Genomic DNA, 230,686 nt, shown 5'->3' with positions numbered 1-230,686 from the left:
CGTCCGCGATGAAGCGGCACCAGTCGAACGCGAAGTACAGGCCCAGCGAGATGAGGATGCCGAACACGCCGCCCAGCTGGCCGCGCTCACGCACGTGGAACCACGACGCGTTCACCTTGACGATGGAGACCGCGCCGAAGCTCTGGAAGTACATGTTCACGCTGTAGAGGAACGCGAGCCACGCGACGATGCCGCCCGGCGGGGCCCAGCCGTTCTTCAGCACCGCGTACACCAGCCCGCCCATGGCGATGTTCGCCACCGCGCTGCCGCCCGCGGACAGGAGGATGGTGAAGCGGCCGCCCAGCTTGTCCGTCAGCGGGCCGTTGAGGAGGAAGGCCGCGCCGTACGTGAGCGTCCCCCAGAAGAAAATGGTCGCGAAGTCCGCGTTGGACGTCTGCGCGCCCATGGCGCTGGTCGCCACGTTGACGTTGTAGCGCCCCATGTAGAGGAACGCGTACGTCAGGCCCAGCGGGAACCAGTTGAAGAAGCGGCGGCGGCGGAACGCATCGCTGTGCCCCAGCTCCACCTTCGGGAGCCGCGAGAGCACCAGGCCAATGGCCCCGAGCAGGATGACGATGGGCAACAGCTGGGCCAGCCACGGGGGCAGCGACGACATGCGACGAACCTCGCCTGCAGGAGGAAACGGACGGGGCCGCACCCTACCCCGTCCCTCCTCACCCCGGAAACAGCAAGCGCCTCAGCCGAGCCGGGCGAGCAGCCGCGTGAGGGACACCTCCGTCTTCGCGTCCGCGATGTCACCGCGCCGGCACGCCTCCAGCACCGCGGACAGCGGCCGCCACTGCAGGTGGATGCCCTCCTCCAGAGGAGAGCCGTCCCCCGCCACCTCGCCCTGCTCCACGCCGGTGACGTCCACCGCGGCCGGGAAGACCTTCTCCGACAGGATGCCCGGCGCGAGGAAGAACGCGCCGCCCAAAAGCTGGATGTCCTCCGGGCGCACCGTGTAGCCCGCCTCCTCCTTCACCTCCTCCGCCGCGCGGCGGCGAAGGCCCTCCTCGCCCTTGTCGGACGGCTCCAGCAGGCCGGCGACGATCTCCTCCACGCGCAGATAGCTCACCGTGTCAGGCACCGTCATGACCGAGGTCTGCTCGCGGCGGAAGTACGCCGCGGGGCGCAGGTTCATCCGCGTCAGGACTTCCACGTTTCCGTCCGACGCACGGCGGTAGATGAGCACCGACACCGCATCCAACCGGGGACGGTCCACCACATCCACGCGGTACACGGAGGAGGAGGAGCCGTCCGCGCGCCGGTTGCGGCAGCGCAGACGACGCACCCGGAGAAAACCCTCGTCACAACGCGCCGTGGCGGAGAAATCCTCGATGATCTCGATGTCAGTCACATTGGAACTGCTGGGACGCATGTCTGCCTGCTCTCCTGGTGTCCTGGTAGGTGGAGGTGCCACGGTGGCGTTGCTTGCCCGTGCACCCTTGATCCCGTAGGTTGCGCCGTCCTCAAGTCGTCACTCCCTCAGAATCACGGATCCGCCACGAATGTGTCGCGCACTGCTCGGCCTCTTCTGCGCCTGCGCCCTGGCCCTCGCCTCGTGCATGCCTGTGCTGGAAGGCCAGGATTACCACCTCGAGGGTCAGGAGGTGCGGCTTACCCTCCTCCATACCTCTGACATCCACTCGCGGCTCGTCCCGTACGACTTCACGCCGCTCAAGACGGACCAGGACCTGGAACTCATCCCGGAAGCCGGTCCCTTTGGCGGTGCCACGCGCATCGCCTCCATCCTCAAGCGCGAGCGCGCCAAGGGTGACCGCATCCTGCACCTGGACTCGGGTGACTGCTTCCAGGGCGCGCCCATCTTCAACGTGAACACGGGCGAGGCGGAGTTCCGCTTCCTGTCCGAGTCCCGGCTGGACGCCGCCGTGGTGGGCAACCACGAGTTCGACGCCGGCGCGCTCAACTTCGTCCAGAAGGCGCGCAACTTCGCCAACTTCCCGCTGCTGGCCGCCAACTACTACTGGGACGACCCGAAGACGACAGGCACCAACGGCGCCGCCATGGTGACCAACCCCTACACCATCCGCGTGGTGAAGGGCCTGCGGGTGGGCGTCATCGGCATGGCGAACATCTCCTCGCTCAACTCCATCGTGGAGGGTGGCAACAGCCTGCAGGTGACGCCGCTGGAGCAGAACGAGGCCGCGCGCGCCTACGTGGAGCTCTTGCGTCCGGTGACGGACCTCATTGTCATCGTCAGCCACCTGGGCCTCACCGAGGACCAGGATCTCATCCAGGGCTACGAGGCCTACTATGAGTACGGCCGCGCGAAGCCCTTCATCGAGCGCCAGAACGACGCGTGGAAGGTGCTGGAGTGGTTCGGGCCGGAAGGCAACGACAAGTCGGTGGTGCGCGTGCACATCGCGGGCGTCAGGGGCATGGACGTGGTGTTGGGCGGCCACCTGCACGTAGTGCTCAACCCGCCGCAGCTCGTGACGGACCCCAGCGGCCGCAAGGTCGTCCTGTCGCACTCGGGCGCGTTCGCCAAGTACGTGGGCCGCCTGGAGCTGGTCGTGAAGATGCCCAACCAGCTGGGCGAGAACGAGGGCGCCGAGGTCATCAGCCAGGACTACCGCGCGTTCCCGGTGGACAGCCTCTGGTGCAACGAGGCGATGCGCAAGCTGCGCTTCGACGACGACATCTTCTGGGATCCAGGGAAGTTCATCGAGGCGCCGGGCGTGCGCGAGGCCATCGCGGAGTGCGCCCGCCAGGAGGACGCGCAGACGACGGACATGCTCATCCCGTACCTCCTGGGCATGGACGTGAAGCTGCAGCTCACCTCCATCTTCTCCTACGCCCCCGTCGACGTGCAGCGGCGCAACAACTCCAACGGCGGTGACTCGCCGCTGGGCAACATCGCCGCGGACTCCATGCGCAAGCGCAACCGCGTGGAGGCGGAGATGGCGCTGACCAACTCGCTGGGCATCCGCGACAACCTCTACGCGGGCGTCGTCACGCAGGAGTCGATGTTCAACGTGTTCCCGTTCGAGAACACCATCAACATCATGTACCTGTCCGGCGTGGAGATGCAGGAGATGTTCGACTTCGTCACCGAGCGCTCCGCCGAGCGCGGGTGCGTGAGCCAGGCGCAGATCTCCGGCGCCCGCTTCACCATGGACTGCGCCCAGGTGCAGCTCAACGACCTGCGCATCGCGTGCACGCCGGCCACGGTGCAGACGGACTGCCCCCAGGAGAACCGCGAGGGCCACGCCCCGTGGCAGTGCCTGGAGGACACCGCCGGTTCGCGCTGCTGGGCGCACCCGGGCATCGACATCCAGATCAACGGCAGGCCGCTGGACACCAACGGCACGTACAAGGTCGCGGTGAACGACTACATCGCCAAGGGCGGCTCCGGCTTCACGGTGCTCAAGCGCAACACCACGCGCATCGAGACGGGCATCAGCCTGCGCGACTCGCTCATCGGCTACATGCAGGGCTTCTGCAGCTGCAAGGACCTGCTCGAGGGCAAGGAGACGTCCAGCAACGGCACGCGCTGCGGCTCGCTGGTCGAAGGCAAGTGGACGGTGGATGAGAAGACGCTGAACTCCTGCAAGGTGTCCAAGGCCTTCGAGGACGCGCTCGACAAGCAGGTGGGCAGCTGCTCCTGCCGCGACCTGCTCAAGGTGCCCGCGGACGCCACCGAGCAGCAGAAGGCCATGGCCCAGTGCGGCCTGGCGGACATGACGAAGGAGGCGGCGGTCGCGGAGTGCGCGCTGCCGCAGGGTCCCTACACCGGCCGCTGCACGTGCCGGGACCTGCTGACGGGGGGCAACCCCACGTGCGGCAACATGACGAGCCAGCTGCGTTCGTTCTGTGAGAAGCCCACAGCCATGCCCATCGCGAGCGCCATCGAGGATGGCCGCATCGGACGGAAGGTGAAGTGATGAAGCGACTCGTCCTGCTGTCCACGCTGGCCCTGGGGGCCGGCTGCTACACGAAGGAATCCGAGGCGCCCACCGGGCTCACCTCGTTCCGCGTGGAGGTCACCAGCATCACCACCGGTGACGCCCCCGGCACGCTGCTGCCGGTGGTGAACGCGTGCGCCGCGAAGTACGGCAACGACCAGGCGGCGGTGCCGCCCGCGATGCGCGGCACGTCGGAGTGCCCCTACACCCTGCCCCGCACGGACGTGGACATCGGTCTGTCCATCACCGCGCTGGACGGCACCGGCGGGGAGATGACGTCCTTCAACGGGCCGGTGTCCTTCCGGGTCATCCCGGGCGACCTCACCGGTGACTACGGCAAGCGCTGGGCGCAGCTCACCAACGGCAAGGGCACCGGCAGCGTGCGCGTGGCCCACCTGTACGGTGAGACGCACGTCTGGGTGCAGGACCAGGACCTGGAGCTGGACTACGCGGACGGCGGCGTCGTGGGCGACCTGGCCCAGCTGCCCCAGGAGCCGGAGACCCGCACGCTGGCGACGGGCCTGTCCCCGGGCATCCGCTTCGAGGAGCCCGCCCTCGCCACCATCAACATGCCGGAGGGCGGCTCGGAGACGAGCGTCTTCATCAAGCAGTTCATGCGCGTGGGCCGCAACCCCGAGGCCGGCGAGCCGCTGACCCAGAACTGCGACCCATCCGACCCCAACAACGGCAAGCAGATGATGCTGCTGGTGACGGGCACGGACTCCAGCGGCTTCTACGTCACGGACATGACGGCCTGCCGCGTGCTGGAGAAGAGCGTCGCCGGCGCGAACATCCAGACGGCGGAGCCGGACGGCTACAACCCCGGCCGCTTCAACAGCATCTACATCTACAACTACTCCTTCCCGGAAGGCCTGGACTCCGGCGACCTGCTCTGGACGCTGTCCGGCACGGTGGCCGAGTTCACCAACACCACGCAGATGAGCTTCCCTGCCTGGACGCTGCGCGAGAACGTGCGCCTGCTGCCCCAGGACCAGTGGAAGAAGTACCTGGACCAGGTGCCGCCGGTGGAGGTGAACGGCCGGCTGTGTGGCTACAGCGGGTCGCCGTACCTGGACGACATCCTGTGCGGCTACAGCTACAAGAACTACAAGATGGAGAGCCTGGAGTCGTCGCTGGTGAAGCTGCGCCGGGTGAAGTTCCCCAAGGTGTTCCGCAACTGCGACGCCAACGGCAACAACGAGATGCCCATGTTCTGCCCGGTGGGCAGCAGCGCGTCCCGCTCCTGGCAGCCCTGCTTCGCGGAGCCGCCGGATGATCCGGACCTCCCGGAGCGCCAGTGCGTCATCGACTGCACGCTGGGCATTGGCGAGTACGCCGGAACCATCTGCGCGGAGAAGACGACGTACACGAACTTCGGTCAGTTCGTGGTGGAGATGAACCCCACCGGCCCCGCTTCCCTCGGCATGGACGAGTCCGTCCCCAACCGCATCATGGGCGTCACGGTGGGCACGACGTCCGTGCGCCCCACGAAGACGCTGCCCCAGGGCTACCGGCTGAACATCCTCTGCACCCAGCCGGTGCGCGCGCGCTTCGGCGATGACGCCGTCACGGTGGACCAGACGGGCACGCTCATCGCGGCGAACACCCGCTTCGAGTACACCCTGCAGGGCTCCGAGGTGACGGTCGCGCTGGTGCGTGACGCCACCGCCACGGCCAACGCCTCCTGCAAGGTCGCGCCGGACACTCGCTCGCGCATCAGCCTGCAGATCAAGGACGCGGTGCCGGACCTGAACCCGGACTGCAACGAGAACGACCCCGACGCGGCGAAGGCGCTCCAGTGCCGTCAGCTGCGCGCGGCCACCTTCGACGTCGTGGGCCACCTGAAGCACGTGGGTCCCGCGCGTCCGCGCTGGAACGTCCTGCCGAGAGATCAGGACGACCTGTGCTGCTATCCCGGGCCCGGGATGGAGTGCCCGAAGCCCATCAAGCCGTGCCCGTAGTCGCCATCCATTCTTGAGCAGTCGCATTGAGCGCCCCGGCGGTATGCCGGGGCGCAGGGAGGAGCGGTCTCCCCCGGACCGCTTCCTGGAGGGAATTTGAAAACGTTGCAGACGCTGGCCCTGACGGGCCTGACAGCCCTTTCCGCGCCCGCTTGGGCCGGGGACTTCGTGGACACCCGTTTGTCGTTCGTCTTCGCGGACGACAACGTGCTGGCGGGCGCGGGAGAGACGACTCCCAACAGCCCCAACGCGCGCTTTGGCGCGGGCAACCAGAACACGCAGTTCTACGACAACTTCAACACCAAGTTCTCCGGCTTCGAGTCGCTGTCGAACGTCGTGCTCTACAAGCGCATGCCGGCGTTCTTCGAGGGCCTGACGACGGAGGCGGCCCTCACGCTGCTCGTGCTGGAGCGCCCGTCCGGCGGTGTCGACATCCTGGACAACTCCAGCTACGTGCGCCTGAACTACCAGCCGCCCGGCTGGGGTGAGAAGGAAGGCATCTCGCTCACCGGCTTCCCGGTGTCCGCGGACCGCTTCCGTCTGGGCTACGCGTACCGCATCTCCTGGGGCGGCAGCCCCATCTTCACCAACCGCGCCACCGCGGCGGGTGTGCCGGGCGCCAAGCTGCAGCTGACGCGCGACCGCTGGTACGCGTACCTGGGCGGCAAGACGGCGCTGGTGCTCAACGACCTCATCCTGGAGCAGGAGACGCTCTACGGCGTGATGGCCGGCGCGGGCTGGGACATCCTGGAGACGCTGCGCGTGGAGGCCGGCGGCGGCTACTTCCAGAAGGGCATCGTCCCGGGCCTGGCGAACCAGTCCATCGAGGCGCCCGTCAACGCGTACGGCGCGTCCGCGCAGGTCGTCTACCACGTGGGCGTGCCGGTGGGCACGAGCGTGGACTTCCGCCTCTACAAGAACGACCCGGAAATCTACCAGCGCTTCTTCGCGCCGGAGACGTACCCGGGCGGCCTGTCGTACTCGTTCTCGCTGGAGGGCAGCTACCTCACGCAGACGCTGCAGGACCCGGACAAGTTCGGCGCCACGAAGTACCAGGGCGCCACGGCGCTGGCCTTCCAGGGCCGCGCGAAGCTGAACCGGTTCCGCTTCAACGCGCTGGCGCTGGTGCGCAGCCTGTCCTTCATCCAGTTCGACGTGCCGGGCTTCCCGCCGTTCCAGGACTTCCCCACCGGCACGGTGCTGAAGCCGGAAGTCTTCGGCGCGCTGGGCGTGGACTACAACATCGCGGCCCTGCACCTGACGCCGGGCTTCATCATCGGCGCGCAGCAGCCGGCGTCCTTCCGCAGCCCGGTGCCGCTCGTGGGCGGCGGCAACCCGCCGCCGGCCCTCAGTGGCACGCGCACGGTGGTGGTGCGTGACGCCAACCAGCTGAGCATCCTGCCCAGCACCTGCGGCGGCTCTGGCGCCTGCGAGGCGGAGCTCATCTGGTCCGCCAAGGCCACCTTCCGGTGGGATTTGTCGGAGACGGTCGCGGCGGTCGGCGAGGTCTACTACACGTACGACACCAACCGGACCACGTTCGAGGACGACGTGACGGGCATCGCGCAGCCGAACTTCGAGAAGCCGCACGCGCTGGGCTTCAACACGCTGCTGCAGGCGCGCTTCTAGGCCGCCCTGCCCTCCCCTGTTTCACCCGCGGGGCCCGCCGTTTCCACACGGCGGGCCCTTCGTGTTTTTCAGAAGGCGGACGTCATCCGCACCACCTCGTCGAAGGCGGTGAGGCCCTGCGCCAGCTTGCGCACGGCGGCCTCGCGCAGGGTGCGCATGCCGCCGCGGCGCGCGGCCTGCACCAGCTGCTCGTAGGGCGCCTCGCGGGCGATGAGCTCGCGCACCTCGCGGCTGGTGGAGACGATTTCGAAGACGCCGGTGCGGCCGGAGAAGCCGGTGCCCCGGCACCGCACGCACCCCGCCCCCTTGGACAGCTTCACGCCGCCGGGCAACAGCGGCAGGGGCGCCTGGAGTGCCAGCAGCTCGTCCGGCGTGAGCACGGCCTCCTCCGAGCAGTGCACGCAGACGCGGCGCAGGAGGCGCTGGGCCATGACGCCCAGCAGGCTCTGCGCCAGGAGGAAGGCCGGCACGCCCAGGTCCTTCATGCGCGCCACCGCGCCCAGCGCGTCGTTGGTGTGCAGCGTGGAGAGCACCAGGTGGCCGGTGAGCGCGGCCTGGAGCGCGTTCTCCGCCGTCTCCGCGTCGCGGATTTCGCCCACCATGATGACGTCCGGGTCCTGGCGCAGGATGTGGCGCAGCGCCCCCGCGAAATCCAGGCCCACCTTGGGCTGCACCTGCACCTGGTTGAAGGTGTCCCACACCATTTCGATGGGGTCTTCAATCGTGGTGACGTTGACGTCCGGCCCCGCCACCGCCTTGAGCGCGGAGTAGAGCGTCGTCGTCTTGCCGCTGCCCGTGGGGCCCGTCACCAGGATGAGGCCGTGGGGCTGATCAATCCAGGACTCGAAGTGGCCCTTCTCGTCCGGCTCGAAGCCCAGCTGGGCGATGTCCTGCACCAGCGTCTCCGGGTCGAAGATGCGGATGACGACCTTCTCGCCGAAGGCGGTGGGCAGCGTGGAGACGCGAAGCTCCACCTCGCGGCCGTCGCGCTCCGTCTTGATGCGGCCGTCCTGGGGGCGGCGCTTCTCGGAGATGTCGATGCGCGCCAGCATCTTCACGCGCGACACGATGGGCGGGTGCACCTGCGCGGGCAGCGAGTACACCGGGTGCAGCACGCCGTCGATGCGCAGGCGCACCACGGCGGTGGCCCGCTTGGGTTCAATGTGGATGTCCGACGCGCGGTTGTCGAACGCGTAGCGCAGCAGGTAGTCCACCGCCTGCACCACCGGCCGGTCCGACGCCTCCAGCTCCTGCGTGCCGCTGAGCGACACGAGCTGCTCGAAGTTGGCGATCTGCGACTGCGAGTCGCTGAAGTCGTCCGCCGCCTTCGCCAGCGTCTTCTTGAAGCCGTAGATGTCCGCGATGGAGCGCAGGATGTCCGTCTTCGCGGACAGCACGGGCTCCACCGGCTCGCCGGTGAGGCGGTGGAAGGATTCGAAGAGCTCGCGGTCGAAGGGGTTGGCCACCGCCACGCGCAGCCGCCCCTGTTCGGTGCGCTCCAGGGGCAGCAGCACGTGCTTCTGCGCGTAGGGCCGGGACACCGTGCGGGTGGCCAGCGCCATGTCCATCTTCAGCGGATCCAGCTTGCGGTAGGCCAGCCCGGAGGCCCGCGCGGCGGCCTCCGTGACGCGGTCCTCGTCCAGCACGCCCCGCCCGCCCGGCGCGGGAATCTGGAAGGCGGCCACCACCTCCACGGGGGACACGTCATAGCGGGCGGCGTCCTTGCCCGTTCCGCCCTGCGCCTTGAGGACGCGGGCGCGCGCGGCGGGCTCTCGCGCCAGCACCTCCTGCGCCTGCTGAGGGGTCAGCAGGCGCTGGGCCACCATGGCCTCCAGCAGGAAGGCCAGGGTGAAGTCCGTGGCGCTGCGCGAAGCGCCGCTGCTGCCGGGGGGAGCCGCCTGGGTCAACCGTTCCTCCTTCTGCGGGTGGCCAGGAGCAACACCCCGAGTCCCACGAGGAATGCCGCGGACGTGGGGGCGCTCTGGCAGCCGCAACCGCCCGGGTCGTTGTTCGTGCCACCCGTGCCGCCGTCCACCGGCGGGGGCGGCGGGGTGCCACCATCACCGCACAGGGCGCAGGTGCCGCCGTCCGTCTGCGCGTAGGGGTCCTCGCACTTGCCGCCGTTGCCGCAGAACAGGCCGTTGGGGCAGTCCTGGTTGGTGCGGCAGGGGGCGATGCAGGCGGTCCCTTGCGCGAACGGCACGCACTGGAGCGGCGTGGAGCAGGTGCCCTCGGCGCAGTCGCGGAAGCAGAAGCGGTCATCGCCCGTGCCCGCCGGACGGCAGGTGTTGCCGGGGCTGCACGTGCAGGTGGACAGCGAGCACGGCTCGGCGCACACGCCCTGCGGGTTGCCGTTGAGCTTCAGGCACTGCTGGTTGGTGCCGCACTCGGAATCCTGGAGGCACGGCTCACCGACGCTGCGCGTGCCCGTCTTCTGGACCACGCAGGCGTTGTCGCACGAGCGGCAGACGTAGCTGCCACCGCAGTCATTGCTGGTGTTGCAGTCGGCGACGCACACGTCGCCGCCGTTGTCGGGCAGCGTGGTGCAGGTATAGCCGTCGCGACAGTCGCCCTTGCCCGGGCGGCAGTTCTTCAGACAGCGCTTGCCCACGGAGCCCACCGTCGTGCAGGTGGAGCCGGTGGGGCAGTCCGCGTTGGCGATGCAGGACTCCGTGCAGTAGCCCGCCTTCCACGCCGGGAAGGCGGTGGTCTTGTCCGCCTCCGTGAGGCAGCGCGAATCCGCCGCGCCGCACGTGCTGGCGTCCGCGCAGGGGTTGCCCACCTTGGTGCCCGTGCCGACGGGCTCCGGCAGACACGCGTACTGCGAGCCGGAGACGACGGTGGACGCGATGCACTGGTACGGCGCGGGGCAGGCGCCCGGCGTGCCGGAGGGGCACGCCTTGGTGCAGATCTTCTGGTTGACGCCGCTGGTGGTGGACCGGGCGGTGACGCAGGTGAGCCCCGCGCCGCACGCGGTGGTGTCACACGGCGAGCCCACCGCGCCCGTCTGGGGATAGCGCTGGCAGAACGCGCCGCGGTCGTACGACGTGAGCGTGCGGCGCTGGGTGCCGGGCTCCAGGTAGAAGGACATCACCGCGTCGTCGAAGCGGTACGTGCTGCCCAGGCCCAGGCAGTGGCCCACCTCGCGCATCACCGCCGACTGGATGTCGACGAAGCCCGCGGGCGTGGTGGCGGCCGTCGTGAACTTGTAGGTCACGGCGTTGAGGAAGATGTCGCACTGGTAGACGTAGCCGCTGTGCCGCAGCGGAACCGCCTCCGCGATGCTGTAGCCGGAGTTGAGGACGTCCTTGTACTCCGTGCTGTTCGGGTCGGTGATCCAGATGGCGGAGACGCTGAAGCCGTCCAGCCGGTCGTTCACGTCCGGGATGGGGATGATGGAGGACCGGCCCTTGTACGTGAAGGCGGGCCACGCGCAGTCCACGTCCTGCCAGACCTGGAAGGCCTTCTTCACCGCGTCCTCCACCAGGCCCAGGTCATTGCCCCCGGGGGTGAGGTTGCGCGCGTCCACGTAGTACGGGAACGGGTCCTGGCTGTTGTTGAGCACCCAGTGATCCAGGAACTGGTAGTCCTCCTTCGTCTGGGCATGCGCTGTCGCGGCCAGCGCCAGCAGTCCAAGGAGGAAGACACTCCGCTGCGACCCACGAATCATCACCCGCACCTCGTCGCGTCACGTCCGCACGGGGCGCCTGTCTGGCGCCCGGACGTCACCGGGCGGACAGTCTACCCGTGAACGGCGCGGACGGTGGCATCCACCAGCGCTTCGGGTGTGGGGCGCTCGGCGACGGCGGCCACGGGGATGCCCAGCTGCGTCAGCGCCGTGGCCGTGGTGGGGCCAATGGCCACCACCTTCGCGGACGTCAGCGGCCCGCGGCCCACGCCCTCCACGAAGGCCTCCGCGGTGCGCGGCGAGGCGAAGAGGACCACCTGGGGCGGCGCCTCTGTCAGCTGCGCCAGGGCCTCCGGCTCCACGGAGGCGGCCGTGCTGCGGTAGGCCGTCACGCGGGTGACGCGCACGCCCAGGTCGCGCAGGCCGTCCTCCAGCTCCCGCCGCCCCTCCTCCGCCGCCGGCAGGAGCACGTCGTCGTCCGGCCCCAGCGCGTCGCGCAGCGCGGTGAAGAGGGCCGCGCCGGTGCCCTCGTTGGGCTCGGCCTCCACCTTCAGGCCATAGCCCTCCACGGCCCTGGCGGTGCGCGGCCCCACGGCGGCCAGCTTCACGCGGGACAGCCGGTCCAGCGTGCCCGCGAGCCGCAGGGCCTCCACGAAGGACTCCACGGCGGAGGGGCTGGCGAACACCACCCAGTGGTAGCGCTGCACGTGCTCCGCGGCGGACGCGAGCGGACGCGGGTCCTCCGGCGGGTGCAGCTCCAGGAGCGGCAGGCTGAGCACGTCCGCGCCCTCGTCCTCCAGGAGGAAGCACAGCTCCTCGGCCCGCTCACGGGGGCGCGTCACCAAGACTCGGATGCCTTCCAGTCGCCGTTCCACGGGCCGGCACTCTAGGCGCGCGGCGCGCCTTCGCGGCGGCCGAAATCGCGCAGGATGTCTCCCGCCCCGCGCGACAGCAGCTCGTCCGCGAGCGCCTCGCCCAGCCGCTCCGCTTCCGGTACGGGGCCCTTCACTTCCCCCCGCACCACGAGCGAACCGTCGGGCCGGCCCACCAGGCCGCGCAGGTACACCTGGCCCGCATCCACCGTGGCGTGGCCGGCCAGCGGCACCGTGCAGCCGCCCTCCAGCTTCGCCAGGAAGGCGCGCTCGGCCCGCACGGCGTCGCGCGTGAGGGCGTCCTCCAGCGGCTGGAGCAGCGCGCGCACGTCCGCGTCCGCCCCACGGCACTGGATGGCCAGCACGCCCTGCCCCACCGCCGGCAGGCTGTCCGCCACCGGCACCACCTGGGTGATGTGGTGGTCCAGGCCCAGGCGCTTGAGCCCCGCCGCCGCGAGCATCGCGCCCGCGAGCTTCAGGTCGCGCGTCTTCTGCAGGCGCGTCTGCACGTTGCCGCGCAGCGAGACGATCTCCAGGTCCGGACGGCGCGCGCGCAGGATGCAGCTGCGCCGCAGCGACGACGTGCCCACCTTCGCGCCCGGGGGCAGCATCGCCAGCGTGTGTCCGTCCGGGCTGCAGAACGCGTCGCGCGGGTCCTCGCGCGTCGGCACCGCCGCCAGGATGAGCCCGTCCGGGAACACCGACGTCATGTCCTTGAGGCTGTGCACGGCCACGTCCGCGCGGCCATCGAGCAATGCCTGCTCAATCTCCTTCACGAACAGGCCCTTGCCGCCCACCTGGGACAGCGGCGCGGACAGGAAGCGGTCGCCCTCGGTGGTCATCTTCACCAGGGTGACCTCCAGACCGGGGTTGCGCTGGGTGAGCAGCGAGGCCACGTGGTTCGCCTGCCACAGCGCCAGCGGGCTCTCCCGCGTCGCGATGCGTACGGTCTTCATCGCCGGCTCCCGCTGGCCACCACCGTGTTGCGCGCTTCCTTCGTGGGCACGGCGTCCTCGTCCGAGGGGGCGATGACCGCGGCCTCCGCCTCCGTGAGGCCGAACAGCTCCGCGGCGGCGCCCGCCAGCCGGTTGCCTTCGCCCTGGGGACCCACGGCGCGCAGGCGCGCGGTGGGCTCATGCAACAGCTTGTTCACGATGGCGCGTCCCATGGCCTCGATGCTCTTTCGCTGCTTGTCGGTGAGGCCGTCGCCCAGGCCCATGAGCGTGCGCTCCACCTCCGCGCGGGCAATGGCCTCCGCGCGCTGACGCAGGCGGGCCAGCACGGGCATGCCGTCGCGCAGCGCGCGCTCCCGGGCGAAGCGCGCCACCTCCTGCGCCACCAGCCCGCCCGCCTTGTGCGCCTCTTCCGCGCGCGCGGCGGTGTTGTCCGCGACGAACTTCTGGATGTCGTCCACGTCGTACGCGTGCACCCAGTCCAGCGTGCCCACCGCGGGGTCGATGTCGCGCGGCACCGCCAGGTCCACCATGAACAGCGGCCGTCCCTTGCGGGCCTTGCCCAGCGCGCCCACGTTGTCGCGCGTGAAGAGGGGCACCGGCGACGCGGTGCTCGTCACCACCACGTCCGCGGAGGCCAGCAGCGTGAAGAGCTCCTCGAAGGGCCGCGCCACACCGCCCACCTCCGCCACCAGCGCCTCCGCGCGGGCCAGCGTGCGGTTGGTCACGATGAGCTTCCCGGCGCCCGCGTTCTTCAGGTGCCGCGCCGCCAGCTCCCCCATCTCGCCGGCGCCCACGACCAGCACGGTCTTGTCCTTGAGCCCGTCGAACACCTTGCTCGCCAGCTGCACGGCCGCGGACGCCATGGACGTCGCCGCGCGCCCCACCGCCGTCTCCGTGCGCACGCGCTTGGCGCAGCCGAACGCCGCCGCGCACGCGCGCGTGAGCTCTCCGCGCACCGCGCCCGCGCCCTGGCCCCGCTCGAAGGCGTCCTTCACCTGACCCAAAATCTGCGCCTCGCCCAGCACCATGGAGTCCAGGCTGGACGCCACGCGGAACAGGTGCACGAGCGCCGCCTCGCCCTGGTGCTCGTACAGGTGCTCCAGCGCCTCCGCGCCGCCCAGCGAGTGCAGCGTCTCCCGCGCGCGCTCCCGCGCCACGTCCGCCGTGGGGGCCGCCAGGTACACCTCCACGCGGTTGCACGTGGACACCCAGAGCGCCTCGACAGGCGCCTGAGCCAGGCGCTGCAACACTTCCGTCTGCCGGGCTTCGGGCAATGCCAACCGCTCACGGACGCCCAGGGGCGCGGTGCGGTGTGACACGCCAATGCAGATGAATTCCATGGCTACGGCATCCCTGGGCCAGCGGCGGACAGGTCGTAGGACGACAGGAAGGAGACCAGCACCAGGCAGAACCCGGCCATGGTGAGCAGCGCCACCCGCCGGCCTCTCCAGCCGGCGAAGATGCGCGCGTTGACCAACGCGGCGAAGACACCCCAGGCCACGAACGTCGCCACGTGCTTGGCTTCGAGTGCCCAGGCGAGCCCGCGCAACGTGGTGGTGAACAGGGCCCCGGTCGCCAGCGTGAGCGACAGCGCGATGAAGCCCCACAGCACGAGCCGCCGGTTGAGCGTGTCCAGGAACTCCAGGGACGGCAGCCGGGAGAAGAGCAAGCCGAAGTGCTTGGTCTTCACCTGCCGCTCCATCAGCAGGTACATGACCCCCACCCCGGCCGCCACGCCGAAGGCCGTCATGCCCAGCAGCGCGATGGTGACATGCACCGGCAGGAGCGGCTGGCGCACGGCGTCCGGCAGCGGCGTGGAGCCGCCGTGCATCAACATGCCGATGAGCAGCACCGCCACCGCCAGCGGCGTGAGGAACGCGCCGATGACAGGTTTGCGGTAGCGCATGTCCAGCGCCAGGAAGAGCGCCAGCAGCAGGAAGGCGAAGGTGGACATGCCCTGCGCGGGGCCCACCAGCCGGCCTCCCTGCGCCCCCAGCAACTCGATGAGGGCAACGCAATGCATCAGCAGGCCCGTGCCCACCAGCACCCGGCCGGTGACGGCGAGCACCTGGGACTGGCGGACCAGGAAGGCGAGGTAGACGAGCGCGGCCAGGCCGTAGGCGTGGCAGGCAAGCGAGACGAGCGTATGGCTCATGGCGGCAGGCTCATAACCCCGGCCGAGGAGGCATTCACTCCTGCCTCAGCCCATTTTATTGAGAATGAAGGCCGCCAGCAGGTCGGTCTCCGAATTGGGTTTGCGCTCGGGGGCGGGCGCACCCACCTCCGTCACATAGCCCGGAACGACCTCGTAGGCCGAGTCCCCGACCAGGATGGAGTCGGCCATCTGTTCGGCGCCCAGCCGGCCGAGCTGCTCCTCGGTCTTCACCCGGGACACCAGCTGGTGGGTGTCCTCCCCCGACACCAGCTGCACGACATGGACGGCGGGCGTGAGCGGCCAGTCGCTCCCACCGTCGGCGGAGACCACCAGGCGGCCTTCGCGCAGGTCTGCTTTGTCCGCCAGCGCCCACTCCTCGAGCTGGGCCTGGGACAGGAAGAGCTTCGTCACGCCTCCCAGCCTACACCACCCGCCCGCCGGAGCGGGCCTCGAAATGAGGGCCCCTGCACACCCAGGCAGAGACACCCGGAGACGACATGGCTGGCGACATGATCAACATCGGCGATTCGGACTTCCAGCAGCAGGTGCATTGGCCTGGGGCCCCCTTCGTTCCTCGCTCCCAACCAGACACCCGGACGTGACATGGCTTCCGGGTTCGATATGTCTGTAGAAAGACAACTCACCGCAACGGTAAGGGCTTTCACTTACCGGGTGGCAGTCGCCCCCCGAGGAAGACGTTTCTCTGTACTTGAGACAAACGCCCTCCCGGGACGACTGGACGATCCTCCCGTCATGTTTTGTTCAACAGACATTGAAATTGCATTGCGAGTCAAACACGACCCCAACATGTCTTGTTGACAGAGTTCGCCACACCAGACAGAAGTCGTGACTACACGCCTGTCTTGATTGGCGAGTTTCAACAGGAGTTTTCATGGCACGCCTTCGCAAAGAATTGACCACGCAAGCACCGCTGACCCCTGCCCTGACGTCGTGGGCGGAGGCGCTGGGTGATGCCATCGGCCGCGGCATGCTGCGCGCGCTGAACACGGGGATGCCGGGCATGGGCGCTGTCGCGGCTTCGCCGGGCAACGGCGCGGTGATGGCGGGACGCCGTCGCGGCCGTCCCCCGAAGACGGTGGCGGGTGGGCCGGTGCCCATGGACCGCCGCTGCACGGTGAATGGCTGCACCCGCGAGCAGCGCTCCAAGGGCCTGTGTTCCGCGCACTACCAGGCCGAGCGCCGCAGGCAGCTGGCCACCGGCAAGCCGGCCTGATGCAGCGCTCCGGAGCCCTACTCGCCGCGCCAGGGGTCTCCGGGCGTGGTGGCCTTGAGCAGCTCCCAGGCCGCCATCACGTCGATGACCCGCTCCAGCTCATTGGGCAGGGAGCGGGCGCGCTGTGACTTGAGGTAGTCCTCCGTGAAGGCACGCAGGCGCATGCCCAGGAACAGCCGGGCGAGCGCCACCTCCGTCTGACCGGAGAAGTCCAGGAAGCGCAGGGCGAACCCGCTGCGGCCCTCGTCCTCCGGGCCGCGCTCCTCACGGACAATCTCCGCGCGGGCCTCCACGGGGGCCGCCCCCTCCTCCAGCGCGAAGCGCGTGCGCACCACCGTGCCCATGGGCAGGAAGAAGGTGCTCGCGAGGAAGGCGCCGCTGACGCTCACGTTGACGGACACGAGGTTGGCGGAGAAGCGTCGGCCGCCCGCGCCGTCATCCACCCAGAGGTCGAAGTGCGTCGCCAGCTGCGCGCGCGGGAAGTGCCGGTGCTCGGGCTCCCCCTGGTTCATCTCGATGAGGGGCCCCACCCCCGGCGCGGGCGCGGGGCGCGTCGTCCCCACCGCCGTGCCGGCCTTCACCGTCGTCGCACCCTTCCTCTGCACCGCCATCGGAAGCCTCCGGCCGTCAGAACATGTGACGGCGCATGCTGATGTTCACCAGCAGCCCGATGCACAACATCACCGACAGCATCGAGGAGCCGCCGTAGCTCATGAGGGGCAGCGTGATGCCCGTCACTGGCAACAGGCCAATGACCATGCCGATGTTTTCGAACACCTGCCAGAAAAGTGTGGCCACCACCCCTACGGCAACGAACGCTCCAAAACGGTCTCGTGCGCTGAAGCCCACGCCCAACCCGAGAATGAAGATGCCGCCGTAGAGCAGGAGCAACAGGAGACAGGAGAAGAAGCCGTGCTCCTCGGCCCACACGGAGAAGATGAAATCCGTGTGCTGTTCCGGCAGGAAGCGCAGGCCTGTCTGGGTTCCCTCGCGCCAGCCCTTGCCGGTGAGCCCGCCGGAGCCCACGGCGATCTTGGACTGGGCGGCGTGGTAGCCGCTGCCGCGCAGGTCCGCTTCCGGGTCCAGCCACCCGGAGATGCGCTGGCTCTGGTGTTTCTTGAGGTGGTGGCGCACGACGGTGGTGCGCGGCTCGGGCATCTCCCGCACGTAGTCGTTCCAGATGATGAGGCCGCCCACCAGCACGCCCGCCACCAGCGTGGCGGCCAGGTACCAGCGCACCTTGCCGAAGAGGATGACGGTGCCGGAGGACAGGAAGATCATCAGCGCGGTGCCCAGGTCCGGCTGCACCAGCACCAGCGTGAAGGGCACCATCACCACCAGCACCGGCTTCCACAGCCGCACGATGCCGTACGACGGCTGATTGGGCTGGAAGTCGTCGTGGTAGACCTTGGCCAGCATCAGCACGACGCCAATCTTCATGAACTCCGCGGGCTGCAGGCGGAACGGGCCAATGGCGAACCAGCTCTCCGCGCCCTTGGCGGTATGGCCCACCACGCGCAGCGCCAGCAGCGCCAGGATGTTGGCCACGTAGATGGGGAAGGCCATCCGCTGGATCCAGCGGTAGTCCACCAGGCACACCGTCAGGACCGCGCCCAGGCCCACGGCCAGGTAGAGCGCCTGGCTGTGCCACACGGGCGCCATGGGGGGCCGGGCGGCGGACGCCAGGTTCCAGATGCCGAGCGCGCACACGCCCAGCACGCACACGACGAGCCCCCACGGCACGTGGGGCATCATCCGGCGCTCAATCCGCAGTTGCACTGTCGTCTCCGGTTTCCGAGGGCGGCTGGATGGGCTCACCCGGGGACACCACCTTGGGCGGCGGCACCACGGCGCGGGTGAGCGCCGCTTCATCCAGACTGGGCGCCGGCGGCAACGACGGCGTGTAGGGCTGGTTGGCGCGGGGCGGCGGGGACGTGGCGTCCTGCGCCTTCAATTCGAAGTACTTCTTCATCACCGCCATGGCCGTGGGCGCCGCGTCCACGCCGCCGTGGCCGCCGTGCTCGTTGAGCACCACCACGGCCAGCTCCGGCTTGTCCGCGGGCGCGAAGCCGGCGAACCACGCGTGGTCGCGCTCGAAGTAGCTCATCTGGTGCGTCTTCAGACGCACCGTGCCGATGCGCGCCACCTGCGCGGTGCCCGTCTTCGCCGCCACGAGGAAGTCCGGGGGCAGGCCCGACTTGAGCTTCGCGCGGTACGCGGTGCCGCCGGGCTCCTGCGCCACCGCCTCCAGTCCCTCCACGATGGCCTTCAGGTGCGTGGGGTTGATGTCCACCTTCGACACCACCTCCGGCTTGAACTCCTCCATCACCTGCCCGTCCAGGTTCTCCAGCCGCTGCACCATCTGCGGCTTGTAGAGCTTCCCGCCGTTGGCCACGGCCGCGTAGACCAGGGCCAGTTGCAGCGGCGTCACGTTGTCGTCGCCCTGCCCGATGGCGCTGTTGAGCGCCATGCCCTTGGTGTAGCCGCCAGGCGAGGCTTTGTCGTGGTACGCGCTGGACGGCATGATGCCCGGCACCTCCGCCACCACGCCGATGCCGGTGGGGCGGCCCAGGCCCAGCGACTTGCCCATCTCCGCGATGGGGTCCAGGCCGATGGTGTCCGCCACCTTGTAGAACCACGAGTCGCACGACGCCTTCATGGCGCCCTTGCCGTCCAGGGGCCCGTGGCCGCTGTCCTTGTGGCAGCGCCACACGCGCGCGCCCAGCCGGTAGCCGCCGGAGCAGTGCACCACCGTCTCCGGGCGGAACACGCCGGACTTGAAGGCCGCCAGCTGCGTCACGACCTTGAACGTGGAGCCTGGGCTGTAGTGCTCCGCGGCCACGCGGTTGATCATCGGGTGGAGCGGGTCGCGCGCCAGCGTGGCCATCTGCGTGGGCGTCACGCGGCCCGTAAGGAGGTTGGGGTCGAAGCCGGGGCGGGACACCAGCGCCTTGATGAAGCCGGTGTTCACGTCGATGGCCACCACCGCGCCCGTCACGCCCGGGAACGCGCGCTCCGCCTCCTCCTGCAGGCGCATGTCGATGGAGAGCACCACGTTGCTGCCGGCCGTGGGCGGGATGACGGCGTTCTCGCCCAGCTTGTCGTTGAGCTCTTCAATCGTCTGGCCGCGCGCGTTCACCACTTCCTTGCGCACGCCGTCCTGCCCGCGCAGCTTGGACTCGAAGTAGCGCTCCAGGCCGCGTCGGCCGATGTAGTCCCCCAGCGCGTACTTCGCGCCGTCCCCGTTGAGGCGCTCCAGCTCCTCCTGGGTGATTTCGTTCATGTAGCCCAGCACGTGCGACAGCACCGTGTCCGCGCGGTAGTTGCGGTGCGGCACGGGCACCACCTCCACGCCGTCCAGGATGTCGCGCCGGGCGTTGAGCCGGTCGTACTCGTCACGCGTCAGGTCCACGCGCACCGGCACCGGCTGGAAGGGCGCGTTGCGGCGGCTGGCGCGCACCAGGTCTTCAATCTTCTTGCGCTGATCCGCGTCCCACTGGAGCAGCTCCGCCAGGCGCGGAATCACCTGCTCGAAACAGTCCGTGCAGAAGGCCGGCGTGACGAAGGCGTCGAAGGAGGGGCGGCTGTCCACCAGGATGGTGCCGCGCGCATCCTTGATGACGCCGCGGTCGGCGCGCAGGCGCACCTCCTTCACGAAGTTCGCCACGCTCTTGGCGGCGTACTCCTCATGGCGGATGAGCTGGAGCCGGTACAGCTGGATGGCCAGCGCCACCATGCCCAGCGACATGGCCAGGCCCAGCCACAGGAAGCGGCGCTTCAGGTCCCGGCCCGGGGTGGTGTTGCCAATGGTCGGAGGCGTCAACGGAGCAACCCCGCCGGGCGCTCCTGCGCCACTTCAAACCGCTTGAACAGCGGGAAGAGCATGAGCGCCGCCGCGCCCGTGAGCGCCAGTTGCACCGGCATGCCGGAGAGCAGCGGCGCCGTGGAGCCGTCCTTCACCGTGAGCCAGGTGAAGAACGTGGACAAGAGGCCGTGCCCCAGGTCCGCGCCCATGGCGAACAGCGCGAAGGCCACGGGCCCGCGCACGTCGATCAACGACGCGACCAGCCGGCCCACCAGGAACGTGAACACGGCGAGGAACGTGAAGAGCCCCGTGGGCTGGCCGCTCATCAGGTCCAGCAGATAGCCCACCGCGAAGGCGGAGCACGCCCCTTCCGTGAGGCTTGCCCGGAGCGCGAGGAAGGCCACGAGCACCACCGTGACGTCCACGCGGCCCAGCACCAGCCCCGCCTGCTGGACGAACACGGACTCCAGCGTCAGCAGCACCAGCGCCAGGATGACAGTCACCAGGAACTTCATTTCTGCGCGCCTTCCGCCGACGCCCCACCCGAGGCCATCGCGCTGTACGGGCTGCCCACCACGAGCACCTCCTCCAACCGGCTGGTGTCCACCGCCGGCTGGATGTCCGCGCCCTGGAACATGCCGTGCTCCTTCTTCTCCAGCTGCGTCACCCGCCCCACCACCAGCCCCGGCGGATAGATGCCGTCCGTGCCGGAGGTGATGATGAGGTCGCCGTCCTCCACGTCCTCGGTGCGCAGCATGTTCTCCAGCGTCAGGGGGCCGTTGCCCGCGCCCGCCGCCGTGCCGCGCGCCCGCGAGCGCTGCACCCGCACCGCCACCCGGCTCTGCGGATCCGTCACCAGCGCCACGTCCGCGTAGCCGCCCGTGGACCGGATGACCTGCCCCACGATGCCGTCCGGCGTCACCACCGACATGCCCCGGAACACCCCGTCCTTCTCACCGCTGCTGATCCGCACCGACAGCAGCTTCGCCACCGGGTTGACGCCCACCACCCGCGCCGGAATCTCCGGGCCGGGGGCGGCCTCCGCGTAGGACAGCAGCTTGCGCAGCCGGCTGTTCTCCGAGCGGGCCTCGCCCAGGGCCTGCACCGTGGCCCGCAGCTGGAGGTTCTCCAGGCGCAGCGCGTCATTGTCCTGACGCACGCCGCGCAGGTCCAGGTAGTTGCGCACCGCGGCCACGGCGCCGTCGATGCCGGCGGTGAGCCCCTGCTGCACGGGGGCCGTGAGCGCGATGACGCCCCGGTCGACGAAGTTCGGGTCGCGGCCGCGCCGCCCGCCCAGCAGGAAGGCGCCGAGCGGGTACAACAGGAGGGCGGCCACGAGGAGGAAGCGGCGGTACCGCTTGAGAAGAGACAGCACGGACGGGGGCTTTCCCGGGGTGGGCGGACGGCGGTGGTGGAAGGGGGAGAGGAGCGGGCTAAGCTGGCTGAATCGCTTGCATTTTCCGGTCTGTTGTCCTAGTCAGTCAAGGCCCGGATGAGGGGGTGTTGACACAGATGCATCCCCACCGGCCGGGCTACCAACAACACGGCGCCGCGAGACCTTCCGCAAGGTGATTCGCGGGCGCTTCCGACCGTGAAGTGACGACAATGGACGGTTTGAATCCCCGGAAGGTCTTCTCCCTCCTGTTCATCATCGGCATCGCCGTGGTGTTCACGCTCCAGTTCGGTCCGGGCAGCAACGGCTTCGCCGACACGGGCAGCGCCGCGCCTACCGCGAGCGCGGTGGCCACGGTGAACGGCAAGGAGATCCCCCTGCGCGACTTCAGCATGGCCTGGTCGCAGCAGATGAACTTCCTGCGCTCGCAGGGCAACCCCATCCCGGAGTCGGTGGCCCGCCAGTTCGGCCTGGACAAGCAGGTGCTCGACCGGCTGGTGAACGCGGAGCTGCTCGCCCAGTCGGCGGAGCGCCACGGCATCACGCCGTCGGATGAGGAGCTGCGCAAGCTCATCCACGAGAACACCGACTTCCACTCCAAGGAGGGCGCGTTCGACTTCGCCCGCTACCAGCAGGTGCTGCGCGACTTCTACCGCCGCACGCCGCAGGAGTACGAGCAGGAGCTGCGCCGCCAGATGGCCGCCCAGAAGATGATGGACGTGGTGCGCACGGGTGCCGTGGTGTCGGACGACGAGGTCCGCGCACGCTACGAGAAGGAAGGCAACCAGGCGAAGCTGGTGTTCGCCCGCTTCCTGCCCACGATGTACGCGGACCAGGTCCCCGCGCCCACGCCCGCGAAGCTCGCGGAGTTCCAGAAGGCGCATGAGAAGGAGATCGCGGACTACTACTCGGCGAACGCCTTCGTCTACAACGTGCCGGAGCGGATCCGTGCCCGTCAGATTCTCGTGAAGGTGGCCCCGGACGCGACGGCCGAGCAGAAGGCCCAGGCGAAGGCGAAGGCGGAAGGCCTGCGCAAGGAGCTGGAGGGCGGCAAGGACTTCGCCACCCTGGCCAAGGCGAGCAGCGACGACGACGCCACCAAGCTGAAGGGCGGCGAGCTGGGCTGGGTGGAGCGCACCACGTGGGATCCGGCGCTGGCCAACGCGGCGTTCGCGCTGAAGGCCGGGGAAGTGACGCAGCCGGTGGAGTCCCCGCTGGGCCTGCACCTGGTGAAGGTGGAGGAGAAGAAGGAGGCCCAGGCCAAGAAGCTGGACGACGTGAAGGGCGAGATCGCCACCACCCTCTACAAGCAGGAGCAGGCGAAGGGCCTGGCCAAGGCGGAGGCGGACAAGGCGCTGGCCGCGGCGAAGGCCGGCAAGTCCCTGAAGGAGCAGTTCCCGGTCCCCGCGGGCCAGCAGCCGGCGCTGCTGCGCTTCGAGGCGGAGACGAAGCCGGAGGCCGTGGAGACGGACAGCTTCACCGCGCAGGGTGACTCCGTGCCGCACCTGGGTCCGGCGCCGGGCCTGGTGAAGGCCACCTTCGAGGCCAAGGGCCCGGCGGTGCTGGGCGAGGTCTTCACCGTGGGCGAGGCGAACGTCGTGGCGCAGGTGGTGGAGCGCGAGAAGCCGGACACCGCGGGCTTCGACAAGCGCAAGGAGGAGCTGCGCACCCAGGCCCGTCAGGCCAAGCAGATCGAGCTGACGGAGTCCTTCCTCAAGTCGCTGAAGAAGAGCGGCAACGTCGTCACCAACACCGAGGCCATCGACTCGGTGCTGGGCTCCGCGGGGTAGTCACCCGCCGGAGCGGGCGTAGGGGACCTCGCGAGGGGCCCCCTCCGCCGAAGGGGCCTCGGCGACCGCGATGCGGTCCCGGCCCCGGCCCTTGGCCGCGTACATGGCGAAGTCCGCCGCGCGGATGAGGTCCGTGGAGGTGGTGGCGTGCTCCGGGAAGGACGCCACCCCGACGCTCGCGGTGAGCGCCACGTCCAGCCCCTGCTCGCGCAGGAAGCGCTGGCCGCGGAACGCCTCGCAGATGCGCTGCGCGATGACCTGCGCGCCCTCCTTGTCCGTTTCAATCAACATCACCGCGAACTCGTCGCCGCCGTAGCGGAAGACGGCGTCCAGGTTGTGGCGGCCCAGGCTGATGAGCAGGTCCCCCACCTCCTTGAGCGTGGCGCTGCCCACCAGGTGCCCATGCCGGTCGTTGATGGACTTGAAGTGGTCCAGGTCCAGGAACACGAGCGACAGCGGGTGGCGGAAGCGCGCCGAGCGCTTCACCTCCTGCTCCAGCTGCGCGCGCAGGTGCCGCGCGTTGAAGCAACCGGTGTGCTCGTCCGTGATGGTGAGCTCCTGCACCCGGCGGAAGTTGCGCGCGTTCTCGATGGCGATGGCCGCGTAGTCCGCGATGGCGGACAGCGCGGTGAGGTCGTCATGCGTGAAGCCGGGCTCCGTGGGGCCGTTGACCAGCTCAATCACGCCCAGCACGCGTTCGCGCGCCACCAGGGGCACGGCGAGCAGCGAGCGGGTGTGGAAGGCGGAGGCCTCATCGAAGCGGGGCGCGAAGCTGGAGTCGCCGGCCACGTCGTGCACGAGCCGCGCGACACCGGAGGAGAACACCGCGCCGGCGATGCCCTCGCCCGGGTTGAGCTGGAGGCCCTTGAGCGCTTCGGCGCCCTCCCCCACCGCGATTTCGAAGTAGAGCTTTCCGGTGCGCTCGTCCTGGAGGATGAGCGACCAGTTGCGCGGCCGCAGCAGCGCACTGACCTTCTGCATCACGAGCGCGAGCACTTCGCGCAGCTCCAGCGTGGAGGTCAGCGCCTTGGCCATCTCGTTGTAGGCGGCCAGTTGCTCCACTGTCCGCTTCATGGCCGACAGGAGGTCCGCGGGGTTCATCGAGGTGCCCTCTGGAGCGCAAGTCTGCTAAGGCCCGCGAGCGCGAAACATTCCGCACCCGCCCATGGATCCAACCGCTCTCTTCGTTCTCGCCTCCGCCTCGCCCCGGCGCAAGGATTTATTGGCCCAGCTGGGCCTTCGCTTCACCGTGGCGGCGGCGGATATCGATGAAACGCCGATGGCCGGAGAAATTGCGCGGAACTACGTGCACCGGCTGGCCGTGGAGAAGGCCCGCACGGTCGCCACCCGGCACCCGGACGCGTGGGTGCTGGCCGCGGACACCACCGTGGCCCTGGGGGCCGAGCTGCTGGGCAAGCCCCGGGACGCGGCGGAGGCGCGGGAGATGCTCACCCGGCTGTCCGGCCAGGTCCATGAGGTCTTCACCGGCATCGCGGTGGCCGGCCGCGCGCAGGCCTCCGAGGTCGTGCGCACGCAGGTGACCTTTCGCACGCTCTCAACGGAGGAGATTGCCTGGTACGCGGAAACCGGCGAGCCCCTGGACAAGGCGGGCGCCTACGCCATCCAGGGCAAGGGCGGCTTCCTGGTGCAGGGCATCGAGGGAAGCCCCTCGAACGTCATCGGCCTGCCGCTGGGGGAGACGCTGGCGCTGCTGCGCCGGGCGGGCGTTCCGCTGCCCTGGACCCCCGGGGGCCAGCGATGAGCGGCAGCGTGGCGGACAACCTGGCGCGGGTGCGCGAGCGCGTGGCGAAGGCCTGCGCGGACGCGGGGCGGCCGGAGTCGTCGGTGACGCTGGTGGCGGTGTCCAAGCTCAAGCCCGCGGCCCTCATCCGCGAGGCCTACGCCGCCGGGCAGCGCGACTTCGGGGAGAACTACGCCCAGGAGCTGCGCGACAAGGCGGAGGAGCTCAAGGACCTGGACGGCCTGCGCTGGCACGCCATCGGTTCGCTGCAGACGAACAAGGTGAAGTACGTGGCCCGCGTCGCGCACGCCTTCCACGCGCTGGAGCGGCTGGACGTCGCGGCGGAGCTGTCCAAGCGACGCGCGGGCGCGTCTCCCCTGCCCTGCTACGTGGAGCTGAACCTGGGCGGCGAGGACACCAAGCACGGGCTCACGCCGGACGCGCTGGGCGGCTTCCTCGCGCAGGTGCGTGAGCTGCCCCACCTCCAGGTGGTGGGGCTGATGGCGCTGCCGCCGCCCACGGACGACGTGGCGCGGATGCGCGAGGGCTTCGCGCGGCTGCGTGAGCTGGCGCGGGCCCATGCGCTGACGGCCCTGTCCATGGGCACCACGCACGACTTCGAGCAGGCCATCCTGGAAGGCGCCACCGCCGTGCGCGTGGGCACCGCCATCTTCGGCGAGCGCGACTAGGTCCGCTCACAGCTCCCGGAAGCGCAGCCGTCCCTCCTGGTTGACCAGGGCCTTGAACTCGCAGCCACAGTAGTTGCAGCGCACCTCGTCCCCGTCGGTGAACGTGTCGTCCACGGGGTTGTTGGCGTTGCAGCCGGGGCAGTCGAACTCGTCGAAGACGCGGCTGCCGCTCGCCGCGCCCGCGTCCTTCGCGAAGTCGTCGTCGTCGAACTGGAAGTCGTTGGCCATGGCCCCGGACGCTAGCACCGCGCCCCCTGTTCCGGGTGTGCCCTGCCGAGCATCCAGGCGGGCGTGGAGGACTGTCCGCCATTTGTCAGCGGGCCGTGCAGGCGTGTACCCCTGCGGGCCGCCCTTCCGTCCCCCGCCTGTCTTTTCCCGGCGTGCCTGGAGGGCGGCCGGGCGTCTTTGAATGCCATTCCACGGCCGTCCGTCCTGGAAATGTCCGGTGGTGGGGACGGTTGAGCGGCACGGTTGGCTTGGGCGGGCCGGCCACCTAACTTGCAAGCAAGGGAGCACACCCGATGCGCAGTCTGTCCAACTGGGGGTTCACGGCCGCGGTGGTGGGACTCATGGGGTCCGCGCTGGCGCATGCCCAGGAGCCCACCGGTACGGCGTTCGGCCCGGGTGAGCAGGCCCAGTACCGGGTGCGTTACCTGGGGCTGACGGCCGGCACCGCGACGGTGACGGTGGGCGCGCCCATGACGCAGTGGGGCCAGAGCGTGTGGCCCATCGTGTCCACGGCGAAGTCCGACGACCTGGTGGGCGTCTACCCCATCAAGAGCCGCTTCGTGTCGTACTGGGACGCGGGAGCGCAGCGGGTGACGGGCAGCGACCTGCACTCGGAGGAGAACCGCAAGCGCCGCCGCCAGCGCATCCAGCTCACGGCGGACGGCACCGGCGCGAAGGTCATCAAGCAGAAGGAGAGCGACCCGCCGCGCGAGTCCGAGCACACGCTGCCCCAGGGCACGCTGGACGTGGCGGGCGCGACGTTCGCGCTGCGCGGCCAGGACCTGGCCGTGGGCCGCTCCTTCGAGTACCCGGTGTTCACCGGCAGCAAGCAGTTCTCCATGCGCGCCACGGTGGAGGGCCGCGAGACGGTCACCACGCCCGCGGGCGCGCGAGACACCTTCCGCGTGCGCGTGCACACCGAGTTCGGCGGCAAGCTGGAGTCCAAGCGCGACATGGTCGCGTACCTCAGCGCGGATTCGCACCACGTGCCGGTGCGCATCGAAGCGGACTTCGCGCTGGGCACCATCGTGGCGGAGCTCACCGACTACAAGCCGGGCCGCGTGGTGACGGTGGCCCGGGCGGACAACTCGGACGACTGAAGCAGCGTCGTCCTCCAACCAGGGGAAGGCAGGGGGCATGGGCGTGGGTTGGGCATGGGCAGTGGCGGCGGCTCTCTCCGCCGCGCCGGGCGGCGTGCAGGTGGTGTCGCCGCTGGTGAAGGTGCGGCCGGACGCGACGCCGAAGGGCGCGAAGGAGGCCCGCCTCAGCGCGGCCCGGGGCGAGTGTGAAGGCACGCAGCTGGTGCTGCCCCCGGGCGTGACGCGCGTGACGATGCAGCCCCTGGCCCTCAAGGGGCCGGGCGCGCCACTCACCGTGGACGCGTTCCGCGAGGTCTTCATCGACGTGAAGACGCCCTCCAACGGCGAGGGCAAGACGGGGCCGTGGCCCGACGCGCTGGTGCCCCTGTCGGCGCCCGGCAATCCCAAGCACCCGACGGTCGTCTACGTGGAGGTCTGCGTCCCCGCGAAGCAGGCCCCCGGCACCTATACGGGCAGCCTGAGCGCGGCGGTGGACGGCAAGGACCTGCCGGCCGTGCCGTTCACGCTGGAGGTGCAGCCCTTCGAGCTGCCCGCGACGTCGTCCCTGCCCAACAGCTTCGGCATCTCGCTGTACAGCATCGCGAAGGGGCACGGCATCCCGGCGGAGTCGCCGGAGGCGAAGGCGCTCCTGCGCGCGTACGGCAAGGCGCTGCTGGAGCACCGCGTGAGCGCGCACGGCATGAGCATGGATCCGCCGCCGGTGAAGTTCCAGGACGGCCGCGCGGTGCTGGACTGGACCGCGTACGACGCGGAGATGGGGCCCTTCCTGGACGGAAGCGTGCTGCCCTCGGGCGCGCGCTTCACCACGGCCGACGTGCGCGACAACCGCAAGGCCTCCACGGACGCGGAGAAGACGGCGTACTACCGCGCCTTCCAGAAGCACTTCGAGGACAAGGGCTGGAAGGCGCAGCTCTTCTTCTACGCCAAGGACGAGCCGAAGGCGGAGGACGTGCCGCTGGTGAAGGCGCAGGCGAAGCGCGTGCGCGACGCGGGCGGCACCATCCCCGTGCTCGTCACCACGGCGCTGAACCCCGCGTTCCAGGGGTCGGTGGACATCCTCACGCCCATCATCAACTGCTTCTATCCACGCGAGGGGCCGCAGACGTGCCACTTCGTGGCGAACACCGCGACCGCGCGCTCCCGGCTGCCGCCCCGCGCGAAGGTGTGGTGGTACCAGAGCTGTATGGCGCACGGCTGCACGGGCGGGCCGCCGCCGGACAAGGCGCTGGACAAGGCGTACAGCGACTGGGCCTCGTACATGGTGGACCACCCCGCCCCGCTCAACCGCGCCATGGGCCCGCTGGCCTTCGAGAGCGGCGTGGACGGTGAGCTCTATTTCGACACCGTCTTCGCCTACAACACGAAGAAGGATGTCTGGACGGACCTCTTCGAGTTCGGCGGCAACGGCGACGGCACGCTCTTCTACCCGGGCACGCCCGCGAAGCTGGGCGGCACGGAGCACCAGCCCGTGGTGTCCCTGCGGCTGAAACACATCCGCGACGGCCTGGAGGACTACGAATACCTGCGCCTGCTCACGTCGCTGGGGGATGGCGCCTTCGCCCGGACGGCGGCGAAGCGGCTGGCGAAGTCCGGGTACGAAATCTCCCGGGACCCGGCGGAGTGGGAAGCGGTGCGCAAGGAAGTGACCGAGCGCATCGTGAAGCGGCAGGCGGCTGAAGAAGCGAAGCGCTCCGGACGTCGGACTTCCGGGGGTACCCCGTAGTCACTCCCCCCAGGGAGGAAGCAGAATGAACGCCATGCGCAACCTCGTCGCGGCCTGCCTCGCCTTCAGCGCTCTCAGCGCCATCCCGGGTCAGGCCCAGGAGGCCCGGCCCGCCCTCCCGCTCCGGTCCGTCCTGAGCCCCAACACGAAGGTGCCCGCGGAGGACGCGCCCGCTGACGCCGCGAAGCCTGCGGACTCCGCGGAGAACACCGGCGACGCGACCGCCGCCGCCGCGCCCAACGAGCCCGTCGTCGCGGTGAAGCCGTGCGACCAGGGACTGCCCACGCTGCGCCCGACGCTGGCGTTCAAGCCGGGGGAGTTGCTCGAGTTCGACATGGACGCGATGGGCGCCAACGCGGGCAAGCTCACCATGCGCGTGCAGCGTCCGGCGAACGGCTCGCTGCCGGTGGTGGTGGAGGCGCAGACGAACACGCTGTTCTCCAAGGTGCGCCGCGTGCGCGGCAGCGCGACCAGCTACCTGCACCCGAAGACGCTGCGCCCCTCGCGCTACACCGAGGAGGCCGTGGAGAACGAGCAGCGCCGCAAGGTGAACGTGGCCTTCGGCGCGCAGGACAAGAGCGTCAAGGTGGACTACCAGATTGGTGACCGCCCCAAGGGCCACTTCGACTACGCGTTCGACAAGGACGGCCTGGACGTCGCGGGCGCCATCTACCTCATCCGCCAGCTGCCGCTGAAGAAGGACCTGCCGGTCTGCTTCGACGTGTACGGCATCCGCCGCATGTGGCGCATGACGGCCACCGTGGTGGAGCGCGAGCACGTGTCGCTGCCCCTGGGCGAGTTCGACGCCTGGCACCTGGCCGGCACCGCCGTGCGCCTGGACCGGCCGTCGCAGACGCGCGACGTGCACGTGTGGATCACCGACGACGAGCGCCGCCTCCCGCTGGCCGCCGTGGGCGCCATCGACCTGGGCGCCGTGCGCCTCACCCTGTCCGGCGTGAAGCGCCCTGGTGAAAAGCCCATGGAGGCCCAGGGCAAGGAAGACCTCAAGTGGTGACGCGGGGCTGAGCCGCCGCTGGAGCGGTAGCGGCCCTCAGCCGTTGCGGATCATCCCGGCGGCCTGCGACAGGCGGCGGCGCAGGTGCGTCACCACCTCGTGCAGGTCCTCCAGGCGCTGGAGCACGTGCAGGTCCTCGCCCGCGTTCATCACGGCGACGGGCGTCAGCGTCTCGCGGTGGAGCGTCAGCAGCAGGTCGTGGAAGTGGGCCTGCACGTCGCCCAGGGCGTCCAGGCCCTCGCGGAGGTCGTCCTCCACGAAGTCCAGGAGGACGGTGGCGTCCGCGCGAGCGGGCAGCGTCCGGGCCAGGCGCTCCACCGCCCCGCGAACGGGGTCGGTACGGCGCAACATCGCGGAGGGGGCGAGGGCTGCGACGGGAGGGGACATGCCCCGGACGCTACAGGCCCGTAGCGTCCGGTCAATTTTCCCGCCCCGGCCCGCCGGTGCGGGCCCCTCGCGCCCCACGCTCCGTCAGCGGCGCTCCGCGCGAACCTGTCCGACTGTCGGACAGGTTGGGACTGCGTCGGGCGCAAGGAGACCGGCTGAAGGTCCCGGAGCGGGTCAGCGCGCGGGCCCAGCGGCTCCCGCCCCCGTCGCCGCCGGAGCCGCCGCGGGCCCCGTGGCGGGCGCGGCGTTGGCCGGCGCTGGCGTGGCGGGCAGCGCGGTGCTGGGAGACGCGTTCAGCGGCGGGGGCGTGCCCAGCAGCGGCGCGGGCGTGCCCGTGTTGAGCGGCGCGGGCGTTCCCAGGATGGGCGAACTCGGCGTGCCGGACGACTGCGTCAGCGGCGGCACGGTGGCGAGGATGCCCGGGCTCACCTGGCTGGTGCCCACGAAGGTGTTGAAGTCCGGCGCGGACACCTGTGGCGTGGTGAAGCCCCCCACGGACACGCCCCCCACCGTGGGCGGCGTGGCGAAGGTCCCCTGCCCCACCGTGGCGCTGGAGCCGGGCTCCACGCCCGACACCACCGCCGGAGGCTCGGCGGGCGCCGCCGGTCCGACGGAGCCGCTGATCGTCGTGGGCCCGTCCGTCACCGCGCGCGCCGTGGGGATGGTGACGGTCGTCGTCCCCGCCGCGCCCACGCCGGTGGTCCCTGGTGTCGCGCCCGCCGTCCCCGCCGTGCCGCTGCCGCCCGTGCCCTGCTGCGTCCCCTGGCTGAAGCGCGGCGCGGACACCGGCGCCACCGCCGCGGGGAACGCCGTGGGCGCCACGGGCGTCAGCGACGCGAGCGACGCGGGCAGCTCCCCCGTCGTGGGCACCACCGCCACCGACGGCACGCGCGCCCCCTCCACGTCGATGGCGACGTTGTCGAAGAGGAACTGGATGAACCCGCGCGGCTCCACCTGCGTCGGCAGGTTCCACGCCACGACGAGCAACTCCGCGTCCCCCGGCCGGGCGTCGCGCAGCAGCCGCTTGGTGTCGTCATCGGAGAACGTGCCCGCGTCCAGCGCCGCCGCATGAATCAGCGCCGAGTCCGTCACCAGCGTCCCGTTGCGCCACACGCTGCCAATGCCCCAGACGGCCATCGCCGCATGCGCACGCGTCGTGGCGCGCCAGCCAATGCCTGTCTCGCCGTAGAGGGGCGTGCCCATCAGCACGCCGCCCTCAATCAGGTGCGGAGGCGGCGGAGGGAGCGGCCCGGCGGGGGCCCGCGACATCGCCTGTTTCGGCGGGAAGCCCGCCTGCGTCAGCTCCACCCGGTACTCGACGCCGCCAATGCGCAGGTTCGCGGACAGCCGCGCCTTGTCGCCGAAGGTCGCGTTCGCCATCCCGACCCGGTCCTGCACGGAGAGGGACGCCTGCCCCGTGCCCCGCTCGGTCAGGTCGCTGAACGGAAGCGTCCCCTGGAAGAAGTACCCGTCCGGCTGCTCGGTCCTCGCGCTGGCCTCCCGGCCCTCGAACGTGAACCCGTCGCCCCCTGGCGCCGCCGCCAGGAACCCGGACAGCAAGATGCTCGTGATTGGACCCGCCATCGACGCTGCCTCCCTTGAAGTTGAAGGTAGGCAGCGGAGCGGGCCGTGGCACGCCCCGGGACTAAATCAGACCGCGGGCGCGGCGGATCTGCTCGACCGTCTTGTTGTACTCGATGTCGAAGGCGCTCGTGCCCTCCTGCAGGTGCTTCAGCCGCGAGCGGGCCTCCTTGTCGATCTCATCGTCGACGTCCAGGTGCTTCTTCATCCCCTGGAACATCTTCTGACGCAGCACGTTGTCGGGCGAGTAGACCTCCTCGACGTTCCGGCTGATGAGGAGGAACTCAATCATCTGGTTGATGACGTACTCGATGCCCTCGTCCCCCATCTTGAAGCCGCGCACGTCCGCCATCTCGCGCTTCACCTGGTTGAACTTGGAGTAGTCATATCCCCGACGCTCCAGGGCCTCGCGCGTCGCCTGGTTCACACGCTCTTCGTTGGCGAGGTACTCGCGCATGATGGCGGAGAGATCCATCTCGGCGTCGGCCACGCGCATCGGCTCCACCTCGATGTCCCCGTCCTGCATGAGCTGCTGAATGGCCTCGCGCGAGATGATCGGGATCACCTTCGGATACAGCCTCATGTCGGTCCCTCGTCCTCTTCAAACGTGCTCGGATCTTCAACCGCTATAAATCAGCGCCGAGCATGGTCGCAATGAAAAACCCTAGGAACGTCGCGGGTTCCAGCGGCCAGTCCCCCCGGCGTCCGAAGCGGAACTTAATCATGCCGCACCGGGTGGCGACCCTCCATCCGCTTTTTCGTGCACGGGTTCGGAAGCGTCATCCAGGGAGGCTTCGCGCACGGGGTCCTCGGAGTCGTCCTCGGGGTCGCCGTGCAGGCCCGCGTGGACGCGCTCGGCCATCGCCGGGCCCACGACCTCGGTCAGCTCCTCGATGCTGGCGTCACCCACCCGCTTGAGAGAACCGAAGTGGCGCAGCAACATCTTCCGCCTTCCTTCACCCACGCCGGGAATGTCCTCCAGCGCTGAACGCATGGCGCTCTTGCGCATGGACTTGCCCTGGAAGGTGATGGCGAAGCGGTGGGCCTCATCCCGCATGCGAGTGAGCATGAACATTTCCGCCGAGTTCTGGGGCAGGACGATGGGGTCCTTGCGGCCCAGCACGAACACGCGCTCGGGGCTCTTCGCGCTCTCCGCGTCGCGGTCGAAGACCTCCTGATCGCGGCTCTTGGCCAGGCCCACCACGTCCACGCCCTCCACGCCCAGGTCCTTCATGGCCGCGTGGGCGCTGGCGAGCTGGCCCTTGCCACCGTCGATGACGAGCAGGTCCGGCAGGTCGTTGTCCTCCAGCCCGCGCTTGAGCCGGCGGGTGATGACCTCGTACATGCTGGCGAAGTCGTCCTGCTTCTCCACGGACTTGATCTTGTATTTGCGGTAGCGCGACTTGTCCGTCTCCCCGTCCGTGACGGCCACCTGCGACGCCACGATGGAGGAGCTCTGGAAGTGGGAGATGTCGTAGCACTCCATGCGGCGCGGGAAGTTGCGCAGGCCCAGCTTGGACTGGAGCCGTGACAGGACGGTGTCCGTCTCGTCCTTGGTGCGCTTGCGCTCGATGAACGCCTGCTCCGCGTTCTTCACCGCCATGTTCACCAGCTCATGCTTCTCCCCGCGCTTGGGGACGAAGACGCGCACGCGCTCGCCCTTGCGCTCCGTGAGCAGGGCCTCCAGGCCGTCGGTGCCGTCGCCGGGCTCCAGGGGCAGGAGGACCTCCTCCGGCACGAAGCCGCCCTGGTCGTAGTAGAGGTTCACGAACGAGGCGAGCAGCTCGTCGTCCGGGAACTCCTGGCTGCCGAAGGGGAAGGCCTGGCCGCCGTTGAGCCGGCCCTGCCGCACGTGCAGCACGTAGAACAGGATGCGGTCGCCCTCGCGGTACAGGGCGAAGACGTCCTGGTCCTTGAAGTCGGTGGTGGCCACCTTCTGGCGCTCCAGGCTGCGCTCGATGGCGAGCAACTGGTCGCGCACGCGGGCGGCCTCCTCGAACTTCAGCTCCACCGCCGCGCGCTTCATGCGCAGGCGCAGGCCCTCGATGAGCTGCCCCGCCTTGCCCTCCAGGAACATGGCCACTTCGTCCACGCTCTTGCGGTAGTCCTCCGGGGACACCGGATGGACGCAGGGCGCGGGGCACCGTCCGATTTGATACAGCAGGCACGGCCGCTTGCGGTTGGCGAGCACGTGGTCCGTGCAGGTGCGCAGGCGGAAGAAGCGGTTGATGAGGCGCAGCGTTTCGCGGATGGCGCCCGCGCTGGAGTACGGGCCGAAGTAGCGCGCGCCGTCCTTCTCGTACTTGCGCACCACCTCCAGCCGGGGGAACGGCTGGGTGCGGTCCAGGCGCAGGGAGATGAACTGCTTGTCGTCCTTGAGCAGGACGTTGAAGCGCGGCTTGTGCTTCTTGATCAGCTCGTTCTCAAGGAGCAGGGCCTCCTTCTCGTTGTGGACGAGCACCGTCTCCAGGTCGCCCAGCATCGTGTCCAGCAGGGACACGAAGACGCGGGTGTCCCCGGAGCGGTTGAAGTAGCTGCGCACGCGGCTGCGCAGGTTCACCGCCTTGCCCACGTAGATGATGGTCCCGCGCTTGTCCTTCATCAGGTACACGCCGGGCTCGGTGGGCAGCGCGTCCAGCTTCTCCTGCAGCCGGATGTCCATGATGGGTCCTAGTTCTTGCGCGAACGCGAACGGGCCGCGGGCTTCGCGGCCCCAGAAGAACCGCCAGACGAACCGCCACCGGACGCGGAAGGCCGTCCGCGTCCCCTGCCCTTCTTCGGGGTGGTGCCGGGCTGATCCACCGCCTTGGCCGGCGCGCGGAGCAGTGAGCGCGACGCGGGCTTGAGCCCCAGGTCCATGTCCTTGAGCAGCTGGACGCGGTCGCGGAACTCGGCGGCCTTCTCGAACTGCATCTCGTCCGCGGCCTTGAGCATCTCCGCGTTGAACTCCTCGATGAGGCGCTTGATCTCCTTGGGCTCCAGGAGGTCGTTCTCCCCTTCCGCCGCCATGGGCAGCGCGCCCGCGCCCGCGTCGTAGTCCGGGATGTTCTCCGTGAAGTCGGTGATGTTGCTCTTCACGGACCGCGGCGTGATGCCGTGCTCCTTGTTGTACGCCTGCTGGATCTCACGGCGGCGCGCCGTTTCATCCATGGCGCGCTTCATGGAGTCGGTCATCTGATCCGAGTACATGATGACGCGCCCGTTCACGTTGCGCGCCGCGCGGCCAATGGTCTGGATGAGCGACACGTGGCTGCGCAGGAAACCCTCCTTGTCGGCGTCCAGGATGGCCACCAGCGACACCTCCGGGATGTCCAGGCCCTCGCGCAGGAGGTTGATGCCCACGAGCACGTCGAACTCGCCCCGGCGCAGGTCGCGGATGATGGCCATGCGCTGGATCGCGTCGATGTCCGAGTGCAGGTAGCGGACCTTCACGCCCACGTCGCTGTAGTACTCGGTGAGGTCCTCCGCCATGCGCTTGGTGAGCGTCGTCACCAGCACGCGCTCGTTGCGCGACACGCGCACGCGGACCTCTTCCAGCAGGTCGTCCACCTGATTGCCCGCGGGGCGCGTCTCCACCTCCGGGTCGGTGAGGCCGGTGGGGCGGATGATCTGCTCCACCACCACGCCCTTGGACTTCTGGAGCTCGTACTCGGCGGGGGTCGCGGAGACGAAGACGGCCTGGGGGACCATCTCCTCGAACTCGCCGAACTTCAGCGGCCGGTTGTCCAGCGCGCTGGGCATGCGGAAGCCGAAGTTGACCAGCGTCTCCTTGCGGGCGCGGTCGCCGCGGTACATGGCGCCAATCTGGGAGACGGTCTGGTGGCTCTCGTCGATGAGGACCAGCAGGTCGCGCGGGAAGTAGTCGATGAGGCACGGGGCCGCTTCGCCCGGCGCGCGCCCGGTGAAGTGGCGCGAGTAGTTCTCGATGCCGTTGCAGTAGCCCACCTGCTCAATCATCTCCAGGTCGAACATGGTGCGCTGCTCCAGGCGCTGCGCCTCCAGCAGCTTGCCCTCCGCCTTGAACTTCTGGAGCTGTTCGGCCAGCTCCTCGCGGATGGTGCGCATGGCGTTCTGGCGCGCGTCCGCGCCGGCGACGTAGTGGCTGGCGGGGAAGATGACGATCTTCTCCAACGCGTTCAGCGTCTGGCCGCGCAGCGGGTCGAACTCGGTGATGCGCTCCACCTCGTCGCCGAAGAAGCTGACGCGCACGGCGCGCTCCTCTTCGTACGCGGGGAACACCTCCACGGTGTCGCCTCGGGCGCGGAAGGTGCCGCGGTGGAAGTCCAGGTCATTGCGCTCGTACTGGGCCTCCACCAGCTTGCGCATGAAGCCGTCGCGGCCCATCTCCTCGCCCACGGCGGCGCGGATGGCCAGGTCCACGTAGCTGCGCGCCGCGCCCAGGCCGTAGATGCAGGACACGCTGGCCACGATGATGACGTCGTTGCGGGTGCGCAGGCTGTGCGTCGCCGAGTGGCGCATCCGTTCGATGTTGTCGTTGATGGACGAGTCCTTCTCGATGAAGGTGTCCGTCGACGGGACGTAGGCCTCGGGCTGGTAGTAGTCGTAGTACGAGACGAAGTACTCGACGGCGTTGTTCGGGAAGAGCGCCTTGAACTCGCCGTAGAGCTGGGCGGCCAGCGTCTTGTTGTGCGCGATGACCAGCGCGGGCCGTTTCACGTTGGCGATGAGGTTCGCCATCGTGAAGGTCTTCCCCGAGCCGGTGACGCCCAGGAGGGTCTGGTAGCGGTCGCCGCGAAGCAGGCCCTCGGTCAACTCCCCGATGGCCCTTGGCTGGTCGCCCTGCGGCTTGTGCTCACTGACGAGTTCGAACTCCGGCATAGAGGACAGATCTAACATCCCCGCTGCCTGTGTACTGAACCTTCGTGCACGTCCGTCCGGCAAAGGACGGGGCGCCCCCCTACTTCGCGGGCGGGGCCTTCAGTGCCTCCAGGGACTTCAGGCGGGCGGCCTCGAACTCGTCCCCCTTGTTCCAGACGGGCATCTCCGGGGCCTTGGCCACCTGGGCGCCCACCAGGAAGAACAGGCGGGTGTCCTCCACGGCGCCGGACAGGTCCCACTCCGGGCGGACCTCGTCGGAGGGCTGGTGGTAGTGCTTCGCCTCCCATTGGCCGCGCTGGGCCTTGCCCCAGCCCTCCGGCCGGCCGATGAAGTCCATGCCGCTGCCGAAGTAGGCGGCCGGGATGCCCTGGCGCGCGAAGTTGAATTGATCCGACCGGTAGAAGAAGCCGCGGTCGGAGAGCTGATCCGCCTTCACCGTGCGCCCCTGCGTCTTCGCCATCGCGGTGACGAAGGTGTCCAGGGAGGACTTGCCCAGGCCGATGACGGTGATGTCCCGCGTGCGGCCCAGCACGTTGCCGCCGTCCACGTTGATGTTCGCGGCGATGCGGCCCGGGGGCACCGGCGGATGGCTCGCGAGGTACGAAGAACCCAGCAGGCCGTACTCCTCCGCCGCCACCGCGGCGAAGAGGATGGAGCGGCGCGGGGGCGTGGGCAGCGCGGTGAAGGCGCGGGCCACGGACAGCATCGCGGCCACGCCGGCCGCGTTGTCCAGCGCGCCGTTGTAGATGACGTCCTCGCCGGGCTTGCCGTCGTCCTTCTTGCCCAGGTGATCATGGTGTGCGCTGTAGAGCACCACTTCCTTGGACAGCGTGGGGTCGCTGCCGGGCAGCAGGCCCAGCACGTTCGCGGTGGGCCGGCGGCGCACCTCGTTGGTGAGGCTCAGGGACAGCGTCACGCCCAGCGGCACCGGGCGGAAGTCGCGCTTCTGCGCGGCGGTGCGCAGCGCCTCCAGGTCCTGCCCGGCCAGCTTCATCACCTGCTTCGTGGCGTCCTCGGTGGTCCACGCCTTCACCTGGAGGCGGGGCGCGTCGCCCGCGGGCAGCTCGAACTGCTCGCCGGTCCACGACGTGCGCACCACCTGCCACGGGTAGCCCGCGCTGGGCGTGGTGTGGATGATGATGGCGCCCGCCGCGCCCGTCTTCGCCGCCTGCTCGTATTTGTAGTCCCAGCGGCCGTACCAGAGGCGCGCCTTGCCGGCGAAGAGGCGCGGGTCGTCCTCCGGATCATTGTTGAGGATGACCAGCGTCTTGCCCTTCAGGTCCGCGCCCTTGAAGTCGTCCCACTGGTACTCCGGCGCGACGATGCCGTAGCCCACGAAGACCAGCTCGGACGCATCCAGCTTCGCCTCCGGGGCCTGCACGCCGGAGACGGCGATGAAGTCCTCGCGCGGCTGGAGCTCCACGCGGCCCGCCTTCGCCTGGAAGGTCATGGTGCCCGGGTGGCTGTTGATGCCCATGAGGTCGAAGCGCTGGAGGTAGCCGCCGCCCTCCGCGCCCGGCTTGAGGCCCAGGCCCTCGAACTGCGTGGCGATGTACTCCTGCGCCAGCGCGTCACCGCGCGTGCCGGGACCGCGGCCTTCCAGCAGGTCGCTCGCCAGGAAGCGCACGTGCGCGCGCAGGAGGTCCGCGGTGATGGCCTGTTCGGCCGTCTTCTCCTGCGGCGTGACGGTGGGCGTGCCCGCCGCGACGGCGGACACCGAGCACAGGGCAGCGAACAGCGCGGGGAGGAGCCTCATGGCTCCCGTGCGTAGCATGGCCGCACGGGAGCCCCCCAGCGGGTTTTCAGGCGACGGGCGCCGCCACCTTCCAGGAGGTGCCAGCAGGCGTGTCCATGATGTCCACGCCCAGGGCCTTGAGGGCCCCGCGCACCTCGTCCGCCTTCGCGAAGTCCTTGGCGGCGCGCGCGGCGGTCCGCTCGGCGAGCAGCCGCTCCACCTCCGCCACGTCGATGCCGCGCTCGCGCACGGCCCGGTCCCGGCGGCGCAACAGCCACGCGCCCGGGTCGTCCTCGAAGACGCCCAGGACGCGGGACATCTCGCGCACCTGCTCGCGCAGGGCCTGGAGCGTGCGGCCCACCAGCGCCTTGTCCTTCACGGGCGGCTTGTCGGTGAGCTCGTTCATCAGGCCGAAGAGGCCCGACAGCGCGCCCAGGGCGCCCGCGGTGTTGAAGTCGTCGTCCATGGCGGACTCGAACTCCGTGAGGAAGCGGGAGGGGTCGCCGTGCAGCGGGCCCTTGGCGAAGTCCTTGCCCGTCACGCGCTCGTCCACCTTGCGCAGCGTTTCGTAGAAGTACTCCATGCGCCCCTCGGCGTCCTGGAGCGACTTCTCTCCGAAGGTGAGCGGGTGGCGGTAGTGCGTGGAGAGGAAGAAGAAGCGCAGGGCCTCCGCGTCCACCTTGCCGAGCGCGTCGCGCAGGCGCACCACGTTGCCCAGCGACTTGGACATCTTCGCGCCTTCGAGGTCCAGGAAGCCGCAGTGCATCCAGTACTTCGCCATCGTCTGGCCGGTGGCGGACTCGCTCTGGGCGATCTCGTTCTCGTGGTGGGGGAAGATGAGGTCCAACGCCCCGCCGTGGATGTCGAACGTGCGGCCCAGGAACTTCTCGCTCATCGCGGAGCACTCGATGTGCCAGCCCGGCCGGCCCTTGCCCCAGGGGCTGTCCCACGAAGGCTCGCCGGGCTTCGCCGCCTTCCACAGCGCGAAGTCCAGGGGCTGGCGCTTGAGTTCGCCGGGCTGCACGCGCTCGCCCTGGCACAGGTCGTCCAGGTTGCGCTTGGACAGCTTCGCGTAGTCCTCGTCCTTGTCGACCTCGAAGTACACGTCGCCCTTCGCCTCATAGGCGTAGCCCTTGTCCACGAGCGTCTGGATGAGGGCGACGATCTCCGGGATGGTCTCACTGACGCGCGGGGACACGTCCGGCTCGCGCAGGTGCAGCGCGTGGACGTCCTCGCGGAAGGCCTCCACGAAGCGTGAGGCCAGCGCCACGGGCGCCTCGCCCGTCTCGTGCGCGGCCTTGATGATCTTGTCGTCGACGTCCGTGAAGTTGCGCACGTACGTCACCTTGAAGCCCCGGTAGCGCAGGTAACGGACCACCACATCGAACGACGTGAAGGTGCGCGCGTTCCCGATATGGATGTAGCTGTAGACCGTAGGCCCACAGACGTAGACCTTCACCTCGCCGGGCACGAGCGGCTCCAGCGGCTCCTTCTGCATGGACATCGTGTTGAAGAGCCGGATGGATGGGGGGGCCACGGTGGAGGGTCCTCCTTTGGGAACAGGGTGGGCGCGGCACTTGCGCAACGCGATACACACTCTAGGATCCCGGGTCCCACACAGGCCAGCACTTGGCGTTGGAAGCGTCGGATAGGGAGAATCGCCGCATGGCTCCGCCGAATCCGAAGCGTCCGCCGCGCCCTCCCCGCCCTCCCGGGCAGCAGGCGTCTTCGGACGACCCGGAAGAGCTGCCCTTCGACGACGACGAGGTGTCACCCCTGCAGGCGGATGATCCGCGCCCGCAGCGCGTGCCCCAGTACCCGGCGGGACCGCGCAAGCTGAAGCGGCGGGGGCCGGGCGAGCGGTCGAAGTCCGACCGGGAGCTGTCGCCCCGGTACGACTGGGCGAAGGAGTACTCGGATCCAGGCGTGACGCCCGCGTTCGTCTACGTGGAGCGGGGGCCTGGTGCGGGCCAACTCGTGCCCCTGCACCAGGGCTCCATCACGCTGGGACGGTCATCGACGTCGGACCTGCGGCTCCAGCACGCGTCCATCAGCCGGCGCCATGCGCAGCTGACCCGGCGGGGGAATGTCTTCACCGTGCGCGACCTGGGCAGCCAGAACGGCACGTTCGTCAACCGCCTGCGCATCAAGGGCGAGGTGGAGATCCGGCCCGGAGACGAGCTGAGCCTGGGCAACGCGACGTTGCGGCTTCGCGGTTCGGGAGCCGGGCCGACGGTGAGCCGGACGTCGTTGGATCCGCTGCCTCGCAATAGGAAGCGGCCGTTGAACGGCGTGGCCGTGGCGGTGGCGGCGGCCGTGGTGGGCTCCGCGGTGGCGGCGCTGATCAGCGTGGTGGCCATGCGGATGGCGGACCGGGCTCCCGCGCGGACCCCGGCGGAAGGCGCTCCGAGCAAGCCGCCTGCGAACGACGCTCGCGACACCGGTCGGGAGGCTCCCTCGAAGGAGGCCCGCGCCGTGGAGGCGGAAGCCCCCGCGAAGGCCGCGGACGTTGTGAGTGCGGTGGACGTCGCTCATGAGACGCGCGAGCCCACCGGTTCAGGCGCGAGTGAAGGGACGACTCCCAGCGCAGCGGACGTCGCTCGCGGCATGCCTACGAGCACGGGGCCCGCGAAGGTCCTCAGCGCTTCGGAGATCGCGCGGGGGATGCACTCCGGACAGGCGGCTCCCGGCACCTTGGAGGCTGCTCGCGGCATGCCTGCGAAGACGGGCGAACCGCAGGCGGGCCAGGTCGTCGCCGCATCCGCGCGGAAGGAGGCCTCCTCGGCTGAACCGTCGGGGCCTCCGGATGAGCGCCAGCGCGCGGACATCCTCTCTCGCTACGAGTCCGGGGATGTCTCCGGGGCGCTGGCCCAGGCACGGCGCGCGAACCTGACGACGCTGGCCCAGCAGCTCCACCGCTTCCAGGCCGCCGAGGCCTCCGCCAAGACCGCCCTGTCTCAGCAGGACCGTCCCCGGGCGCTGGATGCGCTCGGCGCCGCCGTGCGGTTGGACCAGGAGCTGGCCCACGGCTGGAGCCGCCAGGGCGTCTCGCTTCGCCGCCAGCTCGCCGGGCTCTACGTGCGCACGGGGCAGGACGCCGTCCGGGCCCAGCGCTTCGCCGACGCCCGTGAGGCCTTCGCCGCGGCCCTCCAGCACGACGCGGACAACGCCGAGGCCCGAGAACAGCTCGCGGCGCTCGCTGTGCAGGCGCCTTGATCAAGGCCTGACGCGCCGCCCCCGAGCCTGGCAGCCCAACTGGTCCGACTGTCGGACCAGTTCAAACGGGGCAGCGCCTCGGGGGGCGGCCCTTGGGGCCCGGGCTCCAGACGCTGGAAACACGACGCCCCGGATTCCATCGGGGGAACCCGGGGCGCGGTGCGAACGCGGCGGCCTTGGGCCGCGCGTCACGCGGGGACTCAGGCGAGGTTGAAGATCTTCTTCAGGTCGGACTCGACCTCTTCCTCGGAGCAATCCTTGGCCAGCGACAGCTCCTTGATCAGCAGGGAGCGGGCCGTGTCGAGCATCTTGCGCTCGCCGAACGACAGGTCCTTGTCGCCCTTGAGCAGGTACAGGTCGCGGAGCACCTCGGCGATCTCGAAGACGGAGCCCGTCTTGATCTTCTCCATGTACTCGCGATACCGGCGGTTCCACGTGGTGGAGTCGACGGAGATGTCCTTCTCGCGGAGGATGGAATAGACCTGCTTGACGTCCTCCTCGCTGATGATCTCCCGCAGGCCGACCGAACCGACCTTGTTGATGGGGATCATGATCCGCATCCCGTTCTCCAGGATGCGCAGGACGTAGAAGGACTGGCGCTGCCCAGCGACCTCGGTGTGCTCGATGCCCATCACCTCACCGACGCCCTGGCCCGGATAAACCGCCTTGTCACCAGTCTTGAAGCTGGTCTGCACTAACTGCCTCCTTGGAGAAAGCTTCGACCCCGGCCTTCGCGCCCGCCACTACTACCACAAACCACATCCAAGGACAACGAAATCGCCTTGACCACCCGATGACAGCCGCACTACGGTGTCCGGTTTTGTGTGCGGTGTCGCTCGGTGTGTGAGCGCCGCGTGACGGACGGGGCGGTGGGTGGGGGTGGGTGTTGGTTCGTTATGTGTGGCGCGACCTGGGTACGCGTCCGTTGTTCTTTCCAGCGCTGAGCCTCTTGCTCGGCGCCCTCTGGGCAACCGGAACAGAGAGCTCCGCCGGGGTATTTCTCCTCTGCGCGCTTTGCCTGGGACTGTCTGGATTGGCGCTCGGCCCGCTGCCTGGAGCGCATCTGGCGGTGCTGGGCGCGCTGGTCCTCGCGGGCGCGGGACTTTCCGGTTTTGAGGCGCGCGTCGACGTGCCTGCTTCGCTGACGTCCGGGGGCAGCGCGGTCCTTGAAGGGGAACTGGAGCGCGTGGAGCGCTTCGATGGCGCCCTTCGCCTGCGGCTCGCGGTGTCCCGGGCTGGCCGCGCGCAGGAGCCTCCGGCCGAGGCCCGATTCCGTGCCAGCCTTTCCGGGCGCGGTGAGGGTCTGTCATTGCAGCCCGGGCAGCGCGTGCGGGTGGAGGCCCGGCTCGTCCCTGATGCGCCTCCGTCCAACCCGGGTGAGCGGGACTTCGCGTCTTCGCGGCGGCGGCAGGGCGTGGCCTTCACGGGCGGATTCGCGCCCGGGCGTGTGCTGGTGCTCTCCCCTGCTCCCTCGTGGCGGCTCGCGCTGGAGGACGTGCGCGGACGGCTGACCACGGCGGTCCACGACGTGGCGCCGTCCCCGGACGCGGCTGCGTTGTTCCTCACGCTGGCCGCCGGACAGCGCGCGGACCTGGACGCGGCCTGGGAGGACGCCTTCTCGCGGGCGGGGCTCGCGCACGTGCTCAGCGTCAGCGGGCTGCATGTGGCGGCGCTCGCGCTGATGACGCTGGCCTTGCTGCGGCGGGCATTGGTTCGGCTTGGCGGGCGGTGGCGGACGCTGGAGGCGCGCCGGTGGGCTGCCCCGGCGGCGGTGCCCTTCGTCTGGGCGTACGTGGTCTTCACGGGCAACCAGGCGCCCGCGGTGCGCTCGGCGGTGATGGCCACGGCGGTGCTGCTGGGGTTGGCCTTGTGGCGCCGCGCGGATGGGCTCAATGGGTTGTCACTGGCGGCGCTGGTGCTGGTGGCCTGGACGCCTTCGAGCGTCGTGGACCTGTCGCTCCGTCTGTCATTCCTCGCCGTGCTGGGACTGGTGCTGCTGTCGCCCGCGCTGCGCGAGGCTTTGCCTCTCGCCCTGCCGGATCCGTCCGAGCCCCGGCGGCTGAAGCGATGGGCGGGCCAGGCTCGCGAGACGGTGGCGCAAACCCTGTGCGCCAGCGCGGCGACGACGCTCGTGGGGCTGCCCGTGGTGGTGGCGGCGTTCGGGCGGGTGAGCCTGGCGGGGCTCGTGTCCAACATCGTCGCCCTGCCCCTGTGCGGCGTGCTCACCGGACTCGCGGCGGGTGGCGCTGCGCTGTTCGTCGTGGCGCCAGTCGTGGCGACGCCGGTGCTGTGGGCGGGCGCCTGGGCTTCGGAATTCCTGCTCATGCTGACGCGGGGCTTCGCGGCCGTGCCCTTCGCCGCGGTGGAGGTGCCGGAGCTGGGGGCTTGGCTGGGCGGGGTGTACGCGGTGGGCCTCGGGTGTTGGGCGCTCGGTTCGGGACGGTGGCGGTGGCTGGGCCTGTTCGTTCCGGCGGCGGTGCTGGGCGCCGTGATGCTGCCTGTGCTCACTCCGGAGCCCGCACTGCGGATCACCTTCCTCTCCGTGGGCCAGGGGGACGCGGTGGTGCTGCGCTCCCGGGGGCACCATGCGCTGGTGGATGCGGGCGGCGTCCCCGAGGGCGCGGACACCGGGGAGCGCTTCGTCCTGCCCTTCCTCAAGGCCGAGGGCGTGTCGCGGCTGGACCTCGCGGTGCTCTCCCATCCGCACCCGGATCATGCGCTGGGGCTCGTGTCGACGCTGGCGCAGGTGCCCACCGAACGGCTGTGGCTCTCCGCGGGGAGCACGGAGGGGCCGCTGTCACGGCGCATCGTCTCGGCCGCGAAGGGCGCTCTCGTAGAGGAGGTGCAGGTGGGGCAGCCCGCGTTCGTCCTGGGCGAAGCGACGCTGGAGGTGCTGGGGCCTCCGGTGGACCGGGAGTTGATGGAGGGAGCGAATGACCGCAGCGTGGTGCTGCGCGTGCGCCATGGTGACGTCACCGTGCTGCTGGCCGGTGACGTGGAGGCGGACGGCGAGGCCGCGCTCGAGGAGGCCTTGGGGCCGGTGACGGTGTTGAAGGTGCCGCACCATGGTTCGCGCACGTCCTCCACCGCGTCGCTCCTGGAGCGCACGCGGCCACGTCACGCAGTGTTCTGCGTGGGCCGCCGCAACCGCTTCGGCTTCCCCCATCCGGAGGTGGAGGCGCGCTACCGCGCCCTGGGCACCGAGTGCTGGCGCACGGACCAGGACGGCGCCATCACCCTGGAGAGCGACGGTCAGGACGTCCGGCTGGTGTCCTTCCTGCCGCGTGGGGATTCCACGGCCGTCCCCGTTGCCGGGAGTGGGGGTCGGGCACACCTTGAGAGGTGATGATCTCCGATGACCTTGATCTGCGGAAACTCACCGCCGACCTGAAGGCCCGACTTGGACCGGGCGAGCCCGTGGGCTACCTGCGCGGCAAGTCCCTCATGCGCGACCTGCTGCTCGACATGAGGGAGAACCGGTTCTCCGAACTGGAAGCCGAGGAGCTCGTCGACACGCTGGAGTCGCGGGGCTTCGTGCGCTTCCTGGGGGACCCCGCGGAGCGCTCCGTCGCGGACGCGCCGTGGGACATCTCACCCCACGCCTGACACTCGCTCCCGCCTACTGGAAGACGAGCCACGCGAAGCGCGGCAGGGCGTGGAAGTCGCCGATGAAGAGGGGGGAGAAGGCCTGGCCTTCCACCTGCCGGCGGTCGTGGTGCTCCAACCGGTAGAGGTTGAAGCGCCAGCGCTCGCCCGGCTGGGGCGGGACGTGTGGCACCTCCGCGAGCCGGTTGAACGGGATGGCCATCTCCACCGTCCAGCCCTCGTCGCGGTCGGACGCGTCGTCCAGCGTGCCGCGCACCTTCACCGCCGTCTTCATCCCTGAGTCCCACGACAGGTCCATGCCCTGGCGCCGCGCGGGGAAGTACGCGTCGAAGATGACGTTGTGCGGGGACACCTGCAGCTCGTTGTACGTGCGCCCGTCCGCGTTGGCGTCGAGGAACACCTCCACGACCTCCTGCTCGTAGATGGAGTCGTCGCGGTTGCGCATCGTGCCCCAGAGGTCCGGGTCCTCCACGTCGAAGGCCACGTACAGGTTCGCGTCGTCGTAGACGAGCCGCGCCTGGGTGCGCAGCCGCGCGGGCCAGCCGTCGAAGCTGCCCACGAGCGTCACCGGCTTCGCGCCCTTCCAGGCCTCGTCGTCCAGCGCGCCGTCGACCACGGGCGCCTTCTTCACACGCGTGACGATGTACTCCGGCAGCGAGGGAGGCTCGCCGCCCAGGAGCGGGCCGCGCACGCGGTCGTCGCCCTGGTGCATGCGCGGATCATCCACGGAGAGCCGTTCGTCGCCGCGCCAGAAGCCCATCACCAGCCGGGCGGGAGCGGCCGGCATCGCGACGGTGTGCACGTCCTCCACCACCTTGCCCACGGGCCAGGTCTCCAGCGGCGCGGCGCCGTCCTGGAACTCGTGATCCGCGTTGGCCAGCATCTGGCCGCTCTCCGGATCCACCACGTGCACGAAGAAGTGGAAGCCCCGCGGCGGCGGGCGCACGGCCTGGAAGTAGTGCGCGATGCGCACGGGCTGCCCCGGCGTGGGCCGCTCCGGCGTCACACGCGAGCCCAGGTAGACGATGGCGCCGCCCGCGAAGGTGGCGCCGCTCTTGAAGGTCAGCCCCTCCGGAGCCGCGTCGAGCGTCCTCAGCGTCGTGGGCGCGGGCAGCTTGGGCGCGCGGTGGGCGGGGCCCGCCTGTTCATCGCGGCACGCACCGGCGACGCACAGGACGGAGGACAGCAGCGGGACGAGGACAAGGGAGCGGAGGCGCATCGAAGGCGCGGAGTCTACCCTTCCCCGTCTTCCAGGAAGCGCTCTTCCACGCCCGGGACAACGCCTTTCCTGTGCATGGGCAACCCGTCCGCAAGGGAGGGCGGCCGAGCCAGCGGGCCCCCGGGGCCCGGTTGGCATGGACCAAAGTACACCCCACTTTTCGGTCCATCACAGGGAGGGGTACACATGAGCAAGGGACTGTTGGCTGGTGCGGCGGCGGTGGCGGTTCTGGCGGCGGGCTCCGCGCAGGCGGCTTCGACGGAGCTGCGCAGGTCCGCGGACATGCGCGGCCTGACATTCCTCGTCGGCGGCGGTGTGGAAGGCTACACCAACGGACTCCGCGACCAGATTGATCCAGGCCTCGCCTACGGCGTGACGGTGGCCATCAAGCCCACCAACGTGCTGGGCCTGGAGCTGGGCTACACGGGCGCCATGAGCGAGTTCAACACCGGCAGCGTGCTGGCGACGAACGCCAACGGGCCGGACATCGTGCGCAACGGCGCGCAGGCCGCGGTGACGCTGGGCCTGTCGGCGACGCCCATCCAGCCGTACATCATGGGCGGCGTGGGCCTGAGCCGCTACAACGTGCGCGCGCTCGCTCCGGGCTTCCAGGACGACACGGTGGGCAACGTGCCGGTGGGCGCGGGCCTGCGCCTGCACCTGGGCAACTTCACCGCGGACGCGCGCGTGAACTACAACTTCCTGTTCGACCAGGAGTTCGCCCTCACCGTGCCGCCGTCCGACCTGGACGTGGGCGGCGATGAGACGTTCAGCAGCGGCGGCCGCTACATGGGCACCATCAACGTGGGCGCCACCTTCTAGACGGAGAGAGGTGGCCACCGCCGTCCCGGCCTCCGGACATGGGAGGCCGGGGATGGATGGGGCCTGGGGACAACCTCGCGAAAACGCGACGTCCGGTGGCAGGCGTGACGCTTGCTGCCGGACGTCCGCATGCGCTTCGAATTCGAGCACCTGGGCACCCCCACCCCGTTCGAGCTGACGGAGGGCCACCACCTGCTGGGCGGCGGCCCCGAGGACCATGTCCACCTGGAGGGCCTTCCTCCAGGCCTGTTGACCCTGCGCATCGACTCCGGCCGGCTCATGGTGGAGGCGGTGCGCAGCTTCACCGTGAACGCGGTGCGCGTGCTGCCCGGCGTGTCGCGCCTGGTGGTGGCCGGTGAGGTGCTGGGCCTGCCGGACGGCATGTGCCTGCGCGTGCTCGCCGAGCCGAGCGCCCCCGAGCGTGGCGTGGGCACGGTCGCGGTGCTCAAGGGCCTGCTGACGGATGCGGAGGCCCCGCCGTCACGCGCCGCCACCCTCACCTGCCTCACCGGACTGGACGTGGGCCGCAGTCATGCGCTCGCGGAGGCGTGCACGGACATCGGCCGGGGTGATGGCGTGGCCCTGCGGCTGCGCGACCGGGCCGTGTCCCGGATGCACGCGCGGATCCGCCGGGAGGACTCGGGCTTCGTGCTGGAGGACCTGGGGACGCCCAACGGCGTGTTCCTCAACGGCGTGCGCCTGGAGGCCCCCGGGCCGCTGAAGGACGGGGACGTCGTGGAGCTGGGGCGCTCGCTGCTCCGCTTCCAGGCGGCGTTCGATGAGGCTTCGCCAGAGGGTTCGGCGGGGGCCCTGCCCGCGCCCCCGCCCGTGGCCGCCGTGGAGCCGCTGGCGGAAACAGCAGCGCCGCGGCCTCCCGAGGGGAAGCCACGGCGCCTGGAAGCGTGGATCATCTCGGGGGCCGTCGCGCTGGCCCTGGGTGCCCTGCTCGTCACCGCCGCGATGGCAGCCGCGGGTTGAACCGGCGCCCTACGCCGGCAGGGGCGAGAGGCCCGCGCGCTCCACCAGGAGCCGCGCCAGGTACTGGTGGTGCCGGAAGAAGCTGGTGAAGTGCACGAAGCCCTTGCTGCCCCGGATGGCGTAGACCGTCACGGGCCCGGGGAGGATGTCCACCTTGCGGATGTCCGCGAAGGAGAAGCGCCGGGTGCGCACCATGCCCCGGCAGGTGATGCCCCGGGCGTCCACCTCGATGCGGGTGCGGCCGTAGTAGGCGACGGCCACCGCGAAGAAGACGACGAAGAAGGCCGCGGACAGGAACGTCTGTAACGGCACGCCGTCGAAATGGAACAACCAGGCGAAGACGCCCAGCCACAGCAGGCCTGCCGCCGCCATCAACGCGGCGAGCACCCTGCGGGGGCGAAAGACCTGTTGCTGCTGCTTCCCCTCCACCGTCCGATCGCGTCGGTCCATGCCCTTCAAAATAGTGGGCCGGACAGCCCCTCCGGACATGCCCGTCTGCCCACCAGCCAGGCGGTCAGCGCAGGCGCTCCGCCTTCTGGCGGGACTCCTCTTTCAGCTCGGGGCGAGCGTCCGCGGCGGTGGAGCGGGCATAGCGCGCGTAGAGGTCGCGGGCCTCCAGGTTGCGGCCCAGCGCGCGGTACGCCTCCGCGAGCCCGTACAGCGGCGAGGCCGACTCCGGCTCCAGCTTCAGCGCGAACTGGTAGTCCGCCGCGGCCTCCGCGTAGCGCCGCAGCCCGATGTTGGCGCTGCCCCGCGCGATGTACGCCACGGTCAGCAGCGGCTCCTGCTGCAGGGCCTGCGTCAGCGTCTGGAGCGCGGGCGCGTAGGCGCGCTGGCTGATGTGCTGGACGCCCTGCTCGTAGGCGCGGCGTGCCTGGGCCCGCGTCGTGTCCGCCACGGGGCCGGAGCCCGGCGGCTGTCCCACGGCCTGCGGCGAGGCGCCCAGCTCTCCCTGCTTCACGCGCGCGCGGGTGATGTTGTCCTGCGCGCTCTGGCGGATGGCGGCGTCCTGGGTGAGGCGCGACGCGGCCTCCCACTCTTCGATGGCGCGCGCGTAGTAGCCGAGCACCGCCAGCGCGTTGCCCAGCTTGAAGCGGGCCTCCACGTGATCCGGGGCCGCGTGCTCCGCGTCGAGGAAGGCGAAGGCCGCCTCGCGGTAGCGCCGCTCGCGCATCAGCGCGTCCCCGTCGCGGATCCGCGTGGCCGCCAGAACGGCCTGCGACGTGCGCTGGGGCAGGGCCTCCGCGGGGCCGGGCTTCGTGTCGGTGGCCGGGCCCGGCGCGCGCGCGGCCGGAGCAGCGGGCTTCGCCTCGGAGGCCGGGGGCTGGGCATTCGGGGCCTGCGCCCAGGCCGGCACCGCCATCGTGCCGAGCCACACCACCGCCGAGACCCCGAGCTGGAACCTGCGCGTGCGAACCATGTCCCTCTCCCGTCCTGGCCCCCGGCGGGCCAGGACCACTTCGGCCTGCGTCCTTCCTAGCTGCGGAAGGGGTTCTGCAGGAGCACCGTCTCGCCGCGGTCGGCGCCCACGGAGACGCACACCACGGGCACGCCGCTGACCTCTTCCACGCGGCGCACGTAGCGCTTGGCGGCTTCCGGCAGCTCATCGAACGTCCGCACGCCGGCGAGCTTCTCATCCCAGCCGGGCAGCGATTCGTAGATGGGCTTCACGCGCTCCAGGTCCTCGTAGTCACCGGGCAGCTCCGTGATGCGCTGGCCGTCCAGCTCGTACGCGTTGCAGATGCTGAGCGTCTTGATGCCGCTGAGCACGTCCAGCTTGGTGAGCGCGATGCCCCACAGGCCGTTGACGCGCACCGCGTAGCGCAGCACCACGCCGTCCAGCCAGCCGCAGCGGCGCGGGCGGCCCGTGGTGGCGCCGAACTCGTCGCCCACCTTGCGCAGCCGGTCTCCCAGCTCGTCGCTCAGCTCCGTGGGGAACGGGCCTCCGCCGACGCGCGTGGTGTACGCCTTGCTGATGCCCATCACCTTGTCGATGGCCGTGGGCCCCAGGCCCGAGCCCACCGCGGCGTTGCCCGCCACGCAGTTGGAGCTGGTGACGAACGGATAGGTGCCGTGGTCCACGTCCAGCAGCGTGCCCTGCGCGCCCTCGAAGAGGATGCGGGCGCCGCGGCGGACCTGCTCGGAGAGGAAGAGGGACACGTCGTGCACGTAGGGGCGCAGCCGCTCGCCCAGGGCGGAGAACTCCGCCAAAATCTGCGGCGTCTCCAGGGTGGGCACGTCCACGCCGGCCTGGGCGCAGAGGTCCTTCAGCTCCTCCAGCGCGCCGGGGAGGCGCTCGTCGATGCGGCGGCGCAGGCGCTCCGGGTGGAGCAGGTCGCGCACGCGGATGCCCCGGCGGGCGACCTTGTCTTCATAGGCCGGACCGATGCCCCGCCCCGTGGTGCCGATGGCGCTGCCGCCGCGGGCCTTCTCGCGGAAGCTGTCCAGCAGCTTGTGCCACGGGAAGATGACGTGGGCGTTGTCGGAGATGAGCAGCTGGGCGTCATCCTTGAGGAAGCCGCGCGGCTTGAGCGCGTCGATCTCCCGGACGAGGACGGCGGGATCCACCACCACCCCGTTGCCAATGACACACGTCTTGCCCGGGTGAAGGATGCCCGAGGGGATCAGGTGCAGGACGGTCTTCTGCCCCCCGACCACCAGCGTGTGGCCCGCGTTGTTGCCGCCCTGGAAACGGACGACCACCTGGGCGTGCTCGGTGAGAAGGTCGACGACCTTGCCCTTCCCCTCATCTCCCCACTGCGCTCCGATGACGACGACGTTCGGCATGGTGCCCGCCGCTTAGCACGCGGGAGGGGCCGGGTGACAGTGTTCCGCGAAGCCGCAGTGAAGGGCCTGGCAGGCTGCCTTGTCCCACCCCGGCCACGTCCCCGTGGATTCCGCCTGGGCCAGGGCCCGGACGCCCTCGGCCAGGCGGCGCACCGCCCCGGCGTCGGCGGATCCGGCCGGGAGGAATTCCGGTTCCGGGGACGCGTCCCCCAGGAAGGCCACGCCCACCCGCACCGGCACCCCGTCCCGCACCATCCGGGCCGCCGCCAGGCTCAGGGCCGTCAGCTCATGGGCGCACGAGGCCGGGCCCAGGGGGTGGCGGGCGCCCGGGCGCAGGAGCACCGCCACGGCCTCACCGTCCGGCGACTCCCAGAGCAGGTCCACCGCCCCTTCCACCCTGGCGCCGTCGTCCAGGTCCAGCACGAAGTCCAGGCCCCGGTGGATGGAGGACGCGGGCGCCGCGGCGAGCTGGCGCGCGAAGGGGGTGCCCAGGAAGCGCTCCACGGTGGAGAGCACGTCGCCCAGGTCGTCCTCCTCCGGATCCCGGCCCGCGCTCCGCAGCAGGTTCTCCAGGTGCGCGCGCCGCTCGGAGGCCTCCACGTCCGGCCCCGCGAGCGACAGGTCCACTTCACGCAACAATCGCGTCACGAGCTGGTCCGGACGCTCCACGGGCAGCCAGCCGTCGGATTCGACAAAGAGGGGCTCGGCGCGCGCCGGGGCCTCCCAGGGTTCGGATCCGACGGCGAGCCCCAGCCGGTGGAGGTGGTGGTAGCGGCGCGGGCACGTGAGGAAGTCCTGGACCGCGCGCGCGGTGGCGACCACCGGTGCGTCGTTGAACAGCGCGGCACCGAGCGCCTCATCGGACATGCGCTCTACTGCGGACTCGATGCGGATCCGCGCCTGTTCGAGCTGTTCCTCCGTGGGCGGCTCCGGATCCGCGGGTGGCGGCAACTGCTCCACGTCCACGTCGATGGCGAGCGCCCGCAGGTCCGGATCCGCGTCCAGCCGCCGGTCCACGCGATGCCACCACGTATCGGTGCCCGCGCGCTTCTCCTCGCCGCCCGACAGCACGAGCAGGTCCTTGGCGCGAGTGAGGGCCACGTAGAGCAGGCGCAGGTATTCGGCGTCCTCGCGGGCCTTCAGCTCGGCGCGCACGGCCTCGAAGCGCTCGGAGGTGAAGGTGTCCAGCGAGTCCGGCATCCAGGGCTTCAGGGCCAGGCCGAAGGAACGCTCGAAGTACGCCCGCGCGGAGGTGGTGCGCCGGCGGCCGCCCATGCCGGGCACCACGACCACGGGCCACTCCAGGCCCTTGGCGCGGTGGATGGTGAGCAACTGCACGGCGCGAGGGTCCCCTTCATCCAGCAGGTCCGCCTGCGCTTCGTTGGGGTCGGAGTCCGCCAGCTGGCGCAGCTCGCGCGCGAAGGCCACGCAGCCTCCCGTGCCACGCTCGTCCCTGCGCGCCGCCAGCGACAGCAGCTTCTCCACGTTGGCGCTCGCCTGCTCCGCGTACGGTGAGCCCGCCAGCGCCTCGCGATACCCCGTCGCCTCCAGCGCGGCCTGCAGCAGGGCATGCACCCCCAGCCGGTCGCGCTCCCGCCGCAGCACGGGGATGAGCTCCAGGAAGCGCGCGAGCCGCGACTGCTCGCGCGCGGACATGGCGGCGCGGACCTCCGGATCCACCAGCCGGGGCGAGCCGAGCGACAGCGGCAGGTCCCCCGCCAGCCGGAACAGCGATGCGTCCGACAGGCCCACCAGCGGCGAGCGCAGCACCGCGGCGAACGCCAGCGCGTCGTCCGCGTCCGCGAGCAGCGCCAGCAACGAGGCGAGGTCGCGCACCTCCTGGGCCCCGTAGAAGCCCCGGCCGCGCAGCACCCGGTGCGGCACGCCGTGGCGGATCAGCGCCTGCCGGTACTCCTCCAGGTGCGTGAAGGTCCGGAAGAGCATGGCCACGTCACCGCCGCGCGCGGGGCGCAGGCCCTTCTTGTCCTCCGCCATGACGGTCGGCGGAGCACCCGGCGCGAGCATCACCCGCAGCCTGCGGGCCACCGCGTCCGCTTCGTACTCGCGCAGCTCCGGGGCCGTGTCGGCCTCCGGCAAGGTGATCCGCTCCACCACGGGCCCGTCGGCCAGCTCCGGGCGCGTGGGGGACAGGTCGTCCGTCTCGGGTTCGTAGACGACCTCGAAGGGACGGGGCGTCGCCTCCTTCGCCACGAGCAGGCCCGCGAAGGCGCGGTTGAAGAACGACAGGACGCCCGGCAGCGAGCGGTAGTTGTTCTGGAGGAAGCCGCGCATGCCGCCCTCGGCTTCGATCTTGTCCGCGAGGACCTTGAACACGGACACGTCCGCGCCACGGAACTCGTAGATGGACTGCTTGCGGTCACCCACCGCGCACAGGAACGCGGGCTCCAGGGGCAGCGAGGCAACGAGGTCCGCGTCCGGCGCCAGCTCACGCGGACCGCCCTCGCGCTTCTCCGACAGGAGCAGCACCAGCTCCAGTTGGAGCCGGTTGGTGTCCTGGAACTCGTCCACCAGCAGCGCGCCCAGCCGCTCCTGTGTTTGTTGACGGAACTCCGGATGGTCGCGCAGGAGGTCGCGCGCCTTCACCAGCAGCGAGGTGAAGTCGAACACGTTGCGCCGGATCAGCTCCGCGTCGTGCCGCTCCTCCACCTGGGTCAGGAGGTTCCGGAAGGTCTCCTCGAAGGGCGCCGTGCGCCACGCGGCGTAGGCATCCTCCAGCCGCCGCACGGAGCCGTCGCTCTTGCCCTTCACCTTCCAGAGCAGCTCCTTGAGGCACGCGCCCGCGCCCTTGCGCAGGTTGACCAGGTTGCGCGGCTCCGACAGCAGCACGTTGCGCAGCGTCGGGAAGTGGGCCGGCTGCATGAACGTGTCCGGCGTCATCCCCTTCAGCGGGGGCTCGCACGCGTTCAGCAGGTTGCTCCACTCGCCCTTGGTGTCCTGGGCGCGGGCGTCCAGGCACAGGCGGCGGCAGTCCTCGATGAGCGCTTCGAGCTGCGCCTTGTCCGCCACGCCGTCGCCCACGCGCGCCGTGGCGGCCTTGAGGCCCTCCTCGCGCATCTTGCCGTAGACGTCCATCAGCGCGGCCACGAGGCCGTCGGAGAACCCGGAGCCGGAGAAGCCCAGCTCCGCGCACAGCTCGCGCACGCGCGCGTCGCCGCCCTCCAGCGCGTCGAGGACGACGCGTTCGGTGACGTCCTCCAGCAGGCCCGCGGCCTCCAGTTCGTCCAGCACCTCGAAGGCGGGATCGATGCCCACCGCGGGCGGCGCGCGGCGCAGGAGCTGACCGCAGAGCGAGTGGAACGTGCCCACCGTCGCGGCGCCCAGCTCCTCGCGCACCTTGCGCCAGGCATCCTGCGTGGGGAACGGGCGCTCCAGCCTCGCGAGCGACGCGCGCAGGTCCTTCTCCGCGTCGTGCGGGACGTCTCCCTGGGCCAGCGCGTCCAGGCGCTCGCGGACGCGCTTGCGCATCTCCGCGGCGGCCTTGTCCGTGAACGTGAGCATGCACAGCCGTGAGGGACGCAGCGGCTCCGCCTGCCGCGCTCCCGCGAACAGGTGCAGCGTCATCGTCACCAGGCTGTACGTCTTGCCCGCGCCCGCACCCGCCATCAGGGCCAGGTTCTTCTCCAGCGCGAGCATGTGGGGCGCGGTGTCGCTCATCCGCTCCCCTCATCCGAGATGCGGCGCTCGGTGATGCGGCACACCGCGCGGTAGCCGCACTTGCCGCAGTCATTGGGCCGGGCCGGGAAGTCGCCCTTGCGCAGGCGCCGCACCAGGTCCTCCACCGCGTTGGGCAGGTTGAGCCCGGCGGACTCCGCCACGCGCTGGCGCACCTCCGGGTCGGTGGACAGCAGGTCCTCCAGCTCCGCGGCCGGCAGCACGGAGGACAGGTGGATGGCGTCGCCCGTGCGCAGCGAGAACCACGCCGCGTTCTTCGCGCCCACGTGGCCGGCCACGCGCGCGGCGTAGAGGTACAGCGGGAGCTGGAAGTCCGAGCGCAGCAGGTTCTCCTTCAGCGTGCGCTTGTCCAGGCGGCCCGTCTTGTAGTCGATGACGCCCACTTCCGTGCCGGCCGTGTCCAGCCGGTCGATCTGCCCCTCGAAGACGATGGCGTCATCCGCCACCATCAGCTTCACGTCGGCCCAGCGCTTGTCCTCCGCGGCCGGGCCGAAGCGCAGCTCGAAGCCCTCGGGCACCAGCGGGTCGAAGGGCAGGCCGCGCCGCTGATCCGTGAGGATGCGCCGGACCATCGCGTGGGCCTTCTCGCCCGCGAGCTTCCACAGCTCGTGGTGGCCCACGTGGTTGAGCTCCGCGAAGTGGCGGCTGGCCTTCTTGACCGCCTTCTCCAACACGTCGTCGGGGATGTCCTCCGGCGCCTGCCCCAGGAGCTTCTTCTCCTTGAGCGTCTGGAAGACCTCCTCCATCACGCGGTGCCAGAAGGTGCCGCGTCCGCGGGCGTCGAACTCCTCGCTGGCCACCACGGGCTCGGCCACCTTGAGGCCGTACGCGATGAAGCCCTGGAAGCCGCAGTTGCCGAACTTCGACAGGGCGCTCGCGGACAGCGGGCGCTCCAGGCCGAAGTGGAACGTCTCGCGCAGCTTCTGCTCCAACAGGGGACCCTGCACGCCGCCGGTGAACTCGCCGGGCAGTTCGTCCTCGCGGCCGAAGAAGCGCAGGCGCGCGGCCTCCATGTGGGCCAGCTCGCGCGCGGTGCGGAACCAGTCGTCCGTGCCGAAGCGGTCCTTGAGCAGCGCTCCCGCGGGGTCGGGCTCCGTGACGCGCAAGGTGGGGAACGACAGGCCCGCCAGCGCCTCCAGCGCCACGGTGCGCCGCAGCTCCGACGGCGTGAGCACCTCGTCCAGCGGCAGCACGGGGGGCAGCGTGCGCGTGGCCCACTTGTGGCCGGTGAGCCTGCGCACCTCCTCGAGGAACGCGGACGGCACCTGCTCCTGTCCACCCGAGGCCTTCACCGCGAACGACAGGCTCAACGTGCCCTCCGCCGCCGCGAGCGCGCTGGCGAAGAGCAGCCGGTCCTCGGTGAGGCGCCAGGGTGCACGGTCGTCGAACTCGCCGCCGGTGAGGCGGAAGACGTCGCGGGTCAGGTGCTGGTTGAGCGCCACGCGCTCCGCGTCCCCCAGCAGCGGCGACGGCGGATCCCGTCCGGGGAGCCGGCCTTCGGTGAGCCCGGCGACGAAGAGGTGGCGGAAGGTGCGGCCCGGAACCTCGGCCAGGTCCAGCACCTCCACCGCGCCCGTGGAGGGGCCTCGCGCGGGCAGGTGCACGTCGCGCAGCGCGTCCGCGAGCCACCGGCCCAGCACGCGCCGGGTGATGCGCGGGCCTCCACCCACGGCTCGCAGCGAGCGCAGCAGCGCTTCCATCCGCTGGCGGAAGGCCGCGAGCGCCGCGTCGTCCCGGGCCCGCGCGTCCTCGATGCGCGCGCCCAGTGCGCCGGCCTCCTTCGCCTCCATGGGCCCCGCGGAGTCGAGCAGGCCCAGCCGCTCCACCACCTTCCACCACGCGGAGACCGACTCCGCGGCGGGGGCCTCCTGGGGGATGTGGCGGCACTCGTCGATGAGCCGCATCACGCGGTCGCGCAGCGCGCGCACGGCCATCACCTTGACCGCGTCCTCCTTGCGCTTGCCGCCCTGCGCGGCCATCCGGCGCGCGAGCCCGTCCAGACGCACGTCGTAGGCGCCCTTCCCTCGCGTGGCGCCCAGGCGGTCGTCCCGCGCGGCGGCGAGCGCGAAGAGGGTCGCGGGCGCATCCGGGCCTCCGCGCGACAGTGACGGCACGTAGCGGCTGGAGACGAGCTCCGCCACGCGCTCCGCCGGGAAGCCGTCCTCCGTCAGCACCGGCAGCTCCAGCGCCAGCCGCACCGGCCCCGCGAGCGCGAGCGGCTCTCCCCAGGGCAGGCGCACCGGCACGCCCAGGTCGCCCAGGGCCTCCGCGAGCCAGCCCGATTCCGGCCCCAGGTCGCGGTACGCGATGGCGATGTCGCCCGGCGCGCTGCCCGAGTCGATGAGCCGCCGCACGTCGCGGGCCACCACGCGGGCCTCCTCGCGAGCGGACGTCGCGTTCCACACGGACAGCCCGTCCACCGCGCCCTTGAGCACGTCTCGCGCGGCGCGGGGTGAGAACAGGTGCCGTCCCAGGTCCGTGAAGGGCCGGCCCTCGAAGGTGACGTCCGCCTTGAAGAGGTCGACGTGGGGCATCGTCTCGCCCCGGTTCTCGAACGCGCGGAACAGCGCCGCGAGCGCCGCGTCCGCCACGGGAGAGCCGCCCACGGGCGTCTCCACGCGCAGCGACACACGGCGCGCCTCGCACGCCGCGGCGAGGCCCATCAGCAGCTCCAGCTTCGACGGGCGCACGTCGTAGACGCCATGGAGCACGAGCCCCGTGACGCCGTCCCAGCCCGTGGGCCACGCACCCCGGTCGAGCGCCTCACGCGCGCCCCGGAGCACGTCCTCGCGGTCCGCGAGCCCCAGCTCCGCGAGGCGCTGTTCGTACAGGTGATAGAGCCGCGCGAGGACGCGTGCGCGGGTGCGGCGCTCTGGCGGCAGGACCTCGGCGGCGTCCTGGAGTTCGCGCGGGGAGAGGCGCCCGGCCTTGAGGTCCAGCAGCACGTCCGCGGCGGCGCGGGCGAAGGCGGGCTCGCGCACGTAGTCGCCGAACGGCGTGGGGCCCAGCGTGGTGCCCAGGCCCGCCACCACGGCCCGGGCCGTCATCGCGGGACAGGGCCGCCGGTTGAGCTCGCGAGCCCCACCCAGGGCGTGGACGAAGTCGTCCCACGTGAGCAGGTGGGTCCCCACGGCGATGCCCCGCGCACGCCGCTCCGCCCGCAGGGCAGCCTGGCGGCGCGCGGCATCGGGGAAGACGTGGAGTGTGCGGCCAGGGCGGGACATGCGGGGCGAGGACTCTAGAACGGCCAGGGGCGCCGTTTTCATGCTCCTTTGAGGGCATTCCCACACCCTGGCCCGTAGTCCGCCCGCCTGCTGCCCTCGGAACCCGGGAAGTCCGAGGACACAGGCCTTCCTCCCGACCTGGACAGCGCTGTTCAGCCCGAGGACTCCCGAGTCTTGGGACCTGCGTGCTGCCGGCTGGGAAAAGAGGACTGCCCCTGTGAGCCCTCATGGGCGGCGCACCCCACGAACTGGTCCGACTGTCGGACCAGTTTGGAAGGACGGGGGCAGGCACATGCAGCCTCGTCGGAGGCGAGCCAAGGAAACTGGTCCGACTGTCGGACCAGTTTGGAAGGACCGAGGCCGGCACCCACATGAGCCAGGAGCCGCCGCAATGGTGAGCCGAGGAAACCTGTCCGACAGTCGGACCGGGCGTGGAACCCCCAGGCCAGTGCCCACCGGGGCCGGGAGCTTCGGCAACGGCGGACGCCCGAAAACCAGTCTGACCGTCGGACAGGTTTGGACCACCGGAGAGGTTTACCCGTCGTGGCTGAGATCCTCCGCGACAGCGAAGCCGTCAGACCGGTCCGAGAGCCCGACTGACTGAACGACCTGGGCTGGTCCCCGCTTGGCCAGGTGCCTCCGCGGCGGCGAGCCAAGGAAACTGGTCCGACTGTCGGACCAGTTTGGAAGAACCGAAGCCGGTACCCGCCTGGGCCAGGTGCCTCCGCGATGGTGAGCCGAGGAAACCTGTCCGACTGTCGGACAGGTTTGGGACCATTGAGGCAGGCATCCGCGGCGGCCGTGAGCTTCGGCGACGGCGGCGTCGCGAGAACCTGTCCGATCAGCACCTGAAGGGGCGGTGGACCGCTTTGCGGTCGGATCAGCGCGCGGTGAGGAAGGTCTCCACCTCGCTTGCGAGCAGCGCGGGGGCGGTGACGTGGGCCACGTGTCCCTGGCCCGGCAGCACGCGCAGGGAGACTTGCGGGAGCGTCTTCGCGAGTGCGTGGGCTGGCTCCACGAGGAGCACGTGGGGGCTCTGGCTTCCCAGGAGCACGAGGGTCTTGGTGTCCACCGCGCTGAAACGATCCACGCCCAATGGGAGGTCCGCCACCGCGCTGACTTCCCGCAGGAAGGTCTCCATCATGCCGAGCTGCTTCGCCCACTGGGGCGTCTGACGGAAGGCTTCGAGTTGCTCCGGCTTGAGCATCCGGAAGATGTGGTGCTGCGCGGCCACGAGCGCCGCGTCCGGTCCCTCGCGCTTCCAGGTCGTCCGGACGAGGTCCACGGATTCGCGCGCGATGCGCTGGGAGACGGGGAACGGGGGCTCATAGAGCACCAGCCTCGCCGGAGGCCTTCGTGTCGCCGCCTCCAGCGCGAGGATTGCGCCCAGCGAGTGGCCGAACAGCGAGGCTCCCGGCCCGGCCTCCTGCATCAGCGCGAGCACGTCCTCCACTTCGCGCTCCAATGCATACGCCGTCCCGTCCGCGCTGGCGCCTCGCCCACGCCGCTCCAGCACGAAGTTCGTGAAGCGTGGGGACAGCCGCGATGCGACGTCCCTCCAGTCGTCCCAGGTGCTCAGCGTGCCGTGGACCCAGACGAGCGCGGGTCCCTGGCCCTGCCGGAAGTAGGACAACGAGGTCCCGTCCGCGGAGGTGAACCGGTGCTGCGTGAAGGCCGCTGGCCCCAGCTTGTTCACTTCGTCCGAAGACGCGCGTGAGCCAGTAGCGGACGGGGGCGTGCATCCCGTGAGCATCAGCGCGGCGCCCGCGGTCAGGACTCCTCGACGCGAAACCGCGGACGGGCTTCCCGTGTCTCCGGCGGATGATTGTGCATTACAGGGCTTGGACATGGCGTGTGCTTCCTTTCGCCAGCATTCATGCGGTGGAAAAGACGTGCGCGAAATGACGCTGCCTGCCATTTCACCCGGGACACCCGTGTCCTGAATCATGGAGCCCTGGAGGAACGCATGGAGAGCCTGTCCGCCATCGGCGTCTTCGCTCGCGTCGCGGAGACCGGCAGCTTCGCCTCCGCGGCCCGCGCGCTGGGCATCACGCCTTCCGCCGCCAGCAAGAGCGTGGCCCGCCTGGAGGAACGCCTGGGCACCCGCCTCGTCCAGCGCACCACGCGGCGCATGCACCTCACCGAACAGGGCGCCCGCTTCCACGAGCGCTGCGTGCGCGCCCTCACCGAACTGCGCGACGCCGAGTCGGAGCTCGCGCATGCCGTGCGCACGCCTCGCGGCCGTGTGCGCGTCTCCGTCCCGGAGATGCTCGCCCTGCGGCTCATCATCCCCAACCTCCAGCGCTTCCGCCGCGAGTACCCGCACCTGGAGCTGGACCTGGACGTCAACGACCACCTGGCCGACATCGTCGGAGACGGACTGGACGCGGCCGTGCGCTGCGGCGAGCTCACCGACTCGCGCCTCATGCGCCGCCGCCTGGGCCCCAAGCGCTTCATCCTCTGCGCCTCCCCCGCCTACCTCCAGGCGCACGGCACGCCGCGCTCGCTCGACGCGCTCCAGGAACACGACTGCATCCGCTACCGCTTCGTGTCCACCGGCCGCGTGGAGTCGTGGGCCCTGCGCCAGCCCGCGGGCGCCCCCGCGCCTCGCATCCCGGAGACCTTCGTCTTCAACAACAGCGAGGCCGTCACCCACGCGGCCCGGGCGGGCTTCGGCATCGCCCAGTTCGTGGAGCTGATGATCCGCCCGGAGCTGGAGGCCGGCACTCTGCGCCCCTTCCTCCGTGAACACTCCCTGGAGCGCGGCGCGCTGTGGCTGGTGTGGCCCCAGGCCCGGCGCACCCCACCCAAGGTCAAGGCCCTGGGCGACTTCCTGGCGCGGCTCGTCGAGGAGGACGAGGCCGGGGCTCGCTGAACCCCACGCGGCCTGGATTGCCGTGAAGGGGCGGAGCGCCCTTATGCTCCGCCGCCCCATGCTTGCCTCCTACCGGACCCTCGTCACCTTCTGCCTGCTCCTGCTGGCGCCGCTGTCCCCCGCCGCCGCGCAGGACACCTCCTCGGATGCTCCGCGCGCGCTGCGCTTCAACTGGACCCGCGACGGCATCCTCACCGGCACCGCGGGCGTGCTGTGGATCTCCAGCGAGTCGGTGTTCAAGGACAACCTGGCCCCGGCGCAGTGCCGCTGGTGCGACCGCGCTCCGGACGGCACCGACCGGCTCAACCGCCTGGACCGCTGGGGCCGAGGCATCGCGGGCGAAACGGAAGCGTCCCGCAGGCGCGCGGACACCTGGAGCAACGTCCTGGGGTTCGCGGGCCTGCCGCTGGCCCTGCTGGGTACCCAGTACGCCGTGGGTCACAGCAGCGGCGCGTCCCGCGAGTACTTCGCCCAGGACGCCACCATCATGGTGCAGAGCGCCGTCTTCGCGTCCGTCGCCAACCAGGCGGTGAAGTTCGCCGTGGGCCGCGAGCGCCCCTTCGTCCACGTCCTCTCGGACGAAGCCAAGGGCCTCACCGCGCACCCCACCGACAACAACCTGTCCTTCTACAGCGGCCACACCAACCTGGCCTTCTCCCTGGCCGTGTCCGCCGGCACCGTGGCCTCCCTGCGCGGCTACAAGCACCAGGGGCTCATCTGGGGGGTGGGCCTGCCGCTCGCCGCTGGCGTAGGCCTGCTGCGCATGGGCGCGGACAAGCACTACCTCTCCGACGTGCTCACCGGCGCCGTGCTGGGCACCGCGTTCGGCCTCGCCGTGCCCCTGCTCCTGCACGGGCGCGTGGACGACGACGTTCATCCGGCCGCCACCCGGGCGTCTTCCGTGTCGCTCAACCCGATGGTGGGCAGCCAGATGGTGGGCCTGTCCGGGGCCTTCTAGCCACTCGCGCTTCCGGCCGCGCACAAGCCGACACTCGGGCGGTCACGGTTCCCAGACGCACCCGGCCGCCATGGTACGGAACCCGTTCACCTTCGTCGGACGGGTCCTTCCGTGCGCTTCATCCTGACTGACCTTCCCCCGCGCTCCCCGGGGCGGTGCCCATGAGCCCGCCCCCGGTGAAGGACAGCCCGCGCGTCGAACGCTTCGGGCCCGCGCTGCCCCCTTCCACGTTCACGGGCTTCGCGCTGGCGGCGCTGGCCGTGCTCGCCATCGCCCTGCTCTCCTACCGCACGCTCCAGACGCGCGCGTCCACGGGGGAGCTGGTGACGCACACCTTCTCCGTCATGGCGAAGCTGGAGGAGCTGCTGTCCACCGTGAAGGACGCGGAGACGGGCCAGCGCGGCTTCCTGCTGACGGGCGGAGAGAGCTACCTCAGCCCCTACACCGTCGCGAAGAGGACGCTGCCCACGCAGCTCGCGGAGCTTCGCGCGCTCGTCGCCGACAGCGCGGTGCAGCGGCAGCGGGTGGACCGGCTGGAGGGCGCCATCACGGAGAAGCTGGCGGAGCTGCAGGAGACCGTGGACCTGCAGCTGCGGGGGGAAGGCCGGCAGGCCATCGCCGTGGTGAAGGAGGACCGCGGCCTGGACGCCATGCGCACCATCCGCGACACCGTGGACGAGATGAAGCTGGAGGAGCGCACGCTGCTCACCCGGCGCTACGCGGAGTTCCAGTCGTCCGCGAACCTGTCCCTCGCCGTCACGCTGATCGGCTCCGGGCTGCTGTTCGTGCTGCTCGGCGTCGCGGCGTACACCGCCGCGCGCGACTTCCGCGCCCGCGCCATCGAATCCTGGCTCCAGGCCGGCCAGGCCGCGCTCTCCCTCCGCATGCAGGGCGAACAGCGGCTGGACCGGCTGGGCGAGAACATCCTGCGCGTCCTCGCCGACACGCTGGACGCCCAGGTGGGGGCGCTCTACCTCGCGGACACGACGAACCGCTTCCGCCGCGTCGCGGGCCACGCCCTGCCTCCGGAGCTGGACGCGCGCAGCGAGCACCTGGCCCCCGGCGAAGGCCTGGCCGGACAGGCCCTCAAGGACGGCCGCGCCTTCCACCTGCGCGACGTGCCGGAAGGCTACCTGCCCATCGCCTCCGGCCTGGCCCGGGGCCGCCCCCGCCACGTGCTCATCGCGCCCTCCCAGGTGGACGGACAGGTCAACGCCGTGGTGGAGCTGGGCTTCCTGCACCCGGTGCACCCGTCGGACCGGGAGCTGCTCCAGCGGGTGTCGGAGGCCATTGGCGTCGCGGTGCGCGCCTCGCACGACCGCACGCGCCTGGAACAGCTCCTGGCGGAGACGCAGCGACAGGCCGAGGAGCTCCAGGCCCAGCAGGAGGAGCTGCGCGTCTCCAACGAGGAGATTGAAGAGCAGAGCCGCATCCTCAAGGAGTCCCAGTCGCGGCTGATGACCCAGCAGGCGGAGCTGGAGCAGACCAACGCGCAGCTCGAGCAACAGGCGCGCCTGCTGGAGAACCAGCGCGACAGCCTGGTCCTGGCACAGGCCACCCTCACGGAGAAGGCCACGGAGCTGGAGCGCACCAGCCGCTACAAGAGCGAGTTCCTGGCCAACATGAGCCACGAGCTGCGCACGCCGCTCAACAGCTCGCTCATCCTCGCGAAGCTGCTGGCGGACAACAAGGAGGGCAACCTCACCGCTGAACAGGTGAAGTTCGCGCAGACCATCGGCGCCGCGGGCAACGACCTGCTGGCCCTCATCAACGACATCCTGGACCTGTCGCGCATCGAAGCAGGCAAGATGGAGGTGCAGTGGGAGTCCGTCGGCCTCCAGCGCTTCGTGGAGAACCTGGAGCGCACCTTCCAGCCCGTGGCCGGGCAGAAGGGCCTGCGCTTCACCACCACCCTCGCGCCGGACGTGCCTGCCACGCTGGAGACGGATCCGCAGCGGCTGGGACAGGTGCTCAAGAACCTGCTCGCCAACGCCTTCAAGTTCACGGAGGCCGGCGAGGTGGCCCTCACCGTCGCCGCTCCGGAGCCGGGACGCGTGACGTTCAGCGTGCGCGACTCCGGCATCGGCATCCCGCGCGAGCTCCAGGGCCTCATCTTCGAGGCCTTCCGTCAGGCTGACGGCAGCACCCACCGCAAGTACGGTGGCACCGGCCTGGGCCTGTCCATCTCCCGCGACCTGGCGCGGCTTTTGGGTGGCGACGTCACCGTGAGCAGCGCACCCGGCGAAGGCAGCACCTTCACCGTCACCCTCCCCCTGCGTCCGGGCACCCCGCTGCCCGTGGTCCGTGAAGCGCCCCCGGCCCCCGCCGCCGTCCGGCCCGTGGCCCCGCGCGCCGAGACCCGGCCCGAGCCCCTGGCCTCGCCGCCGGCCCTGGAGGACGACCGCGAGCGGATCACCCCCAGTTCGCGCGTGCTGCTGGTGGTGGAGGACGACGCCCGGTTCGCGCTCGTCCTGCGCGACCAGGCCCGGGAGCTGGGCTTCCTGTGCGTCATGGCCTCCACCGCCACGGATGGCCTGGCCGCCGCGCTCCGCCACACGCCGCACGCCATCATCCTGGACATGAACCTGCCGGACCACTCCGGCTTCACCGTGTTGGATCAGCTCAAGCGCGACCCGCGCACGCGCCACATCCCGGTGCACGTGCTGTCCGCCTCCGACCGGACGCGCGAGGCGCTGGAGCTGGGCGCGGTGGGCTTCGCGCTCAAGCCCGTGCAGCGCGAGCAGTTGCTGGACGTCTTCCGCACGCTGGAGACGAAGTCCACACCGGGCCCGCGCCGGGTGCTGGTGCTGGAGGACGACCCCCGCCAGCGCGAGAGCCTCCAGAAGCTGCTGGAGACGGAGGGCGTGCAGGTGGAGGCACTCTCCACCGCGCACGCCGCGCTCCAGCGGCTGCGCGAGCAAACCTTCGACTGCATCGTGATGGACCTGCAGCTGCCGGACCTGAGCGGCCATGACTTCCTGGAGCGCATGGCCGCGGAGGAAGCCGTCTCCTTCCCGCCCGTCATCGTCTACACCGGGCACACGCTCAGCCGCGACGAGGAGCAGCGCCTGCGCCGCTTCTCACGCTCCATCATCATCAAGGGCGTGCGCTCCCCGGAGCGGCTGCTGGACGAGGTGACGCTGTTCCTGCACCAGGTGGAGTCGCACCTGCCGCCGGAGCACCAACGCATGCTCCAGGCCGCGCGCGACCGCGAGTCCACGCTGGAGGGCCGCCGCATCCTCGTGGTGGAGGACGACGTGCGGAACATCTTCGCCCTCTCCAGCGTGCTGGAGCCCCGGGGCGCGAAGGTGGAAATTGCCCGCAACGGCAAGGAGGCCCTGGCCCTCTTGACGAAGAGCCTGGCCCAGCCCCAGCTCGCGGTGGACCTGGTGCTCATGGACGTGATGATGCCGGAGATGGACGGCATCACCGCCACGCGGGAAATCCGCAAGCAGGACGCGTGGCGCAAGCTGCCAATCATCGCGCTCACCGCGAAGGCCATGCGCGACGACCAGGAGAAGTGCCTCCAGGCGGGCGCCAACGACTACATCGCCAAGCCGCTGGACGTGGAGAAGCTGCTGTCGCTCTTGCGCGTATGGATGCCCAAGGGATGAGGCCGCGAATGCTCGACGTGGCGTCGAAGGACTTCGACATCGAGCTGCGGCTGCTGCTCGAGGCGCTGTACTTGAAGTACCACTACGACTTCCGGGGCTACGCCGCGTCGTCGCTCAAGCGCCGGCTGGCGCAGGCCGCGGACCACTTCGACTGCGCCACCCTGTCCCAGCTCCAGGACCGCGTGCTGCATGAGCCCGCGCTGTTCCCCGCGCTGCTGGACTACCTCACCGTGCAGGTGAGCGAGCTGTTCCGCGACCCGTCCTACTACCGCGCCCTGCGCGAGCACGTGGTCCCGGTGCTGCGCACCTACCCGTCCCTCAAGGTGTGGATCGCCGGGTGCAGCACGGGCGAGGAGGCGTGGTCGCTCGCCATCCTGCTGCGCGAGGAGGGGCTGCTGGAGCGCACGCTCATCTACGCCACGGACATCAACCCCAGTGCGCTGCAGCGCGCGGAGGCCGGCGTGTACGCGGTGGAGCGCATCGCGGCCTTCACCCAGAACCACCGGCTGTCCGGCGCGCGCACGTCGCTGTCGGACTACTACACGGCCGCGTACGGCGGCGCGGTGTTCGACCGTTCACTCAAGGGGCACATCGTCTTCTCCGACCACAGCCTGGCCACCGACAGCGTGTTCGCGGAGGTGCAGCTCCTGTCGTGCCGCAACGTGCTCATCTACTTCAACCGCGAGCTGCAGGAGCGCGCGCTGGGACTTTTCGCGGAGTCGCTCTGTCACAAGGGGTTCCTGGGGCTGGGGGCGCGCGAGTCGCTGCGCTTCTCCTCGCACGAGGCCACGTTCACCCCCGTCGTCCCCGAGGACCGGCTCTACCAGAAACGCTAGAGGCCCCATGTCCCGTCCGCGCCATCCTTCCGCCCCGCCGCCCGCGACGCGCGTCGACGCCATCGTGCTGGGTGCGTCCGCCGGCGGGGTGGAGGCGCTGTCACGGCTGCTGCCCACGCTGCCCCGCGACTTCCGGCCCGCGCTGCTCATCGTCATCCACATCCCCCGCGGCCACCCCAGCCTGCTGGTGAACGTGTTCACCCCCCACTGCGCGCTGCCGGTGCACGAGGCCGGCGACAAGCAGCCCATCGAGCCGGGGACCGTCTACTTCGCGCCGCCGGACTACCACCTGCTCGTGGACCGGGACGCGCACGGCCCCACGCTCGCGCTGTCCCAGGACGCCCCGGTGCACTTCTCCCGCCCCGCCATCGACGTGCTCTTCGAGTCCGCGGCGGACGTCTACGGCGCGCGCCTGGGCGGCGTCCTGCTGACGGGCGCCAACACGGACGGAGCCCTGGGCCTCCAGGCCGTGCACCGCGCGGGCGGCGTCACGCTGGTGCAAAAGCCTGACACCGCGCGTGTGGCCACCATGCCCGCGGCGGCGCTCGCGGCCGGGCCGGTGGATTTCGTGCTTCCTCTTGAACAGATGCCCGCCGTCTTCCGGGCATGGGGAGATGGCGGTGCTATCTGAGTTGTCCGTCCTCAGCAAGGAGCCCCTGGCCGTGGCCTCCCGGGTGAAGTGCCTGCTCGTCGATGACCTGGAGGAGAACCTCCTGGCGCTCTCCGCCGTGCTGCGGCGTGACGACGTGGAGGTGCACTGCGCCCGCTCCGGCGCGGAGGCACTGGAGCTGCTGTTGCAACACGAGTTCGCGCTCGCGCTCGTGGACGTGCAGATGCCGGAGATGGACGGCTTCGAGCTGGCGGAGCTGATGCGCGGCTCCGAGCGCACGCGCGACGTGCCCATCATCTTCGTCACCGCGGGCACGGGCGACCCCGGCCGCAGCTTCAAGGGCTACGAGGCGGGCGCGGTGGACTTCCTCTACAAGCCGCTGGAGGCGCGCGCGCTGCGCAGCAAGGCGGAGGTCTTCTTCCAGGTGCACCGCCAGAAGCAGCAACTGGCGCAGCAGTTGGACACGCTCGCGGAGACGCTGCGCCTCAACGAGATGTTCACCGCCGTGCTGGGCCACGACCTGCGCAACCCCCTCTCCGCCATCCTCACCGCGGCGGACCTGCTCCAGCGCCGCTCGGACGACGAGGCCGTGAAGAAGACGGCCACGCGGATGATGACCGCGGGCAAGCGCATGGGCCGGATGATTGAAGACGTGCTGGACCTGGCGCGCGCGCGGCTGGCGGGCGGCATCCCGCTGCGCCGGGGGGAGACGGACTTCGGGCAACTGGTGCAGCGCATGGTGCAGGAGCACCAGACGGCGTGGCCCCGCCACCGCATCGAGGTCCAGCAGGACGGCGACCTCGTGGGGGACTGGGACGCGGACCGGCTGGCGCAGGTGGCCTCCAACCTCATCGGCAACGCGCTCCAGCACGGCGACGCCGCGGAGCCCGTGCGCATCCGCGTGGACGGCACGCGCGACGACGCCCTGCGCTTCACCATCACCAACGTGGGCGTCATCCCGCCCCACCAGCTGCCCTTCCTCTTCGACCCGTTCCGGGGCGGCAACCAGCGCCGGGGCCGGGGCGAGGGCCTGGGGCTGGGGCTCTACATCGTCCAGCAGATCATCCACGCGCATCAGGGCGGCGTGGAGGTGCTGTCCGGCACCGGGCCCTACACGGAGTTCCGCGTGGAGCTGCCGCGCAAGGGCGTGGACATCATCAAGCTGTAGCGCCGTTGTCCGCGGGGACGCTGCCCGGCCCGTCCGGCTCCGTGGGCGGCAGCGTGTGCATCCCCCAGCGCTGCCCGGCCTGCCAGGTGGCGACGCCGGACACGCCCCAGCCAGCGCGCTGGGCCTCGCGGCCCTCGAACTCCAGCCAGAAGACGGCGGTGTCCGGCCGGGCCGCCTGGTCCAGGCACGCCACGCGCGACGTCGTGCGCCCGTGCGTCTCCAGCGCCACCGCGAAGGGCTTGTGCGAGTGGCCGCAGAGCACCCACTTCGGGTGCACCGTGTCCACCAGCTTGCGCGTCACCGGGTTGCCAATCCACGGTGACGGCAGGGGGCGCGCGGGGGCCAGGCGCTCGTCGCGGGCCTTCTGCACGATGCCCCGGGGCCACTCGTGCACCAGCAGCAGGTCCACGTCGCGCGCCGAGGCCACCTGCTCCACCTCCGGTGTGCGGAAGTAGCCCGCCTGCTTCGCGGTATCCAGCGACGTGGGCCGCTTCAGCGGCTGGTCGATGAAGCGCGGAGCGTGGATGCCGGACAGGTACGCCACGCGCAGGGGGCCCAGGGTGCGCAGGCCCGCGCGGCCCAGGTAGTGGACGTCCGGCGCCAGCTCCCCGCCCTGGGGCAAGTCGTGCAGCGCCTCGAAGTCCTCGTTGTTGCCGCCAATGAAATACAGCGGCCGCTTCACGCGGCGCACGCCGTCCGCGTACTCGGCGAACTCCGCGGGCATGGCGCGCTTGGCGGCCTTGCGCCGGTGGTCGTCCGCGCGGCGGAAGGCCTCCACGTCCCCCACCGCCAGCACCAGGTCCACGCGCCGGCCGCGCGCCGCTTCCAGCGCGTCCAGCCACGCCTCCACCCGGTGGAAGCGTCCATGGATGTCACCCAGCGCGGCGACGAGGAGGGAGTCCTGCGGCATGGCCCTCACTCAAAGCCTCCCGCCGCGCGCTGTCGAGTCATCCGCCCCCGGCACTTTCCGGTGACGGACGAATGGCCCCCCTGGCTACGGGCAGCCCAGCGGATAGGTGACTTCCACGACGGCGCCGGGAGCCGGGGCGCGGGCGCGCTCGAAGACGACGGCGTTGGCCCGCGCGTCATAGTCCCAGCCGTCCGTCACGGGCACCCCGTCCACCCGGACGGTGATGGCGCCCGGGTCCACGGGCAGCTCCGACAGGGGGAAGGCGCGATTGGGGCCGAAGGCGCTCTCCGACAGCTTCTCCAGCGACGCGGCCCAGTTGGGCGTGCAGATGCTGTCCACCACGCCGTTGAGCTTGTGGGCCAGCTCCATGTAGCGGCTGCCGGAGCTGCTGGACGTGGTGCAGGTGGACAGGTCCTCCGGGCCCACCACCGCGTTGAAGCTCACCTTCGTGGGGTCGTTCCCCTTCAGGGCCAGCAGGTAGGTTTCGTACCAGGGCACCGGCTGCGCGCTGAAGTCCTCCTCGTCCGACAGCACGATGATGGCCAGCTTCGCGTCCTCGCGCAGGAAGCCGCCGTTGCCGTCGTTGGCGTCCGGCGTGCGAGGGTCGTCCAGGTTGTAGAGCAGCGGATCCGACAGCGCGCGGTACGCGGCGTCCAGGCCCTGCTCGTTCCAGTGGCACACGCCCACGTGCGTGTTGATGGCGAAGACGCCGGCCGCGTTGGGCGTCTCCGGCGTGATGATGCGCGGGCTGGAGCCGTCCACGGGGAACAGGCGCCCGTTCTCACCGCCCAGCGCGCCGCCGGGGCACTCGGACCAGCCGCCGGGAGACGGGTCCAGGCCGGTGGTGGTGACGCCGATGCGGTAGTCCACCTGCGCGGCCGTGGCGGCGGAGAGGAACGCCGCGAAGTTCTCCCCCAGGCTCTGCTGCTCCTCCATCATGGAGCCCGAGTTGTCGATGACGAAGAGCACGTCCACGCGCGCCTCCGCCTCCTGGACGAAGCGGTCCGTCTGGTCCGTCTTGTCCAGCCCCCGCCCCACGAGCCCCGCGTTGTAGACGCCGCCATCCTTCAGCGTGAAGCGCACCGTCGCCGCGTCCTCGCCCTCCTCCACCGGCGAGTACTTCGCGGTGAGCTTCACGCGCCCGCCCGCCGGAATCGTGGCCGGCAGCGCGCCGGATACCGCGAACTCCTGGCCCGGCTGCTGGAGCGTCATGCCCGCCACCTTCACGTCCCCCGGACAGTCGTTGTAGGCCATGAACTCGCGGGTGCGCGGACCGCACGCCAGCCGGTTGACGCCGAAGTCCACCGTGGTGGGCTGCACGGAGAAGCACCCCTGCACGCCCCGCCCCACCAGGTTCACCAGCGGGTGGCCGCGCGTGGGGTGGCTCACCCAGCCCTCCGCGAGCCCCTGGAACTCCCCTTCCGAGGACGGCTGGAAGCGCACGACGAGCGTCACCTTCTTGCCGGGCTCCAGCACGCTGTTGGCCAGCGTCGCCGCGCGGAAGGCCGGATCCGACCCCGACGCCAGCTGGAGCGCCGACAGGAAGCACGCCTCGTTGCCGGTGTTGCGCAGCGTGACGCCCAGCGCCACCTCCGAGCCCACCGGCACCTGGCCGAAGTCCAGCACCGAGGGCAGCGAGTACTCGCAAGGCGCGAAGGCGCGGCCCTCGCCCGACAGCTTCACGGCGTCCGTGGCGCTGGAGGTGCGCTGGGTGGAGGTGACGGCCAGCTGCCCACTGCTCACGCTGCCCACGCCCGCCCGGGGACTGAAGGTGACGCCCACCTTCAGCGTGCCCCCGGGCGCCACCGGCTGGCTCGACGGTGGCTGCGCGAGCGTGAAGTAGCCGCCCGCCTGCGTGGTGAGGTGCAGGCCCGTGACGGACGTCTCCTCGCGGCAGTGGTTGTAGAGGGTGACGTCGCGCGTGGCCGTCATCCCGAAGGCCACCGGCCCGAAGGCCAGGTGCTCGGGCCGCACCTCCACGCAGGACGCGCCGCCCTCGCCCGACAGCGTCACCTTGGGGCCGGGCGACGTCGTCTTCGGCTTGCGCACGGACACCTCCACGCGGCCGTCGCGCACCCGCCCGGACGCCACCGGTGTGAAGGCCACGCGCAGCTCCACCACCGCGCCCGGCGGCAGCATGTCATTGGGCAGCGCGGGCGCGCTCACCACCTTGAACACGCCGGAGGGGTCCTCCAAGAGCGACGCGCCCTTGTAGCTGAGCGGTTCGTTGCCCTGGTTGCGCACGGTGATGCGCTCCTCGGCGGTGGCGCCCACCGCGACGCGGCCGAAGTCCACGCGCAGCGGCGTCACCTCCAGCGCGCTGGCCACGCCCATCCCCGTCAGCGTCACCACCGCGGGCTCGCAGCCGTCACAGACGGCCACGTGCAGCGCCGCGTCCGCGTTGCCCAGCCGCACCGGGCTGAAGGCCACCGGCACCTTGCGCGTCTCATGCGGCGCCAGCGAGGACGGCAGCCCCGCCCCCGCGGAGAACTGATCCGCGTCCGCCCCCTCCACCGACAGCACCAGCGGGCTCTCCACGTCGGAGGGGTTGCGCACCGTCACCTCGCGCATCTCCACCAGCCCCAGGTTCACGTTGCCGAAGTCGAGCGCCGTCTCCGGCACCTCCACCAGCGCCTTCACGCCGCGCCCGCTGACGGGCACCTGCGCCGCCGCGCCGCCGGAGGCATCCGTGATGACCTCCAGCTGCCCCTGCACCGCGCCCTCCACGTCGGGCGTGAAGCGCACTTCAATCTCGTGCTCGGCGCCGGCCGTCAGCGTGAAGGGCTCGAAGGCGGGGATGCTCACGTTGGGCAGCGACGAGCGCGCCCCCTCCACGCGGTACGACGCGCGCCCCTGGTTCGCCAGGCGCAGCTTCATCGCCTTGGTGCGGCCCACGGCGGCAGGGCCGAACTCCAGGAGCTCCGGCCGCGCGGCGAAGCCCGTGCGTGCCTGCTGTGAAGTGGGCCGCTCACACGCCGTCCCCGCCGCCACCACCACCGCCAACACCAGCCATCGGAGTCCACGCATACAGAGTCCCGTCCTTCCTACACACGGCACCGGTGTCCCCCCACACAGCCCTGCACGTGGATCCGGTCGGCGTGGAATGGTGCAACCCTGGTGCCTGGACGTCCCAACAAGGCGCCGTCACGCCGCCAACACGGCAAACGGGCGCCCACGCTGGGGCACGGGCTTTAACTGGTAAATCAGGAGATTCCACGTTTCGTGGAAGCGACTGCAAAAGCTTCTAAAACGGTGGATGCCACACCGACCTCTCACCCTCGGGGGCCGTGCGACTTCCAGGGGGTATGAGTGGAGCGCGCAGGACGGCCGCGTGCCCGTCCGGCCGGGGGATGCGGGCGGGCGTGCCGGGTGTTCCTCCAGAACCGCTCCGGGCGTGCGCCTTTGCGTGCACCGGAACACCCTTTCAGTGATAAAGCGCGCCCCCATGTCCGAGCCCGACGTCATTTCCATCCGTGGTGCCAGGGAGCACAACCTCAAGACCGTCTCCCTGGACATCCCGAAGAAGAAGCTCGTGGTGTTCACCGGCGTGTCGGGCTCCGGCAAGAGCTCGCTCGCGTTCGACACGCTCTACGCCGAGGGCCAGCGCCGCTACGTGGAGAGCCTGTCCTCCTACGCGCGCCAGTTCCTGGGGCAGATGGAGAAGCCCCGCTACGACACGCTGCGCGGCCTGTCGCCCACCATCTCCATCGAGCAGAAGGCGGCCAGCAACAACCCCCGCTCCACGGTGGGCACCGTCACGGAGGTGCACGACTACCTGCGCGTGCTCTACGCCTCCATCGGCGTGCAGCACTGCCCCAACTGCGGCCGCAAGGTGGGCAAGCAGAGCGCGCAGCAGATTGTCGATGAGATCATGAAGCTGCCCGCGGGCACCAAGCTCCAGGTGCTGGCGCCCATCGTCACGAACCGCAAGGGTGAGCACAAGGACCTGCTGGCGGAGGCGCAGAAGCGAGGCTTCTCCCGCGCGCGCGTGGACGGCAAGGTGCGCGAATTGGAGGAGCGCATCGAGCTGGACAAGAAGTCCAAGCACGACATCGCGCTCGTCATCGACCGTCTGGTGTTGAAGCCGGACCTGCGCACGCGCCTGACGGACTCCGTGGAGACCGCGCTGCGCGAGGGCAAGGGCACGCTCATCATCACGGATGAGAAGGGCACGCTCGCGTCCGACCGCGTGATGAGCGAGCTGAACGCATGCCCCGCGTGCGGCCTGTCCTTCGGCGACCTCACGCCCGCGTCGTTCTCCTTCAACAACCCGCTGGGCATGTGCACGGACTGCAACGGCCTGGGTACCCGGCCGGAGATGGACGCGGACCTGCTGGTGCCGGACCAGAGCCGCAGCATCCGCGACGGCGCGATTGAGCCGTGGGCCAGCGGCATGAACCGCGGCGAGGGCTGGACGGCGGACTTCGTGGAGAGCCTGGCGGGCGCGTTCAAGATCGACCTGGACGTCCCGTACGCGAAGCTGTCCAAGCGGGAGAAGGACGTCCTGATGAACGGCGTGAAGGGCAAGTCCTTCACCGTCCAGTGGGGCGACAACGGCCAGTACAACATGGAGTGGGAGGGCCTGCTCGCCCGCACCATGCGCAACTTCAAGACGACCACGTCGGAGGCGCGCAAGGCGGAGCTCCAGAAGTACTTCAGCGACAAGCCCTGCCCGTCCTGCAAGGGCGAGCGCCTGCGCCCGGAGAGCCGCGCGGTGAAGGTGCACCAGCGCACGCTGGTGGACCTCAGCCGCATGACCATCACGGAGGCGCGCACCTTCCTGACGCAGCTGGGGCTGAGCGCGCAGGAGGAGAAGATCGCCCAGGAGCTGCTCAAGGAGATCCGCAGCCGCCTGTCCTTCCTGGTGGACGTGGGCCTGGGCTACCTCACCCTGGACCGCACCGCGTCCACGCTGTCCGGCGGTGAGAGCCAGCGCATCCGGCTGGCGTCGCAGATGGGCAGCGAGCTGACGGGCGTCATCTACATCCTGGATGAGCCCTCCATCGGCCTGCACCAGCGCGACAACGGCAAGCTGCTGACCACGCTCAAGCGCCTGCGCGACCTGGGCAACTCCGTTATCGTCGTGGAGCACGACGAGGAGACGATGGAGGAGGCGGACTACCTGGTGGACTTCGGCCCCGGCGCGGGCGAGCTGGGCGGGCAGGTGGTGTCCCAGGGCACGCCCAAGCAGGTGATGGCGGATGAGAAGAGCCTCACCGGCGCGTACCTGTCCGGACGCCAGGAGATCGAGATTCCGGAGACGCGCCGCCCGGTGAATCCCAAGCACCAGATCTCCATCCTGGGCGCGACGGAGAACAACCTGAAGAACGTGGACGCGGACATCCCGCTGGGCATCTTCACGGCCGTCACGGGCGTGTCCGGCGCGGGCAAGTCCACGCTCATCAACGAGATTCTGTACCCGGCCCTGGCGCGAGCGCTCTACGAGAGCCGCGAGCCCATGGGCAAGCACAAGTCCATCAAGGGCCTGGAGCACCTGGACAAGGTCATCGACATCGACCAGCGGCCCATTGGCCGCACGCCGCGCAGCAACCCGGCCACGTACACCAAGGTGTTCGACGCCATCCGTGAAGTCTTCGCGATGACGCCGGAGGCGCGCACGTTCGGCTACGGCCCGGGGCGCTTCAGCTTCAACATCAAGGGCGGCCGCTGCGAGGCGTGCGAGGGCGACGGCGTGAAGCTGGTGGAGATGCACTTCCTGGCGGACGTCTACGTCCCCTGCGAGGTGTGCAACGGCAAGCGCTTCAACGAAGCGACACTGCGCGTGCGCTACAAGGGCAAGAACATCGCGGAGACGCTGGACCTGAGCGTGCGCGAGGCGGTGGACCACTTCGGCGCGCACAAGGACATCATGCGCGTGCTGACGACGCTCACCGACGTGGGCCTGGGCTACCTGCGGCTGGGCCAGCCCTCCCCCACCCTGTCCGGCGGTGAAGCACAGCGCATCAAGCTGGCGCGCGAGCTGGCGCGCGTGGCCACCGGCCGCACGCTCTACATCCTGGACGAGCCCACCACGGGCCTGCACTTCGAGGACATCCGCAAGCTGTTGTCCGTGCTCAACCGGCTGGTGGAGGCGGGCAACAGCGTGCTCGTCATCGAGCACAACCTGGACGTCATCAAGAGCGCGGACTGGCTCATCGACCTGGGGCCGGAAGGTGGCTCGGGGGGCGGCAACATCCTGGCCACCGGCACGCCGGAGGACGTGGCGAAGGTGGAGGCCAGCCACACCGGCCGCTACCTCAAGCACGTGCTGGGCAAGGCGCGCCGGGCCCGCATCGGCAAGCGCGTGGACGCGGCCTGAGCCTCACGAATCAGGTGGCTCCCGGGTCGAAGGCAAGGAAGGCGCCAGAAGCGAGTAACCCTCCAGCCCGGTCGTGGCTGGAGGCGGGTCCTGGGATTCGGGCGTGTTGAGGCCCGCCGCCCGCACGCAGTCATCACCGGGTTCGCGGGGATGACTCTCCGGAACGGATGAAAGCAGCTGAGCTTCGGTGGGCTCGGCGGCGGGTGCGAGGGTTCCGAGGTCACGCTCCTCGACAAGGGGGGGTGCCTCAAGAGGCCCCGCCTGGTGGGGGACTGGCGCAAACCGGTTGAGCACGCCGTCATCGCACGCCTTCATCAGCGTCGGCAGCTGGTGCTGGAGCGCCTGCATGTCGCGCTCGTCCAGGGCATGCATCGCGCCCCGGGCCCACTGGGCCAGGGCTTCGCCGCCCATGAAGGGCAGCAGCCGGGCCCCAATGCCCCTGAAGGCCCGTTGCAGCGATTGGATGAGGAGCAGGTGCCCGGGACGCGCAGCCACCTGGGCCGCCAGCCGCAGCAACTCGAACTCCAACTGGGCGCAGCGCTCTCCGGGGTGCCAGCGCGCCGCGTCCCAGAGCGCGTAGCAGACGGACTCCAACCGGCTCACCTCCGACTCGGAGGCATTCGCGCAGCAGTCGGCCAGGAGCTCCACCAGCACCTGCCGCTTGAGGCTGAAGAAGCCCTCCAGCAGCCGTCGGCCCTCCTCGGAGCGCGCGGCATGCAGCGCCAGACCCAGGTTCTCCAGCGTCAGCGATTCATCCAGGGCTACCGCTCGCGCCTGGCGCCCGGGGTGCTGCACCACCAGGCCCCGTGCCGCCAGCCGCCGCAGGGCCTCGCGCACCGTGCCCCGGCACACGCCATACCAGTGCGCCATCACCCGCTCCGAGGCCAGCCGCCCGTTCCTCGGCAGCCGTCCCAGCGCGATGTCCTGCTCAATCTGATGCTCCACATACGCCACCAGCCCCACCCTCACCATCTCCGCCGCCCTTCTCGCCGATGCTTCGCCCATCCAACCAGACGGGTCTGACATGGACGGGACGAACTGGGGGACCCACCCTCCGGCGCCGGGCGATGCGAACTGGTCCGACTGTCGGACCAGTTGGGCGACGTCGGTCCCGGCGGGCGCGCCCTGCCCGTGGATCCACCTGGGTCTCCGCTCGGGCGCACCGTCGCGGCTGGCCTTCGCGCTCCGTGGGGCCCGCGTGCGGAGGACTTCCAGGCCCCCGAACTCCTGGTGTCCTGCCTACGCTGTCCCCCAGTTCGCGAACGGGAGGAAGGCTCGATGGACGTGGTGCACAGTGCCCTGCACGCAGGACATGACGGCGGGGTGGAGCTTCATCGCGGGCAGCTGGTGCCCTGCTACGAGTGCCCCGCGCGGGTGGACTTCATCGAACAGGCACTGCGGGCGGCGGGCAGTCACACCTGGCTGCCGCCGCGCGACTTCCCGATGGAGCGCCTTCTAAAAATCCACGACGCGGACTTCATCGAGTTCCTGCGCACGGCCTATCCGCGCTGGCGGGCGGAGGGGCGCGACGGCTCCATGCTGCCGAGCGGCTTCCCGGCGCGGGGCCTGCGGCGGGACCGCGTGCCTTCCGGCATCCACGGCGCGATGGGCTATTACGCGTTCGACGCCGGGACGCCCATCGTGCCGGGCACCTGGGAGGCGGCGCTGGCCTCGGCGCACTGCGCGATGACCGCCGCGGCGCTCGTGACCGAGGGCTCGCGGGCGGCCTACGCGCTGTGCCGGCCGCCAGGGCACCATGCCGCGCGCGGGACCTATGGCGGCTACTGCTTCCTCAACAACGCGGCGCTGGCGGCCCAGGGCCTTCGCGACGCGGGCAAGGCGCGGGTCGCGCTGCTGGACGTGGACTACCACCATGGCAACGGCACCCAGGAGATCTTCTGGGAGCGCGACGACGTGCTGTTCATCTCCATCCACGGCACGCCGGACACCGAGTACCCCTACTTCCTCGGGTATGCCGACGAGCGCGGCGCGGGCCGGGGCGAGGGCTACACGCTGAACCTTCCGCTGCAGCGCGGCACGGACTGGGCGGGGTACTCCGCCGCGCTGGCCACGGCGCGGGAGGCCATCCTGGCCTTCGGGGCGGACGCACTGGTGGTGTCGCTGGGCGTGGACACCTACGAAGGCGACCCCATCAGCGCGTTCAAGCTGCGCAAGGAGCACTTCCCGCTGCTGGGAGGGCAGTTGGCCGGGCTGGGGCTCCCCACGGTGCTGGTCCAGGAGGGCGGCTACGCGGTGGAGGACATCGGCCACAACGTGGCGGCCGTGCTGGGCGCGTTCGACGCCGCGGGCTGAGTCGCGCGACCCATACGCACTCCTGCGGTAGGGTGGGGGCATGGCCGAGACCTCGACCGCCCCCACCACCCAGCGCTTCCCGCCCCAGATTCCCTACATCATCGGGAACGAGGCCTGTGAGCGCTTCAGCTTCTACGGGATGCGGAACATCCTCACGGTGTTCTTCATCGACTACCTCTTGCGCACGCAGGTGCCGGAGACAGGGCTGCGGGAGGCGCAGGCCAAGAGCCTGATGCACCTGTTCATGGCGGGGGTGTACTTCTTCCCGCTCATTGGCGGCTACCTGGCGGACCGCTTCTTCGGGAAGTTCCACACCATCTTCGTGCTGAGCCTCGTGTACTGCGCGGGGCACGCGTGCCTGGCGCTCTTCGAGGACAGCGCGAAGGGCTTCTACACGGGCCTGACGCTCATCGCGATTGGCAGCGGCGGCATCAAGCCGTGCGTGTCCGCGATGGTGGGCGACCAGTTCACGGAGAAGAACAAGCACCTGGTGAAGAAGGTCTTCGCCATCTTCTACTGGACCATCAACTTCGGTTCGTTCTTCGCGTCGCTGTTCGTCCCGCTGCTGATGAAGAACTACGGGCCCGCGGTGGCCTTCGGTGTGCCGGGCATCCTGATGTTCCTGGCGACGGTCATCTTCTGGGCGGGCCGCAAGCACTACGTGCTGGTGCCTCCCACGGGCCCGAACCCGCACTCGTTCTTCAAGGTGCTGGGCAGCGCGTTCCGGGGCAAGGACGTGGCGGGCGGCACCTGGCTGGACAAGGCCAGGGCGGAGCACCCGACGGAGGCGGTGGAGGGCGTGAAGGCGGTGTTCCGGGTGTCCGCGCTGCTGCTGCCCTTCGTGCCCTTCTTCTGGATGCTGTTCGATCAGAAGGCGTCCACCTGGGTGGTGCAGGCGCGGTCCATGGACCCGAACGTGGGCGGCATCGTGTTCCAGCCCAGCCAGATGCAGTTCATCAACCCCATGCTGGTGATGCTGCTCATCCCCTTCCTGACGGCCGTGGTGTACCCGGCCTTCCAGCGCGCGGGCTGGGAGCTGACGCCGCTGCGGCGCATGCCCATGGGGCTCATCATCGGCGCCGCGTCGTTCGTCATCGCGGGCTTCTTCCAGGTGGCGATGGAGGGCGGGACGACGCTGAACATCGCGTGGCAGCTGTTGCCGTACATCGTGCTGACGGTAGCGGAGATTCTCGTGTCCACCACGGGCCTGGAGTTCGCGTACACGCAGGCGCCCCGGGAGATGAAGGGCACCATCCAGAGCGTGTGGCTGGTGACGAACACGCTGGCGAACGTGGCGGTGGCCATCGCCGCGGCGCTCAACGTCTTCACGGGCTCCGCGCAGTTCTTCTTCTACGCGGCCCTGGCCGCCGTGGCCGGCGTGGGCATGGCGCTGGTGGCCCGCAAGTACGTCGTGCGGGACTACTACCAGACGGACGCACAGGCCCCCATGGACGGCCGCAACCCCGCGGTGGAGCCGAAGCCGGCCTAGAGCCCGTCGTGCAGGGTCGGGTCCGCGGCGGGGGCCGCGTGGGGACCGTAGCGGGGGAGCTCCACCGTGAAGGTGGCTCCCTGCCCCGCCTCGCTTTCGACGCGGACCGAGCCCCCCAGCCGCTCCACGAGCTGGTTCACGATGTGGAGGCCCAGGCCCAGGCCTCCGTAGTGGCGCGAGGACACGGCGCGCTCGAAGGCCCGGAAGATGCGCACCTGCCGCTCCGCCGGGATGCCGATGCCCTGGTCCCGCACCTCCAGCCGCGCCATCTCCGCGTCCCCCTCCACGCGGAGCGCGATGGGCCTTCCCTCCCCGTACTTGATGGCGTTCGAGAGCAGGTTGGTGACGATCTGATCCAACCGCGACCGGTCCCACATGCCCGGCACCGCCGTGTCGGCGTGGACCTGGAGCCGGGTCCCCGACGTGGCCAGCTCCGGGGCGAAGCGCGCCGCGACGTCCCGGACCAGCGCGGCGAGGTCCACCTCCTCGAACTCCAGCTCCAGCCGCCCGGCGTGGATGCGCGAGACGTCCAGCAGCGTGTTGACGAGCTTCGCCATCCGCTTCGCCTGCCGCTCGATGACCTCCAGCGCGTGGGTCACCGTCTCCACCGGTGAGGTCCGCAGCGCGCCCGTCCGGGCCAGGCGCATCAGCCCCTGCACCGACAACTGGAGGGACGTGACCGGCGTCTTCAGCTCGTGCGAGGCGATGGAGAGGAACTCGTCCCGCAGGCCGATGGCCAGCTGGGCCTGCTGATAGAGCCGGGCGTTGTCCATGGCCATCGCCGCGCGGCGGGCCAGCTCCTGCGCGAGCGCGACATCCGCCGGGACATACCGTCCGCTGCCCTCCAGGCGCGCGAGGGTGAGCGTGCCGAGCGCATGCTCCCGCGCGAGCAGCGGCACGGAGATGCGCGACGGGAAGTCGATGAACTCGGCCAGGTCCTGACCCTCCCGGACGCTCCGCGCGGACGAACTGGCGCGCAGCGCTTCGGAGCGGGCCTCGGTGAGCCGCTGGGCGGAGTGGCTCCCGTCCAGGACCTCCACCGCGCACCAGTCCGCGAACCGCCGGACGGTCAGCGCAGCCACGCTGCGCAGCGCGTCCTCGGGTGCGAGCGAGCCGTCGAGCAACCCGGAGGCCTCCGCCAGGAGCGCGGACCGCCCCTCCTGCTCCTCGGCCCGGGCGCGCGCCTGCTGCTCGCGCTGGAAGGTCTGGTCGCGCTCCTGTTCGGTCCGGCGGTGCTCGGTGATGTCGATGCCGGTGCCGATGACGTACTCGATGGTCCCCGACACGTTCCGCAGGACGTTGCTGGACCAGGAGATGAGGCGGCGCTCTCCCTTCCGGGTCAGCCAGTGGTTCTCGTACTGCTCGTGCCCCAGCCCCGCCGCGAGCACGGCGAAGTGCAGCTCCACGATCCCCGCCTCCTCGGGTGGCAGCAGCCGCGTCCAGAAGCGGTCACCGCGCAGCTCCTCGAAGGAGTAGCCCGTCACCTCCTGGCACGCCCGGTTGAAGCGGACGATGCGGCCTTCCGGATCCAGGACGACGACCAGGGCGCGGGCCGTGTCCAGGACCGTGGAGCTGAAGTCCCGCTCGTGCTGGAGCGCGCGCTCGCTCTCCAGGGTCCGCGCGAAGAGCTGCCGGTGGATGAGCGCGGTGCGGAGCACGCCGCCCAGCCGCTCCACCATGCCCTGGTACTGGCGCGGCAGACGCGGCTCGCGGTCGAAGTACAGCAGCAGCACGCTGACGGGGGGCACCGCGCCATGCCCGGCGTCGTCGATGGGCACCGACCAGCGCACGAGCCCCGGTGAAGCCAGCTCCGGATAGGGCAGCTCCACGCGCAGGGGGCCGGGCTCGCGCGGGTACCTTGGCAGCAGCCGTGGAATCGGGAGCTGGCGGGAGGCCGGGGACAGTCCGCTCGCGCCCAGCAGGCCCACCTGCCCTCCCGGATCCGACTGGAACCAGAGCGCGACCGCGCAGCCCAGCCGCTCCGCGACGCGGTCCAGGAAGTCGTCCGCGGGCTTGTCCGGATCCAGGAGGTCAAGCGCCGCGACGGTGAGCTCCTGGAGCACGCTCAGCAGCGCGAGGCGCTCCTCGGTGAGCTTGTGCTCCGCGTCCGCGCCGTGGTCCTCCATGCGCCACCTCGTCCCCTTACCCCGGCAGCGCGACCACCACCGCTGTCTTGTTGTGGAACTGGGGAACCCCGCCCCCCATGGCCCCCACCTCGCCCAGCGTCAGACAGCCCACGACCGGCACGCCCGCGCCGAGCGCGTCCTGGAACCGGGAGAGTTCGTCTCGGACGCCGTCCTCCAGCAGCAGGTAGCGGGAGACACAATCGAACACCATCGCGCCGCCCAGCGCGCCGGAGGTGGCCTCCCGGGCCAGGGTGGCGGCGCTGGCCGCGGCGCCGAGCAAATCCGTGCGCTTGCCCTCCATGACGCGGACCAGGGAGCCGTCCGGAATCTCGGCGATGAAGCGGACCGAGCCGTCGGAGTCGACGGACAGGGGGTCGCGGATCACGAACTCGCCATTGGCCTGGGGAATCCCCAGCGGGTGGGTCATCGCGAAGCGGACGAAGCTGCGCACGTCCAGGGCGTCGCCCCGGCTCGCGGCCGTGCGCCGGTAGACCTCGAAGGCGTTCTCGTAGTCGAGCTCGATGGCGACCGCGCCCCGGGCCTTCGTGACCTGCGAGGGGGGCCCATACGGATACCAGCCGTGCTGGATGCCCACGCCCAGGGGCTCCCGGGTGTCGAAGGCAATCACCACCACCCGGTCCTGGTAGGCGTGGCCTTGCGCGAACTGGGCCGTCTTCACGAACCGGAGGTTGTTGCCCGCGCCGCCCCCCGCCCAGCGGATGCCCGCGCCCGCCTCCTGCTGGGCCCCGCGCACGACCTCCGTCGAGTTGCCGCTCAGCGCGTCCGGCAGGACGATGAGCGCACGCCGGTGTCCGGACGGCTTGGGAGGCAGCTTGCTCACGGCCTCGGCCACCGCCGCGCGCCCGGCCTCCCGCGGGCGCTCGCTGACGGGCCCGCCCATCCCCACGCCAACGCGGAAGTCGTCGCCAATGAAGAGCGCGATGACCAGCCCCTGGAGCAGCAGCTCGGTTCCCGCGAAGACGCCCGCCGCGCAGCACCCGGCCCAGGGGATGTCCCCCAGCTCCTCGCGGACCGCGGACGCCAGCGCCACCGCGTCGTACTGGTCCGTGCACAGGACGAGGGCGAAGGTGGGGGCAACCGCGCCCCGCAGCGCCTCCTGGCCCGCCTCCCGCGCGGCGGTGGCGCAATCCGGTGAGTGGCTCTTTCCAATCTGGATCCGCATGGGGCTCCAGAATCGATACTCACGCGGAAGCGGGCGTGCAGGGCCCGCATGGCCGCCACGAAAAACGCCGGAGCACCCAGCGGGCGCTCCGGCGTACGGACTTCGAAAGGGGCTGCCCCCTCCGGCTCAGGTGGCCGGGTGGACGGTGCCTTCCTGGTGGGCGGGCGTCGCCGCGGGCGTCACTTCGTCCGTGCCGTGCATCATCCGCTTCAGCATGGGGGCGAGGAACAGCAGGATGACGCCCGCCAGGCCCGCGCCGATGACGATGGTGAGGAACACGCTGAACTCACCCATCTTCTCCGAGTAGCCGCCCAGCACGCCGGACAGCTTGTTGGCCACCGCGTTCGCCAGGAACCACACGCCCATCATCGCGGAGGTGACGCGCTGGGGCGCCACCTTGCTGACCATGGAGAGGCCCACCGGCGACAGGCACAGCTCGCCCATGGTGTGGAAGAGGTACGCCATGATGACCCACCACGCCGCCGCCTTGCCGTCCGCCGCGCTCTCCTTGGAGGCGCCCAGCATGAACGCGAAGCCCACGGACAGGAAGATGAGCCCCAGGGACATCTTCACCGGGATGCTCAGGTCCTTGCCCTTCGCCGCCAGCGAGCTCCACACCGCGGCGAACACCGGCGCCAGCGTCACGATGAAGACGGAGTTGAAGTTCTGGAACCAGGTGGTGGGGACCTCCCAGCCGAACATGGAGCGGTCCACCTTCTGGTCCGTGTAGAGGTTCATCAGGCCGCCGGCCTGCTCGAAGCCCGTCCAGAACGCGACCACGAACAGCGCGATGATGAAGATGACGATGATGCGGTCCCACTCCTCGCGGGAGAAGGCGTGGTGCTTGCCGTCCGGCGTCGTCGTCTGCGCCTCGGTGGGGCGCGGCGCGGGCGCCAGGCCCACGTTGCCCAGGAACTTGTGCGCCAGCGCCACGAAGATGATCAGGCCCAGCGTCATGCCCACGCCGGCGGAGCCGAAGCCCCAGTGCCAGCCCACGCGCTCACCCAGCGTGCCGCAGATGAAGTTGCCCAGCACCGCGCCCAGGTTGATGCCCATGTAGAAGATGGTGAAGGCACCGTCGCGCCGGCCGTCACCCGCGGGGTACAGCCCGCCCACCATGGTGGAGATGTTCGGCTTGAAGAAGCCGTTGCCGATGATGAGGAAGCCCAGGCCCGCGTAGAAGATGGAGATGCCGGGTAGGGCCAAGAGCAGGTGGCCAATCACCATCAGCGCGCCGCCCAGCATCACCGCCTTGCGCTGGCCGATGAAGCGGTCCGCGATGTAGCCGCCAAGAATCGGCGTCAGGTACACGAGGCCGGTGTACGTGCCGTAGAGGCCCAGGGCATCCGCGGTGGACCAGCCAAAGCCGCCCCGCACCTTGTCGGTGAGGAAGAGCACCAGCAGGCCGCGCATGCCGTAGTACGACATGCGCTCCCACATCTCGGTGGCGAACAACAAATACAGGCCCGGGGGATGCCCCTTGCGGGCCTCGCCCGCGGCGACGGTGCTTTGCATGCCGTGAGTTCCTCGAACGGATTTCTGGGAGGGGAAACGAAAAGTCGCGCGACTGTAACAGGAGTCACGCCTTGGGCGAGGACAGAGGACACCCCGCGTCCTTGGGAATTCCCGTCCCCTGCGCGAGCGGCCCGTCAGCCCCCCGCGCCCTCCCATTTCGTGGCCGGGCGCGTCAGCCGATGCGCCGCGACCACCGGCCGCGACTCGCACCCGTGGTGGGGGTGGAGGCCAGGGGCTCCGCGTGCGCCGGACGCAAGGGCAGCCGCACCTCCACCCGCGTGCCCTTGCCCATCTGGCTGGTGATGAGGATGCGCCCGCCATGCTGCAGGACGATGCGGCGGCTGAGCGCCAGGCCCAGGCCGGTGCCCTCGCCCGCCGCGCGCGTGGAGAAGAAGGGCTGGAAGAGCCGCTCCAGGTCCTCCGGCCGGATGCCCACGCCGGTGTCCACGATGGTGACGAGCGCCTCGTCGCCCTGCTGCGCCGTCTCCACCTGCACGCGGCCGGTGTCGCCCACCGCGCGCACGGCGTTGTCCAGCAGGTTGAGCCACACCTGGTTGAGGGTGCCGGGGTCGCCCCAGATGGGCTCCGCGCACTGGTACGTGCGCTCCACCACGACGCCCGGCGGGATGCGCCAGCCCAGCACGCTGAGCGTGGAGTCGAGCGCCGCGTCCAGCCGCACCGCCACGGGCTTCTCCGCCGTGCGCACGAAGGACAACAGCGACTCCGCCAGGTGGCGGATCCGCTGACCGCACTCCTCCATCACCTCCAGCATCGCCGGGCCCAGGTTGGGGTCGCCGCCCGTCTGCTTCCCCTGCACGACGTCCTTGAGCGGGATGAGCGCGTTCATCAGCCCGTTGAGCGGGTTGCGGACTTCGTGCGCGAAGCCGGAGGTGAGCAGGCCGATGGCCGCCAGCCGCTCGTTCTCCGCCGCGCGCACGGCCGCCTCGCGCAGGCGCAACTGCGTCTCCACGCGCGCCAGCAGCTCGCGCGGGCTGAAGGGCTTGCCCAGGTAGTCATTGGCGCCCGCGCCCAGGGCCTCCACCTTGGCGGACACCTCCTGGCGCGCGGTGAGCAGGATGACGGGCAGGTCCACCGTCTGCGCGTGGGAGCGCAGCTGCGCCAGGAGGTTCAGGCCGGACAGCACCGGCATCATCACGTCCGACACCACCAGGTCCGGCCGCTCCTCCAGCGCGCGGCGCACGCCCTCTTCGCCGTTGGTGGCCTCCAGCACGCGGTAGCCCGGCGCGAGGATGTCCGCGATGAAGGCGCGGATCTCCGCGTCGTCCTCCACCACCAGGATGCGCGGGGCCTTCGCGTCCGCGCGCGTGTGGTCCTGCGGCTCCGTGGGGCGCTGCGCCCCGGCGACGGTGGCGGCCAGCACGGTGGCGAAGCGGCCGGAGCTGCGGCGCTCGCGGCGCGTGGGCAGGTCCGTGGCGCGGCGCTCGCGCAGGTCCTCGCGCAGGTGCTGCGTGCCCTTGGGCAGCCGCACGCGGAAGCTGCTCCCCTGCCCCGGCGTGCTCGACACCTCGATGCCGCCCGAGTGCAGCTCCAGCGTCTCCTTCACCAGCGCGAGTCCGATGCCGCTGCCCCCGAAGCGCCGCGTGCCGGACGTGTCCGCCTGGGCGAAGCGGTCGAAGATGACGGCCAGGTCCGCGGGCGCCATGCCCTGCCCGGTGTCCACCACCTCCACGTGCACGTCCGTGTCGTCCTCCCGCACGCGCACCGTGATGGTGCCGCCGGACGGCGTGAACTTGAGCGCGTTGGAGACCAGGTTGTGGAACACGCCTTCGATGCGCTCCGAGTCCACGTGCACCGGGGACACCGGCCCGCCCTCCAGCGTGAGCGTCAGCCCCTGCTTCTCCGCCACGGTGCGGAAGGGCAGCAGTTGCGAGGACAGGAACGCGTGCAGCTCCAGCGGCTGGTAGCGCAGGCGCACCTTGCCCGCCTCCAGCTGGGCCAGGTTGAGCAGGTTGTCGATGAGGCGCAACAGCCGCTGCGTGCTGCGGTCCAGCGTCACCAGGTGCTGCCGCACCACGGTGGGCAGCGACTCCGGCTCCTTCTGGAGCGCGTCCAGGGACAGCAGGATGAGCGTGAGCGGCGTGCGCAGCTCGTGGCTCACGTTGTCGAAGAACTCCGTCTTCAGCCGGTCCTGCTCGCGCTGCTTGACGAGCGCCGCCTCCAGCTTCGTGTTGGCCTCCGACAGCTCGCGCGTGCGCGCCGCGACGCGGTCCTCCAGGGCCACGTTGCTGCCGAAGACCTCGTCGTAGCGCTGCTGCAATTCGCGCAGCGAGCCCATGTTCGCCTGGGCCTGCGCCGCGAGCAGCTCGTCCTTGCGCTTGAGCTCGCGCCGCCGGTCCAGCCAGCCGCCCAGCGCGAAGCCGGCCACGCTCAGCGACGCCACGGAGAAGAGCGCGTCGCCCCAGCCCAGGTGCGTGGCCAACAGGCCGCTCACCATGCCCAGGAGCAGGCCCAGGTAGTGGCCCCAGAGCGTGGGCGGGTCGGTCCACGTCAGGTGGTAGCGGCACGCCTCGCCGCCCAGCACCTGGCACTCCGTCTCGCGCACCTCCGCGGGGGCCAGGCCCCAGATGGTGGGGAAGGACGCGAACTGGCCCATGCGCAGCTCGCAGATGTTGCGGTTCTGCTCCGGGATGCTGCTGCGGTAGGACAGCTTGAGCCGCTTGTGCTCCAGCAGGTCCACCGCGAACGTCCCCACCCGGTTGTAGCTGGGGGAGAAGTCGATGGTCTGTTTGTAGCAGGCCTTGGGCGAGCCAAAGGCGCGCAGCATGTAGAAGACGAAGCCCAGCGCCTGCGGCGACGCGGTGAACAGGCCCGCCTCGCGCATGAAGCGCGAGTCGCCGGACTCCTCGCGCAGCGCCGCCGCCACGCGCTCCAGGAAGCGCAGCGAGACGTAGTTGGTGGGCTGGCGCATGTACTCCAGGCCCAGGGTGAAGCCGTGGTCGCGCCACACCTTGGCCAGCCGCTCCGCGCCGTAGCGGTGCTCGAAGTAGAGCAGCAGCGTGGACGTGGCGCGGACGCTCACCTCGGGGGCGTTGTCCGGTGACACGTCCTGGACCTTTACCGCCGGCAGGCGTGCGGTCACGGTTTCGTTCCTTCGGTGACCAGCGTCACCGCGTACTTCAATCCCTCCGGGTCCTCGAGCATGGCCAGGAAGTCGTCGCAGTGCGACTGGTAGGCCGCCTGGCTGCCGAAGGCCGCCGCGCCCACCGGCGCCAGGGCCTCGAAGCGCGTCTTCCAGTCGCGCACAAGCCGCGCCTCCGCCGCGCCGGAAGAGAGGTAGAAGGGCATCAGGTGCACGCGCACGTCGGCGAGGCCCGCGCGGCGGAACTCGGAGAAGAGCTTGCGGCCCACGTACAGGTCGAAGCCGCGCGTCGCCAGGGCCTCCACGATGCGCTGGGTGCCCGCGCGCAGGTGCTCCGGGAAGGGCCAGTTCTGGAAGCCCAGCCCGTCGATGTCGGACACCACCACGCGCCCCCCGGGCCGCGTCACGCGGATGAGCTCCGCGAGCGCGACGTGCCGGTCCGGCAGGTACTCGAAGACGTACTGGCTCCACGCGTAGTCGAACGCGTCCGGCGGCAGGCCCGTGGTGCGCACGTCCGCCCGGAGGAACGTCAGGTGCGGCCGGTGGGCGTTGCGCGCCCGGGCCTCCGCGACGCGGCCCTCGTGCAGGTCCACGCCGGTGACGTGGCCGCCCTCCCCCACCAGCTCCGCCATCAGCTCCGCGATGCCGCCGGGGCCACAGCCGGCGTCGAGCACCCGGTCCCCCGGCTTGAGGCCCGTGCGGCGGAGCACGGCGCGCGTGTCCTGGGACTGCTCCTGTTCCAGCAGGCGGCGGGACTCGTCCGCGGATTCCATCAGGTACATCACCGCGCCTCCTGGTTCGGAACCTGCGCCGCGGCCGGCACGGCGGCCCGGTGCTTCGTCTTGCGCATGGGCATCTGCCGCTCGAACAGCGAGCGCCACGCCTCGCACCAGCGGCGCACCATGGAGCGGTGGAAGGTCCACTCGGAGAAGCGGCCCTGGTCCACGAAGCCCAGCTCGCGCAGCACCGGCACGTCCAGCGCGTCCACCAGCCCCAGCGCCGAGCGCCGGCCCCGCTCGCGCGCGTGCGCCATGCACCGGAGCGCCAGCGCCGTCACCGCGGCCTGCGCTCGAGGGTGCTCCCGGTCCGGCACCACGAGGTTGAAGCCGTTGGTGACCTCGATGAGGCTCAGGCCCGGCGTGGCCTCGTCCTGGAGCGCGAGCGCGAGCGGCCCCGATTCGCCTTCCACCACGAACATCCGCCGCTCCCGGTGCAGTCCCGCCGCCCGGAAGCGCTCACCCAGGACGGCCTCCGCGCCAGGGTCCGCGCGCAGGTCCTCGCTGAGCAGGCGCACCATCTCCCCCCGGCGGCGCAGGTACGACTCCAGCCACTGGCGGTCCTCCGGGCCCGCCTCGCGCACGGAGGGCAGCGCCGTCAGGTCCCCGGCGGACTTCTGGGCCAGGTCCGCGCGCAGGTAGTGGAACTGGCGCAGGTGGCACAGCCCCTGGCCCTCCAGCACGCGCGCCAGCCACGTGCCCAGCCGGTGCGGCCAGCGGTTGTCGGTGCGCCACATGTAGCGGATGAACTCCACGTCCTCCATCGCCTCGCCGACCTCCACCGCGAGCGACGTGAGGTCGTTGGAGACCTGCTCGCTGCGGCGGAAGCCGGGCATCACGGCCAGGTGCTGCACCAGCCATGTGCCGGAGTACATGCGCAGGCCGTTGACGTGCCCCAGCAGCCGGTGTGAATCCGTGAAGACGAGCGAGCGCCCCAGCTCCCGCGCGCGGCTCAGCCGCTCGTGCGTGGCCTCCAGCACGGGCAGCACGCGGGACTCCTCGCCGAAGGGGTGGTCCGGGTGGAACGTGTAGTGGGCGTCCTCCATCATCCGCCACAGGTCCGGGAAGCGGAACACCGCGCCGTCGCGCACCTGCGGCGCCCGCGCGGACACGAACGCGTCCACGATGGCGTCGCGCACCGCGCGCGGCATGTCCAGGATGCGCACGCCGCAGCGGTAGGGGCGCAGGCGCTGATCATGCCGCGACTCGAAGGGGACCACGTCCACCGAGCGCACCTCCACGCGGCACGCCACCTCCGAGCCATCCGGGAGCAGCAGCGTGGTGTCCAGGTGCGAGCCCACGGGCAGCACCTCGCACGACGCGTCGATGGGGAAGGCGAACCCGCGCGCGCCCAGGTCCAGCACCGCGCGGGTGATGCGCTGGCCGCTGAACGGCGAGGTGAAGCGCACGAGGAAGCGGTGGTGCGCGCTGGGGCGGAAGCGCTGCTGCCCGCGCCGGTTCTCCACCGCCAGCGCGCGGGGCATCCCCAGGGCCACGCCGTCATGCCCGACGTGGAGCATGCTGGTGACGCCCCGGTAGCGCTGGCCGCCCATCTCGAAGGACAGGTGGACCACCTCTCCCACGCTCGCGGGCAGCGCCTGGGACACCCGCCCGCGCAGCAGGCCGCGCTCGTCGCACGACTCCACCGTGGCGGACTCCAACCGGAAGTGCGCCGTCTGGCTGTCCGGCGGGTGCAGCCACACGGGCAGCTCGCGCCGCAGCGCCTTGCGCAGCGCGGCCTGCACCGCCACCGCGTCCCTCAGCGTGCGCGGCGGGGCGGCCGTGGTCTCCTCCGGGGCGGGCCGCCAGGAGATGCCCACGCGCAGGAACGCGTGCGCCCCCTGCTGCACGGGGGTGGCGTGGCGCACGTAGGCGCGGGCCACGTGCAGCACCGGCCGGCCGTCGCGCACCATGGACAGCGAGTCCAGGGGCGTGCCCGGAAGGAAGGCCGCCATCAACGCGTCCATGGGCACCAGGAGCGCCGCGCCGAAGTGGCCCAGGTCCTGGCACTCCGCGCTGAAGGGCCGGTCGCGCAAGAGGAAGTCCACGCGCATGCCGGCGTCCAGCACCACGCGCGTGGAGGCGCGCAGCTGGAGGATGTCGCGCAGCCGCGTGCTCAGTTCGCCTTCGCTGAGCGCGTCATCCACCGTGCTGAAGACGTGCCCCTCCGCGGCCGTCTCCACCAGCTCCTCCAGGCCGTGCTGATCCGACCGCGCGCAGACGAACACGCAGACGGCCTCCGGCGCGGCGCGGTCCACGTGGCGCAGGAAGCGTCGCGCGTTGTCCGCGGGCGCGATGATCAGCGTGGGCACGGATGCCTCCATGCGCCGCGTGGCTTCCAGCTGTGAGCCCACCACCGAGACCCGGTGCGCTCCCAACGCGGACTTCAGCGCGTTGCGGCGCAGCTCGTTGGGGTGGACGATGAGGACTTCGTGAGTCGGCACGCTCATGGATTTTTCCCGACGCGCAAGAGCCACACCGGCGCCCGTGCATGGCGCCATTCCCGTCGACGCGGGGCTCGCACGCGCCCCGTTCCCGCCATCCACATGTCTTGAGTGTCCGAGCCTGGTGCTCTCTCTGTTGCCAGCGGGTTCCGCGCTGAGACGCCTTCCCGGTGAGCCGCCGACGAACAACCAGCGCGTACTTTACCTGCTCCCACGGATTAGGTGATGTACGCGGGGGTAAGAGACTTTTCGGAATAGGTTAAAGACGCGCGGTCATCCGGGACCCCTTGGTGGGTAGGACGCGCGGATTGGATGCGGGCGCGCGCGCTGGCTCCCGGGCCCGGACGCCGTTACAGAATGCGCGGGCGACGAGGAGGCCCCCCATGGGCGAGACGGTCGATTACGAGGCGGGCATCCGGGAGCTGAAGCGCTCCATGAACGCGGTCATCCTGGCGCACTACTACCAGGAGAGCGAGGTGCAGGACGTGGCCGACTTCGTCGGTGACAGCCTGGCGCTGGCGCAGGCCGCGGCGCGGACCGAAGCCGACGTCATCGTTTTCTGCGGTGTGCACTTCATGGCGGAAACCGCCAAGATTCTGAATCCCACCCGACAGGTGTTGCTCCCGGACCTCAAGGCCGGCTGCTCGCTGTCGGACCGCTGCCCCCCCGCGGCCTTCAAGGCCTTCAAGGACAAGCACCCGGACGCGTTCGTGGTGTCGTACGTGAACAGCTCCGCCGCGGTGAAGGCGATGAGCGACGTCATCTGCACGTCCTCCAACGCCGTACGCATCGTGAACCAGATCCCGAAGGACCGCCCCATCCTCTTCGCGCCGGATCAGCACCTGGGCCGGCACGTGATGAAGGAGACGGGCCGCGACATGGTGCTGTGGCCGGGCAGCTGCATCGTCCATGAAATCTTCAGCGAGAAGAAGCTCGTGGGGCTGAAGGTGGAGCACCCGGACGCGGAGGTGGTGGCCCACCCGGAGTGCGAGCAGCAGGTGCTGCGGCACGCGGACTTCATCGGCTCCACCAAGGCCATCCTGGACTACGTGGTGAAGAGCCCGAAGCAGAAGTTCATCGTGGTGACGGAGGCCGGCATCCTCCACCAGATGAAGAAGTCCGCGCCGCAGAAGACGTACATCCCGGCGCCGCCGGACAACGGGTGCGCGTGCAACGAGTGCCCGTACATGCGCCTCAACACGTTGGAGAAGCTCTACCGGTGCATGAAGGACCGGACCCCGGAGCTGGTGCTGCCGGCGGACCTGCAGCACGCGGCGCTGGCGCCCCTGCAGCGGATGCTGGAGTGGTCCGCCTGAAAAAGGAGGACGCGGACTGTCGCCCGCGTCCCACCTTCAGCAACTCGCGTCTTGCGGACGGCGGGCCCAAGTGCCATGGAAGAGACGTGGCCTTCCGATTTCTCGCACTTCCCGCCCACCGGCTGGTGGACTTCCCCAAGACCCTGCCGGACGACGAGCGCCTCGAGCCGGACCTGCCGCCGGTGATGGAGGCCGTGGAGCGCGCCCTCGCCGGCGCCGAGTTCCGCGACCTGAAAGCCCGCGACCGCATGCGCGCCCTGCTGCAGGGGGACCGTCCCCCGGCCCTGGGCTCGCCGGGCAAGGGCTTTGGCCCCAGCGCCATCTTCGCCCAGCCGCCCCAGGACCTGCCGGCGCTCCTGCGCATGGCGGACGAGCTGGAGCAGCTGGCGCGCCGTGAGGCGGGAGAGCGCGCGCTGGTGTGGAAGTGCGGCGAGTGCAGCGCCCGCTACGCGGTGCCGGTGGCCCTGGTGCGCCAGGTGTCCATCCGCTGCGAGCGCTGCGGCCACCCGGTGCAGCTGTCCTCGCAGCAGAGCCTGGGCGAGGAGGCCCTCATCGACCCGTTCCAGGGCGCGGTGAACACCAGCCGGCATGAGCTGGCGGCCTTCTTCCGCGAGGCGATGGCGCGCGGCTGGCCCGTGCTCGTGTCCGAGGGCAGCGCCCCGGCCCCGCGCGGGCGTTCGTCCAGCCCGACGGCCTGAAGCCGCCGAGCGGATTCCCAACGGGGGCCGGCGTGCGAAGGCCCCCTTCCCGCTTCAGATGAAGATGCCGGCGGAGGCGTCGTTGCGCGCCTCCTGGAGCTCCTGCGTCGCGGGACGGCCGCGCAGCGCGTCCATCACCTGCCGCGGGGCATGACGGCCCGAGCACTTGGAGCACTCGCACTTGCCGCGCTTGCAGGTGCAGTCCGCCTTGCTGCCGCAGGAGCACTTCGCAGTGAGCACCCGGTCCAGCTCCTCCAGGGGGCGCGGCGCCTCGTCCTGCTTCGCCTCCGGGGACGGCGTCGGGGCCCCCTGCGCGGAGCCCTTGGAGGCGGCCGCCTTCGCGTGGGCCTCGCAGGCGTGGGCGCTGGCGGGCATCAGCCAGAGGCCGCCCAGCAGCAATCCCGCGGTCATCAACGTCGCGCTGCGTGCCATGTCCGCTCTCCTTGGCGAGGCGCCGTGAAGGCTGGGGGAAGCGCCCGCCGCTCCGGCCTATAGCGCAGGGCATTCCCCCTGCCAAGGCATTCGCACGCACCTTTGCCTACCCGCCAACAGGGCACACGGTGCGCTCGCCCGGCGCGGGGGCGCGCGCATACAGTCCGCGCCCTCCTGCCCGTGACGAACCGAACCGCCCGCATCGCCTTCGCCGCCGCGCTCGTCCTGGGGGCGCTCCCGCTCTGGGTGTCGCGCCTCGTGCCCATGGTGGACCTGCCGCAGCACCTGTACCTCATCTCGGTGCTGCACCGGCTGGACGACCCGACGACGCTGTACCCCACGCTGTTCGCGGCGCGGCACGAACTGACGCCGTACCTGGGGTACTACTACCTCGTCAGCGCGCTCAACTGGCTGCTGCCGCTGGACATGGCCAACCGCGTCTTCCTCACCGCGTACGTGGTGGGGATGCCGCTGGGCATGGCCTTCCTGCTGCGGAGCCTGGGCCGGCCGTCGTGGCCCGCGCTGCTCACGCTGCCGCTCGTGTACGGGGACAGCTTCGGCTGGGGCTTCATCAACTACCTGGCGGCCCTGCCGCTGACGCTGCTGTGCTGCGGCCTCTTCGTGCGGACGCTGACGGACGCGCCGCGCCGCGCGCGCTGGGGCGTGGGGCTGGCGGCGTGCCTGGTGGCGGTGCTGCTCTTCCACGTGCAGGCCTTCGGGTTCCTGGCGTTCGGGCTGCCGTGGCTGCTCATCACCACGCCGGTGCCGGAGGACGCGGCGGGGCGTGGCGTCATGGCCCGGCTGCGGCCGCGCGTGCCGGCGCTGCTGGGCGTGGTGCCCGGCGTGGCGCTGTTCCTGTCGTGGGTGGTGCTGCGGTTCGGCAACCCGCCGGACATCCAGCCGGGCGTGCCGTGGAAGGCGTGGGGGCCCACGTTCTCGCCGCAGAACCTGGCGTGGAAGGGCTTCGAGCAGAACCGCGCGGAGCTCTTCCAGGTGCTCGCCAACACGTTCCACGACGGGTCGGACCGGTGGCCGCTGTATGCCGTGGGCGCGGTGGCGGTGGCGGGCTGGGTGCTGGGCGTCGTGGGTCCGGGGACGCGGCGCGAGGGCCCGGTGGCGCGCTGGCGGCTGTTGGGGCTGGGCGTGCTGGCGCTGGCGCTCTACTTCCTGCTGCCCTTCGACATCCGGGGGTACGTCTACTACCTCAACACGCGCTACGCGCACCTGGCCGCGGCGCTGCTGGTGGCGAGCATGCCGGCGGCGCGGCCGGAGTGGCGGCGGCCGTTGGCGCTGGCGGCGGCGGCGAGCGCGTTGCTGCTGGCCTTCGTGATGGGGCGCGGCTTCCAGCGCTTCTCCGTGGAGGCCCGCGAGCTGGAGGCGCTGTCCGACGTCGCGGCGAACCGGCCCCGGGTGATGGGGCTGGTGTTCGACCCGCGCTCCAGCGTGGTGCGCTTCCCCGTCTTCATCCACGCCGCGGCGGTGGTGGCGCGCGAGCGCGGCGGGGTGCCCAACTTCACCTTCGCCACGACGCCGCACTCGCCGCTGCGCTACCGGGGGGAGGTGCCGCCCACCTTCCCTTCCGAGTGGCGGCCCCAGGAGATGGACTACGAGACGCAGGGCACCTGGTACGACCACTTCCTGGTGCGCGGGGTGCATCCCTCCCGCGTCTTTGGCGGACGGTTGCAGTCGGAACTGGTCATCGTGGGACAGGCCGGAGGGAGCTGGCTGGTGCGGCGGCGGTAGGGCGTGAAGTAGAACCGCGTCGCATGAGCCCTGCCTCCACCGAGCCCCGTCCCCTGCTGGATGCGCTGCGCGCCGGCACGCCCCTGCCCGCCTTCCCGGAGGCGGACGTCGCGCGGGCCCGGAGGCTGGTGGACGACGTGGGCGCCGCGTCGCAGGCCGACGTGGAGGCGCTGCCGGAGGCCCTGGCGGGCGCGGTGCTGGAGGCCGCCGTGCTGGCGGGCCAGGTGGCGCTGCCGGAGGCCCTGTCCGCCTCCTCGGTGAAGCCGCTGGCCAAGGCCGCGAAGAAGGCGCTGTACCGGCTGCGCTCGCGCGGCGTCACCCCGCCGGAGGCCCCCAAGGCGGCGCCCGCCCCCGTGGCCGTGGAGACGCTGCCCACGCTGGTGACGCTGGTGTCCTCGACGGGGCAGTATGGCCTGCTGCTCACGCGCGTGGTGCGCGGCGGCGTGGAGCTGCTCCAGGTCATCGCGTCGGACGAGCAGGGCGTGCTGGAGCTCACCCGCACCGAGCAGAGCCGGGGAGACCTCCGCCGCATCCTGAAGCACGGCCTGCAGAATGGCCTGGGCATGGAGATCTCCCGCGAGGAGGGAGCCCGGCTGCTCGCCGAGGCCGCGGCCCTGAACCTGCGCACCCGCACGCCCTTCCCGCCGGACCTGGAGGCCGCGCTGCGCCACCACGGCGTGCAGCCCGTCCACGAGCCGGAGCCCCTCCCCTCCCCCGAGCCCGACGACGTGCGCCGCGTGCTGGAGGGCGACCAGCTCCATGCGACGCCGGAGATCGCGGAGTGGATGCCGCCCGATGAGCAGGTGCGGGCGTTGATGGAGCAGGTGCAGGCGCTGGCGGCGAGCCCCCTGGCGTTGAGTGGCGCCCAGCGGCAGGAGCAGGTCCGGCAGCGGGTGCTGGACGCGGCGCGGGCCTTCTTCACCCCGGAGGTGCGCCAGCGCTACGCGCGCCGCCTGTGGCGCATGGCGGCCTTCTTCGAAGCGACCCAGCGGGCGCTCCAGGCGGACATCGCGAGGGGCGAGGCGCGGCGCCTCTTCCATGGGCTCGACGAGCCCTTCTCCCGCTTCGCGGAGACCCTCTTCGCCAAGGTGGTGGTCCTGGCCGCGGCGGGCGCGCAGGCCCAGGCGGCGCAGGCCCCCACGGCGCCCGGAGAGCCCCCGGCCGCGCCCTCACACGAGCGGCGCAGCCCCGGCGGCCTCATCCTGCCCTGAGGCCACCGGGACCGTTTTCCCTCAGGCCTGCTCCGTGCGCGCGCACAGGAGCAGGTCCAGGTTCTCCCGCTCCCAGGCGAGCGCCCGCTGGTAGTCGTGGAAGCGCTTCTCGTGCTCCATCAGCTCCGGCGGGTGGATGCAGCGCCGGCCGTCCTCGCCCCGGCGGGCGCGGTAGACGTGGTGCAGCATCTCGTGGAAGACGATCCACTCCACGAAGTACCGGGGCACCAGCGGCTGGTCCAACGCCGGGTGGATGCGGATGACCTTCGAGTCCGCCGAGTACGAGCCCATCTTGATGCTCTTGCGCGGACCCTTCACCCGGGGCGCCGGCCCGTAGGTGATGGCCGCGTCGATGCGGCTCTGGAAGTAGCGCTCGTTGAGCCGCTCATAGATGCGCCCCAGGTCGTGGTAGCGCCCCACCGGCGACAGCCGCAGCCGCTTGCGCATCTGCGCCGGGGACAGCCGGCGGATGAAGATGCGGTTGCGCTCGATGTAGCGGTCCAGGAGCGCGCTGGCGTCCGCGTCCCCCTTGCGCACGAAGCTGGCGAGCGCCTGCAGCACGTCGTCCGGCGCCGCCAGGAACATGTGGTGCAGCCGCAGCCGCCACAGCGCCCGCTGACGCTGGAACGTCAGCATCGTGTGGGTGTTGTCATGGATCTCCACCGCCACCTTCCCCCGCAGCCTCGTGCGCAGCCGGCGCTCCAACACGCGCCGCCACACCTTCACCAGTCGGTTGGGCTCCGGGGCGACCGGGAGCTGCCGGGCCACCCTCCCCGCGGGGTAGGTCCTCTGTCGTGTGATGTTCTTCCGCTTCTTCGCGCGAGCCATAGAGGGGCCGGAGTCTACGGACCCCTCTGACATGTGTAAACGCGCCCGCTTGGTGGAAAGCCAAGGAATTCCAACGACTTAAGGGCACTCAAGCTTACCCGGTCCTACGTGTCCTCCGGGGGGTGCGGATGCCGCATACGCGTAAGTCGCCGTGCCAATTAGCGCCGCCTGCGGCATGGGACCCGGAGCGTCTGGAGTTCCCCGGTTACAGGTCGGACGTTGTAGGTCTCAATACCCCGAGGTGCACGCTTTCCCGGGCAGGTGTACTGAACCCGAAGCGGGCCGGGAGCCAGGGCGACCACCTGGTTGATGGGCAGCTTCCCGCCCCCCGGCCGGCCAAGCACGGTGCGCACCGGAGCGTCGAAGCGGACCTCCACGGTGGCGGGGGGTGGCGGCTCGACGGGGGCCGCCGTCTCCACGGCCGGCGGGGCCGCCACTTCGGAGCCCACCGCGGCCACCGCGACTCCCGCGTCCGGCGTCGTGGCCGTGTCCGCGAGGACGGGGTCGGCGGGCTTCGGCGCCAAGGCCTCGTCCGGAACTCCGGGCGAGGGGTCCTTCGCGGGGGCCGCACCCTGGGGACCCGGCCGCGGCGGGCCGCCCACGGGAGGCCCCTTCATGGGCGCGGGAGGCGCCTGCGCCTCCGGACCAAACAGGCCCATCATCCACGCGAGCCCCAGGCCCAGCACGGCGACGAGCACTACGCCCACCACCAGCAGCACGCCCATGCGCGAGCGCTTCCGCGCACCCGAGGCGTCGAGCGTGTCGGGCCCCTCGTCGTCGTAGGGCTCGTCCACTTCGACGGGGGCACGCACGGCGCGCCGGGGCGGCCGGCGCGGCGCCTGGAACCCGATGGTGGACTCGTCGTCGTCCGGGTCACCGGTCGTCACCGGCGTCGGATCCGTGAGGCTCACCGCGGAGGGGCCCGGGTCGGTGTGGAAGCGCTCGTCGTCCTCGGGTGACGGCTTCAGCGGCGGGCGCGCGTTGCGAGCCCCGGAGCCGCCGGGCGGCGTGGAGCGGTTCGCGTCGCTGGACGGCGAGGCCCCACGGCGCGGGCCTGGCGGCTGCGACAGACGCCCTTCGTCGCCCATGCGCCGGGGACCGGACGACAGCGGCTCGGAGCGGCCATCGTCGCCCATGCGCCGGGGTCCGGACGACAGCGGCTCGGAGCGGCCATCGTCGCCCATGCGCCGGGGGCCGGACGACAGGGGCTCCGAGCGGCCATCGTCCGAGGACGCCATGCCCGCACGGCGCGGGGCCGGAGGCGGCGTCGAGGCGCGATCATCCGCCAGATGGGACGGCGTGCGGCGCGGGGTGGGCGCGAACGGATCCTCCGACGCCCCGGGCGCACGCGGCACGGCCACGCCGGACGAGGGGCGCCGCGCACGGTCCGAGGCGCCCCGCTCTCCCGACGGCCCAGAGCGCGCGGTGGGCTCCGGCGGGCCGCCCCGGCGCGCGGGCGCGGGCGCGACGGCGCGGGGACGGCGCGCACGCAGCGGGACGGTGGAGTCGGCGTCCTCGTCCTCCTCCTGCGCGTCGTCGTCCCAGGCTTCCGCCTCGAACACGGGCTCCAGGTGGCGGCGCGGCGCGGGGGCTCCGGGCATCGTGCCGACGGCGGTGGACTCGCCGTCCTCGTCGTCGTTGTCCCGGTGGCCCGTGGGCAGGTCGCGCGGCAGCGCCATCTGCGTCTCGGGCTCACCCTCCTCCGCGTCCCAGGCGCGCAGCGCGGCGGCCTCCGCCGTGGGCCGGCGCGCGGGAGGCCGGGCCACCAGCCCCACCGGCGTCAGCGCCGAGGGCCCCCTGGGCTGTGACGCCGTGCCGCCCAGCGGCAACGTGCGCGCCCCCGTGTCCTCGTCCAGCGGCAGCGTGCGCGCCGCGGTGTCCTCGGTGAGCGGCAGCGTGCGCGCGGCGGTGTCCTCGGCGTCCGCCAGGGGCAGCGTGCGCGCGGCGGTGTCCTCCGGCAGGTCGGGCACCGGGGGCGGCAGCGGCGTGCGCAGGGACGGCAGCGGCAGCGTGGCATCGTGGCGGCCCGCGCGCTTCGCCGGGGGGATGTGGAGCACGGTGCGCTCCTCCTTCTCCCCCAGGAGCCGCGCGATGTACCCCGTCACGTCCAGGCTCTGCTTGAGCACGCCGGACGCGAGGAACGCCTCCAGGTCGCGGCGCACGTCGGCGGCCCGCTGGTAGCGCTGGGTGCGGTCCTTCACCAGGCACCGCATCACGATGCGCGACAGGGCCTCCGGGTAGTCCGGGCGCACCAGGTGCGGCGCCGTCGGCTCCTCGTAGCGGATGGCGAAGAGGATGCCCTCCGTGGTGGCGCGGTGGAAGGGCTGCTTGCCGGTGGTGATTTCATACAGCATCACCCCGAGCGCGTAGATGTCCGCCCGGTGGTCCAGCCGCTCCTGCATGATCTGCTCGGGCGACAGGTAGAGGAACTTCCCCTTGATGACGCCCGGCTTGCTGCGCTCCATGAACGCGCCGGCCTTGGCGATGCCGAAGTCGACGAGCTTCACGCGCCCGTCGTAGGAGATCATCACGTTCTGCGGAGAGACGTCCCGGTGGATCAGCTCCAGCGGGCGCCCGTCCACGCCCCGGCTGAAGTGCGCATGGTCCAGGCCCGCCGCGATGGCCGCGCAGATCTTCGCCGCGACGCCGTACGGCATGGAGGCGCCGAACTTGTGCTCCTCCAGGAGCACGCGGCGCAGGTCCACGCCCTCCACGTACTCCATGCAGATGAAGATGTTGTCCCCCTCCTTCCCCAGCTCGTGCACCTGCACGATGTTGGGGTGGTGGAGCTGGGCGGCGATGCGCGCCTCGTCCAGGAACATCTGGACGAACTCCGGCTCCTCGGAGAGGTACGGGAGGATCCGCTTGATGACCACCAGCGTGGGGTCCGGCGGCTTGTGCGCCAGGAACAGCTCCGCCATCCCGCCCAGCGCGAGGCGCTTGATGAGCAGGTATCTGCCGAACGGGGTGGCCGTCTGGGGCGAGCTCAAGGACGTGAAAGGTGGGCCGCGGGTGGAACTTTGAACCGTGTCCGGAGCCTACCGCCAATCCCGCCCCGGGGGGAGCCGTCGGACCCGCCCGGCGCGGACTCTAGGCAGGCAAAGGCGGGCCACGCGAACTTTCGGGCTCCTGAAACACGACCGCCCCCCAGGCCCGCGAGGCCTGGGAGGCGGAAGGTGAAAGCGTCAGACGGCAGGCGGCCTTACGGGAAGGCCGCGCCGTTCACCTGGCCCGGCAGGTCTTCGCAGCCCTGCGGGATGATGGTGTAGGTGTAGCGCTGGTCGGTGCCCGGCACGCCGCTGTCATTGTCGTTGCGACCGCAGCCGGTGATGTCCGTGCCGCCGTCCTCGCACGCCGCGAAGGTGTAGGTGTCCCAGACGCCGCTGATGCCGTTGGGGAACGTCACCGCGCCGCCATCCAGGGCCGCCTTCTGGTAGTCGCAGCGGACGCCGGCGTCGCCGGACCGGTCACGGGTCTTGTCGTGGTAGACGAGGATGCCGCCGGTGACCTCGAAGCCGTAGTAGAGGGTGCCCGCGTCCGCCTTGTCCAGGCGCTGGAGCTGGCCAGGCTGCGGGTTGGTCAGCGTGAGCGGACCCGCCAGGTGCACGCGCGTGCCCAGGAAGGGCGCGGTGGCCTGACCCGCAGCCAGCGACGCCGTCAGGGACTCCGTCGTCACCTCGTTGGCCGCCGGACGGGCATCCACGCCCGCGTCGGACTTCACGGTGATGATGAGCTTCTTCGCGTTGCGGAAGTCGTTCGCCAGGTGGTGGCGACGGCCGCTGAACGGCTGGTAGTTCGGCTCGGTGCCGAAGTAGCCCTCGATGTCGATCTTGTTGCCCGGCTGGGGGCGGTAGGTGTCCGGCGTGTCGTCGTAGAACTTGGTGATGTAGAGGCCTTCCTTCGGGAAGGCCGGATCCGTCACCCAGAAGAACGAGCGCCACTGCGCCCCGTCATTGCCCAGCTTCTCGTAGTCCACGTCGGTGACCACCACGTCGCGCAGCGTCACCTTGGTGTTGAACGGCACCTTGCGCGTCGCGGCGATCTGGTTCGCCGTGCCCGCGTCCGTGCCCGCGTCGGTGTTCGTGCCCGCGTCCACGCCGGCATCGCTGCCCGCGTCGGTGCTGCACACGCCCGTGCAGCCGGCGTCGGGAGTGGGGGTGGGGTTGTCATCGTCACGACCGCCACAGCCGGCCGCGGTGGCCATCGCCGCGGCGGCCAGGAGGGCAGCGGCGCCCAGCTTCGTGCGCAGTTCCATGTCTATCTCTCCGGGGGGTGAGGGGCGCCGTGGTGGTTGAAGTCCGACGCCGGTCGGGCTGAGGATTCGGGCCCTTATACCGGTGGGTTGGTGGGACCGGCAAGGAACGGACCGGGCCCCTGTCCGTGACATCGTCGTCAATTCAGGAATAGGTGGATCATGCTGCCGCGCGACATGTTTCTTAATGGGCTGAGGCCCACGCTCCACATCGCGCATCGCGGCGGCGCGCTGCTCGCGCCGGAGAACACGCTGGAGGCGTTCCAGCGCGCGGTCCATACGCACCGCACGGACATGCTGGAACTGGACGTGCACCTGTCGCGCGACGGCGAGGTCATCGTCGCGCACGACGACACGCTGGAGCGCTGCACCGACGGCACCGGCCCGCTCGCGGCGCTCACGCTCGCGGAGCTGCGCAAGCTGGACGCGGGCCACCAGTTCACGCCGGACGAGGGCCGCACCTTCCCCTTCCGGGGCCAGGGCGTGCGCCTGCCCACGCTGCGCGAGGTGCTGCGCGCCTTCCCTGCCCTGCGCCTCAACGTGGAGCTCAAGCCGGACGTGCCGGGCGCGGAAGCCGTGCTCGCCCGCTTGCTGACCGAGGAAGGGGCCCTGGGTCGCGTGTGCATCGGCAGCGAGCAGGACGTCATCGCGGAGCGGCTCCACGAGAAGCTGCCCGACGTGTGCCACTTCTACCCGCGCGACGCGCTGGCCGCGTTCGTCCTGGCGCTCAAGGCGGGCGAGCCGCCGCCGGAGGACGCGCGCTACCGCGTGCTCGACATGCCGCTGTACTTCGGCGAGGTCCGGCTGGTGGACGACGCGCTGCTCCAGGCCGCGGCCGAGCGCGGCAAGTGGATCAACGTGTGGACGGTGGATGATCCGGCGGAGATGGACCGGCTCCTGGTGGAAGGAGTCGGCGGCATCATGACCGACCGGCCGGATCTGCTCCGCCAGCGAATGGACGCCTCTGGAAAGCCGGGTTAAGCCTTCGGGCTCCATGCCCCGCACCACCGCCCGCGCGCGTCCCGCGACGTCCCGCACCGAGCCGCCCCCGTCGAAGGCGCCGCCCACGGACGGCGCTGAACCGAAGCCCTCGGCCCGCAACACGCTCAAGCTCAAGGTCAAGGTGCCCCGCGCCAAGCGCTTCGTGGCGCTGGCGGGCAACATCGGCGCGGGCAAGACGACGGCCGCGAAGCTCATCAGCCAGGGCTTCGGCTTCGAGCTGTTCGACGAGCCCGTCATCGATAACCGCTTCCTGCGCGACTACTACGGCGACATGAGCCGCTGGTCGTTCACGCTCCAGCTGGAGTTCCTCATCCGGCGCGTGGAGCACCACGAGCTCATCCACTCCGTCAGGAAGAGCTGCGTGCAGGACCGCACGCTGTACGAGGACCCGGAAATCTTCGCCAAGTACCTGCACGGCCTGGGGCACATGACGAACGCGGAGCTGGACCTGTACTACGAGTACTTCCAGCGGCTGTCGCGCCACATCGTGCGGCCCGACAAGGTCATCTGCTTCGACGTGCCGTCGGAGGACGTGCTGCTCCAGCGCATCCGCACGCGCGGCCGCGCGGAGGAGAAGGGCATCGGGCGGCAGTTCCTCAAGGGCCTCAACGGCTACTACGCGGGCTTCCCCCAGGTGCTCCAGGAGAAGTACGGCGTGGACTGCCTGGTGGTGGACGTGTCCAAGCAGGACATCCGCCGGGGGCAGGGCCGCGAGGAGTTCATGGACCGCGTCTCCGCATTCCTCGCCTGACGCGGCGCATGTCTCGTGCGACGCTGCCCGGCGCCATGCACGACCTCAGCCCGAAGAGCCCGCGCGACTCCGAAGTGGTGATGACGCAGCTCATCCTCCCCCCGGACGCCAACAACCTGAACGCCGCGTTCGGCGGGAAGGTGATGCAGTGGATCGACATCTGCGGCGCCGTGGCCGCCCAGCGCCATTGCCGTCAGGTCGTGGTGACGGCGTCCATGGACGACCTGCACTTCCACGCCCCCATCCGCGTGGGCTGGATTGCCCTCCTGCACGCGCGCGTGCTCGCGGCGTTCCGCACCTCGCTGGAGGTGGGCGTCACCGTGCACGCGGAGAACCCGCTCACCGGTGAGCGGCACCTGACCACCAGCGCGCTGCTCACCTTCGTGGCGCAGGGCCAGGACGGCAAGGGCGTGCCCGTGCCGCCGCTGCTGCTGGAGTCGGACGCGGAGCGCCAGGCCTTCCAGGAGGCGGAGGCCCGCCGCGCCCAGCGCCGGGGCCGCGGCAAGGAGGAGCAGAACTGGATGAAGGTGATGAAGCCCGTGGCCGGCGCCTGAACGCACGAAGGGCCGGGGGCACGCCTGGCTGGCGTCCCTCCCGGCCCTCCCTCCACCTCAAGCCGGAAGCCGGCTCAGGTGGTGAACGACGTGCCGCAGCCGCAGGACGACTTGGCGTTGGGGTTCTCGAACTTGAAGCCCGCGCCGGTGATGCTGGTGACGTAGTCGATGTGCGTGCCCGACAGGTACTGGGCGCTCAGCGCGTCGGTGGCGATCTTCACGCCATCCTGCTCCCAGAGCTGATCGCCTGCCTTCGTCTCCTTCACGAGGTTCAGGTCGTAGCCCAGGCCGCTGCAGCCGGAGGGCACCACGCGGATGGAGAAGTAGTAGCCCTGGAAGCCCTGGGCCTCGATGACCGTCTTCACCTGGGTGAGGGCGGCGGCCGTCAGGACGACGGGCGCGGAGGTGGCGGGCTGGGAGGCCGGCGTGGAGCCGGCGACGGCGGTAGAAGTGTCCATGTGCTTCACTCTCCTCGTAGACGGCGCCTCATAACGCCCTGGCGCCCGAAAAGCCAAGGGACCTGACGGGCCCCTTCCCGGCTCAACAGAAGATAACCCCCATGCCCATCCCTGAAATCACCCCCGCCGAGCTGGCCCGGCGCCTGGCAGGCCCCCCCGAGTCACGCCCCGTGCTGGTGGACGTGCGCTTCCCCCACGAGCACGAATGGGTGGCCCTGCCCGGCTCGGTGCTGATGCCCCTGCCGGAGCTGGAGGACTTCCACGAGCAGCTGGACGCGCTGAAGGGCCGCCCCGTCGTCGTCTACTGCCACCACGGCGTGCGCAGCCTGGACGGCGCCGCGTACCTCATCGACCGGGGGCTGCAGGCCGTGTCGCTCCAGGGCGGCATCGACCTGTACTCGCGCACCGTGGACCCTTCCCTGCCGCGCTACTAGAGCGCGGAGGCCAGGTCCAGCGGCTGCTCGGTCGTCTCGTCGGGCTTGATGGTGGTCTCGAAGGCGATGGGCTCCTTGAGCTGCTTGCCGCGCAGCTCCAGGCGCTGCTTGCCCTCCATCAGCTTCAGCGTCGTGCCGGCGCTGCCCATCATCTGGTTGTTCCGGTACACCGTCAGGCCCGTCGTCATCCCCTTGGGGGTGATCTTCAGCTTGAGGGTGCCCTCCTTGAAGCTGCGCTCGAAGGTCTTCAGCTCGCCGGGCTGGCCGAACGCGAGCTCCTCGGAGTCCTCCAGGTAGATGCCCTGGGCGTCGTTCTCCAGGATGAGCGTGTCCTGCAGGTGCGCGCCCTGCACGCGGGTGAGCGGCGCGGTGCCCAGCAGCGTCACCGGCTCCGGGCTGCCGCAGCGCTCCGTGTGCCGCACGGACACCTTCACCGGCTGGTTGGTGTTCACCGTGAGCCACACGCCCTGCGCGTCCGCGGCCTTGGACGTGAGCGCCAGCATGATGGGCTCGCGGAAGAGCACGCCCAGCGCCAGCAGGCCCACGACGAAGCCCACCGTGACGAGCGCGCGGACGCTGCCACCCTTCGGCTTCACCGGCTCCGGGAGCGGAGGGGCGCTGTTGCGAGACGGGCGGCGCTCGCCGGAGTCCTCGTCGTCCACCGGCGGGGCCACCGGGCGCGGGCGCGGCGCGTCCACGCGGCTGGAGGTGCGGCGGCGCGGCGGCTCCACGGCGGCGGACTGGCTGGTGCTGGTGCGGCGGCGCGGCGGCAGGGGCGCGGGTACCGTGTCCGGATCATCCTCCGGCGGCGGCAGGCGCGTGCGCTCGTCGTCCTCCAGGTCCATCCGGTGCACGCCCGAGCGCGAACGCATGGGCGGCTCCGACACCGGCACCGCGCGCGACGACGTGCGCCGGGGCGGCGGGACGTCCTCCACCTGCTGGCTGCGCAGGTCCGAGCGCGAGTTGGTGCGGGCAATCTGCGTGGCGTTCGGGTTGCTGGTGCCCGTGCCGCGCCGGGCCACCGGCTCCGACACGCTGGAGCGCCGGCGGGGCTGCGGCTCCACGCCGGTGAGCGACGGCGCGTCGTATTCGTTCGGGTCCTCCGCCAGCGCGGGCGACATGCCCGTGGCGCGGCGGGGCGCGGCGCCCGTGCGGGTGTTGCCGCGCGAGCCGCGCGACTGGGACGGCTCGCCCGGAGGCGCATCCCAGCTCATGTCCGGGGGCGGCCGGGGCGGCGAGGTGTTGGAGTCCTCGCCCACGGGCACGAACTGGCCCTGCTTGAGCTCCTCCTGCAGCCGGTCCGCGAACAGCGTCTTCATCAGCTCCGAGATCTGCCCGGAGGTGACGAGCCAGCGCTCGTTGACGAGCAGTTCCTCCAGCGCCGTCTGGAACTCGCGCGCGTTGTCGTAGCGGTCATCCGCGCTCTTGGCCAGGGCGCGCATCACCACGTGGTCCATGTCCCGGGGCACGTCGGCCACCTCGGACGGGGACGGGATGGCGCACTCCATGGCCGCCTGCAGCGTGGCCAGCTCCGAGTCCTTCTTGAGCGGCCGGTGCCCGGTGAGCATCTCGTACAGCACCAGGCCGATGGCGAAGATGTCCGCGCGCCGGTCCAGGTGCTTGCCCGCGGCCTGCTCGGGCGCCATGTACGCGAACTTGCCCTTGATGGCGCCGGACTTCGTCATGGACGCCTGATCCGCGGCCTTGGCGATGCCGAAGTCCACCAGCTTCACCGAACCATCGAAGCTGATCAGGATGTTCTGCGGGCTGATGTCGCGGTGCACCACGTTGAGCGGCTGGCCCCGGTCATCCGTGCGGCTGTGCGCGTAGTAGAGGCCCTCGCACGCGGACGCGACGATGCGGATGGCCAGCGGACGGGCGATCCACTGGTTCATCCCGCTGGCCTTGCGCATGACCCGGCCCAGGTCCTCGCCGTGGATGAACTCCATGGCGATGTAATAGGTCCCGTTGGCCTCCCCGAATTCGTAGACCTGCGCGATGTTCGGGTGATTGAAGCGCGCGGCGATCAGCGCCTCGTTCTTGAACATCTCCACGAACTCGCGGTCCTCCGCGAGGTGCGGGAGGATGCGCTTGACGACAAGCTCCTTCTGGAAGCCCTCGATTCCGGACTGACGAGCAAGCCAGACTTCGGCCATGCCGCCCGTGGCGAGCTTCTTGAGGAGCTGGTATTTCCCGAAAGCTTGAGGGTTCATCCCGGGGACTCCCCGGGGGGAGCGGGCTCAGTGAAGGGTGACAGGGGAGCGCATCTTAGGGGACAGCCGCCCATGAGGCAAAGGCGCACGGACTCCTTCCTGGGGTGGGTCGTCATGACCTGCCTGCTGGCCCTGCATGCCGCCGCGGCCCCTGCTCCGGATCAGATCAAGGTCGAGCGCAAGGGAGAGCTGCTCTCCCTGTCCTGGCGGGACGCGGAGGACCAGATCCAGGGCGTCCTCACCCCCGCCGTCCCCCGCCCCGGTGAGCCCCTGCGGCTGACCCTGTCGGTGGGAAACCTCCAGGGCCCGCCCTTCCAGGGCGCCGTCACGGTCGCGTTCTCCCGCGAGGGCGTGCCCGGCCAGGTGACGCGAACCCTGACGCGCGACGCCGTGGGCTGGAGCACCGAGTTCGTCCCCGACGAGCCCGGCACGTGGGATGTGGACGTGCGCTTCCTCACCACCCGCCCCAAGGCGGCCCACGCGCGGTTCACCGTGAGCGAGCCCCCGGTCCCACCCATCGTCTGGCGCGTCCTGCTGGCCATTGCTGGGGGGCTCCTGCTGGTGCGGGTGCTGTACGCCGTCACGCGGCGCGGGGTGACGCCCGAGCACCCCATCCCGCCCCTCCCCCAGGCCGCGAATCCGGAAGCCACGCCGGGGGATGCGCCCGCGGACCCCGAGCCCGGCGCTGCCGGGCCGCCAGCGCCCGCCGCGCCGCCGGTGGAGCCGCCGGCTGATCGGTAAGACCGCCCTTCTTACAGCCCACCGTTACAGGCCCTACAGGCCCTGGGAGGGAAAAAACCTTCCCAGGGTGGGTCTCGTCACGTCCACGTCACGGGGCATCCGCCCCGCGAGCCCCTTCCGGATGTCCGGCAGTGCACGTCCCTGCCCTGGGCACCAGGGTTGCACGGGAGAGCAGGCGTCAGGGTCGGATGGCGTGGGCATTTCCGGGGCGGGGAGACATCGGGCATGGGCGGGAGGGGGCTGGAGCAGAAGGGGTGGCGGCGGGGGCTGCTCGTCGCGGTCCTCCTGGGCCTGCCGGCGGTCGCTAGCGCGGCACCGGAACCGGATGAGGACGCGGCGGCGGATGCGGATCAACCGCTGGAGGTCTCCGGAGACGGCGACGCGCTGGACGGCGCGGTGGCGCAGGCGATGCCGGGCGGTTCGCAGGGGCCCGTCATGGGCGCGCCGGAGCAGGTGACGGAGCCGGGCGCGCCGGTGCCGGACGCGGCGGTGCCGGGCAAGAAGAAGAAGAAGGACACCGGCCCCAAGGCGGACACGCTGGGCGAGGCGCCGGACGAAGCGGACAAGGTGGACGACAAGGGCGGTCCCCAGCAGCGGATCCGCGTGTTCGGCCGCGTGTTCGCGCGCGCCGCCGCCGACGAGCGGCAGAAGTACGAGCGCGACCTGGGCATCGAGTCCGCGCGCGTGGGCGTGGCCGCGTCGCTGTCCAACCTGGAAGCGGAGGTGAGCGCGGACCTCGCCTCCAAGACGATTCTCAAGGACGCCTTCGTGCGCCTGGCGGATGACGCCAAGCGGCTGCGCCTGTACGCGGGCCGCTTCAAGTCGCCCTTCCTCCAGCGCTCGCAGGAGTCGGCGTGGCGGCTGCCCATCCAGGAGCGCGGGCTCGTGGAGGACTACCTCACGGAGACCAACGCGCTGGGCGGCCGGCGCCTGGGGCTGATGGGCGAGCTGCGCCTCAAGGAGGCGTGGGGCCTGAAGCTGTCCGCGGGCCTCTTCGAGGGCGGCGAGGACGCGACCGGGAAGCGGCTGAGCGAGGACGGCTCCGCGCGCCTGAGCATCCGCCCGTTCAAGTTCCTCACGCTGGGCACCAGCACGTACCTCACGCAGGTCATCGACGGGACGAAGCAGTACGCGACGGCGGCGGACGCGGAGCTGACGCTCTGGGGGCTGACGCTGACGGGTGAGGCCGCGGCGGGCCGGCTGGCGCTGGGGCCGTTCCGCTCGCAGTCGGTGCTGGCCTCCTGGACGGTGCCGGTGGGCCGCGAGGGCTGGGCGGTGCAGCCGGTGGTGGGCGCGGAGGCACTGCAGTTGCAAGGTGGCATCCAGGCACAGGGGCATTCGTTGACGGGGGGCTTCAACGTGTTGTTGGCGGATTCCTTCAAGGCGCAGGTCCAGGCGGAGCGTGCGCTCCGGCCGGGGGACGTGGCGCCCGCGCTCGAGCTGTCGTTGCAGCTCGCCACCCGCTTCCGGTGAGGAGACCTGGAGATGATCTCGTTCGCTGAAGGTGAAGTGACGAAGCTGCGGCGTGAGTTCAAGCGCGTGCTGGAGGCCTCCGAGGCCAAGGCGGTCTGCTCGCGGCTGTCGCAGGAGTTGGGCGGGGTGCTGCCGCCGCCCACGCGCATCGTGTCCGTGTACTTCGACAAGCAGGGCTATCCGCTGACGGCGCGCGCGCTGACCACGCCGGAGGACTGCCTCAAGGTGAGGACGAAGGAGTACTCGCCGGACGTGGGCGCGGCGGGCCGCGAGCGCGTGGTGCTGGAGGTGAAGCGCGAGCGCAATGGCCTCACGCAGAAGCGGCGCGTGTGGGTGCCCCGCTCGGAGCTGGGCCGGGCCATCCGGGGCGGCGTGAGCCTCCTGCCGCTCTTCACCGGAGGCAGCCTGTCCCCGGTGCTGGCGGTGACGTACCGGCGGCACGTGTACCAGGTGTCGCAGGAGTGGCGGGTGACGGTGGACCGGGACATCGGCTTCCACGCCGTGTCACCGGAGCTGGCCCTGTCGCCCACGGCGCTGACGGTGGAGCGGCTGGGGCTGCCCGTGTGGGAGGACTCGCGGGTGGTGTTGGAGGTGAAGCACCTCGGGGCGGAATTGCCCGAGTGGCTGTCGGCCCTCAATCCGGGGGGCCCGGCGGCGTACAGCAAGTTCGCGGAAGGCATGGCGCGGGTGCATGCCTTCGCTTCAGGTGGCGTTGGGGTCGTAGGGGGTTAGGGCACCGTGTTCATCGATTTCGAAGGCATTGACGGCAGCGGCAAGACGACGCTGTCCAACCTGCTCGCGTCCCGGCTCAAGCGGCTGGGCTACAAGGTCGCGCACGCGCGCGAAGGCGGCGAATTGCAGTCGCCCACCGCGCGGCGCATCCGTGAGCTGACGCGCGACGCGCGGCTCCTGGAGATGGGTCCTCGCGCCGAGTTCTTCCTGAACCTGGCCCGCGACGCGCAACAACTGGAGGAGGTCATCGCGCCCGCGCTCAAGCGTGGCGAGGTGTGCATCACCGACCGCTACCTCTACTCGCAGCTCGCGCTGACGGGCGGCGGGCGCGGCCTGAAGGAGGAGCAGCTGCTGCCCTCCTGCGAGCTGGCCTCGCAGGGGCTGTGGCCGGACCTGGTCATCCTGGTGGACGTGGATCCGGACCTGGCGCGGCTGCGCAAGCGGCTGGGCAAGGTGCAGAGCGGCAAGGTGAACGACTCCGACAGCCGCAAGGGCCTCGTCGGCGCGGGGCTGGCGGTGCGCGTGCGCGAGGCGTTCCTCGCGCAGGCCCGCAGGGACCCCGCGCGGTGGATCATCCTGGAGAACAATGATCAGCCGCTGCGCGTGCTGGAGCAGCGCCTGGTGGAGGCCGTCGTCGCGCGGCTGGAGGGCCGTGAGCAGCCGGTGCAGCGGCTGGTCCCCGCCCCCACCCCGCCGCCGCCGGGCCTGGCGTGCGTGGACGACGTGGAGGAGCGCTTCTTCCACGCGGTGGACGGCCTGGAGGCGCGCGAGCCGCAGCTGGCCGCGTGGCTGCTCAACGGCATCCCGGGCCTGCCCGCGCACCAGCGCCGGCTGGCGTACGCGGAGCGGCTGCCAGGGCTCGTGGCCCGCAGCCTGACGGGGCTGGATGACGACACGGCGTGGACGCTGCGCGACGTGCTGTCCGCGAGCGTGCCGGTGGACGTGGCGGAGGGGCTGGGGTTCGTGACCTCCCCGCGCTCGCACGCGCTGCGGCAGCGGCTGTACGCGCAGGCGCCGGCGGCGGTGCTGGAGGGGCTCAAGCGCCAGGACTCGCCGGAGGCGTGGGCGCTGCGCGAGCGCGGTCTGAAGGACGGACACCTGGCGGCGGTGCTGCTGGGCCTGGCCGGCGTGGACGGCGAGGAGTCCTGGGTGGTCCGCGAGGCGGGCATGCAGCGCAAGCTGTACTCGGAGGTGGCGCGCAGCCTGGGCGGCCTGGCCACGGAGCGCGCGGACGCGCTGCGTGAGGCGCTGATTCCGCATGACCGGCTGGCGGTGCTCAAGAGCACCACGGGCCTGGAGACGCCGGTGGCCGTGGGGCTGCGGGAGCAACTGGAGAAGGGAGCGCTGAAGCTGGTGCTGCGCTCGCTCACCGGCGTGGACACGCCGCGCGCCTGGGCCATGCGTGAGCGCGGCGCCGCGCTGACGAAGGAGGCGCTGGACTCCGTGGACGGGATGGACTCGCCGCGCGCATGGAAGCTGCGGGCCTCCGCGGCGCGCCGGTGGCCGGCGACGGTGGTGTCGTCGATGCGCGGGCTGCCGCTGGAGGCGGAGACGCGGGCGCTGCTGGATCGCATCCTGGAGGAGCAGGCCGGGAAGCTGCCGGTGCTGCGCAACGCATACGCGGTGGTGGCGCAGGCGCGGCTGCTGGAGCAGGCGCAGCGGTCGGCGCGGGCACTGGCGGAGACGCTGGGCGTGGACGCCGGGCGGCAGGAGGCATGACGCCCATGGAAGGTCCATTCGGAGCGCTGTTCCAGGACGTGGAGCAGGAGCTTCAGGCGCTGTCGATGGGGGCCATCCTCCCCCGGCTGGTGGCGTCGGCGGTGATTGGCGCGCTGTTGTCGTCGCGGCCCTGGCGGCTGGTGCTGGGCAAGCCGCTGCCGAAGGTGGAGATGGTGCAGGCGCAGATCCTCCTCTGCGCGGCGGCGGCCGTGATTACCGCGGTGATTGGCAACAGCGTGGCGAAGGCCTTCGGACTGGTGGGCCTGGGCGGGTTCGTGCGGTTCCGCTCCGGCCTGAAGGATCCGCGTGACGCGGCCATCCTGTTCCTGGTGATTGGCCTGGGCATGGCGTGCGGCCACGGGAACCTGGTGCTGGCGTTCGTGGGCACGATGTTCGTGGCGGTGCTGCTCTTCGTGCTGGACCTGTTCGAGAAGAAGGCCGTGGCGGCGAAGGAGCCGAAGCAGCGGCTGGTGGTGTCCGCGCAGGCGGACGACCTGGTGCGCGCGGAGGCCACGCTGAGGACGGCGCTGGGCGAGCGCAACGTGATGGTGAAGAGCTGCGCGTTGGACTTCTCCGCGCGGCGCGTGGAACTGGAAGTGGAGGAGCCGGAGCCTGGAAGCCTGGCGGCGGCGTTGGGACGGACGGAAGGGGCGCCCTTGAGGGGCCTGCGGTGGACGGCGGTGAGCGCGAAGGGCGCGCGGGAGGAGATGGCATGAAGTTCAGGAAGCTGGCGGTGCTGTTCGCGGCGTGTGGAGCGCTGGCCGCGTGTGGTGGCGGCGGGGGCAGCCTGCCCACGGGGAATGATCCGGGCTCGCCCACGACGAACCCGGACGGCACGGTGGACCTGCCGGGCAACCCGGTGGACCCGAGCACGGGCGGCGGCACGAAGCCGGATCAGCAGGCCGAGCTGACGACGCTGTGGCCGCTGACGACGGGCTCCACGTGGACCTACCGCATCACCGATGAGCAGGAAGGCGTCTTCAACAAGGTGGTGACGGTGCAGGGCCCGGAGGCGGTGCCCGGCACGACCATGACGGCGGTCAAGGTGCACAGCAAGCAGGACCGCACGCTGACGGGCACGGTCTACGAGGAGAACTCCTGGCAGTTGGAGCTGACGTCCGGCGTGGTGGTGCGCCTGCGCGAGGAGGACGTCACGGACGGCCAGCCCACGAAGGCGACGACCTGGTCCCCGGCGATGATGAAGTCCCTGGCGGTGACGCCGGCCTCCGTGCCCTGGGAGCACCAGGACAAGGTGCGCGAGCTGATCACCTATTCCGCGGGCGGGACGGAGGGGAAGGATCCGACCTACGTCTGGAAGGTCCTGGAGAAGGACGTGACGGTGACGACGCCCGCGGGCACGTTCACCAACGCCATCAAGGTCCAGCGCGACAAGCTGAACAAGAGCGGCGAGGTGAAGGAGGAGAAGCAGCGCAGGTACTGGCTGGTCCCCGGCGTGGGCAAGGTCCGCGAGGAAGGTGAGCGGACGGAGGAACTGGTCTCCTACGACATCAAGAAGCCGTAGGCCCAGGGTCCACCTGTCTGGGATTGAAGCCCGGGTTGGCGCGAGCGATGCGCCGGCCCGGGCTTTCTCATGACGGACGGCAGCCCTTTGGCGCTGCTCAGGCTCGCGCGGTGTCGTCGTACGACACGCGCAGGCCGTTGTGCGTCACGGTGATGAACGGGCGGCCCATCCAGCCGCAGTGCGTGCAGACCGCGTTCGGACCGGTCGCCGTCACGCGCACCGGCAGGTCCGACTCGCACACGGGGCAACCCTCGGGGAGCGTGTACTCACGGGTCTGGGAGTGGACTTCGGTCATGTCTTCAGGGGTAACGCAGCCCCCGGACTCCGCAAGGCGGCGCCCTGTACGCGCCTGGGCTGAAACAGGCAATACACGCCCTGCTGTCTGCCTTTCAGCCGCAGCCAGCGCCCGCACGCCTGCCTACCCCCGGCTGCCTGATTTTCGGATGAACGTTGAGCCATGAACCGTTGCGCCCCGGTCCCGAATGTCTCGGGCCGGAGGATTCATGGACCGGACGAAGTCTCTCTCGCTCGCTGCCCTGGCTGCCCTGTTCGTCGGGGGCTTTGCCTCGGGTGACGCGCTCGCCCTGCCGCGTGATCCCTACCTGCAGAAGGTGGGCCCCGACACCGCCACCGTCGCGTTCCGCACGGCGTCGAGCTGCTCCAGCGCCCAGGTGCGCTACGGCGTGGGCGACACCGGCCAGACGGCGCGCTCCACGGCCACCGCGAAGATCCACGCCGTGGTCCTCACCGGCCTGTCTCCGGGCACCTCCTATACGTACTCCGTGGACGCGTGCGGTGAGACGACCCCGGCGAAGACGTTCAGCACCGCCCCCGTGCCCGGCACGCGGCGCGTGCACTTCGCCGCCGTGGGCGACTTCGGCACCGGCGGCAGCGACCAGAGGAAGGTCGCCGCCTCCATGCTCACCAACAAGCCGGAGCTCTTCGTCGCCCTGGGTGACAACGCCTACGCGTCCGGCACCGAGACCGAATTCCAGACGAACCTCTTCACCCCCATGGCCGCCCTGCTCGCGCAGGTGCCCATGTTCGCCACGCCCGGCAACCATGAGTACGTGACCAACGAGGCCCAGCCCTACCTGGACAACCTCTACCTGCCCACGAACAACGCGGAGGGCTCGGAGCGCTACTACTCGTTCGACTGGGGCCACGTGCACTTCGTGTCCATCGACTCGAACTGCGCCGTGGGCCTGGCGTCCTCGAGCAAGTGCACGCTCGCCGCGCAGAAGGCGTTCGTGGAGAAGGACCTGGCCGCCACCACGCAGCCGTGGAAGGTCGTCTTCTTCCACCACCCGTCCTGGTCCAGCGGCGAGCACGGCTCGCAGCTCACCATGCGCCGCCAGTTCGGCCCGCTGTTCGAGAAGTACGGCGTGGACCTGGTCCTCACCGGCCATGACCACGACTACGAGCGCAGCAAGCCCATGCTCGGTGACGCCGAGGCCGGCAAGAACGAGACGGGCATCCCCTACCTCGTCGTCGGCGGCGGCGGCGCCACGCTGCGTGAATTCGCCACGTCGCGCCCATCCTGGAGCGTCATCCGCGACGACGCGGCCCATGGCTTCCTCGATGTGGACGTCGTGGAGGGCAACCTCACCGCGAAGCTCGTGAAGACGGATGGCGGCGTCCTGGACTCGTTCACCCTCTCCAAGACGCTGCCCGCGCAGCCGGAAGCGCCCCAGGGCACGCTGAACGTCGCCGTCGACAGCGCCAGCGGCACCGCGCCCCACACTGCCGCGTTCACCGCGACGGCCTCCCAGTCCGGCGCCACCGTCACCTGGGACTTCGGCGACGGCGCCACCGCGCAGGGCCCCCAGGCCCAGCACGTCTTCGCCCAGGCCGGCACCTACACGGTGACGGCCACGGCTACCGTCCAGGGCGCCTCCCCCCTGACCGCCACCACCGTCGTCACCGTGGCGTCCAGCGGCACCGGCACCACCGACCCCGGCACGGGCTCCGGCGAGGATCCCGGCACCACGCCGTCCGACCCCGACCCCCGCCCCGAGGTTCCGGCCACGCCCACGACGCCAGGCGTCACGCCCGGGGCTGATGACGCGAACGGGGCCGGAGGCTGCACCGCCGGCCCATCCGCCGCCCTGATTCCGGCCGCGGCCGCCCTCGTCGCCGGCCTCATGCGCCGCCGTCGCCGGAACCGCTGAGCCCTCTCCCCGGAGGCGCCCGGACTCAACTGGTCCGACAGTCGGACCAGTGGGTCCACCCCGCCGGGCCGGGGGGCGGACGGCAGGTCCCGGAAAGCCCCCTGAAGTGGCGCCTGGACGCCTCCGGCCGGTCCCTCCAGGGCCTTCCGGGGGCGTCTTTTGCGTTCCCCGCTTGTCAAGGCTGCCCGGGGGATGCGAAGGCCCATGCGACATGGCCACGACTCGCAAGCCTGGACCTTCCCGCGGCGGCGCCCCCAAGCCGGGCGGGCCCCGTTCGTCCCGCCCTGGCGCTCCGAAGAAGCGCAAGGACGCCAAGGGACGCGCTGACAAACCGAAGATGAGCCGCGCCCAGCACGAACGCGCGCGCCCCAACCCCAACCGCCCCCTGCGCGAGGACCTGGTCCTCCAGGCCTGTCTGGAGGCCTACGGCGGCGTGCGCCGCGAGGGCCGCCTGTCCGACCGCGCGCTGGAGTTCGTACTGCGCCGCAAGACGGCCCTCTACTCCACCGAGCGCCGCGCCGTGGCCGAGCGCGTCTACGCGCTCCTGCGCCGCCAGCGCACCGTGGACTTCCTCCTGGAGAAGTCGCACCGGAAGTTCGACGCGCTGGACCCCACGCGCCAGGACGTCATGCGGCTGGCCGCGTCCCGCATCCTCCACGGCGAGGACCCCACCTACGTCGCGCGCTCCAGCGGGCTCACCGGCCCGGACGTGTCCGTGCTCGACCGCCTGCCGGACGCCGCCGCGGAGCTGGACGGCCTGCCGGAGGCGAAGCGCTTCCCCATCGCCGCGTCGCTGCCGGACTTCCTCGCGGACCGCTTCCGCGCCGTCTTCGGCAAGGACGCCGCGCGCGCGGCGGAGGCCATGAACGAGCGCGCCCCGCTCATCGTCCGCGCCAACACGCTCAAGGGCGACCGCGCCCAGCTCCAGGAGCGCCTGGCCGCGGAGGACGTGGAGTCCACGAAGCCCACCACGCTGTCCCCGTTCGGCCTCGTCATGGAGACGCGGCTCAACCTCTTCTCCCTCCAGGACTTCAAGGACGGGGGCTTCGAGATTCAAGACGAGGGCAGCCAGCTCCTGGGCATGCTCGTGGACGCGCCGCCCACCCGCGTGGTGGACGCGTGCGCGGGCGCGGGCGGCAAGACGCTTCAACTGGCCGCGCAGATGAAGAACCGCGGGGACCTGCACGCGCTCGACGTGGACGAGGGCCGCATGGAGGACCTGCGCAAGCGCGCGCGCCGCGCCGGCGTGCACAACGTGCGCACGCAGCTCATCCCCCATGAGGGCCCGGACGCGGACGCCGCACTCACGCCGCTGAAGGGGCTGGCGGACCGCGTGCTGGTGGACGCGCCGTGCAGCGGCACCGGCACCTTCCGCCGCAAGCCGGACGCGAGATACCGCCTCACGCCGGAGGACCTGGAGATGCACGTGGGCCGGCAGAAGGCGCTGCTCGCGCGCTTCGCCATGCTGGTGAAGCCCGGCGGCCGGCTCATCTACGGCACGTGCAGCGTGCTGCGCGAGGAGAACGAGGAGGTGGTGGAGGACTTCCTCTCCAAGCACCCCGACTTCAGCGTGCGGCCCGTGGCGGAGGTGCTGGGCGCGGAGCTGGGCGCGAAGCTGGGGCCCGGCCCCTTCCTGCGGCTGGCCCCGCACACCCACGGCACCGACGGCTTCTTCGGCGCCGTGCTCGTCAAGGCGAAGTAACCCCGCCGTCCCCAAAGGAAGAAAGGCCCTCCGTCCATGCCGCTCGCCGTCCGCTACCACGTCGCCATGCCCCGCCCGCATGCGCACCTGTTCGAGGTGGAGGCCGCCTTCCCCGCCGGGCCTGACGTGCTCGACGCGGTGATGCCGGTGTGGACGCCGGGCAGCTACCTGGTGCGCGAGTACGCCCGCCAGGTGCAGGACGTCACCGCGCAGGGGCCGGACGGACAGCCCCTGCCGGTGCGCCGCGTGGACAAGCGCACCTGGCGCGTGGAGGCGAAGGGCCAGGCCGTCACGCTGCGCTACCGCGTCTACGCGAACGAGCTGTCCGTGCGCACCAGCCACCTGGACGGCAGCCACGCGTACTTCAACGGCGCCACCGTGTTCCTCTACACGGAAGGCACGCGCGCCCTGCCCCACCACGTCACCGTGGACGCGCCGCAGGGCTGGCGCACGTTCTGCGCGCTGGACTCGGAAGGGGCCACCTTCCACGCGCCGGACTACGACGCGCTCGTGGACAGCCCCTTCGAGGTGGGCCCGCACACGCCGCTCACCTTCACCGCCGCGGGCGTGCCGCATGAAGTGGTGGTGTGGGGCGACAGCGTGCCGGACGCGGACCGGCTGTGCGCGGACATGCAGCGCATCTGTGAAGCCCAGGCGCGCATGTACGAAGGCCTGCCGCTCAAGCGCTACCTGTTCCTCGTCTACCTCACCGACAAGGGGCGCGGCGGCCTGGAGCACCAGGCCTCCACCGCGCTGCTCTTCCCGCGCACGGGCCTGTCCACGCACCGGGGCTGGGAGGACTTCCTCACGCTGGTGGCGCACGAGTACTTCCACCTGTGGAACATCAAGCGGGTGAAGCCGCGCGCGCTGGTGCCGTTCGACTACTCGCAGGAGAACTACACCACGCTCTTGTGGGCCTTCGAGGGCGGCACCGCCTACTACGACAACCTCTTCGTGCGCCGCGCGGGCCTGATGTCCGCCCCGCGCTACCTGGCCCGCCTGGGGGAGACGCTCAGCCTGCTGCACTCCACGCCGGGGCGCCGCGTGCAGACGCTCACCGAGGCGTCGCTCGTCAGCTGGGTGAAGCACTACCGCCCGGACGAGCACTCCACCAACAGCGCCATCTCCTACTACCTGAAGGGCGAGGTGGTGTGCGCGCTGCTGGACCTGGAGGTGCGCCGCGCCACCCGCGACGCGAAGAGCCTGGATGACGTCATGCGGCTCTTGTGGCAACGCCATGGCGACGGCTCCGGCGTGCCGGAGGACGGCGTGGAGAAGGCCGCGAGCGAGGTGGCGGGCGTGGACCTGACGCCCTTCTTCGACCGGGCGGTGCGCTCCACGGACGACCTGGACTACGGCGTCTTCGCGCACGTGGGGCTGGAGCTGTCCTTCCGCGTGCGGGAGGCCCCCAACGACAAGGGCGGCACGCCGCCGCGCCTCAAGGGCGAGCCCCGGCCGAAGGGCTGGCTGGGCGTCACGGTGCGCGGCTCCTCCACGCTGTCCACCGTGCCGGAGGGCACGCCCGCGCTGGAGGCCGGCCTGTATCCGGAGGACGACGTGGTGGCGCTGGACGGCTGGCGCGTGGACGGCGCGGGGCTCATCGCCCGCTGCGAGGACAAGCGCCCCGGCGACACCGTGCGGGTGACGCTGTTCCGCCGCGACCGCCTGCTGGAGGTGCCGGTGGTGCTGGGCCAGAAGCCCGCGGACGCCGCGTGGCTCCAGCGCGTGGAGCGCCCCAGCGACGCGCAGAAGGCCGCGTTCCAGGCGTGGCTGGGCGCCCCCTGGGATGAGACTCCCGGCCCGGCGTAGGCTTGCCGGCCGCATGGCCACGTCCCTCCCCGCCCCACCCCGCTGTACCGGCCACCCGGACGCCGCCGCCGGCTGGCGCTGTGAACACTGCGAGGCCCTGCTGTGCCCCGCGTGCGTGGAGCTGCGGCGCACGGGCACGGTGGAGTACGCCGTGTGCGGCCGGTGCGAGGGCACGGCGAACGTGCTCCTGCGCTCACGCTCGGGAGCCGCCCTCCGGACCCGGCTGCTGGACTCCCTGCGCTTTCCCTTCACCGGACCGGGCCTGCAGACGCTCATCGCCGTCAGCGTGATGCTGGCCGTGCTGCACATGTTCGCGGTGGGCGTGCGCATCCTCCACGTGCTGCCCCTGACGCTCGCGCTGGGCGTCTTCTGGTCCGCCTTCTTCTCGCTCGTGCGCGGCACGGCCCGGGGCGACGCGGATCCCGAGGGCCCGGGCTTCACCAGCCTCGTCCAGGACAACCTCCTGCCGGGCCTGCGCGGCCTGGGCGTCACCGTGGGCGTCTTCCTGCCCGCGCTCGTGCACGCGTGGCACCTGCTGCCGCCCGTGTCCGGCTTCGCCATCGTCGTCCGGTTCCTCTACCCGCTGGACACCCTGTGGTTGCCCGAGGTGCGAGGCAACGCGCTCTTCTGGGCACTCGCGGGCCTGGGCCTGCTGTGGCTGCCGTGGGCGCTCTTGCTGGCCGCCGCCACACAGTCGGTGCGCGCCGCGCTGAACCCCGTGCGCACGCTCGGCTGCCTGCGGGCGCTGGGGCGCGATGCGGGGCTCGTGACGGGGGTGTTCGTGGTGCTGGCCTCGGTCCACGGCGTGCTGCGCGGGTGCGCGGCCTGGGTCGTGGAGCTGGGGCTTCCGTTCGTGTCCGGACTCATCGCGCAGGTGCTCACCTGCCTGATGCCCTTCTGCGCCGCGAGCCTGCTGGGGCGCGTGCTGTACGTGCACGGGGACGCGCTGGGCTACCTGCCCGCGCGCGAGTTCCTGGAGCCCACCCTGGGAGACACCGCGCCCCAGCGCGTGCCCACGGCGCTGCGCGAGTCCCCGGGGCTCCCGGCCCCGGAGCCCTCCGCCGCCGAGGCCGAGGCCACCCGCGACCAGCGGCTGGCGGAGCTGGGCGCGGCGGTGGAGGCGCGCGACGTGGCGAAGGCGCTGGCGCTGTACGGCGTGCTGCACGTCGTGCCCCGGCTGAAACTTTCGCCGGCGCACCATCTGTTCATTGGCCAGGCCGCGGCGGTGGAAGGAGATTTCCCACTGTCGGTCAAAGCGTTGGAAGCCGCGGCGGACGCGGCGCCGGATGAACCCACCGCGCCGCGCGCATTGGTGTTCCTGGCGCGCGTGCAGGGGGAAAAGTTGGGAAACGCGGTGCGCGCGGAGGAAATCTACCGGTACATCCTGCATCGATATCCGGACACGGATGCCGCACGTTTTGCCCATGCGCGACTGACGCCCGCCGCCTGACACACGCATTGCAGCACCCGTCCCCCGGTACCAGATTCCTTGCATGGGACGGGTTGGGGGCGTGGGGATGGGAAAGCAGTTGAGGACGTATGGGTGGTTGGGGCTCCTCGCGAGCGTGCTGCTGACGGGCTGTGATGACGCCCCCAGCGCGAACCGGCACGAGGACACCTGCGCGGAGCCGATGTCGCTGCGCGTGGAGGTGATGTCGGCGGACGGCGCGTACATCCAGGGCGCGTCCGTGACGGCCACCAACCTGGAGAGCAACGTCAGCATCACCGGCGTGACGGATGACCGGGGCGTCACCACGGCCATCAACGAAACGCTCGCGCCCAGCCCCATCCGCGTGGTGGCCACGGCGGGCTCGCACGTGACGCCCGCCCAGCGCGTGGAGTGGACGTGCGACGCGTGTCACTGCACGCCTGTTCCGGCCACGGTGACGCTCCAGCTCCAGAACTGAGCACCGCCATCCGCCAGGGAGGGCCGGGGCGCGCGAAAAATCCGCTGCCCCAGGCCGCCGGGCGGTTGTGCACACCTGCCCGCGCGCGGTACCACTTACGCCATGCGTCAAACCCGCATGCGCGCCTCCGCGTCGGTCCGGCTCTCCTCCAGCCCTGGCGCCCGCCCGTCTGTGCTGACGGCGTGCGTGCGAGCGTGTTGTCGCGGCACTGGTGTTCCCCCACTCCAGTAAGCCGTGCAACCGCGCTACCCGACGGGTAGGCAATCCCGAAGGTCCCCCATGTCCGCAGAGAGTGTGCAGGCACTGCTTGAATGCTCGGTCACCGAGCTGACCGGGCGGTTCGTTACCCAGGCGCAGCCCGTCCCCCAGGGGCTTCTGGAAGCGCTGGAGGCGGATCCGCGCCAGGGCGCGCAGGCGCTCGCGAAGAGGCTGCGCTCACGTCAGGAGAAGAACCGGGCGGAGGGCCAGCGGCTGCGGCACCTGCTCAAGTTCGAGACGGAGCTCTGGGAGCAGGGCCTCCTGAAGGTCGCGGGCGTGGACGAGGCCGGCATGGCGCCACTCGCGGGCCCTGTCGTCGCGGCGGCGGCCATCCTGCCCAGGGGTTACAAGCTCAAGGGGCTGGACGACTCGAAGAAGATCCTCGACCCGGACAAGCGCGAGGCGCTGGCGGAGGCCCTCAAGCGCGACGTGGTGGCGTGGGCGGTGGGCCGAGCGGAGGTGGAGGAGATTGACTCCATCAACATCTACCACGCGGGCCTGCTGGCCATGCGCCGCGCGGTGGAGGGGCTGGGGCTGACGCCGGACTACGTGCTGGTGGACGCGCGCACGATTCCCCAGTGCCCCTCTCCGCAGCGGGGGATCATCAAGGGGGACTCGCTGTCCCTGAGCATCGCGGCGGCGTCCGTGCTGGCGAAGACGACGCGCGACCGGCTGATGGCGGAGCTGGACGCGCAGTATCCCGGCTATGGGCTGGCGGCGCACAAGGGCTACCCCACCGCGCAGCACGTGCAGGCCATCCAGGCATTGGGCGTGCTGCCCATCCACCGCCGGAGCTTCGGCCCGGTGCGCGAGGCGCTCGGACTGGCGCAGCCCTCCGGGCCCGTCCCGATGCAGTCGGAGCTGTTCGCCGCTACTCCTGTTCCGATGGCCAAGCGATGAGCGCGGATCGGGACATCGACGGGTGGTTGGCGGAGCGGGGCGTCACGCTGATGGACGCGCGTGCGCGGGCGAGGGGCGTGCTGGAAGAGGCCGGGCTCACGCGGCCCGGCAAGGCGCGGATGAGCGAGCCCAAGCTCCTGCGAGCGGCCGAGGTGCTGGCCAAGCGCTTCTTCCAGGTGTGCGCGGATCCAGGCTGCCTCCAGGTGGCGTCGGCGAGCGGCCGGGAGCCCCTGCGGGTGGAGCCCCGGAGCCACTGCGCGCGGTGCGGCGGATCCGCCAACCGGCGCGCGGAGGTGGCGTTCCTGGAGATGTGCCATCAGCGCGGCGTGCAGCGCGTGGTGGTGGTGGGCGGATCGCCCGCGGTGCGTGAGGAGCTGGAGGCGAAGCTGAGCGGCCCCATCACGCTGCGCATGGTGGACGGCACGGAGCGCCGCACGGCGGACCGCGCGAAGAGCGACCTGGAGTGGGCGGACCTGGTGCTGGTGTGGGGCGCCACGGAGCTGCACCACAAGGTGTCCACCCACTACACGCACCTGGCCTCCTCCCATCACCGCAAGGTGGTGCACGTGGTGCGCCGGGGCGTCGCCGCGCTGCTGGATGAAGCGATGATCCATCTGCAGCGGGCGCGGTGACGGCGGGTTCAATTCCTCCCGCCTCAGCCCAAGAAGCCCAGCAATCTTGAGAGATTGCTGGGCCCGAGCGCGTTCCTGCCATCGCTGCCCGCTTATCAGGAGCTCACGTCAGGGATCCCATGGGTTCGCGGGTTGATCATTGATTGCCACCCAGAAGCGAGTTGCTGCATCGGGCGCTCCCTCGGCCCACCAGTTCCAACCACCACCGCCGTCGTGGAACTCCGCCATCCGATATCCACTCCCGAAAGCGGAGGAGCAGAAACCATCCGCGGTGGCTCGCGACGTGAGCGCAGAGCCCAAGATGGGTTGGGTGAGCTGAACCACACCCGCAGCCCAGCCATTGTAGAAGTCGATGGGAAGCCCCGAAGGTACGGGCCGCCCGTCTCGGCTGAGACACAAAATGGGAAGGGCGGCCGTCGGCGCGGTGTCCCCGTTGTAGGGGTCCGTCTGCCCATCAGACCCCACCAAGACATAGGGACCATTGACCTGCCTGACCCGCCAGGTCATGCCAGCAGCCGTGGCAGTCCCGCCGCAGCCATTGGGAGGCGGTGGACCGATCCAGTTCCGGATGGGGGCTTGAGTGCAGACATCCCGGGGGTCCATGGTGTTGGGATCAAAATTTTCATCATGCAGGGCAAACACCTGACAAATTTCACACCAATTGACACCTTCCTCTCTCATGGTGTCAGCCAGGGCCCCCATGACGTTACTCTGGTTGAGGGTTACTCCCCGCTTGGCCCAGTTGGCGATGAGTCTGCGAAGACTTCTCCCCGGTAGCGCCACATTCTCGTCCCCGCTGCTCCCAGCACGGAGCTGGGAGCTGTAGACGAGTTGATCGCTGCCATTGAGCTTCCATACGTCTGCGTTGGAGGGAGCATTGCCTGAAGTCAATGAGTCCCGCCCATCGAAAGCGTCGTGCAACAGCGTCGTGACGCGAGCGATCTCCGCATCGAATCCATTGCCTCCAACAAAGGAGCCCTGTCCAGAGAAGTTATGCTCAAGGCAGTCCTTCGAAGCAGCGTTGCAATAATTGACTCCAAGAGAAGTCGTCGTCACAGCCCCCGATTCGCACTCGGGCTGGCTTCTGCTGGGATTATTGCTGCATGGATCGAAATAATTAACGCCACCCACGAGCTGACTGGCAACAAAATCAGCAAAGGACTCATTGTGATAGGCGCTCTCCATCTCGCCCGTAGGGCTACCACCGCTCAAGATCTGGTCAAGCATGGCAGCCGTATAGGCGAATGAGATATTGGCGGGGTTCTCGGAGTACAGCATGCTGCAGAGCACGAAATGCCCATACTCGTGACTGGCCACACCACGAGAATCGAGGCTGCTGTCACTTCCCGCGACAGACTCACTCGGGTCTTCTGGAATGATGATGTCCGTCAGATAGGCGGATGCCGCTCTTCGCGCCACCATCCCCGCGCCAAGATTCTTCAGGGTTATCCCATCAACGAAGGTGGCCCAGGACGAGGAATAGATGAAGACGTCCTCGGAGAGGTTTGGAAAGTGGAAGCACGGCGCAAAGGCCCTGTTTCCGCTAGCGAGTCCCGCGATGTTGGCGAGTCCCCCCACCAGGACTCGGGCCTTGTGAGGCTCATACCCCACGACGTCTTTCATGTAGGACCATCCCTCGGAAGCCTGAGCAAGGACATTGAGCGAGCGCTGGCGCTCCACGGGAATGAGCCTTTCCACGTCCTGCTCCATGACGGCGTCGGAGAGCGTGTCCGTGAAGTCGCAGATCTCGCTTTCGAGCAAGAATTTTGTGACCTCCACCGCGTCGTTCTCCGTCGCAACGCACAACGAGGTCTTTTTCCCACGTGCAACGCGCATCGACGCCATTCCGCCATCGTCGGCCTTATCGGTGAAGAGCGTCGGCAGGACTCCCAGGCTCTTCTGCCACGCGCTGATGCGTACCCTGGAAAGAGGAACCTGCGTCCCCGCGCCGGCGCCCCAGGCCCGTTGCATGGGCCCGGCAGGGAATGCAGGGTCCATGTTCTGAAGGTCCAGGCGAACCCGAAGTGTCACGGACCCCTTGGCCCAACGGTCGATGAGCCCGATGCCTCGAACGACCAACCGGACTTCAGCCTTCACGACCGTGGCGACCGTCTTGACGATTGCCCGGATGATCCGGTTGAAGAGCTCCTGCTTGACCTGCTTGGAGCCAGGAGACGTCAGGCTCCACGAAGCCACGTCTGTTGGCTGAAGGCCGCGATAGAGGAAGCCGGAGCTTCGCAGCGCCTCGTATGAGATTGAGCCGTCGGCCAGCTTCACACTCGCGGGAACATTTCTGAGTGCGATGACGCTGTAGACCGCGTTGCCATTCAAGGCAGCCTCGCGGAGCAGGTTATAGGTCGCCGCGGGCATGAGCGCGAAGAGGAACATGCCATGCCCGTCTCCCTCGTGGGAAAAGACACCTCTCTGCCCTTGCCAGCGCTCAAGCTCTTCGCCAAACAAGGGCAGCGTGCTGTAATGCACCAGCATCTCGTCAAGCGCATCGATCTGCTCTCGCTCTTCTACGTAGACAAGCGAGTAATAGAGCGAAGGCAGCCCCTCGGGGTTCCGCTCGGGAAGCGCGATTGTCTTGTCCCACGAGAACGAATCCCGGATCGCCGCTGATTCCTCAGGAGGGATTGGCGGCGAAAGCTCCGGGAGATTGCCACCCAACCGGAGTTCGACCCGGGTGACTTCGGCCGGGTCCTTGTGGTCACCATTCCGGATGTGCAACTGGAAGGAGAGTGCGCTCGCACGGTCCCCCTCCTTCAAACCACCACTGCACCGCACGAACAGATACCGGCGCCCCTTGGCCTGCTCGACACCTGTCTCGGGATGGGCTTTGTCGCTGCCTGCACGATAGTCACAGTTCTGCTCTTCGCCTTGGGCCGTACGGAAACGGAACTCCACCCAATGATTGCCACCGTTTCCCATCACCACCGGAACCGCGGATGGGATGGTGAAGTGGATCGGCTCCTGGAGGGTCAGTTGACCATCCTCCCAGCGCGAGGGCGCATAGGTTCGAGAAGCACGCAGTACCTGCAGCTCCCCCAACCATGGTTCCGTGTCGGTGATTTGAAGAGGATGATTTGCCTCCTCCTCGGTCACTGCGCAGGCCCCGGTGAACATCCACGTCACAAGAGCAAGCATCCAACGAAGACGTATGTACATGAATCCCGCTTTCCAATCTTCCTCGCGCCACAAGGCCCCCTGGCGGCGTGGAATTCACGGGAATGTACCCCAACATCCAGCCTCTTCTTCCGGGATGGCAGAGGGTCGATACAGACATCCTTGCTGGCTACGACGTGGCTGGGGATCCTCGTCCACGAACAAGCACTGGAAATACACCCGCCAAGGAGTCCTGCGTGCGAAGCCTCTCGGTCCGGATCACCTGTCTCGTCTCAGCGCTGGTCGTGATGGGCGGCTGTGAGCGTCAGGAGAAGCCGCCTGCGCCTCCGCCCGCGCCCACTCCGGTCAAGGCCAGCGCGCCCGCACCGGTCATGCCTTCACAGAGCACCACCGAGGCAGAGCTGCGCGAGCGGCTGCGGTGCGAGGTGCTCCTCGGCTTCAGCGGGCTTCTGGCAGGGCAGCAGGAGTTCTTCGGAGAGAAGGACACCTGGACGGCGGACTTGAAACAGCTCCCCGCCCCGGCGGCGTGCACGGACGGCAGCCGCGTGTCCACGCTGGACGGCGCATGGCTCGCGGGTTGCCACTTCCGTTACGCGGTCTCGGTGGCCGGCTCGCACCCCGACAACAGCACCTTCAGCGTGCGCGCGGTGGGCGTGGGCGGACTCGCCGAAGGGCTCACGTACACGATGACGCATGGGTACGCGGACAGGAGGCCCGTGCGCGTATGGCCCTCGGAGCTCGTCCTGGAGGACTGCCATGGCGTGCGCAGGCCGGAGGGGACGCCTCTGCCTGCTCCACTGTGCGAAGGGGCCAGCAACCTGAAAGGGTTCTTCACCGCCCAGAAGTCGTACTTCGGGGAGAAGGATCGCTACTCGGAGAGCGCCGTCCAGGTGTACTTCGCTCCGGAGCCCTGCCTCGACGGCACCCGCGCGCCAGTACCCGATGACACGTGGACCGCGGGCTGTCACTTCATCTACCGCGCCGAGGTTTCGGGCACGGCGCCGGAGCAGACCTTCCGCCTCACCGCGCGCGGAATGAAGGGCCCGGTGGTGGAACAGAAGCTGACGCTGGACTCCCAGTACACCTGGAGCCCAGCCGATCCAGGCTGCACGCCCTGATGCACGATTGGCTCAGCGGGACGCGGAATGGCGGCGCGGCCAACCGAGCATCGTGGCACGAGGCTCAAAGCGAACAGGTCGCGCGAGGAGCACGCCGCTTCTGGACGAACGTGCTCACCGTGGCCTTGAAGCAATCTGGCGCCGTGTAGAGCAGGAAGTGGGGCCCTCCCTTGACGGTGACCAGGTTGACGCCAGCCGCTTCGGGCAGGAGGCGGACATGAGCCTGGGCACCAGCGAGGGGCGTCTTGGGATCCATGTCGCCCTGGAGCACCAGCACCGGCGGAAGCGCGGTGGGAGAGCGGCCAAACCACTCGTCACGCGGATAGGCCAGTGACGTTCGACCGACGAGCTGACCCGGCAGGCTGCTGACGAACAGGAACCCCGCGGCTTCGGCCTCCACCTGGGCCTGGGTGAGACCTGGCCGGGCGTTGTTCTCGGAGGCGCTGATCACCGCGACGAGCGGGATGGAGATCGCTGCCTGGGGGAAGCGGTCGAACGGCGCACCCAATGCCTCCAGGTCCTGCTCCACCTTCCGCAACGGCGCGAGGTCTCCGCCCCTGAGGCCCGCGAGGAGGAGCGGAATCCGCGCGCGCAGCGCCGGGCTGTCCAGCAGGGCCCCGAAGAAGAGTTTCGGACGCCCCCCGGCAATGGCCTCCGACACCTTGGGGTCATCAATCAGTCCCTGCATGGCGGCGACCGCCGAACCTCCGAGACGCGCCCGGCAGCCCGGCTCCGCATCGCAACGCGCGAGCACCGCGCGGCCCACCTCGTCGACGACGGCCGAGCGATGACTGAGGTCCCACTGCTCGGTCGTTTCCGGAGGAACGAGGGAATCGAGCACGATCCCATCGAGCCGCTTCGGCGGGGCGACCGTCATCATGCGCAACACCAACTGTGTGCCGTAGGAGACCCCGTAGAGCCACGTCTTGCGGCCCGTGGAGTATCGCTCCATCAGCGCGCGCAGATCATGTGCGGAGTGCGTGATGGTGAAGGCGCGAGTGCGCTTGGCGTTGGACTCCAGCGCCTCGAAGCAGGTCGCCCACTCAGCGCCTTCGAGCGCGGTGCCGCCAGCACTGTCGGCGGACTCCTCCTTCTGGCAGAGCCGGCTCGAGAACCCCGTCCCGCGATGATCCGGGACCAGCAGGTCGTATCCCGGGAAGGAGGCCCGAAGCGTCTTCAGCAGCGGGTAGAACGAAGCCCCTGACTCGCCGGGACCACCCGCCACGAGCCAGACCTGCCCGGCTGAACGCCCCACCGCCGGGAACTTGCGGACGAAGAGCTCGACCTGCTCACCGCTCGGGGCCGCGAAGTCCAACGGCGCGCCGAAGCGAGCGCACAGGGAACCCGCGAGCGCCGCATCCGACTTCGCGTCCGGGCACCCCACGAAGTCATCGGCACGGGGCGCCGTGCCCTGTTCGGAGGCCTGCGCAACGCCGCCCAGACCGAGTGCACCCCAGAGGGCGGCCACTGCTGCGAAAGTGGGGCATTTCATGTTCACGCTCCAGGAGAGCCCGGGAACTTCCCAGAGCGGAACCGCGATCGCAATTCATCCCGTTCCAGCCCACCCCACGAGCAGGCAGGACCGTACGGAAAAACCGAGGGCTGACGAGGCTGTGGGGCAATCCCATTTCAATCCTCGGAACAGCGGGATATGGCGGAAGAAGTGCTTCACGTTGGCACCCTTCTCGAAGTGGGGTCATCCATGCGCGGCTCACAGTTCCTCGGTATCGCTCTCGTCTCCAGCATCGCCTTCGCTTCGCTCGCGGAAGCGAAGAGCGTCTCCTTCTCTGGCTATCACTGGGAGGTGCGCAGCGGTCAGGGCGGTCCGGGACCCAACACCTGGGATGACCGCAACGCCTGGGTCGATGCGAACGGCTACCTCCACCTGAAGATTGCCTGGCGCGACGGCCGCTGGACGACGGCGGAGGTCTACATGCCGCAGCAGCGGCTGGGGTTTGGCACCTACCAGTTCAAGGTGATTGGCCGGCCCGACCTCTTCGACGACAACGTGGTCCTGGGCCTGTTCAACTACACGCGGCCCGACGTGGGTCCGGACGCCACGAATGAAATCGATATCGAGTTCGCGAAGTGGGGCGGCAGTCAGCCGCAGATGGGCAACTGGGCCGTGTACCCCGCGGTGACGGGCGTCCCCTACTCCCATCAGGCCTACACCATCAGCCTCGGGGGGACCTACTCCACCCACCGCTTCCAGTGGTCATCGACGCAGGTCTTCTTCCAGGCCCTGCATGGCCACCAGGATGGCAACGTCAACCAGATGGCCAGCTGGCTCTTCAATCCGCCGGATTACGTCCAGCGCATTCCCCAGAACCCCCTGCCCGTCCACATGAACTTCTGGCTCTTCCAGGGACGCGCCCCCAAGAACGGCCAGGAGGCGGAGATCGTCATCGCGGAGTTCAAGTTCATCCCCGCGCCGTAGGCGTCAGCCGCGGGCGCCTGGAAAACTCGCGTGTCCTGGGAACATGCCGTGGTGAAGGGTGTTGCACCCGTTCTGTACGCCACGATGTGACCGGGAAGGAGAATCCAGGTGCCCGCAGGCTCGCTCGCACACCCTGCGTCCGCAAGACGCATCGCCGGCATCGATGCCCTGCGGGGCTTCGTCATGCTGCTCATGCTCGTCGACCATGCGCGTGAGTTCTTCTACATGCACGCGCAGGTCAGCGATCCGGTGGACCTGGCCACCACGCCTCCCGGCCTCTTCTTCACGCGGCTCGCGGCGCACCTGTGCGCGCCGGTGTTTGTCGCGCTGACCGGGCTGTCGGCGTGGCTCTACGGCCAGCGGCGGGGCGGAAGGCGCGCGGCCTCCGGGTTCCTGTTGAAGCGGGGCGCGTTCCTCGTCGTGCTGGAGCTGACGCTGGTCAACTTCGCCTGGACGTTCTCGCTGACGCCCGCCACCTACTTCCTCCAGGTCATCTGGGCGATTGGCTGGTCGATGATCGCCCTCGCCGGGCTCCTGTGGCTGCCGAAGCCCGCGCTGCTCGGCGTGGGGCTGGCCATCGTCTTCGGGCACAACCTGCTGGACTCCATCACGCTTGCCCCCGGGGAAACGGGCGCCACGCTCTGGGCGATTCTTCACGACAGGGGCTTCATCCAATTGCCCTGGGACGCCCGGGCGCGGACGTCCTATCCCCTGGCTCCGTGGATTGGCGTGATTGCGCTGGGCCACGTCATCGGGCCCTGGTTCGCCCAAGCGGTGGACGGAGGGACGCGTCGGCGCAGGCTCGTCCTTGTCGGAGCGTCCGCGTTGACGCTGTTCCTGCTCCTGCGGTGGATGAATGGATATGGAGAGCCGGTGCCCTGGGTGGCGGGTGCGACGCCCCTCCTGACGGTGATCTCCTTCCTGAACCTCACCAAGTACCCGCCGTCGCTCGACTTCCTGCTGTTGACCCTGGGGACGGGCGCGCTGCTGCTCGCGCTGTTGGAGCGGATGCCGGCGCGAGGACTGGCGCTGCTCACGACGTTTGGAGCGGCGCCGCTGTTCTTCTACCTGGCCCATCTCTACCTGCTGCACGGGCTCAACAGCGTGGCGCTGTTTGCCTTTGGGCCCAACCAGGGAGCGTTCTTCAGCGTCCCGAACATCGCCGCGCTCTGGGGGCTCGCCGTGATGTTGTTGTTGCCGCTGGGGTTCGCGTGTCGCTGGTTCGTCGGGCTCAAGGCGCGGTCGAAGAGCGCGTGGATGAGCTATCTCTAGGCTGTGAGCTCCGTGAGCACGGCCTGCACCTGTTGGCGCAGCCAACCGTGGGCGAGGTCCGGCTCGTGCCGCCGGTGCCAGGCCGCCACGATGGGCAGCGCCGGGACGCTCACTCCGTTCGCGGTCGGCGTCGTCCGCTGAGCGCCACGTCAGAAAAGGTATACGGTGTATACTCCTGCCCTCTTCCAGGAGGAACACCGGATGGGCGACCGATGGATGCTGCGTGGAGCGGAGATCCTCACCTGCGACCCCGAACAGCCGGACCTGCCGCGAGGCGACGTCCTGGTGGAGGACGGGGTCATCCTCGCGATGGCCCCCGAGCTGCGCGCCGAGGACTGCCGCGTCGTCGACCTGCGGGGGAAGCTGCTCATGCCGGGGCTCATCGACTCGCATCGGCATGCGTGGCAGACGCCCTTGCGTGCCCTGGGCGCTGACTGGACGGTGATGGACTACCTGGCGGCGGTGCGGGTGAAGCTCTCGCCCGCGTTCCGGCCGGAGGACCTGCATGCCGCCAACCTGGCCGGGGCCCTGGAGGCCCTGGACGCGGGCATCACCACCCTCGTGGACTACTCCCACTGCATGGAGACGCCCGAGCACGCGGATGCCGCGCTCACGGCGCTCGAGGACGCCGGCATCCGGGCCCTCTTCGCGTATGGCTATGCCGCCGGTCCCCAGGCGAGCACCGCGCTGCCAACGCATGCGAGCCGGCTCCAGGACGCCCGACGCCTGCGCACCACCCGGCTTGCGTCCGATGGTGGCCTGGTGCGAATGGGCATCGCGCTGACGGAGATGCAGGTCCCCTGGGAGCAGAGCCGGGCGGAAATCCTTTCAGCGCGCGAGCTGGGCGTCCCCATCACCGCCCACTGTTCCGCGTGGCCCATGCCGGGCCCGAGCGAGGTGCAGCGGATGGCGGCCGAGGGGCTGCTCGGTCCGGACCTGCTCTTCGTCCACTGCACGTGGAGCTCCGAGGAGGACCTGAAACACATCGCCGGAAGCGGCGGCGCCCTCGCGGTGACTCCGGAAACGGAGCTGCAGATGGGCATGGGCTTCCCTGCCACCGGACGCGCGTTGCATGCGGGAGTCCGGACGACGCTGGGGTGCGACGTCGTCTCCAGCAACGGAGGCGACCTGTTCACCGCGATGCGGCTGGCGCTCCAGGTGGAGCGCGCGCGGGCCCACGAGCGCGAGGGCCTGTCGCGGGTCCTCGCGCTCAAGGCGGAGCGCATGCTTCCCATGGTGACGCTCGATGCCGCGGAAGCCCTGGGCCTGGGGCGCGTCACGGGCTCGCTGCGCCCTGGCAAGGACGCGGACCTCATCGTCCTCAACGCCGGAGCACTGAACCTGACGCCGCTCAACCGCCCCCGTGACGCGGTGGTGCTCCAGGCGCATGCGGGCAACGTCGAGTCGGTGATGGTGCGCGGACGATGGGCGAAGTTCCAGGGCGCCCTGCTCGGCGTGGACCTCGAAACGGTGCGGCGCCGGGTCATCGAGGCCCGCGACGCGGTGCTCGCCCGGGCCGGTGGGCCGGCCGCGCTCCTGGGTGAGCGCGAGGCGCTCGCCGCGCACTGGGAGCTGGGCCGCGCGGGCTGAGGGCTTCAGCGCGTTCGCGGGGAGTCCTGCCGTGCGTCGATGCGCCGCTGGATTCCCTCCAGCATGAAAGCGAGGCTGGCCTCGAATTCGCGCCCGACATCCGTGGCGCGCATGTGAGGCAGGCTGTGGGCCAGGCCCGGGTACTCCGCGACGGGAAGCGCCTCCGCCGCCGCGAAGAACCTCTCGAAGGGCGGCGGTGCGCCCGGGGTGCTCACGTCCCAGGGCTCCTGTCTGCGGACCGCTCCGGCCAGCCAGGAGAAGAACGTGTTGTGCAGCGCGCCCGCCTCCTTCCAGGGGATGCCCGCGGCGTGCAGCTTGCGGACCGTCCTGTCGAGGATGACGAGCGCGGGGTGGACGACGGGGCCCTCCTCCAACAGGAAGTCCATCACGCCCCGGTGCCGCAGGCCCACGACGCGCAGCTGGCCCGCGAGCTTCCGCAGCCACGGCACGGGAGCCAATCCCTCCTCCGGCAATGCGACGGACCCGAGGATGGACTCGACGCACAGGAGCGCGAGCGCGTCCCGGTTCGCGACGTGCTTGTACACGGCCATGGGCGTGACCCCGAGCCGTTCAGCCAGCGTCCGCATGGAGAGCTGCCGCAATCCCTGCTCCTGGACGAGGACGACAGCGGTCTCCACCACGAGGTCCCGAGAGAGACGTGGAGGACGCCCGCGCCTGCTCCGGGAACGGACTGCCTGGGTGCGCATGCGCGGGAGCATACCCGGCCGGACCCGGTACCGGTGCCAATGGACAGGGACCTGTCGTTATGACAGGCTCCTGTCAATGCCTCCCCTTACCCAGAAAGCAGAGACCTTCAGCACGCTGGTGCTGGAGGTGTTCCAGTTGAACGGCCTGCTGCTCCAGGCCGGAGATCGGCTGAGCGCTCCGGCGGGATTGACGAGCGCCCGCTGGCAGGTGCTGGGCGTCATCGACCATGGCCCCGCCACGGTGGCGGCGGTGGCGCGCACGATGGGGCTTGCGCGGCAGAGCGTGCAGCAGACGGCGGATGCGCTCGCGAGCGATGGGTTCGTGGAGTACGTCGAGAACCCGAATCACCAGCGCGCGAAGTGCGTCTCGCTCACCGCCGCCGGACGCCGCGCCTTGCGCAAGGTCGAGCAGGCGCATGCCGCGTGGGCGGACCGGCTGGGCTCGAGCCTCCCTCCGAAGCTCCTGGCCGCGGCGGTCGAGGGCGTCCGCGAAGCCCGGCTGCGTCTTGAGCAGGACCTGGCCGAGGAGGGCCACTCCCATGAAGGGTGACACCTCCATCCCCGCGCTCCCCTGCGTGGAGCTCGCGCCGACGCTCGAGTTCTACGCGCTGCTCGGGTTCGAGGTGACGTACCGGCAGCAGGCGCCGAACCCCTACGCGGCGACACGCCGGGGTGGCGCCCAGCTCCACTTCTTCGGCCTGAAGGGCCTGGATCCGGCGAAGGCCTTCAGCACCTGTCTGATCATCGTGGACGAGGTGGAGGAGCTGCACGCGCGCTTCCTGGACGCGCTGCGGAAGGCCTATGGCCGGACTCCCGTCCGGGGGCTTCCACGCATGACTCGCATGCGGAAGGGACAGACGCGCTTCACCCTCACCGACCCTTCCGGCAACTCGCTCATGTTCATCCGCCGTGACGAGCCCTCCGGCTATGGCGATGACGAGAACACGCCGGCCACCGTCCTGGGCAAGGCGCTCAAGGCGGCCCGGCGCCTGCGCGACTTCAAGGGCGATGACGCCGCCGCCGCGAAGGTCCTGGATGCGGCGCTGAAGAAGCCGGACGCGGGGACGGCGAAGGAGCGGGAGCAGGCGCTCGCGGAGCACGCGGAGCTGGCCGTGGCGCTGGGGGAGATTCCTTGAATCTTTCGTCACCCGGTACGTAGATGGCGTCGTGCGGGGGCAGGCTCGCACCTCTTCACAGGGGACACGGATGAACAAGAAGCTTGGAGCAGCAGTGTTCATGATGGTGGCATGTGCCTTCGGCCCGATGACGGCCGTCGCCCAGGACGACGCGGAGGGCGCGGGCGACATCGACATCACCGGCTCTGGCGAGACCTCGACCCACGAGTGCACGCCGGAGACCAAGGTGGAGGTCACCGGCGCGTCCAACACCGTGACGCTGACCGGCGAGTGCAAGAGCGTCTCCGTGACCGGCACCGGCAACAAGGTGAAGGTGGAGGCCACCCGTGCCATCGAGGTCACGGGCAGCTCCAACTCCGTCACCTGGAAGCGCGGTCACGGCAAGTCCAAGCCGAAGATCAGCCGCACCGGCATGGACAACAAGGTCACGCAGGAGAAGTAGCCGCCGGGCCTCTTTCAGAAGCCCAGCAAGCCCACCGGGTTGCTGGGCTTCTGGCTGCGCCATCCGGTGCAACGGCTACGACGGGCCGGGAACCGCGCCGATCTGCATGAGCAGGCCCGCCATGTCCACGTCGTACCAGCTCTCCGCGATCCTCCCGTCCTCGAACCTCACGATGGCCATCTCCGTGAAGCTGACGGGCTTGTTCGTGGCCTTGATGATGCCGGCCGGAGTCACCAGGTCGCCGGTGTGCGTCCCGGTCTCGCGCAACCTGCCGAACACGCGGTCCCCTTCCGCGACCAGTTGCTCGATTTCGATGTGAAGGTCCGGGATGGCCTTCAGGAACATGCCGGCGAGCTGCTTCACCCCGCTGGGCCCCGGGGGCAGGTTCGGCGCGGTGGGGCTCGTGGCGCCGGGCGTGAAGAGCACGTCGGCCATGTCGAGCCACTTCTGGTTCCACAGCTCCATGATCATCCGGCGGAAGACGGGCTTGTTCTGCTCCGGCGTTCCCCCGTTGGGCGGGACCGGCCTCGCGAGGAGGTCGATGTCCCCCGGCCCCACCTCGGCGGGCAGCGGCTGCGCCGAGGGCGCGCTGAGCTGGGCCACCAGCCCGAGCAGATCCAGGTTGATCCATCCCTCGGTGACCTGGCCGCCGCGCACGCGGAACAGGCGCGTCCCCGTCCAGCGCACGCGCCTCCCGGTCGGGGCCATCCCCATGAACGTCCCCCGATGGGTGCCGTGGATGACGCCACGGCCCACGACGAGGTCGCCCTCGCAGAAGACGTCCTCGAAGGTGAAGTGGATGTCGGGGAAGGCCGTCAGGAACTGCCGGTAGGCGTCCTTCAGCCCGGGGATGCCCGGCTGCTGCCCGGGGATGGGATCGTGGTCGATGAACGCCGGATCGACCAGTGTGTCAAACGCGTCGAAGTTGCCCCGGTTGACCTCTTCCACATACCGGATGACGAGCTGCTTGTATTCAGTGGTCATGACTGTCCTTGAGTCAGAAGTGGGTGCGCAACCGCGCTACGGCTTCGGAACCGCGGCGGTCGCCTGCTGCATCAGGCTCAGCGTGTCCGAGCACCGCCAGCGCTCCGTCAGCCGGCCCTCCGAGACGCGGAAGATGTCGATGCCTCCCCACAGCAGCCTCCTGCCGGAAGCAGGCGCGCCAAACAGCGGCGCCCCCGTGTGCGTCCCGGAGAAGGTGCCGCGGACGAGCACGCGATCTCCTTCCGCCACCATCCGCTCCGCGTCGAGGGTGAAGCGGAGGTCCGGCAGGGATGCCCGGCACTGCGAGTCCGCCCTGAGCGCCTCTTCGAGCGGGAGGCTGCTGCGGCCCGGGGCGTGTTCGACGTAGCGGTCCGTGTCACACGCCTCACGGATCGCCTCGAGGTCCCAATCCCCGGTGGCCTGGAGGACGCGGCGCACGACCGCCTTGTTCTCCGCGACCGACGAGGGGGCCGGCCCGGGCCGGGTCGGCGCCGCCAGACCCGGGGCGGGTGGCGCGCTGGACGCCGGCCCCGGCACACCGCCGATGCGCTGCATGAGGCCGAGCATGTCCAGCTCGCCCCAGCCCTCGCTGATCCTCCCATCCTGGATCCGGTCGAGGCCCAGCGAGACGCAGGTGACCCGACGGCCGCTCGGCGCGACCCCGTAGAACGGGCCCAGGTGGGTTCCCGTCCAGAGAAGCCGGACACCGACGAGGTCTCCTTCGCAAAGCTCGTCCAGCACCCGCATCTGGCCGTCCGGGAAGCCCCGGCGCCACTCCCGCACCAGGTCCTTGACGCCCTGGCGGCCGGAGGGAATGGCCTGCCCTCCCGCGCCGTGGACCACGAAGTCCGTGGCGATCAGCTCGTCCGCGACGTCGACGTTGCCCTGGCACCAGCCTTCGTCCAGCCAGCGGCGCAAGAGGGCCTTGTTCTGCTCATTTCCCATGAGGATCCGTCCTTTCCCAAGCGGGGCCGTGCGCTACGAATCCGAGGGCTCGTTGTCGTTGGCCGCGCTCATCTGGGCGATGGCGGCCTTCATGACGTCGCTCGAGTCCTTGTAGATCCGCGCGTACTCCTCCCCCGTCAGGAAGGGCAGGTCCGGCATCGGCACGCCGGCGATGCCCCACTGCCCCTGCGGCACCTCCTCGATGAGGCAGTACGTGAAGGGACGGACCACGTCTCCGAGGACGCTGACGAAGGTGTCCGTCATCCGGGAGACCAGCTCCTTCTTCTGCTCCGGGGTCGCGACCACGTCCTTGATGAAGCGGATGGAGATGATTGGCATTTCACGACATCCTTTGCGTGAGGGATTGTTGAGGCAGTGAATGGACCCTTCGTCTGGCGGCTGTGATGGCTACGGACGGCCCAGGTGCTGGTCCAACCACCGGATGGCGTGCGCGGTGGCCTCGTCCACGTAGGGCTGCTGGTCGTAGAGCTGGACGTGGTTCTGGGTGTCGATCCAGACCAGCTCCCGGGGCCCCACCGCGGCCTCGAAGACCTGCTGGGCGTACTCGGGCAGCATCGTCCCGTCCCGGGTGCCGTGGATGACCATGAGCGGCGTGGGGGCCACCAGCGGGGCCTGGGCGACCGCGTTGTAGGAGAAGAGCGACAGGATGGAGCCCACCGTCATCAAGTTCGCCCAGGTGGGCGCGTCCGCCTGGCTCCGCGTGTAGAAGCCGTGGGCCTCCGCGTTGGGCATCACCGCGAGCGGCACCTCCTTGGACAGCCCTGGCGCCACGGCGGGGACGTAGCGCACGTCTCCGTTCACGTACTGCTGCTGGAGGATGTCGTTGATGCTCCGGCAGAACGCGGCGGCCCCGTCCACGCCCATGAACTTCTGGAGCATGCCGCCGGTGTTGTAGGCGCCACCAATGGCAATCACGGCCTTGAGCCGCTTGTCGCGCGCGCCCAGCGAGACGGCATGGCCACCGCCCATGCACACGCCGAGCGCCGCGACGCGCGCGGGGTCGACGTCGTCGCGCGTGAGCAGGTAGCTGACGGCGCTCGCGTAGTCGTCCACCACGCGGTTGGAGTCATGGTGGAAGCGGGGTGTGCCCTCGCTCTCGCCGAAGCCCCGGGGATCGAAGGTCAGCACCGTGTAGCCCGCGTCCGCCAGCCGTTCGGCGTAGTGAGGCACGACCAGCTCCTTGACGCTGCCAATGGGGCCACAGAGGACGATGCCGGGCGTGCGCTCCGTGCTGGCCGCGCCACGAGGACGGTAGAGGTGCCCGGCCAGCGAGGCGCCCCTCCCCTGGAACCGGACGGGAACCCGGCGGCTGGCATCGGCGCGCAGGAACGCGCCGGGCACGGGCGCTTCGGCCTCCGGCTCCGCGGCTGTGAGGGATGGGCGGATGCGGACATGCGCGGGACGTGAAGAGGCGAGGGTCATGGGGCTCCTGGATGGGGGATGGCTTGCGACGAGATACGGACCCCGGGAGCCACGGATGTGACGCGGTCCCCGCGAAGGTCGGGGCGCGCCTCGTCCGGAGAGCAGGCAGGCGCGGCCCGGACCGTCACGCTTCGGCCCCCGCTGTCTCCAATGGCTCACGCACGAAACGCGTCGGCGGTTCGTCGGTGAACCGCCGGAATCATCCCTTCAACCTGGAGAGACTGCATGTCCGTGGAGCAGAACAAGGAGTTCATCCGCCGCTACTTCGACGAGGTCTGGAACAAGGGGAACCTGGACAAGGAAGCGGAGTTCATCGGCAAGGACGCGGTGGTCCACGCGCCCCCCATCCCCGGGCTGCCTCCGGGGATCGCGGGGCCGCTGGCGGTGGTGGGCATGTTCCGGGCCGCCATGCCCGACCTCCACGTCTCCCACGACGTGCTGTTCGGCGAGGGGGACAAGATGGCGCACCACTGGGTCGCGCGAGGCACCCACCGGGGGGCTCCGCTGTTCGGCGCGCCCCCGTCGGGCAAGGAGCTCCAGCTCAACGGCATCAACGTCTTCCGCATCGTCGGCGGAAAGATCGTCGAGCGCTGGGGCTCCATCGACACGCTGGGCGTGGCGCAGCAGATGGGGCTCGCGCCCGATCCGCGGCGGAGCGGCCCCGGTTCCCGCTGACCCCTCACCCTCACATCCCAGGACAACGAACCATGTCGATTGAAGACAACAAGGCCGTCTACCGTCGCTTCGTGGAGGAGGTCATCAACCAGGGCAACCTGGATCCCATCCCGGACCTCTTCGCGCCCGACTACGTCGATCACAGCCTTCCCCCCGGCGCCCCTCCCGGGCTGGCCGCCGTGCGGATGATTCCCTCGCTGTTCCGCGGTGCCTTCCCCGACGTCCACTTCACCATCGAGCACCTGGTGGGCGAAGGGGACTTCGTCACGTCACACGTCACCGGCCGGGGCACCCATCAGGGTGTGTTCATGGGCGTTCCGCCCAGCGGCAAGCAGGCCGTCTGGGCGTCGCTCGGCGTGTTCCGCGTCGCCAACGGGAAGATCCAGGAGCACTGGGGCGTGCCGGATCTGCTGGGCCTGCTCCAGCAGATCGGCGGTGCGCCCTCGCCGGGCGCGCACTAGCAGCGACCCCGTGTTTCAAACCCATACACCCATCCAGAGGAGTGGACACATGATGACGAAGAAGGAACAGAACCTGGGGCTTCGGGCGCACAGCGAGTGGCTGGAGCAGGGCAACGCCGCGGCGGTGGATGAGCTCTTCAGCGAGGACGCGGTCATCCACAGCCGCCACGTCCCGCCGGAGCTGCGGCAGGGCCGGGAGGGCATCAAGGCCTACGGCGCCTCGCTGCACCAGGCCTTCCCCGACATGCGCTTCGAGAACGAGGTCGTCGCCGACGACGAGAACGGCGAGTTCGTGGCCATCATCTACAAGCTCCGGGGCACGAACACCGGGTCCTTCATGGGGATGCCGGCGACGGGCAAGCGCATGGAGATGGGCGGCGCGGACGTCTTCCGCATCGTCGACGGGAAGATCCGCGAGCTGTACCTGGAGCAGGACCTGGTCGGGCTGATGCAGCAGCTGGGCGTGATTCCGGCGCGGCCGGGCTGAGCCGGGCGGCAGGCGTTCCCAGCAGCCCATTGGAACCCCAGACACGCTGTTGTCCAGAAAGGACAGACATGACACACCCCAACGTTGCATTGGTCCAGAAGATGTATGACTGCTTCAACCGCGGTGACATGGAGACGCTCAAGCGGGAGGTCTTCTCCGAGGAGCTGGAGTGGCGGTTGCCGGGCCACCACCCGCTCGCGGGCACCAAGTCCGGCGCGGACGAGGTCATCGCCTTCTTCGCGCAGCTGGTGAAGTCCAACATCAAGGTCGACCTCATCAAGATCGACGTCTTCGGTGAGGACTTCGTCGTCGAGGTCCATCGCGGCTACGGGCAGGCGGGCACGGCCCGGCTCGACGCGAGGAACTGCACCCACTACCACGTCGTGGACGGCCGCATCCGGGACGTCCAGGTCTACCTCAGCGACCAGCACGCGGCGGACCAGTTCTTCAACCAGTCCCACCAGCTCGCGCCCATCCCCCAGCGGCTCGCCAGCCAGGCCCAAGGAGAATGACCTTGCCCACAGTCACACCCGAGCAGGTCGCGAACGCCTACGCGGCCTTGATGAGCGGAGACCGGAATCAAATCGAGCAGTACTGGGCCGAAGACATGCGCTGGTATGTGCCCGGCCACAACCTGCTGTCAGGCTGGAAGGAGGGCCTGGACGGGTTCCTCGGGTTCATGCGCCAGGTGGGTGAGCTGTCCGGGAACAGCTTCCACATGGAGAACCTCTGCACCACCACCAGCGATGAGTACTCGGCGGACGTGACGCGCAACCGCGGGCAGCGCGCGGGCAATCCCGCCAAGCAGCTGGACATCACCGCCGTCCACGTCCTGCGGTGGCGTGACGGAAAGGTCACGGAAGGCCGCGGGGCCATCATGGGTGATGGCACCGCCCAGTACGACCAGTTCTGGTCGCCGGTGTAATGGATTGAAGGGGCGGCACCGGGCGTGAGCACTGCTCACGCCCGGTGCTGTCCGTTACAGGCGCGCGAAGCCCGGCGCGTACATGAAGGGCTCGACCGTCGCGTCGTAGTAGACGATCTCCAGCCCGTGGACGTTCCGGATGGAGCGGCGCAGCAGCCAGCCCTGGGTGGCGTTCAGGGACACGCGCTTGCTCTTCGCGGCGGGCGGCTCGAACCAGCTGGCCTGCCATCCCACGACGATCTTCACCTCGGCCTCGTCGTCGCGGACGGTGGCCTCGAGGCTCTGGATGTTGTGGTTCTCGTCGAAGAAGAGATGGGTGACCCGCTCGTACCAGGTCTTGAAGCTGTCGAAATCCCGGATGTCTCCATCCGGGAACAGCATGCGCAGGTCGTCCTCAGCCACGAGGCTGAAGCACTCCTCCACGGGCACATGCTGGTCCAGGGCCTGGTACCACGCGGAAGCGAATCGCCGGATCTGCTCGAGGGTGATGGGAGTCTTCATGCGGGACTAGAGCGCGCCCCTCCCGGTTGTGATTGCGCCGTCACAGCGGACTCCACCCCGCTCTATCTCCTCCCGAAAGCAGAAGGAGGAACCATGAGCGTCCGTAGCGTGATCGACCGGTATTACGAGTGTGTCAATGCGGGAGACTGGGAGGGCTGGCTCGGGCTCTTCGATGAGCACCTCGTCATGGACGAGCAGCTGGCCGGGCATCTGGAAGGCCTCACCGCGCTGCGGGGGGCCGTCTCCGGTATCCAGCAGGTGTACTCACGCTTCCAGAACACCCCCCGGTACTTCGTCATCGACGGTGCCCAGGCCTGCGTGGTGTCTCACATCTCCGCGACCAGCGCCGGCGGCAAGCCCATTGAAGCGGAGGTCGCCAACTACTTCCTCATCCAGGACGGGAAGATCGCCTACATGGCGAACTTCCACGACAGCGTGCCCTTCGCCCCCATCCTCGAACCGCAGCCGCGCCAGGCCCGCGAGAGCGAGTGAGGACACCATGACTGTCCATGACTTCATCGTGGTCGGAGGCGGCTCGGCGGGAGCGGTCATCGCCAGCCGGCTGAGTGAGGATCTCGGGTGCCGGGTGCTGCTCCTGGAGGCGGGCGGCGACCAGATACCGGAGGAGGTCACGCGCCCCTCGGCGTGGCCCCTGATGCTCGGCTCGTCCATTGACTGGGGATACACCAGCGTGCCCCAGGCGGCGCTTGGCGGCCGGGTCACCCAGGAGCCTCGCGGAAAGCTGATGGGCGGCAGTTCCAACCTGTACATCATGATGCATGTCCGCGGGCACCCGTCTGACTATGACGGCTGGGCCCGTCAGGGATGTCACGGCTGGGCCTACTCGGATGTATTGCCCTACTTCCAGAAGCTGGAGCGCCAGCTTCCGGTGACGAACGCCAAGGACCACGGACCGAACCCGACCTCCCAGGCGTTCCTGGAGGCCTGCCAGGAGCTGGGCTTTCCTTCGACCGGGGACTTCAACGGCCCGACGATGGAGGGGGCCGGGTGGCATCACCTCAACATCCGGGACGGCAAGCGCCACAGCGTCAACGCGGCCTACCTGCTCCCGGCCCTGGCGCGGCCCAACCTCACGCTCGTGACGGAGGCCCACGCCACCCGGCTGATCTTCGAGGGCGAGCGCTGCGTGGGCGTCGAGTATCACCGCCAGGGCGGGCTCGAGCGCGCCTACGCCACGCGGGAGGTGGTCGTCTCGTGTGGAGCCATCGAGTCGCCCAAGCTGCTCATGCTGTCGGGCATCGGTCAGCCCGAGCAGCTCGCACGGTTCGGCATCCCCGTGCGGGCGGCCCTCCCCGGCGTCGGCGAGAACTTCCACAACCACGTCCTCTCCGGCGTCATCCGCGAGTGCGCCCCCCGCGTCCCCGCGCCACGGCTCAACCTGTCCGAGTGCGCCCTCTTCTGGAAATCCCATCCGGACCAGGTGGGGCCCGACCTGCAGCTCGCCTTCGTCCACGTGCCATTCAATGGCACCGTCGGCCTGCGGTATCCGAACGCCATCAGCATCCTGCCCGGGGTGGTGCGGCCGCTGGCGCGCGGCTGGGTGCGGCTGGCCAGCGGCGACCCGTTGGACAGGCCGCTCGTCCATCCCAACTACCTGGGGAACGAAGCGGACAGGAAGCGGCTGATGCAGGGCGTGGAGATGGCCCGGGAGCTCTTCGCGACGCGCGCGTTCTCCGGCTGGGTGCGCGACGAACGGATGCCCGGACCGAAGGTCAAGACCCGCGCCCAGCTCCAGGCCTTCCTCCAGGAGAGCGCGGACTCGTATCACCACCAGGCCGGCTCCTGCCGGATGGGGCTCGATGCGATGGCCGTCGTGGATCCGAAGCTGCGCGTGTTTGGCGTGGAGGGCCTGCGCGTCGCGGACGCCAGCGTGATGCCGTCCGTCCCCTCGGGGAACTGTCACGCGGGCATCGTCATGATCGCCGAGCGCTGCGCCGACCTGCTCAAGGCCGAGCACCTGGAGGGCCTCCGTCCATGACCCGACCCGAGTTCCTGCACCTCGCCCTGGCCTGCGCGGATCCGCTGCGCATCGAGCAGTTCTACACGAAGCACTTCGGCTTCCAGCGGGTCCGCGTCGTGTCGCTGGGGAACGAGCAGATCGTGTTCCTCAGGTCCGGCAGCCTCTCCCTGGAGCTCTTCCAGGCGCGGCAGCCCGCACCGGTGATTGCGCCGGACGCGGACGGGCCCTGGTATCCCGGCTGGCGGCACATCGCGTTCAACGTCGACGACGTGGACGCGAAGCTGGCGGAGCTGGGCGCCGATGCGCGCGTGACGCTCAAGCCCATGGACTTCGATGACTTCATCGAAGGCTGGCGGTCCGCGTGGATAGCCGACCCGGAGGGCAACATCATCGAGATCAGCCAGGGGTACGAGGACGAATGAGTTCGTGGGCGCCGCGCTGGAGCTGGCCACCGGCGCGGTGCCCCCACGGTCGCCCCTCACCTCCCTGCTTGCGCCATCACCGACTCGACCCGCGCCAGGTCATCGCGCGCTTCAAGCCGGGTGAAGAGGTCCATCGCGCGCGCCAGGTACTCCCGCCGGACCGGCTCCTCGGCGGGCCCATGGCGCCCCAGCTCGAACCAGGCGCGCCCTTCCTCGTAGGGCATCGACAGGGCCTGGGCACGCCTCACGCAGCGCCGCCAGGCCCGGCGCGCGCGGCGCGGGTGCCCGGAGAGCGCGGCCTCCAGCCCGTCGCAGAGCAGGGCGAACGGCCTGCCGATGACGAAGGCCCGGGCGAACCGCCTCAGGGCCTTGCAGGCCTCATGCGCCGAGCGCACCAGCGGCTCTTCCTTCGAGAGCGCCTCCCCGCCACGCTGCGCCCACACGCTCAGGTACACCTCGCACACGCACGTAGCGCCCGCGAAGATCCAGTACGCCACGGGCGTCATCTCCCGCAGCAGCACCAGCCCACGGTCCGCCAGCTCCAGCGCCCGCGCCTCTTCGTGCTGCCGCAGCAGCGCGAGGGCGAGCGAGCCCTGGACGACGACCTTCTCCGATGCCCCGCCGTGGGCCTCGAGCCAGGGCAGCTCCTCCTCCATCTCGCGCACGGCCTCGCTGGCCCGGCCCATGCGCACCAGGGGCACGCCCCGGACGCCGGGCCCCCAGTGCAGGGTCTGGGCGGAGCCCCGCCTCCGCGCGGAGTCCTCCAGCTCGTAGGAGAGCTCGATGCTCCGCCGGAACTGCCCGCGGTACGCCCAGGGCACGAGCAGCACGATGCGGCTCTCCTCCGCGCGCCGGAAGTCCCGGGCGGCATCGGAGAGCCGCCGGGCCCGTTCCCCCCACGTCTCCACCGCCTGCCATTGGGCGTACCCGATGCTGCAGACCGAGCGGCGCACCAGCGCGTAGGCGATGTCGGTCGAGGCCCCCAGGTGCTCGACGGTCTCCATGCCGCGCGCGTGCCACTTCTCGACCAGCGGGCGCAAGGAGGGATGGCTGCCCAGCACCGTGGCCATGGTGATGTGGCCAAGGGCCAGGTCCAGTGAAGGCCCGGTGGGCTTCAGCACGTTGAGCAGGCGGAAGGCCGTCCACAGCAGCCGGGGGACGTCCTGGGCGAAGCAGAAGATGTCGCTCAACATCCACAGCAACTGCCCCTCCTCGATGCGCTGCTGCCGGCGCTCGGCGGACCTCACCCGGAAGGCCCAGGGCGCCACGGACTGGAGCAGCATGCACAGCACCTGCCGCGCGACGCCCAGCTTCGAGCCCTTCAGCAGCCGCATCACGGGACAGCCGAGGTGGTCCAGCGCCCGCTCCAGGTAGGAGCGGCAGCTCTGCATCTGCCCCATGAGGTAATGGGCCTCCGCCAGACGGCCCTCCAGGTGGATGACCCACCGGGCCCCGTCCGGCCGGGCCTTGGCGAAGGCCAGGGCCCGCTCGAAATACGGAATGGCCTCGCAGCAGGCGTAGACGGACATGGCGTGCTCGCCGGCCCGCTCGGAGTAGCGCGCCTCGCGAGCCACGTCGCCGGCCTCGCCCCAGTGGTGGGCGAGCGCCGCCATCCACCCCGCCTCGTCCGGGTGCACCGACTCGATGGCCCTCGCCGCCTCGCGGTGCAGGGCCCCCGCGTCCTCGGGGGGAAGGCTGTCCAGCAGCCCCTCTCGCAGCTTGTCGTGGACGAAGCGCCAGCGGTTCCCCATCACCTCCAGCACCGCCGCGTCCGCGCACTCGACGAGCCAGCCCGCCACGTCCAGCGCGGGCCAGGCCTCCCGCAGCAGCTCCTCGTGGATGTCCCGGCCGAGGATGGCCGCCAGCCGCAGCGGCCCGCGCGCCCTGGGGGGCACCATGCCCAGCCGCCGCTCGACGATGGAGCGCATGCCTCCGACGAAGGCCGCGGCCGGCAGGGGCACGTGGCCAATGTAGTCCAACCGCCCGCACTCCTCCGCCAGCGAGCGGATGACCTCGATGAGGAAGAAGGGGTTGCCCTCCGTCTCACGCTCCAGCAGCGAGAGCACGCGCGGCGCGCGCCCGGGCGAGCCCATCATCGACTCGCTGAGCTGGGCGATCTCCGCGGAGGACAGCCGGGGCAGCGTCAGCACCGGGAGCCCCGGCAGCTCCTCCGGCAGCCTGGGACGCTCATCATCCCGGTAGCTGACCAGGAGCAGCAGCCGCGTCCCCGAGGCCTGCCTCGCGAGCCGGTTCAACAGCGCCAGCGTCGAATGGTCCGCCCACTGGAGGTCCTCCAGGAGGACCACCGTGGTCTGGGGCAGCCGCTTGAAGATGTCCTCCACCGCGAGGAGGAGGCGCTGGTCGGCCGCCTCCGTGGCCAGGGGCTCGGCGTCCGCCACGGGGCGGCGCAGCACCTGCGCGATGTCCGGCACGAGGGGCTTGAAGACCGACGCCTCCCAGTCTCCCAGCTCGGTGAGACAGGTCAGCGCGCGCAGCACTTCGTGCCACGCGTGGTAGGGCAGCCCCCCCGCGCGGACGGCCTGCCCGCGCAGCACGGGGATGCCTCGCGCCATCGCCCGGACGCGGAACTCGTCCAGCAGGCGCGACTTGCCCACGCCGCTCTCGCCCGCCACCAGCCACGCCCCGCCCCGCTCTTCCCGCTCGGCGTCCTCCAGGGCGGCGCCGAGCAGCCCCAGCTCACGCTCGCGGCCGATGAAGCGGGCCGCCTGCAGAAAGCTCTCGCGGGTGGCCACCGTCTCCACGGGCAGGCTCTGTCCCGTGGCCGCGCACAGCGCGCCGATGGCCAGGTCCGCGCTCTGGAACCGGTTGTGGGGCAGCGGGTCGAGCAGCTTGAGGAGGAGCTGGGCCAGCCCCGGCTCCAGCTCCTGGGGCATGTCGTAGACCCGGCACGCGGAAGGGTCGCGCATCCCGACCATCATCCCGTCGACGATCCAGGCGAGGTCGGGCTCGAGGCTGTCGGTCCCGCTGTCCCCGTCCAGGCTGTCCGGCGCGTCCAGCCACGCGAGGGGTGAGCGCTCCTCGCGGAGGGGCCGCGGGGAGCATGACACCCGCGGATGCCTGCCCACGAAGAGCTCGTAGGCGAGGACGCCCACCGCGTAGAGGTCCGACAGCTCCGAGGGGGCCTCTCCCCGGAGCACCTCCGGAGCGAGGTAGCCCGGCGTCCCGGAGCTCATCGCGCGCACCCGCTGCTCCCGGCCCACCGCCAGGCCGAAGTCGAGCAGCTTCACCTTCCCGTCCAGCACCAGGATGTTCGCCGGCTTGAGGTCGCGGTGGATGATGCCGTGCCGGTGCAGGTAGTGGAGCGCCTGGAGCATCTGCACCAGCATGTCCACCTGCACGGACCGGGGCTGCCCGCGTCCCGCCTGCGTGAAGGTCCGCGCCTCGTTGAGCAGCTCGAGCACGAGGTAGGGCTGCGACCCGTCGAAGCCGTAGTCCATCACGCTGATGATGTTCGGGTGGCGCAGCGAGGCGAGGACCTCGAACTCATGCGCCAGGACGAGCATGGCCCGGTAGCGATGCTTCGACGGAAGCTCGCAGGCGGGGCCATCCCCGCCTGCATGGGCATGGCGGCTCGAGCGCAGCCGCTTCAAGGCCACCAGCCCGCCGAGCCTGTCCCTCGCCAGGTACACCGTCCCGAAGCCGCCGCTCCCCAGGCGCCGGAGGAGCTGATAGCGATTGCCTATCTCCCTGGGGGAGGAGTCGCCGGAGGGCCAGGTCCCGAGGAGCGGCTCCCATGGCCGCCGCAATGGCGATTGTCCGAGCATTTGAAGTCCCCTTTCTCACCATGACCATTGAGCGGGTGTGAGCCCAATGCGTACGAAGCCCACTCGGGACCTGCTCGGAGAGACACCCGGAGTGGAGGGGAACGGCAGCCCGCTGCGCGCTCGCGGGGATTTCCTCCGCCGGCCTGGTAGCGCAGGCGCCGCGGACGGCCTCACGCCGCGCGCAGCGGAAGCTCCGCGTCGGAGCAGGAGTCCGCGTCGAGGTCGTGCATCCAGAGCTCGGCCACCCGGTCCTCCTCGAACACGAAGACGTACAGGCCCCGGGGGACCGGCCCCGGGGGCAAGCCCTCGGCACGCCAGCGCACCGCCACCTTGTTGCCCTGGATGGCGCGCCGCTCCATGGCGACCTGGATGCCGGGCGCGCTCCCTCGCAGCCTGCGCACCCACCGCCGCAGGCCCTCCCGCCCGGCGCCCGACTCCGGCCGCGCGGGGCCGCGCAGGGTGATGCCGGGCGTCGTCAGCGCGTCGATGAGCTCCAGCCGGCCCTGGCCCAGAACCTCGTCGAAGTAGCTGTAGACCGTGTCCACCATCCGCGCCCTCGTGGACCGCGCCCTCCGGGAGGACTCGACGTTCGCGGGGTTCTCATTGAGCATGGGCTGACGCCTTTCGTGTGTCTGTCTTTGGGGAACGCCTGTCATTGACGCGGCAGGTGCGCCGCTGGACAGGCCTCATGGAAGAGCCGCCAGGTGCCCGGTGTGATGCGGCGTCACGGCATGAGCGCCCGCGCTCCATGTCAGTCCTGACACTGCGAGGGACAAGACATTGAACGCCTATGACTTCATCGTGGTGGGAGCCGGCACGGCGGGCCGGGTCATCGCCCACCGGCTGACGGAGACCCCCGAGGTCCGCGTGCTGCTCCTGGAGATGGAGGACGACCGGACGGCCCGGGCCTACCGCACCGAGCCCCAGATGGCGCTCGAGGGCCGGCGGCTCCACGCGTCGCGCGGCACCGCTTGCGCCCGGGTCCACGTCCGCGGCCATCCGTCGGACTTCGATGCCTGGGCGCACCAGGGATGCCCGGGCTGGGCCTGGCGGAGCGTGCGGCCCTACTTCCAGAGGATGGAAGCCGAGGCTGTGACGAGCGCGCCGCGCGATGCGGCGAGCCCCGCCTCCGGCGCCTTCATCGAAGCCTGCCAGGAATTGGGCCATCCCCTCGTTGGGGACTTCAACGGGCCCCGGATGGAGGGCGCCGGCTGGCACCACCTCCACCTCCAGCCGGACCGGCGTCACGGCGTCGACGTCGCGACCCTGCTGCTGGCGCGGGCGCGGCCCCACCTCACGCTCGTGACGGGCGCCCAGGCCACCCGGCTGCTCTTCGAGGGCTCGGATTGCATGGGCGTGGAGTTCCACCACCAGGGCCGGCGCGAGAGCGCGTACGCGGTCGAGGAGGTGGTGCTCTGCGCCGGGGCCCTGGAGTCACCCAGGCTGCTCCTGCTCTCGGGCATCGGACAGCCCGAGCGGCTCGAGCGGCTTGGCGTCCCCATGCACTCCGCCCTCCCCGGGGTGGGCGAGAACCTCCACGACCATGTCGTCACGAGCGTCGTCCGGGAGCGCACCGGGCCCACGCCCGTCCCGTCCCCGCCGGGCCCCTGCGAGAGCGCCCTCTTCTGCCACTCCACTCCCGGCTGGCTCGGGCCCGACCTGCGGCTGGCGTTCCTCCACGGACCGCCCGACACGCCCCCCGGCCAGAAGGCTCCCCATGCCGTGAGCATCCTGCCGGGCGTGGTGCGGCCGCTGTCGCGCGGCTGGGTGCGCCTGGCGAGCCGTGACCCGCTCGCCAGGCCGTTCCTCCATCCCAACTACCTGGCCGTCGAGGCGGACCTCACGCGCCTGATGCAGGGCGTGGAGCTGGCCCGGCAGCTCTTCGCCACCCGGGCGTTCCGCGGTCAGGTGGGCAGCGAGCTGCGGCCGGGCCCGGAGGTGGGATGCCGGGCCCAATTGAGGACCTTCGTCCAGCGCGCCGCCGAACCGGGCCAGCAGTTCGCGGGCTCCTGCCGGATGGGGCTCGACGCCATGGCGGTCGTGGACCCGGAGCTGCGCGTCTTCGGCATCGGCGGACTGCGCGTGGCGGACGCCAGCGTGATGCCGTCGCTGCCCTCCGGTGACAGCCACGCCGCCGTCGTGATGATCGCGGAGAAGTGCGCAGACCTGCTCCAGGCCGCGCACGGCCTCCGCGCCCGCGACGTCACAGCGCGCAATGCCTGTCTCTAAAGACAGCCACAGCGCAGCACCTCCCTCTCACGAGCGCGCATGAACAACCTCTGTCAGACCCTCACCCTCCAGGGAACCGTCACGGCGTCGCGGCCCGAGCAGCTCCAGTGCGACCTGCTGCTGCGAAGCGGCGACACCGTGACGCTCCACTTCGGGGCCGAGACGACGTTCTCGGTCCTCACCAACATCGACGGCACGTCGCATGACCGGGTGCCCGACGTCCCCGGACAGGAGGGCAGCGAGCTGGTCCGCAAGGTCGCCCGCTACCTGCGGCCCCAGGACACCGTCTTCGTCCGGGCCATCCGGTTCGAGCACGCCGGGGTGGTGCGCTACGACGCGCGCGCCGTCACCCGCATGCACTCCGAGCCGCGGCGCTTCCTCTTCGAGGAGCCGCACTGGTGGATGAACCAGACGCGGCAGATGGCCAATGCGTGGCTCGATGACCTCTTCGGTGACTCGCGCGTCTACAGCGAGGACGACTTCTCCACGCGCTACCGCACCCACCTCGACTTCTACGGCGGCGCCACGGACGACAACCTCCAGGCCATGCCCACCCTGGCCCGGCTCATCTACGGCCTGTCGACGGCGTACCTGATGACGGGCGACCACCGCTACCGGCTGGCGGCCGCCGCGGGCATCCAGTTCCAGCGGTCTTCCTTTCGCATCCTCAGTCCGGATGGGCAGTCCTGCCTCTGGGCCTATGGCCGGCGCAAGGGCGTCAATGGCACCGTCACCCTCGTCGCCTCGGAGAACAGCGATGACTCCGGCGCCATCGCCCTCTACGAGCAGATCTACGGCCTGGCCGGGCTTGCCCAGTACTACCGCATCACCGGCGACCCCGAGGTGCTGGAGGACCTGCGCCGCACCGTCAGGACGTTCAACACGCTCTTCCTCGACAGCAAGGACGCCAACGCCGCGTTCCCCGGCCTCGACGGCTACTTCGCCCACCTCGACCCGGTCACCCTGCGGCCGGACTCGGCGGCGCTCGGGCGGCTCCAGTCACGCAAGAATTGGAACTCGGTGGGGGACCACATCCCCGCCTACCTCATCAACCTCATCCTCGCCCTGGATCCGCTGCCGCAGGGCGCGGACCCGGACGTCGCGAGCTTCCTCGACACCTGCCGGCGGATGCTCGACCGGACGACGCGGCTCATCCTGGAGAAGTTCCCGGACCCCGACTCGCTGTATGTGAATGAGCGCTTCCTCGCGGACTGGACGCCCGACCACCAGTGGGGATGGCAGCAGGACCGCGCCGTCGTGGGCCACAACTACAAGATTGCCTGGAACCTCACGCGCGTCGCCTACGACCAGCTCGCCCGCGGACGGCAGGAGGAGGCGCGGCGTTCGCTCCAGCTCGCGGAGCGGCTGGCCAGGGCGATGGTCTCCCACGGCTCCGACCTCGTGCGGGGCGGCTGCTTCGACGCCGTGGAGCGGCACCCCACCAACGGCCAGCCCCTGGAGTTCCCCTGGGGCAGCGTGAAGGACTTCTGGCAGCAGGAGCAGGCCATCCTCGCCAACCTCATCCTCCATGGCCAGACGGGGGACCCGGAGTACCTGGACCAGGCGCGCGCCATGTCCGCGTTCTGGAACATGTTCTTCCTGGACCGGGACAACCAGAACGTCTTCTTCCGCGTCAACGAGGACGGCCTCCCCATCCTCAACGGCGCGTTCGCCAACAAGGGGCAGTACGCCGTCGCGGGCTACCACTCCTTCGAGCTGAACTACCTGGCCCACGTCTACACGTGCGCCTACGTCTCGCCGGGCGCCAGCTTCTGTCTGTATTTCCATCCGTCCGCCGACAGCGGCTTCCGCTCCATCAACGTGCTGCCGGACTTCGTGAAGCCCGGCTCCATCGAGATCGCGAGCGTCACCATCAACGGCCGCCATCGGGCCAACTTCGACCCCCACCGGTTCCAGCTCCCCCTGGAGCCCTCGGACCTGGGGTCGGACGTCATCGTCCAGTTCCGGAGGAAGTCATGAGCGCCCCGTCCCTGAAGGGAAAGAAGATCGCCGTCCTCGTCGAAAGCCAGTTCATCGCGGAGGAGATCGCGCAGTACAGGGACCGGTTCGGGGAGGAGGGGGCGGAGGTCCACTTCCTCGCGAACCTCAATGGCAGCCCCTTCCTGAACCTCGTGAGCGAGGTCGAGGAGGTGGGCGGCACGCCCAAGCTGCTGACCGTCACGCGCGACATCCGCAAGGCCGCGCCGGAGGACTACGCGGCCGTGCTCGTGGCGGCCAACTATCCCAGCGTGCGGCTGCGCCACTTCGTCCCGCCCGACGGGCCCGATGGCAGGCCGCTGCCCATCCGCCCGGAGATGGTCCGCACCTCTCCCGCCGTGCAGTTCTTCAGCCGCGCCATGCGCAACCCGGACATCGTCAAGGGCGTGCTGTGCCACGCCCTCTGGCTCTTGACGCCCACGCCGGAGCTGCTCGCGGGGCGCAAGGTCATCTGCCACGAGGTCGTCCTGGCCGACGTGCTCAACGCGGGCGGCGTCTACACCCCGGATCCATCCGGCGTGGTGGTGGACGGCGACCTGGTGACGGGGCGCTCGTTCATGAACGTCTCCGCGTTCATCCAGCGCATCCAGCAGCGGCTCGTGGAGCGGCGCGTGCCCCAGGTGCCGGCGGTGGCTCCCGAGCCCGTGAAGGGCGCTCCGCGCAGCATCCTCGTGGTCCTCTCCAGCCACGGCTACTGGGGCGAGGAGCTGGTGGGTCCGCTGGAGGTCTTCGAGCGCCAGGGCTACCGCATCGAGTTCGCCACGCCGGACGGACGCAGGCCCGTGGCCCTGCCTCCGAGCATGGATGCGAGCTACGTCGACCCGCCCCTGGGGCGCCCGGTGACGAGCCCCCAGATGGCCCTCAAGGTGGGCCTGCTGGACGCCACCGGCCCCGGGCGCGGCGAGCGCTCCCGGCTGCTCGATGCGCCGATGAACCTCTCGAGGCTGCTGCCCGAGCGGCCCTACTTCAGCCATCCCATGATGGTGCGTGCGCTGGAGGCCTACTACCGCGAGCGCGAGGACGCCCTCCGCGCCTTCGAGCGGTTCGACGCGCTGCTGCTGGTGGGCGGCAGCGGCCCCATCGTCGACCTGGCCAACAACCAGCGCGTGCACGACCTCATCCTCGGCTTCCTGAAGCAGGGCAAGCCCATCGCCGCCGAGTGCTACGCCGTGACCTGCCTCGCGTTCGCGCGCGAGCTGGAGGACCGGCGGAGCATCCTGAGCGGCAAGCACGTGACCGGCCACTGCCTGGAGTACGACTACAAGGACGGCACCGGCTTCGTGGGCACCGACTTCAACATGGGCCCGCCGCCGTACCCGCTCGAGTACATCCTCCGCGACGCGACCGCGCCGGGGGGCCAGTACCACGGCAACTTCGGCCAGGAGCGGTCGGTCATCGTGGACTTCCCGTTCGTCACGGGCCGCTCCACCCCGGACTCCACGCTGACGGGCGAGAAGCTGGTGGAGGTCCTGGAGCACGGCCTGCGCCGCTGGGGGTGGTGATGCAACCGCGCACGAAAGGAGCAGGCCCCATGAAGAAGCGAACCGGTTGCGTCGCCCTCCTCGAACAGCTCGCCGCGGAGGGGACGCGCTATCTGTTTGGCAATCCAGGCACGGTCGAGGAGGGCTTCCTCGATGCCCTGCGCGACGTGCCATCCATCCAATACATCCTCGGCCTCCACGAGTCCGTGGCCGTGGCCATGGCGGATGGCCACGCGCGGGCGACGCGGCGGCCCGCGTTCGTGCAGCTCCACTCCAGCGTGGGGCTGGGCAACGGCATCGGGATGCTCTACCAGGCGAAGCGCGGCAACACCCCGCTCGTGGTGCTCGCGGGAGAGGCCGGACTCGCCTACGACGCGATGGACGCGCAGATGGCGGGCGACCTCGTCTCCATGGCCCGCCCGGTGACCAAGTGGGCCACGCGCGTCGTCGACGCGGGCTCGGTGCTGCGGGTGCTGCGGCGGGCCATCAAGATCGCCTCGACACCGCCCATGGGGCCCGTCTTCGTCTCCCTGCCCATGGACGTGCTCGACGCGCCCAACGACGAGCCCGTCTTCCCGACGCCGCGGCTGGACACCCGCTCCGCGCCGGAGCCGGAGGCGGTGAAGGCGCTGGCCCGGCTGCTCGCGGAGGCCCGGCACCCGCTGCTCATCGTCGGTGACGGCGTGGCGGCCTCGGGTGCCCAGGAGGAGCTGACCCGGGTGGCGGAGCTGCTCGGCGCCGAGGTGTGGGGCGCCAACAGCTCCGAGGTGAACATGGACGCGGCCCACCCGCTGTTCCGGGGCCTGCTGGGTCACATGTTCGGCAAGGACAGCGCGGCGGTCGTCTCGCGGGCGGACGCCGTGCTCATCACGGGCACGTATGTCTTTCCCGAGGTCTTCCCCGCCCTCTCCGGCGTCTTCCGCCCCGGCGCCCGGGTCGCCCATGTCGACCTGGACGCGTATGAGATCGCCAAGAACTTCCCGGTGGACCTGGGCCTCGTGGCGGACCCGAAGCGGACGCTCGCGGCGCTCGCGGAGGCACTGACCTGGGTGATGACACCGGCCCGGCGCGAGGCCGCGGCGGAGCGGCTGCGACGCGCGCGGGAGCAACAGGAACTGGAGCGGGCACGGGCCTCCGCCGGGACGGCTCCCGGTGAAACACGCGAGGCACCACCCGCCCTCTTCCTGCGCGAGCTGGCGAAGCGGGTGGGTGACGAGGCCATCATCTTCGACGAGGCGCTCACGCTCTCGCCGGAGGTGGCCCGCGCGCTGCCCGGGCGCAGGCCGGGGCACTCCTTCCAGACGCGGGGCGGCTCGCTCGGGGTGGGGATTCCCGGGGCGCTGGGGGTGAAGCTGGCCCATCCGGACAAGACCGTCATCGGCTTCACCGGGGATGGCGGGAGCATGTACACCATCCAGGCGCTCTGGACGGCGGCGCGCCACGGCATCGGCGCGAAGTTCGTGGTGTGCAACAACGGGGGCTACCGGCTGCTCGACCTCAACCTCCTCCAGTACTGGAAGGAGCGAGGCATCCCCGAGCATCCGTTCCCCGGCTCCTTCGACCTGTCCCGTCCGGCCCTCCACTTCGTGGAGCTCGCGCGCTCGCTGGGAGTGCCAGCCGTCCGGGTGAGCACGGAGCAGGACATCGGTCCCGCGCTCGACCTGGCCCTGTCGGCCTCCGGCCCGTTCCTCATCGACTGGGTGCTCCCCCACACGCCGCTGGACCCGGGCGCGGACCGCCGCTGCGGACAGTGAGCCCCGCTTGAAACACCGATGAAACATGGGGCCAGGACCGGGAGGCAATCCGGTCCTGGCCCCTGTCGTTTCAGCTCAGCGAGGCAACCCGCTGGAAGACGACGAGGCCCCGCGCGGGGAGGACGACCCGCAGCACGTCCGCCGACGCGTGGAGCGTCGCCCCGAGGTTGCCGACGTTGCTCCCTCCGTACCGCCCGGCGTCGCTGTTGAAGACCTCCTTCCAGGCGCCCGTACCCAGCCGGGGGCTCACGAGCTCGAGGCCCTGGAGGAACGGCGCGTCGTTGAGGCTCGCGACCACGAGGAACTCCTCCGCCCCGCTCCAGCGGCGGAAGGCGAGCACGCGGTCGACGTCGTGCACGAGGAGGACCTCCAGGTCGCGCGAGCGCAACGCCGCCTGGCCCAATCGCAGACGGATGAGCTCCTGGTAGTACCGGAAGAGGTGCTGTCCCCTCCCCTCCCGCAGCCCCACCAGGTCTTCCCGCTGGCTCACGAAGGTGTCGTACCGGTAGTCCCGGGCGGCGCCGACCTCCTCCCCCATGAGGAACAGGGGCGTGCCCGCCGCGAGCACGGAGAGGCCGAAGACGGTCCGGCAGCGCGCCTCCGCGGCCCGGAGCACGTCGCCCTGGAGCTCCGCCCCGTTGGCGGCGACCACGAGCGTCCGCCGCGTTCCCTCGCCGTTGCCGGCCTCGTCGTGGGACTCGTGGTAGACGACCTTCTTCTGCCCCGTCCGGGCCAGCACGCCGGCGAAGGTGCCCATGGCGAGCGGCCCGCCTCCACCCTGGCCGGAGGTCCAGAGCAGCTTGGCGAACTCCCTCCCCCGCGCCGGGCCCCCGATGAGGTGGTGGTAGAAGTCGGCGTACCACGCGGCGTCGAAGCCCAGGCCGCCCCGCGGCACCGGGGTGGTCACCGAATCCCAGCCGGAGTGGTCCTCCGCCATCAGCATCACTCCCGGGCGGATGAGGCGCAGCGTGCGGCACCACTCCCGGAGGAACCGTGCCCCGGCGATGTTCGTCCGGGAGGCCGGCTGCCCGTGGGCGTGGAGGACGTTGTAGCTGTGGATGCACGTCGTCTGGTCCACGCGGAAGCCGTCGATGTGGAACTCCTCCATCAGGCAGACGGCGCTGCTGGTGAAGAGCGCGCGGACCGCCTCCTCGTGGAAGCGGGGCGCGTACCCCGTCGACTGGTTGTCGATGTACCCGCCGTGCCCTGGCGCGGCCGTCGTGCCGGGCCGAGCCGCCGCCCGCTCGTAGTCGGGGTAGTGCTCGGGGCGCCCCTCGTACCAGTAGTAGAGGTTGTCCGGGTGCGCGTTGGAGTCATACATCCACTGCGCCCGCTCGGCGTCCGGGTGGTAGTGATTGTAGACGACGTCCATGATGACAGCGATTCCGCGGCGGTGGCACTCGCGCACGAAGTGCTTGAGCTGGTCGCGCCCGCCGCCCGCGTACTCGATGGCGAAGTAGTGCGTGGTGGCGTAGCCCCAGTTCGGCAGGCCGCCGAACTCGGCCATCGGGAGCAGTTCGATGGCGTTGACGCCCAGCGCCTCCACGTGGTCGAGCAGCGCCATCGCGTCCTCCAGGGTGCCCGCCCCGTCCCTACCGAAGCCGAGCGCTCCGACGTGCAGCTCGTAGAGGACCAGGTCCTCCACGCGCGTGGGCACGGGCCGTCCGGGGCGGAACTCATCGCGCCAGAACTCCTCCTCCGGAAGGAACTCCTGCTCGGGCCAGCGCGGCTCGCGGAAATGCTTCGTCACCTGGTCGGGGTCCACCACCACGGAGCAGCTCACGGTGGCGTTCACGTCCCGCCGGCTTCCCGCGTGGGGCCTGCCCCGGGGATTGGAGGTCCCGCTTCCCAGTTGGCAGCGCGAGTAGAGGTCGGTCTTGTAGGCCACCTGCCCGTCCGCCTTGGTGACCCTGAACATGTAGGGCTGGAAGCGGAGCCGCTCGAACTCCAGGGCGCCGGGGCCTTCGCAGGACGTCTCCCAGACGCCGCCCTCCTGGCGGACCATGGGCAGCACCGGGAGCGAGGGCGACAGGCCCGTCCCGTCATCCGCGATGTAGCCGCCCTCCTGCGTGCCGAACACCACCTCGACCTGTCTGGCATTGGGAGCCCAGACCGCGAAGCGCGCCAGCGGCCGGGGCGCTCCCGGGACGAAGTGCTTCTGGGCACCCAGGCGGCGGCCCTGCGTGAGGTGGTAGCGCTCGCACGAGGGCCCGGAGCCGAGCACGAAGCCGCGGACCGGCTCGGCGGAGACGGGCTCGCGCGGCCCGGCCGGGATGCCCCACTGGCCGTCCCCACCGGGTCCGTCCACGATGACGCCCCACTGGAAGCACGTCCCGGCCTGGGAGCTGTCAAAGGAGACGGTGGCGCGGAAGCAGGGGCAGCCATCCTCCGCGAGGGCCGGCGCCATGGGGATGACCGACCAGGTGCCGGAGGCGCGTCCTTGCGCGTCCCAGCTCCCGGTGAGCCGGACATTCCGGAAGACATCTCGTTTCAATCCCGTGCGGTATTCGAACTGGACGGAGATGGGCATGCGGGGTCCTTTGTCTGGGAAGGGGTGACGGAGTCCTTGATCCACCTCCCCGGAGGCGTGACGGCGCCCCGCTCCGTCGGCACGCGTCCATCACACCGCCCGCACCGAAGCTCCATGGAGGCCACACGGAGGTGACCGGTGCATCCCCCTACCGAGCACGTGCATCACCCGGAGCGAAGGGCCACCTGGACCGAGCTCTTCTTCGACGTGGTGTACGTCGTGGCCATCGCGCGGCTCGCGCATGAGCTGAAGGAGGACCCGACGCTCCCGGGCGCCGCCGCGTTCGCGGGCCTCTTCGTCCCGGTGTGGTGGTCATGGATTGGCGTGACCGTCTACGCGGACCGGTTCGACGCGGACGACGCCGCCGACCGGCTGCTGCTCGCCCTCCAGATGCTGGGGGTGGCGGCGCTCGCCGTGCAGATCCACGACGGTGCGGGCACCCACGCGCCCGGCCTGGCGCTGGCCTACTGCGGGCTGCGGCTGCTGCTCATCCTCCTCTACGCACGCGCCTGGCGGCACATCCCGCAGGCCCGGCCCCTGGCGGCCCGGTACATGGTGGGCTTCTCGCTCGCGCTGCTGCCGTGGCTCGCCTCGGTCTTCGTCCCGTCCCCGCTGCGCTTCTGCCTCTGGGCCGCGGGCATCGTCATCGACCTGCTCACCCCCCTGGCCTCCCGGCCCCAGCAGCGAGCGCTGCCGCTGAGCCCCGCGCACCTGCCCGAGCGCTTTGGCCTGTTCACCCTCATCGTGCTGGGCGAGTCGGTGGCCGCGGTGGTGGGCGGAGTGACCGGTCAGCACTGGGCCGCCGGCTCCGTGCTGACCGCCGTGCTGTCCTTCGCCTACGCCTTCGCGATGGGGTGGCTCTACTTCGACAAGAAGCACGCCACCGTCCACCCGAAGCGACGTTCGGCGCAGGTCTGGGTCTACACCCATCTCTTCCTGATGATGGGCCTGACGGCGAGCGGAGCGGGCGTGGAGCTGCTGATCGCCAGTCCTCCCGGCGAGCCCGTCAGCGCCGCCGCGCGGTGGCTCTTCTGTGCCGCCACCGCCAGCGGCTTCGCGGCGTTCGCGGTCATCCTGCGCGCCATGGCGTGCTCGACCGGCGGGCGTCCGGGGCGCGACCTCCGGCCCGGGATGCTGCTGGGGGCCGCGGGCACGATGCTGCTCCTGGGCCATTGCGGCGAGGCCCTTCCCCCGTACGTGCTGACCGGGAGCGCGGGGGCGCTCGCCGCCCTCCCGCTCGTCGCGCACCCCAGCCGCGGGCGCACGCTAGGCGCGGGTGTCTGATTGCGCGATGAGCCCTTCCTCGATGGCCAGGGCGCGCAGCTGGGCCTTGAGCCGCTGGAACTGCTGACGCAGCGCCGCCGCCTTGCGGGCCTGCTGCTCGTCCGTCAGGGACTCGCCGGAGTCCGACAGCGCGCGCACCACCTGCGGCCAGGAGAGCTTCTGATCCACCCGGAGCACCAGCAGCTTCTGCTGCTCGGGGTCCAGCCGTTCGCAGAGCGAGCGGAAGCGGTCCTTGACGGTGCTTCGCTGCCAGGGGCGCGTGGTGGAGCGCCGGGGCGCGGAGCGCGCGGAGATTTCAGACAGGCTGACGTGCCGATGCCGCACGGTGGGCGCGTTCAGCACCTTGAAGCAGACATTCCGCGCGATGCGCTGCGACCAGGTCCGGAAGGAGCTCTCCCACCGGAACTCCGGCAGCCCCTTCAGGAGGCATTCACAGAAGAGGCTGAAAGCCTCCTGGGCCTGGACCTCGTCCCGGAGGACGGCGCCCATGAGTCGGCGGAGCTCCGGCCCGTAGGCGCTCAGCGCCTGTTCGACGGCGAGGTTGTACTCGCCTCGAGCGCAGAGCGCTTGCAGGTCGTCTTCCACTCTTTTTCTTTCCTCGAGTTGCACGCGAGCTCTCCTTCTTCTCTCAAAAACTCTCAAGAAGATGGAGATGGAGTGCCGGGGACGCCGTTGTGACGCGCGGGCCGGTGGCCATCACAGCGAGGGCGACCGGGGTCTACTGAGAGAGAGGGATGGAACGCGGTTTCGGGCCATCTCCTCGGGAAAGGAAGGCCACGGCCATGAGCACCATTCTCCTCGTTGACGATGAAGTCGAACTCCTCGAGCTCTATTCCGACCTCCTCGAGTCGATGGGCCACGACGTCCTTCGAGCGGGCGACGGCCTGGAGGCCCTGGAGGTGGCCCGGCGGCGGCGTCCGGACCTGGTGGTGACGGACAGGATGATGCCGCGCATGAACGGCGTGGAGCTGTGCGGCGCGCTCGTGCAGGAGGAGGCGCTCCGGGGCCTCCCCATCATCATGCACAGCTCCTCCGGCAATCCCCACGCGCCCGGCGTCCTGGCCTTCCTGCCCAAGTCTGGCGATCTGGACCAGTTCGAGCAGGTGGTGACGCGGACGCTGGCCAGCGTGCGCCGGAAGTCGCAGGCGGCCTGTCCTCCCGCCCTCGGCCCGCCAGCTACAGCGAGACCGGCCGTCCCAGCCGCCCTCGCCCGGATGCCTGTGTCTTCGGCATCCGGACGGTGGGCCGCGGAGACAGCGTGGGGGCGCCTCTCGCCGTAATGCCTAACGTGACGCCGAAGGCGCCGTGTCCTCGCCGAGCAGCAGCTGGCGGACGATGGGCACGGGCGGGTAGCCGTGGGAGACCACCGCGTCGTGGAAGCGCTGGAGGCTGAAGTCCTTGCCCCACTTCACCTTCGCGTCCTCACGCAGCTCCATCAGCATCTTCTTGCCCAGCGCGTACACCAGGTACGTCGGGTCGGACGTGCCCCGGCGCGCCTCGCGCTCCGCGTTGATGCGCGTCATGTAGGCCTCCTTCTCGAAGAGGCTCACGGCCTGGTCGTACGTCATCCCGCGCGTGTGCAATGACAGACCGGCCACGTAGCGCGCCAGCCGCTGGAGGTAGAGCGCCAGCTGGTTCAGCCGCAGCTTGTCCGCCTGGGGCCCCGTGCCGCCGTAGCCTTCGTCCAGCATCATCTGCTCGGTGTAGAGGCCCCAGCCTTCACTGAAGGAACCGGAACCCAGCAGCCGGCGCACCTTGGACTGGATGCGATTGGTCCACAGGAACTGCACGTAGTGGCCCGGATACGCCTCGTGGATGGAGACGATGGGCAGCGCGTAGCGATTGTAGAAGCTCATGTGCTGCGCCGTCTGCTCCGCGTTCCACGCCGGGTCCGGCGGCGTCACGTAGTAGTACGCCTCCGTCGCCTTCGTCTCGAACGGGCCGGGCGTGCTCATGCTCGCGAAGGACAGCGCGCGGCTGAACACCGGCGTCTCCGCCACCTTCGCGCGCACCTCGCTGGGCACCGTGATGATGCGGTGGTCGATGAGGAACTGGCGGATCTCCTCCAGCGTCGCCGTCGTCGTGGACACCAGCTCCGCGCCGGACGGGTGGTCCTTGCCCAGCTCGCGGTACACGTCCATGGCGGGCTTGCCCGGAGCAATCCGTCCCGCCACCTCGCGGAACTGGTCCTGCGTGCGCTTCATCTCCGCGCGCCCCCAGGCCAGCAGGGAATCAATGCTCTCGGTGACGCCCTCCTCGTACTGGAGCTTCTGGCGGTACGTCTCCTCGCCAATCGCGAAGTCCCCCTTCGAGCGGGGCAGCAGGTCGTCCTTCAGGAAGCGGATGTATCCGTCGATGGCTTCCAGGCAGCGCGCCTGCTCCTTCTTGAAGGCCTCCTGGAGCGCCGCGTCCTTCACCGGCGCGAAGGCCTGCGGCAGCGTCTGCGCGTAGAGCGAGCGCGTGCCCTTCGCCTGCTCCAGCGCGATCTCCGTCCACAGCTTCGGCGGGTTCTGGAGGCTCGCCGGCGCCACCGCGAAGACCTCCGGCACCACCGCCATGCGCTTCACCGCCGAGCGCATCCGCTCCTCCAGCGGCGCGAAGTCGCGGTTGATGAGCTGGTACACGGCGTTGGACGCGAAGCCCAGATAGGCGTTCGGGTTGCGCTCCCACGAGCGCACCGTCTCCAGGTCCAGGATGCGCGCGCGGAAGTGGTTCTCCAGGATGTCGTAGTCGGCCCGGTCCTGCGGTGCCAGCGCGGCGCGGTCCACCGCCCCGGGCAGCGCCGCGAGCCGGTCCTTGTAGTACGCCAACTGCGATGCGCGCTCCTCGGGCCGGAAGCCGCGCAGCTCGCCGTCATACGTGTGCACGCCCGCGGAGGTGGCGGACATGGGCGAGCGGCGGAAGTGCTCCTCGAAGTGCGCGTCCACGAAGGCGCGCAGCGCGGCCTGCGCGGAGGACGGCGCGGGCGCCACGGCCTGGGAGGCCTGCGACTCCGCCTGGACCGGTGGGCGTGACGAGGTGCAGCCAGGGGACAGCAGCAACAACGCGGCGAGGACGCTGGGGGTTCGCAGTGCGTTCATGGGTCCTTGGGGGAAGGAGTCGCGGGAGGCAGCTTGATGAAGTCGATGAAGGCCCGCAGCGGCGCCGGCACCAGGCGCCTGCCGGGGTAATAGAGGAACGGTCCGGAGAAGCGCAGCCACCAGGGTTCGAGCACGGGCTCCAGCGCGCCGCGCTCCAGGTGCGGCCGAAGCCAGTCCTCGAAGAGGTACACGATGCCGGTCCCCGCGATCGCCGCGTCCACGGCCAGGTCGGTCGCCCCACCCACCCCGACAATCAACGGCCCCGTCGGCTCCACGCGCACCTCCTCGCCGTCGCGCTCGAACTCCCAGGTCGTCATGGCGCCGCTGGAGAAGCGGCCGCGCACGCAGGCATGCTGGAGCAGGTCGCGGGGATGTTCCGGCCGGCCATGCCGCGCCAGATACGCCGGGGAGGCGGCGGCGGCGAAGCGCTGGGTGCGCGGCCCGATGGGCACCGCGATCATGTCCTGCTCCAGCCGTTCGTCGTAGCGGATGCCGGCATCACAGCCCGCCTCGAGCACGTCGACGAAGCTCTCCTCGGAGATGACCTCCACGAGGATGTCGGGATAGGCGGCGAGGAACGCCGGGAGGATGCTGGGGAGGACCAGCCGCGACGCGCTGACCGGCACGTTGAGCTTCAGGGTCCCCGCGGGTTTGACGCGGAAGCCGTTCACCACGTCGAGCGCGGCCTCCATCTCGCTCAACACGGGGCCCATCCGAGCCAGCAGCCCCTCCCCGGCCTCGGTGGGGACCACGCTGCGCGTCGTCCGGTTGAGGAGCCTGACCCCCAGTTGCTCCTCCAGCCGGCGCACCGCATCACTGAGGGAGGACGCACTGCGTCCACTGGTCCGCGCGCCGTCCCGGAAGCTCCGGGCCCGCGCCACCACCACGAAGGCGTTCAAGTCACCCAGGTCGACCTTCACTGTCCGCCGCTCCGCACAACCTGTTCGGGCCGTGCCCTGTTATCGCCAGCGCCCACGCCGGTTATCCCTGCGTCATCCCAAAAAGGAGATGGAGCATGCCCGGTTTCGACCCGTCCAACACTTTCCTCCTCGGTGACCGTCCGGTGAAGCGCCTTGGCTATGGCGCGATGCAGTTGGCGGGGCCCGGCGTCTTCGGCCCGCCCAAGGACCCCGCCGCCGCGCTGGCCGTGCTGCGCGAGGCCGTGGCGCGCGGGGTCGACCACATCGACACCAGCGACTTCTACGGTCCCCACGTCACCAACAAGCTGATCCGCGAGGCGCTCGCGCCCTACCCCCGCGACCTCGTCATCGTCACCAAGATTGGCGCCCGGCGCGGCGAGGACGCGTCCTGGCTCCCGGCCTATTCGCCGGAGGCGCTGAAGCAGGCCGTGCACGACAACCTGCGCAACCTGGGGCTGGACGTGCTGGACGTGGTCAACCTGCGCATCATGTTCGACACGCACGGCCCCGCGGAAGGCTCCATCGAAGCGCCGCTGAGCGTCCTGGCGGAGCTTCAGCGGCAGGGCCTGGTGCGGCACATCGGGCTGAGCAACGTCACCCCCGCGCAGGTCGAGGAGGGCCGCCGGATGGTGCGCATCGTCTGCGTGCAGAACCAGTACAACCTGGCGCACCGGGCCGATGACGCGCTCATCGATTCGCTGGACCGCGACGGCATCCCCTACGTGCCGTTCTTCCCGCTGGGCGGTTTCAGCCCGCTCCAGTCCTCCACCCTGTCCGCCGTCGCGCAGCGCCTGAACGCGACGCCGATGCAGGTCGCGCTCGCGTGGCTGCTCCACCGCTCGCCCAACATCCTGCTGATTCCCGGCACGTCCTCCGTCGCGCACCTGCGGGAGAACCTGGCCGCGGGCGACCTCAAGCTGCCGGAGGATGCGCTCCGGGAGCTGGACTCCATGGGCCGCGCCGCCCACGGCTGAGCCGCGTTCGGAAGAGACGCGCGCGCTTCCTGACGCGACGCGCGTCCCGGTCCATCCGCGAGGCTTCACGCTCCGGGGCGGTCACGCCATGACAGGTGTTGGGAATGCGGCATGTGTTCTGCAATGCCCAAAGCCATCACCTCCACCTGTCTTCGCGTGAAGAGGTCCCATGGCCGCCAACTACAAGAAGTTCTTCGCTGGCTCCCGCAACGTCCCGAAGGGCATCTCCCTTGGCTACCCGGTGCCCGGGCCGCAGGAGGCGAGCGCGGATCAGATTGCCGGCCAGGCTTTCTTCGCCAAGCCGAGCGACTGGAGCGACATCCAGGCCTCCGCGTATGACTTCATCGTGATTGGCACCGGGCCCACCGGGGTGGCCTTCATCGAGCAGACGCTGAAGCACAACCCGAACGCGCGCATCCTGGTGCTGGAGCGGGGTGGCTTCTGGCTGCCCACGCACTACCAGATGCTGCCGCTGGCCTTCCAGGCCGCGACCGGTTCGCCGCCCACGACCTATCCCTGGACCCGCACGGCGCGGATGGCGACGTCGGAGCTGGAGTTCTTCCAGGCCGGCTACATCCCCGTGCTGGGCGGACGCTCCACCTACTGGAGCGCCTGGTGCCCTGCGCCGGGCCCTGACCTCATGCGGGACTGGCCGCAAGAGCTGATCGACGTCACGCTCCAGCCGGGCTTCTGGGACCGCGCCCGGGCCTTCCTGCACGTCACGCCGATGGACCGGATCCACGACGGCGTCTACGGCAGCCTCCAGCATCAGATCGACGTGAACCTCCGGGAGAACTTCAGGCGCTACGTGCCCTCGGCGGAGAACGCGTTCCCGGCGCCCATCGCCGTGGGCAATCCGCCCTGGAAGGGGGTCAAGTTCTACAAGTACTCCACCGTTGGCACGCTGCTGGACCTGCAGCAGTCGCAGAAGGCCCTGGCGGCGCAGGGCAAGGGCCAGCCGCTGACCATCGTGGACCACTGCGTGGTCGACCGCCTGGTGCATGACGGCCACGGGACGGTCACCGCGCTGGAGACGAGCCGAGGTCCGCTGGCGGTGAGCGCGGCGAAGGTCGTGCTGGCGATGGGGACCATTCCGCCCGCGACGCTGCTGATGAACTCCTTCAAGGAGGCCCTGCCGAACATTGGCAAGCGCTACACCGGGCACTTCATGTCTCACATCACGGCGCGCGTGAAGCGCTCGGCGTTCAAGGACCTGTCGTCGCTGGAGATTGGCGCGGTCTACCTGGACGGCAAGGCGCCCAATGGCTTGCAGTATCACGTGCAGGCCAGCGCCTTCGCCGCGGCGAACCCGGAGGCGGACGAGAGCACCATCGCCCACGAAGCCCCGGACGCGGCGGCGGTCGCGTCCATGGCCCAGCTGAAGGGCTCCGAGGATTACGTCGTGTTCGTCTGCGCGACCCTGGGCGAGGTCAGCGAGAAGAACCCCGACAACTGGATCCGCATGAATGGAGGCACCGACCCCGCCACCAACATCACGCTCCAGCTCCAGCCCGGGGTGCAGGACCACCACCTGTGGGACGTGCTGGACGAGGCGACGTATCAGACGCTCGACGTGCTGGCCGGGCGCGCGGGGTGCTCCGGCTCGGCGCCGGAGATGGAGTACTGGGTCGACGACGCGAGCGGGACCGGGGGCTCCTGGCAGTCGGAGCGGCCCGGCAAGAAGCACATCCGCCTGAACATCATCGTGCATGAAGCGTCGCCGCTGTGGATGGGAACGGACCCGGCGACCTCGGTGGTGGGCCTGGATTACCGCCCGCACGGCGTGCACAACGTCTACGTGACGGGCGGAGCGCTCTTTCCGACCTCGGGCTCGTGGAACCCCACGCTGACCATGTGCGGCCTGGCGCAGGACCTGGCGGACCGGCTCCGCGGTTGAGCCTTCCCTCCGTCATCGGTCCAGCGGCTTTCCTCAGGGCCCGTCGAGCAGCGCCCGCCAGTCATTGAAGCGGTGAACCGGCGAGCAGAGCGCGGCCATGGCGTCTCCGTGGCCCGCGCCAATCAGGACGCCATGTGCACGCAGTCCCTTTCGTGCGGAGGCCTGGACCATCAGGTTCCGAGTCGCTTCCGGAACAGCGAACTCGCCATCACTGACGAGGAGGAGATCCGCTCGCGCCCACGCCTCTGAGTCCAGGCGGGAGACGGCCCTCTTGAGAGGCACTTCCACGTCCGTGCCTCCACCGAAGGAATGGGTGAGGAACGCCATCAGCCTCGCGAGTCCTGATTCCGTCAGCGACAACTCATGCTCCACCACGTCTCCAGGACCACTGAAGGCGTAGAGGTAGCAGGCCCGCTTCTCCGCGAAGGCCACACGGGCTGCCTCCAGGACCAGCGCCTTCGCGACCGTTTCAGGCGTTCCCTCCATGGACCCGGACGTGTCCAGGCAGACCAGGATGGGGCCGCGCGTCATGGGCGGAGAGGCTCGCGACCGGGCCTCATCTGCTTCGGTTTCTCTCTGGACGAGCTCCAGCTCGGTCCCATCGACCTTGTAGGTGAGCAAGGTTCGTTCGGCACGGCGGGCATGCCAGAGCAACCTCAGCGTCGGGTGCCCCAGGAGGACAGCCTCCGGGGGAAGCATCCGCTGCACGTCTCCGGAGCGCTCGACCCCGCGCGTCTCCGACCGGGCCAGGGGGCTTTGGACCTCCTGGCGCTCCTCATGGACCCGGCGCATGGGACCAATGACTGTCTCCATCACGGGAGGCAGGGATGCGTCCTCCGACGTTCGCATCCGCCCCAGCGCCTGGATGAGCTGCTTCAAGGCAGGCAGTCGCTCCAGCAGCTCACGGAGCCGTGCTGTCTCCAACCACCCGCGCGAGCGGAGCAGTCCCCGGCCCAGGTCCCAGCCACGCCCGAGCAACATGGCGAGCTCGCCGAAGACCTCCTCCAACAGCGCCCAGCTTCGCACCCGCTCCTGCCAGGCTGTTTGGATCCCTTCTCTTAGCGCGCCCTGCTCCTGGAGCTTCGCCCATTGCGCGGCTTCCGCATGGAGCGCGGCGAGCGTGGCTGCGTTGGGCGCCTCCTCAAGGACGATCTTCCTCCCCTTCGCCCTGAAGGAGGTGGGTTCGGCAGCAGATGAAGCCGAGACGGCGCGAGCCTTCTGCTGACGCGTGCGCTCCTGCTCCATCAATTCCCGAAGTCGCGACGCTTCCCACGCCGCGCGCTTCAGGGCTCCGGCCGAACTGGCTTCAAGGATGTCCAGCAGCAAGGCTTCGACGAGAGAGGACTCGCCCTGGCAGAAGTGCGGCAGACGCAGGGAAGAGAGTTCCTGCTGAAGCAACTCCGCGGTGGACCGCTCCGGCCACTGGAGTCCCTCCAGCGAGGGAAGCGCGCCACGCATCAGGGCGTCATGCCATTGGAGAACCCCCGCGACCCGGTCCTGGAGCGTGCCATCCAGATGCACGGCGGCGGCGTGAAAGAGAGAGCTCGGGAGCCGGTCCAGCAACGCATAGCGTCGCTCAAGCTCGCCTGCGTCGAAACCACCGGCCCCGCTCACGTGGCGTCCCGGGGAAGGGCCTGGACCCCATTGCGAAGTTGCTCCAGGCGCGCGGCGAGAAGGTTCGCATGTGCCCGACGCTGTTCCAGGCTGGCACGGGCAGGTCCGCTGAAGCCGGGAGCAATCCACAGGTGCTCATCGACCACGGTCGTCACCGATTGGATCTGTGCATCCAACCCCGCGCGGTACCGGGAGAACTGCTCCTCCAGTTCCTGGACCTGGCGCGCCCGACCCTGGATGTGGGCCGCCGAATACCGGGTGGGCTCCATCATCGGAGGGAGCTGACACGGCTCCATGTAGTGGTTGTTTTCATCCGCGAGGTAGGCCGCCGTGCGGTTGGACTCGTAATGCCTGCTGAAGTGATAGTCGACGTCCCCACGGGTCATCCCCTTTCCGCCCAGGGTTCGCTCCGAGTGCCGCTCTGGTGGCGCAAGGAAGAGGGCCTCCTTTTCGGAGTTGCGCTTTTGACGCTTCCCCTCGGGGTTGGTCACCAGCTCCGTCCCATTGACATACAGCAACTGTCCCTTGTCGTTCCGGGCCTGGGAGCGGGACTGTTTCTCCAGCTCCAGCTGTTTCTCCAGGGCTCCGACCAGCTTCGTGAAGCGCTCCGGTTCCGCCGCGGACACCGTTCCCAGCCGTGCCTGGTACCAGTTGAAGATGGCTTCGCGTTGCTCGGGCCACTCCCAGGTGCAGTGCTGGAGCAGCCAACCGTCCCAGATAGAGGCTTCCGTCCGGCCGTTACTCCACGCGGAGACCTGCAACAGATAGACGATCTTGCGCCACCGGCGATCGGAGACGGGAATCTGTTGCTCCTCCAGGAACACCCTCAAGGCCTTGAGCAGGGCCTTCACGTCCGCGGGCAGGACGACCATCCGGGCTTCGGCCCGGAAGGTTTCCAGTGAGGTCCTGCTGAGACGCAAGTCCAGGGGTGGCTCTGGAGGATGGGCGCCACGGAGTTCCAATAACGTCTCGAAGCCTTCGGCCGAGACGGGAGCGACATGGCAGCGCAACAGGAACCGATCGTAGAGGGCCGCCAGCTCCTCGCCTTCAGGAAGCTCATTGCTTGCCCCGATGGCGCAGATGAGGGGTGTCTGGACGCGCTCCGTGCCGTTGTCGAACTCACGCTCATTGAGAAGCGTCAGCAGCGCGTTGAGGATGGCACTGTTGGCTTTGAAGATCTCGTCGAGAAAGGCGAACGCCGCGGAGGGAAGGTAGCCGTCGGTCTGCCGATGATAGCGATCCGCCTCCAGTTCCTTGATGGACAGCGGACCAAAGAGTTCCTCTGGAACCGTGAAGCGCGTCAGCAAACGTTCGAAGAGCGGGGCATCACGAAAGGCGCGTCTCAAGCGCCGGGCCATCTCACTCTTCGCGGTGCCGGGAGGCCCCACCAGCAGCAGGTGCTCACCCGCGAGGGCCGCGAGCAACGCCAGACGCAGAGGGGTTTCACGCTCGATGAGATCCACAGCCAGATGGTCTCGCAGGCTCGCGAGACGACTCTTCAGTGAGGTATCGGGCTGCGGGTGTCGCACAGCGCCTCCGGGCAAGTGCATGAATGGCGAGGGAGAAATCCCTTGAGCATGCACAAGCAAAGGCGAACCCCCCGAAAAGCACAACGGCGGTGCATCTCGGACCCACTGCCCAGAATGGCATCCGCCGACCCCGGGCCGCGTGACACGGCCCGGGGTTCACGGCGCGTCCAGCGCTCAGTTCGCGCGCAGGCCGATCGCGTAGGCGGAGATGGAGGCCGGGGAGGCCTCCTCATGGTCCTTCGACGCGACCGCGCAGCCCGAGTTCACCGGCCGGATGCGCCACAGCAGGTTGCCCGAGCCGCTCCAGTTCACGAACGCTCCGCAGCCGCTGAGCGCGTAGCCGCTGCTCAGGCCCACCGTGTAGCTGGGGTGAGACTCGCGAGCCGGAGCGCGGAAGCCCCTTCGCGCTCCGGCCCGGCCTGACCCCCGCGCTGGCGCGCAGTCGCTCCAGCAGCTCCGTGACGACGGGCCGCACCGGAGCGTGCGCGCGTTGCACGGCATGCACCGTGTTGGTCAACGCGGGCTTGCCCCAGCTCACGACGGCCAGGCCGCGTCCCTTCGGGATGCAGAAGCCAGGGACGACGGCGACGCCCCGTCCCTGCGCCACCCACTCCAGGACCTCTTCCAGCTCCTCGAAGTGCGCGGTGCTGTACCAGTGCGGATGGCGCCGGCCGAAGTGGTGGCCCAGCCAGCGCCCCACCACGTAATCGCTCTCGTCGTACGTCACCAGCGGCACGTCCTGGAAGTGGTCCTGCTCACGCAGGCGCCGGGCCCAGGTCCGCCCCGCGACGAGCACGAGCTGCTCCTCGTAGACGGGCGTCAGCGTGAGCCGGGGATGCACCGTGCTCCGGAAGGAGAAGCCCACGTCCACCTGGCCCTCCAGCACCTGGCGGAAGACCTCCTCCGCCGACGGATAGCGCAGCGTCAGCGCCCGGTGCAGCGACTCCGACTCGCGCAGCAACGGGAAGAGCACGTAGCGGCCAAAGCCAGACACCGCTGCGAGCTCCAGCGGACGGTCCTCCTGGTCCCCCTGCAACACCGACTGCACGTCCCGGGCGAAGCCGCCGAGGAACCGGAAGAGCCGATCCGCCAGGGGCGTGGGCACGAGCCGCGCCGACCGGCGTTCGAACAGCGGCGCGCCGAGCGTCTCCTCCAGCCTGCGCAGTTGGTAACTCACCGTGGGCTGGGTGCGATGCAGGCGCGCCGAGGCTTCCGTCACGCCGCGACACTCATAGACGGTCACGAACGTGCGCAGGAAGGGGAGGTCCGGGAAGTCCATCGAAGCTTTCTATGGATTCAGGCCAGAACTATCAATTGGCCTCCACGCCGCGGAACGCGCACCGTTCCAGGCATGTCGAAAACGCTCCCGCTGGTGACCGTGGCGCTGCTCGCGGCCTGTGTCCGGACCGCTCCCCTCCCCTCTCCGGGGCCCTTCTCACGGCTGCACTCCCGCCCCGAGGAGGCCGTGCAGGCGTACTTCCAGGCCTCCGACACGGGCTCAAGCCGGCTGCTGCGCTCCGCGTTCCATCCGGACGTGCTCATGCACTGGGCGAACGAGGCTGACGGCTCGCCGCGGACGAAGACGCAACTGGAGTGGTGGCAGACCCTGGACGCGGATGCGAAGGCGCCCCAGCCCGCGACCGAGCGCAGGCAGGTGGTGCTCGACCGTGAGGGCCCGTTCGCGCTGATGGAGGCGGTCTCCCACTGGCCGGACCACTCGTTCGATGACCTGCTGCTCGTCGTGGAGACGCCGGTGGGCTGGCGCATCGTGGGCAAGGTGTTCCAGCGGCTCGCGCCCGGGGAGGCAGCGACCGCATCGCCGTCAGCGCAGCAGGAGATTCGCGCGGTGCTCGACGCGAAGATCGAAGCGCACGCGCTCTACAGCCATGCGCTGCTGCACCAATCCCATACGCCGGGCTGTCTCTATTACCGCGTGAACGTGGATGGTGTGCCCTTCGGGTGGGGGACTATCTCCGAGGCGGCGTCCCGCTACGCGGCGAACGCGGAGGCAGGCCTCCAGGACCGGGAGAGCCCCTGGAAGGTCCTGAACGTGGAGGTCCGGGGCAACGTGGCCGCCGCGAAGCTGGAGGTCCGGGTCGGGGGCGTGCGCTTCATCGACCACCTGCTGCTGGTGCGCACCGGTGGGCAGTGGCGGATCTCCGCCGCGGCCTGGGGCAACCCTGTTCCGCCTACGTGAGACAGTTGGGGTGGTGGGAGTCCACGGCCGGACGCTACTCCCGGAAGAAGGACTCTTGCTGGAAGCGCAGGCCCGCGAGGATCTGATCCACCCGCGCGTCGGAGAGCGCCCCGATGCGCTCACCGAGCCGGGCCTTCTCCACCGAGGACACCTGGGACACGACCACGACGCTCCGCTTGGCCAGGTGACCCTCTCCCTCGTCGAGCAGCACGTTGCCGGGCTCGCCCGCCTTCTTCAGGTTGGAGGTCAGCGCGCAGACGATGACGGTGTGGACGCGGGAGCGGTTGAAGACGTCGTCCTGGAGGACGACGTAGGGGTGGGCGATGGGCGGGACGGAGCCGCGCGCCTCGTCCGGCTCGCACCAGAAGAGGTCGCCCCGGCGGATGCGCTTCGGGCCCGTGCTCATGGGGCGGGTTGTCCCACACCGCATGGAAAGGGAGCAATCCTTCCCCGGCTCGCGCGTTGATTGTAGGCAGGGTACGCAGACGAGCTTGTGAGGAGTCACACCATGCGGTCCGTGTTCCGGGATGGCGAAGGGCGCTTGCGCAACGGCTGGAAGGTCCTGGCGTTCCTCCTGCCGACGTTCTTCCTGACGGGCCTGCTGCTCTGGAGCTGGACGGTGCTGCCCGAGCCCGTGAAGCCGTTCCTTCCCCACCCCTTCTTCGGGTTCCTGGCGGTGATGCTCGGGACGCTTGTCGCGCTCCGGCTCGAGCGCCAGCCGCTGGCGTCGCTCGGCATCTCCGTGGGCGTGGGCCCGGCCCGGCACCTGGGCGCGGGCGTCCTGGGCGGCATGGTCCTGGTGGGGCTCGTGGCCCTCGGCGGCTGGATGGCGGGTGGCTACCACCTGGAGCGCTCCGGGAACCCGCAGTGGGTCGCGGTCGTGAAGGGGGCGTGGCTGATGCTGGGCGTCGGCCTCTTCGAGGAGGCGCTGTTCCACGGCTACTTCTTCCAGCGCATCATCCGGGGCGTGGGCACGGTCTGGGCGCAGGTCATCGTGTCCCTCGTCTTCTGCCTCGCGCACCCCTTCAACACCCAGATGGACGTGCCCACGCGCATCGTGGCGATGCTCACCACCTTCCTCGCGGGCTGGATGCTGGGCCTGTGCTACCTGCGCACGCGGCACCTCGCGTTGCCGGTGGGCGTGCACATGGGCTGGAACTGGTTCCTGAGCGTGATGGGCTTCGGCGTGAGCGGCAATGAGTCCCGAGGCTGGTGGACGCCCGTCTTCCACGGCCGCCCGGAATGGCTCTCCGGCGGCGCCTACGGCCTGGAGGCGTCCATCTTCAGCGTCGCGGTGCTGACGCTGGCCATCATTGGCCTGACGCGCTGGAAGGGCCCAGCCGAGCGGGACAGCCAGCTTCCGCGAGAGGACTCTTCACTGGCGAGCAACGTGTAGAGGGACCGACACTATGGGTCTGGTGACTCGATCTGTTCAATCGCCAGGCCGCCGACGGAGCCTGGATGAAAACGCTCCACGGTCTCGCGGACGGCACTGAACCTACGAAGGACCTCCGGACTTGGAGGGGGCCCGCCTACCATGACCAGCGGCTTCAACTCGAATCCCTCGCGAAGCATCGGCGCGTGCCCCGGAAGGAGCTTCAACCGTTTCCGCTGCTCAATCATCCGGTTGATGGATTCGCGTAGTCCCGACTGAGCCTCGCGGAGTCTCCGCCATTGCTCAAGGTACCCCCAGAGCTGGATGGGTGCCGAGTAGAGGCCCGCCGCGTCACGACCGTGCTTCACTTCCATGATGAAGAGGTCGCCCTGAGGTGTCACCGCGAGTGCATCCACCTCGTTGCCTCGAAGTTCCTGGGAGCCCGTCTTGAGGCGCAGCTCTTGATTGCCAAGGAGGGATTGAGCAACCGGTGCGTGGCGCGCTCTCAGGTCATCATGTATTTCCTTTCGCATCCTCGCATTGGGATACCCGATGACGCATTCCCGGTCGATGACGCACCAGGGATCGGTCGTTCGAAAACCGGGCCCGTAACGTCTTGAGAGGCGTGTTTGCCAGGGCCCCTCTTGTCCCACCTTGCTCTTTTGTACCTGCAGATTGTCCCGGTAGGCATCCCACGTCGCGGCCAGTTGATGCGGAAGAGCCTGCGCGGAATTGGACTGAGTGGGAAAGAGAGCCAGAGCCGCGGCTTGCCCCCTATAGAATGCGTCGGCGGACAGCTTCACGGCCCCAGCCATCAACTTGATATCCAGCAGTTTGGTGAGCCCCAGGTACAGCGTGACGATATTGCCTTCACGCAAATGCACGTCGAGCGGCTCTCCATCCTTCGTTCCCGGCCGGGTCACGAGGAAATGTAGCGGCCCCCCAGGGGCAACCAATCCCTCCACCTCACGATCCAACAAGCGGTCGAAGCGGGGGTTCATCGACTCGCCAGGGTCACCGATCAGATTCGTTGAGACTGGAGGAGGGAGTGTCATTGTTCGCGCCGATGGATGTGGTGGGCGAGGCTAGGAGGCTGCAGTCAGAAGGCGATGTGCACCGATGGAGGTGGCACTGAGTTCTTCCCTGCCGAGCCGACGGCCCTTGTGGAACACCTGGGCCGCGACATACCCACCGTGCCGCGACGTGCCCGAAGCATCCCGCCACTGGCTGTGGGTGTTCGCTGTCATGAGCAGCAACCCTTTGCTTGAGAGATAGGCACGCTTGGCCTGCATGGCAGGAAGCTTGCTCGGCCGATGGGATGGGTTGGCGATGAGACGCCAATCGAGTGGCAAGTCGGGAACCCGCGGCTCAATCTCGTCTCCATTGCCATAGAGGGCATTCACCTCACCGCAGACCCACAACGATGCGCGCGTTTCCCAGGAACGGGCTCCACTGGAAAGTGCGCTCTTGAACTCACGCATCTTCTCGGTGGGTGCATTTCTTTTGCCTGCGTCCCCGCTCGTCACGAGCATTTGGACGACAGGCCCGAGCACTCCTCCTTTGTGGATCACATGCGTCCTCCAGGTAATGGGAGAGCGCGCTCCTTCATCCTTGAAAGCGCCCCCTTTCACTCCGCGCTTTCCTGATGCCGAGTCCGACTGCTCGGTGGGAAGCATCTCTAGAACGACCGTGCGGCCACCTGACGCGGCGATGACCTCCTCCGGTACCTTCTCGCCAACCAGAGTCCACCCAGGAAATTCAATCAAGTCCAGGCGCTGTGTTTCGGGGGCGCGGAGGATCTTGAGGACATCTGACAGACGCTTCTCGGATTGGCGCTGGATGGTCCTCACAAGCGCATCGGAAAGCGACTGGAAGCGGCGCTCAGGGATTTCCACGTACAACTCGACAAGGCCATAGCGAATGGACATGAGGAATCAATCCTGCCATTAGCGCGCCCGGGGACGCGGCCTCTTCGAGCGTGGCGGTGCCTCCGCTTCGGCCTGCGCGGCCAGGTACTCCGCGAACACGGCCTCGAAGGTCGCCGCGAACGCCCGGATGCGCGGCACCTTGCGCAGGTCCTTGTGCATCGTGAGGTAGAAGCGGAGCGACGGCAGCGGGGTCTCCAGCCGCACCCGGCTCAACTCCGGATGCGCCTTCTCCGCTCCGACCCCGAGCAGGACCAGCCCCATGCCGCCCTTCGCCGCGTGCAGCCGCGCCTCGTGTGAGTTCGAGCGGAAGGGAAACCGCGTAGCACCCCGCTGGATCAACCACTGCGAGGGGCCCTTCCCACGAGGCGTCTCGTCCTCGACGACGAAGTCCTGCTCCCGGTAGTCGTCCGCTCCCAGGAACCGCTTGGGAAGGAATCGCTGGAGGTAGTCCTCGCTCGCGTAGAGGCCGCTCACGACGTCGCCCAGGGGCTTGTCGATGAGCACCGGCCGCCTCGCACACCGATGTCCGCTTCGCGGGAGGACAGGTCCACGAAGCGGAGCTCCGAGATGACCTCGATGAGCGTCTCCGGATGCAGCCGCCGGAAGCGGGTGGCCGCCTCCGCCGCGCCGGTCAGGAAGCCATCCGGAAGCGAGATGCGGATCCGGCCCGCGTAGGGAGAGCTTCCCCCTTCATCACGCCGGTGCGCGCGAAGCGCCTGCTCGAAGTGCTCCGCCAGCGCGATGAGCTCCAGGGCTTCCTTCTCCAGCCAGACGCCCTGCGACGTGCGATGGACCAGCGGGCGCCCCAGGTCCTTCTCCAGCGCACCGATGCGCCGTGCCACCGTGGAGGTGGACAGGCCCAGCCGGAGTCCCGCGGCGAGGAAGCTGCCTGCCCGATGCACCTCGAGCAGGACGCGGAGGTCATCCCACGCGGGAGTCTTGTTTTCCATGCGTGGGCAGCACTCTAGGTCGCCGGGAGCGCGGGCGTCTTCGGCCGGGTCATCCGCGCAATGGCCTTCGCGCTCAACTCCCGGGAGAAGAACCGGGTGGCGAAGGACGCGAGCCGGTTGCCCAGGCCATGAATCACCGACGAGCGCCCGGCGATGAATGCCGTCAGCCCCACCGCCACCACGTCCTCGGGCCGGGCCTTGTGTCCTGGCGAAGCCCCCTCTCCCGACCGCTCGAAGAACGGCGTGTCCGTCGCGCCCGGCGAAAGGCAGAGCACCCGGACGCCACGAGCGCGGTACTCCGCCCAGAGCGCTTCGCTGAAGGACAGGACAAACGCCTTCGTCGCCCCATACACCGCCATGTACGGCGTCGGCTGGTACGCGGCCATCGAGGCCACGTGGATGACGCCGCCCTGCCGGCGCTCCAGCATGGGAAGGAAGACGTGCGTCAGCTCCACGAGCGCATGGACGTTGAGGTCGATCTGCCCGAGCTGGTCCTTCAAGGGCAGGACCTCGAAGCCACCGTGGAGCCCGTAGCCCGCGTTGCTCACCAGGACGTCGACTTCGAGCCCCTTCGCACGGACCGCTTCGAGGAGCCGCTGGGGTGCGCCCGGAGCGGTCAGGTCCGCCGGGAGGACGTGTGCGTTGCCCAGCTCCAAAGCGAGCGCCTCCAGCTTCGCCTCGCTCCGGGCCACCAGCACCAGCGTGGCGCCCCGCCGTGACAACTGCCGGGCGAACTGCTCGCCAATGCCCATGGACGCCCCTGTCACCAGCACCGTCCTGCCCGCGAAATCAAAAGGTTTCATGGCGCAAGGATGGGCGCCGGCCGCTCACGCAACAACGGCAAGCGGCGGACACCTGCTTTCCGGAAATGGAGAGCGGCGCACCGCTACTCGCGCGACGGCAGCGGCGGTCCCGGGCGCGGCGTGTAGACGTTCGCGCTCACGGAGCGCGCGGAGGCGGTGATGCCAATCAGGCTCTCCGCGTGGCCCAGGAAGAAGTAGCCCGTCTCCGGCAGCCGGGACAGCAGCCCCTGGATGACGCGCGTCCGGGCCTCCGTGCCGAAGTAGATGAGCACGTTGCGGCAGAAGATGATGTCGAAGGGCCCCAGCGGCCAGGTGGCCGGCGCGTGCAGGTTCGCGCGCGCGAAGCGCATGAACTGGCGCAGCTCCGGCCCCGCCGTCATCAGCCCCTCCTGGGTGCGCACGCCCTTGAGCATGTACTTGCGTAGCAGCACCGGCGGGATGCTCCGGGCCCGCTCGATGCTCCAGAGGCCCTCCTCCGCGCGCTTCACCGCCCAGGTGGACAGGTCCGTGGCGACGACCTCCAGGCTCCAGCCGGAGCCCTTGGGGAACGCCTCCAGCATCTCCATCGCCAGCGAGTACGGCTCCTCCCCCGTGGAGCACCCTGCGCTCCAGACGCGGATGCTCCGGGGCCGCTTGCCCTGCGCCGCCTGCACGGCCCACTCCGGGAAGACGTGGTCCCGCAGGAGCTCGAAGTGCCGGGGCTCGCGGAAGAAGGACGTCTCGTGGGTGCAGAGGCTGTCGAGCATCCGCACCTTCTCCGCCTCGTTCCCGCGCGAGGTGACATGCGCGTGGTACGCGGCGAAGGACGTCAGCCCCAGCTCGCGCAGGCGCCGCGACAGCCGGTTCGCCACCAGCGCGCTCTTGGCCGACGACAGGTGGATGCCGGCCTCCGCCTCCACCAGGCTCTGGAACAGCGCCAGCTCCGAGCGCGACAGCGCCGGAGGCAGCACCGAGGGCCAGGGGTCCTGCCCGCTCATCCCCTCACCCGTTGCCTGACGCTTCCGGGGCCGGCGGTGCCGCCGCGGGCTGCGACGGCGCGGCGGACGGGGCCTCCTCGGAGGCGGCCGTCAGCTTGAGCAGCTCCTCCAGCGACAGGAGCCGGTCCAGGTCCAAGAGCAGGATGAACGCGTCGTTGTGGCGGCCCATGCCCCGGAGGAACTCCAGCCGCACGCGCGTGCCGAAGGCCGGCGGCGGCTCGATTTCGTCGGGGCCCAGCTCCAGGACCTCGCGCACGGTGTCCGTGAGCAGCCCCAGCACCGTCTGCTGGCCGTCGAGCGCCACCTCCACGATGACGAAGCAGGACCAGCGCGTAATGGGCCGGGGCGGCAGCCCGAACTTCACCGCGAGGTCCACGACGGGCACCACGCTGCCGCGCAGGTTGATGACGCCCTGCACGGCCGCGGGCATGCCCGGCACGCGCGTGACGGGGCGGTACTCGATGATCTCCCGCACCCGCAGGAGGCCCACGGCGTACTCCTCGCCCGCGAGCATGAAGCTCAGGTAGCTGGACCTGCCGCCGCCCGGTTCGCTGGAAGGGTTCATGGTGCGCGCTCCTTCCTAGAACCGCTGGAAGTCATGGGGGGCCGGCGCTTCCGCGCCGTTCTGGAGCCGGGACAGCGCCGTGGGCGTGGACGCGCTGCCCAGCGCCCCCTGCGCCGCCGCCTGGAGCCCTCGGGCGGGCGAGGCCGGCAGCCGGGGCGCCGGAGCGCGCGGCGCGGCGTGGTGGTTGAAGCTGAAGCCCTCCGTGAGCCGGAAGAAGGTCATCATCTGCAGGAGGGACTCCGCCTGGGTGGCCATCTCCTCGGCGGTGGAGGACAGCTCCTCCGCGGCGGACGCGTTGCGCTGGGTGACCTGATCCACCTGCGTCATGGCGCGGTTCATCTGCGACACGCCGACGGACTGCTCGCGCGAGGCGTTGGTCACCTGCTGCACCAGCTCCGACGTGCGGCGGATGGCGGGCACCAGCTCCGTCAGCAGCTGGCCGCTGCGCTCGGCGACCTTCACGCTGGAGGTGGCCAGGCCACCAATCTCCTTCGCCGCTTTCTGGCTGCGCTCCGCCAGCTTGCGCACCTCCGTGGCCACGACGGAGAAGCCCCGGCCGTGCTCACCGGCGCGCGCGGCCTCCACGGCGGCGTTCAGCGCCAGCAGGTTCGTCTGGTAGGCGATCTCCTCCACGATGGAGATGCGCTCCGCGATGGCGTTCATCGCCTCCACGGTCTCCTTCACCGCGCGGCCGCTCTCCTCCGCGTCGCGGGCGCCCTTGAGGGCCGTCTGCTCCATCTCCCGGCTGTTCTCCGAGTTCTGGCGGATGCTCACGTTGAGCTGCTCCAGGCTGGCGGTGGTCTCCTCCACGGAGGCCGCCTGGGAGCTGGTGCCCTGCGACAGCCCCTGCGCGGCGGACGCCACCTGGAGGGACGCGGACGACAGCGAGCCCGCGGCGCCGCGCACCTCGCTGATGACGCCCGACAGCCGCTGGATCATGTCCCGCATGCTGCCCATCATCCGGCCCGTCTCGTCGGTGCCCCGCGTGACGATGTTCGCCGTGAGGTCGCCCGCCGTCACCTGCGCCGTCACCTGCACGGCCTCCGCCAGCGGCTGCACGATGCTGCGGGTGAGGAAGTAGGACAGCAGGGCCGCGAGCACCACGCCCAGGATGCCGCCCATGATGATGGTGTCGTACAGGTCCTCCACCATGCCCGCGGTGCGGGCGGAGCGCTCGGCCAGCAGGGCCGTCTCGTCGTCCGCCAGCTTGGTGAGCTGCATGCGGATGCGGTCCGCGGTCTGCTTGCCGCGCGCGGACTGCTCCACCGCGATGAGCTGCGCCAGCTCACCACGGCCCGCGGTGACCTCGCGGCGCTGGGCGATGAGCGGCTCCAGGTGCTGGGAGATCCACTGCTGCAACAGGTCGCGGATCTCCTGCTGGCGCTCCTGCTGGCGGTGGTCGCTCTGGGTGAGCTGGCGGATGTTGTCCAGGCTCTGGGTCACGCTCACCCGGGCCATGCTGTAGGGCTCCAGGAACTTGTCGTCGCCGGTGATGAGGAAGCCGCGCTGGCCCGTCTCCAGGTCGGCCATGTCCCCCTCCAGCGTGCGCACGGCGATGAGCACCTTCTGGCTTTCGGTGTCGCCCAGGGCGGTGACGGAGACCTTGATGATGGTCGTGTACACGACCACGACCAGCGCGATGATGATGGCGACCATCGCGCTGAAGGCGAGCGTGAGCTTCGCCGTGATGCTCAGATTGTTGAACATGGTGACAACTCCGGTAGGGCGACGGACCGCTACGACGGCCGGGGGGCGTTCGTGGGGGAAGGGGTTTCCAGGGGCGCGGGAGGACTGACCGCGGAGGCGGAGGCGTGGAGGATGGCCCTGCGCACCAGCGCGGGCGTGTCCAGCAACAGCCCCACGCGGCCGTCTCCCAGGATGGTGGAGCCGGAGATGCCGGGGATGCCCTGGAAGAGGCGCCCCAGGGGGCGGATGACGCGCTGGCCCTCGCCCTGGAGCTCATCCACCGCCAGCCCGATGACGCCGTCCGGGTGCTTGAGGACGACCACGTTCTCCCGGGCCGGCGTGCCGCCACCCAGGGAGAAGACCTGGCGAAGCCGCAGGTACGGCAGCGGCTGGCCACGCAACGACAGCACTCCGGAGGACTCCGCGGTGCGCTCCTCGGCGGGGACCTCCATGCACTCCTGCACGCCCTCGATGGGGACGACGTACACCTGGTCCCCCACGCCCATGGCGAAGCCCTGGATGACGGCGAGCGTGAGCGGCAGCCGCAAGGTCAGCGTGGTGCCCTGCCCCTCCTGGCTGTGGATGGCGACGGACCCGCGCAGGGCCTCGATGTCCCGGCGCACCACGTCCATGCCCACGCCGCGGCCGGACAGCTCCGTCACCTCGGTGGCGGTGGAGAAGCCGGGCTCGAAGATGAGGCGCAGCAGTTCGTCGTCGCGAAGCCGCTCGGGCGCCGCCACCAGGCCCTTCTGCCGCGCGCGCTCGCGCACGCGTTCGCGCTGGATGCCCCGGCCGTCGTCGGACAGCTCCACCACCACGCTGCCGGCGTCATGGTAGGCCTTGAGCCGCAGGCGGCCCCGGGGGTCCTTGCCCGCGGCGCGGCGCTCGTCCGGCGTCTCGATGCCGTGGTCCAGCGCGTTGCGCAGCAGGTGGAGCAGCGGGTCGCGCAGCGCGTCCAGCACCGCGGTGTCCAGCGTGGCGTCCTCGCCCTCCAGCTCCAGTTGGGCCAGCTTCTGCTGGGAGCGGGCCAGGTCGCGCACGGTGCGCAGGTGCTGGCGGAACAGCGGCCCCACCGGGACCATCCGCACCTTCATCACCTCTTCCTGGAGCGCCTCGAAGAGCGGATCCATCTCCCGCTGCTGGTTGAGCGCGTCCTCCCAACTGGCCCCGGACTCCTCCGCGCGGGCCAGGAACTGCGCCATGCGTCCGCGCGCCACGGACAGCTCCGCGGTGAGCGTGACGATGCGGTCCAGGCGCTCCAAATCCATGCGCGCACGGCTTCGCGCCGTGGTCCGCCCCTCCGGCAGGCGCGGCAGGCCGGTGGGGATGGGCGGCGCCTCCATGGGAGCGCCCGCGACGATGCCCTCGCGCAGCCGGACCAGGTGGGCCTGGTGCACCGCGCCCAGCGAGTCCACGCCCGCGAGCGACGCGCGGGACAGGTCGCGCAGGTGGTCCACCGCGGCGAGCAGCAGCGACACCCGCGTCTCGTCGGGCTCGAGGCGCCCGTCAATCAAGGCCTGGAGCAGGTCCTCGACGCCGTGCGTGTAGTCCGTCACGGCCTGGAAGCCGAGCGACGCCGCCGCGCCCTTGAGCGTGTGGGCCCCGCGCAGGATGTCCTGGAGCAGTCCTTCCGCCGGAGAGACCTCGAGCGCGATGAGGTTCTCTTCCATGGAGGCGACCAGGCCCTCCGCTTCATCCGCGAAGACGGCCAGCACCTTCTGCCATTCCGCGGCGGTATCCGACGTCACGTCCCCCGGTCCTGTCGTCACCTTCCGCCCCACGAGGGCGAGGGAGTCAGCACACGTATGGGGATGGGTGGAGGGTCCTTCAGGAACAGCGACACACGCCCCCCTTCCTCAAGATGCAAGGCATTGCCGTGAAGGTGGGCCGACCCTCAGGCGAGGAATCAATCGAGAAGTCAACAGTATCGAAACATACAAAAAGAAACAATGGCACAGGTGATTTCACGCATAGTTGGAATCAGCAGGGAACCGAGGGCTGGCCGAGAGACAGGACGTCCCAGGTCGTGCGAACGCTGTCTCCCGGGAGAGGGCGTCTCATCTCTCCGGAGTTACATGATTCAATCCCTTCCACACCCGACACACTGCGTCTCCTCTGTTCATCCCAGACATCGCACTCGTGCTCCGGGGTGATGTGGACACCCCGGGGGCGTGCGCGACGCTTTCCGCCGCGGAGGTCGAACCGCCGGAGGTGCTGCATGCCCAGCGTCATCGTGGTGGGAGGAGGCGTCGCGGGCCTGACGGCCGCGCACGAGCTGGTGGAGCGCGGCTTCGAGGTCCACGTGCACGACACGCGGACGAGCTGGGGCGGCAAGGCCCGCTCGCAGCCGGTGCCCGGGACGGGGACGGAGGGGCGGCGCGACCTGCCGGGCGAGCACGGCTTCCGCTTCTACCCGCGCTTCTACCGCCACGTCATCGACCAGATGCAGCGCACGCCCGCGGTGCCCGGCCAGGCCACGCCCACCGTGGAGCAGCGCCTCAAGGCCACCACGGAGAGCGCCATCGCGATGGTGGACGAGGACACGTGGTACCGGTTCTCGCGCCGCAAGCTCGACAAGCCCTACGACGTCGTGGAGGCGCTGGAGCTGTTCTTCCAGAAGCTGGACATCGACACGGCCGACGCCAGCCTGCACGGCCTCAAGATCCTGCAATTCCTTTCATCCAGTGATGCTCGCCGGTTTGGCCAGTATGAGCGGCTCTCCTGGTGGGACTACTGCCAGGGGGATTTGTACTCGCCCAAGCTCCAGCGGCTGCTGCGGGCCGTCCCCCGCACGATGGTGGCCATGGATCCACGGCGGGGCTCCGCGCGGACCCTTGGCACCATCTCCATGCAGCTCATCCTCGACTTCGCGCAGAGCGGGGTGAACAACGACCGGACGATGGGCGGGCCCACCAGCCAGATGTGGCTCGACCCCTGGGTTGCCCACCTGCGCTCGCTGGGCGTGCAATTCCACGCGGGCGTGCCCTGCTCCGGGTTCGACGTCGAGGGCGGGCGCATTTCCCGGGTGCGCTTCGCCAACGGCGAGTCACGCGCCGCGGACCACTACGTGCTCGCGGTGCCGCTGGAGGCGGCGCATGCGCTCATCACGCCGGAGCTGGCCGCGTTGGACCCGGCGCTGGCGCGGCTGCGCGCGGCGGACGTGGAGCAACTGGTGTCGTGGATGGTGGGGATGCAGTTCTTCCTCTACGAGGACGTGCCGCTGGTCCGGGGCCACACCTTCTATCCAGACTCGCCGTGGGCGCTGACGTCCATCTCGCAGCCGCAGTTCTGGCGCGAGCTGGGGCTGTTCCGCCGCCAGTTCGGGGACGGGCAGGTGGGCGGGCTGCTGTCCGTGGACATCTCGGATTGGAATACGCCCGGCACGTTCGTGCCGAAGCGCGCGAAGGACTGCACGCCGGAGGAGCTGAAGACAGAGGTCTGGGGACAGCTCAAGGCGGCGCTCAACGGCCGGGACGCGGAGGAGCAGGTGCTGACCGACGAGCTGCTGCACTCCTTCCACCTGGACGCGGACCTGGACTACGGCCGCGGGCTGCCGCCGCGCAACACCTCCGGCCTGCTGGTCCACCCACCGGGCTCCTGGGACACGCGTCCGGAGGCCGCGTGCGCCATTCCTAATCTCTGTCTCGCGGGGGACTTCGTCCGCACGCACACGGACCTGGCCTCCATGGAGGGGGCGTGCGAGGCGGGCCGCCGCGCGGTCAATGCCATCCTCGACCGGACGGGCTCGCGGGCCCGCCACGCGGACGTGTGGCCGCTGGAGGAGCCGGCGTGGCTGGAGCCGTGGAAGCGCCTGGACGCGGAGCTGTATGAGCGCGAACGCCCGCACGTCTTCGAGCTGCTCGGCCTGCGCACCGCGCTCCAGGCCTCGGACGTGCTGCGCCGGTTCGCGACCGTCACGGGGCTGACCCGGGTGGATGACTGGATGGATCAATTCCGCGTCAGCGGCATGGTGGACACGCTGCTGGCGCGGCTGGGCATCCGCTGAAGCGCCGCACCCGGGCTACTGGAGCGACGGCTGCTCCGGCTCCTGCTTGCCGGTCCGGGCCTGGGCGTATTCCTCCGCGCCAGTGAAGTCGACGACGCGGCAGGGCTCATCCCCCACGACCCAGGCGTCATGGCCCGCCGGGACGAAGGCGACGTCACCCGGCTCCAAGTCCAGCTCCTGGCCGTCGCGCATCTGGATGTGCAGCCGGCCGGACAGGACGCTGAGGGTGTGGACCACCTCGCAGCTCTCCGTGCCCGCGATGGGCTTCACGTCCTTCGACCATTGCCAGCCGGGCTCGAAATATCCCCGGCCAATCGTGAGCGCTCCGAGGTTCAGGACGGTGGCCTCTCCGTGCGCGAGGAAGGGCCGGCGCTCGTCCGCCTCGTTGGCCTTCTTGATGATGGCGCGTGCCATGGTGCAATCCCTCCAGGTGAATGGGTCCCAGGAGAGAAGCTGGGGGCCCCGCGCGCTGGAGGAAAGGGTTGGAGCCCGCACAAGGCATTGGACTGGAGCACGGGGTGTAGCGCCCGCCTCCACCTCCGTACCTTCGTGCCGCGGCAGCCGCCCGCGTCCCAAGGGAGTTGAGCCATGCGCCTTCCGTCGTGCCTTGCCCTGTGGGCATGTCTGGTCATCGCGCAGGGATGCCGCACGCACACCGAGCCGCCTCCCGCGCCGCCGGCGACGCCGCCCACGGCCACCGCCCGGCCGCTCCACCTGGCGAAGCCAGACGCCATCGAGTTCGAGTTCGGACGGCCCCAGGCCACCGCCTGCAACTGCTTCAGCGCGGACCCGGCCTCCAAGGAGGTGAAGGAGGGAGGCGCGTGCGCCACGCCCCGCTTCGGCGCGTACCTGCTCGCGCTGACGTGGGCGCCCACCTTCTGCCGGACCCACCCGGACAAGGAGGAGTGCGAGCACCTGGAAGACGCCTTCGGCGCGACGCACCTCACCATCCATGGGCTGTGGCCCCAGTTCACCGACGCGGAGGCGCAGGCGCAGCACTGCACCTATCCGGCGTTCTGCGGAGGGCTCTGTGAATGCCAGGGCACCAACGCCCCTTCGCGCTGCTTCCCGGACCCCGCCACGATTCCGCCCGCCATGAGCACCTACGGCCCGGGCTTCATCACGGACAACTTCTTCCTCGCGAACCACGAGTGGCCCAAGCACGGCAGCTGCACGGGGATGGATGCCCGGACGTACTTCCAGAGCAACATCGACGCGCTGCTGTCATTGCCGGGCGACCAGGGGACGCCGGCGGCAATCACGAACAACGTCGGTGGCGGCGTGGCGGTGGAGGAGCTGCGCGCGTCGTTCGGTCAGGCGGACAGCGTCGCCCTGAGCTGCGACCCGGGCTGCAACCTCACCGAGGTGGGCGTCTGCTTTTCAGTCGACGAACAACGGCGCCCCGCGGGGCGCATGACGTGCCCGAAGAACGTGACCAGCGGCGCCACCAACAGCTGCGTGGGCAATGGCTCACAACCCCGCTGCCCCACCGTGAAGATCCAGGCCGCGAAGCCCTTCGACGGCGGCGGGGGCGGAGGCGGACCGTCCTCCACCTGCGGACAGCCGGGCCAGGGCCCCGCGTGCACGAATGATCAGCTCTGCCAGAACCAGGGCTGGGTGCGCTGCGCGCGCTCCGGGTGCTGCACCACCGTGCCCAAGCGCTGAAAGCTCAGGCCACGGCCTGGAGGTCCGCGTCGCGCGGCACCTTCGAGGCGGCGACGCGCACCACCTCCGGGCTCGCGCCGTCCTTGTGGGCGTTCTCGCTGAGGTGCCGGCGCCAGGCGCGCGCGCCGGGCAGGCCCTGGAAGAGGCCCAGCATGTGCCGGGTGATGGCGCCCAGCGGCGCCCCCTGGCTCAGCTGCGCCTCGATGTACGGCAGCATCGCGTCCACCACCTCGTGCCGCGTGAGGGGCGCCTGCGTGCTTCCGAAGAAGCGCCGGTCCGCGTCCGCCAGCAGGTACGGGGACTCGTAGGGCGCGCGGCCCATCATCACGCCGTCCACGCGGCCCAGGTGCTCCGCGGCCGCGTCCAGCGTCTTGATGCCGCCGTTGAGGGTGATGTCCAGGTGGGGGTACTCGGCCTTGAGCCGGTGCACCAGCTCGTAGCGCAGGGGCGGCACGTCCCGGTTCTCCTTGGGGGACAGGCCCTGCAGCCACGCCTTGCGCGCGTGCACGATGAAGCGCGTGCAGCCCGCCGCGGAGACGCGCCGCACGAAGTCCTCCAGCGTGGACCACTCCTCCATGTCGTCGATGGCGATGCGCGACTTCACCGTCACCGGGATGCGCACCGCCTCGCGCATGGCGGTGACACCACGCGCCACCAGGTCCGGCTCCGCCATGAGGCACGCGCCGAAGCGGCCGGACTGCACGCGGTCGCTGGGGCAGCCCACGTTGAGGTTGATCTCGTCGTAGCCCCACTCTTCGCCAATGCGCGCGGAGGCGGCCAGGTCCGCGGGCTCCGAGCCACCCAACTGGAGGGCCACCGGGTGCTCGGCGGGCGTGAAGCCCAGCAGCCGGTCGCGCTTGCCGTGGAGCACCGCGCCCGTGGTCACCATCTCCGTGTAGAGCAGCGTGTGCCGGGAGATGAGCCGGAAGAAGTACCGGCAGTGCCGGTCCGTCCAGTCCATCATCGGCGCGACACACAGCGGCATGGGGTAGGCCAGGGCAGTCATCGCCCTACCCATATCCGGACTCCCGCCGTCCGCCCAGGGTCTCCCGAGGCCCCCTCCGGAAGCAGGCGGACGACCGAGCTGCCGCGCCCCTATGCTCGCGGGCCATGTCCCCTGCCCCGCCCTGGCTCCCCGCCGTCCGGAACAACGCGGACTGGTGCGACGCCGTCTGCCGCGCCCATGGCCGCCCGGGCCGGTTCGAGCCCGGCCTCTGGCTCAACCCCGCGCCGGTGCCGGCCTTCTATCCCAACGCCGTCACGCTCACGGCCGGGCCCCCGGAGCACACCCGCCAGGCCCTGTCCCGCCTGGACCCGCCGGGCCGCTGGGGCGTGAAGGACAGCTTCGCCACGCTGGACCTCTCCGCGCTCGGCTTCGACGTGCTGTTCGAGGCCCGGTGGATCCACCTGGAGGCCACCGCGTCCGTGCCGGATCCGGCTTCAGGCCTGGAGTGGCGCACGGTGCGGACACCGGCGGAGCTGGAGGCCTGGGAGGCGGCCTGGAGCGGGCTGCCCGAGGGAGCCCGGCCGGGCGCGCGCGTGTTTCCGCCCGCGCTGCTTCAAGAGGAGGGCGTCGTCTTCCTCGCGGCGGGGACCGGGGCCCGCCCGCTGGCCGGAGGCATCGCGTCGTTCGCCTCGGGGGCCGTCGGACTGTCGAACACGTTCCGGGCGGAGGGCGCGCCCTCCTCGCTGGACGCGGAGCTGGTCGCGCGGATCCGCGCGCGTTTCCCGGGACAGCGCCTCGTCGGCTACGAGCACGGCGAGGCGCTCGACGCGTGGTGCGCCGTGGGCTTCCAGCCCGGGGGACCGCTGCGGGTGTGGCTCAAGCGGGAGGGCTGAGCACCACGCCCTGCTCCGCGAGCCACGCGTCCACCAGCCGCTGGCCCGCGTCCGTCAGCGTGAAGCCCAAGCCGCTCCACTGCTGGCCGTTGAGCATCACCACCTGGCCCAGCGCGCGGGCGAAGGCGATCTCCGGCGCGGCGTGCTTGAGCAGCGCGCCCGCGTAGTGGTGGAGGAACAGGTCGAAGTTCTTCGCGAAGTCCGGGTGCCCCGGCAGCGAGTCGCTGCGCGTGTCCGCCGCCACGTCATACGCCTGGATGAACGCGCCGAAGCCCAGCACCTCCACCAGGAACGCGTGCATCCGCGCCTGCCCCCGCACCCGGCCGGGCAGCCACCGCTCCGGCCCCGCCGACGTCTGGAAGGTCCACAGCCCCCGGTGACGCGTGGCGGCGAACGGCAGGCCCCCACCTCCCTGCCGCTCGAGCCGGGCCACGCGGCGGTGCACCCGTGAAGGTGTCGCCTCGGAACGCGCGGGAAAGTAGACGATGACCGCCGGGGCCGAGCGGGCGCAGTTCATGAGGGACATGACTCCAGAGGGGAACACCTGCACCGGAATTATCCGGCGCCAGCGCCCAGGAGTTGCTTCCCAACCAACGCTTTTCAGGGGCTGCCCGGCATGGGCCCGGCGAGCGCCTCCACGGCCTCCGGGAGCGCGCCCCGCGACAGGGCGACCTGGAGGGTCTCCAGTTGGGCGGACACCACCGCGCGCGACACCTTGGCGCCCGCGCCGTCGCGCACCAGCAGGTCCAGGGTGGCCTGGGCCAGCAAGAGCGGCAGCGTGGTGAAGGCGAGCACGTCCCGGGGCGCTCCGGCCAGGTGCAGGGACCGCACGTAGCGCGCCGCCGCGACCAGGTCCTCGCCGGCGAGCCGCTCCACGTCCTGGAGCTGCACGCCCTCCGGCAGCCACACGCGGCCCTCCTTCCGGTCCTGCCGCGCGTCCTTGAGGATGTTGACCAGTTGCAGCCCCTCACCGAACAGCGGGGCCAGCGAGCGCAGGTTCGGCGCGTACGGCGCGAGGCGCGGATCCAGGACGAACAGGTCCGTGAGCAGCTCGCCCACCAGTCCCGCCACGATGTAGCAATAGTCACGCAGGGACTGGAGTGACTCCAGCCGCAACAGCCCGCTCTCGGAGGCACCGGCCAGCACCTGCCCCATGCCCTGCACCGTCTTCAGCACGAAGTGGCGCAGGATTGCGCCGGCCTCCGGGCGCAGTGCGTCCAGGCTCGCCAGCAGCGTGGGGGTGCTCGCGAGGAGGTCCAGGTAGCCGGCGTTCTCGGAGGGGCGGCGCGACAGCCACTCGCGCGACAGCGCCTCGGCGTCCACGCCCGGCGTCTCCTGGAGCAGCGACGCGAAGGCGGCCAGGGCCTCGCGCCGCTCGTCGCGCGTCCAGGGCGCGGCGTCCTCCAGCGTGTCGGCGACGCGCAGGAGCAGGTAGCCCAGGCCCACCTCCCGGCGCAGCGGCTCTTCGAGCAGCGGGATGGCGAGCGCGAACGTGCGGCTGGTCCGCTCAAGGAAGTCCGCCAGCTCTTCGTCCCGGAACGGCAGGGCCGTCACGGTGGGGGCGTCACTCAAAGGAACCGTCCTCCGGACACGGGCGCGATGTCGCCGCCCGGGGGCCCTCACTGCCACAAGCCATCCACCGACACACGCGAGAACGTGCGCGCCCGGCGCGCGGGTCCCCCAGCGGACACCGCGCGCCCGGCCTTCGGAGGAAACGTCAGGGCGCCGGAGCGACCGTCGGCTTCGGGGCCGCGGGCTGCACGGGCGCGGCCGGCGGCGCGGGGGGCACGGGCGCGGCGGCGGGCTTCGGCTCCGGCTTCTCGTGCGACTCCAGCATCTTGCCGTTGTCGGCCGCGATGCGGCGGTACCACGCGTCCGGGTAGCGCGGGTGGCCCACCTTGCCCGTGGCGTCGCGCACGTTGCCGTCGATGTACTTCACGAGCATCTGCTCGCCCAGCTTGCGCCAGCGCGCGTGGACCTTGTCGCCCTGCTGCATGGAGTACTCGGTGAGGTACTGACGGGCCTGCTCCGGCGTCCGCTTGTAGAGCACCTGCGCGACGCTCTCCACGTTGGCCTGATCCGCCAGGAACTGGCCCTCCAGGTCGCCCTGCGCCTTCTGCACGTCGACAATCATGTCGCTCCAGCGCCCGTAGGCCTGGTTCGACACCCAGTTGAAGACCCAGAAGGACGAGTCCCAGGAGAAGTCACCCCGGCTGGCCACGCCCTGCGCGAAGTTCTTCGGCACCTGCCGGATGCCCGCGTACATGGGCGTGTAGACGGTGGTGAAGGTGTCGTCCACGCCGAACCAGAGCACGCCGCCAATGGCGTCCGGCAGCGACGAGCGCATCTGCGCGACGAAGGAGAAGCCCGTCTGCTGCGTGGAGATGGCGCGCTCGTGCACGTAGCTCTTGCCGTCCACGTCCCACGTCATCGGGCGCCAGCGGTAGGGCACCGCGTAGGGCCCCGCGCCCACGTCCTTGGACATGTCCAGTGGCGTGCCCTCGTAGTGGTCGCGCATGAGCGCCATGGCGTCCTGCACGGACACCTTCTTGTCCGGCTTCACCCACAGGGGCAGGCGCTTCGTCGTGTCCGCGCCGTCCGCGTACTCCACGCCCAGCTTCAGGGACGGGGCCGCGCGGCGGAAGATGCTCCACACGCGCGCCTCGCTGAAGCGCTGCCCGCCGAAGTCCAGCGGGTGGTACGTGTCCGCGAAGCTGAAGTCCTTGTCCGCGCCCGTGTACCAGCCCTTCGCGCGCGCGAAGGTGATGACGTCCGGCGAGTACAGCGTGGTGGAGCTGTCGTTGAGCGGGAACTGGCGGATGCGCGACTGGTTGGCGTGCGCGGAGATGTAGCCGTCCGGCAGCCTGCGGGCCACCCACACCGCGCCCTTCTGCCCCGCGCCCTTGCCAATCATCTCCAGGATCCACGCCTCCTTCGGGTCGGCGATGGAGAACGTCTCACCCGTGGAGGCGTAGCCGTGCTCGGCGACCAGGTCCGTCATCACCTGGATGGCCTCGCGGGCCGTCTTCGCGCGCTCCAGCGCGATGTAGATGAGCGAGCCGTAGTCGATGAGGCCCGCGGGCCCCTCCAGCTCCTTGCGGCCCGTGAAGGTGGACTCGCTGATGGAGAGCTGGTGCTCGTTCATGTTGCCCACCACGGAGTACGTGGCGGCCGGCTGCTTGATGCGGCCCAGGAACTTGCCGGAGTCCCACTCCACGACGTCGCGCATGGCCCCAGCGGCGTGGCGGCGCGCGGGCGTGTAGTACAGCTCACCGTACAGCTCGTGCGCGTCCGCCGCGTAGGTGATGAACGTGGAGCCGTCCGTCGTGGCGCCCTTCGTCACCAGCATGCTGGTGCAGGCGTCCGAGACGACGGGGGCCACGAGCACCGCCGTCAGCGGCAGCGCGGTGAGGAGGGTCGAAGGGAATCGGTTCATGGCGGCGCAATCTAGCAGGACCGTCGCCCGCTGCCCGCCCGGGCAGGTTGCCCGACCGTCAGGCACCCGGGCCCCCGCCGCCTGGCACCATGCGTGAAGCCGATGGCCGCCGAGCGCTCCGCTACTTCCTGCTCCCCACGCGCGATGGCACCCGCCGCGCCGGGACGCTAGGGTTGGCTTTTCCCTTCCTGGAGGAAGCCTTGACGGAGATCGTGGTGGGGCTGGTGGTGTTCTTCGTCCTCACGGTCGTGCTCGGGCCCGCCCTGTGGAGCTCCCGCATCTGGTGGAGCAAGGCGGACCGCGACCAGGTGAAGGACAAGTACGGCCGCCCCCAGAAGGACGTGAAGGACCCGTAGGGGCGACCGCTCGTCGGGACTGGGGGCTACTCGTCGTTCTGCCGCAGCGCGGCCAGGACGTTGAGGTCCTCCAGCGTGGTGGTGTCCTGCGTGGACTGCTTGCCCGCGGCCACGTCGCGCAGCAGCCGGCGCATGATCTTCCCGGAGCGCGTCTTGGGGAGGCCTTCCGCGAAGCGGATCTCATCCGGCCGGGCGATGGCGCCAATCTCCTTGCCCACGTGCACGGCCAGCTCCTTCTTGAGCGCATCCGAGGGGGCGTTGCCCTGCTTGAGCGTCACGAAGGCCACGAGCGCCGTGCCCTTCAAATCATCCGGGCGGCCCACCACGGCGGCCTCGGAGACCTTCGGGTGCGCCACGAGCGCGCTCTCCACCTCCGCGGTGCCCAGGCGGTGGCCCGCGACGTTCACCACGTCGTCCACGCGCCCCATCAGCCAGAAGTAGCCGTCCGCGTCCGTGCGCGCGCCGTCGCCGGTGAAGTACATGCCGGGCAGCTCGCTGAAGTACGTGTTCACGTACCGCTGCGGGTCGCCGTACACGGTGCGCAGCATGGACGGCCAGGGCTTCGTCACGAAGAGCAGTCCGCCCTGCCCCTTCGGCACGCGCTTGCCGTCGCGGTCCAAAATCTCCGCGTGGATGCCGGGCAGCGGGAAGGTGGCGGAGCCGGGCTTGGTGGGCGTGGCGCCGGGCAGCGGGGAGATCATGATGCCGCCCGTCTCCGTCTGCCACCACGTGTCCACGACGGGGCAGCGCCCCCCGCCGATGACGTCGCGGTACCACATCCACGCCTCGGGGTTGATGGGCTCGCCCACGCTGCCCAGCAGGCGCAGTGAGGTCAGGTCGTGCTTCTTCACCGGCTCCTCGCCCAGGCGCATGAAGGCGCGGATGGCGGTGGGCGCGGTGTAGAGGATGGTGGCCTTGTAGCGCTCGATGATGTCCCAGAAGCGGTCCGGCCCCGGCTGCGTGGGCGCACCCTCGTAGATGATGGTGGTGACGCCGTTCATCAGCGGGCCGTAGACGACGTACGTGTGGCCCGTCACCCAGCCCACGTCCGCGGTGCACCAGTAGACGTCGTCGTCGCGCAGGTCGAACACCCAGCGCGTGGTGAGCGACGCGCCCACCGCATAGCCCGCGGTGGTGTGCAGCACGCCCTTGGGCTTCCCGGTGGAGCCGGACGTGTAGAGGATGAACAGCGGGTGTTCGCTCTCCACCCACTCCGGCTCGCAGACATCGGACTGGCCCTTCACCAGCGCGTCCCACGCCAGGAACTTCGGGCCCTCCGGCAGCTTGCCGTCGCCGGTGCGCGTGAGGACGACGACCTTCTCGATGCTGGGGGCGTTGGGGAGCGCGGCCTCCACGTTCTTCATCAGCGGCACCACCGCGCCCTTGCGCCAGCCGCCGTCCGCGGTGAGCAGCACCTTCGCGCCCGCGTCCTTCATGCGGTCCTGGAGCGCCTCCGCGGAGAAGCCGCCGAACACGACGGAGTGCACCGCGCCCAGCCGCGCGCACGCGAGCATGGCGACGGCGGCCTCCGGGACCATGGGCAGGTAGATGCCCACGCGGTCGCCCTTCTTCACCCCCAGCGACCTGAGGCCGTTGGCCAGCCGGTTCACCTGCTGCGACAGCTCACCGTAGGTGAGGACGCGGCGGTCGCCCGGCTCGCCCTCGAAGAGGATGGCGGGCTTGTCCTTCAGCTTCGGCAGGTGCCGGTCCAGGCAGTTGTAGGCGAGGTTGGTCTTCCCCTCGACGAACCAGCGCGCGTGGGGCGGCTTCCAGTCCAGCACCGTCTGGAAGGGCTCCTTCCAGTAGAGCTCCTCGCGGGCGCGGTCGCCCCAGTACTTGTCCGGATCCTTCGCGGCCTCGTCCCACAGCCGCTGGTAGTCCGCCATGCCGCGGATGTGGGCCCGCTCGGAGAACTCCTTGGGCGGGGGGAAGACGCGGGACTCGGTCAGGACCGAGACGATTTCCTGCGGGTCTGCCATGGGGCGTTCCTCCAACGAAAGCGTGGGAACAGCCCTCCTGTTCTAGGAAGCCCCTCCTGCTATCTCAAGGGTTCCCTGCGCAGCGGGTGTTCCCCTGAACGCCGTCGAAGCGAAACCACAGCTCGCAGGTGCACGCGGCGTTGTTCCTGGCGTCGTAGGTGAGCCGCAGCTGCCCCTGGAACTCCGTGGCGCACCGGGTGGACGCGTCCACGTGCACGCGGACCTGGTCGAGCAGGCACTCATTCGCCCCGTCCACGGTGGTGCTCACGTTGGCCACGCTGCCGTCGGCGGTGAAGGCCTCGCCGTCCTCCAGGAAGTAGCCCAGCAACTGCATGTTCTGCACGCCGAAGTCCGCGCGCACCACGCGGCCGGAGATCTGGAGGCTCAACTGGAGGTTGCCGCGGATCTGCTCCAGCAGCCCGCAGTCATCCCGCAGGGTCTCCAAGGGGATGATTTCGTACTCCCCCTCGTTCTGGCTGTAGGGCAGGCAGCCCGCCAGGGTGGAGGACAGGAGGGCGGTGAGGCAGAGGCGTCGCAGGGTAGACACGGCACGCACCATCGCCCACGGGAGGCATCCGGAACGGGCGCTTGCCAGGGGGCTTTGGGTAGAGTGCGACGCCATGCCTGAATATCGCAACCCCAAACCCACCGTGGACTGCATCATCGAGTTGTCCGGCGAGCGCATCGTGCTCATCCGCCGCGCGAACCCGCCGGTGGGCTGGGCGCTGCCGGGCGGCTTCGTGGACGAGGGTGAGCCGCTGGACAAGGCGGCCATCCGCGAGGCCAAGGAGGAGACGGGCCTGGACGTGACGCTGGAGGAGCAGTTCTTCAGCTACTCGGATCCGAAGCGCGACCCGCGCCTGCACACCATCTCCACGGTGTTCATCGCGAAGGCGACGGGCGAGCCGGTGGGCGCGGACGACGCGGCGGAGGCGAAGACGTTCTCCGTGGACGCGCTGCCGAAGGACCTGTGCTTCGACCACGGCACCATCCTGTCGGACTACCTGACCTACAAGCGCACCGGGAAGCGCCGCAAGCTGTAGGCGGCAGGGCCTCTTCCGGATGCACTACCTGTTCGTCCTCCTGGCGCTCGGGGCGCTGCTCATCGTGCATGAGCTGGGGCACCTGGTGGCCGCGCGCCTGTTGGGCGTGCGGGTGCCGCGCTTCACCGTGGGCTTCGGACCGCCGCTCCTGTCGTTCCGGCTGGGCGGGACGCAGTTCGTGCTGGGCGCGGTGCCGCTGGGCGCGTCCGCGAACCTCCAGGGGATGAACCCGCACCGCTCCGCGGAGGAGGACACGTCGGGGTTCGGCACGCTGGGGCCGCTCAAGCGGATGGCCATCATCCTGGCGGGGCCGCTGGCGAACTACGCCGTCGCGCTGGGGCTGCTCTTCGCGCTGTACTCGTCGGGCACGCACGTGGTGGTGCCGCTGACGGTGGGCACGGTGGTGCCGGGCTCGGAGGCGGCGCGAGCGCAGCTCTTGCCGGGGGACCGGCTGGTGGGCGTGGACGGCAAGCCGCTGGAGAGCTGGTCGGACTTCGTCACGCGGGTGGCGGAGGCGGTGGGCGGTCAGTTGGAGCTCTCCGTGGACCGGCACGGCGAGCCGCGCACGGTGACGGTGCGGCCCCGGGCGGACGAGCGCGGCGCGGGGCGCATCGGCGTGAGCCAGCAGTACGTGTTCCGCGAGCACGCGCCCGGCGAGGCCTTCACCCAGTCGCTGGTGCACACCGGGCGCGTGGCGTCCGAGGCGCTGTCCACGCTGATGGCGATGGTGCGCGGGCCCCAGGTCGCGGGCCGCGCGGGGCCGGGCGCGCTGGTGCGCCAGGAGTCCTCCGACGTCGCGTCGTCCACGGCGTCCGGCCTGGATGCGCTGGTGCGCGCGATGGTGGCGGCCTCCGTGGCGCTGGCGATGCTGACGCTGGTGCCGGTGCCGGGGCTGGATGGCGGCCGGGTGCTGCTGCTCGCCATCGAGGCGGTGAGCGGACGGCGCATCCCTCCCCGCGTGGAGACGGTGGCGCAGACGGCCGGGTTCCTCTTCCTGTCCATTGGCATCGTTGCCACGGCGGGCGCGGAGATCCGCCGCGCGCTGCCGTCGATGGACGCGCCCAACGCCGGGCTGAAGCCCTCCGCCAGCGCGCCGTTGGCGTCGGATGGCGGCACGGATCGTGTCGCGACGCCCTCATCTCCCTGAAACAACCGCCCGCCTGCTCCACTGGACTCCGTGTTGGAGGGCGAGCCGTTGTTGGGTGACAGGAGCCACGGAGATGCAATCAACCTCACTGATTGCACGGCCGCGTGTGCGCCAATAGAAGCCAGAACTCCTCCCCACGTTTCTCGGTCCCCCAGAGCTCCGCATGCCCCAGCCCCTGCCCCCCTCCATCCCCGCTTCCGAGGAGCGTCACTTCGTGGGCGGCGGTGAGATGGGCGAGCTGGTGCGCTCGAAGGACTGGGCTCGCACGCCGCTGGGCCCGTCCCGCGACTGGCCCATCAGCCTGAAGACGATGGCGGGCGTGGTGCTCCACAACCGGTTCCCCATGCTCATGTGGTGGGGCCCGGAGATGATCCAGATCTACAACGACGCGTACCGTCCGGTGCTTGGCCTCAAGCATCCCGGATCGCTGGGCGCGCCTGGTGAGGTCATCTGGCGGGAGATCTGGGACGTCATCGGCCCCATGGCCCGGGGCGTGCTCAACGGCGGCCCCGCCACCTGGAGCGAGAACCTGGAGCTGTTCCTCAACAGCCGGGGGTTCCTCGAGGAGACGTTCCACACGTTCTCATACAGCCCCATCCCCGACGAGCAGGGCGGCGTGGGCGGCGTGCTCGTCACCGTGCGCGAGACGACCCCGGAGGTGCAGCACGACCGGCAGCTGCGCATGCTGCGCGACCTGGCGGCCCGCGCCGCCGACGCGAAGTCGCCGGACCAGGCGGTCCACGCCAGCCTGGCCGTGCTCGACGGCAACGACCTGGACCTGCCGTTCTGCCTGCTCTACCTGCTGGACGCGAAGGGCGGCACCGCGCACCTCGCCGGTGGCACCCACCTGCCCGACGCCGTCCTGGCCGCGCTGCCCGCGCAGCAGTCCCTGACCACGGAGTCCGCCACGGACTGGCCCTTCGCGGAGGCCGCCCGCACGGGGCAGGCCATCGTCGTGAACGACCTGGGGGCTCGCCTGAGCGCCCTGCCGGGAGGCCGCTGGAACACGCCGCCGTCGCTCGCCGTGGTGCGCGCCCTGACGCGGCCGGGCCAGTCGCGGCCGTCCGGCTTCCTCGTGGGCGGCGTGAGCCCCCGGCGGCTGCTCGACGCGAGCTATCACGCCTTCTTCCAGGCCACCGCCGAGCACGTCGCCGCCACGGTCGCCAACGCGCGCGCGTATCAGGAGGAGCGGCAGCGCGCGGAGGAGCTCGCGGCGCTGGACCGCGCGAAGACGGCCTTCTTCAGCAACATCAGCCACGAGCTGCGCACCCCGCTCACGCTCCTGCTGGGCCCCACCGAGGACGCGCTCGCCAGCACCGAGCGCGCGCTCCAGGGAGACGCGCTGGAGACGGTGCACCGCAACGGCATCCGCCTGCGCAAGCTGGTCAACACGCTGCTGGACTTCGCGCGCATCGAGGCCGGACGCGTGAGGGCCACCTACGAGCCCACCGACCTGGCCGCGCTCACCGCGGGGCTCGCCAGCGCCTTCCGCTCCGCCATCGAGCGCGCGGGGCTGGTGCTCGACGTGGACTGCCCGCCCCTGCCGGAGCCGGCCTGGGTGGACCACGAGATGTGGGAGAAGATCGTCCTCAACCTCATCTCCAACGCGCTGAAGTTCACCTTCACCGGCGGCATCACCGTGGCGCAGGCGCTGACGGACGGACACGTCGAGCTGCGCGTCACCGACACCGGCACGGGCATCCCCGCCAACGAACTGCCCCGCCTCTTCGAGCGCTTCCACCGCGTGCACGGCGCCCGCGCACGCTCCCACGAAGGCTCCGGCATCGGGCTGGCACTGGTGCACGAGCTGGTGCGGCTGCACGGCGGCACCCTCTCCGTCCAGAGCGAGCTGGACCGCGGCACCACCTTCACCGTGCGCATCCCCACGGGCTTCGCGCACCTGCCGCCGGAGCACGTCACGTCCGCGCGCAGCCAGCGCCCCCTGCCCGCGGGCGCGGACCCCTACGTGCGCGACGCGCTGGGCTGGCTGACGGACCTGCCCGCCACGCCCGCCGAAGACAGTGCTCCCGCAGAGCCCCTCCCCACGCCCGTGCTCGGGGAGGAGGAGCGCGGGCGCGTGCTGCTCGCGGACGACAACGCGGACATGCGCGAGTACGTGGGCCGGCTGCTGGGCGCGCACTGGACGGTGGAGGCGGTGGCGGACGGCGAGGCCGCGCTCCAGGCCGCGCGCGCCCGGCCCCCGGACCTCATCCTGTCCGACGTGATGATGCCCCGGCTGGACGGCTTCGGGCTGCTCCAGGCCCTGCGCGCCGACGAGCGCACCCGGACGGTGCCCGTCATCCTCCTGTCCGCGCGTGCGGGAGAAGAAGCCCAGGAGGAGGGGCTCCAGGCGGGCGCGGATGACTACCTGGTGAAGCCCTTCTCCACCCGGGACCTGCTGGCGCGCGTCACCGCGCAGGTCACCCGCTCCCGGCTGCGCAAGCTGGAGGCCGCGCACGCGGAGCGGCTGTCGCGCATCTTCCAGCACGCGCCCGTGGGCATCGCCATCCTGCGCGGCCCGGAGCACGTCTTCGAGTTCGCCAACCAGAACTACCTCAAGCTCATCGCGAACCGGAACGTGACGGGCAAGCCCGTGCGCGAGGCCCTGCCGGACCTGGCGGATCAGGGCGTCTACGAGCTGCTGGACGGCGTCTACCGGTCGGGCGAGCCGCACATCGGCCGCTCGCTGCGCGTCGTCTTCAACGACGGCCCCGAGCAGTCCTCGCGCGAGGTGTTCTTCGACTTCGTCTACCAGCCCATGCTCGACGCGAAGGGCCAGGTGGAGAGCATCATCGTCGTCGTCTTCGACGTGACGGAGCTGGCCACCGCGCGGCGGGAGGCGGAGTCCGCCAACCGCGCCAAGGACGAGTTCCTCGCGATGCTGGGCCACGAGCTGCGCAACCCCCTGGCCCCCATCCTCACCGCGCTCCAGCTCATGCGCCTGCGGGGTGAGACGGCCGCGGAGCGCGAGCGCACGCTGATTGAACGGCAGGTGACGCACCTGGTGCGCATGGTGGACGACCTGCTGGACGTCAGCCGCGTCACCCGGGGCAAGGTCACGCTCAAGCGCGAGCGCGTCACGCTCACCGACGTGATGGCGAAGGCCATCGAGCAGATCAGCCCGCTCATCGAGCAGCGCCACCACACGCTGGAGGTGGACCTGCCCGACCGTGGCACGGACCTCCACGGCGACCCCACGCGGCTGGCGCAGGTGTTCGCGAACCTGCTCACCAACGCCGCGAAGTACACGGAGCCCGGCGGCTTCCTCGCCGTGACGGGCACACGCGAGGGCCAGGAGTTCGTCGTCAGCGTGCGCGACACGGGCGTGGGCATCGCGCCGGAAATCCTGCCGCGCGTGTTCGACCTCTTCGTGCAGGAGCACCAGGCCCTGGATCGCTCCCAGGGCGGCCTGGGGCTGGGGCTCGCCATCGCGCGCAGCCTGGTGACGCTGCACGACGGCACCATCAGCGCGCACAGCCCGGGCCGGGGCCGCGGCAGCACCTTCACCGTGCGCCTGCCCGCGCTGGAGGCGGAGGTGCCCCCCGCGCTGCCCACGCCGCAGCCCGGTGCGCTCGTCCCCCAGGAGCCCGTGTCCATGAGCGCGCGCGTGCTCATCGTGGACGACAACCGCGACGCGGCGGACGTGCTCTCCGAGTCGCTGGAGTTCCTGGGCTGCACGACGCGCGTGGCCTACGACGGCCCCACGGGCCTGGAGGCGGCGAAGGACTTCCGGCCCGAGATTGCCCTGCTGGACATCGGGTTGCCGGTGATGGACGGCTACGAGCTGGCCCGGCTGCTCCGCCAGCAGGAGGAGCCCCGCCCCATGAAGCTGGTGGCGGTGACGGGGTACGGCCAGGAGTCCGACCGCCAGCGCTCCAAGGCCGCCGGCTTCGACGCCCACCTGGTGAAGCCGCTGCACTTCGAGACGCTGGAGACGCTGCTCAAGGACCTGACGGGCGCCTGAGGAGCAGGCCGCCCGTCATCCAGGGGACGTCCGGCGCCACGAAGCCGGGCCGGGCGGCCGCGAAGGTTTTATGCTCCGGCCCGACATGCCGACGCCTTCCACGCCCACCGCCCCCGTGGCGGACGGCGGACTCTTCTGCGAGCTGTACTGGGGCACCTCCCTGGCGGAGGCCTGGAGCTATGGCCCCGAATTGGGCCAGGTCCACGCCGCGCCCGACGAGACGGCCCCCCTGCCCCTCTACGGCTTCACGCTGCCGGAGGAGCCCTTCCTCCTCGCCGAGCGCACACCGCAGGGCTGGCGCATCCACGTGCCGCCGTCGGCCCGCGTGGAGAGGAGCCTCAAGGGCGACGCCTTCCACCCGGTGGGTCCGGAGGAGCTGACGGGCGCGCCGGGCCGCGCGGCGGTGGAGCTGCGCGAGGGCATGACGCTGCGCCTGGTGGAGGGCGAGCTGCGGCTGCTGGTGCAGCCGTCGGTGGTGAAGGAGCGCGCGGGCCGCTTCCGCGTGCGCGACGTGGCGTGGATCATCACCGTGGCCATCCTCTTCCTGAGCGCGCCCATCGCCTTCCTGGCCATGGGGCCGGACCCGGCGCGCATGGCCGCGAACAACGCGCGTGCGCTGCAGGTGGCCCACGAAAAGGAGGAGGCGCGGCGCAAGGCCATGGGCCTGGACCAGCCGCTCAAGCCGCTGACGGAAGCCGAGCGCGCCACGCAGAAGCAGGACGGCGGCGCGCGCATCAACGTCCCCGCCAGCTTCGGCGTGCGCTAGCTCAGGGCCCCAGCCCCACCCAGACCTCCCCGTCCTCGAAGAACTCCTTCTTCCAGATGGGGACGTCCTGCTTGAGCCGCTCGATGGCGTACTCGCAGCCCCGGAAGGCCTCCTTGCGGTGCGCGGAGGCCGCGGCGATGACGACGGCCAGCTCGCCCGGCACCAGCGTGCCCACGCGGTGGACGATGGCCAGCCGCGTCCCGGGCCACGTCCGGGCCACCTCGTCGCCAATCTCCGCGAGCTTCGCCTCCGCCATGGGCGCGTAGGCCTCGTACTCCAGCCGCAGCACGCGCCGGCCCTTCGTCTGGTCGCGCACGGCGCCGGAGAACGTCACCAGCCCGCCCGCCCCTTCGGAGGCCACCGCGTCCACGACCTCCGACAGCTCGAGCGGCCGGCCCACCACGCGGAAGAGGCCCGGCGCCCCGCCGGCCACGGGCGGAATCAACGCCAGCTCCGCGTCCGGTGACACCGGCGAGTCCAGCCCCACGAACTGCTGCTGCACCGCCACGCGCAGGTGCGGCAGGAGCGGCGCCAGCGGCGGGTGCTTCGCGGCGAGCAGCGCGAGCACGTCCGACACGCGCGAGCCGGGAGGGACGTCCAGCGACTCGCGCGACAGGCCCGCGCGCTCACGGGCAGCGGCGAAGTACAGCACGGTGACGGACATGGCCTGGCGCCTCCTGGCGTGTGGCTACCGCTCGCGCAACACGACGCGGCCCTGGAGCCGGCCGCCGCCTTCCGCGGGGGAGAAGTCGAGGAACCCGTACTCGAACGGGGTGAGCCGCTCCAGGAGCGCCGTCACGAAGAGCTGGCTCGCCAGGAGCTTCCCGGTGCCGACGCCCGGCACCTCGCGCACCCCGGCGAGGTCCGCCCTGAGCCGCCCCATGTCCACCATCAGCGACAGGTGGCCCGGGCCGAACGCCTCCGCGCCGAAGCGCGTGCGCAGCGTCGCGCCCACGTCGCCCGTCTCGCGCCCGGTGAGCACCTCGCCCGCCTCCAGCGTGGCGCGCTCCGGGGTGAGCGTGAGCGACACCGGCTGCTCCAAGAGCCGCGTGCGGAAGCGCGTGGTGTTGCCCTGCGCCTCCTTCTGGAAGACGAGCGCGTTGTCCTGGAGCTGCTTCTGGATGAGCTGGAGCACCGGCTGCACGGACGTGAGCCCCGCCTCCATCACCACCGTGCCCTTGGGGGCCGGGCGCTGGTCCTGGATGAAGCCGCGGAAGAAGGCCGCCGCGTCGAAGTAGACGAGCATCGCCACGTCGCCGCGCAGCGCCTTCAGGAGCGGCTCCGCGTCCAGCCCCTGCTTGCGCCAGCGCTCCAGCGTCCGCTGCCGCCGGGGCGACTCCGGCGAGCCGAACACCAGCCGCGCCAGCTCCTCCGGAGGCACCGACAGCTGCGCCGCCGCCACCGGCCCCACCGCCGCGCGCCCCAGGAGCTGGGAGGCCGGACCGCGCGTGCCGCCCAAGAGCGGCCGGGACGACGACAGGAAGCCGTCCAGCTCCGCCTGATCCGCCTGCACCGCGAGCGCGCCGAAGAAGCCGCGCACCGGCATGTCCTCCTTCTCCGCCTCCGGCACCGGCGGCGCGGAGAAGAGGAACACGCTGCCGTCGCGCACGCGGCCGCGCAGCTCGCCCAGCAGCGCGTTCTCCGCGATGCCGGGGCCCGACAGCGCCTCCACCCGGCGGCGCACCCGCTCCACGTCCGGGGACTCCACCACCGCCAGCGCCTTCACCGTCTCTCCGGACTCCGGAGCGTCCGGCGAGTCCGGCACCGCGAGGTACACGTAGCCCCGGTCCGCGAACAGCAGCATGTCCCGGCCGCCGTCCACCGGCGTCACGCGCGCGCTGCCGTCCTCGCGGGGCAGCACTTGGTGGCCGGCGCCGCGCAGCTCGCGCGCCACGGCAGCGAGCGCCGCGCGCGGCTCCGTCACGCCCAGCAGCGCCACCACGCCGTCGAAGTCCGGAAGGAGGAAGAAGCCGAAGCCCTCCTCGGGGTCCACCTCCGAGGGGCCCCCCGAGAGGCTGCGCAGGAGCAGCGGCATCAGCGGCGTGTCCGCCAGGGAGGCGCGCGCGTTGCCGGCGCCGACGAGCCGCTCGTAGAAGTCCACCAGCCCTTCCACGTTGCCGCGCAGCCGGGGCACCCACAGCACCGTCTGCGCGTCTTGGGGCACCGCGCGGAGCACCGGACGCGGCACCACGGTGAGCACCACCCGGGCCAGCTCCTTGTCCCCGTCCAGCGCCCGCACCGTGTAGCGGCCCGCGGTGGCCCAGGCGTGCTTCACGCCCGGCGCCGTCTGGGCCGGCGTTCCGTCCCCGAAGTCCCAGGTGATGGCGGGCGCCTTCGGGGCGGTGGAGCCGAAGGACTCCGGGACCCCCGCCTCCAGCGTGCGCTCCGGCCCCAGGTCCGGCCGCAGGTTCCGGCAGCCGGAGGTCCCCAGCCCTACCGCGGCCAGCAGGAGGAAGAGCGGAAGCGGAGACCGGAGCGCGCGGGGTCGGGAGGCCATGGGCCTTTCGGTTAGTAGTCCAACGCCAGCCCGAACATCCAGCGCCGGCTGCTCAGGTTCAGGCCCTTGCCGCCGAAGTTGTTCACATCCGCATGCGTGTACTCGGCGAAGAGGTACGAGTGGTTCACGCCCAGGTCCGAGTCGAAGTCGCGAGCGAAGCGCGGCTCCAGCACGTCCAGGAGGAACGACACGCCGGCGGTGCCCGCCCAGCCCCACTTGCCGCCGCTGGCCTTGCTGCCCTCCACCAGCTCCGTCTCGCTGCCCTTGGTCATCCACCACGGGGAGTAGACGAGCCCCAGCTTGGCGTACGGCACCAGCGGGATGCCCCAGCGGAAGGCCGCGTAGTCGAACTTGTAGAAGGCGTTGAGCTGGATGGGCAGCACCTTCAGCGCCGCCTTGTCCGCCGCCGCCGAGCCGTCCTCGAGCTTCGCGTCCGCGTACTTCTCCCCGTAGCCCACGCCCAGGCCCAGGCCCGCCGTGCCGATGCCCTGGTAGAAGAAGCGCTGGATCTCCGCCTCGATGAGCAGCAGCGACTCGTCACCGAAGGTGTCCTTGTACGGCGTCGCGCCGTTGAGTGCCTTCTCGGTGTCGATGCGCGGCTTGTAGCCGCCCCCGCGGAAGATGACCGCGCCAGTGCGCGGGGAGCGCGTGGGGATGGTCACCTCCTGCGCCACCGCCGGTACCGCCAAGAGAAGCGCCGCGACTCCCAGGCCCACAGCCCTGCTGCTCATGACACCTTCCTCCGAGACGACAGCCAGATGCCCAGGGCGGCCAGCACCGCGCCACCCGCGATGCCACCACCGGTCGCGGCACACCCGCCGCTCTCCTCGCCGCCGGCATCCTTGTAGGCGTCGAACAGACCATTGCTCTTCACAGGCGTCGCATCCACCTGGCTGGACCCATCGCTCACGTTGCCCGCGGCGTCGATGATGGTCGCCTGGAGCCGATACGTCACGCCATTCGTGAGGCCGGTGACGACGACGTTGCCCTCGCCGGACGCCTTGGTGACGCGCGTCACCGGCCCCGTCGTGCCCTCCAGCGCCAGCGCGCCCACCAGGCCCATCCCTCCGCCATCCGTGCCGGCGTCCAGGTCCGTCCCGGCGTCCAGGTCCGTGCCAGCGTCGTCCGTGCCGGCGTCATCCGTGCCCGCGTCGTCCGTCCCCGCATCCGTCGTCGCGGACGCCACCATCGCCGCCTCCACCACGACGGTGGAGTCCGTCTCCGCGCCGTCCACCTGCACCGACAGCGCCGAGTCCCGGACGATGACCTTGGCGATGGTGGGCGCCGTGGGCTTCACCGGGTCGAACTTCAGCACGTAGGCGGGCGTGCCCACGTTGGCGTAGGTCGTCTGACAGTCGGTGCCGTAGAGCCCGCCCAGCTGCCGCGCGGACGCGCACAGGTTGAAGGAGATCTCCGCCTGCTGGGTGTCGCACGTCGCCGCGGGGCCCCCGTCCGCGCTGGTGCCGCGCGCCGCGAGCAACTCCGCCACGCTGAAGTTCACGGTGCCGGAGGTCGCGCTGGTGTTGGTGAGGGTCTCCAGCTTCAGGTCCGTCGCGGCGGGCTCCGAGCCGCAGGTGTTCGTGGTCGCGTAGATGAAGAGCGAGCCGCCGCAGATGTTGCCGGTGCGCGTCCAGGTGAAGCGGCGCGCGTTGCCGCACTCACTCCTGGGCACGGTGACCGTCAGGTTCTGCGAGCCGGTTGCCGCGGTCGCGAACGTCACCGTGGGCCCCGCCTGGGCCACGGCCGTGGAGGACGCGAAGAGCAGGAGTCCAATGAAGAGAAGGCGCATGGATGGGCCGGAAGCTAGCAAGGGCGGGGCCACCCTCAAGCCCCGTCCGGACGGCCTGTTTCCCAGGGAAACCCCCGGGTTCGCGCGCCAAACAGGCAAGGTGCCCCCGGGGGCTTTGCCAAATTGTCAGGCGGGGCGTTCCGCCAGCTTGAGGCCCGCGTCCACCAGGTGGGCGGCGGCCCGGCCGGCGTTGTCCACGGACGCGAAGAGCGTCACCCACTCCGGGGCCTGGGGGAAGGCGCGCACCCGGCCCACGTGGACGGCCGGGTCGCTCATCACCAGCATGGGCATGGGGTAGATGCGCTCGCCGGGCGCATCCAGCACCTTGAGGGAGGGGGACGTCTTCAGGGCGGCGCGCACCTGCTCCACCGGGCCCGGCTTCTTCAGCTGCACGTTCACCGTGAGGCCGTGGCCGTGGAAGGTGGGCACCTGCACGGCGGTACCGGCGAGGACGGGCGTCTCGCCCAGGGCGGAGAACAGGCGCGCGGCCTCCAGCGTCCAGCCGCCCTCCTCCTCCGTCCAGGGGCTGTTCACCATGAAGCCGCCCACCTGGGGCACCAGGTTGAAGCCCACGCGGTGCGGGAAGACCTGCGGCTCCGGCTCGCGGCCGGACAGGAGGTCCGCGGTCTGCTTCTCCAGCTCGGAGATGCCGCGCACGCCCGCGCTGGAGGCGCCCATCAGCGCCGTCACCTGCGCGCGCACCACGCCGAACGCGCGGCGCAGCGGCTCCACCAGGTGCACCGTGCTGCTGGTGACGATGCCGGGCAGGCTCACCACCCGGCCCTTGAAGCTGAAGCCCGGCCCCAGGGCCTCCGTGTTGAAGCCCGGGAGGATGAGCGGCACGTTGCCGTCGCTCCGGAAGGCGCTGCTCGCGTCCACCACCCACGCGCCCGCGGCCTGAGCGGCGGGGGCCAGCGTGCGGGAGGCCTCCGCGGGGGTGGCCAGCAGCACGACGTGGATGCCCCGGAAGGCGTCCGCGGAGGCGCGCTCCACCTCCAGCGTGTCCTCGCCGTACTCCACCTCCAGGCCCTTGGAGCGCTCCGAGCCGAAGGCCTGCACCTGCTCCATCGGCACGTCGCGCGCGTACAGGTTGGCCAGCACCTCGCGGCCCACCACGCCCGTGGCGCCCACCACGGCAATCCGAAGGTTCTCTCTCATGAGGGCTCCTTTACGTCAGCGCCCCGGCCCGCGCGAGCGCGACGACGCGTGCCCGGGGGATGAGGCGTCAGTCTTCCTTCAACCGCGCCGTGGGCACGGGGCCCGGCAGCGGGGGGAACTTCGGGTTGCGCTCCGGCTCGGACGCGCGGACGTAGTGCGGCTCCAGGGCGAAGAGCGCCTGCTGGGAGTACGCCTCCGGCAGCCGGGCCAGCCGCCCCACCTCCACCGCGGACGGGAAGGCCGGACCGGACAGGAGCCGGTGCGGCGCGACGCCGTGCTTCTCCAGCGCCCCCCGGTAGTCCGCGAGCGCCGGGCCCAGCGCCACGGCCCGCGGTTCAGCGGCCATGCGCCGCGCCACCTCTTCCGGCGACATGGCCGTCTCCGGCTCCAGCGCCTCCACGGCGTGGCCCGTGCGGCGGTAGGCGCCCAGGTACAGGTCGTCCTTGCGCGCGACGGCGAGGCAGAACAGCGGCACGCCCTCCGGCCCCTCCAGCGCCACCGCCGCCAGCGACGACGCGCCGGCCACCTTGAGCCCGGTGGCGTACGCCAGCGCCTTCACCGTGGCCAGGCCGATGCGCAGGCCCGTGAAGGACCCCGGCCCCAGGCCCACCGCCAGCCCCTCCAGGTCCTTGAGCTTCAGGCCGTGCCGCTGGAGCAGGTCCCCAACGACGCCGGGCAGCGCCTCGCTCTGCTTGTCCGGCGGAGGCACCACCACGTGCTCCACGGCGCGCACGTCCTCCCCCTGGCGTTCCACCAGGGCGAGCGACAGCGTCAGCGTGGAGGTGTCCAGCGCGAGCAACACAGGCGACATCCCTTCTTTTCGTTCGAATCGCTTCAGGCCGGAACGGCCCAGAACTCCACCGGCACCTGCGACACACGGTCGCTGGCGCACCGGTACAGCCGCACGCGCGCCAGGCCCTTGTCCAGCATGCCCAGCTGCTTCGCCGCGGCCTTCGACAGGTCGATGATGCGTCCGTCCACGAAGGGACCGCGGTCGTTGACGCGCACCTCCACCTCGCGGCCGTTCTCCATGTTCATCACCTTCACGCACGAGCCGAAGCGCGCGGTGCGGTGCGCGGCGGTGAGGGCGTTCTGGTTGAACTTCTCCCCGCTGGCGGTGGGACGGCCGTGAAGGCCCGGGCCGTAGAAGGACGCGAGGCCCTCGCCCAGGTAGTTGCGCGGCATCTTCTCCCGGCGCGTCACCTTCGTGCCGTCGTCACCGGAAGAAGAAGTCTCCGGAGGCTGGGGCTTGGCCGCGCGCGACGCGCAGCCAGCAAGCAGTCCCATCCCCATGAGCAGGAGCGCGGTCCGTCCGTGCATCATCACCTCGTTGTCAGCGGGTCACGTCGTTGGTCACGGCCAGCAGCATCAGCAGGATGAGCAGCGCCAGGCCCACCATGTTCGCCACCTCGCGCACGCGCACGGGGATGGGACGGCGGCGGATGCCCTCCCACGCCGCGGACAGCAGGTGGAAGCCGTCCAGCACGGGGATGGGCAGCAGGTTCATCACGCCCAGGTTGATGGAGATGATCGCCATCAGGTTGAGGAAGCTGTCCAGGCCCTGCTCGGCGCTCTTCGCGGCCAGCTGGTACATCATGATGGGGCCGCCAATCGTGCTGGGCGACACCTTGCCCACGAACAGCCCGCCCAGCACCTGCACCATCTGCCCGACAATCTTCGGGACGATGAGCGCGGCCTCCTTGAAGGCGGCGGCCGGCCCCAGGTCGATGGTCACCTTCTCCACCGGCGGCAGGTCCGCGCTGCTGAAGCTCCACGGGCGCACGCCGAACACCAGCGGGGCGCTCGTCTGGCCGTAGTCGTCGCGCGTCTTGAGCGGCGCCTGGGCCAGCTGCTGCGTGCGCTCGCCCTTTTCGCCGCGCCACGTGAGCGTGAAGGGCTGGGCCTGCAGGCCGTTGAGCACCGTCGCCAGCTTGTTGAAGGACTTCAGCGGCGTGCCGTTGATGGCCACGATGCGGTCGCCCGGCACGATGCCCGCGCCTTCCGCCACGCTGCCTGAGGCCACACTCGCCACGTAGAGGTCCGAGGCCTCCGCGCCCAGGGCCGCCGCGCCCTCGCCCGGCTGACGCGGCAGGGTCACCTCCACGACCTCCGGGATGCGGCCGGTGACGGCGCCCACGGCCGTGGGGGCCAGGCGCGCCACGCTCAGCTTCATGGGGGTGCCCTCCGGCACCTTGGCCACCTCGCGGTAGAGGGCGGCCTCGTCCTGCACGTGCACGCCGTTGACGGACAGCACGCGGTCAAAGCTCTTGAGGCCCGCGGCGGCCGCGGGGGACGTAGCCGGCACGCCCACCACCGGCGGCTGCGGGTAGGGGCTCACGCCAATCATCCCGCGCTCGACGGTGTCCACCGGCGACACCTCCGAGCTCTTCTCCGGCGTCACCTCCACCACGCGCTGCTGCCCGTCGCGCTCCAGGGTGACGGGCACGGGGCGGTTGAACTTGCCGACGAACGCGTCGCGCATGTCGTCGAAGGTGCGGACCGGCTCGCCCTCCACGGAGAGGATGCGGTCTCCGGGGCGGATGCCCGCGGCGGCGGCGGCCATGTCCGGCGACACCATGCCCACGCGCGTGGACAGCGTCTCCTGGGGGCCCAGGAAGACGAAGAAGTACACGAAGATGGGGAACAGCAGGTTGAAGGCCGGGCCCGCGAGCACAATCAGGCCGCGCTTCCAGGGCGGCTGCGCCAGGAACCCGCGCGCCGCCTCTTCCGGTGGGAGCTCCTCGTGGGGCAGGTCGCCGGCCATCTTCACGAAGCCGCCCAGGGGCAGCAGCGCCACCTGGTACTCCGTCTCGCCCTTGGTGAAGCCGATGATCTTCGGCCCGAACCCGATGGAGAACTTGAGGACCTTCACCCCGCAGGCCTTGGCCACGAGGAAGTGGCCGAGCTCATGCACCGTCACGAGCACGCCCAGCAGGAGGATGAAGAACCCGAGGTTCTGGAGCATGGGCGGGAGAGTAATCGCGCCCCCTGGGACGGACAACGCACAACGCATGCCGCCGGGCGGGCAGGCAGGCGCGAAATCAGGCACTTACGGCAGCAGGTGCCTCACGAACTGCACATAGACGAACACCAGCGGCGCATTGAAGATGAGCGCGTCGATGCGATCGAGCACGCCGCCGTGTCCGGGAATGAGCTTTCCGGAGTCCTTCACGCCGTAGGCGCGCTTGAGCATGGATTCGCACAGGTCGCCCACGGGGCCCAAGAGGCCCCCCAGGATGCCCAGCACCACACAGTCCCACACGGTGAAGATGGGGAAGAAGCCGAGCTTGGCGACGAACATGCCCAGCACCGAGCCGACCATGCCGCCGAAGAAGCCCTCCCACGTCTTGTTCGGGCTGACCGCCGGGTAGAGCTTGTGCTTCCCGAGGAAGCGCCCGGCGAAGTACGCCAGCGTGTCGTTGGCCCAGGTGATGGTCAGCGCGCAGATGACCCACGCGTGCCCTTCCGGCAAGAGGCGCAGCGCGGACAGCGCGGTGAGGCCGATGGAGCCGTACAGGAAGCCCGTGACGAGGTGCGCGGCCCGGGTGGGGGCCTCCGCGAGCGCGCCCCGGAACAGGTTGTAGATCCACGCGAAGAAGAAGAAGACGGACGTGAGCCAGAAGGCGGCCTCGCCCGTGCGCGCGGCGTCCCGCAGCGGGAGCAGCGGCATCACGAAGGCGAAGGCCATGCCCACCCAGGCGGCGGCGCCCAGGCGCTTCTGCGTGATGAGGTAGTACTCCCCGGCGCACACGGCCGCGGCGGCGGCCAGCAGCACGGCGCTGTAGTACCCGCCCAGGAACAGCAGCAGGAGCACCAGCGGCAGGAGGGTGATGCCGGTGACGACCCGGATGAGGAGGTTCTTGTTCTTCTCGTTCACGCCTTGGCCCGCTGGGGGGTGTCGTCCCGGTTGACCTGGGCGGACGTCAGACCGAAGCGCCTCTCGCGGCCCTGGAACTGCGACAGGCAGCGCAGGAACTCCTCGGTGCGGAAGTCAGGCCACAGGGCGTCGGTGAAGCACAGCTCGGCGTACGCCAGTTGCCAGAGCAGGAAGTTGGAGATGCGCTGCTCGCCGCTGGTGCGGACGATGAGGTCCACCGGCGGCAGCCCGGCGGTCCACAGCCGGGACTCCAGGTCGTCGGCGTCCAGGTGCGCGGGGTCCAGCTCGCCGCGCGCGGCGGCCTGGGCCAGGTCGCGAGCGGCGCGCAAGAGCTCCTCGCGGCCGCCGTAGGACAGCGCCAGCGTGAGCACCATGCCCGTGTTGTGGGCGGAGTCGGCCCGCAGGCGCTCCAGGGGCTCGCGCACGTAGCGCGGAAGCTTGTCGACTTCGCCAATGGCGTTGAGGCGGATGCCGTTGTCGAGGATCTCCGCGCGCTCGGACTCCAGGTACTCGCGCAGGAGGTCCATGAGGCCGGCGACCTCTTCGGCGGGGCGGGCCCAGTTCTGGGAGGAGAAGGCGTAGAGGGTGAGGGCCTGGACGCCGATGCGGCGGGCGGTGCGCGTCACTTCACGGACGCTGACGCTGCCCTCGCGGTGGCCCTCCAGCCGGGGCTGGCCGCGAAGCTCCGCCCAGCGGCCGTTGCCGTCCATGATGATGCCCACGTGGCGCGGGAGCGGCCGGGCCTTGACCTGGGCCTCGAGGGCGGTGGGCAACACGGTAAGAGGGCGATCCATGAAGCCGCGCACCCTAGCGGCGGCGCCGCGTCGCGTCCACGGGCGCGTGGCCGCCCGGTCCCTCTCCCTGGCCAGGCGGTCGTCCAGAGGGGGTGAACGGTTCATGAGGGGACAGGAAGCCGGTTAATGTGGGCTTCCATGAAAACTCCTCATGCCCTGCCCTCCTTCCGGCTGCTCGGTGGGCTGCTCGGGTTCTGTGTGTTCGGGGTGGGCCCGGCCTTCGGTCAGGGGACGGGAACGGCGGCGTCCCGGCCCGCGGGCAGCTACTTCGACGCGGCGATGGCGCAGGCCGCCCGGCTCTATGAGGACCTGGAGTCCGAGCAGGCGCTGGCGGCGGTGACGCGGGCGAAGCGGCTGGCGCGGACGGAGGAGGAGCGCAGTAGGGCCGCCATCTACGAAGGCGTCATCCTGGCGGACATGGGACGGCGCGACGAGGCGCTGGCTTCGTTCCGGGCGGGGCTGACGCTGACGCCGGAGGCGAAGCTGCCGGCGAAGGTGTCGCCGAAGGTGGAGAGCGACTTCGAGTCGGTGCGGAGCACGGTGCGGCAGGAGCGCGCGGCGGTGCAGAAGCCGGCGGATGCGCCCGTGCAGGCGCCGGTGGAGTCACCGCGCGTGGTGTCACCGCCGACGGTCGCAACGGCCCCTGATCCGACTCCAGGTGTGGACCTGAAGGCGGATGCCCGCGAGCGCGGGATGCGCCGTGTACCGACGGTGTCGTGGGTGCTCCTGGGCACGGGCGTGGTCGCGGGCGGTGTGGGGTCCATCATCGGGCTCCAGTCGCGCGGCAACGTGAGCTCCGCGCGTGAGGCGGACCTGTCCGCGGACGTGAGCGGGCACCTGGACGATGCGCGGGGCCAGGCCGTGGTGGCCAACGTCCTCTTCGGCACGGCGCTGGCTGCGGCGGCTGCCGCGGTCACCACGTACTTCCTGAGCGGTGACTCCACGGTGTCGTCGGAGTCACCGTGAAGACGTGGATGTGGGCGGCGCTGGCAGCCTCCATCGCCGCGAGCTGTACCGTGCCTGACACCGGGTCGGTCCTGTTGGAGCGGTACTGCGCGCAAGGCGGACCCGGGAATCAGGACCAGAGCCTCCGGCTGGAGTCCGCCGCATGCGACCGGGGCTTGACCGTGGAGCTGGCGGCGGAGGGCTTCCGACCCGGCTGTGTCCGCGTGTCGCTGCTGGATCCCACCAACGAGCCACTGGACTCACTGCTCATCGAAACCGGCCCAGGCTCGGAGCCGGACTGGCGGTTCCGGCTGGGCATCACCCTGTCCGAGGCGCAGGGCAATGACGTGAAGCTGGTCGCGAGGGCCTTCGAGCGCGGATGTGACGTGACCGTGGTGGCCGAGGACGCCCATGCGGTCACGCTGCGGAAGGGGGCACTCCAGACACAGCAGCTCCTGCTGAGCGCCAGGGATGCGGACCGGGACGGCCATGTCGCCGTGGAGAACGGCGGCACGGACTGCGACGACGCGGATGCCTCCAACCATGAGGGCTCCCGCTGGTTCGTGGACGAGGACGGAGATGGCAAGGCGGGCCATGACGTCGGGGTGCACTGCACCGCGCCCGTCCCCGGCGCGGTCACGACCTCCGAGGACTGCGACGAGAGCTCGCGCGCCGTGGCGAACGGCCTGTCCGAAGTCTGCGACCGGCTGGACAATGACTGTGACGGCCTGGCGGACAACGGTCTGGGTTGCAGTCGCCTCACATGGGACAGCGTCGGCGGTGTCGGGACCGGGGACCTGTCCGCCGTGGCGGCGTACGCGAGGGGCGGTGCCTGGTTCCTCAGCGGTTCGGCCCCGGACATGTTCTCCCTGGACGGCGGGGTCGTGGTCCCCGTGCCCGTCCAGTGCACCGGGGGTGCCATCGGATACCCAGCCGCGTGGGCCGACACCACGGGACAGCTCCTCACGGTGGACCGCGACTACGGGATGATGACGCGCCGGCCGGGCGAGCCCTGCTACCTGGCGACGAGCGAGAGCGTGAAGCATCCCGGCTTCACCGGCGTCACGGGCGTGGCGAACCCGGATGGAGGACCCGCCATCGCCTACGGCGTCACGAGCCGGGGCGGCGTCTACCGCTGGCCCTCGTTCAGCCTGGAGCCTGAGTTGATGGCGCTGATGCCCGCGAACCTGCAGGCCATCGACAGCCAGGGCACGGAGGACACGTTGGTCGCCGTGGGCGCGGAGGCACTGGATGGCGGCACGGGTTGGGTGCCGCGAGCCTTCCGCTACGACCCCGCCCAGGGCGAGTGGCGTTCCGAGAGCCTGGGCACGTCTCAGGGACAGGGCTTCCTGCGCGACGTCCACGTCCTCGATGCCCAGCGCGCCCACGCCGTGGGGGACAACGGGCTGGTCCTGGAGCGGGATTCGAACGGCTGGCATCCGCTGCCTGCCCTTCAAGCGGGAACGGGGCCGCTGGACGACCTCACCAGCGTGGTCTCCTTCTCACACAACGCCATCTACGCGGTGTCCCAGCAGGGGCGGATCCACTTCCATGGCTTGCAGCCCGACGGCGGCACTGCCTGGCGTCAGGATTCCGTCGGAACGAACGGCCGGGCGCTGCGGTCCGTGGACGGCACCTCCCCCACCGACATCTGGGCCGTGGGCGACGAGGGCGCGCTCTTCCACTTCGGCCTGTGAAGCGCCATCACTCCGCCGCGAGGTTGAGCTTGAAGACGTTGTCCTGACCCGCCTTCACTTCGAAAGAGCGGGTCACGTCCTTGCCCAGTTCCTTGTTCACGACGCGCACCTGATGGACGCCCTCCGTCGCCTCCACGGCGGCGAAGGGCGTCTGGCCCAGGGGCTTGCCGTCCAGGGACACCATGCCGAAGGGACGGACGCGGAACTCCACCTTGCCCTTGGGCAGCTCGCGACGGACCGGCGTCACAGGGCGACGAGGCGTCGGCGTGCCCTTGGTGGCCACCACGGTCTTCGGGGTGACCACGGGCGGCTCCACCACCGTGGGCGGACCCGCATCACGCGTCTCCTCGAGGGTCCCCGAGTCGAGCGACAGCTCGGCCACGACGGCCGGAGTGCCTCTGTCGACCTCGGGCACGATGGGAGGTGCCTTCGGCTCCAGCGGCTTCGCGGGCGCTTCATCCTTCCGAGCCACCGGTGCAGGCGGACTCACAGGCGCGGAGGGCTTCTCCCCTCTCCCCAGGAGCGCCAGGCCACCAACGAGCCCCAGCACGCTCACGGCCACCATCGCCCCTACCAGCGTCCGCCGGGGAGAGCGCACGGCGCCTGCGTGCACAGGCTGCTCGGAAGCAGCCACCTTCGGAGACCGAGCGCCGGACTCCCCCAGCAGGCTCCCCGCTGAAGGCGTCGCGGGATCCGTCGCCGCATCGAACCGGCTCGACGGCACGTCGTTCCCTGATGCCGTCACCGCGGGCGCTTCCATCGAAGAGCTTGAGGACACCGGCTCCCACGCCGTGCCCACCGCCCGTCCAGGCATCGGCGTCGTCGCCACTTCCGGCGCACGGGGCAACGGCGCCGTCTCCCGTCCCTTCGCGGGCGTCGCCTCCACGCCCTCCATCACCTGCGCCACCAGCCGGGCAATCTGGTACGCGCCCACCGGTTCGCCCAGGGACAGCACGAAGCGCTCCAGGTCCGCCTGGAACGCGCGGCAGTCCGGGTAGCGCTGGTCGCGGTCCTTCGCGAGCGCCTTCTCCAGAATCCGCTGCATCGCCTCCGGCAGGTCCGGCCGGCGCGTCAGCGCGGGCACGAACGGCTCGAAGAGGATGGCCTGCATCATGCTCACGTCCGTCGTCGCGTCGAACGGCCGCTTCCCCGTGAGCAGCTCGTAGAGCACGATGCCCAGCGCGTACACGTCCACGCGCCCGTCCATGCCCTTCGCCTGGAGCTGCTCCGGCGGCATGTACGCGACCTTCCCCTTCACCACGCCCGTCGCCGTGCGGTGGCTCTGCCCCGCCACCTTCGCGATGCCGAAGTCCACCACCTTCACCGCGCCCTGCGGCGAGACGAGCACGTTCTCCGGAGAGATGTCCCGGTGCACCAGCCCCAGCGGCGCGCCCGTCTCCGCGTCCGTCAGCTCGTGCGCGAACGCCAGCCCCTCCGCCGCGGCGGCCACCATCTTCGCGCACACGCCCAGGGGCAGCGGCTGCTTCAGCTCCAGGGAGCGCTTGATGAGCCGGCGCAGCGTGGGCCCGTCGATGTACTCCATCGCCAGGAAGTAGCTGCCGTCCACCTCGCCGAAGTCGAAGATCTGCACCACGTTCGGGTGGTCCAGCCGGGCGGCCAGCTGCGCCTCGCCCAGGAACATCTCCACGAAGGCTTCGTCCTCCGCCAGGTGCGGCAGGATGCGCTTGAGCACCAGGGTCTTCTCGAAGCCCCGGGGTCCCGCCGCCTTCGCGAGGAACACCTCGGCCATCCCCCCCGAGGCGAGCTTCCGCACCAGCTGGTACTTCCCCAATTGCATGGACAGGGAGCTTTCCCATGGTTCACTGGAAAAGTGAAACGGCCCGAGGGGACAGGCGTCCGCTGTCCCTCAAGCCCCGTCTGCGTGTTTGACCGTGACGTGACGTGCTCCGTAGGATCCGCCCTCCCATGCCTCCCAAGGCCATTGGTCCCTACCGCGTGCTGGAGACGCTCGGCAGTGGCGGGGCCGGGACCGTCTATCGGGCCCTGGACCGCCGCAGCAACGACGAGGTCGCGCTGAAGCTCCTGTCGACGGGCGGCCCGTCGCTGGACGACCGCGCGGCCCGGAGACTCGCGCGCGAATTCGAGACCCTGGCGGACCTGGCCCACCCCAACGTGGTGAAGGTCTTCGAGGCCGGCGTCCACGCGGGCCAGCCGTACCTGGCCATGGAGCTGATTGAAGGGCTCACGCTGCGCCACTACCTGGACGTCAGCTTCAACGACCTTCACACCCCCACGCCCGCCTCGCGCGGCCCGCTCGCCATCCGCCGCACCGCGGACGACGACTTCGGCAGCGAGGACCCGGGCGCCAGCGACGACGACGACGCCAGCGAGGACGACGGCACCTTCGACCTCAACGCCTTCGCGGAGGAAGCCCCCAGCGAGGACCTGGCCAGCTTCCACGGCGCCGAGGACGACTCGGACTCGGACGGGATGCTCGTGGTGGACCCGCGCCGCGCGGCGCCCCGTGCGGCCCCGCCCTCGCGCCCCACGGCGCCGAAGGTGGCGGACCTCAACCGTCCGGAGCGCATGGGCAAGCTGAAGGACGCCATGCTCCAGGTGTGCGAGGCGCTGGCGTACATCCACGGCCACGGGCTGGTGCACCGCGACCTCAAGCCGTCCAACATCATGGTGGACGACGACCGGCAGGTGCGGCTGATGGACTTCGGCCTGGCCAAGTTCCTCGCCGACGACGCCGGCATCACCGCGGACGGCAAGCTCGTGGGCACCTACCGGTACATGGCCCCGGAGCAGATTCTGGGCGAGCCGCTGGATGGGCGCTCGGACCTGTACAGCCTGGGCGTCATCCTGTACGAGCTGATGAGCGGGCGTCCGCCGTTCGACGCGAAAACGCCGCACGAGCTGTGGCGCCAGGTGCTGGAGACGGAACCTCCGCCGCTGCTCGCGCTCAACCTGCATGGCGACCCGCAGCTGGCGCGGGTGGCTCATCGCCTCATCCGCAAGGAGCCGGACGACCGGTTCCAGACGGCCGAGGAAGTGTACGAGGCCCTCTCCGAGTGAGCACGACGACGACGCACACCCTCACCGTGGACGCCGCCAAGGCGGGCCAGCGGGTGGACCTGTTCGTGGGCGAGGCCCTGGGCCTGTCCCGCGCGCGCATGAAGCGCCTGTTTGAAGAAGGCCAGGTGCGCGTGGACGGCCGCCCCGCGAAGAAGGGGCTCACCGTCACCGAAGGCCAGAAGGTCGCCGTGACCGTGGAGGAGGCCCCGCGCGAGGCCGTGCCCGACACGGACTTCCCGCTCGTCGTCCTGCACGAGGACCCTTCCCTGCTCTTCGTGGACAAGCCCGCGGGCCGGCCGTCCCACCCGCTGCACCCGGGTGAGACGGGCACCGTGGCCAACGCCCTGGTGGCGCGCTACCCGGAGGTCGCCCAGGCGTCCCAGGACCCGCGCGAGGGCGGCCTGTGCCACCGGCTGGACGTGGAGACCTCCGGCGTCCTCGCGGCGGCGCGCACGCGCGAGGCGTGGACCGCCGTGCGCGAGTCCTTCAGCCAGCGCGCGGTGGACAAGCGCTACGTCGCCCTGGTGACGGGGCCGCTGGCGGACGAGGGCGAGGTGGAGGTGCCCTTGCGCCACCACCCGCGCCACCCGGACCGCGTGGAGCCCGCGCCCTACGGCGCCGAGGACGCGCGCGAGGCGTTGTCCCACTTCCAGGTGCTGGCCCGCGCCGGGGACTACAGCCTCGTGGAGGTACGCATCCTCACCGGCGTGCTGCACCAGGTGAGAGCGCACCTGGCGGGCGTGGGCGCGCCGCTCGTGGGGGACGCGCTCTACGGGGGCCGCGAGGCGCCGGAGCTGGGGCGGTTCTTCCTGCACGCCCGCTCGCTCACCGTGCCGCACCCGGTGACGAAGGCGCCCGTGAAGGTGGAGAGCCCGCTGCCGCCGGACCTGGTGGCGGAGCTTGGGCGGCACGGGCTGTCGTGGCCGGTGGCGCGCTAGTCGCCCATCACCTTGACGATGACGCGCTTGCGGCGCTGGCCGTCGAACTCCGCGTAGAAGCACTGCTGCCAGGGGCCCAGGTCGAGCTTGCCGGCGGTGACGGGAATCAGCACCTGATGGTGGACGAGCATGGATTTGAGATGCGCGTCGCCGTTGTCCTCGCCGGTGCGGTGGTGGCGGTAGTCGGGGCCGGAGGGCGCCAGGTGCTGGAGCCAGTCCCAGATGTCCTCGTGGAGGCCGGGCTCGTCGTCGTTGACGAAGACGCCCGCGGTGATGTGCATGGCGGACACCAGCACCATGCCCTCCTGGATGCCGCTCTTCTTCACCAGGGCCGCCACGGTGTCCGTGAGGCGCACCAGCTCCCGGCGGGCCTTCGTCTCGAACCAGAGGTATTCGGTGAGGGTCTTCATGGCGCTCACTGTCAGAGGGGGCCACTAGAGTGACTCACGCCATGCGAGCCATCCTCCACGTGGACATGGACGCCTTCTATGCGTCCGTCGAGCAGCGCGACAACCCGTCCCTCCGGGGCAAGCCGGTCATCGTTGGCGGGCATGCACAGCGCGGCGTGGTGGTGGCCGCGTCCTATGAAGTGCGCCCCTTCGGCGTGAAGAGCGCGATGCCCATGGCGCGCGCGGTGAAGCAGGCGCCGCACGCCATCGTGGTGAAGCCGCGCTTCTCCGCCTACGCGGAGGCCAGCGAGCAGGTGTTCGCCATCTTCGAGCGGTACACGCCGCTGATTGAACCCCTGTCGCTGGACGAGGCGTTCCTGGACGTCACCGCGTCGGTGGGGCTGTTCGGCGCGGCGGCGGACATCGCGAAGCGGATCCGCAAGGAGATTGCCCACGAGCTGAACCTGCCGGCGTCCGCGGGCATCGCCACGGCGAAGTTCGTGGCGAAGATTGCCTCGGACCTGGCGAAGCCCAACGGCCAGCGCGAGGTGCGGCCGGAGGAGACGGTGGCCTTCCTCGCGGGGCTGCCGGTGTCTCGGCTGTGGGGCGTGGGGCCCAAGACGGAAGAGGCGATGAAGCGCGCGGGGCTCGTCACGATTGGGGACGTGGCGGCGCGGGACGTCTCGTGGCTGGAGGAGCGCTTCGGCGCGTCCAGCGCCCGGCACCTGTGGGAGCTGTCGCACGGCATCGACGCGCGGGACGTGGTGCCGGACCGGGCGGCCAAGAGCGTGGGCGCGGAGGACACGTTCGAGGAGGACCTGACGGGAGTGGAGGTGCTCAAGCCGCACGTGCACGCGCAGGCCCTGCGGGTGGCCCGGCGGCTGCGGCGCGCGTCGCTGAAGGGCCGCGTGGTGCAGCTCAAGCTGAAGTTCGCGGACTTCACGCTCATCACCCGGCGCACCACGCTGCGCGAGGCGACGGACGACGGGCAGGTCATCTACCGCGCGGCGCTGGAGCTGCTGGAGAAGGCCCACGAGGGCAAGGCCCTGCGGCTCACGGGCGTGAGCGTGCAGTTGGACGAGGACGAGGCGCAGCTCGGGTTGTTCCCGGCGGCGGCGCCTAAGTCGTCGAAGCTGAACGAGGCCATGGACCGCATCGCGGCGCGCTTCGGCAGCAAGGCCATCACCATGGCGGACATCGCGGGGGCGGAGGCGTCCGACAACGACGACCCGCGCTCCGAGAAGCCCCCCGACAAGCCGAAGCGGTAGCGCGGACACGACAAGGGCCGGAGCACGTGAGCGCTCCAGCCCTTTCGCTTCAACAGTTCCGGAGGGGAACTACCCCTCGCCGGCGTCGGAACCGGAGGAGGCGCCTGAACCGCCGCCCTCTCCGCTTCCGTTGCCGGAACGGCGGCGACGGCGACGGCGGCGCTTGCGGCGGGGGCCTTCCGCGTCCCCGTTGCCGTTCGCTCCGGCGCGCGGCGGCGGCACCTCACCGGCCTGCCACGCCTCCAGCGCCTCGCGGCCCTCGCCCGTGGCCTCCACCGTCATCGCGAAGACGGCCAGGGCCTCGTTGAAGAGCGGGTGGCGGCGGAAGGCGCCCGTCTTGCGGCGGCGCTCCCCGGTCAGCGTGCGCTGCATCAGGAGCAGCATGCGGCAGCGCTCGGCGATGCGGCGCGGCAGGCGCGCGGACTCCACGAAGCCCGCCAGCAGGTCCTCGATGACGCGCGACACCGACGCGCGGCCCTCGTCCTGCGAGTCGTCCGGCGGCGGCTGCGCGCGGCTGATGGGCACCAGCAGGGTCGCCAGCAGGATGGCGTCGTCCAGCACCTCGCCCGCGGACACGCGCTTATCCAGCGCCTGCGCGAAGGCGTAGAAGGTCTTCTCGCCTTCCTTGCCGTGCTCGCGCAGGTACGCGTCCACCGGCGGCAGCAGGATCTTCAGCGCGTCCAGCGCCGCCAGCAGCTTCAGCGCCGGAGCGGACACGCCGCCGCGGATGAGCCGGAACGTCTCCTCCAGCAGGCGCGCGGGCGCGCAGCGCGGCAGGTCCTCCACCGCGCCTTCCATCGCCGCGTACGTGCGCGACTCGATGTCCAGGTCCAGCTTCGCCGCGAAGCGCACCGCGCGCAGGATGCGCACCGGGTCCTCGCGCATGCGGATTTCCGGGTCGCCAATCGTCCGGATGAAGCGCTCATCCAGGTCGCGCCGGCCGCGCACGTAGTCGATGACCCGGCCTTCCGCCGCGTCGTAGAACAGGCCGTTGATGGTGAAGTCGCGGCGGCGCGCGTCCTGCTGCGCGGTGCCGAACACGTTGTCGTGGGTGATGAGGAGATCCTCGCCGCCCTGCCCGTCTTCCGCACCCGGCGCCCCCGCCGCTCCGGCCGCCGGCTCCAGCTCCGTCGGGTTCGCGCGGAAGGTGGACACCTCCACGATCTTCCCGCCCTTGAAGTAGACGTGCGCCAGCCGGAAGCGCCTTCCGATGAGCCGGCAGTTGCGGAAGATGGCGCGCACCTCGCCCGGGTGGGCGCTGGTCGCCACGTCGAAGTCCTTGGGCTTCTTGCCCAGGAGCAGGTCGCGCACGCAGCCGCCCACCAGGTACGCCTGGTGCCCGTGCTGGTGCAGCCGCAGCACCACCTTGAGCGCGTCCGGATCCATCTCGTCCGGGTCGATTTCCGCGGGCTCGCCCGTGCGCGTGGTGGTGGGCGCCTGCAGCTCCGGCTCGTTCGCGGCGGGCTCGGGCTCCGGCTCCAGGATGACGGCCTCGGGCTCCTCGGCCTCGTCACCCGCCTCGGCGGCGGCCTGCGCGTCCTCCGCCTCCGCGGCCTTCAGGGCCTCGGTGGCGGCCCGGATTTCGTCGCTGACCTCGGGGCCGGCGTCCTCGGAGTCGTCGTCGTCATCGAACCCGTCGTCCTCGCCCGCGTCCGCGGAATAGGAGGGTTCGGAAGAGGCCTCGGGGGCCCGGGAAGGGGTTTCGTGCTCGCTGGGGCGCTCGGCGGAGTCCGCGGGCGCCTGGGCCTCGGTGCGCTCGGTGCGCTCCTCGGGGCCGGTCAGGTCCAGGGGGGAAGACATGGGAAGAACCTCGTGCGCGGACCCGGATGCCTCGGCCGCTGCCGCCTCGAAGGAGGCCTCTCCGCGCGCGTCGTCTCCGGGCGCGGCTGGCAGCGTTCCGCCATGGGGCGGGAAATGGGTCGGGTCTCGCGTCATTCGCCTCGGAAGGGCAGCCGTCTAGCACGCATCCTCCCACCCATGGGGGTCGCGCTTAAGGACATTCTTCAGGGACGTCGGGGGTTCGCCTGGGGCCCCCCGCCCGCCCTCCGTGCGCCTGCTGCCCACAGGGAAAGGCGCTTCCACTGGACAACACCCGTCCCCACCCCATCCGGGGTCAGGGCCGGGCGTTCCAGGGACCCGGGCCGCTGGACCGGCCCCCGGGCAGGCGGCCAGGCACCAAGAGGGCCCGGGGCTCAGGTCTGCGGCTTCAGGGTGCGCCCCTTGTGGGTCCGGGGCAGCGCGTGGGAGATGAGCGACACGTAGTCCACCGCCTGCACGCGCGGCGGAGGCGGCTGGGTGCCCAGCGCGGCCAGGCGCTTGCTGAACGCGGCCAGGATGTCCGGCACGGGCCGCATCGCCTTGAGCAGCGCGTTGGGCCCCTCCATCGCCTGCGACAGCGCGATGGCGGCCTGCTGCAGCGGCAGTCCTCGCCGCAGCAGGTCCTGGAACGAGTTCGACAGCGTGATGATGTTGTGCCCCGCCGTCTGCACCATCTCCACGGCGATCTTCAGCACCTGCGGCGCCGTGAGGTGGCCGTCCGCCAGCAGCACCAGCGCCGCCTGGAAGTAGTTGAAGATGGGCACCACGCGCGGGCCGTAGGGCGTGAAGTGCGCGGGCGGCGTCAGCCGGTCCAGGTGGATGAAGATGCGCCGCACCGGATCCGCGATGGGGATCTTCTTCCACGCCTCGTGCACCCGGGCGGCGTCGTCCGGGTACACCCCGCCCGCCTCCAGCACCTGGGTCAGCACGCGCTCGTCCACGCGCCCCGCGATGAGGTCCGCGTAGAGCGAGTAGATGAACGCGTCCGCCTCCGCGTCGTCGCCGAAGAGCACCTCCTCCGCTTCCACCGGCGCGTTGACGCGGCTCTCCAGGATGGCGGGCAGCTTGTAGCCCACCTGTCCGCGCAGGGCCCGGAAGCGCCCGCGCAAGAGGTTGCCCACGTTGTCCTTGAGGACGAACTCATCCCACTGGACGCCGTCCAGCTTGAGCTTCTCCTCCAGCACCGCGCGCATCTGCTTGGGGCTGCCGGACACGATGCACAGCCGCGAGTCCCCCTGTTCCGCCAGTTCGCGGATGAGGGCGGACGCGCCCGGCACGGCGACCTTCTCATGGGCCTTCTGGAAGGCGGTGCGGAACAGGTCGCGCAACGACTCGAAGTCCGTCTGGAGGTACGTCTTGTCCAGGTCCCACCGGTAGATGCGGCGAGGAGGACGCGGGTCGATGCGGTCCGGCAGGCTCACTTCGCCAGGCCCTCCTGGATGGCGGTGCCCAGCTCGTTCGCCACCGCCTTCGCCGCCACCTTGCCCGCGTTCGCGATGGCGCGCGCCCTGGAGCGGCCGTGCGCCTTGATGAAGATGCGGTCGAACCCGAGGATGGGCGCGCCGCCGTACTGCTCCCAGTCGGTGATGTCCTTCAGCCGCTCGATGCCGGAGGACAGCATGGCCAGGCCCGCGCGCCAGCGCAGGCTCTCCTTGTAGGCGTACTGGGCCAGCTCCATCACCGTGTCGTGCACGCCCTCCAGCATCTTCAGGCACACGTTGCCCACGAAGCCGTCCGTGACGATGACGTCCACGGTGCCGCGCGGGATGTCGATGCCCTCCACGTTCCCCGTGAAGTTGAGCCCCGCCATCTGCGACAGCCGCTGGTGCGCCTCCACCACGCGCGGCGGGCCCTTCTGGGGCTCCACACCGTTGGAGAGCAGCGCCACCTTGGGCCGCTCGTTGCGGGAGATGATGCGCGCGTAGGCGCTGCCCATGACGGCGAACGCCACCAGGTCCTCCGCGGTGGCCTCCACCGTGGCGCCCACGTCGAGGATGAGGCTGAACGGGTCCTGCTTCGCGCCGCGCACGCCTCGCGTCGGGTACACCGTGGCCAGGGCCGCGCGGCGCACGCCGGGGATGAGCTGGAAGTGGCGCTTGCACGCGAGCACGCCCGCGCCCGTGTTGCCCGCGGAGACGAGCGCGTGCGCTTCGCCCTCCGCCACCAGCCGGGCGGCCACCGCGACGGAGGACTCGGGTTTGCGCGCCAGCGCCTCGCCGGGCTTCTCGTCCATGCCCACGTAGTCACCCGCGTGGTGCACGGAGATGCGCTCCCCGTTGTGCTTGATGCCCGCGAGGGCCTCGTCGATGACCGGCCGGTCCCCCACGAGCAGCGCGTGGATGTGCGGAGACTCCAGCGAGAGCTGGGCGGCGCCTCGCACCACCTCCGCCGGGCCGTGATCGCTCCCCATCACGTCGAACGCGATGGTGATGTGCTGCGGCTTGCCCACCATGGTCCCCATCCTATGAGCTTTGCTCCGCGCCCGCTCCGGACATTCGCACCTGTGTCACCAGGGACAGTGCCAAAAGTCCACCCAGCGCCACCAGCACCGCGCCCGTCCCGTAGGGGGCCGTCGGGCCCAGCCGGGTGAAGAGCAGCCCGCCCAGCGCGGGCCCGATGATGCGTCCCAGCGACCCCGACGCCTGATAGGCCCCCAGCACCGCCCCCTGCCGCTCGGACGGCGCATGCAGCGACACCAGCGCGGACAGGCACGGCGTCACCAGCGCGGACCCCACCGCCAACAGGCCCATCACCGGGAAGAGCCACCCGTACGACGGCGCCACGGGCAGGAGCGCCAGCCCCGCCGCCGTCAGCCCGAAGCCCACCACGGCCACCGGGGCCTCGCGCCCTCCCCTGCCCCCCGGGCCACCGGCGGTCTCAGGTCCGGCCGCGCCATGCCCCGGCGCCACCAGCCGGCGCACCAGCCCGCCCTGCACCAGCGCGGACAGCACGCCCACCACCGCGAACAGCGCCCCGGAGCGCAGGCTGGCCTCCTTCAGGATGGCCGCGTCCGGATGCACCGCGTGCACCAGCCACCCGCCCTCCAGCGGCACCGGCCCGGTGGAGAGGAAGCGCGTCAGCAGGTACACGGAGAAGGTGCCCTCCATCTGCGCGAAGGCCACCGTGTAGAGCAGCACCAGCACCACGCACCGGCCCACGACGGGCAGCGTCAGCGCGAACAGGGCGCCCTTGAGGGTGCGCGACGTGGCGGACGGCGAGCCGGGCTTGCGCGTCTCCGGCAGGAAGAACCAGGTGTTGAGCAGGTTCAGCGCGGACAGCCCCGCCGCGAACAGGCCAATGGCCAGGTTGCCGCCCCACGCCCCCAGCACGCCGCCCAGCGCGGGCCCCAGCACGAAGCCCAGGCCGAACGCCGCGCCGATGATGCCCATGCCCCGGGCGCGCTCGTGCGGCCGGGTGATGTCCGCCACCACCGCCTGCGCCGTGGACACGTTGCCGCCGGAGATGCCGTCGATGACGCGCGACAGGAACAGGAGGGGCAGCGTGTGCGCGAAGGCGAACAGCACGTAGCCCGCGAGCGAGCCCACCTGGGACACGAGCAGCACCGGCCGCCGGCCGAACCGGTCCGACAGCCGCCCCATGACGGGCGCCGCCACCAGTTGCATCAGCGAGTACACCGCGACGAGCAGCCCCACCGCGAAGGGGGAAGCGCCAAAGCGCACGCCGTACACGCCCAGCTGCGGAATCAGGATGCCGAACCCGATGAGGTCCAGGACGGCGATGCCGAACACCACCCGCAGCGACGCCTCCCGAGCCAACTTCGCACTCCCGTCGTCCCTGCTGGGACCGTTGGAAAAGACAAGACCGCCGGAGCGCGCGTATGGGGCGCTCCGGCGGCCGGGAAGAATCCCACTCTCAGCGTTGGGCGTCTACATCGCCTCGGCGGACTGGATCTGACGGTTGGCCGTGTCGCGCTCGATGCAGCCCTTGGTCATCGTGTACTGGTACGTGCCCAGCTCGTCACGCCAGTACTCGCCCTCGTAGGGCCAGTAGAGCTGATCGTCCGCCACCGCCACGGAGTACTTGTACTTCTTGACGATGGCCGTGCGGCCGCCCGCCTTGAGCTGCTCCTCCAGGAACTCCTTCTCCTTGGTGGTCGTCTCGAACTTGATGCGCAGGCCGTTGGCCAGGAGCAGCTTGAGCGCGCCCAGCTCCGACTCCAGCTTGCCCTTGGCCATGATGCCGGCCTTGGAGATGAGGCTGGTGCGCTGGACCTTGAGCTCCTCCAGCAGCTGCTTGGTCAGCTCCGAGTACTTGAACGTGTCGCCCTTGTTGGAGAACAGGTCCATCTCACCCTCGAGCTCCAGGATGGAGTCGTTGGTCTTCTTCAGGTCCTGATCCGTGAGGGCCAGGCGCAGGATGCGCTCCAGCAGCACGTCCGTGCCGTTCTTCTCCAGGCCGTCCTTGTTCTTCTTCTGCACGTCCGCGAGGACCGTGTAGTACTCGGAGGCCTCCATGTTCTTCTTCACCAGCGCGTCCAGCTCGTCGTGCACGGGCAGGTAGGTGCGCTCGAAGTCCTGGAGGATGAGGTTGGACTCCCGGTAGCGGCAGTTCTCGTAATAGATGACCGCCTTCAGGATGAGCGCCTCCGGGAAGTACTCCTCGCGGAAGAAGGGCGACGACAGGGTGATGAGGTTGCCCAGCGCCTGCTCGTACTGGCCGATGCGGTAGTTGGCCCAGGAGGACTCGAAGAGGGCCTCCAGCCACTGCGTGTTCCCGCGCTCCACCTTGTTCAAATAGAAGATGGAGAAGCGGTTCTGCTGCATGCCGTAGTGCGTGCGGGCCAGCTGCATGAAGGCCAGCTCGCGCAGCGACTTGTCCAGCTTCGCCTGCTCGCCGGTGCGGCCCGCCTGCGGACGGGTGAGGCGCACCACTTCCTTCATCGCCTCCACGGACGCCATGACGTCCGTGTTGCCGCGCTTGGCCGCCGCGTCCTTGTGGGCCGTGCCGTTGCGGAAGAAGGCCAGGCCCTCCAGGTACTTCGCGCGCGGGTAGAACGGATCCGTGCGGGGAATCGTCAGCGCCAGGCGCTTCACCTCTTCGAACGACTTGTCCGCGTTCTCCGTCTGGCCCACCTGATCCAGCGCGCGGCCGCGCACGAAGTGGTAGCGCGCCAGCAGGTAGCGGAACTCGTTCCGGAACTTCTCCGGGAACTCGTAGTTCGCGTACCGGGCGATCTCATCCAGGATGACCGTCTCGTTCTGGGTCTTGCGGCTGATGAAGAACAGCCACTCCAGGCTCGTCTTGAAGAACTTCGTGGACGGGCCCGCCGCGAGGATCTTGGAGAACTCGCCCAGCGACGAGTGGTACAGCCCCATGCGGTAGAGCGACTTGGCGAGCACGTAGCGCGCCTCGACGTGCAGGCCCTGGAGCTTGGGGTCCCCCAGGAGCTCGTGGGAGGCCATCGCGGCCTTCTCGTACTCGTCGTTCTTGAACAGGCTGATGGCCGCGTCCAGGCGCTGGCGGTCCGCCGTCTTGCCGGACACGTCCACCGCGTCGAACGTCATCGTGGGCGCGGGCGGCTTGTCGTTGTCACCCGTGAGGTCCAGCCCCAGGCCGGGGCTGCCCTGGGGCGCCGGCTTCGCGGGCGGCGTGGGCTTCGCGGCGGGCGCGGCGGGCGCCGCCGTGGGCGCGGGCGTCGTGGAGATGGCCGCGGGAGGCGTGGCCGGGTTGCCCACGGGGGCGGCCGCGGGCGCGCTGGTGGCGGTGGAGGACTCCTCGGTTGAGGTGTCCTCGGCCGGAGCGGCCGTCTTGCCCTTGCCGCGCTTGGCGGTGGTCTTCTTCTTGGAGGAGGCCTTGGAAGACGACCCCTTCTTCTTCTTCTTCGACTGGCCCGCCAGGTCCAGCCCTTCGAAGGACTGGGCCAGCGTGGGGGCCGTGTACGCGAGCGTGAGCCCGAGGACGGCGAGGCGGAGGAACCGGTGGGTGCGCATGAGTCTTTAGGAACCGGAGGGGAAGAAGAAGGACAGGCCCAGCTCGAACAGGATCTGGTTGCGGAGGTAGTTGGGCGTGGGGTCCCGGCCCTTCTCCGAGTAGATGACGTCCCGCAGCTCCGTGCGCAGCGTCATCCAGCGGTTGAAGAAGAAGCGCAGGCCGACGCCCACGTTGCCGCCCGCCGTGAGGTACGACTTGCTGCCCGCCGCGGGCGAGCCATCCGTCAGCGACTCGGCCGGGCCCTTGTACTGGACCACGGACGCGCCCACGACGCCGTACATGTCGAAGTGGACGAACTTCTCCGCCAGCAGCGACAGCTTGCCGTAGATGGGCGCCCACTGGACGTCCACGCCGCCCATCATCGTCATCTGGCCGGGCGCGTACCCGTCCAGTTCCCCCTTGGTGGGCGCGCGGCAGCCGCGCGTGTCGCCGTCCTCGCCCGGCGTGAAGGTGCAGATCTGCGCGGAGCCCGCCACGGAGTTCAGCGCGTAGCCGCCGCGCAGCCCCACGCCCAGCGTCTCCATGGGGAAGTACGTGACGGTGCCGCCGAAGAGGTACTTCTTGAAGAACGCGTCGCGGATGGTGATGGACGCGGACGGGCTGATTTCGAAGCGGCCCTTCTTGAGGAACATGTGGCCGGACACCGGCCGGATGCGCTCGCGAAGGGGCCCCAGGGCGTCCTTGTCCACCTCGGACACGTCGCCCGCTTCCTCCTCCTGGGAGGTGTTGGGCGGGTTCGAGTTGGCGGCCGTCTTCGGCGCCGGGGCGGCGGCCGCGGGCGGCGGGGTCGCCGGAGCCGGAGCCGCCGGAGCGGCGGCGGCCGGAGCGGGCGCGGGGGCCTGGTCGGCGGCGGAGGCGAGCGCGGGCACGCCCGCGCACAGGGTCAGGAGCAGACGGAAGGCGGGCTTCATTCGGACTCCCTCCCCGTCGACTTGAGGGGCAGGAAGATGGAGATGCCCGCGTTGAGGGTCATGACGTTCTGGATGGCGCCCTTGCTGCTGCCCAGGGGCTGATCCACATAGGAGGTGTTGATGAGGGCCACGTTGACGGCCAGGTAGTCCTTGGTGACGAAGCGCATGCCCAGGCCCAGGTCGAAGGCCGGGTTGAGCCCGCGCTCCGGCAGCGCGGACGTCTCCGTCCTCACCACGCCCATGCCGCCCAGCAGGTAGCCGTCGAAGTGGAGGATGGAGTTGAGGAAGGACACCTTGCCGTAGAGCGGCGCCCACTCCAGGTCACCCATGGCGGACCAGTTCGGCACGGAGTTGTAGATCTTCGCGTTGAAGGTGCGCTTCGCCGTGCGGACGTCATCCGACGGGAGCACCTGGATCAACGAGCCGCGCGCGGAGACGGCCAGCGTGTCCGACAGGTACCAGGCCGCCCGGAGCGAACCGCCGAACTTCGAATAGAACGGGTCGTTCACGGAGAGGCTCACGAACGGTGAGATCTCCAGGCGGTTCTTCTTCAGGTAGACCTTGCGCTGAACGCTCTTCACCCGGTCGTCCTGGGTGATGTCCGTGAGCGGCATCAGCGCTTCGACCGGGATTTCCTTCGCTGGGGTGGCGGCAGGCGGCGACGCGGGGCGGGCTTCCTCGTCCGGCGGCGGCGCGGGGTTCTCTTCGGGAGGCTTGGCCTGGGCATCCTCGGTCAGATCGAGGCCCATGCCTTCCTGGTTCTGGGCGGGGGCCAGCGCGGGCCACATCAGGCTCAGCGCAAGCAGCAGCGTGGGGCGGTTCAAGTCCGGGCGCTCCGTGGGGGGAGGGAACGTACTGCCACCGGAAGGCAGCATGACATCAGCCTGACCATCCTATCGGTCGTATTCCCAACCATCAACCGCCACGATGCGCCTGCCTCCTCTGTATTCCTCCCGTATCCCTTCACAATTCCACTGCGCTCGCTCCCCGCGGGTCAGTGGTTGGCGCGAAGAAGCGGTGTGCTACCGTTTCGAGGTTCCGGCGCCCTCCCCCCAGGCGCCCTGTTTCCATCCTTCCTAGAGGTCTCAAAGATGTTCGTGCGATCCGCGCTCTTCCTGTCCGCCGTCCTCCTGATGGGAGGCTGCGACGTCACCACCGAGCTGGGCAAGCCTTGCACCCTGGTGCGCAAGGCCACGGCCGAGGAGCAGGAGGCACAGGGCCGCGAGGTCGTGGAGGTGAAGGAGAAGGACATCGCCGCGGAGCAGGACTTCATCTCCTTCGGTTCGCTGGAGTGCGAGGACCTCATCTGCGTGCGTGACGACCAGAGCCCCCGCAGCACGGATCCGGAGGCGCCGGCCCTGGGCTACTGCAGCAAGGAGTGCGTGCAGGGCACCACCACCGGCTGCGAAATCACCCGCACGGTGGACGACGTGGAGGTGGGCCTCAAGGACCGCATGACGTGCCGGCCCCTGCTGCTGGATCAGGACACGCTGGACGCCATCCGCGCCGCCGACGAGAGCTTCTACCGCCGCACCTTCGGCGAGAACAACTCGCCCTACTTCTGCGCGGGCTCCGTGCCGGCCGCGTCGGGCACCTGAACGGCGCACTGAACAGTCGCCTCGCGCGAAAGGGTTAGACCTTTTCGCGCGCCCCGTTCGTAAAGGCAGGGCCCGCGTTTCCAAACGCCTCTGGAGCCCTGCCATGAATCGTACGGTCCTCTTCCTCGGCCTGGCTGGTGGCCTCGCCCTCACCGCGCTGGTGCTGGGCCTGCCCCAGCGCAGCCTGCTGCCCGTCCCGCCGGCCGCCGTCGTGGAGCCCGCCCCGCCCACGCCGGCCCCGGGGCCGCGCTCGTCCTCCGGCAGCCTCCAGGTCACCAGCCGCCTGTCGCATCCCTACGTGCCGGTGGGCGCCTCGGAGACGTACGTGACGGTGGACCTCACCGGCGCGGAGGTCCCCGGGGCGAAGCGCAGCCCGGTGAACCTGGCGGTGGTCATCGACCGGTCCGGGTCCATGAGCGGCTACAAGCTCCAGCAGGCGAAGCAGGCCGCGCGGCACCTGGTGACGCTGCTGCGCGACGAGGACCGGCTGGCCATCGTTCACTACGGCAGTGACGTGAAGAGCCTGCCGTCCCTGCCGGCCACCGCGGGCAACCGCGAGCGGATGCTCCAGTTCATCGACGGCATCTGGGACGACGGCGGCACCAACATCAGCTCGGGGCTGATGGTGGGCCGCACGCAGCTGGCGTCCGCCATGGGCAACGGGGCCAGCGTCAACCGCCTCATCCTGATGAGCGACGGCCAGCCCACCGAGGGCGTGTCCGACGAGGAGGGGCTCAAGAGCGTGGTGAAGGAGATCCGCGCCTCCGGCATCACGGTGAGCTCCATTGGCGTGGGCACGGACTTCAACGAGGACCTGATGCAGGCCTTCGCGGAGTACGGCGCCGGCGCGTACGGCTTCCTCGAGGACGCAAGCAAGCTGTCCACCCTCTTCCAGCGCGACCTGCAGCAGGCCACCACCGCGGTGGCGCGCAACGTGGAGCTGTCCTTCGAGCTGCCCCCGGGCACGACGCTGGACGAGGTGCTGGGCTACCGCGCGCACCAGGCCGGCAACACCGTGCGCGTGGCGCTGCCGGACTTCTCCGCGGGCCAGGTGGAGCGCGTGGTGGCGCGCCTCCACGTGACGGGCACGGCGGCGGGCCAGTCCGTGCAGGTGGCGGGGCTGAAGGTCGCGTACACGGACCTGCTCGTGCACAAGAACGTGGAGGACCAGTCCACGCTGGCCGCGGTGGCCACCGACGTGCGTGAAGAGGTCGTCCAGCGCCAGGACAAGGAGGCCACGGTGTACGCGGCCCGGGCCCGCAGCGCGCAGAACCTCCAGAAGGCCGCGGAGGCGATGAGCCAGGGCCGCAAGGACGAGGCGAAGGGCTACCTGTCCCAGAACCAGGCCCTCTTCATGGAGGCGGGCGCGGTGGCGGGCGCGGCGGCGGTGGCGGCGGATCAGGCCGACCAGGCCCGCGCGATGCAGGAATACGACGACGCCCAGACGGAAGAAGCCCAGAAGGCCGCCGTGAAGAACAGCAAGGTGAAGGCGCTCAAGAGCTTCGGGCGCATGGGCTCGACGTACTGAGTGTCGGGGCCAGGGCGTGCGAGGGGGCGGCGCCCGTCCCCCCGCCCGCCCTTCATCGCGACGTCACATCTTCGCGGTTGACCTCCGGAATCGCGTGGCCCTATCTCCGCGTTCTTCCAGGCTTCACCCCCTGGAAGCAGGGCGCACTGGAGGCGCGGACAAGCATGGCGGCGAGCGCGAGCACCCCGTGGGTCGGGGTCATCATGGGCGGCAGAAGCGACCTCGAACACCTGCAACCGGCGATCGACATCCTCGCCGAGCTGCGCATCCCGCATGAGGTGCGCGTCGTGTCCGCGCACCGCACGCCGGACTGGATGATGGAGTACGCGTCCACGGCGGAGTCGCGCGGCCTGTCCGTCATCATCGCCGCGGCGGGCGGCGCGGCGCACCTGCCCGGCATGGTGTCCAGCAAGACGCTGCTGCCGGTGCTGGGCGTGCCCATGCCCACCACGGTGCTCTCCGGCTTCGACGCGCTGCTCTCCATCGTGCAGATGCCCAAGGGCGTCCCGGTGGGCACGCAGGCCATTGGCAAGCCGGGGGCCGCCAACGCGGCGCTGCACGCGGCGGCCATCCTGGCGCTGAAGTACCCGGAGCTGCGCGAGCGGCTGGCCGCCTGGCGCAAGGCGCGCACGGATGAAGTCCTCGCGCACCGCGAGGTGGCGGGATGAGCGGCCCCATGGTGCTTCCCGGAGGAACGCTGGGCATCCTGGGCGGCGGCCAGCTGGGGCGCATGATGGCGCTCGCGGCGCGCACGCTGGGCTACCAGGTGCAGGCCTTGGATCCGGACTCGGCGTGCCCGTCGCGCAACGTGGTGGACCGCTGCCTCACCGCGTCCTTCACGGACACGGCGGCGGCCGAGGACCTGGCGCGCCAGTGCGACGTGGTGACGCTGGAGATTGAAAAGGTGTCGCTCGGCACGCTCAACGCGGTGGCCCGGCACGCGCCCATGCGGCCCGGCGCCTCCGTGCTGGAGGTGGTGCAGCACCGCGGCCGGCAGAAGGCCTGGCTCGCGAAGGGCGGCTTCCCGCTGGGCCCGTGGCGCGAGGCGAACTCGGAGGCGGAGCTGTCCGCGGCCATCACCGCGCTGGGCGGCAGGTGCTTCATCAAGTCCAGCGAGGGCGGCTACGACGGGCGCGGCCAGTACGAGGTGAAGTCCGCCTCCGAGGCGGCCGTCGCGTGGAAGGAGCTGGGCGAGCGCTCCGTGGTGGTGGAGGCCGCGCTGGACCTGAAGGCGGAGCTGTCCGTGCTGGTGGCGCGCGGCCCGGATGGGCAGCTCGCGGTGTACCCGCCCGCGTTCAACCACCACGAGGAGCGCATCCTCGCGTGGTCGCTGCTGCCGGGCCCGCTGCCCCAGGCCGTGCTGACGCAGGCGTCGCAGGTGGCGCGCGACATCACCTCCGGGCTGAAGGTGGAGGGGCTGCTCGTCGTGGAGATGTTCCTCCTGGGTGACGGCTCGCTGCTGGTGAACGAGGTGGCGCCCCGGCCGCACAACAGCTTCCACTCGACGGAAGTCGCGTGCCTCACCAGCCAGTTCGAGCAGGCCGTGCGCGCGGTGTGCAACCTGCCCCTGGGCTCCGTGGAGGTGGTGCGCCCCGCGGCCATCGTGAACCTGCTGGGCGACCTGTGGCTGAAGGAAGGCGGGCCCCGGTTCGCGCAGGCGCTGGCGATGCCCGGCGTCCGGCTGCACCTGTACGGCAAGCGCGACGCGCGCAAGGGCCGCAAGATGGGCCACCTGTCCGCGGTGGGAAGCACGCCCGAGGACGCGCTCCAGCGCGTGAAGGCCGCCGCCGCCGCCCTGGGGATGTGACGCACCCATGAAGACGAACGCCGCCCGGCTCCTGGACTCGCTCGGCATCGCGTACAGCCTGCGCGACTACGACGTGGATCCGGACGACCTGTCCGCGGAGACGGTGGCCGCGAAGGTGGGCATGCCCGCGGAGCAGGTCTTCAAGACGCTGGTGGCCAAGGGGGACCGCACCGGCGTGTTGATGGCGGTGGTGCCCGGCAACGCGGAGCTGGATTTGAAGGCGCTGGCGCGGCTGTCCGGCGACCGCAAGGTGGACACCGTCCCCCTCAAGGAACTCCAGCCGCTGACGGGCTACATCCGGGGCGGCGTCACCGCGCTGGGGGGCAAGAAGGACTACCCCGTCTTCGTGGATGAGACGCTGGAGCTGTTCGACGAGGTCGCCGTGTCGGCCGGGGTGCGCGGGACGCAGATCGTCCTCGCCCCGGCGGACTACCTTCGCGTGACGAAGGGAAAGCCGGGACCCATCTCGCGTCCGAAGGCGTAGACCTTTTTCAGCGCGTCGCGCGTTCGAAGGGACATTCCCGGCCCGTGAGGCCGTTCCCGGGGTGTCCCGATGAATGCCGCCGTGTTGCAATTCCACCACCGCGAAGCCTTCGAGCACACCGTCACGCGCGCGCTGGCCGCCGGCGCCGGGGCGGGCCTGGTG

189 protein-coding genes (2 of these 189 only partly in view) are annotated in these 230,686 nt (G+C 70.4%); 89 read left to right on the top strand and 100 right to left on the bottom strand.

Going from position 1 to position 230,686, the window contains the following annotated elements:
- On the bottom strand, positions 1–616 hold the start of the coding sequence (locus JYK02_RS29415) for an MFS transporter (RefSeq protein WP_207055992.1). 854 nt of this gene lie to the left of the window's left edge; 616 of the gene's 1,470 nt are visible here — the first part of the coding sequence; its start codon is at positions 614–616; its stop codon lies off the left edge, out of view.
- Positions 617–697: 81 nt separating this feature from the next.
- Positions 698–1,378 carry an NUDIX hydrolase gene (locus tag JYK02_RS29410; protein ID WP_207055990.1) on the bottom strand — a complete coding sequence of 227 codons (681 nt, stop codon included), beginning with the start codon at positions 1,376–1,378 and terminating at the stop codon, positions 698–700.
- A gap of 130 nt (positions 1,379–1,508) precedes the next feature.
- On the opposite strand from JYK02_RS29410, the gene JYK02_RS29405 reads away from it, so the two are divergent.
- The 3 genes from JYK02_RS29405 to JYK02_RS29395 all read left to right on the top strand — a co-directional run bounded on the left by JYK02_RS29405 (position 1,509) and on the right by JYK02_RS29395 (position 7,516).
- Positions 1,509–3,905, top strand: coding sequence for a bifunctional metallophosphatase/5'-nucleotidase (locus JYK02_RS29405; protein ID WP_207055988.1), 2,397 nt, complete (start codon positions 1,509–1,511; stop codon positions 3,903–3,905).
- Positions 3,905–5,887 carry a hypothetical protein gene (locus JYK02_RS29400; protein WP_207055987.1) on the top strand — a complete coding sequence of 661 codons (1,983 nt, stop codon included), beginning with the start codon at positions 3,905–3,907 and terminating at the stop codon, positions 5,885–5,887. The genes JYK02_RS29405 and JYK02_RS29400 overlap by 1 nt, the downstream gene beginning before the upstream one ends.
- 96 nt (positions 5,888–5,983) lie before the next feature.
- On the top strand, positions 5,984–7,516 hold the full coding sequence (locus JYK02_RS29395) for a hypothetical protein (RefSeq protein WP_207055986.1): 1,533 nt from the start codon (positions 5,984–5,986) through the stop codon (positions 7,514–7,516).
- A 68-nt stretch (positions 7,517–7,584) separates the two neighbouring features.
- Here JYK02_RS29395 and JYK02_RS29390 read toward each other — a convergent pair whose 3' ends face one another.
- From JYK02_RS29390 to JYK02_RS29360, 7 genes are all read right to left on the bottom strand, one after another.
- Positions 7,585–9,342: a GspE/PulE family protein gene (locus JYK02_RS29390; protein ID WP_242589364.1), complete on the bottom strand. Its 1,758-nt coding sequence runs from the start codon at positions 9,340–9,342 to the stop codon at positions 7,585–7,587.
- 77 nt (positions 9,343–9,419) lie between these two features.
- Positions 9,420–11,186, bottom strand: a complete 1,767-nt coding sequence (locus JYK02_RS29385; RefSeq protein WP_207055984.1) for an MYXO-CTERM sorting domain-containing protein — start codon at positions 11,184–11,186, stop codon at positions 9,420–9,422.
- Positions 11,187–11,257: 71 nt separating this feature from the next.
- Complete coding sequence (locus JYK02_RS29380; RefSeq protein WP_207055983.1) at positions 11,258–12,019, bottom strand: uroporphyrinogen-III synthase; 762 nt, start codon at positions 12,017–12,019, stop codon at positions 11,258–11,260.
- Between the two features lie 11 nt (positions 12,020–12,030).
- A complete protein-coding gene (hemC, locus tag JYK02_RS29375) occupies positions 12,031–12,972 on the bottom strand; it encodes a hydroxymethylbilane synthase (protein WP_207055982.1) in 942 nt (313 codons plus the stop codon).
- A complete protein-coding gene (hemA, locus tag JYK02_RS29370; protein ID WP_207055981.1) occupies positions 12,969–14,312 on the bottom strand; it encodes a glutamyl-tRNA reductase in 1,344 nt (447 codons plus the stop codon). Before hemA ends, hemC begins: the two co-directional genes overlap by 4 nt.
- A 2-nt stretch (positions 14,313–14,314) precedes the next feature.
- Positions 14,315–15,127 (bottom strand): cytochrome C assembly family protein, encoded by an 813-nt coding sequence (locus tag JYK02_RS29365; protein WP_207055979.1) that lies wholly within the window; start codon positions 15,125–15,127, stop codon positions 14,315–14,317.
- Positions 15,128–15,172: 45 nt separating this feature from the next.
- A complete protein-coding gene (locus JYK02_RS29360) occupies positions 15,173–15,538 on the bottom strand; it encodes a hypothetical protein (RefSeq protein ID WP_347402610.1) in 366 nt (121 codons plus the stop codon).
- Positions 15,539–16,019: 481 nt separating this feature from the next.
- Between JYK02_RS29360 and JYK02_RS29355 the strand changes: the two genes are divergently transcribed.
- Entirely contained in the window at positions 16,020–16,361 is a 342-nt protein-coding gene (locus JYK02_RS29355) for a hypothetical protein (RefSeq protein WP_207055978.1), read from the top strand.
- A gap of 17 nt (positions 16,362–16,378) precedes the next feature.
- Here the strand turns inward: JYK02_RS29355 and JYK02_RS29350 are convergent, their stop codons facing one another.
- The 5 genes from JYK02_RS29350 to mreC are packed head-to-tail and all read right to left on the bottom strand — an operon-like array spanning position 16,379 to position 21,541.
- Positions 16,379–16,972, bottom strand: coding sequence for a PilZ domain-containing protein (locus JYK02_RS29350; protein ID WP_207055977.1), 594 nt, complete (start codon positions 16,970–16,972; stop codon positions 16,379–16,381).
- 16 nt (positions 16,973–16,988) lie between these two features.
- The gene (rodA, locus tag JYK02_RS29345; protein ID WP_207056318.1) at positions 16,989–18,116 is read right to left on the bottom strand and encodes a rod shape-determining protein RodA; all 1,128 of its coding nucleotides are present in this window, start codon (positions 18,114–18,116) and stop codon (positions 16,989–16,991) included.
- Between the two features lie 7 nt (positions 18,117–18,123).
- Positions 18,124–20,184, bottom strand: coding sequence for a penicillin-binding protein 2 (gene mrdA / locus JYK02_RS29340; protein ID WP_207055976.1), 2,061 nt, complete (start codon positions 20,182–20,184; stop codon positions 18,124–18,126).
- On the bottom strand, positions 20,181–20,681 hold the full coding sequence (locus JYK02_RS29335) for a hypothetical protein (RefSeq protein ID WP_207055975.1): 501 nt from the start codon (positions 20,679–20,681) through the stop codon (positions 20,181–20,183). The genes mrdA and JYK02_RS29335 overlap by 4 nt, the downstream gene beginning before the upstream one ends.
- Positions 20,678–21,541, bottom strand: a complete 864-nt coding sequence (gene mreC / locus JYK02_RS29330) for a rod shape-determining protein MreC (protein WP_207055974.1) — start codon at positions 21,539–21,541, stop codon at positions 20,678–20,680. Before mreC ends, JYK02_RS29335 begins: the two co-directional genes overlap by 4 nt.
- A gap of 230 nt (positions 21,542–21,771) precedes the next feature.
- Here mreC and JYK02_RS29325 point away from each other — a divergent pair, with 230 nt between their 5' ends.
- The gene (locus tag JYK02_RS29325; RefSeq protein WP_207055973.1) at positions 21,772–23,349 is read left to right on the top strand and encodes a peptidylprolyl isomerase; all 1,578 of its coding nucleotides are present in this window, start codon (positions 21,772–21,774) and stop codon (positions 23,347–23,349) included.
- Here JYK02_RS29325 and JYK02_RS29320 read toward each other — a convergent pair whose 3' ends face one another.
- The gene (locus JYK02_RS29320) at positions 23,350–24,450 is read right to left on the bottom strand and encodes a GGDEF domain-containing protein (RefSeq protein WP_207055972.1); all 1,101 of its coding nucleotides are present in this window, start codon (positions 24,448–24,450) and stop codon (positions 23,350–23,352) included.
- A gap of 64 nt (positions 24,451–24,514) precedes the next feature.
- Here JYK02_RS29320 and JYK02_RS29315 point away from each other — a divergent pair, with 64 nt between their 5' ends.
- Both JYK02_RS29315 and JYK02_RS29310 read left to right on the top strand, forming a co-directional pair.
- Positions 24,515–25,111 (top strand): Maf family protein, encoded by a 597-nt coding sequence (locus JYK02_RS29315; RefSeq protein ID WP_207055971.1) that lies wholly within the window; start codon positions 24,515–24,517, stop codon positions 25,109–25,111.
- Positions 25,108–25,779: a YggS family pyridoxal phosphate-dependent enzyme gene (locus JYK02_RS29310; protein WP_207055968.1), complete on the top strand. Its 672-nt coding sequence runs from the start codon at positions 25,108–25,110 to the stop codon at positions 25,777–25,779. Before JYK02_RS29315 ends, JYK02_RS29310 begins: the two co-directional genes overlap by 4 nt.
- A 6-nt stretch (positions 25,780–25,785) precedes the next feature.
- Here JYK02_RS29310 and JYK02_RS29305 read toward each other — a convergent pair whose 3' ends face one another.
- Positions 25,786–26,007 carry a hypothetical protein gene (locus JYK02_RS29305; protein WP_207055967.1) on the bottom strand — a complete coding sequence of 74 codons (222 nt, stop codon included), beginning with the start codon at positions 26,005–26,007 and terminating at the stop codon, positions 25,786–25,788.
- A 293-nt stretch (positions 26,008–26,300) separates the two neighbouring features.
- On the opposite strand from JYK02_RS29305, the gene JYK02_RS29300 reads away from it, so the two are divergent.
- The 3 genes from JYK02_RS29300 to JYK02_RS29290 are packed head-to-tail and all read left to right on the top strand — an operon-like array spanning position 26,301 to position 29,845.
- Positions 26,301–27,107 carry a DUF3108 domain-containing protein gene (locus JYK02_RS29300; RefSeq protein ID WP_207055965.1) on the top strand — a complete coding sequence of 269 codons (807 nt, stop codon included), beginning with the start codon at positions 26,301–26,303 and terminating at the stop codon, positions 27,105–27,107.
- 37 nt (positions 27,108–27,144) lie between these two features.
- On the top strand, positions 27,145–28,830 hold the full coding sequence (locus JYK02_RS29295; protein WP_207055964.1) for a DUF4091 domain-containing protein: 1,686 nt from the start codon (positions 27,145–27,147) through the stop codon (positions 28,828–28,830).
- A 25-nt stretch (positions 28,831–28,855) separates the two neighbouring features.
- Positions 28,856–29,845, top strand: coding sequence for a DUF3108 domain-containing protein (locus JYK02_RS29290; RefSeq protein ID WP_207055963.1), 990 nt, complete (start codon positions 28,856–28,858; stop codon positions 29,843–29,845).
- 36 nt (positions 29,846–29,881) lie between these two features.
- Here the strand turns inward: JYK02_RS29290 and JYK02_RS29285 are convergent, their stop codons facing one another.
- The 7 genes from JYK02_RS29285 to cysS all read right to left on the bottom strand — a co-directional run bounded on the left by JYK02_RS29285 (position 29,882) and on the right by cysS (position 39,924).
- Complete coding sequence (locus tag JYK02_RS29285) at positions 29,882–30,232, bottom strand: hypothetical protein (protein ID WP_207055962.1); 351 nt, start codon at positions 30,230–30,232, stop codon at positions 29,882–29,884.
- A gap of 174 nt (positions 30,233–30,406) precedes the next feature.
- Complete coding sequence (locus tag JYK02_RS29280; protein WP_207055961.1) at positions 30,407–31,816, bottom strand: hypothetical protein; 1,410 nt, start codon at positions 31,814–31,816, stop codon at positions 30,407–30,409.
- 61 nt (positions 31,817–31,877) lie between these two features.
- A complete protein-coding gene (locus tag JYK02_RS29275; RefSeq protein ID WP_120527258.1) occupies positions 31,878–32,396 on the bottom strand; it encodes a DUF507 family protein in 519 nt (172 codons plus the stop codon).
- 138 nt (positions 32,397–32,534) lie between these two features.
- Positions 32,535–34,475, bottom strand: coding sequence for an excinuclease ABC subunit UvrC (uvrC, locus tag JYK02_RS29270; RefSeq protein WP_207055960.1), 1,941 nt, complete (start codon positions 34,473–34,475; stop codon positions 32,535–32,537).
- Positions 34,476–34,483: 8 nt separating this feature from the next.
- Positions 34,484–36,652, bottom strand: a complete 2,169-nt coding sequence (gene uvrB / locus JYK02_RS29265; protein WP_207055959.1) for an excinuclease ABC subunit UvrB — start codon at positions 36,650–36,652, stop codon at positions 34,484–34,486.
- 79 nt (positions 36,653–36,731) lie between these two features.
- Entirely contained in the window at positions 36,732–38,408 is a 1,677-nt protein-coding gene (locus JYK02_RS29260) for a M28 family metallopeptidase (protein ID WP_207055958.1), read from the bottom strand.
- 46 nt (positions 38,409–38,454) lie between these two features.
- Entirely contained in the window at positions 38,455–39,924 is a 1,470-nt protein-coding gene (cysS, locus tag JYK02_RS29255) for a cysteine--tRNA ligase (RefSeq protein WP_207055957.1), read from the bottom strand.
- Positions 39,925–40,052: 128 nt separating this feature from the next.
- Between cysS and JYK02_RS29250 the strand changes: the two genes are divergently transcribed.
- Positions 40,053–41,603: an FHA domain-containing protein gene (locus JYK02_RS29250; RefSeq protein WP_207055955.1), complete on the top strand. Its 1,551-nt coding sequence runs from the start codon at positions 40,053–40,055 to the stop codon at positions 41,601–41,603.
- Positions 41,604–41,803: 200 nt separating this feature from the next.
- Here JYK02_RS29250 and JYK02_RS29245 read toward each other — a convergent pair whose 3' ends face one another.
- A complete protein-coding gene (locus tag JYK02_RS29245; protein ID WP_014398206.1) occupies positions 41,804–42,298 on the bottom strand; it encodes a CarD family transcriptional regulator in 495 nt (164 codons plus the stop codon).
- 338 nt (positions 42,299–42,636) lie between these two features.
- Between JYK02_RS29245 and JYK02_RS29240 the strand changes: the two genes are divergently transcribed.
- Together JYK02_RS29240 and JYK02_RS29235 are read left to right on the top strand one after the other, a co-directional pair.
- Positions 42,637–44,949, top strand: coding sequence for a DNA internalization-related competence protein ComEC/Rec2 (locus JYK02_RS29240; RefSeq protein ID WP_242589322.1), 2,313 nt, complete (start codon positions 42,637–42,639; stop codon positions 44,947–44,949).
- Positions 44,949–45,209 carry a hypothetical protein gene (locus JYK02_RS29235; protein ID WP_207055954.1) on the top strand — a complete coding sequence of 87 codons (261 nt, stop codon included), beginning with the start codon at positions 44,949–44,951 and terminating at the stop codon, positions 45,207–45,209. Before JYK02_RS29240 ends, JYK02_RS29235 begins: the two co-directional genes overlap by 1 nt.
- A gap of 13 nt (positions 45,210–45,222) precedes the next feature.
- On the opposite strand, the gene JYK02_RS29230 is transcribed toward JYK02_RS29235, so the two are convergent.
- Positions 45,223–46,428: a sugar-binding protein gene (locus JYK02_RS29230; protein WP_207055953.1), complete on the bottom strand. Its 1,206-nt coding sequence runs from the start codon at positions 46,426–46,428 to the stop codon at positions 45,223–45,225.
- A gap of 186 nt (positions 46,429–46,614) precedes the next feature.
- Between JYK02_RS29230 and JYK02_RS29225 the strand changes: the two genes are divergently transcribed.
- Both JYK02_RS29225 and JYK02_RS29220 read left to right on the top strand, forming a co-directional pair.
- A complete protein-coding gene (locus tag JYK02_RS29225) occupies positions 46,615–47,250 on the top strand; it encodes an outer membrane beta-barrel protein (RefSeq protein WP_207055952.1) in 636 nt (211 codons plus the stop codon).
- A 129-nt stretch (positions 47,251–47,379) separates the two neighbouring features.
- On the top strand, positions 47,380–48,228 hold the full coding sequence (locus tag JYK02_RS29220) for an FHA domain-containing protein (protein WP_207055951.1): 849 nt from the start codon (positions 47,380–47,382) through the stop codon (positions 48,226–48,228).
- Between the two features lie 9 nt (positions 48,229–48,237).
- On the opposite strand, the gene JYK02_RS29215 is transcribed toward JYK02_RS29220, so the two are convergent.
- The 6 genes from JYK02_RS29215 to JYK02_RS29190 all read right to left on the bottom strand — a co-directional run bounded on the left by JYK02_RS29215 (position 48,238) and on the right by JYK02_RS29190 (position 59,685).
- A complete protein-coding gene (locus tag JYK02_RS29215; RefSeq protein ID WP_431603510.1) occupies positions 48,238–48,600 on the bottom strand; it encodes a PH domain-containing protein in 363 nt (120 codons plus the stop codon).
- Positions 48,601–48,742: 142 nt separating this feature from the next.
- The gene (locus JYK02_RS29210) at positions 48,743–49,648 is read right to left on the bottom strand and encodes a tetratricopeptide repeat protein (protein WP_207055949.1); all 906 of its coding nucleotides are present in this window, start codon (positions 49,646–49,648) and stop codon (positions 48,743–48,745) included.
- A 56-nt stretch (positions 49,649–49,704) separates the two neighbouring features.
- The gene (locus JYK02_RS29205; RefSeq protein ID WP_207055947.1) at positions 49,705–51,015 is read right to left on the bottom strand and encodes an adenylosuccinate synthase; all 1,311 of its coding nucleotides are present in this window, start codon (positions 51,013–51,015) and stop codon (positions 49,705–49,707) included.
- A gap of 12 nt (positions 51,016–51,027) precedes the next feature.
- Entirely contained in the window at positions 51,028–54,690 is a 3,663-nt protein-coding gene (locus JYK02_RS29200; protein ID WP_207055945.1) for a UvrD-helicase domain-containing protein, read from the bottom strand.
- Entirely contained in the window at positions 54,687–57,932 is a 3,246-nt protein-coding gene (locus tag JYK02_RS29195; protein ID WP_207055943.1) for a PD-(D/E)XK nuclease family protein, read from the bottom strand. Before JYK02_RS29195 ends, JYK02_RS29200 begins: the two co-directional genes overlap by 4 nt.
- An 880-nt stretch (positions 57,933–58,812) precedes the next feature.
- Positions 58,813–59,685, bottom strand: a complete 873-nt coding sequence (locus JYK02_RS29190) for an alpha/beta fold hydrolase (protein ID WP_207055941.1) — start codon at positions 59,683–59,685, stop codon at positions 58,813–58,815.
- Between the two features lie 213 nt (positions 59,686–59,898).
- Here JYK02_RS29190 and JYK02_RS29185 point away from each other — a divergent pair, with 213 nt between their 5' ends.
- The 6 genes from JYK02_RS29185 (at position 59,899) to JYK02_RS40540 (ending at position 67,993) form a co-directional block, all read left to right on the top strand.
- Positions 59,899–60,807 (top strand): LysR family transcriptional regulator, encoded by a 909-nt coding sequence (locus tag JYK02_RS29185; protein ID WP_207055939.1) that lies wholly within the window; start codon positions 59,899–59,901, stop codon positions 60,805–60,807.
- A 58-nt stretch (positions 60,808–60,865) separates the two neighbouring features.
- On the top strand, positions 60,866–61,765 hold the full coding sequence (locus tag JYK02_RS29180) for a phosphatase PAP2 family protein (protein ID WP_242589321.1): 900 nt from the start codon (positions 60,866–60,868) through the stop codon (positions 61,763–61,765).
- Between the two features lie 161 nt (positions 61,766–61,926).
- The gene (locus tag JYK02_RS29175; protein ID WP_207055936.1) at positions 61,927–65,379 is read left to right on the top strand and encodes a response regulator; all 3,453 of its coding nucleotides are present in this window, start codon (positions 61,927–61,929) and stop codon (positions 65,377–65,379) included.
- Complete coding sequence (locus JYK02_RS29170) at positions 65,376–66,215, top strand: CheR family methyltransferase (RefSeq protein WP_242589320.1); 840 nt, start codon at positions 65,376–65,378, stop codon at positions 66,213–66,215. Before JYK02_RS29175 ends, JYK02_RS29170 begins: the two co-directional genes overlap by 4 nt.
- Before the next feature lie 7 nt (positions 66,216–66,222).
- The gene (locus JYK02_RS29165) at positions 66,223–66,846 is read left to right on the top strand and encodes a chemotaxis protein CheB (RefSeq protein WP_207055934.1); all 624 of its coding nucleotides are present in this window, start codon (positions 66,223–66,225) and stop codon (positions 66,844–66,846) included.
- Positions 66,847–66,877: 31 nt separating this feature from the next.
- Positions 66,878–67,993: a response regulator gene (locus JYK02_RS40540; RefSeq protein WP_207055932.1), complete on the top strand. Its 1,116-nt coding sequence runs from the start codon at positions 66,878–66,880 to the stop codon at positions 67,991–67,993.
- Here JYK02_RS40540 and JYK02_RS29155 read toward each other — a convergent pair.
- Together JYK02_RS29155 and JYK02_RS29150 are read right to left on the bottom strand one after the other, a co-directional pair.
- On the bottom strand, positions 67,983–68,903 hold the full coding sequence (locus JYK02_RS29155; RefSeq protein WP_207055931.1) for a metallophosphoesterase family protein: 921 nt from the start codon (positions 68,901–68,903) through the stop codon (positions 67,983–67,985). The two genes, JYK02_RS40540 and JYK02_RS29155, sit on opposite strands and share 11 nt — an antisense overlap.
- 84 nt (positions 68,904–68,987) lie before the next feature.
- The gene (locus tag JYK02_RS29150; RefSeq protein ID WP_207055930.1) at positions 68,988–71,930 is read right to left on the bottom strand and encodes a choice-of-anchor D domain-containing protein; all 2,943 of its coding nucleotides are present in this window, start codon (positions 71,928–71,930) and stop codon (positions 68,988–68,990) included.
- A 418-nt stretch (positions 71,931–72,348) separates the two neighbouring features.
- On the opposite strand from JYK02_RS29150, the gene uvrA reads away from it, so the two are divergent.
- On the top strand, positions 72,349–75,222 hold the full coding sequence (gene uvrA, locus JYK02_RS29145; protein ID WP_207055929.1) for an excinuclease ABC subunit UvrA: 2,874 nt from the start codon (positions 72,349–72,351) through the stop codon (positions 75,220–75,222).
- Between the two features lie 3 nt (positions 75,223–75,225).
- Here the strand turns inward: uvrA and JYK02_RS29140 are convergent, their stop codons facing one another.
- Complete coding sequence (locus JYK02_RS29140; protein WP_242589319.1) at positions 75,226–76,227, bottom strand: FadR/GntR family transcriptional regulator; 1,002 nt, start codon at positions 76,225–76,227, stop codon at positions 75,226–75,228.
- Positions 76,228–76,500: 273 nt separating this feature from the next.
- Between JYK02_RS29140 and JYK02_RS29135 the strand changes: the two genes are divergently transcribed.
- On the top strand, positions 76,501–77,535 hold the full coding sequence (locus JYK02_RS29135) for a histone deacetylase family protein (protein WP_207055928.1): 1,035 nt from the start codon (positions 76,501–76,503) through the stop codon (positions 77,533–77,535).
- Positions 77,536–77,575: 40 nt separating this feature from the next.
- Positions 77,576–79,024: a POT family MFS transporter gene (locus JYK02_RS29130; protein ID WP_207055927.1), complete on the top strand. Its 1,449-nt coding sequence runs from the start codon at positions 77,576–77,578 to the stop codon at positions 79,022–79,024.
- Here the strand turns inward: JYK02_RS29130 and JYK02_RS29125 are convergent.
- From JYK02_RS29125 to JYK02_RS29100, 6 genes are all read right to left on the bottom strand, one after another.
- Complete coding sequence (locus tag JYK02_RS29125) at positions 79,021–81,150, bottom strand: sensor histidine kinase (RefSeq protein ID WP_207055926.1); 2,130 nt, start codon at positions 81,148–81,150, stop codon at positions 79,021–79,023. The genes JYK02_RS29130 and JYK02_RS29125 overlap by 4 nt on opposite strands.
- A 16-nt stretch (positions 81,151–81,166) precedes the next feature.
- Complete coding sequence (locus JYK02_RS29120; protein WP_207055925.1) at positions 81,167–82,333, bottom strand: FIST signal transduction protein; 1,167 nt, start codon at positions 82,331–82,333, stop codon at positions 81,167–81,169.
- A 126-nt stretch (positions 82,334–82,459) separates the two neighbouring features.
- Complete coding sequence (locus tag JYK02_RS29115) at positions 82,460–83,848, bottom strand: peptide MFS transporter (protein ID WP_207055924.1); 1,389 nt, start codon at positions 83,846–83,848, stop codon at positions 82,460–82,462.
- Between the two features lie 172 nt (positions 83,849–84,020).
- Complete coding sequence (locus JYK02_RS29110) at positions 84,021–86,948, bottom strand: ATP-binding protein (protein ID WP_207055923.1); 2,928 nt, start codon at positions 86,946–86,948, stop codon at positions 84,021–84,023.
- Positions 86,945–87,730 carry a methyltransferase domain-containing protein gene (locus JYK02_RS29105; protein WP_207055922.1) on the bottom strand — a complete coding sequence of 262 codons (786 nt, stop codon included), beginning with the start codon at positions 87,728–87,730 and terminating at the stop codon, positions 86,945–86,947. Before JYK02_RS29105 ends, JYK02_RS29110 begins: the two co-directional genes overlap by 4 nt.
- A complete protein-coding gene (locus JYK02_RS29100) occupies positions 87,730–90,174 on the bottom strand; it encodes a PilZ domain-containing protein (RefSeq protein WP_207055920.1) in 2,445 nt (814 codons plus the stop codon). The genes JYK02_RS29105 and JYK02_RS29100 overlap by 1 nt, the downstream gene beginning before the upstream one ends.
- A 377-nt stretch (positions 90,175–90,551) precedes the next feature.
- On the opposite strand from JYK02_RS29100, the gene nadA reads away from it, so the two are divergent.
- Positions 90,552–91,484, top strand: a complete 933-nt coding sequence (gene nadA, locus JYK02_RS29095) for a quinolinate synthase NadA (RefSeq protein WP_207055918.1) — start codon at positions 90,552–90,554, stop codon at positions 91,482–91,484.
- A gap of 86 nt (positions 91,485–91,570) precedes the next feature.
- On the top strand, positions 91,571–92,182 hold the full coding sequence (locus tag JYK02_RS29090; RefSeq protein WP_207055916.1) for a hypothetical protein: 612 nt from the start codon (positions 91,571–91,573) through the stop codon (positions 92,180–92,182).
- A gap of 54 nt (positions 92,183–92,236) precedes the next feature.
- Here the strand turns inward: JYK02_RS29090 and JYK02_RS29085 are convergent, their stop codons facing one another.
- The gene (locus JYK02_RS29085) at positions 92,237–92,614 is read right to left on the bottom strand and encodes a metallothionein (protein WP_207055914.1); all 378 of its coding nucleotides are present in this window, start codon (positions 92,612–92,614) and stop codon (positions 92,237–92,239) included.
- 180 nt (positions 92,615–92,794) lie between these two features.
- On the opposite strand from JYK02_RS29085, the gene JYK02_RS29080 reads away from it, so the two are divergent.
- Entirely contained in the window at positions 92,795–94,357 is a 1,563-nt protein-coding gene (locus JYK02_RS29080; protein ID WP_207055912.1) for a hypothetical protein, read from the top strand.
- Between the two features lie 23 nt (positions 94,358–94,380).
- Entirely contained in the window at positions 94,381–95,568 is a 1,188-nt protein-coding gene (locus JYK02_RS29075; protein ID WP_207055910.1) for a hypothetical protein, read from the top strand.
- Between the two features lie 21 nt (positions 95,569–95,589).
- On the opposite strand, the gene JYK02_RS29070 is transcribed toward JYK02_RS29075, so the two are convergent.
- The 3 genes from JYK02_RS29070 to JYK02_RS29060 all read right to left on the bottom strand — a co-directional run bounded on the left by JYK02_RS29070 (position 95,590) and on the right by JYK02_RS29060 (position 100,651).
- Positions 95,590–96,336 (bottom strand): hypothetical protein, encoded by a 747-nt coding sequence (locus JYK02_RS29070; RefSeq protein ID WP_207055908.1) that lies wholly within the window; start codon positions 96,334–96,336, stop codon positions 95,590–95,592.
- Between the two features lie 218 nt (positions 96,337–96,554).
- Positions 96,555–99,386, bottom strand: coding sequence for a serine/threonine-protein kinase (locus tag JYK02_RS29065; protein WP_207055906.1), 2,832 nt, complete (start codon positions 99,384–99,386; stop codon positions 96,555–96,557).
- Between the two features lie 212 nt (positions 99,387–99,598).
- Entirely contained in the window at positions 99,599–100,651 is a 1,053-nt protein-coding gene (locus JYK02_RS29060) for a hypothetical protein (RefSeq protein WP_207056369.1), read from the bottom strand.
- A gap of 159 nt (positions 100,652–100,810) precedes the next feature.
- On the opposite strand from JYK02_RS29060, the gene JYK02_RS29055 reads away from it, so the two are divergent.
- The 3 genes from JYK02_RS29055 to JYK02_RS29045 are packed head-to-tail and all read left to right on the top strand — an operon-like array spanning position 100,811 to position 102,955.
- Complete coding sequence (locus JYK02_RS29055) at positions 100,811–101,629, top strand: glycerophosphodiester phosphodiesterase (RefSeq protein ID WP_207055905.1); 819 nt, start codon at positions 100,811–100,813, stop codon at positions 101,627–101,629.
- Between the two features lie 13 nt (positions 101,630–101,642).
- Positions 101,643–102,401 (top strand): deoxynucleoside kinase, encoded by a 759-nt coding sequence (locus JYK02_RS29050; RefSeq protein ID WP_207055903.1) that lies wholly within the window; start codon positions 101,643–101,645, stop codon positions 102,399–102,401.
- A gap of 35 nt (positions 102,402–102,436) precedes the next feature.
- Positions 102,437–102,955, top strand: a complete 519-nt coding sequence (locus JYK02_RS29045; RefSeq protein ID WP_207056310.1) for an acyl-CoA thioesterase — start codon at positions 102,437–102,439, stop codon at positions 102,953–102,955.
- A gap of 74 nt (positions 102,956–103,029) precedes the next feature.
- On the opposite strand, the gene JYK02_RS29040 is transcribed toward JYK02_RS29045, so the two are convergent.
- Positions 103,030–103,413, bottom strand: a complete 384-nt coding sequence (locus JYK02_RS29040; RefSeq protein ID WP_207055901.1) for a HesB/IscA family protein — start codon at positions 103,411–103,413, stop codon at positions 103,030–103,032.
- Positions 103,414–103,514: 101 nt separating this feature from the next.
- Here JYK02_RS29040 and JYK02_RS29035 point away from each other — a divergent pair, with 101 nt between their 5' ends.
- Positions 103,515–103,847: a rhodanese-like domain-containing protein gene (locus tag JYK02_RS29035; protein WP_207055899.1), complete on the top strand. Its 333-nt coding sequence runs from the start codon at positions 103,515–103,517 to the stop codon at positions 103,845–103,847.
- Here JYK02_RS29035 and JYK02_RS29030 read toward each other — a convergent pair.
- Positions 103,844–106,060, bottom strand: coding sequence for a serine/threonine protein kinase (locus JYK02_RS29030; RefSeq protein WP_207055897.1), 2,217 nt, complete (start codon positions 106,058–106,060; stop codon positions 103,844–103,846). The two genes, JYK02_RS29035 and JYK02_RS29030, sit on opposite strands and share 4 nt — an antisense overlap.
- Positions 106,061–106,132: 72 nt before the next feature.
- Between JYK02_RS29030 and JYK02_RS29025 the strand changes: the two genes are divergently transcribed.
- The 6 genes from JYK02_RS29025 to JYK02_RS29000 all read left to right on the top strand — a co-directional run bounded on the left by JYK02_RS29025 (position 106,133) and on the right by JYK02_RS29000 (position 112,247).
- Positions 106,133–106,801, top strand: coding sequence for a hypothetical protein (locus JYK02_RS29025; RefSeq protein WP_207055895.1), 669 nt, complete (start codon positions 106,133–106,135; stop codon positions 106,799–106,801).
- Positions 106,802–107,026: 225 nt separating this feature from the next.
- Entirely contained in the window at positions 107,027–108,274 is a 1,248-nt protein-coding gene (locus JYK02_RS40535; RefSeq protein ID WP_207055894.1) for a hypothetical protein, read from the top strand.
- Between the two features lie 12 nt (positions 108,275–108,286).
- Positions 108,287–109,006 carry a VTC domain-containing protein gene (locus tag JYK02_RS29015; protein ID WP_207055893.1) on the top strand — a complete coding sequence of 240 codons (720 nt, stop codon included), beginning with the start codon at positions 108,287–108,289 and terminating at the stop codon, positions 109,004–109,006.
- A 6-nt stretch (positions 109,007–109,012) separates the two neighbouring features.
- Positions 109,013–110,725 (top strand): dTMP kinase, encoded by a 1,713-nt coding sequence (gene tmk / locus JYK02_RS29010; RefSeq protein WP_207055892.1) that lies wholly within the window; start codon positions 109,013–109,015, stop codon positions 110,723–110,725.
- A gap of 5 nt (positions 110,726–110,730) precedes the next feature.
- Positions 110,731–111,441 carry a DUF4956 domain-containing protein gene (locus JYK02_RS29005; RefSeq protein WP_207055891.1) on the top strand — a complete coding sequence of 237 codons (711 nt, stop codon included), beginning with the start codon at positions 110,731–110,733 and terminating at the stop codon, positions 111,439–111,441.
- The gene (locus JYK02_RS29000) at positions 111,438–112,247 is read left to right on the top strand and encodes a hypothetical protein (protein WP_207055890.1); all 810 of its coding nucleotides are present in this window, start codon (positions 111,438–111,440) and stop codon (positions 112,245–112,247) included. Before JYK02_RS29005 ends, JYK02_RS29000 begins: the two co-directional genes overlap by 4 nt.
- A 97-nt stretch (positions 112,248–112,344) precedes the next feature.
- Here JYK02_RS29000 and JYK02_RS28995 read toward each other — a convergent pair whose 3' ends face one another.
- Positions 112,345–112,542, bottom strand: a complete 198-nt coding sequence (locus JYK02_RS28995) for a hypothetical protein (RefSeq protein ID WP_207055889.1) — start codon at positions 112,540–112,542, stop codon at positions 112,345–112,347.
- Positions 112,543–112,750: 208 nt separating this feature from the next.
- Between JYK02_RS28995 and JYK02_RS28990 the strand changes: the two genes are divergently transcribed.
- The 7 genes from JYK02_RS28990 (at position 112,751) to JYK02_RS28960 (ending at position 121,626) form a co-directional block, all read left to right on the top strand.
- Positions 112,751–114,418 (top strand): metallophosphoesterase, encoded by a 1,668-nt coding sequence (locus tag JYK02_RS28990; RefSeq protein WP_207055888.1) that lies wholly within the window; start codon positions 112,751–112,753, stop codon positions 114,416–114,418.
- Between the two features lie 211 nt (positions 114,419–114,629).
- Entirely contained in the window at positions 114,630–116,120 is a 1,491-nt protein-coding gene (locus tag JYK02_RS28985) for a transcription antitermination factor NusB (RefSeq protein WP_431603508.1), read from the top strand.
- A gap of 36 nt (positions 116,121–116,156) precedes the next feature.
- Complete coding sequence (locus tag JYK02_RS28980; protein WP_207055886.1) at positions 116,157–117,929, top strand: M61 family metallopeptidase; 1,773 nt, start codon at positions 116,157–116,159, stop codon at positions 117,927–117,929.
- Positions 117,930–117,942: 13 nt separating this feature from the next.
- Positions 117,943–119,379, top strand: a complete 1,437-nt coding sequence (locus tag JYK02_RS28975; protein ID WP_207055884.1) for a tetratricopeptide repeat protein — start codon at positions 117,943–117,945, stop codon at positions 119,377–119,379.
- A 67-nt stretch (positions 119,380–119,446) separates the two neighbouring features.
- The gene (locus JYK02_RS28970) at positions 119,447–119,836 is read left to right on the top strand and encodes a carboxypeptidase-like regulatory domain-containing protein (RefSeq protein ID WP_242589317.1); all 390 of its coding nucleotides are present in this window, start codon (positions 119,447–119,449) and stop codon (positions 119,834–119,836) included.
- Positions 119,837–120,115: 279 nt separating this feature from the next.
- Positions 120,116–120,994: a ribonuclease HII gene (locus JYK02_RS28965; protein WP_207055881.1), complete on the top strand. Its 879-nt coding sequence runs from the start codon at positions 120,116–120,118 to the stop codon at positions 120,992–120,994.
- Complete coding sequence (locus JYK02_RS28960) at positions 120,991–121,626, top strand: hypothetical protein (protein ID WP_207055879.1); 636 nt, start codon at positions 120,991–120,993, stop codon at positions 121,624–121,626. Before JYK02_RS28965 ends, JYK02_RS28960 begins: the two co-directional genes overlap by 4 nt.
- Before the next feature lie 108 nt (positions 121,627–121,734).
- On the opposite strand, the gene JYK02_RS28955 is transcribed toward JYK02_RS28960, so the two are convergent.
- Entirely contained in the window at positions 121,735–124,761 is a 3,027-nt protein-coding gene (locus tag JYK02_RS28955) for a hypothetical protein (RefSeq protein ID WP_207055878.1), read from the bottom strand.
- 227 nt (positions 124,762–124,988) lie between these two features.
- Here JYK02_RS28955 and JYK02_RS28950 point away from each other — a divergent pair, with 227 nt between their 5' ends.
- Entirely contained in the window at positions 124,989–125,870 is an 882-nt protein-coding gene (locus JYK02_RS28950; protein ID WP_207055877.1) for a hypothetical protein, read from the top strand.
- A gap of 64 nt (positions 125,871–125,934) precedes the next feature.
- Here the strand turns inward: JYK02_RS28950 and JYK02_RS28945 are convergent, their stop codons facing one another.
- Complete coding sequence (locus tag JYK02_RS28945) at positions 125,935–127,338, bottom strand: alpha/beta fold hydrolase (RefSeq protein ID WP_207055876.1); 1,404 nt, start codon at positions 127,336–127,338, stop codon at positions 125,935–125,937.
- A 234-nt stretch (positions 127,339–127,572) separates the two neighbouring features.
- Between JYK02_RS28945 and JYK02_RS28940 the strand changes: the two genes are divergently transcribed.
- The 3 genes from JYK02_RS28940 to JYK02_RS28930 all read left to right on the top strand — a co-directional run bounded on the left by JYK02_RS28940 (position 127,573) and on the right by JYK02_RS28930 (position 131,169).
- Positions 127,573–128,307: a glycoside hydrolase family 16 protein gene (locus tag JYK02_RS28940; RefSeq protein WP_207055875.1), complete on the top strand. Its 735-nt coding sequence runs from the start codon at positions 127,573–127,575 to the stop codon at positions 128,305–128,307.
- Positions 128,308–128,415: 108 nt separating this feature from the next.
- Positions 128,416–129,579 carry a DUF1624 domain-containing protein gene (locus JYK02_RS28935; protein WP_347402609.1) on the top strand — a complete coding sequence of 388 codons (1,164 nt, stop codon included), beginning with the start codon at positions 128,416–128,418 and terminating at the stop codon, positions 129,577–129,579.
- A gap of 201 nt (positions 129,580–129,780) precedes the next feature.
- Positions 129,781–131,169 (top strand): amidohydrolase family protein, encoded by a 1,389-nt coding sequence (locus tag JYK02_RS28930; RefSeq protein ID WP_207055874.1) that lies wholly within the window; start codon positions 129,781–129,783, stop codon positions 131,167–131,169.
- A gap of 5 nt (positions 131,170–131,174) precedes the next feature.
- Here JYK02_RS28930 and JYK02_RS28925 read toward each other — a convergent pair whose 3' ends face one another.
- Positions 131,175–131,807, bottom strand: coding sequence for a TetR/AcrR family transcriptional regulator C-terminal domain-containing protein (locus JYK02_RS28925; RefSeq protein WP_207055873.1), 633 nt, complete (start codon positions 131,805–131,807; stop codon positions 131,175–131,177).
- A gap of 145 nt (positions 131,808–131,952) precedes the next feature.
- On the opposite strand from JYK02_RS28925, the gene JYK02_RS28920 reads away from it, so the two are divergent.
- From JYK02_RS28920 to JYK02_RS28910, 3 genes are all read left to right on the top strand, one after another.
- The gene (locus JYK02_RS28920; protein ID WP_207055872.1) at positions 131,953–132,426 is read left to right on the top strand and encodes a MarR family winged helix-turn-helix transcriptional regulator; all 474 of its coding nucleotides are present in this window, start codon (positions 131,953–131,955) and stop codon (positions 132,424–132,426) included.
- Positions 132,416–133,012: a VOC family protein gene (locus JYK02_RS28915; protein WP_207055870.1), complete on the top strand. Its 597-nt coding sequence runs from the start codon at positions 132,416–132,418 to the stop codon at positions 133,010–133,012. Before JYK02_RS28920 ends, JYK02_RS28915 begins: the two co-directional genes overlap by 11 nt.
- A 70-nt stretch (positions 133,013–133,082) precedes the next feature.
- Entirely contained in the window at positions 133,083–133,454 is a 372-nt protein-coding gene (locus JYK02_RS28910; protein WP_207055868.1) for a DUF3060 domain-containing protein, read from the top strand.
- Between the two features lie 75 nt (positions 133,455–133,529).
- Here JYK02_RS28910 and JYK02_RS28905 read toward each other — a convergent pair whose 3' ends face one another.
- The 4 genes from JYK02_RS28905 to JYK02_RS28890 all read right to left on the bottom strand — a co-directional run bounded on the left by JYK02_RS28905 (position 133,530) and on the right by JYK02_RS28890 (position 136,826).
- On the bottom strand, positions 133,530–134,438 hold the full coding sequence (locus JYK02_RS28905; protein ID WP_207055866.1) for an ester cyclase: 909 nt from the start codon (positions 134,436–134,438) through the stop codon (positions 133,530–133,532).
- Positions 134,439–134,474: 36 nt separating this feature from the next.
- Entirely contained in the window at positions 134,475–135,383 is a 909-nt protein-coding gene (locus JYK02_RS28900) for an ester cyclase (RefSeq protein WP_207055864.1), read from the bottom strand.
- Between the two features lie 33 nt (positions 135,384–135,416).
- Entirely contained in the window at positions 135,417–135,722 is a 306-nt protein-coding gene (locus tag JYK02_RS28895; protein WP_207055862.1) for a tautomerase family protein, read from the bottom strand.
- 69 nt (positions 135,723–135,791) lie between these two features.
- On the bottom strand, positions 135,792–136,826 hold the full coding sequence (locus tag JYK02_RS28890; RefSeq protein WP_207055860.1) for an alpha/beta hydrolase: 1,035 nt from the start codon (positions 136,824–136,826) through the stop codon (positions 135,792–135,794).
- 225 nt (positions 136,827–137,051) lie between these two features.
- Here JYK02_RS28890 and JYK02_RS28885 point away from each other — a divergent pair, with 225 nt between their 5' ends.
- The 5 genes from JYK02_RS28885 to JYK02_RS28865 all read left to right on the top strand — a co-directional run bounded on the left by JYK02_RS28885 (position 137,052) and on the right by JYK02_RS28865 (position 139,374).
- Positions 137,052–137,501 (top strand): ester cyclase, encoded by a 450-nt coding sequence (locus tag JYK02_RS28885; RefSeq protein WP_207055858.1) that lies wholly within the window; start codon positions 137,052–137,054, stop codon positions 137,499–137,501.
- Between the two features lie 32 nt (positions 137,502–137,533).
- Complete coding sequence (locus JYK02_RS28880) at positions 137,534–137,962, top strand: ester cyclase (RefSeq protein WP_207055857.1); 429 nt, start codon at positions 137,534–137,536, stop codon at positions 137,960–137,962.
- A 49-nt stretch (positions 137,963–138,011) separates the two neighbouring features.
- Positions 138,012–138,449: an ester cyclase gene (locus JYK02_RS28875; protein WP_207055856.1), complete on the top strand. Its 438-nt coding sequence runs from the start codon at positions 138,012–138,014 to the stop codon at positions 138,447–138,449.
- A gap of 68 nt (positions 138,450–138,517) precedes the next feature.
- Positions 138,518–138,961: a nuclear transport factor 2 family protein gene (locus JYK02_RS28870; RefSeq protein ID WP_207055855.1), complete on the top strand. Its 444-nt coding sequence runs from the start codon at positions 138,518–138,520 to the stop codon at positions 138,959–138,961.
- A gap of 2 nt (positions 138,962–138,963) precedes the next feature.
- Positions 138,964–139,374: a nuclear transport factor 2 family protein gene (locus JYK02_RS28865; RefSeq protein WP_207055854.1), complete on the top strand. Its 411-nt coding sequence runs from the start codon at positions 138,964–138,966 to the stop codon at positions 139,372–139,374.
- A 54-nt stretch (positions 139,375–139,428) separates the two neighbouring features.
- Here JYK02_RS28865 and JYK02_RS28860 read toward each other — a convergent pair whose 3' ends face one another.
- Entirely contained in the window at positions 139,429–139,875 is a 447-nt protein-coding gene (locus JYK02_RS28860) for a hypothetical protein (protein WP_207055853.1), read from the bottom strand.
- Between the two features lie 93 nt (positions 139,876–139,968).
- On the opposite strand from JYK02_RS28860, the gene JYK02_RS28855 reads away from it, so the two are divergent.
- The 3 genes from JYK02_RS28855 to JYK02_RS28845 are packed head-to-tail and all read left to right on the top strand — an operon-like array spanning position 139,969 to position 142,278.
- On the top strand, positions 139,969–140,367 hold the full coding sequence (locus JYK02_RS28855) for a nuclear transport factor 2 family protein (protein ID WP_207055852.1): 399 nt from the start codon (positions 139,969–139,971) through the stop codon (positions 140,365–140,367).
- A gap of 7 nt (positions 140,368–140,374) precedes the next feature.
- Positions 140,375–141,874, top strand: coding sequence for a GMC family oxidoreductase (locus tag JYK02_RS28850; RefSeq protein ID WP_207055851.1), 1,500 nt, complete (start codon positions 140,375–140,377; stop codon positions 141,872–141,874).
- Complete coding sequence (locus tag JYK02_RS28845) at positions 141,871–142,278, top strand: VOC family protein (RefSeq protein WP_207055850.1); 408 nt, start codon at positions 141,871–141,873, stop codon at positions 142,276–142,278. The genes JYK02_RS28850 and JYK02_RS28845 overlap by 4 nt, the downstream gene beginning before the upstream one ends.
- 56 nt (positions 142,279–142,334) lie before the next feature.
- Here the strand turns inward: JYK02_RS28845 and JYK02_RS28840 are convergent, their stop codons facing one another.
- Positions 142,335–146,063, bottom strand: coding sequence for a serine/threonine-protein kinase PknK (locus JYK02_RS28840; RefSeq protein ID WP_207055848.1), 3,729 nt, complete (start codon positions 146,061–146,063; stop codon positions 142,335–142,337).
- A 170-nt stretch (positions 146,064–146,233) separates the two neighbouring features.
- A complete protein-coding gene (locus JYK02_RS28835) occupies positions 146,234–146,674 on the bottom strand; it encodes an ester cyclase (RefSeq protein WP_207055846.1) in 441 nt (146 codons plus the stop codon).
- Positions 146,675–146,843: 169 nt separating this feature from the next.
- On the opposite strand from JYK02_RS28835, the gene JYK02_RS28830 reads away from it, so the two are divergent.
- From JYK02_RS28830 to JYK02_RS28815, 4 genes are read left to right on the top strand one after another with little or no spacing between them, the layout of a single operon-like run.
- Positions 146,844–148,292, top strand: coding sequence for a GMC family oxidoreductase (locus tag JYK02_RS28830; protein WP_207055845.1), 1,449 nt, complete (start codon positions 146,844–146,846; stop codon positions 148,290–148,292).
- Between the two features lie 39 nt (positions 148,293–148,331).
- The gene (locus JYK02_RS28825) at positions 148,332–150,272 is read left to right on the top strand and encodes an AGE family epimerase/isomerase (RefSeq protein ID WP_207055844.1); all 1,941 of its coding nucleotides are present in this window, start codon (positions 148,332–148,334) and stop codon (positions 150,270–150,272) included.
- Positions 150,269–151,792 (top strand): DJ-1/PfpI family protein, encoded by a 1,524-nt coding sequence (locus tag JYK02_RS28820; RefSeq protein ID WP_207055843.1) that lies wholly within the window; start codon positions 150,269–150,271, stop codon positions 151,790–151,792. The genes JYK02_RS28825 and JYK02_RS28820 overlap by 4 nt, the downstream gene beginning before the upstream one ends.
- A gap of 29 nt (positions 151,793–151,821) precedes the next feature.
- Positions 151,822–153,525 carry a thiamine pyrophosphate-binding protein gene (locus JYK02_RS28815; protein WP_207055842.1) on the top strand — a complete coding sequence of 568 codons (1,704 nt, stop codon included), beginning with the start codon at positions 151,822–151,824 and terminating at the stop codon, positions 153,523–153,525.
- 70 nt (positions 153,526–153,595) lie between these two features.
- On the opposite strand, the gene JYK02_RS28810 is transcribed toward JYK02_RS28815, so the two are convergent.
- Positions 153,596–156,055, bottom strand: coding sequence for an alpha-amylase family glycosyl hydrolase (locus tag JYK02_RS28810; RefSeq protein WP_207055841.1), 2,460 nt, complete (start codon positions 156,053–156,055; stop codon positions 153,596–153,598).
- Positions 156,056–156,193: 138 nt separating this feature from the next.
- Here JYK02_RS28810 and JYK02_RS28805 point away from each other — a divergent pair, with 138 nt between their 5' ends.
- The gene (locus JYK02_RS28805; RefSeq protein WP_207055840.1) at positions 156,194–157,339 is read left to right on the top strand and encodes a low temperature requirement protein A; all 1,146 of its coding nucleotides are present in this window, start codon (positions 156,194–156,196) and stop codon (positions 157,337–157,339) included.
- On the opposite strand, the gene JYK02_RS28800 is transcribed toward JYK02_RS28805, so the two are convergent.
- The gene (locus JYK02_RS28800; RefSeq protein ID WP_347402608.1) at positions 157,322–157,924 is read right to left on the bottom strand and encodes an RNA polymerase sigma factor; all 603 of its coding nucleotides are present in this window, start codon (positions 157,922–157,924) and stop codon (positions 157,322–157,324) included. The two genes, JYK02_RS28805 and JYK02_RS28800, sit on opposite strands and share 18 nt — an antisense overlap.
- A gap of 197 nt (positions 157,925–158,121) precedes the next feature.
- Between JYK02_RS28800 and JYK02_RS28795 the strand changes: the two genes are divergently transcribed.
- Positions 158,122–158,619, top strand: a complete 498-nt coding sequence (locus JYK02_RS28795; RefSeq protein WP_207055837.1) for a response regulator — start codon at positions 158,122–158,124, stop codon at positions 158,617–158,619.
- Positions 158,620–158,622: 3 nt separating this feature from the next.
- Here the strand turns inward: JYK02_RS28795 and JYK02_RS28790 are convergent, their stop codons facing one another.
- Together JYK02_RS28790 and JYK02_RS28785 are read right to left on the bottom strand one after the other, a co-directional pair.
- On the bottom strand, positions 158,623–160,419 hold the full coding sequence (locus tag JYK02_RS28790) for a DUF885 domain-containing protein (protein WP_207055835.1): 1,797 nt from the start codon (positions 160,417–160,419) through the stop codon (positions 158,623–158,625).
- Complete coding sequence (locus JYK02_RS28785) at positions 160,416–161,339, bottom strand: LysR substrate-binding domain-containing protein (RefSeq protein ID WP_207055833.1); 924 nt, start codon at positions 161,337–161,339, stop codon at positions 160,416–160,418. Before JYK02_RS28785 ends, JYK02_RS28790 begins: the two co-directional genes overlap by 4 nt.
- Positions 161,340–161,434: 95 nt before the next feature.
- Here JYK02_RS28785 and JYK02_RS28780 point away from each other — a divergent pair, with 95 nt between their 5' ends.
- Together JYK02_RS28780 and JYK02_RS28775 are read left to right on the top strand one after the other, a co-directional pair.
- The gene (locus tag JYK02_RS28780; protein ID WP_207055831.1) at positions 161,435–162,313 is read left to right on the top strand and encodes an aldo/keto reductase family oxidoreductase; all 879 of its coding nucleotides are present in this window, start codon (positions 161,435–161,437) and stop codon (positions 162,311–162,313) included.
- A gap of 169 nt (positions 162,314–162,482) precedes the next feature.
- Positions 162,483–164,210, top strand: a complete 1,728-nt coding sequence (locus tag JYK02_RS28775) for a GMC oxidoreductase (RefSeq protein WP_207055828.1) — start codon at positions 162,483–162,485, stop codon at positions 164,208–164,210.
- 33 nt (positions 164,211–164,243) lie between these two features.
- On the opposite strand, the gene JYK02_RS28770 is transcribed toward JYK02_RS28775, so the two are convergent.
- From JYK02_RS28770 to JYK02_RS28760, 3 genes are all read right to left on the bottom strand, one after another.
- Positions 164,244–165,668 carry a VWA domain-containing protein gene (locus JYK02_RS28770; protein WP_207055826.1) on the bottom strand — a complete coding sequence of 475 codons (1,425 nt, stop codon included), beginning with the start codon at positions 165,666–165,668 and terminating at the stop codon, positions 164,244–164,246.
- 152 nt (positions 165,669–165,820) lie between these two features.
- Positions 165,821–167,374 carry an AAA family ATPase gene (locus tag JYK02_RS28765; protein ID WP_207055824.1) on the bottom strand — a complete coding sequence of 518 codons (1,554 nt, stop codon included), beginning with the start codon at positions 167,372–167,374 and terminating at the stop codon, positions 165,821–165,823.
- A 208-nt stretch (positions 167,375–167,582) separates the two neighbouring features.
- Positions 167,583–168,632 (bottom strand): LysR family transcriptional regulator, encoded by a 1,050-nt coding sequence (locus JYK02_RS28760; RefSeq protein ID WP_242589315.1) that lies wholly within the window; start codon positions 168,630–168,632, stop codon positions 167,583–167,585.
- A gap of 72 nt (positions 168,633–168,704) precedes the next feature.
- Between JYK02_RS28760 and JYK02_RS28755 the strand changes: the two genes are divergently transcribed.
- Positions 168,705–169,550 carry a nuclear transport factor 2 family protein gene (locus tag JYK02_RS28755; protein WP_207055822.1) on the top strand — a complete coding sequence of 282 codons (846 nt, stop codon included), beginning with the start codon at positions 168,705–168,707 and terminating at the stop codon, positions 169,548–169,550.
- Between the two features lie 34 nt (positions 169,551–169,584).
- Here JYK02_RS28755 and JYK02_RS28750 read toward each other — a convergent pair whose 3' ends face one another.
- A complete protein-coding gene (locus tag JYK02_RS28750) occupies positions 169,585–169,956 on the bottom strand; it encodes a type II toxin-antitoxin system PemK/MazF family toxin (RefSeq protein ID WP_207055820.1) in 372 nt (123 codons plus the stop codon).
- 102 nt (positions 169,957–170,058) lie between these two features.
- Here JYK02_RS28750 and JYK02_RS28745 point away from each other — a divergent pair, with 102 nt between their 5' ends.
- The gene (locus JYK02_RS28745; RefSeq protein WP_207055818.1) at positions 170,059–170,946 is read left to right on the top strand and encodes a CPBP family intramembrane glutamic endopeptidase; all 888 of its coding nucleotides are present in this window, start codon (positions 170,059–170,061) and stop codon (positions 170,944–170,946) included.
- Between the two features lie 11 nt (positions 170,947–170,957).
- Here JYK02_RS28745 and JYK02_RS28740 read toward each other — a convergent pair whose 3' ends face one another.
- From JYK02_RS28740 to JYK02_RS28700, 9 genes are all read right to left on the bottom strand, one after another.
- Positions 170,958–171,926, bottom strand: a complete 969-nt coding sequence (locus JYK02_RS28740) for a hypothetical protein (RefSeq protein ID WP_207055816.1) — start codon at positions 171,924–171,926, stop codon at positions 170,958–170,960.
- Positions 171,927–172,010: 84 nt separating this feature from the next.
- Complete coding sequence (locus JYK02_RS28735; RefSeq protein WP_207055815.1) at positions 172,011–172,853, bottom strand: hypothetical protein; 843 nt, start codon at positions 172,851–172,853, stop codon at positions 172,011–172,013.
- A gap of 18 nt (positions 172,854–172,871) precedes the next feature.
- Positions 172,872–173,357, bottom strand: coding sequence for a LysR substrate-binding domain-containing protein (locus JYK02_RS28730; RefSeq protein ID WP_207055813.1), 486 nt, complete (start codon positions 173,355–173,357; stop codon positions 172,872–172,874).
- Entirely contained in the window at positions 173,324–173,803 is a 480-nt protein-coding gene (locus JYK02_RS28725; RefSeq protein WP_207055811.1) for a LysR family transcriptional regulator, read from the bottom strand. The genes JYK02_RS28730 and JYK02_RS28725 overlap by 34 nt, the downstream gene beginning before the upstream one ends.
- Positions 173,804–173,817: 14 nt before the next feature.
- Positions 173,818–174,606: an SDR family NAD(P)-dependent oxidoreductase gene (locus JYK02_RS28720; protein ID WP_207055809.1), complete on the bottom strand. Its 789-nt coding sequence runs from the start codon at positions 174,604–174,606 to the stop codon at positions 173,818–173,820.
- A gap of 83 nt (positions 174,607–174,689) precedes the next feature.
- Positions 174,690–175,583 (bottom strand): CheR family methyltransferase, encoded by an 894-nt coding sequence (locus JYK02_RS28715; protein WP_207055807.1) that lies wholly within the window; start codon positions 175,581–175,583, stop codon positions 174,690–174,692.
- A gap of 4 nt (positions 175,584–175,587) precedes the next feature.
- Complete coding sequence (locus JYK02_RS28710) at positions 175,588–176,148, bottom strand: chemotaxis protein CheW (RefSeq protein ID WP_207055805.1); 561 nt, start codon at positions 176,146–176,148, stop codon at positions 175,588–175,590.
- 15 nt (positions 176,149–176,163) lie between these two features.
- Complete coding sequence (locus tag JYK02_RS28705) at positions 176,164–177,855, bottom strand: methyl-accepting chemotaxis protein (protein ID WP_207055803.1); 1,692 nt, start codon at positions 177,853–177,855, stop codon at positions 176,164–176,166.
- Positions 177,856–177,884: 29 nt separating this feature from the next.
- Entirely contained in the window at positions 177,885–179,582 is a 1,698-nt protein-coding gene (locus tag JYK02_RS28700; RefSeq protein ID WP_347402607.1) for a chemotaxis protein CheA, read from the bottom strand.
- Between the two features lie 470 nt (positions 179,583–180,052).
- Between JYK02_RS28700 and JYK02_RS28695 the strand changes: the two genes are divergently transcribed.
- Positions 180,053–181,840: a hydroxysqualene dehydroxylase gene (locus JYK02_RS28695; RefSeq protein ID WP_207055799.1), complete on the top strand. Its 1,788-nt coding sequence runs from the start codon at positions 180,053–180,055 to the stop codon at positions 181,838–181,840.
- A gap of 15 nt (positions 181,841–181,855) precedes the next feature.
- Here the strand turns inward: JYK02_RS28695 and JYK02_RS28690 are convergent, their stop codons facing one another.
- Entirely contained in the window at positions 181,856–182,254 is a 399-nt protein-coding gene (locus JYK02_RS28690; RefSeq protein ID WP_207055798.1) for a cupin domain-containing protein, read from the bottom strand.
- Positions 182,255–182,428: 174 nt separating this feature from the next.
- Between JYK02_RS28690 and JYK02_RS28685 the strand changes: the two genes are divergently transcribed.
- The gene (locus tag JYK02_RS28685) at positions 182,429–183,505 is read left to right on the top strand and encodes a ribonuclease T2 family protein (protein WP_207055797.1); all 1,077 of its coding nucleotides are present in this window, start codon (positions 182,429–182,431) and stop codon (positions 183,503–183,505) included.
- Between the two features lie 4 nt (positions 183,506–183,509).
- On the opposite strand, the gene dusA is transcribed toward JYK02_RS28685, so the two are convergent.
- Positions 183,510–184,511 (bottom strand): tRNA dihydrouridine(20/20a) synthase DusA, encoded by a 1,002-nt coding sequence (dusA, locus tag JYK02_RS28680; RefSeq protein ID WP_242589314.1) that lies wholly within the window; start codon positions 184,509–184,511, stop codon positions 183,510–183,512.
- 104 nt (positions 184,512–184,615) lie between these two features.
- On the opposite strand from dusA, the gene JYK02_RS28675 reads away from it, so the two are divergent.
- A complete protein-coding gene (locus tag JYK02_RS28675; protein ID WP_207055795.1) occupies positions 184,616–185,344 on the top strand; it encodes a hypothetical protein in 729 nt (242 codons plus the stop codon).
- Here JYK02_RS28675 and JYK02_RS28670 read toward each other — a convergent pair.
- From JYK02_RS28670 to JYK02_RS28660, 3 genes are all read right to left on the bottom strand, one after another.
- Positions 185,328–185,870: a hypothetical protein gene (locus JYK02_RS28670; RefSeq protein WP_207055794.1), complete on the bottom strand. Its 543-nt coding sequence runs from the start codon at positions 185,868–185,870 to the stop codon at positions 185,328–185,330. The genes JYK02_RS28675 and JYK02_RS28670 overlap by 17 nt on opposite strands.
- A gap of 74 nt (positions 185,871–185,944) precedes the next feature.
- Entirely contained in the window at positions 185,945–186,916 is a 972-nt protein-coding gene (locus JYK02_RS28665; protein WP_207055793.1) for a squalene/phytoene synthase family protein, read from the bottom strand.
- 145 nt (positions 186,917–187,061) lie between these two features.
- Positions 187,062–188,780: a dipeptidase gene (locus tag JYK02_RS28660; protein WP_207055792.1), complete on the bottom strand. Its 1,719-nt coding sequence runs from the start codon at positions 188,778–188,780 to the stop codon at positions 187,062–187,064.
- A gap of 200 nt (positions 188,781–188,980) precedes the next feature.
- Between JYK02_RS28660 and JYK02_RS28655 the strand changes: the two genes are divergently transcribed.
- Positions 188,981–189,136 carry a hypothetical protein gene (locus JYK02_RS28655; RefSeq protein WP_207055790.1) on the top strand — a complete coding sequence of 52 codons (156 nt, stop codon included), beginning with the start codon at positions 188,981–188,983 and terminating at the stop codon, positions 189,134–189,136.
- A gap of 26 nt (positions 189,137–189,162) precedes the next feature.
- On the opposite strand, the gene acs is transcribed toward JYK02_RS28655, so the two are convergent.
- Both acs and JYK02_RS28645 read right to left on the bottom strand, forming a co-directional pair.
- Positions 189,163–191,115, bottom strand: a complete 1,953-nt coding sequence (acs, locus tag JYK02_RS28650; protein ID WP_207055788.1) for an acetate--CoA ligase — start codon at positions 191,113–191,115, stop codon at positions 189,163–189,165.
- A gap of 64 nt (positions 191,116–191,179) precedes the next feature.
- The gene (locus tag JYK02_RS28645; protein WP_347402606.1) at positions 191,180–191,662 is read right to left on the bottom strand and encodes a hypothetical protein; all 483 of its coding nucleotides are present in this window, start codon (positions 191,660–191,662) and stop codon (positions 191,180–191,182) included.
- Between the two features lie 73 nt (positions 191,663–191,735).
- Between JYK02_RS28645 and JYK02_RS28640 the strand changes: the two genes are divergently transcribed.
- From JYK02_RS28640 to JYK02_RS28625, 4 genes are all read left to right on the top strand, one after another.
- On the top strand, positions 191,736–192,158 hold the full coding sequence (locus tag JYK02_RS28640) for an NUDIX domain-containing protein (protein WP_207055783.1): 423 nt from the start codon (positions 191,736–191,738) through the stop codon (positions 192,156–192,158).
- 19 nt (positions 192,159–192,177) lie between these two features.
- The gene (locus JYK02_RS28635) at positions 192,178–193,305 is read left to right on the top strand and encodes a M50 family metallopeptidase (RefSeq protein WP_242589313.1); all 1,128 of its coding nucleotides are present in this window, start codon (positions 192,178–192,180) and stop codon (positions 193,303–193,305) included.
- A 163-nt stretch (positions 193,306–193,468) separates the two neighbouring features.
- Positions 193,469–197,269 (top strand): ATP-binding protein, encoded by a 3,801-nt coding sequence (locus JYK02_RS28630; protein WP_207055781.1) that lies wholly within the window; start codon positions 193,469–193,471, stop codon positions 197,267–197,269.
- A gap of 85 nt (positions 197,270–197,354) precedes the next feature.
- Positions 197,355–198,035, top strand: a complete 681-nt coding sequence (locus JYK02_RS28625) for a hypothetical protein (RefSeq protein WP_207055779.1) — start codon at positions 197,355–197,357, stop codon at positions 198,033–198,035.
- A gap of 1 nt (position 198,036) precedes the next feature.
- Here the strand turns inward: JYK02_RS28625 and JYK02_RS28620 are convergent, their stop codons facing one another.
- From JYK02_RS28620 to uppS, 10 genes are all read right to left on the bottom strand, one after another.
- Complete coding sequence (locus JYK02_RS28620; protein WP_207055777.1) at positions 198,037–198,699, bottom strand: molybdenum cofactor biosynthesis protein; 663 nt, start codon at positions 198,697–198,699, stop codon at positions 198,037–198,039.
- 24 nt (positions 198,700–198,723) lie between these two features.
- Entirely contained in the window at positions 198,724–200,532 is a 1,809-nt protein-coding gene (locus JYK02_RS28615) for a PKD domain-containing protein (RefSeq protein ID WP_207055775.1), read from the bottom strand.
- Between the two features lie 11 nt (positions 200,533–200,543).
- Positions 200,544–201,263, bottom strand: coding sequence for an MXAN_2562 family outer membrane beta-barrel protein (locus tag JYK02_RS28610; RefSeq protein WP_207055774.1), 720 nt, complete (start codon positions 201,261–201,263; stop codon positions 200,544–200,546).
- Positions 201,260–202,321 (bottom strand): MXAN_2561 family MXYO-CTERM-anchored protein, encoded by a 1,062-nt coding sequence (locus tag JYK02_RS28605; RefSeq protein ID WP_207055773.1) that lies wholly within the window; start codon positions 202,319–202,321, stop codon positions 201,260–201,262. The genes JYK02_RS28610 and JYK02_RS28605 overlap by 4 nt, the downstream gene beginning before the upstream one ends.
- Positions 202,322–202,447: 126 nt before the next feature.
- The gene (locus tag JYK02_RS28600; RefSeq protein WP_207055772.1) at positions 202,448–203,479 is read right to left on the bottom strand and encodes an aspartate-semialdehyde dehydrogenase; all 1,032 of its coding nucleotides are present in this window, start codon (positions 203,477–203,479) and stop codon (positions 202,448–202,450) included.
- A 67-nt stretch (positions 203,480–203,546) separates the two neighbouring features.
- Positions 203,547–204,290 carry a tRNA (adenosine(37)-N6)-threonylcarbamoyltransferase complex dimerization subunit type 1 TsaB gene (tsaB, locus tag JYK02_RS28595; protein ID WP_207055771.1) on the bottom strand — a complete coding sequence of 248 codons (744 nt, stop codon included), beginning with the start codon at positions 204,288–204,290 and terminating at the stop codon, positions 203,547–203,549.
- Positions 204,291–204,313: 23 nt separating this feature from the next.
- Positions 204,314–204,799 carry a septal ring lytic transglycosylase RlpA family protein gene (locus tag JYK02_RS28590; RefSeq protein WP_207056307.1) on the bottom strand — a complete coding sequence of 162 codons (486 nt, stop codon included), beginning with the start codon at positions 204,797–204,799 and terminating at the stop codon, positions 204,314–204,316.
- Positions 204,800–204,812: 13 nt separating this feature from the next.
- Complete coding sequence (gene rseP, locus JYK02_RS28585; RefSeq protein WP_207055770.1) at positions 204,813–206,444, bottom strand: RIP metalloprotease RseP; 1,632 nt, start codon at positions 206,442–206,444, stop codon at positions 204,813–204,815.
- An 84-nt stretch (positions 206,445–206,528) separates the two neighbouring features.
- Positions 206,529–207,356 carry a phosphatidate cytidylyltransferase gene (locus JYK02_RS28580; RefSeq protein WP_207055769.1) on the bottom strand — a complete coding sequence of 276 codons (828 nt, stop codon included), beginning with the start codon at positions 207,354–207,356 and terminating at the stop codon, positions 206,529–206,531.
- A complete protein-coding gene (uppS, locus tag JYK02_RS28575; protein WP_207055768.1) occupies positions 207,353–208,150 on the bottom strand; it encodes a polyprenyl diphosphate synthase in 798 nt (265 codons plus the stop codon). Before uppS ends, JYK02_RS28580 begins: the two co-directional genes overlap by 4 nt.
- A 138-nt stretch (positions 208,151–208,288) precedes the next feature.
- Here uppS and JYK02_RS28570 point away from each other — a divergent pair, with 138 nt between their 5' ends.
- Positions 208,289–209,116, top strand: coding sequence for a tetratricopeptide repeat protein (locus JYK02_RS28570; protein ID WP_207055767.1), 828 nt, complete (start codon positions 208,289–208,291; stop codon positions 209,114–209,116).
- Positions 209,113–210,792, top strand: a complete 1,680-nt coding sequence (locus tag JYK02_RS28565) for a MopE-related protein (protein WP_207055765.1) — start codon at positions 209,113–209,115, stop codon at positions 210,790–210,792. The genes JYK02_RS28570 and JYK02_RS28565 overlap by 4 nt, the downstream gene beginning before the upstream one ends.
- Positions 210,793–210,799: 7 nt before the next feature.
- Here the strand turns inward: JYK02_RS28565 and JYK02_RS28560 are convergent, their stop codons facing one another.
- Positions 210,800–212,590 (bottom strand): serine/threonine protein kinase, encoded by a 1,791-nt coding sequence (locus tag JYK02_RS28560; RefSeq protein ID WP_207055763.1) that lies wholly within the window; start codon positions 212,588–212,590, stop codon positions 210,800–210,802.
- Between the two features lie 128 nt (positions 212,591–212,718).
- Between JYK02_RS28560 and JYK02_RS28555 the strand changes: the two genes are divergently transcribed.
- Positions 212,719–213,831, top strand: coding sequence for a serine/threonine-protein kinase (locus JYK02_RS28555; protein ID WP_207055762.1), 1,113 nt, complete (start codon positions 212,719–212,721; stop codon positions 213,829–213,831).
- Positions 213,828–214,769, top strand: coding sequence for an RluA family pseudouridine synthase (locus JYK02_RS28550; RefSeq protein ID WP_207055761.1), 942 nt, complete (start codon positions 213,828–213,830; stop codon positions 214,767–214,769). The genes JYK02_RS28555 and JYK02_RS28550 overlap by 4 nt, the downstream gene beginning before the upstream one ends.
- On the opposite strand, the gene JYK02_RS28545 is transcribed toward JYK02_RS28550, so the two are convergent.
- The gene (locus JYK02_RS28545) at positions 214,766–215,179 is read right to left on the bottom strand and encodes a secondary thiamine-phosphate synthase enzyme YjbQ (RefSeq protein ID WP_171413557.1); all 414 of its coding nucleotides are present in this window, start codon (positions 215,177–215,179) and stop codon (positions 214,766–214,768) included. The two genes, JYK02_RS28550 and JYK02_RS28545, sit on opposite strands and share 4 nt — an antisense overlap.
- Before the next feature lie 41 nt (positions 215,180–215,220).
- Between JYK02_RS28545 and JYK02_RS28540 the strand changes: the two genes are divergently transcribed.
- Positions 215,221–216,426, top strand: coding sequence for a DNA polymerase IV (locus JYK02_RS28540; RefSeq protein ID WP_207055760.1), 1,206 nt, complete (start codon positions 215,221–215,223; stop codon positions 216,424–216,426).
- A 69-nt stretch (positions 216,427–216,495) separates the two neighbouring features.
- On the opposite strand, the gene pcnB is transcribed toward JYK02_RS28540, so the two are convergent.
- From pcnB to JYK02_RS28505, 7 genes are all read right to left on the bottom strand, one after another.
- Entirely contained in the window at positions 216,496–218,226 is a 1,731-nt protein-coding gene (gene pcnB, locus JYK02_RS28535; RefSeq protein ID WP_207055759.1) for a polynucleotide adenylyltransferase PcnB, read from the bottom strand.
- Between the two features lie 392 nt (positions 218,227–218,618).
- Positions 218,619–219,665 (bottom strand): phosphatase domain-containing protein, encoded by a 1,047-nt coding sequence (locus JYK02_RS28530; RefSeq protein WP_207055758.1) that lies wholly within the window; start codon positions 219,663–219,665, stop codon positions 218,619–218,621.
- The gene (plsX, locus tag JYK02_RS28525; protein ID WP_207055757.1) at positions 219,662–220,696 is read right to left on the bottom strand and encodes a phosphate acyltransferase PlsX; all 1,035 of its coding nucleotides are present in this window, start codon (positions 220,694–220,696) and stop codon (positions 219,662–219,664) included. Before plsX ends, JYK02_RS28530 begins: the two co-directional genes overlap by 4 nt.
- A 10-nt stretch (positions 220,697–220,706) precedes the next feature.
- Entirely contained in the window at positions 220,707–222,110 is a 1,404-nt protein-coding gene (locus tag JYK02_RS28520) for an MFS transporter (RefSeq protein WP_431603509.1), read from the bottom strand.
- Between the two features lie 21 nt (positions 222,111–222,131).
- Positions 222,132–224,195: an adventurous gliding motility protein GltC gene (gltC, locus tag JYK02_RS28515; RefSeq protein ID WP_207055755.1), complete on the bottom strand. Its 2,064-nt coding sequence runs from the start codon at positions 224,193–224,195 to the stop codon at positions 222,132–222,134.
- Between the two features lie 6 nt (positions 224,196–224,201).
- Positions 224,202–225,107, bottom strand: a complete 906-nt coding sequence (locus tag JYK02_RS28510) for an outer membrane beta-barrel domain-containing protein (RefSeq protein ID WP_207055754.1) — start codon at positions 225,105–225,107, stop codon at positions 224,202–224,204.
- Positions 225,104–225,931: an outer membrane beta-barrel domain-containing protein gene (locus JYK02_RS28505; protein WP_207055753.1), complete on the bottom strand. Its 828-nt coding sequence runs from the start codon at positions 225,929–225,931 to the stop codon at positions 225,104–225,106. Before JYK02_RS28505 ends, JYK02_RS28510 begins: the two co-directional genes overlap by 4 nt.
- A gap of 267 nt (positions 225,932–226,198) precedes the next feature.
- On the opposite strand from JYK02_RS28505, the gene cglC reads away from it, so the two are divergent.
- From cglC to JYK02_RS28475, 6 genes are all read left to right on the top strand, one after another.
- The gene (cglC, locus tag JYK02_RS28500; RefSeq protein WP_207055752.1) at positions 226,199–226,705 is read left to right on the top strand and encodes an adventurous gliding motility lipoprotein CglC; all 507 of its coding nucleotides are present in this window, start codon (positions 226,199–226,201) and stop codon (positions 226,703–226,705) included.
- Positions 226,706–226,808: 103 nt separating this feature from the next.
- Positions 226,809–228,233, top strand: a complete 1,425-nt coding sequence (locus JYK02_RS28495; RefSeq protein ID WP_207055751.1) for a vWA domain-containing protein — start codon at positions 226,809–226,811, stop codon at positions 228,231–228,233.
- A gap of 164 nt (positions 228,234–228,397) precedes the next feature.
- Positions 228,398–228,901, top strand: coding sequence for a 5-(carboxyamino)imidazole ribonucleotide mutase (gene purE, locus JYK02_RS28490; protein WP_207055750.1), 504 nt, complete (start codon positions 228,398–228,400; stop codon positions 228,899–228,901).
- The gene (gene purK / locus JYK02_RS28485) at positions 228,898–230,040 is read left to right on the top strand and encodes a 5-(carboxyamino)imidazole ribonucleotide synthase (RefSeq protein ID WP_207055749.1); all 1,143 of its coding nucleotides are present in this window, start codon (positions 228,898–228,900) and stop codon (positions 230,038–230,040) included. The genes purE and purK overlap by 4 nt, the downstream gene beginning before the upstream one ends.
- Positions 230,041–230,047: 7 nt before the next feature.
- Positions 230,048–230,524: a Cys-tRNA(Pro) deacylase gene (gene ybaK / locus JYK02_RS28480; RefSeq protein ID WP_014398345.1), complete on the top strand. Its 477-nt coding sequence runs from the start codon at positions 230,048–230,050 to the stop codon at positions 230,522–230,524.
- 81 nt (positions 230,525–230,605) lie between these two features.
- On the top strand, positions 230,606–230,686 hold the 5' end (the start) of the coding sequence (locus tag JYK02_RS28475) for a hypothetical protein (protein WP_347402605.1). The gene runs 1,140 nt beyond the window's last position; the window shows 81 of its 1,221 coding nt (coding positions 1–81); the start codon lies at positions 230,606–230,608; its stop codon lies off the right edge, out of view.

This window comes from Corallococcus macrosporus, from assembly GCF_017302985.1.
Lineage (GTDB): Bacteria > Myxococcota > Myxococcia > Myxococcales > Myxococcaceae > Corallococcus > Corallococcus macrosporus_A.
The sequence above is the reverse complement of the archived record's forward strand: the minus strand, read 5'-3'. Positions and strand labels throughout refer to the sequence as shown.

Bases quoted from the DNA above. Each gene is read 5' to 3' on its own strand.
- JYK02_RS29410 (WP_207055990.1), bottom strand. From the start codon at position 1,378: ATGCGTCCCAGCAGTTCCAATGTGACTGACATCGAGATCATCGAGGAT.
- JYK02_RS29405 (WP_207055988.1), top strand. From the start codon at position 1,509: ATGTGTCGCGCACTGCTCGGCCTCTTCTGCGCCTGCGCCCTGGCCCTC.
- JYK02_RS29400 (WP_207055987.1), top strand. From the start codon at position 3,905: ATGAAGCGACTCGTCCTGCTGTCCACGCTGGCCCTGGGGGCCGGCTGC.
- JYK02_RS29390 (WP_242589364.1), bottom strand. From the start codon at position 9,342: ATGGTGGCCCAGCGCCTGCTGACCCCTCAGCAGGCGCAGGAGGTGCTG.
- JYK02_RS29385 (WP_207055984.1), bottom strand. From the start codon at position 11,186: ATGATTCGTGGGTCGCAGCGGAGTGTCTTCCTCCTTGGACTGCTGGCG.
- hemC (WP_207055982.1), bottom strand. From the start codon at position 12,972: ATGAAGACCGTACGCATCGCGACGCGGGAGAGCCCGCTGGCGCTGTGG.
- hemA (WP_207055981.1), bottom strand. From the start codon at position 14,312: ATGGAATTCATCTGCATTGGCGTGTCACACCGCACCGCGCCCCTGGGC.
- JYK02_RS29365 (WP_207055979.1), bottom strand. From the start codon at position 15,127: ATGAGCCATACGCTCGTCTCGCTTGCCTGCCACGCCTACGGCCTGGCC.
- JYK02_RS29355 (WP_207055978.1), top strand. From the start codon at position 16,020: ATGGCACGCCTTCGCAAAGAATTGACCACGCAAGCACCGCTGACCCCT.
- JYK02_RS29350 (WP_207055977.1), bottom strand. From the start codon at position 16,972: ATGGCGGTGCAGAGGAAGGGTGCGACGACGGTGAAGGCCGGCACGGCG.
- rodA (WP_207056318.1), bottom strand. From the start codon at position 18,116: ATGATGCCCCACGTGCCGTGGGGGCTCGTCGTGTGCGTGCTGGGCGTG.
- JYK02_RS29335 (WP_207055975.1), bottom strand. From the start codon at position 20,681: ATGAAGTTCCTGGTGACTGTCATCCTGGCGCTGGTGCTGCTGACGCTG.
- JYK02_RS29325 (WP_207055973.1), top strand. From the start codon at position 21,772: ATGGACGGTTTGAATCCCCGGAAGGTCTTCTCCCTCCTGTTCATCATC.
- JYK02_RS29320 (WP_207055972.1), bottom strand. From the start codon at position 24,450: ATGAACCCCGCGGACCTCCTGTCGGCCATGAAGCGGACAGTGGAGCAA.
- JYK02_RS29315 (WP_207055971.1), top strand. From the start codon at position 24,515: ATGGATCCAACCGCTCTCTTCGTTCTCGCCTCCGCCTCGCCCCGGCGC.
- JYK02_RS29310 (WP_207055968.1), top strand. From the start codon at position 25,108: ATGAGCGGCAGCGTGGCGGACAACCTGGCGCGGGTGCGCGAGCGCGTG.
- JYK02_RS29305 (WP_207055967.1), bottom strand. From the start codon at position 26,007: ATGGCCAACGACTTCCAGTTCGACGACGACGACTTCGCGAAGGACGCG.
- JYK02_RS29300 (WP_207055965.1), top strand. From the start codon at position 26,301: ATGCGCAGTCTGTCCAACTGGGGGTTCACGGCCGCGGTGGTGGGACTC.
- JYK02_RS29295 (WP_207055964.1), top strand. From the start codon at position 27,145: ATGGGCGTGGGTTGGGCATGGGCAGTGGCGGCGGCTCTCTCCGCCGCG.
- JYK02_RS29290 (WP_207055963.1), top strand. From the start codon at position 28,856: ATGAACGCCATGCGCAACCTCGTCGCGGCCTGCCTCGCCTTCAGCGCT.
- JYK02_RS29285 (WP_207055962.1), bottom strand. From the start codon at position 30,232: ATGTCCCCTCCCGTCGCAGCCCTCGCCCCCTCCGCGATGTTGCGCCGT.
- JYK02_RS29280 (WP_207055961.1), bottom strand. From the start codon at position 31,816: ATGGCGGGTCCAATCACGAGCATCTTGCTGTCCGGGTTCCTGGCGGCG.
- JYK02_RS29275 (WP_120527258.1), bottom strand. From the start codon at position 32,396: ATGAGGCTGTATCCGAAGGTGATCCCGATCATCTCGCGCGAGGCCATT.
- uvrC (WP_207055960.1), bottom strand. From the start codon at position 34,475: ATGGACATCCGGCTGCAGGAGAAGCTGGACGCGCTGCCCACCGAGCCC.
- uvrB (WP_207055959.1), bottom strand. From the start codon at position 36,652: ATGCCGGAGTTCGAACTCGTCAGTGAGCACAAGCCGCAGGGCGACCAG.
- JYK02_RS29260 (WP_207055958.1), bottom strand. From the start codon at position 38,408: ATGAGGCTCCTCCCCGCGCTGTTCGCTGCCCTGTGCTCGGTGTCCGCC.
- JYK02_RS29250 (WP_207055955.1), top strand. From the start codon at position 40,053: ATGGCTCCGCCGAATCCGAAGCGTCCGCCGCGCCCTCCCCGCCCTCCC.
- JYK02_RS29235 (WP_207055954.1), top strand. From the start codon at position 44,949: ATGATCTCCGATGACCTTGATCTGCGGAAACTCACCGCCGACCTGAAG.
- JYK02_RS29230 (WP_207055953.1), bottom strand. From the start codon at position 46,428: ATGCGCCTCCGCTCCCTTGTCCTCGTCCCGCTGCTGTCCTCCGTCCTG.
- JYK02_RS29225 (WP_207055952.1), top strand. From the start codon at position 46,615: ATGAGCAAGGGACTGTTGGCTGGTGCGGCGGCGGTGGCGGTTCTGGCG.
- JYK02_RS29220 (WP_207055951.1), top strand. From the start codon at position 47,380: ATGCGCTTCGAATTCGAGCACCTGGGCACCCCCACCCCGTTCGAGCTG.
- JYK02_RS29215 (WP_431603510.1), bottom strand. From the start codon at position 48,600: ATGGCGGCGGCAGGCCTGCTGTGGCTGGGCGTCTTCGCCTGGTTGTTC.
- JYK02_RS29210 (WP_207055949.1), bottom strand. From the start codon at position 49,648: ATGGTTCGCACGCGCAGGTTCCAGCTCGGGGTCTCGGCGGTGGTGTGG.
- JYK02_RS29205 (WP_207055947.1), bottom strand. From the start codon at position 51,015: ATGCCGAACGTCGTCGTCATCGGAGCGCAGTGGGGAGATGAGGGGAAG.
- JYK02_RS29200 (WP_207055945.1), bottom strand. From the start codon at position 54,690: ATGAGCGACACCGCGCCCCACATGCTCGCGCTGGAGAAGAACCTGGCC.
- JYK02_RS29195 (WP_207055943.1), bottom strand. From the start codon at position 57,932: ATGTCCCGCCCTGGCCGCACACTCCACGTCTTCCCCGATGCCGCGCGC.
- JYK02_RS29190 (WP_207055941.1), bottom strand. From the start codon at position 59,685: ATGCTCACGGGATGCACGCCCCCGTCCGCTACTGGCTCACGCGCGTCT.
- JYK02_RS29185 (WP_207055939.1), top strand. From the start codon at position 59,899: ATGGAGAGCCTGTCCGCCATCGGCGTCTTCGCTCGCGTCGCGGAGACC.
- JYK02_RS29180 (WP_242589321.1), top strand. From the start codon at position 60,866: ATGCTTGCCTCCTACCGGACCCTCGTCACCTTCTGCCTGCTCCTGCTG.
- JYK02_RS29175 (WP_207055936.1), top strand. From the start codon at position 61,927: ATGAGCCCGCCCCCGGTGAAGGACAGCCCGCGCGTCGAACGCTTCGGG.
- JYK02_RS29170 (WP_242589320.1), top strand. From the start codon at position 65,376: ATGAGGCCGCGAATGCTCGACGTGGCGTCGAAGGACTTCGACATCGAG.
- JYK02_RS29165 (WP_207055934.1), top strand. From the start codon at position 66,223: ATGTCCCGTCCGCGCCATCCTTCCGCCCCGCCGCCCGCGACGCGCGTC.
- JYK02_RS29155 (WP_207055931.1), bottom strand. From the start codon at position 68,903: ATGCCGCAGGACTCCCTCCTCGTCGCCGCGCTGGGTGACATCCATGGA.
- JYK02_RS29150 (WP_207055930.1), bottom strand. From the start codon at position 71,930: ATGCGTGGACTCCGATGGCTGGTGTTGGCGGTGGTGGTGGCGGCGGGG.
- uvrA (WP_207055929.1), top strand. From the start codon at position 72,349: ATGTCCGAGCCCGACGTCATTTCCATCCGTGGTGCCAGGGAGCACAAC.
- JYK02_RS29140 (WP_242589319.1), bottom strand. From the start codon at position 76,227: ATGGGCGAAGCATCGGCGAGAAGGGCGGCGGAGATGGTGAGGGTGGGG.
- JYK02_RS29135 (WP_207055928.1), top strand. From the start codon at position 76,501: ATGGACGTGGTGCACAGTGCCCTGCACGCAGGACATGACGGCGGGGTG.
- JYK02_RS29130 (WP_207055927.1), top strand. From the start codon at position 77,576: ATGGCCGAGACCTCGACCGCCCCCACCACCCAGCGCTTCCCGCCCCAG.
- JYK02_RS29125 (WP_207055926.1), bottom strand. From the start codon at position 81,150: ATGGAGGACCACGGCGCGGACGCGGAGCACAAGCTCACCGAGGAGCGC.
- JYK02_RS29120 (WP_207055925.1), bottom strand. From the start codon at position 82,333: ATGCGGATCCAGATTGGAAAGAGCCACTCACCGGATTGCGCCACCGCC.
- JYK02_RS29115 (WP_207055924.1), bottom strand. From the start codon at position 83,848: ATGCAAAGCACCGTCGCCGCGGGCGAGGCCCGCAAGGGGCATCCCCCG.
- JYK02_RS29105 (WP_207055922.1), bottom strand. From the start codon at position 87,730: ATGTACCTGATGGAATCCGCGGACGAGTCCCGCCGCCTGCTGGAACAG.
- JYK02_RS29100 (WP_207055920.1), bottom strand. From the start codon at position 90,174: ATGAGCGTGCCGACTCACGAAGTCCTCATCGTCCACCCCAACGAGCTG.
- nadA (WP_207055918.1), top strand. From the start codon at position 90,552: ATGGGCGAGACGGTCGATTACGAGGCGGGCATCCGGGAGCTGAAGCGC.
- JYK02_RS29085 (WP_207055914.1), bottom strand. From the start codon at position 92,614: ATGGCACGCAGCGCGACGTTGATGACCGCGGGATTGCTGCTGGGCGGC.
- JYK02_RS29075 (WP_207055910.1), top strand. From the start codon at position 94,381: ATGAGCCCTGCCTCCACCGAGCCCCGTCCCCTGCTGGATGCGCTGCGC.
- JYK02_RS29060 (WP_207056369.1), bottom strand. From the start codon at position 100,651: ATGGAACTGCGCACGAAGCTGGGCGCCGCTGCCCTCCTGGCCGCCGCG.
- JYK02_RS29055 (WP_207055905.1), top strand. From the start codon at position 100,811: ATGCTGCCGCGCGACATGTTTCTTAATGGGCTGAGGCCCACGCTCCAC.
- JYK02_RS29050 (WP_207055903.1), top strand. From the start codon at position 101,643: ATGCCCCGCACCACCGCCCGCGCGCGTCCCGCGACGTCCCGCACCGAG.
- JYK02_RS29045 (WP_207056310.1), top strand. From the start codon at position 102,437: ATGCACGACCTCAGCCCGAAGAGCCCGCGCGACTCCGAAGTGGTGATG.
- JYK02_RS29040 (WP_207055901.1), bottom strand. From the start codon at position 103,413: ATGGACACTTCTACCGCCGTCGCCGGCTCCACGCCGGCCTCCCAGCCC.
- JYK02_RS29035 (WP_207055899.1), top strand. From the start codon at position 103,515: ATGCCCATCCCTGAAATCACCCCCGCCGAGCTGGCCCGGCGCCTGGCA.
- JYK02_RS29030 (WP_207055897.1), bottom strand. From the start codon at position 106,060: ATGAACCCTCAAGCTTTCGGGAAATACCAGCTCCTCAAGAAGCTCGCC.
- JYK02_RS29025 (WP_207055895.1), top strand. From the start codon at position 106,133: ATGAGGCAAAGGCGCACGGACTCCTTCCTGGGGTGGGTCGTCATGACC.
- JYK02_RS40535 (WP_207055894.1), top strand. From the start codon at position 107,027: ATGGGCGGGAGGGGGCTGGAGCAGAAGGGGTGGCGGCGGGGGCTGCTC.
- JYK02_RS29015 (WP_207055893.1), top strand. From the start codon at position 108,287: ATGATCTCGTTCGCTGAAGGTGAAGTGACGAAGCTGCGGCGTGAGTTC.
- JYK02_RS29005 (WP_207055891.1), top strand. From the start codon at position 110,731: ATGGAAGGTCCATTCGGAGCGCTGTTCCAGGACGTGGAGCAGGAGCTT.
- JYK02_RS29000 (WP_207055890.1), top strand. From the start codon at position 111,438: ATGAAGTTCAGGAAGCTGGCGGTGCTGTTCGCGGCGTGTGGAGCGCTG.
- JYK02_RS28995 (WP_207055889.1), bottom strand. From the start codon at position 112,542: ATGACCGAAGTCCACTCCCAGACCCGTGAGTACACGCTCCCCGAGGGT.
- JYK02_RS28990 (WP_207055888.1), top strand. From the start codon at position 112,751: ATGGACCGGACGAAGTCTCTCTCGCTCGCTGCCCTGGCTGCCCTGTTC.
- JYK02_RS28985 (WP_431603508.1), top strand. From the start codon at position 114,630: ATGGCCACGACTCGCAAGCCTGGACCTTCCCGCGGCGGCGCCCCCAAG.
- JYK02_RS28980 (WP_207055886.1), top strand. From the start codon at position 116,157: ATGCCGCTCGCCGTCCGCTACCACGTCGCCATGCCCCGCCCGCATGCG.
- JYK02_RS28975 (WP_207055884.1), top strand. From the start codon at position 117,943: ATGGCCACGTCCCTCCCCGCCCCACCCCGCTGTACCGGCCACCCGGAC.
- JYK02_RS28970 (WP_242589317.1), top strand. From the start codon at position 119,447: ATGGGAAAGCAGTTGAGGACGTATGGGTGGTTGGGGCTCCTCGCGAGC.
- JYK02_RS28965 (WP_207055881.1), top strand. From the start codon at position 120,116: ATGTCCGCAGAGAGTGTGCAGGCACTGCTTGAATGCTCGGTCACCGAG.
- JYK02_RS28960 (WP_207055879.1), top strand. From the start codon at position 120,991: ATGAGCGCGGATCGGGACATCGACGGGTGGTTGGCGGAGCGGGGCGTC.
- JYK02_RS28940 (WP_207055875.1), top strand. From the start codon at position 127,573: ATGCGCGGCTCACAGTTCCTCGGTATCGCTCTCGTCTCCAGCATCGCC.
- JYK02_RS28930 (WP_207055874.1), top strand. From the start codon at position 129,781: ATGGGCGACCGATGGATGCTGCGTGGAGCGGAGATCCTCACCTGCGAC.
- JYK02_RS28920 (WP_207055872.1), top strand. From the start codon at position 131,953: ATGCCTCCCCTTACCCAGAAAGCAGAGACCTTCAGCACGCTGGTGCTG.
- JYK02_RS28915 (WP_207055870.1), top strand. From the start codon at position 132,416: ATGAAGGGTGACACCTCCATCCCCGCGCTCCCCTGCGTGGAGCTCGCG.
- JYK02_RS28910 (WP_207055868.1), top strand. From the start codon at position 133,083: ATGAACAAGAAGCTTGGAGCAGCAGTGTTCATGATGGTGGCATGTGCC.
- JYK02_RS28905 (WP_207055866.1), bottom strand. From the start codon at position 134,438: ATGACCACTGAATACAAGCAGCTCGTCATCCGGTATGTGGAAGAGGTC.
- JYK02_RS28900 (WP_207055864.1), bottom strand. From the start codon at position 135,383: ATGGGAAATGAGCAGAACAAGGCCCTCTTGCGCCGCTGGCTGGACGAA.
- JYK02_RS28895 (WP_207055862.1), bottom strand. From the start codon at position 135,722: ATGCCAATCATCTCCATCCGCTTCATCAAGGACGTGGTCGCGACCCCG.
- JYK02_RS28890 (WP_207055860.1), bottom strand. From the start codon at position 136,826: ATGACCCTCGCCTCTTCACGTCCCGCGCATGTCCGCATCCGCCCATCC.
- JYK02_RS28885 (WP_207055858.1), top strand. From the start codon at position 137,052: ATGTCCGTGGAGCAGAACAAGGAGTTCATCCGCCGCTACTTCGACGAG.
- JYK02_RS28880 (WP_207055857.1), top strand. From the start codon at position 137,534: ATGTCGATTGAAGACAACAAGGCCGTCTACCGTCGCTTCGTGGAGGAG.
- JYK02_RS28875 (WP_207055856.1), top strand. From the start codon at position 138,012: ATGATGACGAAGAAGGAACAGAACCTGGGGCTTCGGGCGCACAGCGAG.
- JYK02_RS28870 (WP_207055855.1), top strand. From the start codon at position 138,518: ATGACACACCCCAACGTTGCATTGGTCCAGAAGATGTATGACTGCTTC.
- JYK02_RS28860 (WP_207055853.1), bottom strand. From the start codon at position 139,875: ATGAAGACTCCCATCACCCTCGAGCAGATCCGGCGATTCGCTTCCGCG.
- JYK02_RS28855 (WP_207055852.1), top strand. From the start codon at position 139,969: ATGAGCGTCCGTAGCGTGATCGACCGGTATTACGAGTGTGTCAATGCG.
- JYK02_RS28850 (WP_207055851.1), top strand. From the start codon at position 140,375: ATGACTGTCCATGACTTCATCGTGGTCGGAGGCGGCTCGGCGGGAGCG.
- JYK02_RS28845 (WP_207055850.1), top strand. From the start codon at position 141,871: ATGACCCGACCCGAGTTCCTGCACCTCGCCCTGGCCTGCGCGGATCCG.
- JYK02_RS28840 (WP_207055848.1), bottom strand. From the start codon at position 146,063: ATGCTCGGACAATCGCCATTGCGGCGGCCATGGGAGCCGCTCCTCGGG.
- JYK02_RS28835 (WP_207055846.1), bottom strand. From the start codon at position 146,674: ATGCTCAATGAGAACCCCGCGAACGTCGAGTCCTCCCGGAGGGCGCGG.
- JYK02_RS28825 (WP_207055844.1), top strand. From the start codon at position 148,332: ATGAACAACCTCTGTCAGACCCTCACCCTCCAGGGAACCGTCACGGCG.
- JYK02_RS28820 (WP_207055843.1), top strand. From the start codon at position 150,269: ATGAGCGCCCCGTCCCTGAAGGGAAAGAAGATCGCCGTCCTCGTCGAA.
- JYK02_RS28815 (WP_207055842.1), top strand. From the start codon at position 151,822: ATGAAGAAGCGAACCGGTTGCGTCGCCCTCCTCGAACAGCTCGCCGCG.
- JYK02_RS28810 (WP_207055841.1), bottom strand. From the start codon at position 156,055: ATGCCCATCTCCGTCCAGTTCGAATACCGCACGGGATTGAAACGAGAT.
- JYK02_RS28795 (WP_207055837.1), top strand. From the start codon at position 158,122: ATGAGCACCATTCTCCTCGTTGACGATGAAGTCGAACTCCTCGAGCTC.
- JYK02_RS28790 (WP_207055835.1), bottom strand. From the start codon at position 160,419: ATGAACGCACTGCGAACCCCCAGCGTCCTCGCCGCGTTGTTGCTGCTG.
- JYK02_RS28780 (WP_207055831.1), top strand. From the start codon at position 161,435: ATGCCCGGTTTCGACCCGTCCAACACTTTCCTCCTCGGTGACCGTCCG.
- JYK02_RS28775 (WP_207055828.1), top strand. From the start codon at position 162,483: ATGGCCGCCAACTACAAGAAGTTCTTCGCTGGCTCCCGCAACGTCCCG.
- JYK02_RS28770 (WP_207055826.1), bottom strand. From the start codon at position 165,668: ATGCGTGGCGCGCTTCCCTCGCTGGAGGGACTCCAGTGGCCGGAGCGG.
- JYK02_RS28765 (WP_207055824.1), bottom strand. From the start codon at position 167,374: ATGCACTTGCCCGGAGGCGCTGTGCGACACCCGCAGCCCGATACCTCA.
- JYK02_RS28760 (WP_242589315.1), bottom strand. From the start codon at position 168,632: ATGGACTTCCCGGACCTCCCCTTCCTGCGCACGTTCGTGACCGTCTAT.
- JYK02_RS28755 (WP_207055822.1), top strand. From the start codon at position 168,705: ATGTCGAAAACGCTCCCGCTGGTGACCGTGGCGCTGCTCGCGGCCTGT.
- JYK02_RS28750 (WP_207055820.1), bottom strand. From the start codon at position 169,956: ATGAGCACGGGCCCGAAGCGCATCCGCCGGGGCGACCTCTTCTGGTGC.
- JYK02_RS28745 (WP_207055818.1), top strand. From the start codon at position 170,059: ATGCGGTCCGTGTTCCGGGATGGCGAAGGGCGCTTGCGCAACGGCTGG.
- JYK02_RS28740 (WP_207055816.1), bottom strand. From the start codon at position 171,926: ATGAACCCCCGCTTCGACCGCTTGTTGGATCGTGAGGTGGAGGGATTG.
- JYK02_RS28735 (WP_207055815.1), bottom strand. From the start codon at position 172,853: ATGTCCATTCGCTATGGCCTTGTCGAGTTGTACGTGGAAATCCCTGAG.
- JYK02_RS28725 (WP_207055811.1), bottom strand. From the start codon at position 173,803: ATGGAAAACAAGACTCCCGCGTGGGATGACCTCCGCGTCCTGCTCGAG.
- JYK02_RS28720 (WP_207055809.1), bottom strand. From the start codon at position 174,606: ATGAAACCTTTTGATTTCGCGGGCAGGACGGTGCTGGTGACAGGGGCG.
- JYK02_RS28715 (WP_207055807.1), bottom strand. From the start codon at position 175,583: ATGAGCGGGCAGGACCCCTGGCCCTCGGTGCTGCCTCCGGCGCTGTCG.
- JYK02_RS28710 (WP_207055805.1), bottom strand. From the start codon at position 176,148: ATGAACCCTTCCAGCGAACCGGGCGGCGGCAGGTCCAGCTACCTGAGC.
- JYK02_RS28705 (WP_207055803.1), bottom strand. From the start codon at position 177,855: ATGTTCAACAATCTGAGCATCACGGCGAAGCTCACGCTCGCCTTCAGC.
- JYK02_RS28695 (WP_207055799.1), top strand. From the start codon at position 180,053: ATGCCCAGCGTCATCGTGGTGGGAGGAGGCGTCGCGGGCCTGACGGCC.
- JYK02_RS28690 (WP_207055798.1), bottom strand. From the start codon at position 182,254: ATGGCACGCGCCATCATCAAGAAGGCCAACGAGGCGGACGAGCGCCGG.
- JYK02_RS28685 (WP_207055797.1), top strand. From the start codon at position 182,429: ATGCGCCTTCCGTCGTGCCTTGCCCTGTGGGCATGTCTGGTCATCGCG.
- dusA (WP_242589314.1), bottom strand. From the start codon at position 184,511: ATGACTGCCCTGGCCTACCCCATGCCGCTGTGTGTCGCGCCGATGATG.
- JYK02_RS28675 (WP_207055795.1), top strand. From the start codon at position 184,616: ATGTCCCCTGCCCCGCCCTGGCTCCCCGCCGTCCGGAACAACGCGGAC.
- JYK02_RS28670 (WP_207055794.1), bottom strand. From the start codon at position 185,870: ATGTCCCTCATGAACTGCGCCCGCTCGGCCCCGGCGGTCATCGTCTAC.
- JYK02_RS28660 (WP_207055792.1), bottom strand. From the start codon at position 188,780: ATGAACCGATTCCCTTCGACCCTCCTCACCGCGCTGCCGCTGACGGCG.
- acs (WP_207055788.1), bottom strand. From the start codon at position 191,115: ATGGCAGACCCGCAGGAAATCGTCTCGGTCCTGACCGAGTCCCGCGTC.
- JYK02_RS28640 (WP_207055783.1), top strand. From the start codon at position 191,736: ATGCCTGAATATCGCAACCCCAAACCCACCGTGGACTGCATCATCGAG.
- JYK02_RS28635 (WP_242589313.1), top strand. From the start codon at position 192,178: ATGCACTACCTGTTCGTCCTCCTGGCGCTCGGGGCGCTGCTCATCGTG.
- JYK02_RS28630 (WP_207055781.1), top strand. From the start codon at position 193,469: ATGCCCCAGCCCCTGCCCCCCTCCATCCCCGCTTCCGAGGAGCGTCAC.
- JYK02_RS28625 (WP_207055779.1), top strand. From the start codon at position 197,355: ATGCCGACGCCTTCCACGCCCACCGCCCCCGTGGCGGACGGCGGACTC.
- JYK02_RS28620 (WP_207055777.1), bottom strand. From the start codon at position 198,699: ATGTCCGTCACCGTGCTGTACTTCGCCGCTGCCCGTGAGCGCGCGGGC.
- JYK02_RS28615 (WP_207055775.1), bottom strand. From the start codon at position 200,532: ATGGCCTCCCGACCCCGCGCGCTCCGGTCTCCGCTTCCGCTCTTCCTC.
- JYK02_RS28610 (WP_207055774.1), bottom strand. From the start codon at position 201,263: ATGAGCAGCAGGGCTGTGGGCCTGGGAGTCGCGGCGCTTCTCTTGGCG.
- JYK02_RS28605 (WP_207055773.1), bottom strand. From the start codon at position 202,321: ATGCGCCTTCTCTTCATTGGACTCCTGCTCTTCGCGTCCTCCACGGCC.
- JYK02_RS28600 (WP_207055772.1), bottom strand. From the start codon at position 203,479: ATGAGAGAGAACCTTCGGATTGCCGTGGTGGGCGCCACGGGCGTGGTG.
- tsaB (WP_207055771.1), bottom strand. From the start codon at position 204,290: ATGTCGCCTGTGTTGCTCGCGCTGGACACCTCCACGCTGACGCTGTCG.
- JYK02_RS28590 (WP_207056307.1), bottom strand. From the start codon at position 204,799: ATGCACGGACGGACCGCGCTCCTGCTCATGGGGATGGGACTGCTTGCT.
- rseP (WP_207055770.1), bottom strand. From the start codon at position 206,444: ATGCTCCAGAACCTCGGGTTCTTCATCCTCCTGCTGGGCGTGCTCGTG.
- uppS (WP_207055768.1), bottom strand. From the start codon at position 208,150: ATGGATCGCCCTCTTACCGTGTTGCCCACCGCCCTCGAGGCCCAGGTC.
- JYK02_RS28570 (WP_207055767.1), top strand. From the start codon at position 208,289: ATGAAAACTCCTCATGCCCTGCCCTCCTTCCGGCTGCTCGGTGGGCTG.
- JYK02_RS28560 (WP_207055763.1), bottom strand. From the start codon at position 212,590: ATGCAATTGGGGAAGTACCAGCTGGTGCGGAAGCTCGCCTCGGGGGGG.
- JYK02_RS28555 (WP_207055762.1), top strand. From the start codon at position 212,719: ATGCCTCCCAAGGCCATTGGTCCCTACCGCGTGCTGGAGACGCTCGGC.
- JYK02_RS28545 (WP_171413557.1), bottom strand. From the start codon at position 215,179: ATGAAGACCCTCACCGAATACCTCTGGTTCGAGACGAAGGCCCGCCGG.
- JYK02_RS28540 (WP_207055760.1), top strand. From the start codon at position 215,221: ATGCGAGCCATCCTCCACGTGGACATGGACGCCTTCTATGCGTCCGTC.
- pcnB (WP_207055759.1), bottom strand. From the start codon at position 218,226: ATGTCTTCCCCCCTGGACCTGACCGGCCCCGAGGAGCGCACCGAGCGC.
- plsX (WP_207055757.1), bottom strand. From the start codon at position 220,696: ATGGTGGGCAAGCCGCAGCACATCACCATCGCGTTCGACGTGATGGGG.
- gltC (WP_207055755.1), bottom strand. From the start codon at position 224,195: ATGCGCACCCACCGGTTCCTCCGCCTCGCCGTCCTCGGGCTCACGCTC.
- JYK02_RS28510 (WP_207055754.1), bottom strand. From the start codon at position 225,107: ATGAAGCCCGCCTTCCGTCTGCTCCTGACCCTGTGCGCGGGCGTGCCC.
- cglC (WP_207055752.1), top strand. From the start codon at position 226,199: ATGTTCGTGCGATCCGCGCTCTTCCTGTCCGCCGTCCTCCTGATGGGA.
- JYK02_RS28495 (WP_207055751.1), top strand. From the start codon at position 226,809: ATGAATCGTACGGTCCTCTTCCTCGGCCTGGCTGGTGGCCTCGCCCTC.
- purE (WP_207055750.1), top strand. From the start codon at position 228,398: ATGGCGGCGAGCGCGAGCACCCCGTGGGTCGGGGTCATCATGGGCGGC.
- purK (WP_207055749.1), top strand. From the start codon at position 228,898: ATGAGCGGCCCCATGGTGCTTCCCGGAGGAACGCTGGGCATCCTGGGC.
- ybaK (WP_014398345.1), top strand. From the start codon at position 230,048: ATGAAGACGAACGCCGCCCGGCTCCTGGACTCGCTCGGCATCGCGTAC.